Annotated in this window: 205 protein-coding genes, 2 tRNA genes, 5 pseudogenes and 1 riboswitch (1 of these 213 only partly in view); of the genes and pseudogenes, 91 read left to right on the top strand and 121 right to left on the bottom strand. The window is 64.3% G+C overall.

Annotated features, from left to right (window positions below; genetic code table 11):
* Nucleotides 1-521, bottom strand: the 5' portion of a protein-coding gene (locus NCR39_RS10630; protein ID WP_250452157.1) for a polysaccharide biosynthesis tyrosine autokinase. Its footprint begins 1717 nt before the window's first position; the window shows 521 of its 2238 coding nt (coding positions 1-521); it begins with the start codon at nucleotides 519-521; its stop codon lies beyond the left edge, outside the window.
* A gap of 72 nt (nucleotides 522-593) precedes the next feature.
* Entirely contained in the window at nucleotides 594-1889 is a 1296-nt protein-coding gene (locus tag NCR39_RS10635) for a DUF1972 domain-containing protein (protein ID WP_284507173.1), read from the bottom strand.
* 236 nt (nucleotides 1890-2125) lie between these two features.
* Here NCR39_RS10635 and NCR39_RS10640 point away from each other — a divergent pair, with 236 nt between their 5' ends.
* Together NCR39_RS10640 and NCR39_RS10645 are read left to right on the top strand one after the other, a co-directional pair.
* Nucleotides 2126-3196 (top strand): GNAT family N-acetyltransferase, encoded by a 1071-nt coding sequence (locus tag NCR39_RS10640; RefSeq protein ID WP_250452159.1) that lies wholly within the window; start codon nucleotides 2126-2128, stop codon nucleotides 3194-3196.
* 161 nt (nucleotides 3197-3357) lie between these two features.
* The gene (locus tag NCR39_RS10645) at nucleotides 3358-3528 is read left to right on the top strand and encodes a hypothetical protein (protein WP_250452160.1); all 171 of its coding nucleotides are present in this window, start codon (nucleotides 3358-3360) and stop codon (nucleotides 3526-3528) included.
* A 7-nt stretch (nucleotides 3529-3535) separates the two neighbouring features.
* Here the strand turns inward: NCR39_RS10645 and NCR39_RS10650 are convergent, their stop codons facing one another.
* The gene (locus NCR39_RS10650; protein ID WP_250452161.1) at nucleotides 3536-4567 is read right to left on the bottom strand and encodes a helix-turn-helix domain-containing protein; all 1032 of its coding nucleotides are present in this window, start codon (nucleotides 4565-4567) and stop codon (nucleotides 3536-3538) included.
* A 39-nt stretch (nucleotides 4568-4606) separates the two neighbouring features.
* The gene (locus NCR39_RS10655; RefSeq protein WP_250452162.1) at nucleotides 4607-5725 is read right to left on the bottom strand and encodes a GNAT family N-acetyltransferase; all 1119 of its coding nucleotides are present in this window, start codon (nucleotides 5723-5725) and stop codon (nucleotides 4607-4609) included.
* A gap of 1041 nt (nucleotides 5726-6766) precedes the next feature.
* Here NCR39_RS10655 and NCR39_RS10660 point away from each other — a divergent pair.
* Both NCR39_RS10660 and NCR39_RS10665 read left to right on the top strand, forming a co-directional pair.
* Nucleotides 6767-7078 (top strand): DUF4148 domain-containing protein, encoded by a 312-nt coding sequence (locus NCR39_RS10660; RefSeq protein ID WP_250452163.1) that lies wholly within the window; start codon nucleotides 6767-6769, stop codon nucleotides 7076-7078.
* Nucleotides 7079-7300: 222 nt separating this feature from the next.
* The gene (locus tag NCR39_RS10665) at nucleotides 7301-8074 is read left to right on the top strand and encodes a DUF2242 domain-containing protein (RefSeq protein ID WP_250452164.1); all 774 of its coding nucleotides are present in this window, start codon (nucleotides 7301-7303) and stop codon (nucleotides 8072-8074) included.
* A gap of 84 nt (nucleotides 8075-8158) precedes the next feature.
* Here NCR39_RS10665 and NCR39_RS10670 read toward each other — a convergent pair whose 3' ends face one another.
* Entirely contained in the window at nucleotides 8159-8533 is a 375-nt protein-coding gene (locus NCR39_RS10670) for a BON domain-containing protein (RefSeq protein WP_250452165.1), read from the bottom strand.
* Between the two features lie 567 nt (nucleotides 8534-9100).
* Here NCR39_RS10670 and NCR39_RS10675 point away from each other — a divergent pair.
* The 4 genes from NCR39_RS10675 (at nucleotide 9101) to NCR39_RS10690 (ending at nucleotide 13534) form a co-directional block, all read left to right on the top strand.
* Entirely contained in the window at nucleotides 9101-10591 is a 1491-nt protein-coding gene (locus NCR39_RS10675) for a TAXI family TRAP transporter solute-binding subunit (RefSeq protein ID WP_250452166.1), read from the top strand.
* A gap of 194 nt (nucleotides 10592-10785) precedes the next feature.
* Nucleotides 10786-11466 (top strand): 2-hydroxychromene-2-carboxylate isomerase, encoded by a 681-nt coding sequence (locus NCR39_RS10680; protein ID WP_250452167.1) that lies wholly within the window; start codon nucleotides 10786-10788, stop codon nucleotides 11464-11466.
* 164 nt (nucleotides 11467-11630) lie between these two features.
* Nucleotides 11631-12599: a LysR family transcriptional regulator gene (locus NCR39_RS10685; protein WP_250452168.1), complete on the top strand. Its 969-nt coding sequence runs from the start codon at nucleotides 11631-11633 to the stop codon at nucleotides 12597-12599.
* A 17-nt stretch (nucleotides 12600-12616) separates the two neighbouring features.
* Nucleotides 12617-13534, top strand: a complete 918-nt coding sequence (locus NCR39_RS10690; protein WP_250452169.1) for an AraC family transcriptional regulator — start codon at nucleotides 12617-12619, stop codon at nucleotides 13532-13534.
* A 9-nt stretch (nucleotides 13535-13543) separates the two neighbouring features.
* Here the strand turns inward: NCR39_RS10690 and xdhC are convergent, their stop codons facing one another.
* The 3 genes from xdhC to xdhA are packed head-to-tail and all read right to left on the bottom strand — an operon-like array spanning nucleotide 13544 to nucleotide 17928.
* The gene (gene xdhC, locus NCR39_RS10695; protein WP_250452170.1) at nucleotides 13544-14041 is read right to left on the bottom strand and encodes a xanthine dehydrogenase accessory protein XdhC; all 498 of its coding nucleotides are present in this window, start codon (nucleotides 14039-14041) and stop codon (nucleotides 13544-13546) included.
* On the bottom strand, nucleotides 14038-16401 hold the full coding sequence (gene xdhB / locus NCR39_RS10700) for a xanthine dehydrogenase molybdopterin binding subunit (protein ID WP_250452171.1): 2364 nt from the start codon (nucleotides 16399-16401) through the stop codon (nucleotides 14038-14040). The genes xdhC and xdhB overlap by 4 nt, the downstream gene beginning before the upstream one ends.
* A gap of 12 nt (nucleotides 16402-16413) precedes the next feature.
* Entirely contained in the window at nucleotides 16414-17928 is a 1515-nt protein-coding gene (xdhA, locus tag NCR39_RS10705) for a xanthine dehydrogenase small subunit (protein WP_250452172.1), read from the bottom strand.
* A 341-nt stretch (nucleotides 17929-18269) separates the two neighbouring features.
* On the opposite strand from xdhA, the gene NCR39_RS10710 reads away from it, so the two are divergent.
* Nucleotides 18270-19487 carry an MFS transporter gene (locus NCR39_RS10710; RefSeq protein ID WP_040051097.1) on the top strand — a complete coding sequence of 406 codons (1218 nt, stop codon included), beginning with the start codon at nucleotides 18270-18272 and terminating at the stop codon, nucleotides 19485-19487.
* Nucleotides 19488-19510: 23 nt separating this feature from the next.
* Here the strand turns inward: NCR39_RS10710 and NCR39_RS10715 are convergent, their stop codons facing one another.
* Nucleotides 19511-19816 (bottom strand): addiction module antidote protein, encoded by a 306-nt coding sequence (locus NCR39_RS10715; protein ID WP_250452173.1) that lies wholly within the window; start codon nucleotides 19814-19816, stop codon nucleotides 19511-19513.
* A gap of 114 nt (nucleotides 19817-19930) precedes the next feature.
* On the opposite strand from NCR39_RS10715, the gene NCR39_RS10720 reads away from it, so the two are divergent.
* From NCR39_RS10720 to NCR39_RS10730, 3 genes are all read left to right on the top strand, one after another.
* Nucleotides 19931-20677 (top strand): GntR family transcriptional regulator, encoded by a 747-nt coding sequence (locus tag NCR39_RS10720; protein ID WP_250452174.1) that lies wholly within the window; start codon nucleotides 19931-19933, stop codon nucleotides 20675-20677.
* A gap of 15 nt (nucleotides 20678-20692) precedes the next feature.
* A complete protein-coding gene (gene mdtD, locus NCR39_RS10725; protein WP_250452175.1) occupies nucleotides 20693-22126 on the top strand; it encodes a multidrug transporter subunit MdtD in 1434 nt (477 codons plus the stop codon).
* Nucleotides 22127-22360: 234 nt separating this feature from the next.
* Nucleotides 22361-23635, top strand: coding sequence for an EAL domain-containing protein (locus NCR39_RS10730; RefSeq protein WP_250452176.1), 1275 nt, complete (start codon nucleotides 22361-22363; stop codon nucleotides 23633-23635).
* Nucleotides 23636-23675: 40 nt separating this feature from the next.
* Here the strand turns inward: NCR39_RS10730 and NCR39_RS10735 are convergent, their stop codons facing one another.
* From NCR39_RS10735 to xseA, 3 genes are all read right to left on the bottom strand, one after another.
* On the bottom strand, nucleotides 23676-23828 hold the full coding sequence (locus NCR39_RS10735) for a hypothetical protein (RefSeq protein WP_167550969.1): 153 nt from the start codon (nucleotides 23826-23828) through the stop codon (nucleotides 23676-23678).
* Nucleotides 23829-23977: 149 nt separating this feature from the next.
* The gene (locus NCR39_RS10740) at nucleotides 23978-24559 is read right to left on the bottom strand and encodes a superoxide dismutase (RefSeq protein WP_250452177.1); all 582 of its coding nucleotides are present in this window, start codon (nucleotides 24557-24559) and stop codon (nucleotides 23978-23980) included.
* Nucleotides 24560-24765: 206 nt separating this feature from the next.
* Nucleotides 24766-26133, bottom strand: coding sequence for an exodeoxyribonuclease VII large subunit (gene xseA, locus NCR39_RS10745; RefSeq protein ID WP_250452178.1), 1368 nt, complete (start codon nucleotides 26131-26133; stop codon nucleotides 24766-24768).
* A 473-nt stretch (nucleotides 26134-26606) separates the two neighbouring features.
* On the opposite strand from xseA, the gene lpxK reads away from it, so the two are divergent.
* The 5 genes from lpxK (at nucleotide 26607) to NCR39_RS10770 (ending at nucleotide 30471) form a co-directional block, all read left to right on the top strand.
* Nucleotides 26607-27623 carry a tetraacyldisaccharide 4'-kinase gene (gene lpxK, locus NCR39_RS10750; protein ID WP_250452179.1) on the top strand — a complete coding sequence of 339 codons (1017 nt, stop codon included), beginning with the start codon at nucleotides 26607-26609 and terminating at the stop codon, nucleotides 27621-27623.
* On the top strand, nucleotides 27604-27810 hold the full coding sequence (locus NCR39_RS10755; RefSeq protein WP_087128509.1) for a Trm112 family protein: 207 nt from the start codon (nucleotides 27604-27606) through the stop codon (nucleotides 27808-27810). Before lpxK ends, NCR39_RS10755 begins: the two co-directional genes overlap by 20 nt.
* Before the next feature lie 19 nt (nucleotides 27811-27829).
* Entirely contained in the window at nucleotides 27830-28621 is a 792-nt protein-coding gene (gene kdsB, locus NCR39_RS10760; protein WP_250452180.1) for a 3-deoxy-manno-octulosonate cytidylyltransferase, read from the top strand.
* Between the two features lie 287 nt (nucleotides 28622-28908).
* Nucleotides 28909-29571 (top strand): adenylate kinase, encoded by a 663-nt coding sequence (adk, locus tag NCR39_RS10765; RefSeq protein WP_250452181.1) that lies wholly within the window; start codon nucleotides 28909-28911, stop codon nucleotides 29569-29571.
* Nucleotides 29572-29712: 141 nt separating this feature from the next.
* Nucleotides 29713-30471, top strand: coding sequence for a 3-hydroxyacyl-CoA dehydrogenase (locus NCR39_RS10770; RefSeq protein WP_250452182.1), 759 nt, complete (start codon nucleotides 29713-29715; stop codon nucleotides 30469-30471).
* Between the two features lie 20 nt (nucleotides 30472-30491).
* Here NCR39_RS10770 and NCR39_RS10775 read toward each other — a convergent pair whose 3' ends face one another.
* Together NCR39_RS10775 and murJ are read right to left on the bottom strand one after the other, a co-directional pair.
* Complete coding sequence (locus NCR39_RS10775) at nucleotides 30492-31337, bottom strand: SirB1 family protein (RefSeq protein ID WP_250452183.1); 846 nt, start codon at nucleotides 31335-31337, stop codon at nucleotides 30492-30494.
* Nucleotides 31337-32887 (bottom strand): murein biosynthesis integral membrane protein MurJ, encoded by a 1551-nt coding sequence (gene murJ / locus NCR39_RS10780; protein ID WP_250452184.1) that lies wholly within the window; start codon nucleotides 32885-32887, stop codon nucleotides 31337-31339. Before murJ ends, NCR39_RS10775 begins: the two co-directional genes overlap by 1 nt.
* Nucleotides 32888-33291: 404 nt before the next feature.
* On the opposite strand from murJ, the gene rpsT reads away from it, so the two are divergent.
* Nucleotides 33292-33570 (top strand): 30S ribosomal protein S20, encoded by a 279-nt coding sequence (gene rpsT / locus NCR39_RS10785; protein WP_040051112.1) that lies wholly within the window; start codon nucleotides 33292-33294, stop codon nucleotides 33568-33570.
* 207 nt (nucleotides 33571-33777) lie between these two features.
* Here the strand turns inward: rpsT and NCR39_RS10790 are convergent.
* Nucleotides 33778-34095: pseudogene (locus tag NCR39_RS10790) on the bottom strand (DUF3579 domain-containing protein); the annotation flags it as partial.
* 517 nt (nucleotides 34096-34612) lie between these two features.
* On the opposite strand from NCR39_RS10790, the gene argF reads away from it, so the two are divergent.
* A complete protein-coding gene (argF, locus tag NCR39_RS10795) occupies nucleotides 34613-35542 on the top strand; it encodes an ornithine carbamoyltransferase (RefSeq protein WP_250452185.1) in 930 nt (309 codons plus the stop codon).
* Nucleotides 35543-35564: 22 nt separating this feature from the next.
* On the opposite strand, the gene murB is transcribed toward argF, so the two are convergent.
* Complete coding sequence (murB, locus tag NCR39_RS10800) at nucleotides 35565-36584, bottom strand: UDP-N-acetylmuramate dehydrogenase (RefSeq protein WP_250452186.1); 1020 nt, start codon at nucleotides 36582-36584, stop codon at nucleotides 35565-35567.
* A gap of 140 nt (nucleotides 36585-36724) precedes the next feature.
* Between murB and NCR39_RS10805 the strand changes: the two genes are divergently transcribed.
* A complete protein-coding gene (locus NCR39_RS10805) occupies nucleotides 36725-37210 on the top strand; it encodes a YajQ family cyclic di-GMP-binding protein (RefSeq protein WP_250452187.1) in 486 nt (161 codons plus the stop codon).
* 57 nt (nucleotides 37211-37267) lie between these two features.
* Here NCR39_RS10805 and plsY read toward each other — a convergent pair whose 3' ends face one another.
* Both plsY and ybaK read right to left on the bottom strand, forming a co-directional pair.
* Nucleotides 37268-37900, bottom strand: a complete 633-nt coding sequence (gene plsY / locus NCR39_RS10810) for a glycerol-3-phosphate 1-O-acyltransferase PlsY (protein ID WP_250452188.1) — start codon at nucleotides 37898-37900, stop codon at nucleotides 37268-37270.
* A 36-nt stretch (nucleotides 37901-37936) separates the two neighbouring features.
* A complete protein-coding gene (gene ybaK, locus NCR39_RS10815) occupies nucleotides 37937-38428 on the bottom strand; it encodes a Cys-tRNA(Pro) deacylase (RefSeq protein WP_250452189.1) in 492 nt (163 codons plus the stop codon).
* A 376-nt stretch (nucleotides 38429-38804) separates the two neighbouring features.
* On the opposite strand from ybaK, the gene NCR39_RS10820 reads away from it, so the two are divergent.
* The 3 genes from NCR39_RS10820 (at nucleotide 38805) to NCR39_RS10830 (ending at nucleotide 41999) form a co-directional block, all read left to right on the top strand.
* The gene (locus NCR39_RS10820; protein ID WP_250452190.1) at nucleotides 38805-40067 is read left to right on the top strand and encodes a hypothetical protein; all 1263 of its coding nucleotides are present in this window, start codon (nucleotides 38805-38807) and stop codon (nucleotides 40065-40067) included.
* A gap of 135 nt (nucleotides 40068-40202) precedes the next feature.
* Nucleotides 40203-41624 carry a UbiA family prenyltransferase gene (locus tag NCR39_RS10825; RefSeq protein ID WP_250452191.1) on the top strand — a complete coding sequence of 474 codons (1422 nt, stop codon included), beginning with the start codon at nucleotides 40203-40205 and terminating at the stop codon, nucleotides 41622-41624.
* A gap of 12 nt (nucleotides 41625-41636) precedes the next feature.
* On the top strand, nucleotides 41637-41999 hold the full coding sequence (locus NCR39_RS10830; protein WP_250452192.1) for an SMR family transporter: 363 nt from the start codon (nucleotides 41637-41639) through the stop codon (nucleotides 41997-41999).
* A gap of 18 nt (nucleotides 42000-42017) precedes the next feature.
* Here NCR39_RS10830 and xerD read toward each other — a convergent pair whose 3' ends face one another.
* Genes xerD through queG form a run of 3 tightly spaced genes read right to left on the bottom strand, consistent with a single transcriptional unit; the run spans nucleotide 42018 to nucleotide 44660 of the window.
* On the bottom strand, nucleotides 42018-42947 hold the full coding sequence (gene xerD / locus NCR39_RS10835; protein WP_250452193.1) for a site-specific tyrosine recombinase XerD: 930 nt from the start codon (nucleotides 42945-42947) through the stop codon (nucleotides 42018-42020).
* A complete protein-coding gene (locus tag NCR39_RS10840) occupies nucleotides 42944-43426 on the bottom strand; it encodes a methylated-DNA--[protein]-cysteine S-methyltransferase (protein WP_250452194.1) in 483 nt (160 codons plus the stop codon). The genes xerD and NCR39_RS10840 overlap by 4 nt, the downstream gene beginning before the upstream one ends.
* A complete protein-coding gene (gene queG, locus NCR39_RS10845; protein WP_250452195.1) occupies nucleotides 43419-44660 on the bottom strand; it encodes a tRNA epoxyqueuosine(34) reductase QueG in 1242 nt (413 codons plus the stop codon). The genes NCR39_RS10840 and queG overlap by 8 nt, the downstream gene beginning before the upstream one ends.
* An 18-nt stretch (nucleotides 44661-44678) precedes the next feature.
* Here queG and tsaE point away from each other — a divergent pair, with 18 nt between their 5' ends.
* Together tsaE and NCR39_RS10855 are read left to right on the top strand one after the other, a co-directional pair.
* A complete protein-coding gene (gene tsaE, locus NCR39_RS10850; protein WP_250452196.1) occupies nucleotides 44679-45266 on the top strand; it encodes a tRNA (adenosine(37)-N6)-threonylcarbamoyltransferase complex ATPase subunit type 1 TsaE in 588 nt (195 codons plus the stop codon).
* Entirely contained in the window at nucleotides 45248-46786 is a 1539-nt protein-coding gene (locus tag NCR39_RS10855) for an N-acetylmuramoyl-L-alanine amidase (protein ID WP_250452197.1), read from the top strand. The genes tsaE and NCR39_RS10855 overlap by 19 nt, the downstream gene beginning before the upstream one ends.
* Nucleotides 46787-46825: 39 nt before the next feature.
* Here the strand turns inward: NCR39_RS10855 and NCR39_RS10860 are convergent, their stop codons facing one another.
* Nucleotides 46826-47707 carry an EamA family transporter gene (locus tag NCR39_RS10860; protein ID WP_250452198.1) on the bottom strand — a complete coding sequence of 294 codons (882 nt, stop codon included), beginning with the start codon at nucleotides 47705-47707 and terminating at the stop codon, nucleotides 46826-46828.
* Nucleotides 47708-47885: 178 nt separating this feature from the next.
* Entirely contained in the window at nucleotides 47886-48176 is a 291-nt protein-coding gene (locus NCR39_RS10865) for a hypothetical protein (RefSeq protein WP_250452199.1), read from the bottom strand.
* A gap of 192 nt (nucleotides 48177-48368) precedes the next feature.
* On the opposite strand from NCR39_RS10865, the gene NCR39_RS10870 reads away from it, so the two are divergent.
* Nucleotides 48369-49268: a pirin family protein gene (locus tag NCR39_RS10870; RefSeq protein ID WP_250452200.1), complete on the top strand. Its 900-nt coding sequence runs from the start codon at nucleotides 48369-48371 to the stop codon at nucleotides 49266-49268.
* 82 nt (nucleotides 49269-49350) lie between these two features.
* The gene (gene trxA, locus NCR39_RS10875) at nucleotides 49351-50199 is read left to right on the top strand and encodes a thioredoxin (RefSeq protein ID WP_250452201.1); all 849 of its coding nucleotides are present in this window, start codon (nucleotides 49351-49353) and stop codon (nucleotides 50197-50199) included.
* 75 nt (nucleotides 50200-50274) lie between these two features.
* Here the strand turns inward: trxA and NCR39_RS10880 are convergent, their stop codons facing one another.
* Nucleotides 50275-51120 carry a tRNA threonylcarbamoyladenosine dehydratase gene (locus tag NCR39_RS10880; protein WP_250452202.1) on the bottom strand — a complete coding sequence of 282 codons (846 nt, stop codon included), beginning with the start codon at nucleotides 51118-51120 and terminating at the stop codon, nucleotides 50275-50277.
* A 277-nt stretch (nucleotides 51121-51397) separates the two neighbouring features.
* Between NCR39_RS10880 and pdxH the strand changes: the two genes are divergently transcribed.
* The 3 genes from pdxH (at nucleotide 51398) to NCR39_RS10895 (ending at nucleotide 54467) form a co-directional block, all read left to right on the top strand.
* Nucleotides 51398-52039 carry a pyridoxamine 5'-phosphate oxidase gene (gene pdxH / locus NCR39_RS10885; protein ID WP_250452203.1) on the top strand — a complete coding sequence of 214 codons (642 nt, stop codon included), beginning with the start codon at nucleotides 51398-51400 and terminating at the stop codon, nucleotides 52037-52039.
* Nucleotides 52040-52158: 119 nt separating this feature from the next.
* Nucleotides 52159-53373 carry a class I SAM-dependent methyltransferase gene (locus NCR39_RS10890; RefSeq protein ID WP_250452204.1) on the top strand — a complete coding sequence of 405 codons (1215 nt, stop codon included), beginning with the start codon at nucleotides 52159-52161 and terminating at the stop codon, nucleotides 53371-53373.
* An 80-nt stretch (nucleotides 53374-53453) separates the two neighbouring features.
* The gene (locus tag NCR39_RS10895; RefSeq protein ID WP_350029668.1) at nucleotides 53454-54467 is read left to right on the top strand and encodes a DUF72 domain-containing protein; all 1014 of its coding nucleotides are present in this window, start codon (nucleotides 53454-53456) and stop codon (nucleotides 54465-54467) included.
* A 7-nt stretch (nucleotides 54468-54474) separates the two neighbouring features.
* Here the strand turns inward: NCR39_RS10895 and msrA are convergent, their stop codons facing one another.
* On the bottom strand, nucleotides 54475-55035 hold the full coding sequence (gene msrA, locus NCR39_RS10900; protein WP_250452205.1) for a peptide-methionine (S)-S-oxide reductase MsrA: 561 nt from the start codon (nucleotides 55033-55035) through the stop codon (nucleotides 54475-54477).
* 46 nt (nucleotides 55036-55081) lie between these two features.
* Between msrA and NCR39_RS10905 the strand changes: the two genes are divergently transcribed.
* Nucleotides 55082-55324 (top strand): hypothetical protein, encoded by a 243-nt coding sequence (locus NCR39_RS10905; RefSeq protein ID WP_250452206.1) that lies wholly within the window; start codon nucleotides 55082-55084, stop codon nucleotides 55322-55324.
* On the top strand, nucleotides 55321-55833 hold the full coding sequence (locus NCR39_RS10910) for a flavin reductase family protein (RefSeq protein ID WP_250452207.1): 513 nt from the start codon (nucleotides 55321-55323) through the stop codon (nucleotides 55831-55833). The genes NCR39_RS10905 and NCR39_RS10910 overlap by 4 nt, the downstream gene beginning before the upstream one ends.
* 19 nt (nucleotides 55834-55852) lie before the next feature.
* Here NCR39_RS10910 and NCR39_RS10915 read toward each other — a convergent pair whose 3' ends face one another.
* Entirely contained in the window at nucleotides 55853-56359 is a 507-nt protein-coding gene (locus tag NCR39_RS10915; RefSeq protein WP_250452208.1) for an Lrp/AsnC family transcriptional regulator, read from the bottom strand.
* 133 nt (nucleotides 56360-56492) lie between these two features.
* Between NCR39_RS10915 and kynB the strand changes: the two genes are divergently transcribed.
* Genes kynB through kynA form a run of 3 tightly spaced genes read left to right on the top strand, consistent with a single transcriptional unit; the run spans nucleotide 56493 to nucleotide 59298 of the window.
* Nucleotides 56493-57119, top strand: coding sequence for an arylformamidase (gene kynB / locus NCR39_RS10920; protein WP_250452209.1), 627 nt, complete (start codon nucleotides 56493-56495; stop codon nucleotides 57117-57119).
* Nucleotides 57120-57145: 26 nt separating this feature from the next.
* A complete protein-coding gene (gene kynU / locus NCR39_RS10925) occupies nucleotides 57146-58396 on the top strand; it encodes a kynureninase (protein WP_250452210.1) in 1251 nt (416 codons plus the stop codon).
* Nucleotides 58397-58407: 11 nt separating this feature from the next.
* Nucleotides 58408-59298: a tryptophan 2,3-dioxygenase gene (kynA, locus tag NCR39_RS10930; RefSeq protein ID WP_250452211.1), complete on the top strand. Its 891-nt coding sequence runs from the start codon at nucleotides 58408-58410 to the stop codon at nucleotides 59296-59298.
* A gap of 18 nt (nucleotides 59299-59316) precedes the next feature.
* On the opposite strand, the gene NCR39_RS10935 is transcribed toward kynA, so the two are convergent.
* A complete protein-coding gene (locus NCR39_RS10935; RefSeq protein ID WP_250452212.1) occupies nucleotides 59317-60126 on the bottom strand; it encodes an IclR family transcriptional regulator in 810 nt (269 codons plus the stop codon).
* Nucleotides 60127-60230: 104 nt separating this feature from the next.
* On the opposite strand from NCR39_RS10935, the gene NCR39_RS10940 reads away from it, so the two are divergent.
* The 4 genes from NCR39_RS10940 (at nucleotide 60231) to NCR39_RS10955 (ending at nucleotide 63144) form a co-directional block, all read left to right on the top strand.
* Nucleotides 60231-61421, top strand: a complete 1191-nt coding sequence (locus NCR39_RS10940; RefSeq protein ID WP_250452213.1) for an acyl-CoA dehydrogenase — start codon at nucleotides 60231-60233, stop codon at nucleotides 61419-61421.
* A gap of 234 nt (nucleotides 61422-61655) precedes the next feature.
* Entirely contained in the window at nucleotides 61656-61958 is a 303-nt protein-coding gene (locus NCR39_RS10945) for an ElaB/YgaM/YqjD family protein (protein WP_040051137.1), read from the top strand.
* Nucleotides 61959-62181: 223 nt separating this feature from the next.
* The gene (locus tag NCR39_RS10950) at nucleotides 62182-62562 is read left to right on the top strand and encodes a phage holin family protein (protein WP_250452214.1); all 381 of its coding nucleotides are present in this window, start codon (nucleotides 62182-62184) and stop codon (nucleotides 62560-62562) included.
* A gap of 57 nt (nucleotides 62563-62619) precedes the next feature.
* On the top strand, nucleotides 62620-63144 hold the full coding sequence (locus tag NCR39_RS10955) for a DUF3318 domain-containing protein (protein ID WP_250452215.1): 525 nt from the start codon (nucleotides 62620-62622) through the stop codon (nucleotides 63142-63144).
* A gap of 5 nt (nucleotides 63145-63149) precedes the next feature.
* Here the strand turns inward: NCR39_RS10955 and NCR39_RS10960 are convergent, their stop codons facing one another.
* The 7 genes from NCR39_RS10960 to glyA form a co-directional block, all read right to left on the bottom strand.
* Nucleotides 63150-63608, bottom strand: a complete 459-nt coding sequence (locus NCR39_RS10960) for a type IV pilin protein (RefSeq protein ID WP_250452216.1) — start codon at nucleotides 63606-63608, stop codon at nucleotides 63150-63152.
* A gap of 9 nt (nucleotides 63609-63617) precedes the next feature.
* Nucleotides 63618-64088 carry a pilus assembly PilX family protein gene (locus NCR39_RS10965; protein WP_250452217.1) on the bottom strand — a complete coding sequence of 157 codons (471 nt, stop codon included), beginning with the start codon at nucleotides 64086-64088 and terminating at the stop codon, nucleotides 63618-63620.
* 26 nt (nucleotides 64089-64114) lie between these two features.
* Nucleotides 64115-64894 carry a PilW family protein gene (locus tag NCR39_RS10970; RefSeq protein WP_250452218.1) on the bottom strand — a complete coding sequence of 260 codons (780 nt, stop codon included), beginning with the start codon at nucleotides 64892-64894 and terminating at the stop codon, nucleotides 64115-64117.
* Nucleotides 64891-65274, bottom strand: a complete 384-nt coding sequence (locus NCR39_RS10975) for a type IV pilus modification PilV family protein (protein ID WP_250452219.1) — start codon at nucleotides 65272-65274, stop codon at nucleotides 64891-64893. The genes NCR39_RS10970 and NCR39_RS10975 overlap by 4 nt, the downstream gene beginning before the upstream one ends.
* Complete coding sequence (locus NCR39_RS10980; RefSeq protein WP_250452220.1) at nucleotides 65271-65819, bottom strand: GspH/FimT family pseudopilin; 549 nt, start codon at nucleotides 65817-65819, stop codon at nucleotides 65271-65273. Before NCR39_RS10980 ends, NCR39_RS10975 begins: the two co-directional genes overlap by 4 nt.
* A gap of 152 nt (nucleotides 65820-65971) precedes the next feature.
* Nucleotides 65972-66454 carry a transcriptional regulator NrdR gene (gene nrdR, locus NCR39_RS10985; RefSeq protein ID WP_035967852.1) on the bottom strand — a complete coding sequence of 161 codons (483 nt, stop codon included), beginning with the start codon at nucleotides 66452-66454 and terminating at the stop codon, nucleotides 65972-65974.
* 18 nt (nucleotides 66455-66472) lie between these two features.
* Nucleotides 66473-67720 (bottom strand): serine hydroxymethyltransferase, encoded by a 1248-nt coding sequence (gene glyA / locus NCR39_RS10990; RefSeq protein ID WP_250452221.1) that lies wholly within the window; start codon nucleotides 67718-67720, stop codon nucleotides 66473-66475.
* 148 nt (nucleotides 67721-67868) lie between these two features.
* A riboswitch (ZMP/ZTP riboswitch) is annotated at nucleotides 67869-67967 on the bottom strand.
* A gap of 221 nt (nucleotides 67968-68188) precedes the next feature.
* Between glyA and ydfG the strand changes: the two genes are divergently transcribed.
* The 11 genes from ydfG to NCR39_RS11045 all read left to right on the top strand — a co-directional run bounded on the left by ydfG (nucleotide 68189) and on the right by NCR39_RS11045 (nucleotide 76938).
* Nucleotides 68189-68935 carry a bifunctional NADP-dependent 3-hydroxy acid dehydrogenase/3-hydroxypropionate dehydrogenase YdfG gene (ydfG, locus tag NCR39_RS10995; RefSeq protein WP_250452222.1) on the top strand — a complete coding sequence of 249 codons (747 nt, stop codon included), beginning with the start codon at nucleotides 68189-68191 and terminating at the stop codon, nucleotides 68933-68935.
* Nucleotides 68936-69061: 126 nt separating this feature from the next.
* Nucleotides 69062-69538: a tol-pal system-associated acyl-CoA thioesterase gene (ybgC, locus tag NCR39_RS11000; RefSeq protein ID WP_250452223.1), complete on the top strand. Its 477-nt coding sequence runs from the start codon at nucleotides 69062-69064 to the stop codon at nucleotides 69536-69538.
* Nucleotides 69539-69662: 124 nt separating this feature from the next.
* Nucleotides 69663-70340 (top strand): protein TolQ, encoded by a 678-nt coding sequence (gene tolQ / locus NCR39_RS11005; RefSeq protein WP_040051147.1) that lies wholly within the window; start codon nucleotides 69663-69665, stop codon nucleotides 70338-70340.
* A 12-nt stretch (nucleotides 70341-70352) separates the two neighbouring features.
* Nucleotides 70353-70796, top strand: coding sequence for a protein TolR (gene tolR, locus NCR39_RS11010; protein ID WP_250452224.1), 444 nt, complete (start codon nucleotides 70353-70355; stop codon nucleotides 70794-70796).
* Complete coding sequence (tolA, locus tag NCR39_RS11015) at nucleotides 70793-71908, top strand: cell envelope integrity protein TolA (protein ID WP_250452225.1); 1116 nt, start codon at nucleotides 70793-70795, stop codon at nucleotides 71906-71908. Before tolR ends, tolA begins: the two co-directional genes overlap by 4 nt.
* A 106-nt stretch (nucleotides 71909-72014) precedes the next feature.
* Nucleotides 72015-73307 carry a Tol-Pal system beta propeller repeat protein TolB gene (gene tolB, locus NCR39_RS11020; protein WP_250452226.1) on the top strand — a complete coding sequence of 431 codons (1293 nt, stop codon included), beginning with the start codon at nucleotides 72015-72017 and terminating at the stop codon, nucleotides 73305-73307.
* Between the two features lie 54 nt (nucleotides 73308-73361).
* Nucleotides 73362-73868: a peptidoglycan-associated lipoprotein Pal gene (gene pal / locus NCR39_RS11025; protein ID WP_040051151.1), complete on the top strand. Its 507-nt coding sequence runs from the start codon at nucleotides 73362-73364 to the stop codon at nucleotides 73866-73868.
* 46 nt (nucleotides 73869-73914) lie between these two features.
* The gene (gene ybgF / locus NCR39_RS11030) at nucleotides 73915-74664 is read left to right on the top strand and encodes a tol-pal system protein YbgF (RefSeq protein ID WP_250452329.1); all 750 of its coding nucleotides are present in this window, start codon (nucleotides 73915-73917) and stop codon (nucleotides 74662-74664) included.
* Nucleotides 74665-74796: 132 nt separating this feature from the next.
* Nucleotides 74797-74872: transfer RNA gene (locus NCR39_RS11035), tRNA-Lys, on the top strand.
* A 177-nt stretch (nucleotides 74873-75049) separates the two neighbouring features.
* Nucleotides 75050-76126, top strand: a complete 1077-nt coding sequence (locus tag NCR39_RS11040; RefSeq protein WP_250452227.1) for a helix-turn-helix transcriptional regulator — start codon at nucleotides 75050-75052, stop codon at nucleotides 76124-76126.
* Entirely contained in the window at nucleotides 76123-76938 is an 816-nt protein-coding gene (locus tag NCR39_RS11045; RefSeq protein WP_250452228.1) for an SIR2 family NAD-dependent protein deacylase, read from the top strand. Before NCR39_RS11040 ends, NCR39_RS11045 begins: the two co-directional genes overlap by 4 nt.
* Here NCR39_RS11045 and NCR39_RS11050 read toward each other — a convergent pair.
* Complete coding sequence (locus NCR39_RS11050; protein ID WP_250452229.1) at nucleotides 76926-80390, bottom strand: ATP-binding protein; 3465 nt, start codon at nucleotides 80388-80390, stop codon at nucleotides 76926-76928. The two genes, NCR39_RS11045 and NCR39_RS11050, sit on opposite strands and share 13 nt — an antisense overlap.
* Before the next feature lie 3 nt (nucleotides 80391-80393).
* Complete coding sequence (locus tag NCR39_RS11055) at nucleotides 80394-81659, bottom strand: metallophosphoesterase family protein (protein ID WP_250452230.1); 1266 nt, start codon at nucleotides 81657-81659, stop codon at nucleotides 80394-80396.
* A 180-nt stretch (nucleotides 81660-81839) separates the two neighbouring features.
* Here NCR39_RS11055 and NCR39_RS11060 point away from each other — a divergent pair, with 180 nt between their 5' ends.
* Nucleotides 81840-82061 (top strand): hypothetical protein, encoded by a 222-nt coding sequence (locus NCR39_RS11060; protein WP_040051156.1) that lies wholly within the window; start codon nucleotides 81840-81842, stop codon nucleotides 82059-82061.
* A 6-nt stretch (nucleotides 82062-82067) separates the two neighbouring features.
* On the opposite strand, the gene rsmA is transcribed toward NCR39_RS11060, so the two are convergent.
* From rsmA to NCR39_RS11080, 4 genes are all read right to left on the bottom strand, one after another.
* On the bottom strand, nucleotides 82068-82877 hold the full coding sequence (rsmA, locus tag NCR39_RS11065; protein WP_250452231.1) for a 16S rRNA (adenine(1518)-N(6)/adenine(1519)-N(6))-dimethyltransferase RsmA: 810 nt from the start codon (nucleotides 82875-82877) through the stop codon (nucleotides 82068-82070).
* Between the two features lie 34 nt (nucleotides 82878-82911).
* Complete coding sequence (gene pdxA, locus NCR39_RS11070; RefSeq protein ID WP_250452232.1) at nucleotides 82912-83919, bottom strand: 4-hydroxythreonine-4-phosphate dehydrogenase PdxA; 1008 nt, start codon at nucleotides 83917-83919, stop codon at nucleotides 82912-82914.
* Between the two features lie 5 nt (nucleotides 83920-83924).
* Nucleotides 83925-85289, bottom strand: coding sequence for a peptidylprolyl isomerase (locus NCR39_RS11075; protein WP_502800202.1), 1365 nt, complete (start codon nucleotides 85287-85289; stop codon nucleotides 83925-83927).
* Nucleotides 85290-85382: 93 nt separating this feature from the next.
* Nucleotides 85383-87773, bottom strand: a complete 2391-nt coding sequence (locus NCR39_RS11080; protein ID WP_250452330.1) for an LPS-assembly protein LptD — start codon at nucleotides 87771-87773, stop codon at nucleotides 85383-85385.
* Between the two features lie 245 nt (nucleotides 87774-88018).
* On the opposite strand from NCR39_RS11080, the gene NCR39_RS11085 reads away from it, so the two are divergent.
* The 3 genes from NCR39_RS11085 to purB all read left to right on the top strand — a co-directional run bounded on the left by NCR39_RS11085 (nucleotide 88019) and on the right by purB (nucleotide 91236).
* Nucleotides 88019-89044 carry an aminoglycoside phosphotransferase family protein gene (locus NCR39_RS11085; RefSeq protein ID WP_250452234.1) on the top strand — a complete coding sequence of 342 codons (1026 nt, stop codon included), beginning with the start codon at nucleotides 88019-88021 and terminating at the stop codon, nucleotides 89042-89044.
* A gap of 7 nt (nucleotides 89045-89051) precedes the next feature.
* Nucleotides 89052-89753, top strand: a complete 702-nt coding sequence (gene murU / locus NCR39_RS11090; protein ID WP_250452235.1) for an N-acetylmuramate alpha-1-phosphate uridylyltransferase MurU — start codon at nucleotides 89052-89054, stop codon at nucleotides 89751-89753.
* A 94-nt stretch (nucleotides 89754-89847) separates the two neighbouring features.
* Nucleotides 89848-91236: an adenylosuccinate lyase gene (gene purB / locus NCR39_RS11095; protein ID WP_250452236.1), complete on the top strand. Its 1389-nt coding sequence runs from the start codon at nucleotides 89848-89850 to the stop codon at nucleotides 91234-91236.
* Between the two features lie 56 nt (nucleotides 91237-91292).
* On the opposite strand, the gene NCR39_RS11100 is transcribed toward purB, so the two are convergent.
* The 4 genes from NCR39_RS11100 to NCR39_RS29625 form a co-directional block, all read right to left on the bottom strand.
* The gene (locus NCR39_RS11100; protein ID WP_250452237.1) at nucleotides 91293-91787 is read right to left on the bottom strand and encodes a gluconokinase; all 495 of its coding nucleotides are present in this window, start codon (nucleotides 91785-91787) and stop codon (nucleotides 91293-91295) included.
* 10 nt (nucleotides 91788-91797) lie between these two features.
* Nucleotides 91798-93162: a GntP family permease gene (locus tag NCR39_RS11105; protein WP_250452238.1), complete on the bottom strand. Its 1365-nt coding sequence runs from the start codon at nucleotides 93160-93162 to the stop codon at nucleotides 91798-91800.
* A gap of 279 nt (nucleotides 93163-93441) precedes the next feature.
* Complete coding sequence (locus NCR39_RS11110) at nucleotides 93442-93723, bottom strand: hypothetical protein (protein ID WP_250452239.1); 282 nt, start codon at nucleotides 93721-93723, stop codon at nucleotides 93442-93444.
* Between the two features lie 97 nt (nucleotides 93724-93820).
* Nucleotides 93821-94885: a YadA family autotransporter adhesin gene (locus NCR39_RS29625; protein WP_350029669.1), complete on the bottom strand. Its 1065-nt coding sequence runs from the start codon at nucleotides 94883-94885 to the stop codon at nucleotides 93821-93823.
* A 19-nt stretch (nucleotides 94886-94904) separates the two neighbouring features.
* Between NCR39_RS29625 and NCR39_RS29765 the strand changes: the two are divergent.
* Nucleotides 94905-95261, top strand: a pseudogene (locus NCR39_RS29765) (hypothetical protein); the annotation flags it as partial.
* Nucleotides 95262-95429: 168 nt separating this feature from the next.
* On the opposite strand, the gene NCR39_RS11125 reads toward NCR39_RS29765, so the two are convergent.
* The 6 genes from NCR39_RS11125 to edd all read right to left on the bottom strand — a co-directional run bounded on the left by NCR39_RS11125 (nucleotide 95430) and on the right by edd (nucleotide 103273).
* Nucleotides 95430-96413 (bottom strand): ESPR-type extended signal peptide-containing protein, encoded by a 984-nt coding sequence (locus NCR39_RS11125; RefSeq protein ID WP_284507176.1) that lies wholly within the window; start codon nucleotides 96411-96413, stop codon nucleotides 95430-95432.
* Nucleotides 96414-96767: 354 nt separating this feature from the next.
* On the bottom strand, nucleotides 96768-97895 hold the full coding sequence (locus NCR39_RS11130) for a DUF2827 domain-containing protein (RefSeq protein ID WP_250452241.1): 1128 nt from the start codon (nucleotides 97893-97895) through the stop codon (nucleotides 96768-96770).
* A 46-nt stretch (nucleotides 97896-97941) separates the two neighbouring features.
* The gene (locus NCR39_RS11135; protein ID WP_250452242.1) at nucleotides 97942-99093 is read right to left on the bottom strand and encodes a DUF2827 domain-containing protein; all 1152 of its coding nucleotides are present in this window, start codon (nucleotides 99091-99093) and stop codon (nucleotides 97942-97944) included.
* A complete protein-coding gene (locus tag NCR39_RS11140; protein ID WP_350029666.1) occupies nucleotides 99090-100250 on the bottom strand; it encodes a DUF2827 domain-containing protein in 1161 nt (386 codons plus the stop codon). Before NCR39_RS11140 ends, NCR39_RS11135 begins: the two co-directional genes overlap by 4 nt.
* A gap of 410 nt (nucleotides 100251-100660) precedes the next feature.
* On the bottom strand, nucleotides 100661-101293 hold the full coding sequence (gene eda, locus NCR39_RS11145; RefSeq protein WP_040051168.1) for a bifunctional 4-hydroxy-2-oxoglutarate aldolase/2-dehydro-3-deoxy-phosphogluconate aldolase: 633 nt from the start codon (nucleotides 101291-101293) through the stop codon (nucleotides 100661-100663).
* An 87-nt stretch (nucleotides 101294-101380) separates the two neighbouring features.
* The gene (edd, locus tag NCR39_RS11150) at nucleotides 101381-103273 is read right to left on the bottom strand and encodes a phosphogluconate dehydratase (protein WP_250452243.1); all 1893 of its coding nucleotides are present in this window, start codon (nucleotides 103271-103273) and stop codon (nucleotides 101381-101383) included.
* Nucleotides 103274-103568: 295 nt separating this feature from the next.
* Here edd and NCR39_RS11155 point away from each other — a divergent pair, with 295 nt between their 5' ends.
* Nucleotides 103569-104408: a MurR/RpiR family transcriptional regulator gene (locus NCR39_RS11155; protein WP_087128589.1), complete on the top strand. Its 840-nt coding sequence runs from the start codon at nucleotides 103569-103571 to the stop codon at nucleotides 104406-104408.
* Between the two features lie 36 nt (nucleotides 104409-104444).
* Here the strand turns inward: NCR39_RS11155 and NCR39_RS11160 are convergent, their stop codons facing one another.
* The 9 genes from NCR39_RS11160 to NCR39_RS11200 all read right to left on the bottom strand — a co-directional run bounded on the left by NCR39_RS11160 (nucleotide 104445) and on the right by NCR39_RS11200 (nucleotide 113767).
* Entirely contained in the window at nucleotides 104445-104861 is a 417-nt protein-coding gene (locus tag NCR39_RS11160) for a CopD family protein (RefSeq protein WP_250452244.1), read from the bottom strand.
* A gap of 8 nt (nucleotides 104862-104869) precedes the next feature.
* Nucleotides 104870-106141 carry a glutamate-5-semialdehyde dehydrogenase gene (locus NCR39_RS11165; protein ID WP_250452245.1) on the bottom strand — a complete coding sequence of 424 codons (1272 nt, stop codon included), beginning with the start codon at nucleotides 106139-106141 and terminating at the stop codon, nucleotides 104870-104872.
* 132 nt (nucleotides 106142-106273) lie between these two features.
* Nucleotides 106274-107368, bottom strand: coding sequence for a DNA polymerase III subunit delta (holA, locus tag NCR39_RS11170; protein ID WP_250452246.1), 1095 nt, complete (start codon nucleotides 107366-107368; stop codon nucleotides 106274-106276).
* A gap of 36 nt (nucleotides 107369-107404) precedes the next feature.
* Entirely contained in the window at nucleotides 107405-107956 is a 552-nt protein-coding gene (locus NCR39_RS11175; protein ID WP_250452247.1) for an LPS-assembly lipoprotein LptE, read from the bottom strand.
* Between the two features lie 77 nt (nucleotides 107957-108033).
* Nucleotides 108034-110628 (bottom strand): leucine--tRNA ligase, encoded by a 2595-nt coding sequence (leuS, locus tag NCR39_RS11180; RefSeq protein WP_250452248.1) that lies wholly within the window; start codon nucleotides 110626-110628, stop codon nucleotides 108034-108036.
* A gap of 278 nt (nucleotides 110629-110906) precedes the next feature.
* Entirely contained in the window at nucleotides 110907-111353 is a 447-nt protein-coding gene (locus tag NCR39_RS11185) for an ExbD/TolR family protein (protein ID WP_250452249.1), read from the bottom strand.
* An 8-nt stretch (nucleotides 111354-111361) separates the two neighbouring features.
* Nucleotides 111362-112027, bottom strand: a complete 666-nt coding sequence (locus tag NCR39_RS11190; RefSeq protein WP_250452250.1) for a MotA/TolQ/ExbB proton channel family protein — start codon at nucleotides 112025-112027, stop codon at nucleotides 111362-111364.
* Nucleotides 112028-112044: 17 nt separating this feature from the next.
* Nucleotides 112045-112842, bottom strand: a complete 798-nt coding sequence (gene dapB / locus NCR39_RS11195) for a 4-hydroxy-tetrahydrodipicolinate reductase (protein ID WP_250452251.1) — start codon at nucleotides 112840-112842, stop codon at nucleotides 112045-112047.
* Nucleotides 112843-112966: 124 nt separating this feature from the next.
* Nucleotides 112967-113767, bottom strand: a complete 801-nt coding sequence (locus NCR39_RS11200) for an outer membrane protein assembly factor BamE (protein ID WP_250452252.1) — start codon at nucleotides 113765-113767, stop codon at nucleotides 112967-112969.
* 174 nt (nucleotides 113768-113941) lie between these two features.
* Between NCR39_RS11200 and fur the strand changes: the two genes are divergently transcribed.
* Nucleotides 113942-114370 (top strand): ferric iron uptake transcriptional regulator, encoded by a 429-nt coding sequence (gene fur / locus NCR39_RS11205; protein WP_040051177.1) that lies wholly within the window; start codon nucleotides 113942-113944, stop codon nucleotides 114368-114370.
* 240 nt (nucleotides 114371-114610) lie between these two features.
* The gene (locus NCR39_RS11210) at nucleotides 114611-115000 is read left to right on the top strand and encodes a hypothetical protein (protein WP_250452253.1); all 390 of its coding nucleotides are present in this window, start codon (nucleotides 114611-114613) and stop codon (nucleotides 114998-115000) included.
* Between the two features lie 85 nt (nucleotides 115001-115085).
* On the opposite strand, the gene gap is transcribed toward NCR39_RS11210, so the two are convergent.
* Nucleotides 115086-116096 (bottom strand): type I glyceraldehyde-3-phosphate dehydrogenase, encoded by a 1011-nt coding sequence (gap, locus tag NCR39_RS11215; protein ID WP_250452254.1) that lies wholly within the window; start codon nucleotides 116094-116096, stop codon nucleotides 115086-115088.
* A gap of 42 nt (nucleotides 116097-116138) precedes the next feature.
* On the bottom strand, nucleotides 116139-118193 hold the full coding sequence (gene tkt / locus NCR39_RS11220) for a transketolase (protein ID WP_250452255.1): 2055 nt from the start codon (nucleotides 118191-118193) through the stop codon (nucleotides 116139-116141).
* A 364-nt stretch (nucleotides 118194-118557) separates the two neighbouring features.
* Between tkt and NCR39_RS11225 the strand changes: the two genes are divergently transcribed.
* The gene (locus NCR39_RS11225) at nucleotides 118558-118971 is read left to right on the top strand and encodes a VOC family protein (RefSeq protein WP_250452256.1); all 414 of its coding nucleotides are present in this window, start codon (nucleotides 118558-118560) and stop codon (nucleotides 118969-118971) included.
* 18 nt (nucleotides 118972-118989) lie between these two features.
* A complete protein-coding gene (locus tag NCR39_RS11230; RefSeq protein ID WP_250452257.1) occupies nucleotides 118990-119727 on the top strand; it encodes a 16S rRNA (uracil(1498)-N(3))-methyltransferase in 738 nt (245 codons plus the stop codon).
* An 84-nt stretch (nucleotides 119728-119811) separates the two neighbouring features.
* On the opposite strand, the pseudogene NCR39_RS11235 reads toward NCR39_RS11230, so the two are convergent.
* From NCR39_RS11235 to NCR39_RS11245, 4 genes and pseudogenes are all read right to left on the bottom strand, one after another.
* Nucleotides 119812-120219: pseudogene (locus NCR39_RS11235) on the bottom strand (barstar family protein); the annotation flags it as partial.
* A gap of 63 nt (nucleotides 120220-120282) precedes the next feature.
* A pseudogene (locus NCR39_RS29895) lies at nucleotides 120283-120390 on the bottom strand (barstar family protein); the annotation flags it as partial.
* Between the two features lie 15 nt (nucleotides 120391-120405).
* Nucleotides 120406-120903 (bottom strand): ribonuclease, encoded by a 498-nt coding sequence (locus NCR39_RS11240; RefSeq protein WP_250452258.1) that lies wholly within the window; start codon nucleotides 120901-120903, stop codon nucleotides 120406-120408.
* A 436-nt stretch (nucleotides 120904-121339) separates the two neighbouring features.
* A complete protein-coding gene (locus NCR39_RS11245; RefSeq protein ID WP_250452259.1) occupies nucleotides 121340-123634 on the bottom strand; it encodes an NADP-dependent malic enzyme in 2295 nt (764 codons plus the stop codon).
* 263 nt (nucleotides 123635-123897) lie between these two features.
* On the opposite strand from NCR39_RS11245, the gene thiL reads away from it, so the two are divergent.
* From thiL to NCR39_RS11265, 4 genes are all read left to right on the top strand, one after another.
* Nucleotides 123898-124884 (top strand): thiamine-phosphate kinase, encoded by a 987-nt coding sequence (gene thiL, locus NCR39_RS11250; protein WP_250452333.1) that lies wholly within the window; start codon nucleotides 123898-123900, stop codon nucleotides 124882-124884.
* Complete coding sequence (locus tag NCR39_RS11255; RefSeq protein WP_250452260.1) at nucleotides 124874-125407, top strand: phosphatidylglycerophosphatase A family protein; 534 nt, start codon at nucleotides 124874-124876, stop codon at nucleotides 125405-125407. Before thiL ends, NCR39_RS11255 begins: the two co-directional genes overlap by 11 nt.
* 34 nt (nucleotides 125408-125441) lie before the next feature.
* A complete protein-coding gene (locus NCR39_RS11260) occupies nucleotides 125442-125942 on the top strand; it encodes a CinA family protein (RefSeq protein ID WP_250452261.1) in 501 nt (166 codons plus the stop codon).
* Between the two features lie 145 nt (nucleotides 125943-126087).
* Complete coding sequence (locus NCR39_RS11265) at nucleotides 126088-129282, top strand: DEAD/DEAH box helicase (protein ID WP_350029667.1); 3195 nt, start codon at nucleotides 126088-126090, stop codon at nucleotides 129280-129282.
* Nucleotides 129283-129289: 7 nt separating this feature from the next.
* On the opposite strand, the gene pyrF is transcribed toward NCR39_RS11265, so the two are convergent.
* From pyrF to mpl, 16 genes are all read right to left on the bottom strand, one after another.
* Nucleotides 129290-130105 (bottom strand): orotidine-5'-phosphate decarboxylase, encoded by an 816-nt coding sequence (gene pyrF / locus NCR39_RS11270; RefSeq protein WP_250452262.1) that lies wholly within the window; start codon nucleotides 130103-130105, stop codon nucleotides 129290-129292.
* Between the two features lie 75 nt (nucleotides 130106-130180).
* Complete coding sequence (locus tag NCR39_RS11275; RefSeq protein WP_250452263.1) at nucleotides 130181-131290, bottom strand: aldose 1-epimerase; 1110 nt, start codon at nucleotides 131288-131290, stop codon at nucleotides 130181-130183.
* A 91-nt stretch (nucleotides 131291-131381) separates the two neighbouring features.
* A complete protein-coding gene (locus tag NCR39_RS11280) occupies nucleotides 131382-132278 on the bottom strand; it encodes an SMP-30/gluconolactonase/LRE family protein (protein ID WP_250452264.1) in 897 nt (298 codons plus the stop codon).
* Nucleotides 132269-133063, bottom strand: coding sequence for an SDR family NAD(P)-dependent oxidoreductase (locus tag NCR39_RS11285; protein ID WP_250452265.1), 795 nt, complete (start codon nucleotides 133061-133063; stop codon nucleotides 132269-132271). The genes NCR39_RS11280 and NCR39_RS11285 overlap by 10 nt, the downstream gene beginning before the upstream one ends.
* Before the next feature lie 3 nt (nucleotides 133064-133066).
* A complete protein-coding gene (gene araH / locus NCR39_RS11290; RefSeq protein WP_250452266.1) occupies nucleotides 133067-134083 on the bottom strand; it encodes an L-arabinose ABC transporter permease AraH in 1017 nt (338 codons plus the stop codon).
* Between the two features lie 18 nt (nucleotides 134084-134101).
* Entirely contained in the window at nucleotides 134102-135616 is a 1515-nt protein-coding gene (araG, locus tag NCR39_RS11295; RefSeq protein ID WP_250452267.1) for an L-arabinose ABC transporter ATP-binding protein AraG, read from the bottom strand.
* Nucleotides 135617-135672: 56 nt separating this feature from the next.
* Nucleotides 135673-136680 carry an arabinose ABC transporter substrate-binding protein gene (locus tag NCR39_RS11300; RefSeq protein ID WP_250452268.1) on the bottom strand — a complete coding sequence of 336 codons (1008 nt, stop codon included), beginning with the start codon at nucleotides 136678-136680 and terminating at the stop codon, nucleotides 135673-135675.
* A gap of 108 nt (nucleotides 136681-136788) precedes the next feature.
* Nucleotides 136789-137568, bottom strand: coding sequence for an SDR family oxidoreductase (locus NCR39_RS11305; protein WP_250452269.1), 780 nt, complete (start codon nucleotides 137566-137568; stop codon nucleotides 136789-136791).
* Nucleotides 137565-138242, bottom strand: coding sequence for a 2-dehydro-3-deoxy-6-phosphogalactonate aldolase (locus NCR39_RS11310; RefSeq protein ID WP_250452270.1), 678 nt, complete (start codon nucleotides 138240-138242; stop codon nucleotides 137565-137567). Before NCR39_RS11310 ends, NCR39_RS11305 begins: the two co-directional genes overlap by 4 nt.
* A 26-nt stretch (nucleotides 138243-138268) precedes the next feature.
* Nucleotides 138269-139246: a 2-dehydro-3-deoxygalactonokinase gene (locus tag NCR39_RS11315; RefSeq protein WP_250452271.1), complete on the bottom strand. Its 978-nt coding sequence runs from the start codon at nucleotides 139244-139246 to the stop codon at nucleotides 138269-138271.
* Nucleotides 139243-140163: an IclR family transcriptional regulator gene (locus NCR39_RS11320; RefSeq protein WP_250452272.1), complete on the bottom strand. Its 921-nt coding sequence runs from the start codon at nucleotides 140161-140163 to the stop codon at nucleotides 139243-139245. The genes NCR39_RS11315 and NCR39_RS11320 overlap by 4 nt, the downstream gene beginning before the upstream one ends.
* A 362-nt stretch (nucleotides 140164-140525) precedes the next feature.
* The gene (gene mtgA, locus NCR39_RS11325; RefSeq protein WP_250452273.1) at nucleotides 140526-141290 is read right to left on the bottom strand and encodes a monofunctional biosynthetic peptidoglycan transglycosylase; all 765 of its coding nucleotides are present in this window, start codon (nucleotides 141288-141290) and stop codon (nucleotides 140526-140528) included.
* Nucleotides 141290-142132 (bottom strand): shikimate dehydrogenase, encoded by an 843-nt coding sequence (aroE, locus tag NCR39_RS11330; RefSeq protein WP_250452274.1) that lies wholly within the window; start codon nucleotides 142130-142132, stop codon nucleotides 141290-141292. The genes mtgA and aroE overlap by 1 nt, the downstream gene beginning before the upstream one ends.
* Nucleotides 142129-144183: a ribonuclease catalytic domain-containing protein gene (locus NCR39_RS11335; protein WP_250452275.1), complete on the bottom strand. Its 2055-nt coding sequence runs from the start codon at nucleotides 144181-144183 to the stop codon at nucleotides 142129-142131. The genes aroE and NCR39_RS11335 overlap by 4 nt, the downstream gene beginning before the upstream one ends.
* A gap of 61 nt (nucleotides 144184-144244) precedes the next feature.
* Nucleotides 144245-144844 (bottom strand): YqiA/YcfP family alpha/beta fold hydrolase, encoded by a 600-nt coding sequence (locus NCR39_RS11340; RefSeq protein ID WP_250452276.1) that lies wholly within the window; start codon nucleotides 144842-144844, stop codon nucleotides 144245-144247.
* Nucleotides 144841-146259 (bottom strand): UDP-N-acetylmuramate:L-alanyl-gamma-D-glutamyl-meso-diaminopimelate ligase, encoded by a 1419-nt coding sequence (gene mpl, locus NCR39_RS11345; protein ID WP_250452277.1) that lies wholly within the window; start codon nucleotides 146257-146259, stop codon nucleotides 144841-144843. Before mpl ends, NCR39_RS11340 begins: the two co-directional genes overlap by 4 nt.
* Nucleotides 146260-146434: 175 nt before the next feature.
* Between mpl and NCR39_RS11350 the strand changes: the two genes are divergently transcribed.
* The 10 genes from NCR39_RS11350 to NCR39_RS11395 all read left to right on the top strand — a co-directional run bounded on the left by NCR39_RS11350 (nucleotide 146435) and on the right by NCR39_RS11395 (nucleotide 154559).
* Nucleotides 146435-147091, top strand: coding sequence for a UDP-N-acetylmuramate--alanine ligase (locus tag NCR39_RS11350; protein WP_250452278.1), 657 nt, complete (start codon nucleotides 146435-146437; stop codon nucleotides 147089-147091).
* Between the two features lie 22 nt (nucleotides 147092-147113).
* Complete coding sequence (locus NCR39_RS11355) at nucleotides 147114-147650, top strand: TlpA family protein disulfide reductase (protein WP_250452279.1); 537 nt, start codon at nucleotides 147114-147116, stop codon at nucleotides 147648-147650.
* A gap of 195 nt (nucleotides 147651-147845) precedes the next feature.
* A complete protein-coding gene (locus NCR39_RS11360) occupies nucleotides 147846-148112 on the top strand; it encodes a hypothetical protein (RefSeq protein WP_250452280.1) in 267 nt (88 codons plus the stop codon).
* Between the two features lie 73 nt (nucleotides 148113-148185).
* Nucleotides 148186-148659 (top strand): acetyl-CoA carboxylase biotin carboxyl carrier protein, encoded by a 474-nt coding sequence (gene accB / locus NCR39_RS11365; RefSeq protein WP_250452281.1) that lies wholly within the window; start codon nucleotides 148186-148188, stop codon nucleotides 148657-148659.
* A gap of 151 nt (nucleotides 148660-148810) precedes the next feature.
* Nucleotides 148811-150178, top strand: a complete 1368-nt coding sequence (gene accC / locus NCR39_RS11370) for an acetyl-CoA carboxylase biotin carboxylase subunit (RefSeq protein ID WP_087128626.1) — start codon at nucleotides 148811-148813, stop codon at nucleotides 150176-150178.
* Between the two features lie 19 nt (nucleotides 150179-150197).
* Complete coding sequence (prmA, locus tag NCR39_RS11375; RefSeq protein WP_250452282.1) at nucleotides 150198-151100, top strand: 50S ribosomal protein L11 methyltransferase; 903 nt, start codon at nucleotides 150198-150200, stop codon at nucleotides 151098-151100.
* A gap of 49 nt (nucleotides 151101-151149) precedes the next feature.
* Nucleotides 151150-152400, top strand: coding sequence for a DUF3426 domain-containing protein (locus NCR39_RS11380; protein ID WP_250452283.1), 1251 nt, complete (start codon nucleotides 151150-151152; stop codon nucleotides 152398-152400).
* Nucleotides 152401-152485: 85 nt separating this feature from the next.
* Nucleotides 152486-152986: a thiol peroxidase gene (tpx, locus tag NCR39_RS11385; protein ID WP_250452284.1), complete on the top strand. Its 501-nt coding sequence runs from the start codon at nucleotides 152486-152488 to the stop codon at nucleotides 152984-152986.
* Between the two features lie 129 nt (nucleotides 152987-153115).
* Nucleotides 153116-154054 carry a carbohydrate kinase family protein gene (locus NCR39_RS11390; RefSeq protein ID WP_040051211.1) on the top strand — a complete coding sequence of 313 codons (939 nt, stop codon included), beginning with the start codon at nucleotides 153116-153118 and terminating at the stop codon, nucleotides 154052-154054.
* A 25-nt stretch (nucleotides 154055-154079) separates the two neighbouring features.
* Nucleotides 154080-154559, top strand: a complete 480-nt coding sequence (locus NCR39_RS11395; RefSeq protein WP_040051212.1) for an outer membrane lipoprotein — start codon at nucleotides 154080-154082, stop codon at nucleotides 154557-154559.
* Between the two features lie 247 nt (nucleotides 154560-154806).
* Here NCR39_RS11395 and NCR39_RS11400 read toward each other — a convergent pair whose 3' ends face one another.
* From NCR39_RS11400 to NCR39_RS11420, 6 genes and pseudogenes are all read right to left on the bottom strand, one after another.
* The gene (locus NCR39_RS11400; RefSeq protein ID WP_250452285.1) at nucleotides 154807-155565 is read right to left on the bottom strand and encodes a histone H1-like repetitive region-containing protein; all 759 of its coding nucleotides are present in this window, start codon (nucleotides 155563-155565) and stop codon (nucleotides 154807-154809) included.
* 31 nt (nucleotides 155566-155596) lie between these two features.
* A pseudogene (locus tag NCR39_RS29770) lies at nucleotides 155597-155921 on the bottom strand (hypothetical protein).
* Nucleotides 155922-156024: 103 nt separating this feature from the next.
* Nucleotides 156025-157272 (bottom strand): ribonucleotide-diphosphate reductase subunit beta, encoded by a 1248-nt coding sequence (locus NCR39_RS11405; RefSeq protein WP_250452286.1) that lies wholly within the window; start codon nucleotides 157270-157272, stop codon nucleotides 156025-156027.
* 17 nt (nucleotides 157273-157289) lie between these two features.
* A complete protein-coding gene (locus NCR39_RS11410) occupies nucleotides 157290-157658 on the bottom strand; it encodes a hypothetical protein (RefSeq protein WP_250452287.1) in 369 nt (122 codons plus the stop codon).
* Between the two features lie 250 nt (nucleotides 157659-157908).
* Nucleotides 157909-158118: a DUF3820 family protein gene (locus NCR39_RS11415; RefSeq protein WP_250452288.1), complete on the bottom strand. Its 210-nt coding sequence runs from the start codon at nucleotides 158116-158118 to the stop codon at nucleotides 157909-157911.
* Between the two features lie 7 nt (nucleotides 158119-158125).
* Complete coding sequence (locus tag NCR39_RS11420; protein WP_250452337.1) at nucleotides 158126-158320, bottom strand: hypothetical protein; 195 nt, start codon at nucleotides 158318-158320, stop codon at nucleotides 158126-158128.
* Between NCR39_RS11420 and NCR39_RS11425 the strand changes: the two genes are divergently transcribed.
* Nucleotides 158238-159635 (top strand): MFS transporter, encoded by a 1398-nt coding sequence (locus tag NCR39_RS11425; protein ID WP_250452289.1) that lies wholly within the window; start codon nucleotides 158238-158240, stop codon nucleotides 159633-159635. The two genes, NCR39_RS11420 and NCR39_RS11425, sit on opposite strands and share 83 nt — an antisense overlap.
* A 777-nt stretch (nucleotides 159636-160412) precedes the next feature.
* On the opposite strand, the gene NCR39_RS11430 is transcribed toward NCR39_RS11425, so the two are convergent.
* From NCR39_RS11430 to NCR39_RS11445, 4 genes are all read right to left on the bottom strand, one after another.
* Complete coding sequence (locus tag NCR39_RS11430) at nucleotides 160413-163412, bottom strand: ribonucleoside-diphosphate reductase subunit alpha (RefSeq protein ID WP_250452290.1); 3000 nt, start codon at nucleotides 163410-163412, stop codon at nucleotides 160413-160415.
* A gap of 597 nt (nucleotides 163413-164009) precedes the next feature.
* The gene (gene ampD / locus NCR39_RS11435) at nucleotides 164010-164606 is read right to left on the bottom strand and encodes a 1,6-anhydro-N-acetylmuramyl-L-alanine amidase AmpD (RefSeq protein ID WP_250452291.1); all 597 of its coding nucleotides are present in this window, start codon (nucleotides 164604-164606) and stop codon (nucleotides 164010-164012) included.
* A complete protein-coding gene (locus tag NCR39_RS11440) occupies nucleotides 164603-164926 on the bottom strand; it encodes a PP0621 family protein (RefSeq protein WP_250452292.1) in 324 nt (107 codons plus the stop codon). Before NCR39_RS11440 ends, ampD begins: the two co-directional genes overlap by 4 nt.
* A 22-nt stretch (nucleotides 164927-164948) precedes the next feature.
* On the bottom strand, nucleotides 164949-165863 hold the full coding sequence (locus tag NCR39_RS11445) for a cytochrome C assembly family protein (protein ID WP_250452293.1): 915 nt from the start codon (nucleotides 165861-165863) through the stop codon (nucleotides 164949-164951).
* A 123-nt stretch (nucleotides 165864-165986) separates the two neighbouring features.
* Here NCR39_RS11445 and ffh point away from each other — a divergent pair, with 123 nt between their 5' ends.
* Together ffh and NCR39_RS11455 are read left to right on the top strand one after the other, a co-directional pair.
* Nucleotides 165987-167354 (top strand): signal recognition particle protein, encoded by a 1368-nt coding sequence (ffh, locus tag NCR39_RS11450; protein ID WP_040050525.1) that lies wholly within the window; start codon nucleotides 165987-165989, stop codon nucleotides 167352-167354.
* 121 nt (nucleotides 167355-167475) lie between these two features.
* Nucleotides 167476-168027: a hypoxanthine-guanine phosphoribosyltransferase gene (locus NCR39_RS11455; RefSeq protein WP_250452294.1), complete on the top strand. Its 552-nt coding sequence runs from the start codon at nucleotides 167476-167478 to the stop codon at nucleotides 168025-168027.
* A 42-nt stretch (nucleotides 168028-168069) separates the two neighbouring features.
* Here NCR39_RS11455 and NCR39_RS11460 read toward each other — a convergent pair whose 3' ends face one another.
* On the bottom strand, nucleotides 168070-168669 hold the full coding sequence (locus NCR39_RS11460; protein ID WP_040050523.1) for a MarC family protein: 600 nt from the start codon (nucleotides 168667-168669) through the stop codon (nucleotides 168070-168072).
* Nucleotides 168669-170405: a proline--tRNA ligase gene (locus NCR39_RS11465; RefSeq protein WP_250452295.1), complete on the bottom strand. Its 1737-nt coding sequence runs from the start codon at nucleotides 170403-170405 to the stop codon at nucleotides 168669-168671. The genes NCR39_RS11460 and NCR39_RS11465 overlap by 1 nt, the downstream gene beginning before the upstream one ends.
* A 289-nt stretch (nucleotides 170406-170694) precedes the next feature.
* On the opposite strand from NCR39_RS11465, the gene NCR39_RS11470 reads away from it, so the two are divergent.
* Both NCR39_RS11470 and NCR39_RS11475 read left to right on the top strand, forming a co-directional pair.
* On the top strand, nucleotides 170695-171336 hold the full coding sequence (locus NCR39_RS11470; RefSeq protein ID WP_040050520.1) for an RNA pyrophosphohydrolase: 642 nt from the start codon (nucleotides 170695-170697) through the stop codon (nucleotides 171334-171336).
* A 162-nt stretch (nucleotides 171337-171498) separates the two neighbouring features.
* Nucleotides 171499-172023 (top strand): CNP1-like family protein, encoded by a 525-nt coding sequence (locus NCR39_RS11475; protein ID WP_250452334.1) that lies wholly within the window; start codon nucleotides 171499-171501, stop codon nucleotides 172021-172023.
* 70 nt (nucleotides 172024-172093) lie between these two features.
* On the opposite strand, the gene proB is transcribed toward NCR39_RS11475, so the two are convergent.
* From proB to rplU, 4 genes are all read right to left on the bottom strand, one after another.
* Nucleotides 172094-173212, bottom strand: coding sequence for a glutamate 5-kinase (gene proB, locus NCR39_RS11480; protein WP_250452296.1), 1119 nt, complete (start codon nucleotides 173210-173212; stop codon nucleotides 172094-172096).
* A 26-nt stretch (nucleotides 173213-173238) separates the two neighbouring features.
* Complete coding sequence (cgtA, locus tag NCR39_RS11485) at nucleotides 173239-174327, bottom strand: Obg family GTPase CgtA (protein ID WP_250452297.1); 1089 nt, start codon at nucleotides 174325-174327, stop codon at nucleotides 173239-173241.
* A 228-nt stretch (nucleotides 174328-174555) separates the two neighbouring features.
* Entirely contained in the window at nucleotides 174556-174816 is a 261-nt protein-coding gene (rpmA, locus tag NCR39_RS11490) for a 50S ribosomal protein L27 (RefSeq protein ID WP_035966833.1), read from the bottom strand.
* 31 nt (nucleotides 174817-174847) lie between these two features.
* Nucleotides 174848-175159, bottom strand: coding sequence for a 50S ribosomal protein L21 (gene rplU / locus NCR39_RS11495; RefSeq protein WP_008342953.1), 312 nt, complete (start codon nucleotides 175157-175159; stop codon nucleotides 174848-174850).
* A 258-nt stretch (nucleotides 175160-175417) separates the two neighbouring features.
* Between rplU and NCR39_RS11500 the strand changes: the two genes are divergently transcribed.
* The 9 genes from NCR39_RS11500 to NCR39_RS11540 all read left to right on the top strand — a co-directional run bounded on the left by NCR39_RS11500 (nucleotide 175418) and on the right by NCR39_RS11540 (nucleotide 183179).
* Complete coding sequence (locus NCR39_RS11500) at nucleotides 175418-176410, top strand: polyprenyl synthetase family protein (RefSeq protein WP_250452298.1); 993 nt, start codon at nucleotides 175418-175420, stop codon at nucleotides 176408-176410.
* 40 nt (nucleotides 176411-176450) lie between these two features.
* A tRNA-Pro gene (locus NCR39_RS11505) sits at nucleotides 176451-176527 on the top strand.
* Nucleotides 176528-176674: 147 nt separating this feature from the next.
* Nucleotides 176675-177961 (top strand): HlyC/CorC family transporter, encoded by a 1287-nt coding sequence (locus tag NCR39_RS11510; RefSeq protein ID WP_250452299.1) that lies wholly within the window; start codon nucleotides 176675-176677, stop codon nucleotides 177959-177961.
* 74 nt (nucleotides 177962-178035) lie between these two features.
* Nucleotides 178036-179220, top strand: a complete 1185-nt coding sequence (locus tag NCR39_RS11515) for a GspE/PulE family protein (RefSeq protein WP_250452300.1) — start codon at nucleotides 178036-178038, stop codon at nucleotides 179218-179220.
* Complete coding sequence (locus NCR39_RS11520) at nucleotides 179217-180425, top strand: type II secretion system F family protein (RefSeq protein WP_250452301.1); 1209 nt, start codon at nucleotides 179217-179219, stop codon at nucleotides 180423-180425. Before NCR39_RS11515 ends, NCR39_RS11520 begins: the two co-directional genes overlap by 4 nt.
* A 30-nt stretch (nucleotides 180426-180455) precedes the next feature.
* Nucleotides 180456-181385: a prepilin peptidase gene (locus NCR39_RS11525; protein ID WP_250452302.1), complete on the top strand. Its 930-nt coding sequence runs from the start codon at nucleotides 180456-180458 to the stop codon at nucleotides 181383-181385.
* A 16-nt stretch (nucleotides 181386-181401) separates the two neighbouring features.
* Nucleotides 181402-182004 (top strand): dephospho-CoA kinase, encoded by a 603-nt coding sequence (coaE, locus tag NCR39_RS11530; RefSeq protein ID WP_250452303.1) that lies wholly within the window; start codon nucleotides 181402-181404, stop codon nucleotides 182002-182004.
* Nucleotides 182005-182162: 158 nt separating this feature from the next.
* A complete protein-coding gene (zapD, locus tag NCR39_RS11535) occupies nucleotides 182163-182918 on the top strand; it encodes a cell division protein ZapD (RefSeq protein WP_040050534.1) in 756 nt (251 codons plus the stop codon).
* Nucleotides 182919-182987: 69 nt separating this feature from the next.
* On the top strand, nucleotides 182988-183179 hold the full coding sequence (locus NCR39_RS11540) for a DNA gyrase inhibitor YacG (protein WP_040050510.1): 192 nt from the start codon (nucleotides 182988-182990) through the stop codon (nucleotides 183177-183179).
* A 6-nt stretch (nucleotides 183180-183185) separates the two neighbouring features.
* On the opposite strand, the gene NCR39_RS11545 is transcribed toward NCR39_RS11540, so the two are convergent.
* The 4 genes from NCR39_RS11545 to secA all read right to left on the bottom strand — a co-directional run bounded on the left by NCR39_RS11545 (nucleotide 183186) and on the right by secA (nucleotide 188766).
* On the bottom strand, nucleotides 183186-183626 hold the full coding sequence (locus NCR39_RS11545) for an NUDIX domain-containing protein (protein ID WP_284507177.1): 441 nt from the start codon (nucleotides 183624-183626) through the stop codon (nucleotides 183186-183188).
* Nucleotides 183623-184486, bottom strand: a complete 864-nt coding sequence (locus NCR39_RS11550) for an ATP-binding protein (protein WP_250452304.1) — start codon at nucleotides 184484-184486, stop codon at nucleotides 183623-183625. Before NCR39_RS11550 ends, NCR39_RS11545 begins: the two co-directional genes overlap by 4 nt.
* Before the next feature lie 32 nt (nucleotides 184487-184518).
* Complete coding sequence (argJ, locus tag NCR39_RS11555) at nucleotides 184519-185760, bottom strand: bifunctional glutamate N-acetyltransferase/amino-acid acetyltransferase ArgJ (RefSeq protein ID WP_250452305.1); 1242 nt, start codon at nucleotides 185758-185760, stop codon at nucleotides 184519-184521.
* Between the two features lie 186 nt (nucleotides 185761-185946).
* On the bottom strand, nucleotides 185947-188766 hold the full coding sequence (gene secA / locus NCR39_RS11565) for a preprotein translocase subunit SecA (protein WP_284507178.1): 2820 nt from the start codon (nucleotides 188764-188766) through the stop codon (nucleotides 185947-185949).
* A gap of 288 nt (nucleotides 188767-189054) precedes the next feature.
* On the opposite strand from secA, the gene NCR39_RS11570 reads away from it, so the two are divergent.
* Entirely contained in the window at nucleotides 189055-189549 is a 495-nt protein-coding gene (locus NCR39_RS11570; protein ID WP_250452306.1) for a DciA family protein, read from the top strand.
* Between the two features lie 49 nt (nucleotides 189550-189598).
* Here NCR39_RS11570 and lpxC read toward each other — a convergent pair whose 3' ends face one another.
* The 18 genes from lpxC to coq7 form a co-directional block, all read right to left on the bottom strand.
* Nucleotides 189599-190516: a UDP-3-O-acyl-N-acetylglucosamine deacetylase gene (lpxC, locus tag NCR39_RS11575; RefSeq protein ID WP_250452307.1), complete on the bottom strand. Its 918-nt coding sequence runs from the start codon at nucleotides 190514-190516 to the stop codon at nucleotides 189599-189601.
* Nucleotides 190517-190778: 262 nt separating this feature from the next.
* Entirely contained in the window at nucleotides 190779-191282 is a 504-nt protein-coding gene (locus NCR39_RS11580) for a peroxiredoxin (protein ID WP_250452308.1), read from the bottom strand.
* A 261-nt stretch (nucleotides 191283-191543) separates the two neighbouring features.
* Nucleotides 191544-192746, bottom strand: coding sequence for a cell division protein FtsZ (ftsZ, locus tag NCR39_RS11585; protein ID WP_040050504.1), 1203 nt, complete (start codon nucleotides 192744-192746; stop codon nucleotides 191544-191546).
* A 141-nt stretch (nucleotides 192747-192887) separates the two neighbouring features.
* Entirely contained in the window at nucleotides 192888-194120 is a 1233-nt protein-coding gene (gene ftsA, locus NCR39_RS11590) for a cell division protein FtsA (RefSeq protein ID WP_035966862.1), read from the bottom strand.
* 26 nt (nucleotides 194121-194146) lie between these two features.
* Nucleotides 194147-194899, bottom strand: a complete 753-nt coding sequence (locus NCR39_RS11595; protein ID WP_250452309.1) for a cell division protein FtsQ/DivIB — start codon at nucleotides 194897-194899, stop codon at nucleotides 194147-194149.
* Nucleotides 194900-194933: 34 nt separating this feature from the next.
* Nucleotides 194934-195875 (bottom strand): D-alanine--D-alanine ligase, encoded by a 942-nt coding sequence (locus tag NCR39_RS11600; protein ID WP_250452336.1) that lies wholly within the window; start codon nucleotides 195873-195875, stop codon nucleotides 194934-194936.
* Nucleotides 195876-195907: 32 nt separating this feature from the next.
* The gene (murC, locus tag NCR39_RS11605; RefSeq protein ID WP_040050502.1) at nucleotides 195908-197302 is read right to left on the bottom strand and encodes a UDP-N-acetylmuramate--L-alanine ligase; all 1395 of its coding nucleotides are present in this window, start codon (nucleotides 197300-197302) and stop codon (nucleotides 195908-195910) included.
* 3 nt (nucleotides 197303-197305) lie between these two features.
* Nucleotides 197306-198424, bottom strand: coding sequence for an undecaprenyldiphospho-muramoylpentapeptide beta-N-acetylglucosaminyltransferase (gene murG, locus NCR39_RS11610; RefSeq protein WP_250452310.1), 1119 nt, complete (start codon nucleotides 198422-198424; stop codon nucleotides 197306-197308).
* Nucleotides 198421-199719 carry a putative lipid II flippase FtsW gene (gene ftsW, locus NCR39_RS11615; RefSeq protein WP_250452311.1) on the bottom strand — a complete coding sequence of 433 codons (1299 nt, stop codon included), beginning with the start codon at nucleotides 199717-199719 and terminating at the stop codon, nucleotides 198421-198423. The genes murG and ftsW overlap by 4 nt, the downstream gene beginning before the upstream one ends.
* On the bottom strand, nucleotides 199716-201227 hold the full coding sequence (gene murD / locus NCR39_RS11620) for a UDP-N-acetylmuramoyl-L-alanine--D-glutamate ligase (RefSeq protein ID WP_250452312.1): 1512 nt from the start codon (nucleotides 201225-201227) through the stop codon (nucleotides 199716-199718). The genes ftsW and murD overlap by 4 nt, the downstream gene beginning before the upstream one ends.
* A 54-nt stretch (nucleotides 201228-201281) precedes the next feature.
* The gene (gene mraY, locus NCR39_RS11625) at nucleotides 201282-202451 is read right to left on the bottom strand and encodes a phospho-N-acetylmuramoyl-pentapeptide-transferase (protein ID WP_040050498.1); all 1170 of its coding nucleotides are present in this window, start codon (nucleotides 202449-202451) and stop codon (nucleotides 201282-201284) included.
* A 23-nt stretch (nucleotides 202452-202474) separates the two neighbouring features.
* Nucleotides 202475-203905 carry a UDP-N-acetylmuramoyl-tripeptide--D-alanyl-D-alanine ligase gene (locus NCR39_RS11630; protein ID WP_250452313.1) on the bottom strand — a complete coding sequence of 477 codons (1431 nt, stop codon included), beginning with the start codon at nucleotides 203903-203905 and terminating at the stop codon, nucleotides 202475-202477.
* Nucleotides 203902-205443 carry a UDP-N-acetylmuramoyl-L-alanyl-D-glutamate--2,6-diaminopimelate ligase gene (locus tag NCR39_RS11635; RefSeq protein WP_250452314.1) on the bottom strand — a complete coding sequence of 514 codons (1542 nt, stop codon included), beginning with the start codon at nucleotides 205441-205443 and terminating at the stop codon, nucleotides 203902-203904. Before NCR39_RS11635 ends, NCR39_RS11630 begins: the two co-directional genes overlap by 4 nt.
* Entirely contained in the window at nucleotides 205440-207302 is a 1863-nt protein-coding gene (locus NCR39_RS11640; RefSeq protein ID WP_250452315.1) for a peptidoglycan D,D-transpeptidase FtsI family protein, read from the bottom strand. Before NCR39_RS11640 ends, NCR39_RS11635 begins: the two co-directional genes overlap by 4 nt.
* On the bottom strand, nucleotides 207299-207643 hold the full coding sequence (ftsL, locus tag NCR39_RS11645; protein WP_040050494.1) for a cell division protein FtsL: 345 nt from the start codon (nucleotides 207641-207643) through the stop codon (nucleotides 207299-207301). Before ftsL ends, NCR39_RS11640 begins: the two co-directional genes overlap by 4 nt.
* The gene (gene rsmH / locus NCR39_RS11650; RefSeq protein ID WP_250452316.1) at nucleotides 207640-208593 is read right to left on the bottom strand and encodes a 16S rRNA (cytosine(1402)-N(4))-methyltransferase RsmH; all 954 of its coding nucleotides are present in this window, start codon (nucleotides 208591-208593) and stop codon (nucleotides 207640-207642) included. Before rsmH ends, ftsL begins: the two co-directional genes overlap by 4 nt.
* A gap of 16 nt (nucleotides 208594-208609) precedes the next feature.
* Nucleotides 208610-209038: a division/cell wall cluster transcriptional repressor MraZ gene (mraZ, locus tag NCR39_RS11655; RefSeq protein WP_040050492.1), complete on the bottom strand. Its 429-nt coding sequence runs from the start codon at nucleotides 209036-209038 to the stop codon at nucleotides 208610-208612.
* Nucleotides 209039-209480: 442 nt separating this feature from the next.
* The gene (coq7, locus tag NCR39_RS11660) at nucleotides 209481-210134 is read right to left on the bottom strand and encodes a 2-polyprenyl-3-methyl-6-methoxy-1,4-benzoquinone monooxygenase (RefSeq protein ID WP_250452317.1); all 654 of its coding nucleotides are present in this window, start codon (nucleotides 210132-210134) and stop codon (nucleotides 209481-209483) included.
* A 356-nt stretch (nucleotides 210135-210490) separates the two neighbouring features.
* Between coq7 and NCR39_RS11665 the strand changes: the two genes are divergently transcribed.
* Nucleotides 210491-211666: a porin gene (locus NCR39_RS11665; protein WP_250452318.1), complete on the top strand. Its 1176-nt coding sequence runs from the start codon at nucleotides 210491-210493 to the stop codon at nucleotides 211664-211666.
* A gap of 140 nt (nucleotides 211667-211806) precedes the next feature.
* Here NCR39_RS11665 and NCR39_RS11670 read toward each other — a convergent pair whose 3' ends face one another.
* Nucleotides 211807-213480 carry a long-chain fatty acid--CoA ligase gene (locus NCR39_RS11670; protein WP_250452319.1) on the bottom strand — a complete coding sequence of 558 codons (1674 nt, stop codon included), beginning with the start codon at nucleotides 213478-213480 and terminating at the stop codon, nucleotides 211807-211809.
* Between the two features lie 127 nt (nucleotides 213481-213607).
* Nucleotides 213608-215689: a molybdopterin-containing oxidoreductase family protein gene (locus NCR39_RS11675; RefSeq protein ID WP_250452320.1), complete on the bottom strand. Its 2082-nt coding sequence runs from the start codon at nucleotides 215687-215689 to the stop codon at nucleotides 213608-213610.
* 157 nt (nucleotides 215690-215846) lie between these two features.
* Here NCR39_RS11675 and NCR39_RS11680 point away from each other — a divergent pair, with 157 nt between their 5' ends.
* Nucleotides 215847-217037, top strand: a complete 1191-nt coding sequence (locus NCR39_RS11680) for a M20 aminoacylase family protein (RefSeq protein WP_250452321.1) — start codon at nucleotides 215847-215849, stop codon at nucleotides 217035-217037.
* Nucleotides 217038-217180: the final 143 nt, after the last annotated feature.

Below are 217180 nucleotides of genomic sequence, written 5' to 3' on the forward strand. Positions count from 1 at the left end.
AGAACGGTCAGCGTGAAAGTCTTTTCCTCGCTTCGCGCGGGTACGTCGAAGGACGAAACCTTGATCGACTCCGTGCCCCACGTGTAGCCGCCGTGCCCGAACAGACCGGGGTTCGACAAGTCCGACGCGTCCTTCGCGACGAGCCTTCCGATGATCGGCACACGCTTGGGCGCGGTGACGATATAGGCGCGCACCGCATCCACCGCGCGCGACACGACGAGGCGCGAGCCGAGTATCTGCGCTTCGGCCGGCGCGGTGGATTTCACATCGAATAGCGCCGATACATCCGCAATCGTGCTTCGGCTCGACGCGATCTCAGGACTGTCCTCGACCTGCAGCATGATGTCGGCCTGATACACCGGCGGCGCGAGAAAGGCATACAGCACGCCCGCCAGCACACAGACGATCGTGACGAGCATCATCATTCGACGCTGCTCGATCAGGATGTCGATGAGCCGCACGAATCCGTATTCGTCGGATTCTTCCGTTCGGTCCAGCGCGGGTGATTTGCCGTGATTCATCGTGTTCGTTCCGGATTGCCGTGACTATCTGATGCGTTGCAAGAGCCTGTCCTTCATGCGCCTTTCAGCCGCTCAGTGCCGGCCAGATATTTCGGTATCCTTGAAGATTGCATCGACCTCGACGCTGGAAAGGTGAGCACGTGCCTCCGTCGCGGGAAGCGCGCTGGCTTTCGCGGCGGCGGCGGGTTTGAGCAGCATGCCGAGCGGAGCCGGTTCGACTGCCGGCGGTACCGGGAAAACGTTCGGCTTCTTCTCGTCGGCGAGATTGCGTTCGAGCAGCGCTTCGTACTGTGCGAGCACGCTGTCCCATCGGAATGCGCTGTCGAACCGGCGGCCGCTTGCCTCGCGCATCGCCCGCACGGTCGGTGGATCGGCGAGCAGCGCGGAGATGTGCAGATCGCATTCGGACTCGTTGGCGAAGAAGCGCGCGTCGGGACCGGCGACCCAGCGGTTGAACTGATTGTCGTGCGCGATGACCGCGGAACTCGCGCCGAGCGATTCGACCAGCGACGGATTCGTGCCGCCGACCTGATGCCCGTGCAGATAGAAAAGCGCGTGATAGCGCAGCGCCTTCACCGTGTGCTGGTCATAGATCGCGCCCGGAAACAGGACTTCGGGACCGGCCGCGTCCATCACTTCGCGGTGGTACGCATTGCCGGCCGGATCGTATTTGCCGAGCACGACGAGCTTCGCGCCGCGCGGCCGGCGCGAGAACGCAGTCACAATTTCGGCGATGGAATTCTCCGGCTCCGGACGCGCGATCACGAGCGCATAGCGGACCTGCCCGAGGCCGAGTTCGCGCGGCACCGTGCAGCCCGATCCTTCAATCCGGTCCGCACCATAGGGGATCATGGTGATCTTCCGGTTCTTCACGCGCGTCGCGAGATGCATCGCAATCGACGGATGATCGGCGATGAGATGATTCCCCGTCCAGCAGCCGATGCGCTCGTTCATGTACAGCCACGTCCGCTCGTACCAGCGCCATTTGGTACGACGCCATTCGAGCCCATCCATGTTGATGAGGTTCTTGACGCCGTGAGCACGAAGGTAAGTGCAAAAGACCGCCGTGTTGTAGCCCAGCGTGAGAACGAGCGGCGTCTCGCGTTTGGCCGCGATCTGCACCGCTTTCCAGTCGAATTCAACTGTGCCGAATGCGCCGTCGCGCTTGACCGGCACGAAGATGCGCTTGACGCCGCACCAGGTGTCTTCGACCACCTGCGTGCCGCCGACCTGACCCTGGCAATAGACCGTGACGATCCATCCTCGCTTGGTCAGGTAGAGCGCGAGCCGCTCGGCGAATGTCTCGAATCCGCCGTGCTGCGCCGGGATGCCCCGCGTCCCCATGATTGACAGCTGCTTTTCTGACATGTTGATCGACCCGGTCGTTGGGATTCTCGCCACTGCGGCATATAAGCCTCAAGGCTAGGGCGGGTCGTGTGGCGAATTCCGTCACTGTCGTGATCGAATCCGACAACGTTGATGGCCGCCGACTTCGACCGCGCCTCCGCATCACGGCTTGGCGTTTTTGAGCCCGCCTTTGACGGAAAGGAATAGATAGTTTTCCCTAGCATCGTGTTGGTCGACGCGAGAGGAAAAGGACTGCCATGAAGATTGAAAAGATTCCCATGTCCGCGGTTCCGGCTCCGTTGAAACCGCATTCCGTGAAGCACTCGGCGGATCAGGCGCTCGACCCGCTGCATCTTCATCAGCCGAACAAAGGTCTGACCGAACGATCCCTCTTTCACGAACCATGGTGGCTCGACGCCACGACGGATAACAACTGGCAGGCGGCCATCGTGAAGACGGGCAACGAGACCATTGCAGAGATGCCTTACTCGGTCACGAAGAAGAGCCGTCTGTGGCGCGTGTCGTATCTGCCGCCGCTCACGCGAACGCTCGGCCCCGTCATTCGCTCGCAAGCGGCGGACGCAGGCGGCCCCGAATGGGTGCATCGCCTCGATGTCACGCGACAACTGATCGCCCAGTTACCCGAGTGCGCGCACTTTCATCAGCTTGCCGATCCATGCGCGTCCGACGCCGAAGCCGCCGCGTTCAGGCTCGCGGGCTTCGACGTGTCCGTGCAGTTCACGCTCAGGCTGTCGCCGGGCGCGGACGAGCAAGCCGCGTGGAGCAGGCTCAGATGGAACACGCGAAACCGCATTCGACGTTCGTCCGAGCGTTTCGTCGTACGCGAAATAGAAAGTGTCGATGCCTTCGTCGATTTCTACGATGCGAACCTCTCCACGCGCCGCCTCGAAAACGAATACGGCTCCGAGGTCATGCGTCGCGTGCTGCGGGAAGTATCGGCCCGTCGTGTGGGCACGATCATCGGTTCGTTCGATCACGACGGCTCGCTGTGCGCCGCGACCGCGCTCGTCTGGGACCGCTTCAACGTCTACTACCTTCTGACGACGCGGCAGGCCACGTCGCATAGCGGCGCAGTCGCGCTGCTCGTCTGGGAAGCGATGAAAATTGCGCGCGACAAGAAGCTGGACCTGGACTTCGACGGCACGTCGACCGCGGGCATTCTTCAGTTTCTGGCGGGCTTCGGCGGACAACTGATTCACCGATACCAGTTCGAGAAAATACGGGCCGACTTCGCCATTTGCCGCGGCATACGAAGCCGTTCGCGCGAGCGCGCGAAGCGACGAAGCGAGGCGGGCAAGTCGGCCTAATTTAACGGGACGATCGCGAACGATCGTTAGGTTTCCGTACTATTGTGTTCATCTATCGACCGGCCAGTCAGGACGGTCATGCCAAGGGCGATTGACTCAAAATGACAGAGACCTTGATCGAGCGCGTACAGGAATTGATCGACCGCGCAAACAAACTCCGCATGAAATCCGTCGCCATACCGGTGAGCGAGCTTGAAGAACTGTTGCGCCGATGCGAAGCCGATCGCCCCGTGCACGCAGCGAAGGGACGCCTCAACGCGGAGCAGGACCACGCGCCGGACAAGCCCGCGAAGCGCCCCTATACGCTATGGCCGTTACGGACAGACCGATAACGAGACATCAGGTGCACGAATGCAAGGCGCCGCGGTATCGGGAATCGGCGGGTCGAACGAACACGCGGTGACCGCCGGCATTGCGCGAGCGATATTCCGTGGGCGTGGTCGAGAGATGCTTCTTGAACAGTTTCGCGAGCTGCCCGCCACTGCCGATACCGCAGCGGCGCGCAATCTTGTCGACGGGCAGTTGCGATTCGATCAGCATCCGGCAACTCAACTCGAGTCGCGCCCGCTGCAAATAGTCCGATGGCGTCACGCCGATTTCGGCCTTGAAGCGACGCAGGAAATTCCGCTCGCTCATGGCGGCGACTTCGGCGGCCAGTTCGATGGAGATGGGACGCTCGGCATTGGCCTGAAGCCAGCGCGCCGACGCCATGATCTTGTCGCTGACGGGATGCGGCAATGCCGCGTCGAAGGAGATATCGGCGTCGGCGTCGTCCGTATCCGGCGCGAGCGCGCGCGCGAGCCGTTCCAGCATTCCGTCGCGCGGATTCTCCTTGGGCGTCCGCAACGCGGCGCGGACTGCATGCGCGCTGTGCGCCTGATCGTGCCGATGAATGTGATGCACATTGGGCGCATCGGCATGCGGCTCGTCGTATCGCGCGGCGAGTCCGACGGCGTCCAGAATGAGCTGGCCCTCGGAGATCGGGCACACGATCGTGCTGACCGCGTGGCGCTGGCGCACCCATGCGGACAGCCGTTCGTCGCACGCCGCGCGCTCGGCGCCTGCACCGCCCGCGATGAACAGCAGAATCGTCGGACTGGACGCGCGCTGGGCCGCGGCGTTCTCGGTGCAGACATGCACCGCCGACGAACTGACGACCGATCCGCCGGATGCGGACAGCAGCGACACGTTGTAAAGCGGCGCGCCGCCCGACGGCGTTCGCGCGGCTGCGTTGGCGCGATGAAAAACTTCGATGACCGCCGCCACGCCCGGTAGCGAGAATCCGTCGAACAGGACGATTTCGACGTCGACGCTTGCGCTGCGTAGCGACGTCGATTCTTCTTTGCACCACTGACTTTGAGTTGAGTTCATATCTTTCTCCAGGCAAGGATGCATGTCGTGCAAATCGCGCTACGTGTTTTCCTGGCGCACCGGCATGGACGGCCGGCGGCTTGCGCGCACCTCGCGCATGGCATGAACGACGCGTCCCCATGCCGAATGGGCAATTTCGAGGCTCGACACGGCCGCAACGTTTCCCTTGCTCCAGTAGGGCTTGAAACGTTCGTCGCCCACGCCGAGATCGAAATCCTGCTTGCGTTCCAGCGCCCACTTCACCCACGCTTCGACCGAGATCGCGCCGGGCATGAGCTTGGCGTGTCGCGGATCGAAGCTGTTCATCACGCCCAGCATGTTGCCCTTGCCCATGCCGACGAGACTCACCGCGATGGGCGCGTCGTTCATTTTGAGCACGAGGATGCGGGCGCACGCGTCTTCATCGCCCTCGCCCGGCTGATTGGCGAGCGCGATCAGAAAATCCCGGTACGCGCGCGAATAGAGCCACGTGCCCTTCTTGTCAGCACGCTCCGCCCACCCGCGCTTGTTCGCCAGCATCCAGTCGATCATGCGCGCGTTCTCTTCCGTGTCCTCGGGGCCGAGCATTGTCGCTTCGACCTTTCCCTTCTTTTCGATGCGCCGGCGCAGCGCGCCCGGCTTCCATCCCGACATCGTGCCGAGCGAAGCCGCGAAGCTCTCCCAGTTCGCTTCGCGCGACAGGCGCGCGACCGCATACGAATCGGCCGTGTTTCTTATTAGCCCGTCATGCTCGACGGCGAGCCGATACAGATGACTCGCGCAGTCGAGATAAGGCAGCACGATGAGATCGGCCGCGCATTGTTTTTGCGCCGCGAGCCAGATGGACTTCGTCAGTTGAACTGAGGCATAGTCGGGGTCGACCAGCACGGTCGTATAGTCCGCCGAATCCGGGCCCAGCGGCTGCAACACGGTCCAGAGACGGTGACGCGAACGAACCAGCGGCCACACGGCGATGAGCCGCCGATCGCGGCGCACCGTGATAAGACGAAGCGATTTTCCCGCCGGCATTGCGACACGATCCCACGCCAGCCAGCAGACGATAAACGATTCGTGATGCTTGCCCTGCGCGCGAATCCAAAGCTCATGCCATTGCTCGCGCAACGCATGAAAGCCCTCAGATGTGTTGATAACATCAATTTTGTCGAGAGGCTCGTACATTCGCAGTCCTATATGTCAGGTTGTAGAAACGTTTCATAGGACATAGGCACAACGTCCATCGACAGCGCTTGCCGTTGCTTCTCGTTGCTGATCGCCGCTTGTCGTCGCAGCGAGCCTTCTCGCGGCGAAGGGCCTAACGCGACGATATTGCGACGTCAAAGAGATAATGAAAGGGAAAACCCTTTCTTTACTCGGTCAGTGCAGTTTCATTACGTGCGTCTTTTTTCACAGGACCGCAAAGTCGCATTCCATGCCGTGATGCTGGGGAAAACGATAACATCGCTCGCTAATTGGCGTTTCCAACTCGCCAATAGTCCATCACCGCCCGAGTTCGAATGCGGTATGGCGGCGGATGTCACGGCCTGCTTTTCGTTTAACGCGGGATTACCCGGCGCCAAAACCGTCGAGGTCTTGGCGCGGTATTCTTAGCAGAAAGAAAGCTAATAGTAATCTGAAGTATTCGGCGAGATATTCTGCTTGCGGCGCCGTATCGTCCCACAAATTGCAGAAAAACCTTGCTGTCTGCAATGTGTCCGATACTGCATGTTAGGCGAACCTAAGAACTGTGTGTCAGCGCACACAGTTTGGGTTTGAATAAACACATGCCGAAAAAATTGCCATCTTCTGACGAACTTGGGACGCAATTTCGTCAAATCTATCTGATGATAACACTGGCGATAATTCAGACGATACGGAGCGGCTTTTCTAAATTGGGAAACTCGATACGGACTGCGACCAGTAGTCGAAGCGCACCTTTCCGGTGCTGATCGCCGATTTAATGGGAGTACATGGTTACATGCATGGAGGCGGCGCGATATTCCATGGTCGGCAGATGCCGTTGGCGATTTACCGGGGCGGCGTGGTCGGTGGCCGCAACGGCGCCACGCTCGAAAGCCGATCCATTGATGTCAATCCCACAATTTTGATTTCGTCGTATTAGGGTTTTTACTAGGTCCCGACGCGCCTACACTGCCTCTCAACGACGAAGCAGTGCCAAACCCGCTGCGACGTTCCCCGAATCGGGTTGCGGAGATTTTCATCATGTTCAAGTCGATCGTTCCTGCCATCGTCATCGCATCTGCTTTGGCTGTTCCGGCTTTCGCCCAGGCGCAAGACAATGGCGCCCTCACCCGCGCCGACGTCAAGGCGCAACTGGTTCAACTCGAACGCGCCGGCTACAACCCGGCCGGCGATCAGACGACTTACCCGGCCAACATCCAGGCCGCGCAAGCTCGCGTTCAAGCGCAGCAAGGCGTCGCGGCGACGTCGTTCGGTGGCGCGACCGAAGGCACATCGGCATCCGGCGGCGTGCAACGCGCCGCCGTCAACGCGGTCGATTACAGCCGCCCGTAACATCGCCAAGCGGCTTGCCGCTCGCCAGGCCCGGCTCGCAAGCCGGGCTTTTCGGCGTCCGGAAACGTCGCACAAAACACCGAACTACGCGCCTTTCAGCCGGTCATATCACTGTAAGCCACGGATTTCACAACGATTTCGGATTTCGCTTTTTCCACCGACGAGTCCGACGGCACTACAATTTGTGTCTGCCGTGTCACACATCTCGTTCTCGCCGCCGCCATGCCCATCTCGTCGTTGCGCCTTGCTGTCGTTTCCCTCGGTCTACTTGCTCTCGCCGCTTGCGGAGGCCGTGCCGCCACCACTCCGACCTATCAGCAGGAGCTTTTCAATTCCGGCACGAGCCCGTTCGCGCACAATTTCGACGCCACCGTCAACGCAACCTGCGAAGCCGCGCGCCGCGCGCTGCTGTCGCAAGGCTTCCTCACGACAATGGCCCAGCCCGATACCGTCGATGCCACCAAGAATTTCCAGCCGACCGCCGACACGCACGTCGTCGTGTCGTTCCACGTCGTCTGCACGCCGGGCGAGAACACGGCGAATCAGAGCATCGCGTATGTAAACGCCGTGCAGGACGGCTATACGCTGAAGAAAAGCGATACGTCGGCGAGCGTCGGCCTGAGCGTGCTCGGCTCGCTTTCGCTGCCGATCCGCTCGAACAGCGACGCGATGGTCAAGATTTCGAGCGAAACCGTGCCGGCCGGCAAATTCTATGACCGCTTCTTCAATCTGATGGGCCACTATCTGCGGACGGTGCCGCGCAGTTCGCCCGTTGCCGCCGATGAAATCGAGAGCAAGCCGCTCGCGCCGTCGCTGATCGTGACGTCGCCGGAGCTGACGCCGACGCCGATCGTCGTGCAGGCGCCCGCCGCCGCCGCGACGGCCATTCAGGCGCCGGAAGCCGCAGCCGAGACGAAGCGGCAGGCGCAGGCTGCGGCGGCATCGGACCCGGTGGCGGCATCGGCGGCGGAGCCTGCGTCGGCCGTCGTGCACTGAAAGTCAGGCAAGCACAAACGACAACGGGCCCCGGCAAGAAACCGGAGCCCGTTCGACGTCAAAGCGGTCCGCTCGACCGTTCGATCACTTCCCGCCGTTCTGCGCGCTCAGCGTGAGCTTGTTCGATACCGACTTCACGCCCGACACGCCCTTCGCCACTTCTTCCGCCTGCGCGATTTGCGCGCCTTCCGGCACCGTGCCGGTCAGCGTCACCGCGCCGCCGCGTGCACGGACGAAGACATTCGACACGTCGAAGCCTTGCGCCTTCGACAGCGCGCGGCGCACGGCATAACCGAGCGAGCGATCGCTTTTCTTGGTCGCCGATTTCTGCGCCTTGGTCGGCGCAGCGGATTCGGTGCTGGTGGTGGCCGCCGCATCGCTCGACTGGGCATAGGCGCTCGACGCCACCGTCACGCAGACCACGACGCCCAGAGCCTTCAACAGATCGACTGCTTTCATGGTTTCTCCTTTTGTTTCGCTTGTTGACTTCGCACAGTGCTGCTTCGCTCGTTTGCACATCAAACCGGACCGCATCGCGCGATCGTGGCCGCGCGAATCGTCGATGAGCGTCGATGAGAACGACTGACGATTGCGCGGCGAAGAAGCCCGCGATGCCGTGATGCCGTGATGCCGTGCTGCGAGAGGCTGGCGAACGAAACAAACCCGGCCGATCGATTGGGCTCGATGGCCCTCGGCTCGTCTATGGATACCTGCCGCACGGCGCACGCTCGATGCGCGATGACGCGCCAGGCTTTGCGGCGCACGCCCTGAAAGCCCAACTATCGGGCTGCGGACAGAAGTTTTCTTATCGTACGGCGGCGAACGTCAATTTAGCCCAGCGCGGCCATTAGCGCAAAACATTTAACGACGCGCGCGCCTTCGCTGCAACGGCTCGCAACAGTGCGATGAACGCGTCCATACGCGTGTCACACTCATCGGCTGGCGCCGCGCCGCCGCGATCGGCAGACCGCCCGCGCCGCGCCTTCGGTTAAGCTCTCGGGCAGGAATCCGACTCGACGCATCGACATGACCCAGCCTGAAGCGGATACCGAATCCGCACACTCCGACGCGAAGTCCAAAACGCGGCGCCGTCCGCAACCGAAGATCGTCGCGCGCTTCGTGGCGATTTCCTGGCGCGATTTCGCGATGACTTTCGGCCCGATCGTGCTCGTGGCCATCGTCGCGCTGTATTTCGCCGTGCGCCTGATCCAGCCCGCGCCGCCGAATTCGCTGACCATCGCCGCCGGTCCCAAGGGCAGCTCGTTCTGGAACAGCGCGCAGAAGTACAAGACGATCCTCGCGCGCAATCGCGTGACGCTCAACGTGATCGAAACGCAAGGCTCGTTCGACAACCTCGCGCGCCTCTCCGATCCGAAATCCGGCGTGGATGTCGGCTTCGTGCAGGGCGGCATGACCAAGCCGGGCGCGACGCCCGACAATCTCGAATCGCTCGGCAGCGTGGCGTATGTGCCGCTCGCGGTGTTCTATCGCGGCGCACCCGTATCGAGATTGTCGGAGCTGAAAGGCAGGCGGCTCGCGATCGGCGCGGAAGGCAGCGGCACGCGCGCGCTCGCGCTGACGCTTCTGAAGGCGAACCACATCGAGCCGGGCGGCGACACGCCTCTTCTGCCGCTCGCCGGCGACGCAGCCGCGAAGGCGCTCGAAGACGGCCAGATCGACGCGGTTTTCCTGACCGGCGACTCCGCGCAGCCGCCGACGATGGCCAAGCTCGTGCGCACGCCCGGCATCCGCTTCATGGATTTCGCCCAGGCCGATGCCTACGCGCGCCGCTTTCCGTATCTGACCGAAATCGAGCTGCCGATGGGCGCGTTCGATCTCGCCACGAACCTGCCGCCGCGCCCGGTGCACATGATCGCGCCGACCGCCGAACTGATCGCGCGCGACAGCCTGCATCCCGCGCTGTCGGATCTGCTCGTCGAGGCCGCGCGCGAAGTCCACAGCCGCGCGAACCTGCTGCAGCGGGCGAACGAATTTCCCGCGCCGCTCGCCCACGAATTCCGGATCAGCGACAACGCCGAGCGTTATTACAAGTCGGGCAAGAGTTTCCTGTACCGCACGCTGCCGTTCTGGCTCGCGAGTCTCGCGGATCGCGTGCTCGTCGTGCTGGTGCCGCTGATCGTCGTGCTGATTCCCGGCTTGCGGCTCGTGCCGGGGCTGTATCGGTGGCGCGTGAAGTCGCGCATCTATCGCTGGTATGGCGCGCTGATTGCGATCGAACGTGAAACCATCAGCGGCCCCGACACCGCGCAGCGCGACGCCCTGCTCGACCGCATCGACGGGATCGAATCGGCGGTGAATCGCATGAAGATGCCGCTCGCGTTCGCCGATCAGTTCTACGTGCTGCGCGAGCACATCGGCTTCGTGCGCGAGCGGCTGGCGAACGCCGCCGTCGCGCCGGGCGATGCCGATGTCGATGTCGCGCGCCGCCGAACGGTGGCATCGGCTGCATCGGCGCAGGCGTCGTCGCGTGCAGACACGGAGCAAGGCAGCACGTAATATCTAACGAATCGATCGTGGATAGCGGGAAGCGCGCGCGAAGCGATCGAGAGGACACGCGGCGCTTTTTGGCCGCGAAGAATGCAGGACACGACGCCCGCGCCTGACGAAGACCGGCAAAAGCTCGCGACACCCGCACCATCCAGCGACGAGCGACGAGGCCACGCCAGGCGCCAAAAGCAAGGAGAAACGACATGAGTGCCCCGCATTCGACCGCTGACGGTCGACCGTACTTTTTCTTCGATTTCATCTCGCCGTTCTCCTACCTGCTCCTCGAGCAGCACGAGAAGTGGCCCGACATGCCGTTCGAATTCGTGCCGGTGCAATTGCTGAAGCTGCTCGACCGCTGGAAGCAGCCGCACGCCGCGACGATTCCCTCGAAGCGCGTCTTCACGTATCGCCACGCGCTCTTTCGCGCCGAACAGCTCGGCATTCCGTTTCGCATGCCGCCCGCGCATCCGTTCGATCCGGTGAAGGCGCTGCGCCTCGCCGTGCTCGCGAACGGCGACATCACGTGCGTGCGCGACATCTTCCGCTTCATCTGGCGCGAAGGGCGCGATCCGTCGACGCCCGAGGGCTTTCGCGCGCTGTGCGAGCGCGTCGGCATGCCGGAGGCGGAATTGCGCATCGACGATGAAGACCTGAAAGCGAAGCTGCGCGACAACAACGAGCGCGCCGTGCAGATGGGCGTGTTCGGCGTGCCGACGTTCATCGTCAACGATCAGATTTTCTGGGGCGAAGACACGCTGCCGATGGTGCTGTACGTGGCGCGCTCGCCGAACTGGCTCGAAGCCGCCGAGGTGAAGCGCATCAGCAATCTGCCGATGGCGCCGAAGGAAGCGGACTTCGGCAACGCGGCGGAAATCGGCGCCTGAGCGCACGCGGCGCGATCTCGGCGCAATCGCACGAGATTGCCGATGCCGTGCATAGGGCTTGCGCTATGGCGTCAATAATCGGAACGCGGTTAACTTCGGGTGCGGCGTGGCGCGCGTGATGAAGCGGCGCGCCGCCGCGCCCTTCGTTTTTTCGTCCCAGGCCCATGAACGATCCCGCCGATTCCCTCGACATCTGGCTCATTCGCGTGTTGCGCACGCTGCTTCTGGAGCGCAGCGTCACGCAGACCGCGCAGCGGCTGAATCAGACGCAGCCGGCGATCAGCACCGCGCTGCGCCGCCTGCGTGAAATCCTGGGCGATCCCATTCTCGTGCGCGGCAAGCAGGGCATGGTGCCGACCGAATACGGCGAGACGCTGCTCGCGCCCGCACAGCGCGCGTTGCGCGAGGTGGAGTTCGTCGCGACGCCGCACGGCGATTTCGACGCCGCCAGTTCCCGCCGCACGTTTCGCGTCGCCGCACCCGATTATCTGAACGATTTCTTCATGCCGACGCTCGTCGCCGCTTTCCGCGATGCCGCGCCGAATGCGCGGCTGGAGATCGAATCGCTCAATCCGATGCGCGATCACGAGCGCGCGCTCGACGAAGGCGAGATCGATCTGATGTTCGCGAACTGGACGAAGCCCGAGCCGCGCTTCGAGCGCCACGATCTGTTCACGGATGTCTTCGTGTGCCTGATGCGCGCGAATCACCCGCTCGCGCGCGAGCCGCTGACCGTCGAGCGTTACGCGCGCGCCGCCCATCTCGCGCCGACGCCGTATAGCGGCGCGAAGCGTCATCCGATCGATATCGGTCTTGCGCGCGCGGGCGTGCGGCGCCGCATCGTCACGACGATTCCGTACTTCGGGCTCGTGCCGCAGGTGCTGTTGCAGTCGGACCTGATCTTCACCGCGCCGCGCCGCTTCGCGCAGCATTACGCGGCGATGCTGCCGCTCGCGGTGCTCGATTCGCCAGTGCCGTTTCCGCGCATCAAGTGCTATCAGCTTTCGCTGCCGCAGCCGGACGAATCGACGGATGTCGCGTGGTTGCGCGCGTTGATCGCGAGCGTGTCGGATTCGCTGACGCGCAAGAAAGCCGTCGCCGCCGAAGAACTGGCGGGCGCGGTGTCGAAATAGCGCTTGGGGCTTCGGACATGGACGCGCTCGACCGCTTGATCCAGCTCGCGCATCTTTCCGGCGCGCTCGATTTGCGCTGCCTGCTTGCCGGCCCGCTCGAACTCGATCACGCGAAAGCGCCGGCGGGCGAAGCGATCTATCACGTCGTTCTGGACGGCGCGTGCGAGGTCGTGCGCCACGGACATCCGCCGATCGCGCTGAATGCGGGCGATATTCTCTTCTTGCCTCGCGGCGATCCGCACGTGCTTTCCATCGCGGCGGGCGCGGCATCGAAAGCCAGTGCGATGCAGGCGCGCGACAACGGCGCGGTCATCGTGCGAAGCAACTGCGGCGAGGAAGCGCCCGCGCTGGACCTGCTATGCGGCCGGTTCCTTCACGCGCCGCGCGCGTTGCTGATCGATGTGTTGCCCGATGTCGTGCACGTATCGTTCACGCGCGCGTCCGCGCCTTATCTCGCGCCGCTCGTCGCCGCCATGCGACGCGAAGCGGAGGAAGCGCAGCTTGGCGCGCCGTCGATCGTCGCGGCGTTATCGACCGCGCTTTTCACGATGCTTTTGCGCGCCTGGCTCGCCGAGCAGCCGACGCTCGCGGGCGTGCTCGGCTTGCTGGCGAACCGGCGGCTCGGCGCGGCCGTGATCGCGATGCTCGAACGCCCCGCCGAACCGTGGACGCTCGAACTGCTCGCGAAGGAAGCGGCGATGTCGCGCGCCACGTTCATGCGCGCATTCTCGGCGCACTCGGACAGTTCGCCCGCCGCGCTGCTGAGCCACGTGCGGATGCAGCTCGCCGGCACGATGCTCACGCATACGACGAAGAGCATCGCGGATATCGCGGCGGAAGTCGGGTATCAGTCGGAAGCCGCTTTTTCGAAGCGGTTCAAGGAGATTCACGGCGTCGCGCCCGGCGGGTTCCGGGCGCGCAATGGGATCGCTTGAAGGAGGCGTTCACGCCGTAACGAACGCCCTCGTCGAAGAGAATCGCCCCGTCGTTTCCCGCACGCGCAACAGTTCCGCCGCAACGGCCAGCGCGATGGAAGGCGGCGCCTTATCGACGATTCCTTCGACGCCGATCGGACACGTCATCTCGCGCAAACGCTCCGCCGCCAAACCACGTTCGACTAATCTGCGCTCGAACTTCACCCGCTTCGTCGCCGATCCGATCAGCCCGAAATACGCGAAGTCGTCGCGCCGCATGATCCGCTGCGTGAGCGCGAAGTCGAGCGAATGATCGTGCGTCATCACGATGAAATACGCCCCGGCGGGCGCTTCATCGACGATGACGTCCGGCGTGTCCGTCGCTTCGATCTGCACGTTGGCCGGGACTTCGTCGGGGAAGAGTTCGTCGCGCGCATCAACCCACTGGACGACGCACGGCAGCATCCCGAGCACCTTCGCGAGCGCGTGGCCGACGTGGCCCGCGCCGAACAACACGACGTGCATCATGAGCGCGCGCTCCTCACCGCGTTGACGGCGCGCAGAATTTCCTCGGCCGTCGCCGGCGCGTTCAGCGGCGGATTCACCTTGTGATCGCCGACCGCCGAGACCGCATCGCGGATCGCGAAGAACACCGAGAACGGCAGCAGAAGCGGCGGCTCGCCGACGGCCTTCGAGCGATGAATGCTGTCCTCCGCGTTGCGATTCTTGAAGAGCGACACGCGGAAGTCGGCGGGCATGTCGTTCACGGTCGGAATCTTGTACGTCGACGGCGCGTGCGTCATCAGCTTGCCGTTGTCGTTCCACCAGAGTTCCTCGGTCGTGAGCCAGCCCATGCCCTGCACGAACGCGCCTTCCACTTGTCCGATGTCGAGCGCCGGATTCAGCGACGCGCCCACGTCATGCAACGCATCCGCGCGCAGCACGCGCATTTCGCCGGTGAGCGTGTCGATGACCACTTCGGACACCGCCGCGCCGTACGAGTAGTAGTAGAACGGGCGGCCCTGCATCGACGCCTGATCCCAGTAGAGCTTGGGCGTCGCGTAAAAGCCGTCGGACCACAACTGCACGCGCGCGAGATATGCCTTCGCGACGACTTCGCCGAACGGAATCGCGTCGTCGCCGACGATCACGCGATCGTTCGCGAAGCGCACGTCCGCCGCCGTCACCGCGCCCGCGCCGAACTTGTCCGCCGCGAACGACGCGAGGCGCTCGCGCAACTGGCGCGCGGCGTCCTGCGCGGCCTTGCCGTTGAGGTCCGTTCCCGTCGATGCCGCCGTCGCCGACGTATTCGCCACCTTGCTCGTATCGGTCGCGGTCACGCGCACGCGTCCGAAGTCGATGCCAAGTTCGTGCGCCACGACCTGCGCGACCTTCGTGTTCAGGCCCTGCCCCATCTCCGTGCCGCCGTGGTTCACGAGGATCGAGCCATCGGTATAGATGTGCACCAGCGCGCCGGCCTGATTGAAGTGCGTGACGTTGAACGCGATGCCGAACTTCACCGGCGTGAGCGCCAAACCCTTCTTCAGAATCTCGTTGTTCGCGTTGAACTCGCGCACGGCTTCGCGGCGGCGGCGATAGTCGCTCGTCGCGGCCAGCTCGCCGAGCAACTCGTGCAGCACGTTGTCCTCGACCGTCTGCCCATACGGCGTTCGGTTGTTCTCCGTCTTGCCGTAGAGGTTGGCCAGGCGCACATCGAGCGAATCGCGGCCCACGGATCGCGCGATGTTGTCCATGATGTACTCGATGCCGAACGCGCCCTGCGGCCCGCCGAAGCCGCGAAACGCGGTGTTCGACTGCGTGTTGGTCTTGCCGCAATAGCCTTCGATCGCCACGTCGGACAGCCAGTACGCGTTGTCGAAGTGACAGACGGCGCGCGTCATCACCGGGCCGGAAAGGTCGGCGGAAAAGCCGCAGCGCGACGTCATGTCGACGGCGACGCCTTCGATCACGCCGTCATCGTCGTAGCCGACTTCGAAGTCGTACACGAAGTCGTGGCGCTTGCCGGTGATCATCATGTCGTCGTCGCGATCGGGGCGCAGCTTGACCGGGCACAAGAGCTTCCACGCCGCCAGCGACGCGCAGCACGCGAACATCCCCGATTGAGATTCCTTGCCGCCGAAGCCGCCGCCCATGCGCCGGCATTCGACGAGCACGTTATGCGACTGCACGCCGAGCACGTGCGCGACGAGATGCTGCATCTCGGTCGGATGCTGCGTCGAGCAGTACACGTGCATGCCGTCGTCGTCCTTCGGCACGGCGTACGCGATCTGGCCTTCGAGATAGAACTGTTCCTGGCCGCCGAGCTTCATCGCGCCGCGTTCGTGATGCGCGGCCTTCGACATGCGGCCCGCCGCGTCGCCGCGCGAGAGCTTCAGCGGATTGAGCACGTACGATTGCGCGCGCCGCGCGTCCTCGGCGGTGAGCACGGCGGGCAAGTCTTCGAACGCGATGTCCGCGCGACGCGCCGCGAGCCGCGCCGTATCGTGCGACGTCGCGACGACGATGAACATCGGCTGGCCGACGTACTGCACGACGCCGGGCGCGAGAATCGGATCGTCGTGGATGATTGGGCCGCAGTCGTTGACGCCGGGAATGTCGTCGGCGGTGAAGACGGCGACGACGCCGGGCGTCGCGCGCACGGCATCGAGATTCATCGAGACGATCTTCGCGTGCGCCTTCGGGCTGAGACCGAGCGCGGCGTGCAGCGTGCCCGCGACGAGCGGGATGTCGTCCGTATAGCTTGCGCGCCCGCTCACATGCAGATGCGCCGATTCATGCGGACGCGAAACGTGGACCTGCTTGAAATCGTCGGCGGCTTCGGCGGCGGATTGCGCTTCGGCGAGAAAGGCTTCGGCTTGCTGATTCATTTGTCTGTGTCCTCACTTCACTTCGACGAGTTCGATCGCGCGCACATCCAGCTTCGATTTCGCGACGGGATTATGCGGACGTGTCTCCAGCCAGAAGCGATACAGCAGGCTCTTCGCCGTATCCAGCCGATACGCGCTCGACGCGCGCATGTCGGTGAGCGGCGCGTAGTCGTCGGCGAGCGCGCGCATCGCGGCTTGCGCGGTCGCTTCGTGCCATTGCGCATCGGCGAGCACGGCTTCGGTGCGCGCGGCGCGCTTAGGCGTCGCCGCCATGCCGCCGAACGCGACGCGCGGCTCGCGGATCACGTCGCCATCCGCGATATATGCGAACGCGGCGCACACGGCGGAGATATCGGAGTCGAAGCGCTTCGAGAGCTTGTACGTGCGAAAGCGCAGATTCGCGCGCGTGCCGGCGCGCGTCGGCACGCGGATCGCGGCGACGAATTCGTGCTCCGCCATGTCCTTCCTCTGATACGCGAGGTACAAATCTTCGAGCGGCATCTCGCGCGTTCCGTCGATGCTCGCCAGCACCACGCGTGCGTTCAGCGCGATGAGGCCGGGCATCGAATCGCCGATGGGCGAGCCGTTCGCGACGTTGCCGCCGATCGTGCCCGCGTTGCGGATCGGCAATGACGCGAAGCGCAGCCACATTTCCTCGAGTTCGGGATACGTCTTGAACAACTCGGCATACGCGCGCTCGACCGTCACGCCCGCGCCGATTTCGATCCACTCGTCCGTGGTCTCGACGCGCTTCATCGCCTCGATCTGGCCGATGTAGATGACGTCGCCGAGATCGCGCAACTGCTTCGTCACCCACAAGCCGACGTCCGTGCTGCCCGCGAGCAGGCGCGCGCCCGGCTTCTGCGCCTTGAGTTGCGCGAGGGCTTCGACGGTGCGCGGCGCGTCGAACGCGCGGCCGGCGTGCTCGTAGTGGAACGTGTCGCCGCGCTTCATCGTATCGAGCGTGCGCGCGAGCGATTCGGCATTGAGCGGCGCGAGCGGCGCGTGATCGAACATGCGCTCGGCGGCATCGATGATCGGCCGATACCCCGTGCAGCGGCACAGATTGCCCGTGAGCGCATCGCTGATTTCCTGGCGCGACGGCACGCTCTTGTGCGCGCAATTCGCGCTCGCGTGACCGTGCTTTTCGTAGAGCGCGAACATCGACATGGCGAAGCCCGGCGTGCAGAAGCCGCACTGCGAACCGTGACAATCGACGAGCGCCTGCTGCACCGGATGCAGCGAGCCGTCCGGCTGGCGCAGATCTTCGACGGTGAAGAGCGCGCGGCCATCGAGCGTCGGCAGGAACTGCACGCACGCGTTGACCGCCTTGAACGCGACGCCGCCCGCGCCGTCCGGCTCCCCGACGACGACCGTGCACGCGCCGCAATCGCCTTCGGCGCAGCCTTCCTTGGTGCCGGTGCAGCGCGCGTCTTCGCGCAGGTATTGCAGGACGGTGCGCGTGGTGGACGCGCCGCTGACTTCGCGAATGGCGTTGCGATGGTAGAAACGGATGGGCTCGCTCATGGAATCGTGTCTCGCGGGGCTTTGATGCTTCTTGCTGGTTGCGCGGGGTGCGCAGCCGGTGGCGGTGAGGATCGGCGGCATCATTTTCAGATTAGTCCGACCGCCTCGATGGTTCGAAAGCTATCACTGCCAATATCCGTGACCCATAGCCGACATTGCATGTACGACATATTCGTGTCGCGATAAGTCCGCGAAGCCTTATCCGGCAAGGCTCGCGCGGATACCGCACGATCGTCCGCGAACGCGATTTGGTCTATCCGGTTACAAAACGCCCGCGACGTTGCGCCGCAACATATGGGAGAATCACGGCTTCCCGCCGAGTTCAACCCCGCACTTTCCCTATGTCCACCGAGTCCCGCACCGCCGCGCCGCAAAGCGATCTGGCCGTCACCTTACGCATCGTGTCGGTCGTGCTGTACACGTTCCTGTGCTACCTGACGATCGGCATTCCGCTCGCGGTGCTGCCGGGCTTCGTGCACACGGATCTCGGCTATGGCTCGGTGATGGCGGGCGCCGCGATCAGCGTGCAGTACTTCGCGACGCTGCTTTCGCGTCCGCTCGCGGGCCGCACCGCCGACACGCTCGGGCCGAAGAAGACCGTGCTCTACGGGCTGGCCGCGTGCGCGGCGAGCGGCGTGCTGCTGCTGGGATCGGCGCTCGCGGCGCAATGGCATGCGGTGAGCCTCGCGCTGCTGGTCGTCGCGCGGCTCGTGCTGGGCTTCGGCGAAAGCTGGGTCGGGACGGGATCGATCACGTGGGGCATCGGGCGCGTGGGCGTCGCGCATAACGCGAAGGTGATTTCGTGGAACGGCATCGCGACTTACGGCGCGCTGGCGATCGGTGCGCCGCTCGGCGTCGCGGTCGATCATTCGCTGGGCTTCGGCGCGCTTGCGCTGATCGTGATTGCGCTGGGCGCGATCGGCTACTGGCTCGCGACGCGCATGGCGAGCGTGCCCGTGGTCCACGGCGAGCGGATGTCGTATCGCAGCGTGTTCTTCCGCGTGCTGCCGTATGGTTTCGGGTTGGCGCTCGGATCGGCGGGCTTCGGGTCGATCGCGACGTTCATCACGCTTTTCTACGCGGCGCATAACTGGCCGAACGCCGCGCTTTCGCTGACCGTGTTCGGCACGACGTTCGTCGGCGCGCGCCTGCTGTTCGCGAACACGATCAAGACGTACGGCGGATTCCGCGTGGCGATCGTGTCGTTCGCGCTCGAATGCGCCGGTTTGTTGATGCTGTGGCTTTCGGCGGAACCGACGTTCGCGCTCGCGGGCGCGGCGCTGACCGGCTGCGGCTTCGCGCTGGTGTTTCCGGCGCTCGGCGTCGAGGCGGTCGGACTCGTGCCGCCCGCGAGCCGGGGCGCGGCGCTGTCGGCGTATTCCGTGTTCCTGGATTTGTCGCTCGGATTGACCGGGCCGCTCGCGGGATATGTCGCGGGCGAGTTCGGGTATGGATCGGTGTTCCTGTTCGCGGCGGTCGCGGCGGCGATGGCCGTGGCGTTGTCGGTCGCGCTTTATATGCGGGCGGGGCGCGGGGTTGGCGGGGCGGCGACGGCGTGAGGCCGCGCGCGTTCCGACTGTCGCTAGGAGCCGGCTTTCGAGCCGTGCAGTCGAAGCCCGAGCGCTTTGACGACTTTCAGGATCGTGCCGAAGCTCGGGTTCCCGTCTTCGGACAACGCTTTATAAAGCCCTTCGCGGCTGATGCCGCTGTCGCGCGCAACTTGCGCCATGCCGCGCGCCCGGGCGATCACACCGAGCGCATGCGCGATGAAAGCGGGATCGTCAGCGCCTTCCTGAAGGCACGCGTCGAAGTACTCGGCGATGTCGTCGTCGGTTCGCAGGTGTTCGGCGGAATCCCAGAGGCGGGTCGTGGGCTGAGTGACTGTCATCGTTCGTTCGAGGCTCACCGTGATGTCGGCGCGGCATGCAGAGTAAGCGTCGGCACTCCCCTTCGTCTCCACGCTTTGTCTTAAAATCGCCGCTTAGCCCACAGCGTCCGATTTATGAACTCGACCTCGGAAGACCGCTGGCGCGACTTGCGCCCGGACCCGGACAGCGATACGCCGCTTTATCTCCAACTCGCCCGCAAGCTCACCGACGCCATCCACGACAATCGCTGGAACGCCGGCGAAGCGTTGCCCTCGGAACGCGTGTTGTCCGAAGCGCTCGGCGTATCGCGGATCACGTCGAGAAAAGCCATCGCGCTGCTCGTCGAACAAGGGCTCATTCGACGCGAGCAAGGCGCCGGCAGCTTCATCCGGCCGCGCTACGAAGACCCGCTCTCGCGGCTCTCCAGCTTCTCCGAAATGCTCCGGCGACGCGGCTTCCAGCCCAGTTCCAAATGGCTCTCGCGCACTATCGAGCCGGCCAATCGCGAAGAAGTCATCCAGCTCGGTCTATCGCCCGCCGCGGCCGTCACGCGCCTGAAACGCCTGCGCCTCGCCGACGACACCGTGATGGCCGTCGAGGATTCCACCTTCCCCGCCTCGCTCATCCCGGATCCGCTTTCCATCGGCGATTCGCTCTACAGCTATCTCGATGCGCGCGGCCTCTCCATCGTCCGCGCGCTCCAGCATTTCCGCGCGGTGAACGCGAGCCCGGAGATTGCTGAGCAGATGGGCATCGCGCCGCACGACGCGCTGCTGCTCATCACGCGCGTGGGCTATACCGCCGATCAGCGCGCGATCGAGCTGACCGATACCTACTGTCGCAACGACTACTACGACTTCGTCGCCGAACTGCGCAAATAACGACGTCGCCCGCCCATGACCGATACCGCCGCAGCCCAGCCGTCCGACCGATCGCTTTCCATCATGCTGTGGCTCGTGGCCACGGGCTTCTTCATGCAGACGCTCGATTCCACGATCGTCAACACCGCTTTGCCCGCCATGGCGCGAAGCCTCGGCGAAGCGCCGCTGCGCATGCAGGGCGTCGTGATCGCCTACTCGCTCACGATGGCGATGATGATTCCCGTCTCCGGCTGGCTCGCGGACAAGCTCGGCACGAAGCGCGTGTTCTTCAGCGCGATCCTCGTGTTCACCGTCGGCTCGCTGTTGTGCGCGAAGGCGCAGTCGCTGCAGGCGCTCGTCGCGTATCGCGTGGTGCAGGGCGTCGGCGGCGCGATGCTGCTGCCCGTCGGACGGCTCGCCGTGCTGCGCGTGTTTCCGGCGGAGCGCTATCTGTCCGCGCTCGCGTTCGTCGCGATTCCGGGGCTGATCGGACCGCTCATCGGACCGACGCTCGGCGGCTGGCTCGTGCAGATCGCGTCGTGGCACTGGATCTTTCTGATCAACGTGCCGGTGGGCGTGATCGGCTGCATCGCGACGAATCTGTACATGCCCGACAGCCGCAATCCCGCGACACCGCGCTTCGATCTCGCGGGCTATCTGCTGCTCGCCATCGGCATGGTCGCGCTGACGATTTCGCTCGACGGCCTCGCCGATCTCGGCTTGCAGCACGCCATCGTGCTCGTGCTGCTTATTCTCAGCTTCGGCTGCTTCGTCGCGTACGGCCTGCACGCGACGCGCGCCGCGCAACCCCTCTTCCCGCTCGATCTGTTCAAGATCCACACGTTCAGCGTCGGCTTGCTCGGCAATCTGTTCGCGCGCATCGGCAGCGGCGCGATGCCTTATCTGATTCCGCTGCTGCTGCAAGTGAGCCTCGGCTACAGCGCGTTCGAAGCCGGCATGATGATGCTGCCCGTCGCCGCCGCCGGCATGGCGAGCAAGCGGCTCGTGACGCGGCTGATCGAGCGCTTCGGCTATCGGCCGGTGCTCGTGGTGAACACCGTGCTCGTCGGCCTGATGATGGCGAGCTTTTCGCTGACGAGCGCGCATCAGCCGCTCTGGCTGCGCCTCGTGCAGCTCGCCGCGTTCGGCTCCGTCAATTCGATGCAGTTCACCGCGATGAACACGCTCACGCTGAAAGACCTGGGCACGGGCGGCGCAAGCAGCGGCAACAGCCTGTTCTCGCTCGTGCAGATGCTCTCGATGAGCCTCGGCGTGACGGTCGCCGGCGCGATTCTCTCGACTTTCACCGGACTTCTGCCGCGCGTGACGGAGACGAACTCGCTGCCTGCGTTCCACGCGACGTTTCTCTGCGTGGGCGTGATCACGGCGGCGACGGCGTGGATTTTCGGGCAACTCGCGCCGGAAGTGCGCGGCGCGGCGCGAAAGCCGGATCCGCAGGAATCGAACTGAAGGATGCGCGGGCGATTCGCCATCCCGAAGTGCGCGCCGCACCGCCCCGGTGCGCCCGGCACCGCGACGCGACGTTCTCGCGATGCGTCGTTTCGCTGGCATCGCCAATGCACACACGAATGCCGCGCAACGTCCGGCCGACATTCGATTCGCACGCTTTTTGCTCGAACGATCGAACGCCCGATCTTGTAAACTGGCGATATCTCAATAAGCCGATTCCCGCGCGCCCAGACCATGAGCATGGTTGACATCGATCCTCCCCGCTTCCAGCCGCCGCGACCGGTCGCCGGCGACGACGGCTCGCGTCGCACCGTGCTGTACGGCGAGTACACCGTTTTCAGCGTGTTCCAGCCGGTGTTTTCGGTGTCGCACCGGCGCGCGATCGGCTATCACGCGTCGCTGCGTGCGCGGGACGATACGCATCGGCATGTGCCGTCGCATGAAGTCTTCACACAGGCCGCGCGCCGCGGCGACCTGCTCGAACTCGGGCGGCTCGCGGAATCGCTTCATCTCGGCAACTTCAACGCTTTCGACAGCCACGACGAATGGCTCTTCCTGAGCCTTCACCCCGCCGCGCTGATGGACACGAGTTACGGCGACGCCCTCCTCGCCGCGCTCAAGGACATCGGCTTGCCGCCGCAGCGCGTGGTGCTCGAAGTGCCCGAGCAGGCGGGCGGCGAGACGACGCGCTTCACGGAAATCGTCGATTCGCTGCGCAAGTCGGGCTTTCTGATCGCGCTCGACGGCTTCGGCGTGAAGCATTCGAACATCGATCGCGTGTGGCATCTGCGGCCGGACATCGTGACGCTCGACCGCTGCATCCTTCAGCAGGCGACCGAGCATTCGCATATCGAACGCGTGCTGCCGCGGCTCGTGTCGCTGCTGCACGAATCCGGGCAGCTCGTGCTGATGGGCGGCCTGACGACCGAGCGCGACGCGCTCATCGCGCTGGAATGCAACGTCGATTTCGTGCAGGGCGCCTATTTCGCGCAGCCGAGCGTCGATGCCGTGCACAGCGAAGTCGCCGCCGGCACGATGGATGCGCTGTCCGCTGCATCGCGCGAACGCGTCGCGGCCCGCGAGCGCGCGCAGGCGACGCGTCTCGAGCCGTACGTGAGCGGACTGGAACGCGCGGCCGTCAAGCTGATGGAAGGCGAAACGTTGATGACCGCGACGAGCGAGCTGCTGCAACTCGCCGATACCGCGCGCTGCTTCCTGCTCGATCACGCCGGCCGGCAGATCGGCGATAACGTCGTGCCGGTCGTGCGCACGTCGCAGCGCGCGAAGCGCTTTAGCCCGCTGCTGCATTCGGAAGGCGCGAGCTGGGAACGCCGGCCGTATTTCATCGAGGCGCTGCGTGCGCCGGGGCGCGTGCATCTGACCGCGCCGTATTTGTCGATCAACGAGGCGCACTTGTGCGTGACGGCGTCGATCGCGGCGCAAACGCCTTATGGCTTGCAGGTGCTATGCGTCGATATCAACTGGGAAGCGGCGCCGCGACGCCGGTGATCGGCGCGGCATCGGCAGAAATAAAGTTATCCGAAGTAATTTACGACTCTTCGTTCGATTCCGGCCGCAACAGGTCGAAGCCCGCCAGCGCGAGCACGCCCGAGAGAACGATGAACGCGGTCGAATGCCGCCCGAAATAAAGCAGCGCGGCGGCCGACCACGCCGTGAGGCATAAAGCTGCGAAGCGTTTCATGATGCGAATGCGTGCGATGCGTGCGACGAGACCGCCATTTTAACTGTCGGCGTGAATCGCATCGCGAGTCGAACGGACGCAAAAAAGCCCTCGCGCGGAGGGCTTTTTCGTTTCAGCCGGTATCGGAGATAAACCGGCTCGAACAGAACTTACGCGCCGAAATTCTTCGCGGCGAAGTCCCAGTTCGCGATGTTCCAGAACGCTTCGATGAACTTCGGACGCGCATTGCGATAATCGATGTAGTACGCGTGTTCCCACACGTCCAGCGTCAGCAGCGGCTTGCTGTCGGTGGTGAGCGGCGTGGCGGCGTTGCTCGTCGACACGATGTCGAGCGTGCCGTCGGTCTTCTTCACGAGCCAGGTCCAGCCCGAGCCGAACGTGCCCACGGCGACCTTCGCGAACTCTTCCTTGAACTTGTCGAACGAACCGTACTTGGCGTTGATGGCGTCGGCCAGCGCGCCGCTCGGAGCGCCGCCGCCGTTCGGCGACAGGCTGTTCCAGAAGAACGTGTGGTTCCACGTCTGGGCCGAGTTGTTGAACACGCCGCCCGACGACTTCTTCACGATCTCTTCGAGCGACATGTTCTCGAATTCGGTGCCCTGGATCAGCTCGTTGAGCTTCGTCACATAGGTCTGGTGGTGCTTGCCATAGTGATACTCGAGCGTTTCTTCCGACATGTGCGGAGCGAGCGCGTTCTTGGCGAACGGCAGCGGCGGGAGCTTATGTTCCATGATTGCGAGCTTCCTTTCTATGTGAATTGTGGGACTGTGAGGAGTGAAGCAGTGGAGCAATGGATTGTAGGCGAGTTGGGATAACCCCGCAAACCGCGCGCCTTTATGAGCAAGATCGCTTTCATACCGCTAAAAGCGGCGTAAAAAGTGCTCGCGATGATGCATCGAACGGGATCGCGGCACGTCAAAAATGCGCCGCGTCCGCTTCAGAATTCGTCCGACAGACGCGACTGGACATCGGCGAGCAGCACGTCCGCCGATCCTTCCGCGAGATGCACGGTGAGCGCGCGTTTCGGCTTCAGCGCAGTCGGCGCACGCAACGCGCGGCCCGTTTGCGCGTCGATCAACGCAGCGTAGCCGCGTTCGAGCGTGCGCTGCGGACTCAGCACCTGCAAGCGCGCCGACAACTCCGACAAGCACGCCTTCTCGCGCTCCCGCCGACGCTCGCTCGCCTGCCTGATGCGCCCCGCGAGCCGCTGCACATGCTCGCTTTGCGCGGCGATATCCGGACGCTTGCGTTCCCATCGATACCGCACCAGCGCGAAATGCGCGCGCGCGTCGCGCACGGGGCGCGCGCCCGCCGCCGCGAGCCGGCTCGCCAGTTGCCGCAGATGCACGCGCTGCCGCGCAAGCCGTTCGGCGGGACTCACGAGCCGCCGCGCGAGCCAGTCGAGTTGCTGCGCGCGACGCTCCATCGACCGGCCGAAGCCGCGCGCGAGCGCCGCGTGCCGATGATCCAGCTCGCGCAACAGCAATACGCGCTGCGGGCTGACGAGTTCCGCCGCGCCGGTCGGCGTGGGCGCGCGGACATCGGCGGCAAAATCGGCGATGGTGAAGTCCGTTTCGTGACCCACGCCGCTCACCACCGGCAGCCTGCTCGCCGCAATCGCGCGCGCCAGCACTTCCTCGTTGAACGCCCACAAGTCTTCGATCGACCCGCCGCCACGGCACACGATCAGCACATCGACTTCGCGCCGCGCGTTGGCGGCTTCGACCATCGCCGCGAGCTTCGCGCCGACGCCCGCGCCCTGCACCGGCGCCGGATACACGATGACCGGCACGTGCGGCGCACGGCGCGCGAGCGTGGTGAGCACATCGCGCAACGCGGCCGCCTGCAGCGACGTGACGATGCCGATGCCGCGCGGATGCGTCGGCAACTTGCGCTTGCGCTCGGCGGCGAAGAGTCCTTCGCTTTCGAGTTGCGCCTTGAGCCGCAGGAACGCCTCATACAGCCGTCCCTGGCCGGTGCGCCGCACCGCTTCGACGCTCAGTTGCAGTTCGCCGCGCGGCTCGTACATCGTGACGAGCGCGCGGACTTCGATCTTGTCGCCTTCGCGCGGCGTGAATTCGGCGTACTGGGCGCGGCTGCGGAACATCACGCAGCGCATCTGCGCGTTGGCGTCCTTGATCGAAAAGTACCAGTGGCCGCTCGCGGCGCGCGTGAAATTCGATACTTCCCCCGACACCCACACGAGCGGAAACGACCGTTCGAGCATCGTGCCGATCGCGCGATTGAGGACGGAAACGGGAATGACGGCGTCGCCGCCTGGCGTCGGCAAGGAGTCGGGAGTCATGGCCTGAAGTCGATGTAAGCGGACCGCGCCGATGCCGGCCGGTCTGGACAGATGCGTGCCAGTGTAACAAGTGTCCACAAAGAAAGACTTACCGAAGCGCGTCCGCGATGACCTTGAAAGGCTTGTGAGTTCGTGGCAAGCCTTTGATTCGATGAGAAAAATCTTAATAGACGGGCGCTTTTCCCGAAGCAACTCTTTCCCATCGCGGATTCCGCCGTTTTGGGCGGCGAGTTCTTCACAGAGTTATCCACAGGACGCGCGCCTCGAGCCGCGACTGGCGCGCGGCCCGCTCGCGCGATAGAGTGCCGGGTTCGTGCATCGGCGCGACGCCGTCCGGGCTTTAAGCAAAGCCTTGGACCTCGAGCGCGCCGCGCCGGTCGAACCGTTCAACGAGAGACCGAAACCGAAGGAGTTGCCGTTGCGCGCCCTGCCGTATCCGACCTCTTTGCCGCGCCCCGACGCAAAGGCGGTCCATGTCTGACTTCAAGCCGCCGATCGAAAATTTCCTCGCCCGCCAATGGCGCCGGCGCGGTCCCGTCGCGTGGGCGCTGACGCCCTTCGCGTGCATTTTCGGCGCGATCGCCGCGACGCGCCGCGCATGCTACGAACTCGGCTGGATGAAGCGCGTCGATGTCGGCGTGCCGGTGGTCGTCGTCGGCAACGTGACCGTCGGCGGGACCGGCAAGACGCCGACCGTGATCGCGCTCGTCGAAGCGCTGCGGGCGGCGGGCTTTCAGCCGGGCGTCGTCTCGCGCGGATACGGCGCGAAGATCGCGCAGCCGACGAGCGTCACGCCGGCGAGCGCCGCCGCGCAGGTCGGCGACGAGCCGCTCTTGATCGCGCGCCGCACGCACGCGCCGGTGTTCGTGTGCCCGGACCGCGTCGCGGCCGCGCGCGCGCTGTTGCAGGCGCATCCGAACGTGGACGTGATCGTGAGCGACGACGGCCTGCAGCACTATCGCCTCACTCGCGCATTCGAACTCGTCGTATTCGACGACCGCCTGGGCGGCAACGGCTTCCTGCTGCCCGCCGGACCGCTGCGCGAGCCGATGTCGCGTCATCGCGACGCCACGCTCATCAACAGTCCGTACGACCGCACGCTGCCGCCGTGGCCGAACACGTTCGCGCTGGAACTCGAATCCGGCGACGCGTGGCTACTCGACGATCCCTCCGTGCGCCGTCCGCTCGCCGCGTTCGCGGGCGAGAAAGTGGTCGCGGCGGCGGGCATCGGATCGCCCGAGCGATTCTTCGCGACGCTGCGCGCGGCGGGCATCGCGCCCGCGACGCGCGCCTTCCCGGACCACTACGCGTATCGCGAGAATCCGTTCGCCGCCGTGGAGGCGGACGCCATCCTGATCACCGAGAAGGATGCAGTAAAATTCGGGGCCTGGCGCGATGCGCGCATCTGGGTCGTTCCCGTGCAGGCCGTGCTCAGGCCTCGCCTCATCGCTCTCGTTGTGGAGAAACTCCGTGGACGCACGTCTGCTTGAAATCCTCGTCTGCCCGATCTGCAAGGGTCCGCTCAACTACGACCGCGGCGCGCAGGAACTCGTCTGCAACGCGGACAAGCTCGCCTATCCGATCCGCGACGGCATTCCCGTGATGCTCGTCGACGAAGCGCGCCAGACGGTCGAAGGCACGCCCGTCGAGCCGCTCAAGCCCGTCGGCGACGCGTAAGCGCCGCGGAACCGTCACCATGTCCGTGCCGTTCATCGCCGTCATTCCCGCGCGCCTCGCGTCCACGCGCCTGCCGAACAAGCCGCTCGCGGATCTCGGCGGCAAGCCGATGGTCGTGCGCGTCGCCGAGCGCGCGCGCGAATCCGGCGCGAGCCAGGTGCTCGTCGCGACCGATTCCGACCGCGTCGTCGAGGCGGCGCGCGATCACGGCATCGAAGTGATGCTCACGCGCGCCGATCATCCGACCGGCACCGACCGCCTAGCCGAAGTCGCGACGCGCCTCAACTGGGACGACGACGCGATCGTCGTCAACGTGCAGGGCGACGAACCGCTCGTCGATCCGCAACTCGTGCGCGATGTCGCCGCGCATCTCGCGGCGCACGGCGAATGCGCGATCGCCACGGCCGCGCATCCCATCCACGATCCCGCCGACGTGTTCAATCCGAACGTCGTGAAAGTCGTGCTCGACGCGAAGAGCGTCGCGCTCTATTTCTCGCGCGCGCCGATTCCCTGGACCCGCGACGCGTGGCAACCGCACTGGCCCGACGTCGCCGCGCTCTCCGCGCTATCGGCCGTTCCCGAAAACGTCCTGCGACATATTGGCCTATACGCGTATCGCGCGAAGTTCCTGCGCGGCTTCCCGAATCTCGCCCAGGCGCCCATCGAAGCGGCCGAAGCGCTCGAACAATTGCGCGCGATGTGGCACGGCGAGCGCATCGCGGTGCGCGTGACGCACGACGCGCCGCCGCCCGGCGTCGATACTCCCGCCGATCTCGCCCGCGTCCAGGCGCTCTTCGCCCACGCCGGCTGAAAGCATCCCGCAACCGGTGTATACCCCCGCCAAACGCCCGTGCGGCGGGCATCATCGCGATTTCCATAGTCGCTATTAGGGCCGCGATCGTAATGAGCCGTGGCATAATCAGGCGATTGCGCGAGCCTCCCGGTCAGCGCCACGCTCAACGTTGCGCCGCTGTCCGCGGGTGCCGCGCCGGCTTTCGAATCGGCCGCGCCGTCCTGTCGTCGACGCCGCACGAGCGTCGGCATCCAATGTGACGGGCCTCGTGCCGAGCGGTTTCTAGACGATTCGGAGATATCACCATGCGTTTGATCCTGTTGGGCGCGCCCGGCGCGGGCAAGGGCACCCAGGCAAACTTCATCAAGGAGAAATTCGGCATCCCGCAGATTTCGACCGGCGACATGCTGCGCGCGGCCGTCAAGGCGGGCTCGCCGCTCGGCGTCGAGGCGAAGCGCTTCATGGATGCAGGCGAACTCGTGCCGGATCTGCTCATCATCAATCTGGTGAAAGAGCGCCTGCTCGAAAGCGACTGCACGAACGGCTATCTGTTCGACGGTTTCCCGCGCACCATTCCGCAAGCGGAAGCCATGAAGAACGCCGGCGTCGTGATCGACTACGTGCTGGAAATCGACGTTCCGTTCGACGAGATCATCACGCGCATGAGCGGGCGTCGCGTGCATGCGGCGTCGGGCCGGACGTATCACGTCACGTTCAATCCGCCGAAGAACGAAATGCTCGACGACGTTACCGGCGAACCGCTGATCCAGCGCGAGGACGACAAGGAAGAAACGGTTCGCAAGCGTCTCGACGTGTACGAAGCGCAGACCAAGCCGCTGATCGCCTACTACAACGACTGGGCGAAGAGCGGTCCGTCGGACGGGCTGAAGGCGCCGGAATATCGCCGCATTTCCGGGCTCGGCACCGTCGACGAAATCCGCACGCGCGTCTTCGAGGCGTTGAAGTAAGGCAATCGCGCAAGGTATCGAAACCCGCTCCAAAAGAGCGGGTTTTTTTACGGCCGTTTTTGGCCGTTTAGCGGGCAATCGCCTGACTACAATCAGCGAGACTCGCGAGAAGGCATCTATCTACCCACAAGGAGACGAGACATGGAGATGAAGGACAACGTCGTGCTGATCACCGGCGGCGCATCGGGTTTGGGCGCGGCGACCGCGCGGCTCGTCGCGGCGAACGGCGGCAAGGTCGTGATCGCAGACATGAACGAGGAAGCGGGCGCCGCGCTCGCGCGCGAGCTGTCCGGCGAATTCGTGAAATGCGACGTGAGCCAGGAAAGCGACGCGCAACGCGCCGTCGATGCCGCGACGAAGCTCGGCACGCTGCGCGGGCTCGTGAACTGCGCGGGCATCGCGCCGGCATCGAAGACGGTCGGGCGCGACGGCCCTCACCCGCTCGATCTTTTCAGCAAGGTCGTCGCGGTGAATCTGATCGGCACGTTCAACATGATCCGGCTCGCGGCGAACGTGATGTCGAAGAACGAGCCGAACGGCGCGGGCGAGCGCGGCGTGATCGTGAGCACGGCGTCGGTGGCGGCGTACGACGGGCAGATCGGCCAGGCGGCGTACGCGGCGTCGAAGAGCGGCGTCGCCGGCATGACGCTGCCGATCGCGCGTGATTTGTCGAGAAACGGCATTCGCGTGATGACCATCGCGCCCGGTCTCTTCGAAACGCCGATGCTGCTCGGCATGCCGCAGGACGTGCAGGACGCGCTCGGCGCCATGGTTCCGTTCCCGCCGCGCCTCGGCAAGCCGGACGAATACGCGATGCTCGTCAAGCAGATCTTCGACAATCCGATGCTGAACGGCGAAGTGATCCGTCTGGACGGCGCGATCCGGCTTCAGCCGAAGTGATTTGAAATGAAGTGGCGCGCTCAGTCGTCGTTATGCTGCGCGCGCTGCCGAAGCTCGTACAGTTCGGATTCGACGACGGTCGCGTCTTCCGCATCGGGCCGGTCTTCGAGATAGCGTTCGAGGTCTTCGAGCGCCGGCCGCAGATAATCGAGCCGCGCGTACGCGAAACCGCGATCGCGCACTTCCTCGATGCTTCCCGGCAGCACGATCACGAGCCGCTGCTGCACGGCGAGCAGCCGCTGCCAGCGCTCGGTCTGCAAGTAGATGCTCTTCAGATTGCGCAGCATCCGCGCGACGATTTCGCGGCGCGTCGCCGGCTGCAACAGCACGCGCAACGCGCTGCCGATGGATTCGCCCGCGCGCTGCACATACGGCTCCAGCATCTCGACCATTTGCGCTTCGGAAAGCGTCTGGCCGGTCGTCGGATCGAGCATGAGGTCGCTTTCCGGCGTGGTCACGCGCAGCAGGAAATGCCCCGGAAACGACACGCCGCGCACCGGCAGCCCAAGCTGCTCGGCCATTTCCAGATAGATCACGGCAAGCGAAATCGGGATGCCGCGACGGCGGCGCAGCACCGCGTTCAGATGACTGTTGTCGGGATCGTAGTAATCGTTGAGATTGCTCGAAAAACCGAGTTCGCGGAAGAAATAGCGATTGAGCGCATCGACCTTTTGCTTGACGTCGGCGTCGTCGGGCATGCGGCGGCGGGCGCGCACCACGAGCTCGTCCATCTCCGCGAGCACCGCCTGCATGTCGAGGTCAGGATAGGCGTCCTGCGCCAGCGACAAGGCGGCCTCCGTCAGCGGCAGACTTTCGTCGTCCGCCATCAGCGAGGAGAAGTAGTCGAGGATGCGCGTCGTCGTCATCAAAGCGTGCGTCTCTTGAAATAGGCGTACTTGAAGCCCATCGCCGACAGAATACCGAAATATAGCGCCGCGAACAGAACCAGGCTCGCTCCGAGCAGCATGATTCGTGCGAACGGCGTCGCGCGCATGCCGATCCAGTCGANGTTCGCCGATACCCAGTGCATCGCGCCCGCGAGCACGAGGCACGCGCCGGTCAACTGCACGAAAAAGCGCAGCCAGCCGGGCGACGGCCGGTAGATCTGGCGGCGGCGCAGGCCGACGAACAACAGGAACGCGTTGGCGAGCGCGCCGAGACCGATCGACAGCGTGAGTCCCGCGTGCGAGAAGATCGGCACGAAGATGTAATTGCTCACCTGCGTCATGATCAGCACGCCGATCGCGATCTTCACCGGCGTCTTGATGTCCTGCTTCGCGTAGAAGCCGGGCGCGAGAATCTTGATCAGAATCAGCCCGATCAGCCCGATTCCGTACGCCGACAGCGCGCGGCCGACCATCACGACCGAATGGCCGTCGAACTTGCCGTAGTGGAAAAGCGTCGCCGTGAGCGGCTGCGCGAAGAAGAACAGCGCGACGGCGCTCGGCGCGGCGAGCAGGAACGTGATGCGCAAGCCCCAGTCGAGCAGCGCGGAATATTCGACGGCGTCGGCATCGACGTGCGCTTTCGACAGGCTCGGCAGCAGGATGGTGCCGAGCGCCGCGCCGAGCAGTGCCGTGGGGAATTCCATCAACCGGTCGGCATAGTTGATCCACGATACCGCGCCCTGCCCGATATTCGACGCGATATTCGTGTTGATGATGAGGCTCAGCTGTCCCACCGACACCGCGAACGTCGCGGGCACCATCTTCGCGAGCACGCGCTTCACGCCGGGATGCGCGAGCGCGCGGCGGAAGTTGAAGCCCACGTGCGGCATCATGTCGATCTTCTTGAGGCCGGGCAGTTGCACGAGCAATTGCAGCACGCCGCCCGCGATCACCGCGTAAGCGAGCGCGTAGACGGGAATCTTGAGATGCGGCGCGACGAACACCGCCGCGAAGATGAACGCCACGTTGAGCAGCACGGGCGCGAACGCGGGCAGCGAGAACTGCTTGTACGTGTTGAGCACGCCGGAGGCGAGCGTGGTCATCGAAATAAAGACGATGTACGGAAACATGATCCGCGTCATCTCGACGGCGAGCGGATACGCCCCGCCGTCGTGCTTCAGCCCCGACGCGACCGCGAACACGACCCAGCTCGCGCCCGCCATGCCGACGAGCGACAGCACGACGAGGCCCCAGGTGAGCACGGTGGACATGGCGTCGACGAGCGCCTTGGTCGGATCATGGCCCTTGCTGTTCTTGAACTCGGCGAGGATCGGCACGAACGCCTGCGCGAACGCGCCTTCCGCGGACAGGCGCCGCAGCAGGTTCGGAATACGGAACGCGACATAGAACGCGTCGGTGTAGAGACTGGCGCCGAAGGCTCGGGCGATCAGCGTTTCGCGGATCAGGCCGGTCACGCGCGACAGCAGCGTGAAGCCGCTGACCGTCAGGAGGGCTCGGAATAGATTCATGGGGCGCTTATTATACGGGCGGCGTGTGGCCCGGCTCCGTTACGCTGGCGTGTGGATCCGCGAGAATGACGGATTGCACCAAATCCGTCGCGACATGGCGACGCCGCCCCGACGAAACCGCGCGCTTGTCACATCGTGTAGTCGCTTGCTATAATCGCGGGTTTCGAAGCTCCGTTTCGGCGCAGTTACGCCGAACGCACGTACCAAACGTACCAAATGGCATTGCGCAGCCTGCTGCTGCGGGTCTTACAGGTATCGTGGCAGTACCGCTTAAACGTTCCGGGGCAATCGTTCCCCGGATTTCAGATCAAGGCAGCGCGCACCGTTCACCGCTTCCGGCCCCGCCGGGCACCGCGTGAAGGCCGCTCCGACAAGTAACAGCAGAAACAGGACAAGGAACCGTCATGGCAAATACCGCACAAGCTCGCAAGCGCGCCCGTCAGGCCGCCAAAGCCAACTCGCACAACTCGGCGCTGCGCTCGAAGTTCCGCACGGCCATCAAGGCAGTTCGCAAGGCAATCGATGCCGGCGATCAGGCCAAGGCTGCCGAAGTGTTCAAGTCGTCCGTCAAGACGATGGACATCATCGCGGACAAGAAGATCGTCCACAAGAACAAGGCCGCTCGTCACAAGAGCCGCCTGGCTGCAGCCATCAAGGGTCTGCAGGCTCCCGCAGCCCAGTAATTCCGGCTCGCGTCCGGCGCCAGGCCTCGTTCGCGAGGCTTTCGCCGGAACGGCTTCCTGTTTCCGCTGCGCAGTAACAAAAAAGCCCGCTTCTCGCGGGCTTTTTTGCGTCCGGCTCCGGAGCGCGGATCAGTCTTTCGGCTGGGCTTGCGGCTCGGGTTGGGCTTGCGGTTGCGGTTGTGCTTGCGTCTGCGCCTGCGTCTGCGTCTGCGTGCCGTGATGCGGCGGCAACTCGCACGCCTCGGTCACGAGGAGGTCGTTGTCCTTCGCGAAATTCAGCACGAAATCGAACGCCATCGGCTCGATATCGCGCAGGCGGGCATCGAGGATCACGACCTTGATGTCGTCGATCATCGTGGGCCGCACGTAGATGGAATATTGCAGACGCGCATTCGGCCCTTTCGCCCTCGGACCGTACGCCGACATGACACCGCACAGGCGCTCCGACCAGTCGCTCGGCCGAAACTTTCTCCCGCTCTTGGTAATGCCTTGAATGAAGTACTGGGTCGGGGATGATTCAGCCATGTAGCGATACCTTTTGTCGGCCGGTGGCGGCACCGGCGAATGCACACGCTCGACGCGGGATTCACGCCGGCCGGCACGCAACGGCGCCGGGCGATGCTTCGTGAAACGGTCCGGAGAAGACCGCACATGCCCGCGACTTAATGGCGGACTCGGCAGCACGGCGGATTCGCATGCGCAAAAGAACGCCGAGCGGACTCTTGCGAGCTTCGCCGACCTAGCGCGTGAAACGGTGCTGAGCGTTACTGAGTGTTGCAGAGTTGTTGAGACAAGCGGCAGCGATTATACCGCAGCCCCCTCTTTTCCGCAGCGCACACGAGCGGACGGCCGCCAGCGCAAGCGTCTGACAGGGCCGCGCGCCGGGCCTCCCGAACGGGTATCGGCCTTTCGGCCAGCCTCGTCAAAGTTCGCAAAATCCTTTATGCTCGAACGCGATACCCACTCCGACGGCGGCGGCGCCCGGTCTGGCGAGGCTCCTCGCGAGTCGCGCAGCCGGTTCGAAGCCGCCGCTTGCGTTTTCATGACCGCCAAGAAAATTCGCCACTATCTTCAGTTCAAGGATTTTTCGCTCGACGATTACGAGTACGTGCTCGAACGCGCCCGCATCCTGAAGCGCAAGTTCAAGAATTACGAGACGTACCATCCGCTGCACGACCGCACGCTCGCGATGATCTTCGAGAAGAACTCGACGCGCACGCGCCTTTCGTTCGAAGCGGGCATCTTCCAGCTCGGCGGCCACGCGGTGTTCATGAGCACGCGCGACACGCAGCTCGGACGCGGCGAGCCGATCGAGGACGCGGCGCAGGTCATTTCGCGCATGGTGGACATCATCATGATCCGCACGTTCGGGCAGGACATCATCCGGCGCTTTGCCGAGAATTCGCGCGTGCCGGTCATCAACGGGCTGACGAACGAATATCACCCGTGCCAGGTGCTCGCGGACATCTTCACGTACTACGAGCATCGCGGGCCGATTCACGGCAAGACCGTCGCGTGGGTCGGCGACGCGAACAACATGCTCTACACGTGGATCGAAGCCGCGCAGATTCTGGGATTCAAGTTGCGCCTGTCGACGCCGGAAGGCTACAAGCTGGATCGCGCGCTGGTGTCGGCGGATAGCGCGCCGTTCTACGAGGAATTCGACGATCCGAACGATGCCTGCGCGGGCGCGGATCTCGTCACGACGGACGTGTGGACCAGCATGGGCTTCGAGGCGGAAAACGAGGCGCGGCTGAAGGCTTTCGCGGACTATTGCGTCGATGCCGAGATGATGGCGCGCGCGCAACCCGACGCGCTCTTCATGCACTGCCTGCCCGCGCATCGCGGCGAGGAAGTGAGCGCGGAAGTCATCGACGGGCCGCAGAGCGTGGTGTGGGACGAAGCCGAAAACCGGCTCCACGTGCAGAAGGCGCTCATGGAGTATCTGCTGCTCGGCAAGCTGAATCACTGACGCAGCGCAGCGCTCGCGCCGGTCAGAGGCAGACCGGCTCCACTTCCAGCTCCACGCCGAAGCGCGCGCGCACGTCGCGCTGAATGGCTTCGGCAAGTTCGAGCACGTGCGCGCCGGTCGCGTCGCCGCGATTCACGAGCACGAGCGCCTGCCGCTCGTGCACCGCCGCCCCGCCGATGCCGCGCCCTTTCCACCCGCAACGGTCGATCAGCCAGCCTGCCGCGAGCTTGACCTGGCCGTCCGCTTGCCGATACGACACGACGCCAGGCTCCCGCGCTTTGAGCGTTTCGAACGCATCGGCGCTGACGACGGGATTCTTGAAGAAGCTGCCCGCGTTGCCCATCACGGTCCAGTCCGGCAGCTTCGCGCGTCGCACCGCGATGACGGCGTCGAAGATCGCCTGCGCGTCGCACGCGGATGCGCCTTCCAGCGCGCGGGCGACATCGGCGTAATCGGCGCGCGGCATCCACGCTTTCGGCAGCCGGAACACAACCGACGTGATCATGAACCGCCCGCGCCCTGCCCGCTTGAAGAAGCTGTCTCGGTAGCCGAACGCGCACGCGTCGCGGTGGAATTCCGCGCGTGCGCCCGTCGCGATTTCCACCGCGTGCAGCCGCTCGAAGCGCTCGCCCATCTCGAGGCCGTACGCGCCGATGTTCTGAATGGGCGCCGCGCCGACCGTGCCCGGAATGAGCGCGAGATTTTCGAGGCCCGGCATGCCCTGTGCGAGCGTCCACGCGACGAACGCGTGCCAGTTCTCGCCCGCGCCGGCTTCGACGAGCCACGCGTTTTCATCCTCGCCGAGCACGCGTTTGCCCATGATGCCGACGATCAACGCGACGCCGTCGAAATCGCGCGTCAGCACGACATTGCTGCCGCCGCCGAGCACGAGCTTCGGCATGCCGGCGATGCGCGCATCGTCCGCGAGCGCGGCGGCGGCTTCGACGCTATCGATGTGCATCGCGTGACGCGCGCGCACGTCGAAGCCGAACGTGTTGTGCGGCCGCAGGGAATAGTCCGCGAGTAAGGAGGCGTGGGACATGAAAAACCGCGTGAAAAAGCAGGAGAACGGGCGCGGTCTTGGGGAAAACCAAGGCGCGTCGGTAGAATGACGTCAGGTCCGTGATTATAGCGATTGCGCGAGCCGCTCCCGGGCGCTCGCCTCAAGGAAGGGGAAGACACATGCCATCGTTTGACGTCGTCAGCGAAGCAAACATGATCGAAGTGAAAAACGCCATCGAGCAGTCCAACAAGGAAATCTCGACGCGCTTCGACTTCAAGGGTTCCGATTCACGCGTCGAGCAAAAGGAGCGCGAACTGACGCTCTATGCCGACGACGACTTCAAGCTCGGCCAAGTCAAGGACGTGCTGTTGTCGAAGCTCGCCAAGCGCGGCGTCGACGTGCGATTCCTCGACTACGGCAAGCAGGAGAAGATCGGCGGCGACAAGCTGAAGCAGGTCGTCACCGTGAAGAAAGGCGTCTCGGGCGATCTCGCGAAGAAGATCGTCAAGATGGTGAAGGACAGCAAGATCAAGGTGCAGGCGAGCATTCAGGGCGACGCGGTGCGCGTGGCCGGCGCCAAGCGCGACGATCTGCAAAGCACCATCGCGATGCTCAAGAAAGACGTGACGGACACGCCGCTCGACTTCAACAACTTCCGCGACTGAGCGTCTTCGCGCGCTGCAAGGAAAAAGCCGTTTCGCGTGATTGCGGAACGGCTTTTTTTATTCGACGGCGGCCGGCTTTTTCTTGTCGCCGATCCGGCTTTCCTTGCCGGCGAGCAGCTTGGAAATATTGGCGCGATGCCGCCAGACGAGCAGCGCGCTCATTGCCAGCACGGCAAGCGAGATGCGGCTCGGCCCGAACAGGAACACCTGAAAGAACGGCGCGAACACCGCCGCGACGAGCGCCGCGAGCGACGAATAGCGGAAGAAGAACGCGATGATCAGCCACGTCAGCAGCGTGGCGAGCCCGAGCGCCGGATGAACGGCGAGCAGCACGCCCGCCGCCGTCGCCACGCCTTTGCCGCCCTGAAACCGGAAGAAAACCGGGTACAGATGCCCGAGAAACACGGCGATGGCCGACAGCGCGACGACCGTCGCCAGCCCGGTTGCGTCCAGCCCGAAGCGCGCGCCGAAATGCCCGACGAGCCACACGGGCAGCCATCCCTTGAACGCATCGCCGACGAGCGTGAGGATCGCCGCGAGCTTGTTGCCGGTGCGCAGCACGTTGGTCGCGCCGGGATTGCCGGAGCCGTAGGAACGCGGATCCGCCAGGCCCATGGCTGAACTCACGACCACGGCAAACGAAATCGAGCCGATCAGATAGGACACGACGGCGACGATCAGATAAATCATGGGTTCTCTTTTGTCTTGAAAAACGCGGTGAGCATTCTAATCGACGCTCGCGCACTGCACGGGTTTTGCGTGAAGCAGTTCGGTGAGCACCGCCGGATCGAGGCTCACGAGATACCCGCGCCGCCCACCGTTCAGGTAGATGGCGCCGAGTTCGAGGATGCTCGATTCGACATACACCGGCATGGCCTTTTTCGTGCCGAAAGGCGACGTGCCGCCGACCAGATAGCCCGAATGCCGATTCGCCACTTCGGGCTTGCACGGCTCGATGCGCTTCGCCCCCGTCTGCCGCGCGAGATTTTTCGTGGACACGGTGCGGTCGCCGTGCATCAGGACGATGAGCGGCTTCGCGTGCTCGTCTTCCATGACGAGCGTCTTGACGACGCAATGCTCGTCCACGCCAAGCTGCCGCGCGGATTCCTCGGTGCCGCCGTGTTCGACGTAATCGTAAGGATGCTCGCCGAATGTCACCTTGTGACGGCGCAGGAACTGCGTCGCGGGCGTTTCGGATACGTGTTTCGATTTGGACATGGACGCATTGTAGCGGCGCGCCATGCGGCTCACCATTGGCCGTTCGGCCTAGTGTACGAACGGGGCGCGCGCATCGTACGATCGTTCGCCTGGAGGGAATTGCCATGAACGAACGTCCGTACACGCGTCAAAGAGCCACTACGTTTTGCGGTCCTGAATGGTCTAACCGTATGAACGTTCAGTGCTGCACATCGTTTCGAACGAGGCAAAGCTTTCCACAGGCTTTCGTCGCGCATGCATCGAATCGGCGCAAACGTGCGGTAACCCACCTTCGCTCCGAATTAGATCAGCGAACATGCGCGAGGCCGTTCGGGCCGCGCGCCATGCGCCCCTGCTGACGAGAAGCGCCCTGTCGACTCAACGTCTGGAGATTGTCATGGTCAACGAACCAGTCTTGCGCCGCGGTGTTCGCTGGATGCTGCTCGTCGTGATCTACTACGTGGTCGCGGCGGCGTCGTATAACGGCTATTTCACGAAATGGCAGTTTCGCGATGAAACGCCGCGATGGGCGTTGCCCGCCATGCTCGAAGGCACCATCGAGCGTCCGTTCGTTTATAGGCAATTGCTTCCGGCCATTGCAAATAGTGTCGAACACGCGATGCCCGCGAAGCTGAAAGCGCGCGTGAACAGCGTGCTGCTTGACGACAATCGCACGCATCACCCGATCACGTGGTTTTATCCGAGCGCGGTCGATGCGCGCAATCCGCAATACGCGCTGCGCTATTACATGGTGTTCGGCATGTCGTTCGCGTCGCTATTTCTCGCGATGTTCGCGATGCGCGCCGTCTGCATGACATTCCAGGTCAACCGCACCGCAAGCACGCTCGCACCCATGGCGCTCGCCGCGATTTTTCCGTTGATTCTCACCGACGGCGCGTATTTCTATGACTTTCCCGAGCTGTTATTCATGAATCTCGCGGTGTGGCTCGCGGCGAGAGGCCGCGTCCTGTGGCTCATTCCGCTCACGGCCATCGCCACATTCAACAAGGAATCGTTTCTGTTTTTCACGCTAACGCTCTTTCCGTTTCTTTATGTGCGCTATTCGCTCGGGAAAGCGCTGACGTTGCAAGCAGTGATGCTCGCGATTGCCGGCGGGATCAACCTCGTCGTCAAGATGAAATACGCGGGCAATGGTGGCGGAATCGTCGCGTTCAATCTGTATGAGAACCTCAATTTCCTGATTCATCCGCTGAGCTATCTGCGCTTCGAATACAACTACGGCGTGGTCATGGCGAAAGGCTTCAACATCATCACGATTGCAATTGCCGTCATTCTCCTGCGCTCGGGCTGGAGCAAGCTGCCCGTTGCGCTGCGGCGTCATGTGCTGATTGCGCTCGCCATCAACGTGCCGCTTTTCATGGCCTTCGGCTTTCACGACGAATTGCGCAACCTGAGCATGCTGATCGTCGGTGTACTCATGATCTTCTGCGTGAACATTGCGCTCGTGCTCGAGCAGGCGAGCGTGCGCGCAGTCGCGGATACGCCGAGCGGCAGCGCCATCGACGATAGAGCGCCGCCGTCGCGCCTGAGCGATCACGGCGCGATTGCGCGTTCCGCCCGCTATCGCGCGCGCCTCGCCGATTCCCCGCATCGCAGTTGCAGACAGCGAGGCACGGGAATATCGTCGGGCTGGAAGTAATTGCGCTACATCCGCGCGTGCGTAACCGAAGTGCTCTAGCGCACAGAGCGGGGAAATGTCGCCTCGCTATTCTGTACGCAAACGATTCACGAGCCGCACCCCAATCGACAGACGAATGACAACGTCGAGGAAGCTATGTCCGAAGCAAGCGTTCCGCTCTGTGTCGATCTCGATGGCACGCTGACCGCCACCGACCTGCTCGTCGAATCGCTTCTTGTGCTCGTCAAGAAGAATCCGCTCTATGCGCTGCTGTGCATCGTCTGGCTGATGCACGGCAAGGCGTATCTTAAGGCGCAGATCGCGCGGCGCGTGGCCATCGACGTGTCCGTGCTGCCGTACAACGCGCGCTTCGTCGCGTATCTGCACGAGCAGCGTTCGCGCGGACGCGATCTGTATCTTTGCACGGCATCGAATCGACAGTTCGCCGAACAAATCGCGAAGCACTTCGGCATCTTCAAGGGCGTGCTCGCGAGCGACGAGGCGCACAACCTCAAGGGCCGTCACAAGGCGGGCGCGCTGACGAAGGAGTTCGGCGCGCACGGCTTCGATTATTGCGGCAACGCGCTCGCCGATGTCCCCGTGTGGGAGCAGGCGCGACAGGCTATCGTGGTGGGCGACCGGCATATCGCGACGGCTGCGGAACGGGTCAACAAAACCATCGTCTTTTTCGAAGAGAAGCGTTCGCTTGTCCTGCTGACGTTGAAAGAGATGCGCGTCTATCAATGGGTGAAGAACCTGCTGATCTTCGTGCCGCTGCTCGCGTCGCACCGCTTCACCGATCCGGCGATGCTGCTCGCCGAAACCATCGCGTTCTTTTCGTTCTGCTTCTGCGCGTCGGCGGTGTATCTGCTCAACGACATGCTCGATCTCGACTCGGACCGCCGTCACGAGAAGAAGCGCAACCGGCCGTTCGCATCCGGGCAACTGCCGCTCACGTTCGGCATGGCGCTGACGGTGACGCTGCTCGTCGCATCGGCAACGCTCGCGGCGCGGCTCGAACCGAACTTTCAGCTCGTGCTCGGCGGCTATTTCATCGCGACGCTCGCGTATTCGTTCAAGCTCAAGCGCATGATGCTCATCGACGTCTTCACGCTCGCCGCGCTTTATACGTCGCGCATCATCGCGGGCGGCGTGGCGGCGGACATCGTGCTGACCGACTGGCTCATCATGTTCTCGGTGCTCATCTTCCTGAGCCTGGCGATGGTCAAGCGTTACACCGAACTCGACGCGCTCCTTCGCGACGGCAAGGTGTCCGCCGCCGGACGCGGCTACGTCACGCAGGATCTGGGCATTCTTCGTTCGTTCGGCACGGCGTCGGGCTATGCGGCCGTCGTCGTGCTCGCGCTCTATGTGAACTCGGCGGACGTGCGCCTTCTGTATCGGCATCCGCAAGCGCTGTGGGTGCTCTTCGGGCTGCTGCTGTACTGGGTCAGCCGCGTGTGGATGCTCGCGTTTCGCGGCGAAATGAACGACGACCCGATCGTCTATGCCATCAAAAATCGCCTGAGCCTGTTCGTCATCTGCCTATGTGTGGCGACGGTGGTCGTCGCGATCTGACCTTCATTCTCGATGCCCTATATCACGCTTCTTTTGAGCGGCACGTGCAGCGCGCTCGCGAGTATCCTGCTGCGTCTCGCAGGCAGGCTTCCGGCCGGCAGCGGCGCCTTGCTGTTCGGCATGGAGGCGCGTCCGCTGATCTACCGGCTCGGCGCGATCGGCGCGTATGGCGCGGGCTTCGTGCTGTATGCGCTCGCGTTGAAGCGCGTGGAATTGAGCGTCGCGTATCCGCTGATGGTCGCGGTGACGATTCTCGAAATCATGCTGGTCGGCGTCGTGCTCGGCGAAGCGATGTCGCTGCGCACGCTCGCCGGCGCGACGCTCCTGATCGCGAGCGTGCTGCTGCTTTACGCGCCCGCTGCGACTACGGCGTGAGCCGGCCGCATCGCCAATTCATCCGCGCGGATGATGCTCGCGATGCAGCTTTTGCAGCCGCTCGCGCGCGACGTGCGTGTAGATCTGCGTCGTCGAGATGTCGGAGTGGCCGAGCAGCAGTTGCACGACGCGCAGATCCGCGCCGTGATTGAGCAGATGCGTCGCGAACGCGTGACGCAGCGTGTGCGGCGAAAGCGGCGCATGCACGCCGCCGTTCAGCGCATGACGCTTGATGATGTTCCAGAACTGTTGGCGCGTCATGCCTTCGCCGCGCGCGGTGACGAAAAGCGCATCGGCGGCGCGCGGGCCGAGCAGAGCGGGCCGTGATTCGCGTAAGTATCGCGCGATCCATCCGTGCGCCTCTTCGCCGAACGGCACGAGGCGCTCTTTCGAGCCCTTGCCCATCACGCGGACGATGCCTTCGTTCAAGCCCAGCTCGACGGTCTTCAGCGTCACGAGTTCGGTCACGCGCAAGCCGCTCGCGTACATCAGTTCGAGCATCGTGCGGTCGCGCAGGCCGAGCGGCGTCTCGATGTCCGGCGCGCCGAGCAGCGCTTCGACTTGCGCTTCGTTGAGCGTCGACGGAAAACGCGGCGGCTGCTTGGCCGAACGCAGCTTCAAAGTGGGATCGGCTAACGCGCGATGCTCGCGTAGCGCCCACGCGTAATAGCGTCGAAACACCGAGAGCCTTCGATTCGCGGAGGTCGCCTTGTCGCCGCGGCGCGCGGCCATGTAGCCGTTCATGTCGGCTTCGCTGGCGGTGTCGATGGACGCGCCGCGCGTCTTCGCGAGCCATTCGGCGAAGAGCCGCAAGTCGCGCCGGTACGCATCGAGCGAGTTCTTGGCGAGCCCGTGTTCGAGCCACAACGCGTCGCAGAAGAGATCGATCGCGTCGCTGCTCGCGGCGAGTTCGGGCGTCTGCGGTTCTTCAGTGATTGCGCTCGTCATCCGATGGATACACCTTCATGCGCCAGCAGCCAGCGCTTCACGTCACGAAAAAAGCCGTCGCCGGGATGATGCGCGAATCCGCCGATCCCGCCCGACGCCACGACCCGGTGGCACGGTATCACGATCGGCAGCGGATTGGAGCCGCACGCCTGCCCGACCGCGCGCGGCACGCTGCCGATCTCGCGCGCAAGCTGACCGTACGTCCACACCTGCCCCGCCGCGATGCCGCCGATGCCGCGCCATACGCGCTGCTGAAACGCGGTGCCGCCGATGCCGAGCGGCAGATCGAAGCGCATCGAAGGCGCATCGAAATAGCGGCGGATTTGCGCGGCGGCTTCCTGCGCGAGCGGCTTCACCGGATCGACGGTCGCCGTGTCGTGCGGAAGATAGACGATCGCGCGCACGAAGCGGTCGTCGGCGCGGATGCCGACCCGGCCGAACGGCGCGTCGATGACCGCATCGAATGGCAGATCATTCATGCTCGTTTCCTTGCGAAAGCGCCCAGCGCACATGCTCGCGCACGAGTTCCGACGAATCGTCCGCGCGCGCCCGCAGCGACGCAGCGATCGCCTCGCGTTCGCGCGCATCGAGCGAGGCGTCGCGCAACGCGTTGCCCATCGCCACGGCGATATTGCGCAGCCATCGCTCATGCCCGATGCGCCGGATCGCGCTGCCCTGCATGCGCGTGTCGAATTCATCGGCGGTCCACGCGAAGAGTTCGACGAGCGTCGCACGATCCAGCCCGTGACGCACATCGAAATCCGCGACCGGCGCGGCCTGCGCGAACTTGTTCCAAGGACACACGAGCTGGCAGTCGTCGCATCCGTACACGCGATTGCCGATGAGCGGCCGCATCTCTTCCGGAATGCTGCCGTGCAATTCGATGGTCAGATACGAGATGCAGCGCCGCGCGTCCACGCGATACGGCGCGACGATCGCGCCCGTCGGACATGCGCCGATGCAGCGCGTGCACTGGCCGCAATGCGCGCCGTCGTGTTCGGGCGCCGGATCGACGGGCAGCGGAAGATCGACGTAAATCTCGCCGAGAAAGAAGAGCGAACCGGCGTCGCGATCGAGCAGCAGCGTGTGCTTGCCGCGCCAGCCGTTGCCCGCTTTTTGCGCGAGCGCCACTTCGAGGACGGGCGCGGAATCCGTGAACGCGCGATGCCCGAACGGCCCGATTTCCTTCTCGATGCGCTCGGCTAGTTGCTGCAGCCGGTTGCGCATGACCTTGTGATAATCGCGGCCGCGCGCGTAGATGGAGACTTGCGCCTGCGCCGGTTGTGCGAGCCGCTTCCATTCGATCGCGCGCCAGTCGTTCTTCTGACCGTCCGCTGTCGCGACGCTTTCATCGCCCGAATGCGCGAGCGTCGCGGCGGGAAGATAAGTCATGCGCGCCGTGATGACCCGTCGCGTTCCGGCCACAAGCTCGGCCGGCCTCGCGCGTTTCATCCCATGTTTAGCCATATAATCCATTTCGCCGTGATAGCCTGCTTCAAGCCAACTGTTGAGGCCTTCCTCGGCATCCGTCAGGTCGATATCGCTGATACCGACCGCACCGAATCCCAGCTCGCGCCCCCACGCCTTGATGCGCTGCGCGAGTTCCGCCAGCGCGGCCTCGTCGTTTTCCAAATGATGCAAGGCGCGCAACTCGACGGCGGCGTCGCTCGCCGCGGTCGTGACTTCATCGGAGTGTTCCGGCAATCGGTTCATCACGACATTTTACGAGCAATGCCCGAAAGCCCCGCACCATCGACATTCGATTCACCCGCCGCGCTTATCGAACGCCGCTTCGAATTGCGCGACGAAGCCGCGACGCTCGCGTTCGGTGAGCGCTTCGCGCGCGCCTTGGGCGAGACGCGGGCGCAGGCATCGGCTGAACCATTCCACGGCTTGCAAGTCCAGTTGATCGGCGACCTGGGCGCGGGCAAGACCACGCTCGTGCGCGCGACGCTGCGTGCGCTCGGTCATGCGGGCCGCGTGAAAAGCCCGACTTACACGCTCGTCGAGCCGTACTCGCTGCATACCGAAAGCGGTCCGCTCGACGTGTATCACTTCGATCTCTATCGCTTCGCCGATCCGGCCGAATGGGCCGATGCCGGTTTTCGCGAGTATTTCGACCGGGGCGCGTTGTGTCTCGTCGAATGGCCGCAGCAAGCGGGTGGCTTGCTCGGCGTGCCGGACCTCGTTTTCGCGCTGACGCTGCCGGACGGCGGCATCGCGCTAAACGAAACAACGCAAACGAACGAAGAAGAAGGCCGCGTGCTGACCGCGCGGGCGTTTAGCGAAACAGGAAAGACATGTCTCGAAAGATGCTGATCAAGCCGTTCCATTCGATCGAATCGAGCGCGAGCGCGCCGCACAACTGGCGCCGACGCCAGGTGCTGCGCGCGGGCGCATCGACGCTCGTGCTCGCGCTCGTCGCGCCGAAGCTCGCGCACGCGAGTTCCGTGCTCGGCGTGCGCGTGTGGCCCGCGCGCGATTACACGCGCGTGACCATCGAATCGGACCAGCCGCTCACCAACAGCAACCAGTTGCTTCAAGGACCGGACAGGCTCGTCGTCGATCTGAACGGCATCGATCTCGATCAGGCGCTGCGCGAACTCGTCTCGAAGATCACGCCGAACGATCCGCAGATTCAGGCGGTGCGCGTCGGGCAATATCAGCCGCATGTCGTGCGGATGGTGTTCGATCTCAAGGGTTCGGTGAAGCCGCAGGTGTTCACGCTCGGGCCGATCGGCAGCTACAAGTACCGGCTCGTGTTCGACCTGTATCCGGCCGTCGCGCCCGATCCGCTGATGGAGCTGCTCGCGCAGACCGAGCGCAAGCAGGAAGCGTTCGACCGCGCGAATCCGAATCCGTCCGCGCCGCCGCCCGCGACGCTTTCCGGCCCGGCTACCACGCAAAAGCCGCTCGCGCAGGATTCGACGGACGACTTTTTCCAGAAGTACGCGCAGGGCGATCTCTCGGACGACACGCCCGCGCCTTCCGTTCCGAAGCCGGCGATACCCGTGCCGACGCCCGCGCCGAAGCCGCGCGTCGCGCCGCCGGTCATCGCGAAGAAGAACGACGACGACGACAACGACCAGTTCGCGTTTTCCGCGCCGAAGCAGGATCGGTCGGGCACGACGCGCCTTCTGACCGTCGCGATCGATCCGGGTCACGGCGGCGAAGATCCCGGCGCGATCGGCGGCAGCGGCACGTATGAAAAGCACATCGCGCTCGATATCGCGAAGAAGCTGCGCGCGAAGATCGACGCCCAGCCGAACATGCGCGCGATGATGACCCGCGACGCCGACTTCTTCGTGCCGCTCAACGTGCGCGTGCAGAAGGCGCAGCGCGTCGGCGCGGACCTGTTCGTGTCGATTCACGCGGACGCGTTCACCACGCCCTCGGCGCGCGGCTCGTCGGTGTTCGCGTTGTCGGAGCACGGCGCGTCGAGCGCGGCGGCGCGCTGGATGGCGGCCAAGGAGAATTCGTCGGATCAGGTCGGCGGCATCAACGTGAAGACGCAGGACGCGAGCGTGAGCCGCGCGCTCTTCGACATGTCGACCACCGCGCAGATTCGCGATTCGATGCGCTACGGCAGTTTCGTGCTGAACGAGATCGGCGGCATCAACAAGCTGCACAAGGGATCGGTCGAGCAGGCGGGCTTCGCCGTGCTGAAAGCGCCGGATATTCCGTCGATCCTCGTCGAAACCGCGTTCATCAGCAATCCGGACGAGGAAGCGCGACTCAACGACGACGCGTATCGCGACAAGATGGCCAACGCGATCATGAAGGGCATCAAGCGGTATTTCGCGGCGAATCCGCCGCTCGCGAAGAGCCGCATGACCTGATGCGCCTTGAGCGGAGGCGCGAGCGCGCCTCCGCGAAACTCAACGCGCCGCCGACACGAACCGCTGCGCGATCCGCCCGCCGAACACGTTCACCGCGAGCCCCGCCATGACGAGCGCCGCGCCCGCGACTTCCATCGCGCTCATTCCTTCGTCCAGAAACAGCGCCGCCGACGCCAGCCCGATCACCGGCACGAGCAGCGAGAACGGCGCGACATGCCCCGCCGGATAACGCGCGAGCAGCTTGCCCCACAAGCTATAGCCGACGAGCGTCGCGACGAACGCGAGATAGCAGACCGCCAGCACCGACACGAGCGGAATGGCCGCGAGGCTCGACGCGATGCGCGCCGGGCCCTCGAAGATCAGCGAAAGCGCGAGGAACGGCAGCGGCGGAATCAGGCTCGCCCACACGACGAGCGACAGCAGATCCACCTTGCCCATGCGCTTGGTCGCGATATTGCCGAGCGCCCACATCGACGCCGCCCCGAGCGTGAACAGAAAGCCGGTGAGCGTCATGGCCTGGCCGCCGTGCATGCCGATCAGCGCGAGGCCCGCCGCCGCGATCACGAGGCCGATCACGTTCGCCGCGCGAATGCGCTCGCCTAGAAACATCGCGGCGAAGACGAGCGTGAAGAACGCCTGCGCCTGCAGCACGAGCGACGCTAGGCCCGCCGGCATGCCGACTGCCATGCCGTAGAAGAGCAACGCGAACTGCCCGAGCGAAATGGTGAGGCCGTAGGCGAAGAGCCATCGCAGCGGAATCTGCGGACGCTTCACGAAGAAAGCGGGCAAGGCCGCGAGCGCGAAACGCAGCGCGCCGAGCAGCATCGGCGGGACGCCATGCAGCCCCAGCTTGATGACGACGAAGTTCACGCCCCACGCAAAAATGACCACCGTTGCAATCAGCAAATCCTTCGGCGACATCGCCACTCTCCTTTTTCGCGCGCAAAAGGCGCAATCGGACGAGTGTAGCGAAGCGGCGTTGCGAAGGATTGTGAAAAACTGCGCTCGATGTGGGATTGGCGGGATCGACTGAAAAAACGAAAAGCGCCCGCACCGCCGAACGGCACGGGCGCTTCACGCGCTCCCGAAGGCGCTGCGCTTACTTGCTCTGGCCGGATTCCGCGCCCGCGTCGTTGCCGGTTTCGGCGGCCGGCGTCTTCTTGGTCGCCGCCGACGACTGCGTGCCGTGCTTGCGCATCTTGTGGTGCTTCTTCGTCGTCGTGCCGGACGTGCCCATCGATGCGTCGCCGCCCTGCGTGGCAGCCGCGCCCGTGTCGCCGCCCATGGCAGCCGACGAATTGCCCGACGAGGTCTGCGCAAACGCGCCCGTGGCGGCCGTTGCAGTGAAAAGGCCCGCGGCGATGGCGATCAACAGCTTGTTCTTGCTCATTGTTTCCCTCTCCTATCAAGATTGCGCGACCTGCACGCATGCTTCAAAAAAGCGCGGCCGGTCACGACCGCACGGAACGTTGGAAGGGCCGGCGCACGCGGCACCGCCAGCAATGCGCCGCTTCGCGGCCACCGGTAGAATCGACAGTTCAGGTGCGCCATTCCGGCGCCCGCCTTCATCCGGTGAACCGCCATGTCCTCGACGATTCGCGCGCAGTTGAAACCTCACGAACACGATGTCGGCGGCCTCATGGTGAGACGCGTCCTTCCCGCGCTCGCCGCACGCACCGTCGGACCCTTCATCTTCTTCGACCACATCGGACCCGCAACCCTCGTGCCCGGCAAGGGCCTCGACGTGCGGCCGCATCCGCATATCGGGCTCGCCACGGTCACGTATCTGTTCGACGGCGCGATCATGCATCGCGACAGCGTCGGCTCCGTGCAGAAGATCGTGCCCGGCGATGTCAACTGGATGACCGCCGGGCGCGGCATCGTCCATTCGGAGCGCACGCCCGACGAAGAGCGCGCGAACGGCCAGTCGATGCACGGCATCCAGACGTGGGTTGCGCTGCCGGTCGCGAGCGAGGACGTCGAGCCGTCGTTCGAGCATCACGCGGCGGCGACGCTGCCGCAAATCGAGCGCGACGGCGTCACGCTGCGCGTGATCGCGGGCAGCGCGTTCGGCGCGACCGCCCCGACGCGCACCTTCTCGCCGACGCTCTACGTCGCCGCGCACTTCGCCGCCGGCAGCGAACTCACGCTCGATGCGGAGCACGAGGAACGCGGCGTGTATCTCGTCGATGGCGACCTGTCGATCGACGGCGAACCCGCCGCGCCGCAGCAAATGTCGCTGCTGACGCCGGGCGCGTCGGTGCGGCTCGCAAGCGCGGGCGGCGCGGTCGTGATGCTGCTCGGCGGCGCGCCGCTCGACGGCACGCGCTTCATCGAATGGAACTTCGTGTCCAGTTCAAAGGACAAGATCGAAGCGGCGAAACAGGCCTGGAGCGAACAGCGCATGGGCGACGTTCCCGGCGAAACCGAATTCATCCCGCTGCCGCCGCCGCGCCGGGAATCGCGCGCGCCCGAGGCATGAGGCGTGCGAAGGCCATTGACAGGCCCGGGCGTCGTCCCCATCTAAGAATTTCGAGATAGTTCGCCAGCAGAGGAGAGAACGCATGGATACCACCCTTGCCACATTCGAGAACGACGTGATCAACGCGTCGATGCTCGCGCCCGTCGTCGTGGATTTCTGGGCGCCCTGGTGCGGCCCCTGCAAGACGCTCGGCCCGATGCTGGAAAGGCTCGAAGCCGAAGCCGGCGGCAAATGGAAGCTCGTGAAGGTGAATGTCGACGAGAGCCCGGAACTCTCGCAGCACTTTCAGGTGCGCAGCATTCCGCACGTGATCGCGTTCGCGGACGGGCATCCGGTCGATCAGTTCATCGGCGTGCTGCCCGAAGGCGAGTTGCGCGCGTTCCTCGACAAGCTCGTGCCCGATGGCGCCGATACCGAGCGCCGCGCCGCGCACAACGCGTGGGCGACGGGCAAGCGCAAGGAGGCGATCGATCGCATCAAGGCCGCGCTCGCGCTCGATCCCGGCTACGACGACGCCCGCCTCGACCTGATCGAATGGCTGCTCGCGGAGCGGCGCATCGACGAGGCGAAGGAAGAGGACAAGCTGCTTTCGCCGAAGACGACGCAGGGCATCGACGCGCGCTACAACGCGCTGAAAACCGAACTCGACGCCGCCGACGCCGCCGCCGACCTTCCGCCCGCCGACGCGCTGATCGACGCCGTCAACGCGAATCCCGACGATCTCGAAGCGCGCTTCGCGCTCGCCAACCGGCTGATCGCGGGCCGCGACTATGCGGGCGCGCTGGAGCATCTGCTCGCCATCGTCGAGCGCGACCGCGCTTTCATGGACGATGTCGGCCGCAAGACGATGCTGTCGGTGTTCGAACTGGCGTCGAATCAGCCCGATCTCGTGTCGCACTGGCGGCGCCGGCTGAGCATGGCGATCAACTGATCGCTTTATTACCCGCTGAAACGAGAACGGCCAGCTAAATTAGCTGGCCGTTTTTTCGTCCGCATCAGGCGCCGATCACGCCGCCCGCTTCGCCAGTTCGCGCAGCACGAACGCCGCAGCCGCGAAGCCGAAGCTGGCGGTCACGCACACGCTCGACCCGAACCCCGCGCAATTCAGCCCGACCGGACCCGCGTAATTCGCGCCCGTTTCCAGATGCTCCGCGCCCTGGCTGATGTCGCACGCGGGCGCGTCGGGATAGATCAGCGGCTCGTCCGAATACACCGCGCTCACCTTGAAACGCGACTTCGGCCCGCGCGGAAAGCCGTGCTGCTTGCGCAACTGGCCGCGCACCTTCGAAAGCAGCGGGTCCTGAATGGTGAGCGCGAGATCGTCGATGCGGATGCGCGTCGGATCGAGCTGCCCGCCCGCGCCGCCCACGGTGATGAGCGCCTGCTTGCGCGCGACGCACCACGCGATCAGCGCGGTCTTGGTGCGCACGCTGTCGATCGCATCGACGATGAAGTCGAAGCCGCCGCCAAGCGTCGCATCGAAATTGCCGGGTTCGACGAAGTCCTCGATCTGCCGCACGTCGCACGCCGGATCGATCAGCGCGATGCGTTCGGCCATCGCGGTCACTTTCGCCTTGCCGTAGTTGCCGTCGAGCGCGTGAATCTGCCGGTTCGTGTTGCTTTCGGCGACGTTGTCGAGATCGATCAGCGTGAGCTTGCCGACCGCGCTGCGCGCAAGCGCTTCCGCCACCCACGACCCCACGCCGCCGATGCCGATCACCGCGACATGCGCGCGTTCGAACGCGTCGAGCGCGCGCGCGCCGTACAAGCGCGCGATGCCGCCGAAGCGCCGCTCGCGGTCGGCCAGGTCTTCAGCGGATAGCGTGGCGGTGGTGGCGTCGGATGGAGTCATGGCAGGTTACAAGTGATTGACGCACGGAAAGTACGCCCAGCAAGGCTTACAGGCGGCTGTCGCGCACAAAAAGTTCGCAGTCCGTCCATGCAAAATGCGGCCGAATTGCGTATTCTGCCTTATCGATACCGAAGACGTGATAGCCGCACCCGATGCCATTGGAGAAATATGTCTCAGATATCCGAAGCTTTGACGACGATCATTGCAAGCCTGGCGTAATCGGGGCAAGAACGTTTCACCTTGGCTATACTGACGCGACTGTAGCGTTTGCATAAAAATGACGACCCTAGCAGACCTCCGTAAAGACTATTCGCGCGGCGCGCTCGACGCCGCCCATGTCGATTCCAATCCGGTGAGCCAGTTCCAGACCTGGTTCGCCCAGGCGCTCGACGCCAAACTGCCCGAACCCAATGCCATGACGCTCGCCACCGTCGATGCACGAGGCCGCCCGTCCGCGCGCATCGTGCTGATCAAGGGCGTCGACGATCGCGGCTTCGTTTTTTTTACCAATTACGATAGCCGCAAGGGCCGCGAGATCGCGGAGAACCCTGCTGCCAGTCTGCTGTTTCACTGGATCGAACTCGAGCGTCAGGTGCGCATCGAGGGCACGGTCGTGAAAACGAGCGACGCGGAAAGCGATGCCTACTACGCGTCGCGTCCGCTCGGCTCGCGCATCGGCGCATGGGCGTCGGATCAGAGCCAGCCGATCGACAGCCGCGAAACGCTCGAAGCGCGCGAACGCGAGATGATCGCGCGATACGGCGACGCGCCGCCGCGCCCGCCGCATTGGGGCGGCTACCGGCTCGTGCCCGACACCATCGAATTCTGGCAGGGGCGGCCGTCGCGGCTGCACGATCGCATCGTCTATACGCGCGACAGCGCGAACGGCCCGTGGCGCATCACGCGGCTCGCACCGTAACGCAAGCGCATCGGCAGGCGGCCTGAACAGACCGCCCGGCGCACGGCAGGACGCGACACGGCAACGAACATGAAGGCGCGAGCCTTCACCTTGGATTTTCTTAGCGCGGAGAAACAAGCATGTTCTGGGAGAAGAAGCTGACGCAATGGGTGGAGGAAGTGCGGGAGAGGGCCAATCTGCCCGCGCGCCTCGTGCTGTGGGACGGGCAGCAGCACGATTTCGGCCGCTTCGCCGCGCCTCAGGTGACGCTGCACGTAAAGAGCGCGACCGCGCTGCCCTATCTTCTCGAACCGAGCCTCGACAATCTCGGCGAAGCGTATGTGAAGGGCAAGATCGATATCGAGGGCAAGCTCTCGGACATCATCGACATCGGCTATTCGCTTGCCAAAAGCACCGTCACGAACGCCGGCAAGCTCGCCCGCGTGCGACGCTACTTCACTCACTCGAAGGCGTCGGACAGGAAAGCCATCCAGTATCACTACGACGTGTCGAACGAGTTCTATCAGCTCTGGCTCGACAAGAACATGGTGTACTCCTGCGCGTATTTCGAGAACGGCGACGAAGACCTCGCCACCGCGCAGATCAAGAAGATCGACCACATTCTCACCAAGATTCAGGTGCAGCCGGGGCACCGTCTGCTCGATATCGGCTGCGGATGGGGCGCGCTCGTCATTCGCGCGGCGCAGAAGTTCGGCGCGCAATGCGTGGGCGTCACGCTCTCGGAAAACCAGTTCAAGCTCGCGACGCAGCGCGTGAAAGACGCCGGCCTCGAAGGCCAGATCGAAATCCGGCTGCAGGACTATCGCGACGTGCCGGGACAGTTCGACCGCATCACGAGCGTCGGCATGTTCGAGCACGTCGGGCGCAAGAATCTGCCCGGTTATTTCGCGAAGATGCACGATCTGCTCGCCGATGACGGCGTCGCGATGAATCACGGCATCACGTCCTCGGATGCCGACAGCGGCGAGACGTCGCTGGGCGGCGGCGAGTTCATCGACAAGTACGTGTTCCCCGACGGCGAGCTGCCGCATATCAGCCTCGCGCTCGAAAGCATGCAGCGCGGCGGGCTGGAGGCGGTGGACGTCGAAAGCCTGCGCCGCCATTACGCGCACACGCTCGATCTCTGGGCGGACAGCTTCGAGACGCACGCGGAAGAGGCGAAGAAGCTCGTCGATGACGAAAAATTCCGCATCTGGCGCGTGTACCTGGCGGGCTGCGCGTATGCGTTCGAAAACGACGACGTGTCGATCTATCAGGTCGTCTGCCGCAAAGCCGGCCGCAGCGCGAAGACGCTGCCGTGGTCGCGCCGTTATATGTACGAGAAGCCGCTCTGAACCAGCCGCAAACGCTGATCGACACCGGCGCGGACGACGACGAACAGTTCGACCTGTTCGGGTCCGCCGCGCCGGATTCCGTGGCGAAACCAACCAAGCCGGCCAAGTCGACCCAGTCGACCAAGCCGCGCGGCGTCCTGCCCGCGCCGATGCAGCCCGAACTGGAAGCGATTGCGCATCGATTGCCGACGGGCGTTCGTCTCGGCACATCGACGTGGTCGTTTCCGGGCTGGCGCGGCATCGTCTACGGCGACGATTATTCGAACACCAAACTGTCGCGCGACGGCCTCGCCGCCTACGCCGCGCATCCGCTATTGAAGAGCGTGTCGATCGACCGCTCGTTCTACGCGCCGCTGTCGCTCGCGGAATACGCGCGGTATGCATCGCAGGTGCCGGCGCATTTTCGCTTCATCGTGAAGGCGCCCGCCTCCATCACCGATGCCTTCATTCGCGGCGAACGCGGCGCGCCCGCTTCCGACAACCCCGCGTTCCTGAACGCGCAAATTGCCATCGACGAATTCGTGACGCCGTGCATCGGCGGACTCGGCGAGAAGGCGGGCGCGCTCGTGTTCCAGATTCCGCCGCTGCCGGACGCGATGATCGTCGAACCGTCGCGTTTCACCGACCGGCTCGCGGCATTTCTCGGCGCGCTGCCGCCGCTCGAAGGCGACGCGTGCTACGCCGTCGAACTGCGCGACGCGGTGATGCTGACGCCGCGCTTCATCCGAACGCTCCGCGATGCGAACGTGCGGTACTGCATCGGCGTGCACGCGCGCATGCCGGACGTGCGTCGACAGGCAAAGGCGCTGGCGCTGCTGGACGAAGACGGGATGGGACCGCTCGTCGTGCGCTGGAGTTTGCACAGCGGCTTTCGGTACGAGCAGGCGAAGGCGAAGTACGAGCCGTTCGACAGAATCGTCGATGAAGATTTGGACACGCGGCAAGCGTTGGCCGAACTGGCCGCGCAATACGCGATCGCGGGCCAGCCGGTGGTGATCGCGGCGAACAATAAGGCGGAAGGCTCCGCGCCGCTGACGTGCTTCGAGCTGGCGCGCGGCATCGCAACGGAGTGCGAGCGCGCGCAGTCGAATTAATGAAGCATCACGCTTTCAGCCGATGCGCGAACTTCTTGCGGAACTTGGCGACCTTCGGCCCGACGATCGCCGCGCAATAACCCTGATTCGGATGCTGCGCGAAAAAGTTCTGGTGATACGCCTCGGCGGGATAGTAATCGTCGGCGAGCGGCGTGACTTCGGTGACGATCTTGCCGCCGTAAATGTCCTCGCGCTGAAGCTCGTCGATCACTTCGAGCGCAATCCTGCGCTGCTCGTCCGAATGCGTGAACACCGCCGAGCGATACTGCGTGCCGACATCGTTGCCCTGGCGATTGAGCTGCGTCGGATCGTGCGTCGCGAAGAAAATCTCCAGAATCTCGCGATAGCCGATGACATCCGGATCGAACACGACCTTCACGACTTCCGCGTGGCCGGTGTCGCCCTCGCAAACCTGCTCGTACGACGGATTCACCACCTGGCCGCCCGCATAGCCCGATTCCACGGATTCCACGCCTTCCACCGCCAGAAACACGGCTTCGGTGCACCAGAAACAACCGCCGCCGAGCGTCGCGGTTTCGAGTCTCTTCTGTGCGTTTTGCTGGGTCATGCCTGCTCCTCGTCACGTTCGTGCGGCCACGCCGCGGACCATCCATATGGATGCGCGCCGCCGCTTCTTCAATGAAAACGAGCTTACCGGCTTTTGCAAAGCGGCGTTGGCCACACTGTCCGTGCTGGCTTATGGCGGCTTCCGACGGCCGATTCCGCTAGAATCGACACAAATCTACAGCTTTTTTATGCCTTCAGAAACAGTCGTTCCGACAGAGGCGCGACGCGCGGCCGGCTCGGCGGCACACGACACACTCGACCGTTCACTCGCCCGCATAGTTGCCAAATGACACGCGCCAAAGCCCCGAATTTCGATCCCACCGCTTTCCGCGCCGCGCTCGGCCAGTTTGCCACCGGCGTGACCGTCATCACCACGCGCACCGAATCCGGCCAGCTGATCGGCATCACCGCGAGTTCGTTCAATTCCGTTTCGCTCGATCCGCCGCTCGTGCTGTGGAGTCTCGCGACGCGCTCGGCGTCGATGCCCGTTTTCCGGTCGAATAGCCATTACGTCGTGAACGTGCTGGCGGCTTCTCAAATCGATCTGTGCCGGCGCTTCGCCACGGTCAAGGGCGACCGCTTCGCGGGCGTGTCGCACGCAGCGGGCGATACCGGCATGCCCGTGCTCGACGGCGCGCTCGCCTGGTTCGAATGCCACAATCGCAGCCGCTACGACGAAGGCGATCACGTGATCTTCGTCGGCGAAGTGGAACGCTGCGGCGTGCGCGAGAACGCGTCCGAAGTCGCGCCGCTCGTGTTTCAGGCGGGCGGATTCCACACAGTCGGACCGCTCGAATGACGCGCGGCGGCGCGCGAACTCAGGCGTGCGGCGCGCCGCGCGCCGGCTGATCGATCAGCGCGACGGGTACGCCCGCGTCGTCCTTCATGGTCTGCAACACGATGTTCGAACGAATGTCGATCACGCCCGGCGCCTTATAGAGCTTCGTCAGGATGAAATCGGAGTAGTGCTTGAGGTTGTGCGCGAGCACGCGCAGCACGTAATGCGTGTCGCCGGTCACGACGAACGCGCCGACCACTTCCGGCCATTCGCGCACCGCCGCCGCGAACTTCTCGTGCCAGTTTTCCTGATCGTTGCGCATGGAAACGTGGACGAACGCCTCCAGTTCGATGCCCAGCCGTTCCCGATCCAGACACGCGCGATAACTCGCGATCACGCCTTCTTCTTCGAGCAGGCGCATTCGGCGCAGGCACGCCGACGGCGAAAGCGAAATGCGCTCCGCCAGGTCCAGGTTGCTGATCCGTCCATCTTCCTGCAATACCGCCAGAATTCGGCAATCCGTTGCATCGAGCGTGAATCCGGTCACTTTTTAGCCTCCTAGCCCGTTTCATCGAATTATGTTCTAGTCAGAACGTTTTTGGGTGGTTATTTTGCAAGCACCTTTCGGAATTGGACGGCTATGATTTGACGCATATCCACACTCTCTGCTAGGCCGCGCCATGACGCTTCTCGACATCTCCGCGCCCGTCGCCATGGGCACGCCGGTCTGGCCGGGCGACACGCCTGTGAACATCGAGCGCGTCTGGCGGATGGAAGCGGGTTCGCCCGTGAACGTCGGGCGCGTCACGCTTTCGCCGCACACCGGCACGCACGCCGATGCCCCGCTCCACTACGACGCCGGCGGCGCCGCGATCGGCGCGGTCGATCTGGACACGTACATCGGCGCGTGCCGGGTCGTGCACTGCATCGGCGCGAAGCCGCTCGTCACGCCGGACATGCCCGCCGCGCATCTGCACGACGCCCCGCCCCGCATTCTCCTGCGCACCTACGCCCGCGCGCCGCTCGACGCGTGGGACAGCGCGTTCTGCGCGGTCGCGCCCGAAACCATCGATTTGCTCGCGGACAACGGCGTGCGGCTCGTCGGCATCGACACGCCTTCGCTCGATCCGCAGGAATCGAAAACGATGGACGCGCATCGCCGCATCCGCGCGCATCGCATGGCGATTCTCGAAGGCCTCGTGCTCGATGCCGTCGCGCCCGGCGACTACGAACTGATCGCGCTGCCGCTCAAATTCGCGACGCTCGATGCAAGCCCCGTGCGCGCCGCCCTTCGTCCGCTCCGCTAACTATCCGCCACAACATGGACTTTTCGATGAAACATCGTGACGATGCCGCCGCGCTCGACCGCGACGACCCGCTCGGCGCATTGCGCGCCCAGTTCGCGCTCGCCGACGGCGTGATCTATCTCGACGGCAACTCGCTCGGCGTGCCGCCCAAAGCCGCGGCCGCGCGCGCCGCCGGCGTGATCGGCGGCGAATGGGGCGAAGGGCTGATCCGAAGCTGGAACACGGCCGGCTGGTTCGCCATGCCGAAGCGCCTCGGCAACAAGCTCGCGCCGCTGATCGGCGCGGGCGAAGACGAAGTCGTCGTCACGGACACGATTTCATCGAACCTGTTCAAGGTGCTGTCGGCGGCGCTGAAGCTCGCGAACGAGCGCGACCCGAAGCGCCGCGTGATCGTCTCCGAACGGTCGAACTTCCCGAGCGATCTGTACATCGCGCAGGGCTTGATCGAGCAACTGGATCGCGGCTATGAACTGCGTCTCGTCGATGACGCCGCCGAGCTTCCCGCCGCCATCGACGAACACACCGCCATCGCGATGATCACGCACGTGAACTATCGCACCGGTTACATGCACGACATGGCCGCGCTCACCGAAACGATGCATCGCGCGGGCGCGCTCGCCGTCTGGGACCTCGCGCATTCGGCGGGCGCGGTGCCGGTCGATCTGAACGGCGTCGGCGCGGACTACGCGGTCGGCTGCACGTACAAATATCTGAACGGCGGACCCGGATCGCCCGGCTTCGTGTGGGTGCCGAAGCGCCATCAAGCCGCGTTCTCGCAACCGCTTTCGGGTTGGTGGGGCCACAAAAAGCCGTTCGAGATGGACCCGGTTTATCGGCCGGACGCGGGCATCGCGCGCTTTCTGTGCGGCACGCAGCCGATCGTTTCGATGGCGCTCGTCGAATGCGGACTCGATGTCTTCCTGCAAACCGACATGCAGGCGCTGCGGCGAAAGTCGCTGGCGCTCGCCGATCTGTTCATCGCGCTCGTGGAAGCGCGCTGCGCCGATTTTCCGCTCTCGCTCGCGACGCCGCGCGATCACGCGCGACGCGGCTCGCACGTGAGCTTCGAGCATCCGCAAGGCTATGAAGTGATGCAGGCGCTGATCGCGCGCGGCGTGATCGGCGATTATCGCGAGCCGCGCATTCTGCGCTTCGGCTTCACGCCGCTCTACACGCGTTTCGTCGATGTCTGGGACGCCGTCGAAGTCCTGCGCGACGTGCTCGCGACCGAAAGCTGGCGCGCGCCGGAATTCGCCGAACGCGCATCGGTGACCTGAGGATTGCGATCATGAGCGAAACGCAAGGTTGTCCGTTCGGCCATGGTGCGGCGGGATCGGTGACGTCGGCGGGATCGGAAAAAGAAGGCTGGCACGACGCCAGGCTCGATTTCTCCGATTCCATGAGCTACGGCGATTATCTCGGCCTCGATGCGATTCTCAACGCGCAGCATCCGCTGTCGCCGGATCACAACGAGATGCTGTTCATCGTGCAGCATCAGACGAGCGAACTGTGGATGAAGCTCGCGCTCTACGAACTGCGCGCGGCGCTGGATTCCGTTCATCGCGATGAACTGCCGCCCGCGTTCAAGATGCTCGCGCGCGTCTCGCGGATTTTCGAGCAACTCGTGCAAGCGTGGAACGTGCTCGCGACCATGACGCCTTCCGAATACACCGCGATGCGGCCGTATCTGGGCGCGTCGTCGGGATTTCAGTCGCATCAGTATCGGCAGATCGAGTTTCTGCTCGGCAACAAGAATGTGCAGATGTTGAAGCCGCACGCGCACAGGCCGGAGATTCTCGGGCAGGTGCGCGAGACGCTCGAAGCGCCTTCGTTCTACGACGAAGTCATTCGCCTGCTCGCGCGGCGCGGCTTCGACATTGCGCCCGAGCGGCTGAATCGCGACTGGACGCAGCCGACCACGCACGATGCATCGGTCGAAGCGGCGTGGCTCGAGGTGTATCGCAATCCGTCGGAGCACTGGGAGTTGTACGAGATGGCCGAGGAACTCGTCGATCTCGAAGACGCGTTCCGGCAATGGCGCTTTCGCCATGTGACGACGGTCGAGCGGATCATAGGCTTCAAGCAGGGCACGGGCGGCACGGCGGGCGCGCCGTATTTGCGCAAGATGCTCGATGTCGTGCTGTTTCCGGAGCTTTGGCACGTCCGGACCGTGCTTTGACCGCTCGACCGGCGCGGTTCAGCCGAGCCGCGCGGCCAGCGCCTTCAGCTTCGGGCCGATGATCTCGCGGAAATAAGCCTCGTCCATCGACGATGCCGGTCCGCTGCTGCTCAGCACGAGCCATCGGCCATTGCGCACGTCGCGAAACGGCGCGGCGATCGCGTTGACGTCGTCGTGCCACTCGCGAAACGAATAGCAGCAGCCGTCGCGCGCGTAATCGCCGATGGCGCGCTTCGCCGCTTCGACACGTTGCGCGCCTTCCGCGCCCGCCGCTTGCCCCAATTCTTCCAGCAACGCCGCGCGCGCCGCCGGTTCCTGCACCGCGAGATAGGCGCGGCCCATCGAACTCGTGAGCATCGACAGGCGCGATCCGGGCGCGAGCCCGAGCGTCAGCGCCGTCTCGCTGCGGATGGTGTCCAGATAGATCATGTCGAGCCCGTCGCGGCATCCGAGCGATACCGCCGCCCCGATGTCCCGCGCCAGCGCGCGCATGTGCGGACGCGCGAATTCGAGCGAATCCGCGCCCGCGAGCAGCGCGAAGCCGAGCGACAGCACGCCGGTGTCGAGCGCGTACTTGCCGGCGGCGTCGTCGAAGCGCAAATAGCCGAGCGTCGCGAGCGTATAAGCCAGGCGGTTGACCGTTGCTTTCGGCAATCCGGTGCGCTCGACGAAATCGCGATTGCCGAGCAAGGTTTCGCCGGGCCGAAATGCGCGCAATATGTCCAGACCGCGCGCAAGTGCGACGACGAAGCGGCGCTCGTCGATGTCGTCAGCAGCGACACGGCGCGACGATTTCACTGCGGGCTTGCGACTGTTGGCGGATTCCATCAAATGCTAAACTCGGAGTTCGTTTTGCAGAACATTGTTTCGCATAGCGGAACACGCGTCAAGCGCCGCGCGTTGACGCGTCAACACTACATCGGAGAACGCACATGGCCGACGCCGCCCGTTTCAACTGGGAAGACCCGCTGCTTTTGGATCAGCAACTGAACGAAGACGAACGCATGGTGCGGGACGCCGCGCGCGCCTACGCGCAGGACAAGCTGCAGCCGCGCGTCATGCAGGCGTTTCGCGAGGAAAAGACCGATCCGGCGATCTTTCGCGAAATGGGCGAACTCGGGCTGCTCGGCCCGACGATTCCCGAGCAATACGGCGGGCCGGGGCTCAACTACGTCAGCTACGGGCTGATCGCGCGGGAAGTGGAGCGCGTGGATTCGGGTTATCGCTCGATGATGTCGGTGCAATCGTCGCTCGTCATGGTGCCGATTTACACGTTCGGCAGCGACGCGCAAAAGGAAAAATATCTGCCGAAGCTCGCGCGCGGCGAGTGGATCGGCTGCTTCGGACTGACCGAGCCGAACGCGGGCTCCGACCCGGCCAGCATGACGACGCGCGCGAAGAAAGTGCAGAACGGCTTCTCGCTGTCCGGCACGAAGATGTGGATTTCGAACTCGCCGATCGCGGATGTCTTCGTCGTCTGGGCGAAGCTCGAAGAGGACGGTCGCGACGAGATTCGCGGCTTCATCCTCGAAAAAGGCTGGAAGGGACTGTCCGCGCCCGCGATTCACGGCAAGGTCGGGCTGCGCGCGTCGATCACCGGCGAGGTCGTGATGGACGAGGTCTTCGTCCCGCAAGAAAACATCCTGCCGAACGTGCGCGGACTGAAAGGTCCGTTCACGTGCCTCAATTCGGCGCGTTACGGCATCTCGTGGGGCGCGCTCGGCGCCGCGGAATCGTGTTGGCACACGGCCAGGCAATACACGCTCGATCGCAAGCAGTTCGGTCGCCCGCTTGCCGCAAATCAACTGATTCAGAAGAAACTCGCCGACATGCAGACGGAAATCACGCTCGGACTGCAAGGCGTGCTGCGCCTCGGCCGGATGAAGGACGAAGGCACGGCGGCCGTCGAAATCACGTCGATCATGAAGCGCAATTCCTGCGGCAAGGCGCTGGAGATTGCCCGGCTCGCGCGCGACATGCTGGGCGGCAACGGCATTTCGGATGAGTTCGGCGTCGCGCGTCATCTCGTGAATCTCGAAGTCGTGAACACCTACGAAGGCACGCACGACATCCACGCGCTCATTCTCGGCCGCGCGCAGACGGGCATTCAGGCGTTCTTCTGAGAACGACGGCAATCGTTTTGTAACTTTCGATTCGCCGCTGAAACTTTTACGGGACAGATCGCCTCCATTCTGCACGGTGTCGAACTATCGACGAAGGCGGCGCGAAAGCGCCCTTGCGCCGCCATAAACGGGGCTGGAACGAAAACTGCGTGACTTGCGCCGCAGTCGAGCCTCCTCGTCAGCGATGGCATCTTTGGTTACGATTCCCCGTAGCCTCACCGATTGGAGCCTTTAATGTCAGAAATCAATAAGGAGCAGTTCATGTCAGACATCAAAAGCGTTCTCGCTGACGCCGAAGACCTTCTGAAACAAGCCGCCGCAGCGACGGGCGAGCGCGCTTCGGAACTGCGCGAAACCGCGATGACGCGTCTCAAGCAAGCCAAGGAAAAGGCCGCCGATGCGCAGGTCGTCGTGATCGAGCGCGGCAAGAAAGCTGCGCGCGCCACCGATGATTACGTGCACGAGCATCCGTGGGCGTCGATCGGTATCGCGGCGGGCATCGGCATGGTCATCGGTCTCCTCATCAATCGCCGGTAAGCGTTTCGCGCGGGCCGCGTTCGATTCGAAGCGCGCTTTTCGAACAATGGCCCGCCGTTTGCTGAGGCGGTAACCGAAACGATCCGGACCTTCCGGACGGATCAACTCAACGAACCGCGAGCGCCCTGCCCGGGCACGCGGCTCGACATTCGCGCCGGCCGGCTGCCTCGTGCACCGGCCGGGACCACCAAGGCCGAACCCAACGCGCTCCCGCACCCAAACCATGACGACAGACCGGCTACCGCGCGAAACGTCCCAAGGACCCTTGCGCCGCATCGTGAGCTCCGCTTTCGCCATCTTCGAGACGCGGCTTGAACTCATCGGCATCGAGCTACAGGAAGAGAAGGAGCGGCTGATCGGCGTGCTGTTCCTCGGCCTCGCGGCGATGATGCTGGCCATGATGGCGCTGATCTCCCTCACGGTGCTGATCGCCATTTTCTTTTGGGACAACTACCGCTGGGAGGCGCTCGGCGGCATTACGCTGCTGTACGCCGTGATCGCGATCATTTGTGGCCTCACCGCACGCAGCAAGCTGCGCAACGCGCCGCATCTGTTCGACGACACGCTCGACCAGTTCCGCAAGGACCGCGACATTTTCGATTGATATACGCGGCGCGCTACGCTTCCCGTCCACGCTGAACCACCACTTGCCCGTTCGACCATGAGCCATAACGACGACACCTACAAGGCAGGCAAACGCGAAGTGCAGCAGCAGCTTCGCACGCCGCACATGCGCACGCTGCGCAAGGAACTGCTGCTTGCTCGCGCGGACGTCGAGCGCATGGAGCTGCGCCAAGCGACGAACGACTTGCGCGATTCCGTCGCGCATCTGCCGCTCATCGGCATGCTCGTGCCGGGCGTGCGTACCGGGCGGCGCCCGGTGAGGCGCGGGGCGGCGAGCGGCGGCATCGGCAATCTGCTCAGTTCGCTGCTCGGCGGCGGCAGTGGCGGCGGTCCGGCTGGCGGCAAGTTCGCTTTCCTCTTCAAGCAGTATCCAGTCGTCGGATCGCTCGCCTCGCTCTTGCTGACGCGGCCCGTGCGCAACACCGTGCTGCGCGGTGCTAAGCCGTTGCTCAAGTGGGGCGGCCTCGGGCTCGCGGCTTGGGAAGCGTGGCGCATCTACCAGCAGATGAAAGTCACGACCACGGAAACGTCGACCAACGCAGTCGATCCCACGGTTTTCTGAACGCATCATCCCTTTCCTGTCCAGCACGCGGACGACTTCGCGGCATCGAGCAGGGCTGCGCCGTCCGCCAAGCGGTTCGAGCGCAGCCCGGTTGCATCGATGACAAACGCGCCGCATGCGTCGTTCTGCATGGCGCCGGTTGCGATAGGCGCCGCTTCGATCGTGTAGCCGCCGTTCGTCGCGGATTCCTGCAGCAGCGTCAGTCGATAAACCGGCGTGCCGCTAGACGGCGCCTGATCCAGTCCGGCGCCGAGCGCGATGGCATCGGTTCCCGTCTGCGCAAGCCGCGCCGTTTCGACGAATTGCACCGCGCGCATGAGCGCCGCCGCCGCCTCCAGCCGATGCGTCTTCGCCACGTGCGCCCGATACGCCGGCAGCGCAAATGTCGCGATGATCGCGGCGACGCCGAGCGCGATCATCAGTTCGAGCAGGCTGAAGCCTGCGCGTTTCCGATGTCGATTCATAGATTCTCCTCAAAATGGTTTCGCCACCACGCGCCGCCAGTGTTGCGCGACGCCACTGCTCGTCGAGTCGATCCGCACCTGTAGCCAAGCCTCGGTCTGCGGCTGCGTGCCGAAGCCGCGCGCGGTGACCAGATACGACGCCGCCGACGATTGATCCGCTCGCGCCCACGCCTCGATGAGACACTGCGGCGCGCGCATCGCGTACGGCCACACGGCAAACGGTGAGATCGCCACCGCCGACGCGCCTTCGAACGACGCCTTCGATCGCCAGCGCGCCGGCTCCTGATTCGCCGATCCCGTCGCGGGCAACGCCGCCGACAGCATCCGGCTGCAACGGATGAGCGCGCTGTCCGCCGCATGGAACGCCTGGATGCGCTCGCGGGCCGCGAGTGTCGTCCGTGCGGCGATGAGCGATGTCTGCAGCCACGCGCTCGCGGTCACGAGCAGCATCGCGGCGAGCAGCAAGACGATCGGCAACACGGTGCCGCGAGATGTCGAGCGACGCCTCATGCCGCCCCCCCGCCGCTTGTCGCCGCCACGTTGCGTATCTCGACACGACGCCAGAACGCCTGCCGCAACCGGCCATCGTCGGCGATGACAGACGCGCCGTTGCAGTCGACGTAACTCGCCCTCGCCTTCGCCAGCACCGCGAAGCCGCGCACGAGCACGCACAGGTCGGCGGCGTGAACGTCGGGCCATCGGTCGCGCGGGATCGCGGAGGCATCGACCGCACTCGATGCGCCCGTCAGCCAATACAGGACGCGAATGCGCTCGATGCCTTCCACCAGCGGCTGCGCCTGCTTGCCGCTGCCTTCGCAGTACAGTTCGGGCTCGCCCGCCGACGTGCCGGCTTTCGCATAGAAGCGATTGGTGACGAACGCGGTAGCGACCGCCTGACCGAGGCAATCGGTCGGCGCGCCCGTGGACGTGGGCCACGTCGATACGGCATCCGCCGCGTACCGGACCTGCACGCCATCCGACCGGCTCGCGAGCGATTCGCACGTCGCCGACGTCTCCGCGCCGACAACGCGGCCTTGCGCGCAGCCGAAGAGCGGCGCGTCGGCGCGTGCGGCTCCGAACCCTGCCATCTGGATATGCTGCGAGAGCAGTTCCAGCGCGGTGACGGCGCCGTCGTGCATGCGTGCAACGTCGGCGGCGCGCTCGAAAGCGGCACGTTGCGCGCGATACAGCGAGAGCGCCGCGACCACGATCAACATGCCGAGCGCGAGTGCAATCGTGAGTTCGAGCAGCGTATGCCCGCGCGCGATGACAGAACGCTTGCTCATCGCGCGAACGCCACCACGATGCACGAAGCGCGCGGCTTCGCCTGCGGCTCCGGGCAAGGGTCGGCGCGATCGTCCGCGCGCCAGCTCACGGTCGCGACGTGCATGCCATCGGCGCGATCCCGAACGGCGACATCGGCATCGGGCAACAAGGACGCCGCCCTTGCCTGCCATTGCGGCACGACCGCGCCGCGATCCGCATCGCTTCGAATACCTTCGATGACGGAATCGGCGATGAGCGCGGCCCGCTCCCGCATCAGCGCGAGACGCTCGCCACGCGCAAGCGCGCTTTGCACCGCGACGAAGCCGAGCGCGGTGATGGCGGTAATCGAAAGCGCAATCATCACTTCGAGCAACGAATCGCCACATTGGAACGTCTTCATGCCGATGCTCCGCAACTGTCCGCCGTCATGCGCGGACGCCCGCCCGCCGCGAGCCGGATGCAGCGCCTCGCCGATGCATTCGCGGCGGAATCGGCGCCGCGCGGGGCGAGATCGAAGCTGCGAAAGCCGCCGATCACCTGGCCCGCAGGCGGCGTGAACGAAAGATCCGTGGCGGCGCCCGCAATGGCAATCGACGTTATCGCCGGTTCCACGCGCAAAAGCGCGGGGACGCCGTCGCGATCGACGAACAAGGCCCAGCCGCAAGACCAGTCCGTGATGCCGTTCTCGCAGCTTTTTCCCGATGCGAGGCAATGCCGCGCGGCATCGATGCGGCATAGCGTGACGCGCGCGCCGCGCCGCAATGCTTCGGCGCGGGCAAGCGAGAGCGTGGAAAAAAGCGAGCGCGCGCGGGCATCGACCTGATCGCGCGTCTGCCACGCGAAGAACGAGGGCGTCGCGAAGGTCGCGATGATCGCCATGACGGCGAGCACCACGCAAAGCTCGACGAGCGTGAAGCCCGCGAAGGACGTGCGATTCATCTGCATCCCTTATCGATTCGAATTGAACGAACGTCGAATCTATCCGGAAGCAACGCGCGCCGCCATTAGCCGAACGGCCTAGTGTTCGAGCGGCTGCGCCCTCGGCAAACTACGCGAGGGAAACGGGAAAGGCTTGCGGAGGAAGGATGAAACGGGAATCAGCGCTTGCGGGAAGCGGATTTCTTGGGCGCGGCGCGGCGGAATTCGTCGAGCACGTCTTCGAATTCGGAGACGTCTTCGAAGCGCTTGTAGACGGACGCGAACCGCACGTACGCAATGGTGTCGAGCTGGCGCAACTCGTTCATCACGAGTTCGCCGAGCCGTTCGCTTTGTACTTCGCGCTCGCCGCTGCCAAGCAACTGATATTCGATGCGCGCGACGGCGGCATCGATGGCGTCGGCCGCGACGGGCCGCTTGCGCAGCGCCAGCTTCATGCTCGCGACAATCTTGCGGCGGTCGAACTCCGTGCGGCTGCCGTCTTTCTTGACGACCGACGGCAGCGCGAGTTCGACGCGCTCATACGTGGTGAAACGCTTGTCGCACGCGGGACAGCGACGCCGCCGCCGAATGGCCGCGCCATCCTCCGACACGCGAGAATCCACGACCTGAGTGTCTTCGTGTCGGCAGAATGGGCAGCGCATTGGCGTGTGTCTCGCAAATCAGCGGTAGACCGGGAAGCGCTTGGTCAGCTCGGCCACTTGCCCGCGCACGCGTTCGAGATTCGCCTGATCTTCCGGATTGTCGAGCACGTCCGCGATCAGATTGCCGACGATCTCCGCTTCCTTCGTGCCGAAACCGCGCGTGGTCATCGCGGGCGAGCCGAGACGCACGCCGCTCGTGACGAACGGCTTTTCCGGATCGTTCGGAATGGCGTTCTTGTTGACCGTGATGTGCGCAGCGCCGAGCGCCGCTTCCGCAGCCTTGCCGGTGATGTTCTTCGCGCGCAGATCGACGAGCATCACGTGGCTTTCCGTGCGTCCCGACACGATGCGCAGGCCGCGCTTCACCAGCGTTTCGGCGAGCACGCGCGCGTTGTCGATCACGCCTTGCTGATACGTCTTGAACTCCGGCGCGAGCGCTTCCTTGAACGCGACGGCCTTCGCGGCGATCACGTGCATGAGCGGGCCGCCCTGAATGCCGGGGAAAATCGCGGAATTGATCTGCTTCTCGAATTCCGATTTCATCAGGATGACGCCGCCGCGCGGGCCGCGCAGGCTCTTGTGCGTGGTCGTGGTGACGAAATCCGCGTGCGGCACCGGGTTCGGATAAAGGCCGGCGGCGACGAGACCCGCGTAGTGCGCCATGTCGACCATGAAGTAAGCGCCGACGCTCTTCGCGATCTTCGACAGACGTTCGAAGTCGATACGCAGCGCAAACGCCGACGCGCCCGCCACGATCAGCTTCGGCTTGTGTTCCTTGGCAAGCGCTTCGGTCTTTTCGTAGTCGATGTCTTCGGCTTCGTTCAGACCGTAGCTCACGACGTTGAACCACTTGCCCGACATGTTGACGGGCGAGCCGTGCGTGAGGTGACCGCCTTCGGCGAGGCTCATGCCCATGATGGTGTCGCCCGGCTTCAGCACGGCGAAGAACACACCCTGGTTGGCCTGCGAGCCGGAGTTCGGCTGCACGTTCGCGGCTTCCGCGCCGAAAAGCTGCTTCACGCGGTCGATGGCGAGCTGCTCGACGATATCCACGTATTCGCAGCCGCCGTAATAGCGCTTACCGGGATAGCCTTCGGCGTATTTGTTCGTGAGTTGGGAACCCTGCGCGGCCATGACGGCGGGCGAGGTGTAGTTTTCCGACGCGATCAGTTCGATGTGATCTTCCTGACGGCGGTTTTCCTGCTCGATCGCCTTGAGCAATTCGGGATCGACCTTGGCAAGGGTACTTTCGGCTCTGTCGAACATACGTTTTCCGTGAAATCAGAACAGGTTGACCGGGACGCGCGGGCGCACGAAGGGCTGGACACCGATGAAGTCCAGACGCGACGGATGAGGGAAGACTCCGGTTTCGCGGAACGGACAGCCACCGGCAACGCAGCGACGGCGCGCGGATCTCAGCTGCCCAGGCGAACGGCAAAACGACGCTCCGCGCTTCCTAGTGGGTCGTTCCACCTTGAATCCGAAGATTCTATCGCCAGTCACGCGGGGTTTGAGCGTTGTAGTTTAATGGGCGGCAGGGCTTTAGGCAACCGGCCCCAGGGCCAATGGGCATGCGGTTCGGGCGTCCCGCCGCCGCGCCCGAAAGCACGACCGTTCGCACGCACGATTACTTGCCGCGCCGCATCAACCGAAGTACTCTTTGCGCCGTTGCCGGACACGCGCCCTCGCGCGCTCCGGTTCCGTCTATCGCTCCTATCGAACCGGAATTCGACCATGATCGTCTTCGTCACCGGCGCATCCGCCGGCTTCGGCGCTGCCATCGCGCGCGCATTCGTCAAGGGCGGCCATCGCGTGATCGCGGCGGCGCGTCGCAAAGAGCGGCTCGTCGAGCTGTCGAAAGAACTCGGCGACGCGCTGCTGCCCATCGAACTCGACGTGCGCGACAGCAACGCCATCAAGAATGCGGTCGCCTCGCTGCCCGAAGCGTTCGCGCACATCGACGTACTTGTCAACAACGCGGGCCTCGCGCTCGGTCTCGAACCCGCGCAACGTGCGAACCTCGACGACTGGCTGAACATGATCGACACGAACTGCGCGGGCCTCGTCGCGGTCACGCACGCAATCCTGCCGGGCATGGTCGAGCGCAATCGCGGTCACGTCTTCAATCTCGGCTCGGTCGCGGCGACGTATCCGTATGCCGGCGGCAACGTGTACGGCGCGACCAAGGCGTTCGTGCGCCAGTTCAGCCTGAATCTGCGCGCGGACCTCGCCGGCACGGCGCTGCGCGTCACGGACATCGAGCCGGGACTTTGCGGCGGCACCGAATTTTCGAATGTGCGTTTCAAGGGCGACGACGACAAAGCAGCGTCCGTCTATCAAGACATGCAGCCGCTCACGCCCGAAGACATCGCCGACGCCATTTATTGGATCGCCACGCGCCCCGCTCACGTCAATATCAACGCGATCGAACTGATGCCGATCGCGCAGACGTTCGCACCGTTGCAAATTCACCGCGGCTAAAGCACCAAGTCTCTGAGGATTTAGCGAGCGCGCAGCGTGTTCCGGTAAAATGCCGCCGATGAATATTTGTCAAAAAGCAAGCCATAGCGGGCCGGTCGGCCCGGGCGCGAGCGGGACGGCGCGAAGGTGAGCGATCCATTGGTTTTCGAATGGCCGATTCGCGTGTATTACGAGGACACCGACGCCGGTGGCATCGTTTTCTACGCGAATTACCTGAAGTTCTTCGAGCGGGCGCGCACCGAATGGCTGCGCGCATGCGGCATCGACCAGCAGCGTCTCGCGGAATCGGACGGCATCGTGTTCGTCGTGAAAAGGACGTCGGTCGATTATTCGGCGCCCGCGCGTCTCGACGACGTCATCCGTATCGCGAGCCGTATCGAGCGGCTCGGTCGCGCATCGGTGGACTTTCATCAGGAAGCGTGGCGCGGCGGCGTGCTGCTCGCGACCGGCGATATTCGTGTCGCTTCGGTGAATCGCGCGTCGATGCGGCCTGCCGGCATTCCCGAACCCGTGCTCGCCGGATTAAAGCGCGGTCCTCATATGGCGAGCATCGCGATTGCTGAACAGCCCTCTTTGCCCGAATGCGGATCCAGCCGTGGTTAGCGAAGTAATGACAATCGAAAAAGAGCCGGCCGTCGCGCGGCTTTCGTTTTATTCACATTTGACTCACGAAAGCGTAACGCGCTCCTGACCGAACGCCTTTTCCGGGACGCAACAGCAGACCTTTATGAACAATACTCAAGACTTGTCGATCGTTTCTCTCGTCGTACACGCGAGCGTCCTCGCTCAAGCCGTGATGGCGTTGTTGCTGCTTTTATCGCTTCTTTCGTGGACTTTCATTTTCCGCAAGTGGTTTGCCATTCGGCGTGCGCGTGCGCAAACCGAGCGTTTCGAACGCGATTTCTGGTCCGGCGGCGACCTGCAGGCGCTGTATCAAAGCGCGGCGAACAATCGCCACACCATCGGCGCGCTGGAGCGTATCTTTGAATCCGGCATGCGCGAATTCCTGAAGGGCAAGGAACGCCGCATCACCGATCCGAGCGCCATTCTCGACGGTTCCCGCCGCGCCATGCGCGCCGCCTTTCAGCGCGAAATGGACGTGCTCGAAGCCAATCTGGCGTTTCTCGCTTCGGTCGGCTCGGTGAGTCCGTATATCGGTCTCTTCGGCACGGTGTGGGGCATCATGAATTCGTTCCGCGGCCTGGCCAACGTGCAGCAGGCAACGCTCGCGAACGTCGCGCCGGGCATCGCCGAAGCGCTCGTCGCCACCGCGATCGGCCTGTTCGCCGCGATTCCCGCCGTCGTCGCGTACAACCGCTACGCGCACGACATCGATCGACTGGCGATCCGCTTCGAGACCTTCATCGAAGAGTTCTCGAACATCTTGCAGCGCCAGGCGCACTAACAGGAGCTCGCGATGGCAGGCCCGATTCGTTCCAGCATGCGCGGCAGTTCGCGTCGCGCGATGGCCGACATCAACGTCGTGCCGTACATCGACGTGATGCTCGTGCTGCTCGTCATTTTCATGGTGACGGCGCCGCTCGTTTCGCCGTCGATCATCAATCTGCCGACCGTCGGCAACGCGCAGCCGCAGGAGCAGCAGCCGCCGCTCGTCATCAATATCAAGGCCGACGGCAGCATGAACGTGCGCTACAAGGACGAAGGCGGCGCGACGCAAGAACAGAAAATGACGATGGCCGATCTCAACAGCTTCGTGCTCAACCGGCAGGAGCTGCATCCGGATCAGCCCGTTGTGATCGCGGCGGACAAGACGGTGAAATATGAAGCCGTCATGAACGTGATGTCCGATATGAAGGCGCGCGGCGTGAAGCGCGTCGGATTGCTCGTCAAATCGCAATGATCGATCGTCGCACCAGTCAGCCTCAGCAGGCACGGTCACGCTCGGCGCGGCCCGCTCGCCCGCCGCGCGAACGCGGCACGGGCAAGGCGTTCGCGCTCGCGGCGGTCATGCATCTGCTGCTCGGCTGGCTGCTTTATCACGGCATCAACTGGCAGAACAACACGCCGGCAGGCGCGGAAGCCGAAATCTGGACCGACATTCCGGACATGTCCGCGCCGACGCCACGCCCCGCTCCCCCGCCGCCCGCGCCGGTGAAGGTGCAGCCCGCGCCGCCGCCCGCGAAGGACGAAGACGCGGACATCGCGCTGCAGGAAAAGAAGCGCAAGCAACAGGAAGCCGCCGCGCGCGAAGCGCAGCTCGCCGAGCAGCGCCGCCAGCAGGAAGCGCGCGACGAAGCCGAAGCGAAGCGTCAGCAGCAACTGGCCGAGCAGGCCGCCGCCGCTGCCGCCGCGCAAAAGGCAATGCAGGAAAAGCAGAAGCAGATCGAAAAGCAGCGTCAGGCCGATTTGCAGAAGCAACAGCAGCAGCAGCAAAAGGCGCAGCAAGAGAAGGCACGCCAGGAACAACAGGCCGAAGCCCAGAAGGCCGAGCAGCTCAAGGAACAGAAGGACGCCAAGGAAGCGAAGGCCAAGGCCGACGCGCAAGCCAAGGCGAAGGCCGATGCCGACGCCAAGGCCAAGGCAGCGGCTAAAGCGAAGGCCGACGCCGAAGCCAAGGCGAAGGTCGATCAGGAACGCAAGGCTCGCCTCGCGCAGTTGCAAGGACAGTTGGGCGGCGGCACCGCGTCGAGCGGCGAAGGGTTGGCGAAGAGCGGCACCGGGCGCGGCGCGGGCGGCAACGCCACGTCGCCGGGTTATGCGGAGAAGGTGCAGCGGCGCGTGCGGCCGAACATCGTGTGGGCCGGCGAAACCGCGGGGCTGGAGACGGTCGTGTCGGTGCGCTGCTCGTCGTCGGGCACGCTGCTGTCGGCGAGCATCAGCCGGTCGAGCGGCAACGAACAATGGGATCAGGCGGCGCTGCGCGCGGTGCAGCGTTCGGACCCGATGCCGGTCGACACCGACGGCAAGGCGCCCGATCACTTCACCATCACGCTGCGCCCGGCGGGAGGCTGATCGCCCGGCTGCGCAAGGCGTGGCCGGTGGGAACGAATCGTGCAACCGGGGGTCTGTTCTGCATTCCCCAGACACTTGAAAACGCTTTTTTCGGAACCTAAACAGCATGAGTTTGATGACGAAGCTTGGCCTGAAAACGCTGGTCGCATCCTGCCTGATCGCAGCCGGCACCGCCGCACACGCCCAGTTGAACGTGCTCGTCACCGGCGTCGGTTCGACGCAGTTTCCGATCGCGACGGCCAATTTCGCCAACGAGGCGAGCTCGCCGCAGCAAGTCAGCGCGATCATTCGTCAGGATTTGCAGAGAAGCGGCAAGTTCACGAACGTCGACGCGGGCGGCACGCCGGTCGCGGAAACCGACTCCGTCGATCTCGGCGCATGGAAAGCCAAGGGCGCCGACGCATTCGTGTCCGGCAGCGTCACGCGGCTGTCGAACGGACAGTACGAAGTGCGCTTCCGCCTCTATGACACGGTGAAGCAGCAGAGCCTGGGCGGCCTCTCGCTCGTCAGCGCGGAAAGCGGCTTGCGCATGAGCGCGCACAAGATCGCGGACTACATCTACGCCAAGCTGCTCGGCGGCCGCGGCGTGTTCGCCACGCGTCTGTCGTACGTCATCCAGACCGGTGGGCGTTATCAATTGCAGATTTCGGATTCGGACGGCCAGGACGCGAAGATCGCCCTTTCCAGCCCGGAACCGATCATCTCGCCCGCATGGTCGCCGGACGGCACGAAGGTCGCGTACGTGTCGTTCGAACGCAAGAAGCCGGTCGTCTACATCCACGACCTGCCGACGGGACGCCGCGTGATCGTATCGAATCAGAAGGGCAACAACAGTGCGCCGGCATGGTCGCCTGACGGGCGCAAGCTCGCGGTCGCCCTGTCGCGCACCGGCAATACGCAGATTTTCGAAGTCAACGCGGACGGCTCCGGCCTGCGCCGTCTGACGCAAGGCAGTTCCATCGATACCGAGCCGGCCTACTCGCCCGATGGCAACTCCATCTATTTCACGAGCGATCGCGGCGGCCAACCGCAGATCTACAAGATGCCGGCGGCGGGGGAAAGCGCCGGCGCGGCCCAGCGGGTCACGTTTGCGGGGAGCTACAACACGAGCCCGCGCGTGAGTCCGGACGGCAAGCAACTCGCGTACATTTCGCGCACTGGCGGCGGCTTCAAGCTGTATCTGCAGGACCTCGCGTCCGGCACGGCAACGGGGCTGACCGACACGACGCATGACGAATCGCCGAGCTTCGCGGCGAACGGTCAGTACATCCTCTACGCCACCCAAGTGAACGGACGTGGCGTGTTGGCAGCCGTGTCGACCGATGGTCGCACGCGGCAAGTCTTGTCAGTTCAGGGCGGTGCGGTGCGCGAGCCGTCCTGGGGTCCGTTCATGCAATAAATCAGCAACAACGTTTCATATACAACGTTCAGCTACAACACAAGGAGAGGTACCATGATGTCGAAACTTCGTATCGGCCTGGCAGTTGCGATGGTCGGCGCATTGGCAGCGTGTCACTCGGGCGTGAAGCTCGATGAAGGCGCGAACAAGGGTGCGGGCACGGCGCAGCCGAACCCGCGCGACGTTCAAACGGTCAATGTCGACCCGCTGAACGATCCGAACAGCCCGCTCGCCAAGCGCAGCATCTATTTCGACTTCGACAGCTATGCCGTGAAGGACGACTATCAGCCGCTGCTGCAGCAACACTCGTCGTATCTGAAGAGCCATCCGGAGCGTCACGTCCTGATTCAAGGCAACACCGACGAACGCGGCACGAGCGAGTACAACCTCGCGCTGGGCCAAAAGCGTGCGGAAGCCGTGCGTCGCGCCATGTCGCTGATGGGCGTCGCGGATTCGCAGATGGAAGCCGTGAGCCTCGGCAAGGAAAAGCCGACGGCGACGGGTCACGACGAGTCGTCGTACGCGCAGAACCGCCGTGCGGATCTCGTATATCAGCAGTAAGTCGTAACACTCTCAGTCACGTAACCAGTCACGGGTGAGTCGCCCTATGTTGTATCGCTTTCCCTTGCTGCGGGTGGCCGCAGCCGCGTGTTTCGCCGTTTCGGCCCTGTCGGGCGCGCCTGCGCATGCCGGTGTCTTCGACGACAACGAAGCGCGCAAGGCCGTGCTCGATCTGCGCACGAAAACGGATGGTCTCGCCAGCCAGTTGTCGGCAGCGCAGCGCACGATCCTCGATCAGTCGAACCGTATCGACCAGTTGAATCAGCAGGTCGCGACGCTTCGCGGTCAGAACGAGGATCTGGCGAATCAGGTCACGACGCTGCAAAAGCAGCAGAAGGACTATTACGCCGATCTCGACACGCGCCTGAAGAAGTTCGAGCCGCAGCAGCAGACTATCGACGGCGTGACCGGTTCGGTCGAGCCCGGCGAGACGGAAGCGTTCAACGCAGCATCGACTCAGTTCCGTAACGGTGACTACAAGAACGCCGCGGCGTCGTTCAAGGCGTTCGTATCGAAGTATCCGCAGAGCCCGTATCAGCCGACCGCGCAATACTGGCTCGGCAATGCGTTGTATGCGCAGCGCGACTACAAGGGATCGACCGCGATCTGGCAGAACCTGGTGAAGACGTATCCGACGCATCCGCGAGCACCCGAAGCGTTGCTGGCAATCGCGAACAACCAGATCGAGCAAGGTCAAAAAGCGGCTGCGAAACAGACGCTCCAGCAGATCATCTCGCAGTACTCGGGCACTGAAGTCGCGCAGACTGCGCAAAGCAAGATGTCGCAAGTGAAGTAAGCGGAGCTTCGGCTTTCGCGCCTCTCGATGAGGACGCCCGCGGGCATGCATGCCGCGGGCGTTTCTCTTATCGATAACAGGCCAGATCGGTTGACAGCATCAGAAACTGCCGATTATAATTTTGCCTCTTTCGGGTCGTTAGCTCAGCTGGTAGAGCAGCGGACTTTTAATCCGTTGGTCGCAGGTTCGAATCCCGCACGGCCTACCAAAAGAATCAAGCAGATAGCCCAGTCCTCGTGACTGGGCTTTTTGTTTTCCGCGTACCGTTTGAGTACCCTCCGCGCGAAAGCATAGTCCTCCGCACCATCCCCCGCCCGCTCGCATCGAGACACATTCTGTCCCGATCGTTCCTATAATCGAGTCATTGCTTTCCAGCCAGATCGCCATGACCTCCAGCCTCGACGAAGCCATTCTCCGCGTGCTGCCGACCGAACGCGACGCCGTCGCCTGGCTGCCGACGCCCGAAGTGCGTCGGCGGCTCGAGGAGCGCGGGCATCGCGTCGGCTATACGAAGAAAGTGCAGCGCCACCTCACCGCGCTCGAAGCCGAATCGCGCGTGCTGTCCACCAGCAACGGCCGCGAACTGCTCTGGCAGCGCAAGCCGTGGCTGCATGGCTTGCAGGAAGGCGTCGGGTTGATGAGCGCGTCCGAGGCCGTCGCGTTCCATATTCTTCAGCGCTTCGCCGGCAACAAGCTGCCGAACGCGGTGACCAAGGACATCGACCCGCTCTTTCAGGCGGCCGAAGCGCGGCTGTCGCAGGAGAAGGCGGATAGCCGCATCTATCGCGCGTGGGCGGACAAGATCGATTCCGTCGATGGCGCCTTCACGCTGATTCGCCCGAAGCTGCGTCCGGACATCTTCAACGCGGTCGCCACCGCGACGTTCTTCGAGCGCGAACTGCTCGTGCAGTACCGGCCCGCGTACAAGAGCGAGGCAAGCGGCGATCAAAAGACTCGGCGTCTCTGGCCGCTCGCGCTCGTGGAATCGGCGGGCGTCATGTACATGGTCGCGCAGGATCCGGGCCGCGCGCCGCGCGCCGAGAAAGGCGAGACCGAAGCGGCGCGCGCGCTGTATCGGCTGGACCGGATTCGTTCGGTGACGGAATCCGGCGAGCCGTTCACGTATCCCGAAGACTTCAAGCTGCGAAAGTACATCGAGACGCAGCAGGCGTTCGACTTCCTGCCCGAACCGGCCGTGCGGCTCGAACTGGCTTTCGATGGCAGCGCGGGCAATCAGTTGCGCGAATCGCCGATGTCGAAGGATCAGCACATCGACACGCTGCCCGATGGCCGCATGAAAGTGACCGGCACGGTCACGCCCAGTCTCAAGCTGCGCTGGTGGCTGCGCGCGCTGGGGCCGGGCGTCGAGATTCTCGCGCCGCAATCTTTGCGCGACGAATTCGCCGGCGATTATCTGAAGCTCGCCAAGCGCTACGCCGCGCATCGGGAAGCCCACGCATGACAGACGAAACCAGCCTCCGACAAGCCGCCGAATGGCTGCGCGACGCCGACGGCCTGCTCGTCACCGCCGGCGCGGGCATGGGCGTCGATTCGGGCCTGCCGGACTTTCGCGGGCCCGAAGGTTTCTGGCGCGCGTATCCGGCGTTGCGGCATCACGGCTTCTCGTTCGAAGAGATGGCGAATCCCGAAGGCTTCACGCGGCATCCGCGCCTCGCATGGGGCTTCTACGGGCATCGGCTGGCGCTGTATCGCGCGACGGAGCCGCATGAAGGCTTTCGCGTGCTTCAGCGCTGGGCCGCGCGCATGCCGCACGGCGCGTTCGTCTTCACGAGCAACGTCGATGGCCAGTTCCAGCGCGCAGGCTTCGCGCCCGAACGCGTCGCGGAGTGCCACGGCTCGATTCACGCGATGCAATGCATCGACGGATGCACGAACGATATCTGGCCCGCCGACGATTTCGCGCCGGTCATCGACGAAAGCCGCTGCGAACTCGTCAACGCGTGGCCGTTGTGTCCGCATTGCGGGCGCATCGCGCGTCCGAACATCCTCATGTTCGGCGACTGGAACTGGATCGACACGCACGCCGCGCGTCAGGAACGCAGGCTCGCCGCGTGGCTCGATGGCGTCGAACGGCTGGTGGTGGTCGAAATGGGCGCGGGCCGCGCGCTGCCGACCGTCCGGCGCTTCAGCGAACGCCACGGCCCGCGCGTGATCCGCATCAATCCGCGCGAGCATGGCATTGCGCCGGGCGTGGGCGTCGGCATCGCGGGCGGCGCGATGGACGCGCTTCTGCGTCTCGATCAGCTCATATAGCGCACGTTGACCTGCGGCCCGAACACTTCGCGCACCATGCCGACGAGGTGATCGTGGTGGCTCAGGAAGATCACCTGCGTGCGCTTCGCCAAATGCGCGAGCACGCGCAGGCCGGCGCGAGCGCGGGCGTCGTCGAAATTGATGAAGAGATCGTCCGCGACGAACGGCAGCGCCGACGCCTTCTCTCCGTGCTCTTCGAGCGCCGCGAGCCGCAGCGCGAGGAACAACTGGTCGCGCGTGCCCTCGCTCATGCCGCCGATCTCGACGTGCTCGCCGCTCGCCGCGCGCACGGCGGCCAGCGCCATCGGCTGGCGATCGTAATCGACGACGAGCCGCGCGAACGCGCCTAGCGTCAGCTCGGAGAAGATCGCGCTTGCTCGCGAGAGCATCGGGCCTTGCCGACGCTCGCGGTATCGGTCGATCGCCCACTTCAAGAGCGTCGATGCCGTCTCGACCTTGACGAAGCGCTCGGCGGCATCGGCCATGGCGGACAGCGCTTCCTGGCGCTTCGCCTCGGCGCGCGCGGCGTTGGCTTCGCCGGAAATCGCGTCGAGTTCGCGGCGCGCGGCGGCGAGTTCGGCAGCGAGCGCCGTCGATGCGTTCACCGACTCCGTCAACGCCCCGCCGATCAGCGAAAGCTCGGCCTCCACGCTCGCGATATCCGCGCCTTCCACGTCCGCGATGAGCGCGTCGAGCGTCAGCCCGTCGCCGCCTTTGATGAACGCGTCGCGCGCGTCGTTGACGGCGGCGGTCAACTCGCGCTTGCGCTGCGACTTCGCGATGCGCGCCGCGAGCAGGTCCGGCGTATTGACGCCCGCGAGATCGTAGAGCGGACGCAAGCTCGCGCGCGCTTCGTCGAAGGCCGCTTTCGCCGCGCTCGCCTGTTCGTTCGCGGTCGCGAGTTCCTTCCGGATGCGCTCCGCTTCCGCACGCGCCGCACACGCGCTTTCGAGCCGCGTCGACAATTCGAGCGAGATCCCGTTCGCTTCCAGCGCGACGAGTTCGCTGTCGACCTGAGCCGCGAGCCGCGCGGCGTTCGACGCCAACGCCGCGAGCGACGCGCGCATCACGTCGATCTGACCGCTGCGGACGGCGTCCACGTGCGCGAGCTGCTCGCCGATTCGCTTCACGATGCCGATGGCCGTTTCCGCCGCAGACTGCGAATCCGCCGCGACCGCGACGCCCGCCTTCGCGACCGCCGCCGACCACTCGCCCTGCCAGCGCGCGAAGGCTTCGTTCGCCGCTTTCGCCGCGCTTTGCCGCGCGACGCTTTCGGCGCGCGCCGTGTCGAGTTCCCCGCCGATGTGACGACGCGTGAGCGCAGCGGCATCGATCGCGCCGATGTGGGCTTCCGCGATGTCGCACAGCGTGTCGAGACGCGCGAGCGCATCGACGGCGACGCGCGCGTGGGCGAGATGGCGCGCGAGGTCGTCGCGGTGCGCGGCGGCATCGGCGGATTCGCGCGCAAGCTCGGCGGCGTGCTTCGCAAGCGTCTGCGATGCCGACAGCGCTTCGCCGCGACGCGCGAGCCACGACGGCACATCGTCGAGCGCCATGTCCGCGATCTGCGATTGCGCCGCGAGCGTGCGCCACGTCTCGTCGAATTCTCGCAGCGCCGAAGCCGCGTCGCGCTCGGCCTGCTCGCGGCGCGCGACGGTCTGCTCGTCCGCCGACACGCGGCGCTTCAACGCGGCAAGCTGCGTCGATTGGCCGACTGAGCCGAGCTGACGATCAGCGAGCGCATCGGCTGCGTGCATCGCGATTTCGAATTCCGGCGCGGCGGACGAAAGCGGCGCATCGCCCGACTTGATCGCGCGCCAGGCGGCATCGCGCGTGTCGCGTGCTTCGCGCACTTCGTCGCCGCTCACGACCTGATGCGTCTGCACGAAGTCGCCGAGTTCGGTTTGCGTGTCGTGGAGCGCGTCCTGCGCTTCTTTCAGGCGATCTTCGGCCAGCGCCAGCCGCGACGCCAGCGCCTGCCGCTCGTCGCGCAACGATGCGATGCGCTCGGCTGTCGGCAGCGTCATCGCCTGAAGTTCGGCGAGCGGGCGCGTCCATTTCCCCAGCGATGCGAGGCCCGCCTGCAGCGCGTGTTCCGCATCGCGGCGCGCGTCGTCGAGGCGGCGTTGCGTCGCGTCGGTATCGCGATACTTCTGCGCGGCGCGCACGGCAGCACGCAAACCGGGCGCGACATCCGCGTGCGCGATCGCGGCGAGGCGCGCTTCCAGCGCCGCGATTTCCGCGACGCCCTCCTCCACCGCCCGCTCCGCATGGCGCGCGGCGAGTTCGAGTTCGCCGCGTTCGAGCATCAGGCTCGACACCGTCTGCAACGCGAGCGGCCCCGGCAACGCGCGGCGCGCGCCCGCTTCGTCCTGCGGCCAGCCGAGTTGCGCGCAATCCTGCGCGATCTGCCGCAGCCGCGCGGCGACTTCCTGTTCGAGCCGCGCGATTTCGTCGGCGTGATTCGCGCACCGATGCCGCGTCGCTTCGAGCGCGCGGATGTCCGCTTCGACGGCGAGCAGCGCCTGATCGATGCGTATCTCGCCCAAATCCTTCTGCAATTGATCGACGGCGTTCGCGTGCAGATCGAGCGCGGTCTGCGCGGACGCGAGCCGCGTCAGCGCGCTTTGCAGCGTGGCTTCGGCGTTGGCGGGAAGATCGGCGGTATCGCCGAGTTCGGCCAATTCCGCGGCCTTGTCGCGCCACACGTTCAGATACGGCGCGACACGCCGGATGCGTTCGAACCGCGCGCGCTTCGCTTCGAGTTCCGCGCGACGCGCTTCCTGTTCGCGGCTGCGCTCCTGCACGTCCTCGACCGCGCCGTGCGCACGACGCCACTGCGCGGTCCGCACGCTCGCGTTCTTGAGTTCGGCGGTCGCTTCGTCGTATTGCTTCAGGCCGATGTAATACGCGCGCTCGCCCGACTTGCGCTTCGCCCACAGGCTGTCGGCTTCGTCGGCGAGACGCTGGCGCACTTCGCCGAGACTCGCGATGCCCGCCGCCGATTGAAACAGCACCTGCCCGACATCGCTCGATGCATCGAGAATGCTCTGGCCGCCGCGAATCAGCGCCGTGTGATCGAGGCAATACATCTGCTCGAAGAAACTCTTGTCGGCGGCGCCGAGAAAGGGCGCGAGCGCGTCGGCGGTCAGCGCGTCGCCGTTGGACGTGACGAGCGGCGACTTGCGGCTCTTCGTGCGATGAAACGCAATGCCCGCGCCATCTTTTTGCAGCTTCGCGCCGAGCCGCAGATCGCTTTGCGCGTGCCTGAACGCCAGCGACGAACTATGCGGCATGCCGAACAGCAGTTCGGAGATGGCCGTCTTGATCGTGGATTTGCCCGCTTCGTTCGGGCCGACGACGAAATGAAAATCGTGCTCCGCCGACGGAAACTCGACGGTGTGATCCGTGAATTTTCCGTAGCGAATGAGATCGAGCTGACTGATGCGCATGCGTCACTCCGCGTCCGCGAGTTGCGCGATAAGGCCGGAGCGCACTTCGCTCACGAGCTTCGCGAGGTCGCCGTCGCGCACGTATTCGAGTTCGGGCACGGACTTCTGCAATTCGGCCGGCGCCTGCGACGCCAGCGTGATGAGCCGCTCTTTCAGCATCGCGAGGAATTCGGGATCGGATTCGGCTTCGATCAGAAGGCCGTGGAGATCGGCGAGCGCATCGGCGGCGCCGTCTTCATTCGATGACGGCAATGCGCGCGCGATCGGCTGCGTCGCCACTTTCACCTTTTCGAGCCACAGGCTCTCGTGGCTGATCGCCGCGATCTGCGCGAGCACTTCGGCGCGCAGCTGCGTCGCGTTGGCGAAGAGTTCGCCGTGCGCTTTCGTCGCGCCGGTGACGGTCACGCGCACCGCGTGCGGCACCGGCCGCTCGGCGCGTTCGATCAGCGCTTCGAGCGCACGGCCGGCGGCGCGCGCGACTTCTTCGAGCGTGGCGAGACCGGACGCATCGACCGTGACGGATTCCCAGCGCAGCACGTCGATAAAAAGCCGCTCGACGCTCAACTCGTCCGACTCCGACACGTTGACGATCACCGCGCCGCGCCTGCCCGTCTCGCGGATGTTGCGCCCTTGCAGATTGCCCGGAAACACGATCGTCGAGGCTTCGTCCCACATCGCGAATTCATGCACGTGCCCAAGCGCCCAGTACTGATACTCGCGCGCGTGCAGCTCGGCGACGGTGCACGGCGCGTAGTTCGCATGCGCCGACGAACCTTCCAGCGCCGTGTGCAGCACGCCGATATTGAAATAGCCATCGACGGGCGACGGATACGCGGCAGCGAGATTCGCCGTCACCGCCTTGTCCTTGAAGCTGTGGCCGTGCAGCGCGACCTTGAGCGCGTCGATGCGAAACGTCTGCGGCTTTTTCGTCGAGAACGTGTGGACGTTGTCCGGCAACTGGAGCTGGCTCGTCATTTCGCTTTCTGCGTCGTGATTGCCGTGAAGCACGTAGACCGGAATGCCCGCGCGGCGCAGCTTGCCCATCTCCTTGCAGAAGAAGATGCCGGTGTTGTGATCGCGCCAGGTGCCGTCGTACAGATCGCCGGCGATCACCATGAAATCGACTTGCTCGTCGATGGCGACGGCAACGAGCTTCGAGAACGCCTCGCGCGTGGCGTTGCGCAGCATGTCGGCGGGCGCGTCGGCGTAGGCGGACAGGCCGTGCAGCGGGCTGTCGAGATGAATGTCGGCCGCATGGATGAAGCGCATCGCGTTGTCTTCCCCTTGAGTTTTGGTGTCGCGCCGGCGGAATGCGGACAACGATCGTCGCACATGAACGAGACACTTCGCGTCTCGTTCAACGCGTGAAAAGCGGCGCGCGCAAGAGACGCGAAATGTCCCGACGGACACGCACAATCATCGACGTCAACACGAAAGCGAGGTCTACCGATGACCAGTCCCTACACCACGCATAACGTCGATGCCGCCATCGTCCATCTGGAACGCGTCTTGTCTGCCGAAGGCGCGAATTCGCTGTTCGGCCAGACATATTGGCGCACGCGCGTGCAGCAGGTCAGCGCGACACGCGGCCTGCTGCGCGATCAGCGCGTGCGGCTCGACCGGCTGATGTCCCGGCTCGCCGATGCGTCCCGCGCCGGGCGGCCGCGATGAGCGCGTCTATGCACGCTCCACGGCCTGCGCAAGCGCAACGAACTCCGCGACCGGCACTTCTTCGGCGCGGCGCGCGAGATCGAAACCGAGCGCGTCGAAGTCGATCTTGTCGCGATACGCGGACAGATTGTTGCGCAGCACCTTGCGGCGCTGGGCGAACGCGGCCTTGACGACATCGCTCAGCACCACGTCGTTCACCGCCGGCAACTCGTGCGGCGCGAACGGAATCATCCGCACGATCGCGGAATTCACCTTCGGCGGCGGGTTGAACGATTCGGGCGGCACGTCGATCAGCTTGTCCATCACGTAGCGGTATTGCAGCATCACCGACAAGCGCCCGTAGTCCTTGCTCGCCGGTTCCGCGATCATGCGTTCGACCACTTCGTCCTGAAGCATGAAGTGCTGGTCGATGACCTTCGGCGCGAACGCCGTCAGATGGAACAGGAGCGGACTCGAAATGTTGTACGGCAGATTGCCGACGATGCGCAGCGTCGGTTTATCGCCGTCCAGCGCGAGCGAGCCGAAGTCGAAGTCGAGCGCATCGGCGGAATGCACGACGAGCCTGTCGCCGAAACGCTTCTCCAGGCGGCCGATCAGATCGCGGTCGAGTTCCACCGCATGCAGCGGCGACTCGGGCGTGGACACGCGTTCGATCAGCGGCTCGGTCAGCGCCGCGAGGCCCGGCCCGATTTCGACCATGCGCTCGCCGCGCGTCGGCGCGATGGCATCGACGATGGAATCGATCACGCCCTGATCGACGAGAAAGTTCTGGCCGAAGCGCTTGCGCGCGAGGTGGCCCTGATGTTTGGTGGACATACGTGTTTCGGTAGATGCGGTCGCCCGCTTGACGTTAGGCGTGACGCTGAAGCTGGTGCTTGTGACGCGCCATGGTGACGGCGGCGTCGATCGCGGCGATCATGCTGCCCGCGTCCGCGCGGCCCGTGCCCGCGAGATCGAGCGCCGTGCCGTGATCCACCGACGTGCGAATGATCGGCAAGCCGAGCGTCACGTTGATGCCTTCGCCGAACGTCGCGTATTTGAGCACCGGCAAGCCCTGATCGTGGAACATGGCGAGCACGCAATCGGCGCCTTTCAGATAGCGCGGCTGGAACAGCGTGTCGGCGGGATACGGACCGGGCGCGTCGATGCCGAGCGCGCGGGCGCGTTCCAGCGCGGGCGCGATGACATCGATTTCCTCGCGGCCCAGATAGCCGTTCTCGCCCGCGTGCGGATTGAGCCCTGTCACGAGGATGCGCGGCGCGGCGAGACCGAAATGCGCGCGCAAGTCGTGATGGACGATGCGCAGCGTCTGAACGAGCCCGTCGATGGTGAGCGCGGCGGACACGTCCTTGAGCGGCAGATGCGTGGTCGCGAGCGCGACGCGCAACGGGCGTTCGCCGGTGCCCGCGAGCATCATCACGACGCGCGGCGTGTGCGTGCGCTCGGCCAGATATTCGGTGTGGCCGGTAAAGGGAACGCCGGCGTCGTTGATCGTGCTCTTTTGCAGCGGCGCAGTGACGATGGCGTCGAAGCGGCCCGCCACGGCGCCGTCGATGGCCGCGTCCAGCAAGCCGAGCACGTAGCGCCCGTTGGCGGCGTTCAGCTTGCCGGCTTCGGCGGGCGCCGCGAGCGCGTGATGTTCGATATCGACCGGATCGCCGCTCGCGGGCCAGCCCGCGCCCGCCCGCGCTTCGAGCAACGCGCGGTCGCCGAGCACGATGAAGCGCACGCCCGGCCAGCGCGATCGCGCTTCGCGCAGCGCCACCGCCGTCAGTTCCGGACCGACGCCCGCCGGTTCGCCCGTCGTGATGGCGACGGTGACGGCTTCGGGCTGGTCAGGATGGGCGGCGGTGCTCATGCGGCTTACTGCTGCGCCTCTTGCGCAGCGATGCCCTTGTACTGCACGTAGGCGGTGTCGCGCAATTCGCGCAGCCAGTCGGAGTACGCCTGCTCGGCCTTGCGCTGGCCGATCGCCTGACGCGCGATGTCGAGCTGCTGCGTCGCCGACCCTTCCGCATCGCGGCGGCCGAGCACCTGAATCAAGTGATAGCCGTACTCGCTGCGCACCGGATCGCTGACGGCGCCGTCCGGCAGATTGTTCATCGCACGTTCGAATTCGGGCACGGTTTCGCCGGGGCTGATCCAGCCGAGATCGCCGCCCTGCGACGCCGAGCCGTCCTGCGAATACGTGCGCGCGAAGTTCGCGAAGTCGCCGCCCGACGCCACTTGCTGCTTGATGTCGAGCAGTTTCTGGCGCGCGGTGGCTTCCGACATGCCGTCCGACACGCGCAGCAGGATGTGGCGCACGTGCGTCTGCACGAGCTTCGGCGCATCGGCTGCGGTGCCCTGGCTTGCACGGCGCTCGACGAGCTTGACGATCTCGAAGCCGCCGTCGGTGCGCAGGAGCGTCGGCACGACCTGACCCGGACGCAGCGTCGATACCGCCGAAACGATGCCCGACGGCAGCGTGCCCGGCGCGCGGAAACCGAGGTCGCCGCCCTTGCTGGCGTCGGTATCCTGCGAATTCTGCTTGGCGAGCTTCGCGAAGTCGTCGCCCGCCTGCGCCTGTTTCAGCACGGCGTCGGCCTTGGCCTGCACGGCTGCGACGTCCGACTCCGGCGCGTCCGAAGCCAGCTTGAACATGATGTGCTGAAGGTGCAGGTCGCTCGCGTTGCGCGCGCCCGGCCCGCGCTGGCTGGCGATGTAGTTCGCCACCTCGCCGTCCGACACGGTGACCTTGCTGTCGACTTCCTTCTCGCGCAGTTTGGAAAGCGTGAGTTCCGTGCGGGCGTCGCGCATGAAGGTGGACCAGGGCACGCCCTGCGCCTCGATGCGCGAGCGGTAGACGTCGAGCGTCATCTGGTTCTGCTTGGCGAGGCGTTCGAGCGTGCGGTTGACGGTGGCGTCGTCGACCACGATGCCGTCTTCCTTCGCGCGCTGCAGCTGGATGCGTTCGAGCACCATCTGGTCGAGCACCTGCTGGCGCAGCTGATCGGCGGGCGGAACCGGCGCTTTTTGCTGCTGCAGCCGCTGCGCGATGAGATTCGAGCGCTCTTCCAGTTCGCGCTGCGTGATGACGCCGTCGTTGACCACCGCGACGACGGAATCCGCGACCTGCACATTGCGATTCGACAATGCCTGCGCACCGGCCGGCGAACTCACCATCAGCGCCGCGGTGAGCGCGGCGGCGGCCATTGCCGTCGATCGAAACAATTTCATGTTTGCCACAGATACTCCATCAAATCCACACTTGACCCATTTGTGCGCTGCGCGTATGCCCGAGCGGCGATCCGGGTGCTGTCAGAGAATGCCTGCGCCGCCTCACTCGTAATCGCTGAAGCGCGCGAGCGGCGGAGCCGACGGCGGCGGCGGCTGGTAGCCCTGGACGCTGGCCCTGAACGCGCTCACGAGACCGTTGTCGACCTTCGACAAGCCCTTGAACGTGATCTGCGCGAGCACGCGCGTGCCGGATGAAGGCTGACCGCTCGTGTTCACGCCGTTCGCGTAACGCTGCGCGCCGAAGCCGAACGCCCAGCAGTCGGCATCGTACTGGAAGCCCACCAGGCCGTCGACGAGACGGTGGCTGGCAAGATCATAATTGACACGCGCGACCGCATAGAGGCGATTCGTCAGCGGCCATTCGCCGGACACCAGGAGCTGGTTGATCGGCTCGTTCACCAGCGTGGTCTGGTTCGAGCGCGTGTACCGGTAGCCGATGTTGATGACCTTGCGCTCGGCCGGACTGTACGCGAAGCCGATGCTCGAACGCACGAGCTGGTTGTTGTCGACATTATATTGGAACGCCGTTTCCGAGGCGAAACCTGCGCCCAGCTTGATCGCCGCGCCCGCGATCAGGTCCGAGTGCTTCGCCTCGTTGATCGGCTGATCCTGCGAAATCGTGACGCGCTGGCTCGTGAAATAGTACTGCTGCGCGATCACGAAGCGCGCGCGCTCGTCGCCCGTCGCCGGGTTGATGAAGCGCGTCGTGAGGCCGGCGGTCAGGCGGTTCGCATCCGCGATCCGGTCGTTGCCGACGAACGTGTTCGGCGTGTAGATCTCGGCTAAGCCGAAGTCGGCTTCGGCGGTATCGAAGATCGGCGCGAAGTCCTGATTGCGGTACGGCGTGTAGACGTAATAGAGCCGCGGTTCCAGCGTCTGGATGTAGTCCTGCCCGAAAAGCCGCACCGAGCGGTCGAACACGAGGCCCGTGTCGAGGCTGAGGGTCGGAATCGATTCAGTGAAGTTCTTCGGCTGGCCGGCGGGCGTGAGCGGCTGCCCCGCGATCGGCCCGGTCGCGATATGGCTCAGGTCGTACGACGCGAAGTGCCATTGCACCTTCGGCGTGAAGAAGTAGCCCGGCGCGTTGATCCCGTAACTCAGGTACGGGTTGAAGTACATGCGCTGACCGTCGGTCGCGCCTTCCTGCGTGATCGTGAAGCGCGTGAAGTCCGCTTCCGCGCCGTAATCGAAACCGCCGACGTTGTACTTGTTGTACTGCACGTTCAACTGCGGCTCGCGCGCGTACGGCGGAATGGACGGCTGCAGCGTCTGCCAGCGCTGTTCGCGGGCGAGCACGGACCACGGACCGTTGTTGTACGTGAGTCCGGCTTCCTGCTGATACAGCAGCTGCGTGCCGTTCAGGAACTGGTTCGACGCGTTGCCGAGGTCTTCCGGATACTGATCGTCCGAAACCTTGTTGTAATTGACGTAACCGCCGAAGCCGCCGCCGAAGTTCTGCCGATGCTGCCAGAAGATCGCATAGCGATTCGTATGCGTCTCGCTGTCGTTCGGCAGATAGTCGACGGTGAGCGAACCGGAATACGTCGGCGAGAGATAACGATAATTCGCCTCGCCCAGCACGCCCCGGCGCGACATGAAGCGCGGCGTGATGGTCAAATCGCGGTTCGGCGCGATGTTGAAGTAGTACGGAATCGTTGCTTCGAAGCCGGTCGTCGAGCTGACGGAGAACGTCGGCGGCAGGAGGCCGCTGCGCCGATCGCCCGTCAGCGGGAACGACAGCCACGGGCTCGCGAACACGGGCACGCCCTGGAAGAACAGCACGCCGTTATGCGCGACGCCCTCTTCCGAGCCGGTATCGAAATCGAACGCCGTTCCCTTGATGTACCACGACGGATCCGTCTCGCACTGGCACGCCGTATAGGTGCCGTGATCGACGCGCGCCCGCTCGTTGTCGATGATGTCGATGCGTTCCGCGCTGCCCGAGCCGCCCGTCAGGTTGAAGTGATACTTCGGGTTCGTCATGAACCCTTCGTTCGAACTCACCTTCAGATGCGCTTCCGGCCCGATGAACGACACGCCGTTGTTGATCAGCCTGACATTGCCGAACGCATCGGCCATGTCCGTATCCTGATCGTAATGAAGCGCGTCGCCCTTGATGACCGTGACCGTGCGCCGGATTTCGGCCGAGCCTTTCGCGGCCATGTCTTCGTCGGACGTGCCGGTGGCTTTGTCGCCGAGCAGGAAAGTCGTGGGCTGCTGGCCGCTCTTCAGCGGGCGTTCGAGCAGTTGCGGCGCGAGTCGCAGGCTGCCGGGGCCGTCGAGCGGCTGCGCGTCAGCGGCGGCGCCGGCGAGTTGAGCGTGCGCGAGAGCGGGCATCAAGCCCGGTACGGAAAGCAAAGCGGCGACGAGCCGCCGCCTGCTTGGCTGAGCATCGCCTTTGATCTTCGATACGGGAAACTGTCGTGGCGGCATGTATGGGTGGCGGTTCGATCCCGTTCGCGTCACGCGCTCCATGCCGCCGAGTGAGCGGCCGCAATTCGCCCGCGTCGATGCCATGGCCGAACTCGACGCTCGGTTGCCATGCAGGGACGACACTCGATGGAACGTTGACGCGGCACGGTCGTCGGCGCCTGGCGCCAGGCGCGAACAGATCGCTCAAGGATCGCTTAAAAAAGTCGTGGGGTATTATATGGCAAGATGTTTTGCCTCTCGAATTTATGACGCACATTCCCTCCGACGCCCGCCTCGATCAACTCCGTTCCTGGCTTCAAACCTTTGCCGGCCGCTACCGGCTCGATCTCGCGACGCTCGCGCCCGCCTCCGCCGACGCCAGTTTCCGCCGCTATTTCCGGCTCGCGAGCGAATCGGAAAACGGCGGCACGCTGATCGCCGTCGATGCCCCGCCGCCCGAAAAATGCCGCGAGTTCGTTCAGGTCGCGGGTCTGCTCGAAGCGGCCAACGTGCATGTGCCGAAGATTCTCGAAGCGGATTTCGACGCCGGCTTCATGCTCGTCACCGATCTCGGCACGACCACCTACATCTCCGTGCTCGACGAGAAGAACGCACGCCCACTGATGCGCGCGGCCATCGACACGTTGATCCGCTTTCAGCAGACCGCGCGCGAAGGCGTGCTGCCGCCGTTCGACGAAGCGTTCCTGCGCCGCGAGATGGAGTTGATGCCCGAGTGGTTCATCGGCCGCCATCTGGGCCGCGAAGTGACCGCCGACGAACGCAAGACGCTCGACGAAACCTTCACGCTGCTCACGCAAAGCGCGCTCGCGCAGCCGCAGACGTTCATGCTGCGCGACTTCATGCCCCGCAATCTGATGGTCTCCGAGCCGAATCCCGGCGTGCTGGATTTTCAGGACGCGGTGTACGGACCGATCACCTACGACATGGCCTCGCTCATGCGCGATGCGTTCATCAGCTGGGACGAAGAGTTCCAGCTCGACTGCATCGCGTGGTACTGGGAACGCGCGAAGAAGGCCGGGCTGCCCGTCGATCCGGATTTCGGCGAGTTTTATCGCCAGCTCGAATGGATGGGCCTGCAGCGGCATATCAAGGTGCTCGGGCTGTTCGCGCGCATCCATTATCGCGACGGCAAGCCGCGTTACCTCGCGGATCTGCCGCGCTTCATCGGCTATGCGCGCAAGGTCGCCGAACGCTATGCGCCGCTGTGGCCGTTCGCGCGCCTGCTCGATTCGCTCGAAGGCCGCGCGGTCGAAACCGGTTACACCTTCTGAATTCACGATGACGCACGCTTTGAAGACGGCGATGATCTTCGCCGCTGGCCGCGGCGAACGCATGCGCCCGCTCACCGATACCCGCCCGAAGCCGCTGCTCGAAGCAGGCGGCAAGCCGCTCATCGTCTGGCAGATCGAGCGGCTCGCGGCGGCGGGCGTGCGGACCATCGTCATCAATCACGCGTGGCTCGGCGCGCAGATCGAAGCCGCGCTCGGCGACGGATCGCGCTGGGGCGTCGAACTGCGCTTCTCGCCGGAAACCGAAGCGCTGGAGACGGCGGGCGGGATCGCGCAGGCGCTCGAGCTGCTCGGAGCGGGCGTGTTCATCGCGGTGAGCGGCGATGTGTTCTGCGACTTCGACTACGCCAGCTTGCGGCATCGCGCCGAAGCGCTCGCCGCGCAAGACACGCCCGGCATGCATCTCGTCATGGTGCCGAATCCGCCGTTTCACGCGAAAGGCGATTTCGCCCTGATCGACGGCACGCTCGCGCTCGACGGCGCGCCGCGCTACACGTTCGGCAACATCGGCCTCTACGACACGCGCATGTTCCGCGATCTCGCGCCCGGCACGCGGCGGGCGCTGACGCCGTACTATCGCGAGACCATCGCGGACGGACGCGCGAGCGGCGAGCTTTACGCGGGTCGCTGGGAAAACGTCGGCACGCCGGCGCAACTCCACGCGCTCGAACTGGAACTGCGCCAGCGCTGACGCGGGCGCGGCCCGGATTGGGACGCATCCGATGGTAAAATGCGCGGTTCTCCCGTCTTTTCCTCCCAGCCGCAAGCGGCGCCGACACGTCACCATGTCCGATACCCGTCCCGATACCCTTTTCGCGCTCACCGCGCTTTCGCCACTCGACGGCCGTTACGCCGCCAAGACCGAAGCCCTGCGTGACTGGCTTTCCGAAGCCGCTTTCATGCGCCATCGCGTGACGGTCGAGATTCACTGGCTGATCGCGTTGTCGCGCGCCGGTTTCGCCGAAGTCCCGCGCTTCTCGGACGCATCCGAGCAATTCCTGCTGGGCCTGGCCGAGCGCTTCACGGCGCACGACGCCGCGCGCATCAAGGACATCGAGCGCGTCACGAATCACGACGTGAAGGCGGTCGAATACTGGCTCAAGGAGTCGGTCAAGGGCCAGCCGGAACTGGAGCGCGCGAGCGAGTTCATCCACTTCGCGTGCACGTCCGAGGACATCAACAACACGTCGCACGGGCTGATGCTCGCGGGCGCGCGCGAGCGCGTCATGCTGCCGGCGCTGCGTTCGGTGCACGAGCGCCTCGTCAAGCTGGCGCACGCGCACGCCGAACAGCCGATGCTCTCGCGCACGCACGGCCAGCCCGCCAGCCCGACGACGCTCGGCAAGGAAATCGCGAACGTCGCGGCGCGTCTGTCGCGGGCGATCGAGCGCATCGAGAAGATCGAATTGCTCGGCAAGATGAACGGCGCGGTCGGCAACTTCAACGCGCATCTGTCGGCGTATCCGGAATTCGACTGGGAAGCGTTCTCGAAGGATGTCGTCGAAAACCGCCTCAAGCTGACGTTCAATCCGTACACCATCCAGATCGAGCCGCACGATTACATGGCCGAACTGTTCGATGCCGTCGCGCGCGCGAACACCATCCTGCTCGACCTCGACCGCGACGTGTGGGGTTACATTTCGCTCGGCTACTTCAAGCAGCGCACGAAGGCAGGCGAGATCGGTTCGTCGACGATGCCGCACAAGGTCAATCCGATCGACTTCGAGAACTCGGAAGGCAACCTCGGCCTCGCGAACGCGACGCTGCGCCATCTCGCCGACAAGCTGCCGATTTCCCGCTGGCAGCGCGACCTGACGGATTCGACGGTGCTGCGCAATATCGGCGTGGCGTTCGGCTATTCGCTGCTCGCCTACGACGCGCTCATTCGCGGCCTCGACAAGCTCGAAGTGAACGCGGCGCGCCTGAACGAAGATCTCGACAATTGCTGGGAAGTGCTCGCGGAGCCGGTTCAGACGGTGATGCGCCGTTACGGCATCGAGAACCCGTACGAGCAATTGAAGGAACTGACGCGCGGCAAGGGCATCACGCGCGACGCGCTGCAGACGTTCATCAACGGCCTCGCGATTCCGGCCGATGCCAAGCAACTGCTGCTCGACATGACGCCGGCCACGTATATCGGCAAGGCGGTGGAACTGGCGAAGCGCATCGGCTAAAGGCGCTTTTTGCGTCGCACGAAGAAAAAAGCCCCGAAATTTCGGGGCTTTTTCATTTATCGCGTCTTCAGCTTTTCGATCACGTTATCGACGATCTGCTCCGGCGTCAGCTCGATGCTCTCCGTGATCGCCTCGTCCTCGCCCGGTTCTTCGAGCGTGTCGAGCTGGCTCTGCAGCAGCGACGGATCGAAGAAATGGCCGGTGCGATGCCCGAGGCGTTCGCGCAGCACGTCCATCGTGCCTTGCAGATAGACGAAGCACACGTCCTTGTCGCCGTCGCGCAGCACGTCGCGGTACGAGCGCTTCAGCGACGAGCACGTGAACACGGCCGTTTCGCCCGCGCGCTGCTTTTCCTCGATCGCCGCGCGGACGGTTTTCAGCCACGGCCAGCGGTCGTCGTCCGTCAACGGAATGCCGCGATGCATCTTCTCTTTGTTGGCGGCGCTGTGGAACGCGTCGCCGTCGGTGAACGGACAGTGCAGCCGCTCGGCCAGCAATTCGCCGATCAGCGATTTGCCCGCGCCCGATACGCCCATTGCGATCAGAATCATCGAAGTCTCCTTACAGAACCGCTGCGAGCACGAAGGTCAGGCCGAGGCCCATCAGCGAAATGATCGTTTCGAGCAACGACCACGTCTTGAACGTCTGGCCGACGGTCATCCCGAAGTATTCCTTGATCAGCCAGAAGCCGCCGTCGTTCACGTGCGAGAAAATGAGCGAACCCGAACCGGTCGCGAGCACGAGCAATTCCGGCTTGACGTTGCCGCCCGCCGCGGCCGCGATCGGCGCGACGATACCGCACGCGGTCGTCATCGCCACGGTGGCGGAGCCGGTCGCGAGGCGGATCAGCGCGGCGACGAACCAGCCGAGCAGCAGCGGCGACAGGCTCGCCTGCGTCGCGGTCGCGACGATCTGCTGCGAAATGCCGCTGTCGCGCAGCACCTGGCCGAAGCCGCCGCCCGCGCCGACGATCAGCGTGATCCCCGCGATCGGCGCAAGACAGTCGCCGCAGAACTTCTGGATCTGTTCGCGGTTGAAGCCCTGCTTCGCGCCGAACGTCCAGAAACTGACGAGCACGGCGATCAACAGCGCCATATCCGATTGACCGATGAAACGCAGCAGATCGTTCGGCAGCGTCTTCGGCGTGAAGACGAGATCGGCCCAGCTTCCGATCAGCATCAGAATGACCGGCAGCAAGATGGTGAACAACGTGACGCCGAAGCTCGGCAGTTCGCGCTTCTTTTCCGTATCGCCGTGCTTTTGCACGAACTGCTCGGCGAGCGCGTTGGCGTCCGGCAGCTTGATGTACTTGTGGATCATCAGCGCGAAAAGCGGTCCGGCGACGATCGCCGTCGGAATGCCGACGATCAACCCGTACGCGATCGTCTTGCCGATATCCGCGTGATACGCCTGCACCGCGAGCAGCGCGGCCGGGTGCGGCGGAATCAGGCCGTGCACGACGGACAGGCCGGCAACCATCGGCAGGCCGATCAGCAAGAGCGATTTACCCGTGCGGCGCGCGACGTTGAAGGCAATCGGAATCAGCAGCACGAAGCCGACTTCGAAGAACACCGGCAAGCCGACGATGATCGCGACGATCATCATGGCCCAATGAATGTTCTTCTCGCCGAACAGATTGATCAGCGTATTGGCGATGCGCTCCGCACCGCCGGATTCGGCCATCATCTTGCCGAGCATCGTGCCCAAACCGACGACGACGGCAATGTGACCGAGCGTGTTGCCGTTGCCGGTTTCGAATGCCTTGACGATCTTGTCCATCGGCATGCCGACCGCGAGGCCGAGCAAAACGGACACGATCATCAGGACGAGGAACGGATAAACCTTGTAACGCGCGATCATCAGGATCAGAACTGCGATCGCGATCACCGCGTAGAGCAGCAACATGCTCCCGTGGACGGCCGGCATGACGCCTCCTTGATTTTGTTGAGATTATTTGCGCTATGCATGCGTTTGCCGTCGCTGCCTGCTTAAAAGCGCAATGTCCGGCAAGCGCGCACACGGCGCGGAGAAATCGGAATTTTACTGGTAAGCCGCAGTTGGGTGTCTGCAGGCTGCCTTTAAGAAGACTAGGGACTTACGCGGGCGCGGTCGCACAGACGGAAAAACCGCGCGCAGAAAAGAAAAAGCCGGCGTTCGATGAACACCGGCTTCCATTCATTGCAGGCCTGAGGAAGGACGCTGCGCTTACGAAGCGCACCTGAAAGTGATCTCTCGCGGATTGCGGTTTTGATTGCCTGGCGCGTCGTCGATCGCTTGCGCCGACACGACCTGACGGTCCTTGCACACCTGGGCGGCCGCCGCCATGCAGGACTTCTGCGATTCGAAGAGGCCCGAGCACGTCACACGGTACGCATCCGGCTGGCCGGCGATATTCACCTTGCGGGAGGTGTACGTCACGCCGGTATCGGTCGAGCACGCGGCGAGCAAAAGCACGAGCGCACCGGCGGCACTGATTGATTTGAACATCAAGAATTCCTTTTGCTACAAAAAAACGGACCGGGCGATCGCGGAGATCTGCGACCGCCCGGTCCGTGCGCGTGAGCGTCAGCTCAGCGCACCTTGCTTACCAGCGATACGACGCGTTCGCGCCATACACCGTGCCGTTGCGGCTCGTGCCCGCTCCGGCCTTCAGCACCAGGTTCTGCGTCACGCGCAGGTTCACCGCGACCGCAGCGGCCGCGTAGCCCTGATACGAGGCGCCGCCCACACCGACCGACATCGTCTTGTCCTGATCGATGTTCGGGACCATCGCCATGGCCGTCGCCGCGGCGATACCCGAGTAGGCGTTGCGCGCGACGCCGTCCACTGCGCCTTGCATTGCACCGACTTGCTGGTCCGTGTAGCTGTTGGCCGACGATACCGCGTCGTTCAACTGGTTCACGTTGACCATGTCGGTGTCCTGCGTGCCGGCCGCGACGTTGGTGATCTGACGTTCGCTGCCGGCCGCACCGACGGAGACCGTCTGCGCACGATCCGACACCGAGCTTGCGCCCAGCGCGACGGAGTTGTCGGCGTCTGCCTGGCTGTTCGCGCCGATCGCCGCCGCGTAGTTGCCGCGAGCGACGGAGTTCGCGCCGTTCGCAACCGAGCTCATCGACAACGCCTGCGCGTTCGCGCCGCTCGCGACCGAATGCGGGCCGCTTGCGACTGCGGCTTCCGCGGTGCGATCGCCGTCGGCGGCGAACATCGGATTGGCCGACACGGTGGCGTTCTGGACCGAACTCTGCAGCGCATCCAGTTGCGCCTTGTTAATCAGGTCCGTCGGTGCGCTGCCAGCCGCCACGTCGTGGATGACGGTGTCCTGCGTACCGTTCCCCAGCGTGATGCTGCTGTAGTTCACCGAGCCGTCCGCGTTGGAGTCGTACGTCACGGCCGTCTTCGCGCCCGGGCCGTACATGCCGGTCGCCTTCAACTGGCCGACCGTCGCAACGTCGTTGTTGTCGATGCCGTCCGCCACGTTAGTCAGGCGCAGTTTGTCCGTTGCGTTGCCCGTCGAGGTCGAAGACGACAGCGAGTTCATGCCCGTCGAGAGGGAGCTGATGCCCGTCGAGGTCGAGGCCGAGACGGAACTGAGGCCCGTCGAGAGCGAACTGATGCCCGTCGAGGTCGACGCCGACAACGATTCCATGCCCGTCGACAGCGAGCTAATGCCCGTCGAGGTCGATGCCGAGACGGAGCTAAGACCTGTCGACAGTGAGCTGACACCGGTGGACAGCAGCCTCTCGACGGGCGTGAGCACGGCGAATAGTGCGGTTAGCAGCCTCTCGACCGGCCTGAGCACGACGAACAGCACGGTCAACAGTCTGTCGACGGGCGTGAGCACGGCCAGCAGCGCCGTCAGTTCGCTGTCGTCCACCGTGAGCACGCTGGCGGCCAACGCGGTGGTGTACGACGACCCGTCGCATTCCCAGGTCACACTGAACAAGGGCGGTTCGGCGGTCAGGCTCACCAACGTCGCGGCAGGCACGAGTGCGCTGGACGCGGTGAATTTCGGCCAGTTGACCTCGTTGTCGGCCTCGGCGTCGACCGGCATCACGTCGCTGTCGACGGCTGTCTCGACCATGGGCGGCGACATCGTCAACTCGCTGTCCACCATCGTCTCGACCAGTGTCGACTCGCTTTCCACCGGTATCAGCTCGACGACCAGCGCGCTGAACAGCTTGTCGACGTTGCTATTGGTCGTGCTGAGTCCGGTGGACAGGCTGCTGACCGCGCTGTTCGTCGTGCTCAGGCCCGTGGACAGGCTGCTGACCGTGCTGGTGGTCGTGCTCACGCCCGTCGACAGCGAACTGACCGCGCTGTTGGTCGTGCTTACGCCAGTCGACAACGGTCGAGGAAATGGAGTTGACCGACGTCGACGTGCTTCCGGAAAGCGAGCTCCACGCCGTCGATACCGAACTCATTCCGGTCGACAGGCTCGTGGACGCGGTGTTCCAGCCAGTGGAAACCGAACTCATGCCCGTCGACAGACTGGTCGAAGCGCTGCTCCAGCCGGAGGACAGCGAAGCCATGCTCGACGACATGGTGCTCAAGCTCACCGACATGGACGAAGACGTCGAACTCACCACCGTGGACAGCGAATTCGACATGCTGAACAGCTGCGAGCCGTTGACCGCATCCGTACTCGTGGCGTTGACCGCGCCAGCAGCAAGATTCGCGATCGAATGCCCCGTCATGTCCAGATACTGATTCATCTGGATCTTGGTGTTGGCGTTCATTGTCAGCATGCCATTACCAAGCGTCATCCACGCGGTTTGTCCACCGGCGTTGTCGTCGGCGAGAACGATGCCGGTGAAGGAACTGCCAGCAATCCCGGGAATCGACGATGCACTACCGCAGCTCACCCCGGTGGAACTCGCAGTGGAGGCAGCAGTGGTGCTGTTCATCACATTCCCCACACCGTTGGCGCAGGCGGCGACGAAAGGCGTCAACGCGAAAGAACTGGTGCTTCCGCACATCAGCGCGATCGCGGCGCCGACACCTGTCATGAGCTTTTGCGGCCCACCGATACGCTGCACGAAAGAGGGTTCGTAGGGAGATTCGGCTTCGCATACCGCGCCGCCAGAACTCTTCTTGCCCCGTGCCATTGTCGTCTCCGCGACCGCGACAAAGGTCCCTACTTTTTCATTCCAAATACTGCGGTATGACTTGTTCATAAACCGAATTGACCCACAAGAAACGAGCTTCTTTCACAGAACCCAAGAAAACACTTCTGACCTTGTGGAAGGATATTCACGCTGCGCCTGACGCAGAAGCGGACATCTCCTAAATTCGAAGAACTTCGATAGACATCGTCGACGCAACACCTCGCCTGATCGGAAATATCTGATAGACAAGGCCGCGCCGACGCATTTAGTAAAAATTCGATTGCGCAAATGGCAGTCGCTTATGAGACGAATTTGAGATAAATCCGGGAGCCAATGTTTTTGCCGGCTCAGAAGAATGGGCGAAAAAAAACACCGCAGGGTCGCTGCGGTGTTTCCTGGTGACTGTCGCGGTGTCGATAACGCTCAGCGGATCGGCTTCTCGATGAGCGCGTCGAGCAGCTTCGCGTAGGCTGCGACAAGCGCGGCGTTGTCGGGCAGGAATCGCTCGATGGCCGCGCGTTGAGCCGCGCGATACTTCGTGAGATTCCGGTCGTGATCGTCGATGGCTTCGATCACGCGCCGCGCGCCCTCGGTCACGTCGTTGGCGCAATAGTAGTAGCCGAGATCGGGACAAAGCGTCGCGTTGTGGATCAACGGATATCCCTGCCAGCAGACTTCCAGATAAAAGTAATTGAGCGGATTTTCCCATTGGTGCGAGACGATGATATCCGTGCGCTCCGCAAGAAAAGTCGGCGTGTCGAACCGTCCGAGAAAAACGGCCTTGTGCTGCCTGACAATATCGAGTTGATTCATCAATGCGATGAACTCTTTACAGTCCGTCGCGAGATGCTGCGCGTTGGTCACCTGCAGCAATTCGATGCTTTCCGGCCGCTCGCGATAAGCCATTTCCGCGATCATTGCCGGATAAAGGCAGAATTTCACGACATTGATATTCGGCTCCATCACGCTGAGACGGCGTGGTCCCTTTCGCGGCTGATATTCGCCGGCATGAGGCAAATGCGCAGTGCGCGCATTCAGAAACACCGGACTCCAGATGAACGGCACGACTTGAGCCGTTTGACGCCGCAACACTTCGAAATATGGCTGGCTGATATTCGCGACTTGCGGAATCATCCAGATGTCGTCGTAGCGCTGATTGACGAAAAGATGCTCGCCGAACGAAGGCTTGTTGAACAGCACCGACTCCATTGCATGCACGTATTCGAAGCCGCAGCAATACGACACGAGGCGCGTGCCGCGTTGCTTCAGATAATCCGTCGCCATCGGATCGATTTGACCGCCGAGTTCGATCAGCACATCGAGATTGTCCTTCGCGTCCTGGAAGGTCACCGTGGGCCAGCGCTTCAGATCCCAGGGCAATTGATCGGTGATCGGCACCGACGTCGTATTGACGAGCACCGTGCTCGCCACGTTCGAACAATGATTGAGCGCTTCGGCGAGAAAAACCGCATTCTGCTTGATGCCATTATTCCAGAGCGTTTCGGCGGCATGATGCAGGCCGATGGTGATTCCTACACGCAGCTTCTTCATCGCCCTGCACTCCGTTGTTCCGTTTGAGTCAATTCATTCATGTCGGTCATGCCTTCGCGTAGACGGCTTCGAGCGCCTCGGTATAAATGCGGACGTTGTCCTCGTTTTCCGGATCGAGTTTCCGGATGAGCGCATTTGCCTTCGCGCGATAGCTGTCGAGATTCGCATCGTGCGTTTCGAAGGCACGGCGCAGCGCGCGCCCGCCCTCTTCGCAATCGAAATCGTGATAGCGGTATCCGCAGTCGCCAATCAAATGCGAATTGTGGATCAGCGGATATCCGCCATGAAGCGCTTCGTAGTACACATAATTCTGCGCGTTCTCCCACTGATGACTGACAACCGCATCCACCGAAGCCGGAACGATTTGCGCAAACGGATAACGTCCTTCGAAGAAACCCATGCCGTGCTTGACGATATCGAGACTTTGCGCGAAGCCCACGAATGCCGGATGCTCTTTCAGCTTGTTGGTGTTATAGGCCCACATGCGTTCGATCATGTCCGGATTCTCGCGGTGCGCCATTTCGCAGCAAAGCATGGGGATATAACTGGTTTTGACCATGCAGACGTTCGGCTCGAACAGGCCGATACGCCAGCGTCGGCGCCCCGGCTGATAGCCGAACTTCTGCCCTTCCGGCAGCTTCGCGGCTTCGCGTTCCAGCACGACGGGGCTCCACAAATGCGGCATCAGCTTCACGGGCGCGCGAAACAACGTCTCGAAGTACGGTTTGCAACTGCTTTCGTATTCGGGCAGCGTCCAGACTTCATCGTAGGGCGCGCCCGAAATCAGCAACGCGTGTTGCAGATTGAAAACCATGCGTTCGATGTCGATCACATAATCGTTACCCACGCGCATCGTGATTATCTTGCCGCCGCGCTCGCGGAATTTCACCGCCCATTCGCGGCCGAGCTGCGCGCTCATTTCGATCATCACATCGAGTTTCGACATGGCGGTTTCCATGTCGATCAAAGGAACCGGCGAATCCGAGAGAAAGCGCTTCGCGTCTTCTGGACCGCCATCGCCGCCACCCGTCACGAGATACGTCGACTTCACGCGCGGCGAGCGCAGCAGCAGCATCACGAGATAAAGGCAGTTCTGGAAAATGCCGTTTTCCCAAAGCGATTGTTCGCCCTTCCGGATAAAGATCGAGACGCCGACATTGAACCGCTCGGGCATGCGGGATTGAGTGTGCTTGTTCATACGCGGAGCTGCGCCTCGTTGTGCTTGTACAGGTTCAGCAACCGGTCGGCGAATGCGTCGAGGTTGGCCTGATTGAAAGGATTAACCGCGTCGATGACCCGCTGCGCCCGCGCGCGATAATCCGCCAGCGACGAATCATGCTCGCGCGCCGCCACGAGCAATTGACGTCCGCCTTCCTGCGCGTCGAAACCGGGATAGTAGTAACCGGCATCGCGCATCCACGGCGAGTTATGAATCAGCGGATAACCGCCATACAGCACGTCGAGATACAAATAGTTCTGGTCGTTGCCCCATTGATGCGAAACGACGGCATCGGAAAACTGCGCCATGAAGCCGGCAATATCGTTGCGTCCGTGAAATATCGCCTTGCCCGCTTTCACGATATCGAGCGAATTGGCCAAATGATTCAGCGTCGGGTGATCCTTCATGTGCAACGTGTTGAGCGCATGCATTGCAGAAACGCTGGATTGATCGGCGCGGTATGCCTCTTCGCAAATCAGCATCGGAATGCTGGATGTTTTGACGACGGAGATGTTCGGCTCGAAAATCGCCACGCGAAGACCCTGCGGCTTTTGTTCCGGCGGCATCGATGCATCGCTTCGCGGCTGATAGCCGTATTGCAAGCCATGCTCGTTCACTTCGGCGATGCGTTGCTCGAGAAACTGCGGATGCCAGATAAACGGAATCAGATGCACGTCGCAACGGTGAAGGCTGCGCATCAATGGCACGGAAAGACGGTCTTTCGGCATCAGCCAGATTTCGTCGTAGCGATCCGGCCGCATGACATGCACAGGTTTCTCGAATACCGGCGCCTCGATGAGGCCGACATAAGGCTGGCCGCAGCAGTAATAGACCACTTTCTTGCCGCGGGCGCGCATGAGATCGAGCCATTGCGTATCCAGCGCGCCGCCCATTTCGAACACGACGTCGACCGCGTCGGTAGCGTCTTCCGTGCGCATGATGCGCAAGCCTTTGGCGTTCATATCGACTTGCGGCGGCAGGACGTGCTGGTCGCCAACGTCGATAAGCGAAATGGATTCGACGAATGGCAGCTTTTGCAACGCCTCAGCCAAAAAAATCACATTCTGGCCGAGTCCGTTCTGCCAGATGTTTTGCCCTTCGTGGGTAACGATTGAAATTCCGACTCGAATAGTCACCGGATTGATTTCCCGAATTAACAGAATTGCGTCTCATGAAATAAAAATGCACGCGCGCTTTCCGTTGACGCTCCCGACAGGGCGCGTGCACGACGCAAAAGGTAAATCCCGATGCGCTCTCGCGCTGCGGCTGCGTGCCTCATGAGACGGTACGCGATTAAATATATAGAAAAATAATGAAAATTCCCAGCAAACGGGGATTTAATGAGACTGGTCTTATCGCTCAGTTGAATCGGACATTTCTTATTCGACGATTCAATTCAGCGTTTTCTTATTTTATTTCTGAACGCGATTCTGGCTCGAATGGTGCCGTTCTGGAATTACGGGGAACAAGCGGGGATGCTGGACCGCGCGAGAACCGCGCGGCCCGATGGAAAAAGCGCGCGGTGAGGACCGCGCGCCGGTGACGCTTACTTGAGCTGCGCCAGTTCGCTTGCAGCGCGTGCGAGCCGCGTGACTTCTTCCCAGTTCTGCGCGGTGAGCGCGGCCTTGGGCGTCAACCACGAACCGCCGACGCACACCACGTTCGGCTGCGCCAGAAAGTTCGACGCCGTCTCGGCCGTGATGCCGCCCGTCGGACAGAACTTGAGATTCGGAAACGGGCCGTAGAAAGCCTGAAGCATCGGAATGCCGCCCGCCTGTTGCGCCGGGAAGAACTTGACGATCTCGTAGCCGAGTTCCAGCGCGTTGATGATGTCGCTCGGCGTCATCACGCCCGGCAGCAGCGGAAGCCCGGCGTCCTGCGCGGCCTTGTGCATGTCCTTCGTCAGACCCGGCGACACGCCGAACTGCGCGCCCGCCTTCTTCGCCTGCTCGCAGTGCTCGGGCTTCGTGATGGTGCCGACGCCCACCACGATGTCTTCCGCAAGCTGACTCGCCCGCTCGATGGCCGCGATCCCCGCCGCCGTGCGCAGCGTGATTTCCAGCACCTTCACGCCGCCCGCGTGCAGCGCGCGCGATACGTGTTCGCCCTGCTCCACCGAATCGAAAGCCAGAACCGGGATCACCGGTCCGAGACGCACGATTTCGCTTACCGTTTTCATTTGATGCGACTCCTGTTTTTTGTGCGGCGACTTCGCGTCGGTCCGCGGGTTCGTGTCAGGTTCGACCGCTCGTGTCCGTCCCGGGCTTCACGCCGATGCATGCGCGTGCGAGGCATCGCGTGCGGCGTGGCGATCGTGGGCTGCCGCCGCGCCGATCATCGCGCCGAACACGGACGCGCCCTGTTCCGCCGGCAATGCCGCACTCCGGAACACGCCGAACAGTTCGCGCCCGAACCCCGCTTCGTTGTCCGCCTGATTCGCCGGCGCTTCCACTTCGCGGGACGCCCATTCCTTCGCGTCGATGTCGATGTCGAGCACGCCCGCCGGCGCGTCGATCACGAGCATGTCGCCCGTGCGCACCTTGCCGAGCGGCCCTTGCAGGAGCGCTTCGGGCGAAACGTGAATGACCGCCGGCACCTTGCCGGACGCGCCGGACATGCGGCCATCGGTCACGAGCGCGACGTGAAAGCCCTGATCCTGCAACACGCCGAGAAGCGGCGTCAACCGATGCAGCTCCGGCATTCCGTTCGCGCGCGCGCCCTGGAAGCGCACGACCGCGACGAAATCGCGCTTCAGCTCGCCCTTGTCGAACGCTTCCTGCACTTCTTCCTGCGAATTGAAGACGATGGCCGGCGCCTTCACCACGCGATGCTCCGGCGCGACCGCCGAAATCTTGATGACGCCGCGCCCGAGCTTGCCCTGCATCAGACGCAGGCCGCCGTCCGGCTGGAACGGCTCGCGAATGCCGCGCAGCACCTTCGTGTCGTGACTTTCGGCGGCGCCGTCGACCCACTGCAGCTTGCTGTCGATGAGCTTCGGCTCCTTCGTGTAATGCGACAGCCCGCGACCGGCGACCGTCTGCACGTCCTCATGCAGCAAGCCGCCTTCCAGCAGATTGCGCACGAGAAACGCGACGCCGCCCGCCGCGTGGAAATGGTTCACGTCGGCCTTGCCGTTCGGATAGATCTTCGCGAGGAGCGGCACGACTTGCGACAGCTCGTCGAAATCGTTCCAGTCGATGACGATGCCTGCCGCGCGCGCAATCGCCACCAGATGCAGCGTGTGATTGGTCGATCCGCCCGTCGCGAGCAGCGCGACGATGCCGTTCACGATCGCCTTCTCGTCGACGATATGGCCGATCGGCGTGTAATTGCCGCGCTCGACGGTGATGTCGAGCACGCGGCGCGCGGCTTCGGCGGTGAGCGCGTCGCGCAGCGGCGTGTGCGGATGAACGAACGCCGCGCTCGGCAGATGCAGGCCCATCACTTCCATCAGCATCTGATTGCTGTTGGCGGTGCCATAGAACGTGCACGTGCCGTGGCCGTGATACGCGGCGGCTTCGGCTTCGAGCAGCGCGCCGCGATCGCATTTGCCCGTCGCGAATTCCTGGCGGACCTTGGCTTTTTCGTCGTTGGTGAGGCCGCTCGTCATCGGGCCGGCCGGGACGAAGATGGTCGGTAGATGCCCGAATTGCAGCGCGCCGATGGCGAGTCCCGGCACGATCTTGTCGCAGACGCCGAGACACAATGCCGCGTCGAACATGTTGTGCGTGAGCGCGACGGCCGTGCTCATCGCGATGACTTCGCGCGAGAACAGCGACAGTTCCATGCCCGCGTTGCCCTGCGTGATGCCGTCGCACATGGCCGGCACGCCGCCCGCGAATTGCGCGATGCCGCCATGGTCGCGCGCCGCCTGCTTGATGATGTCCGGGAAGCTCTTGTACGGCGCGTGCGCCGAAAGCATTTCGTTATACGACGACACGATGCCGATGTTCGGCTCGCGCACCGCCTTGATCGCGAACTTCTCCTGGCCTTCGAGACCGGCGAAGCCATGCGCGAGGTTCGCGCACGAAAGCGCGCCGCGGGCCGGAAATTTGTCGTGCGCGGCGTCGATGCGCGCCAGATAAGCCGCGCGCGTCGGCTTGCTGCGTTCGATCACGCGGTCGGTGACCTTCTTCAAATGCGAATGCGGGGAAACCATCGAAGCTCCTTCGTCTCACTCCGGCGCGCCTGCCGTCGTTTGGGGTTGGACATCGTGAGGAACGGCGGCTGCGTCGTTATCGTGTCGTTTGCCGTTTCGCGCATATTAGTAGAAAAACTACACGATTTCAACGACGCAACGCGCGTATTTTGTTAAGCATGCGCCTACCTCGATGCCTTGCTGCATGCGCGATTCAGGGAAATCCCTTAGAAACATCAAAGTCGTCTTGTAGTATTTGTACAAGTCGATTCATCGGCTATAGTCCCAGCAATTTCCAGCATAGGCGAGTTTTCCGATGTTGCTGTCCCAAGTCGAAGCCATGCGCGAGCAGTTGCGCCCTTCCGAGCGCAAGCTGGCCGATTACGTGCTCGAAGCGCCGCGCGAAGTGCTCGACCTGTCGATGACCGATTTCGCCGCGCGTGCCGGCGTCAGTCAGCCGACGATCGCGCGGTTCTGTCAGGCGCTCGGCTTCTCCGGTTTCCGCGAATTCAAGATCCGCCTGGCGCAAAGTGTCGCAGCGGACGTGCCCACCGTTTATCGCGACGTGCGCAGCGACGAACCGGCCGCCGGCGTCGCGGCGAAGGTGCTCGACCGGACCATCGGCGCGCTGATCGCCGTGCGCAACAGCCTGTCGTCGGACAGCGTGGCGGCGGCGATCGCGATTCTTTCCGATGCGCGCCGCATCGAGTTCTACGGCGCGGGCGGCTCGGGCATCGCCGCGCTCGACATGCAGCACAAGTTCTTCCGGCTCGGCGTGCCGTCCGTGGCGTACGCCGATCCGCACACCTACACGACGTCGGCGGCGTTGCTGCGCGAAGGCGATGTCGTCGTCGCCATTTCGAACACGGGCCGCACGAAGGACATTCTCGACGCGTGCAAGTCGGCGCTGAACGGCGGCGCGAAGGTCATCGCGATCACGCACGGCAACTCGCCGCTCGCGCGCATGGCGACGGTCGGACTTTTTGCGAACGTCGATGAAGACACGGACATTTTTTCGCCGATGACGTCGCGCGTCTCGCATCTCGCGATCGGCGACATTCTGGCGGTGGGACTGGCGCTGGCGCGCGGGCCGGAGCTGGCGGAAAAGCTGGCCGAGGCGAAGGACGTGCTGGAAGCGCGCCGCGTGGGAACGTGAGCGGCGCGCGGTGCGCACCGGCTCACGCGGAGAAAATCAGAACGGTTTGATGACGACGAGCAGCGTCGCGCCGAGCAAGCCGAGCACCGGAAGCTCGTTGAACATGCGATACCACTTGTCCGAGCGCGTGTTTTCGCCGCGCTGGAACGTGCGCAAGAGGCGCCCGCAATACGCGTGATAAACGATGAGCAGCACGACGATGCCGAGCTTCGCGTGCAGCCAGCCCTGCCCGCGCCCGATGCCGACGACGAGCCACAGCCACAGCCCGCACGCGAGCGCCGGCACGGCGATGAACGTCATGAAGCGAAAAAGCTTGCGCGCCATCAGCAACAGACGTTCGGTGGCGGCGGCGTCCTTTTCCATTGCCAGGTTGACGAAAATGCGCGGCAGATAGAACAGCCCCGCAAACCACGACGCGATCAGCACGATATGCAGCGATTTGATCCAGAGCATCGCGCGCCTTATTGACGCACTTCGCCGTGGCCGAGCACGACGTATTTCAGCGATGTCAGCCCTTCCAGCCCGACCGGCCCGCGCGCGTGCAGCTTGTCGTTCGAGATGCCGATTTCCGCGCCGAGACCGAACTCGAAGCCGTCGGCGAAGCGCGTCGATGCGTTGACCATGACGCTCGCGGAATCGACTTCGCGCAGGAAGCGCATGGCGCGGTCGTGGTCTTCGGTGACGATCGCGTCCGTGTGATGCGACCCGTAAGCGTTGATGTGCTCGATCGCCTCGTCCATATTGCCGACGATCTTCACCGCGAGCACCGGCGCGAGATATTCGGTGCTCCAGTCGGCATCGGTGGCGTCCACGAGCGAGCCGATGTTCGCGGCTTCCAGCACCGCGCGCGATCCGGCGTCCACGCGCAGTTCCACGTCCTTCGCCTGGAACGCGCGCCCGAGCATCGGCAGCGCGTCGTTCGCGATACCGCGCGCGACGAGCAGCGTTTCCATCGTGTTGCACGTGCCGTAGCGGTGCGTCTTCGAGTTGTCGCAGATCGCCGCCGCTTTCGCGAGATCCGCGCGGTCGTCGACATAGACGTGGCAGATGCCGTCGAGATGCTTGATCATCGGCACGCGCGACTCTTCCATCAGCCGCGCGATCAGGCTCTTGCCGCCGCGCGGCACGATCACGTCGACGAATTCGGTCATGGTGATGAGCTTGCCGACCGCCGCGCGATCCGCCGTCTCGACCACCTGCACCGCGTCCTGCGGCAAGCCGGCGGCCGTCAACCCTTCACCGATCAGCTTCGCGAGCGCCGTGTTGCATTCGAGCGCTTCCGATCCGCCGCGCAGAATGGTCGCGTTGCCGGACTTGAGACAGAGCGCGGCGGCGTCGATGGTCACGTTGGGCCGCGATTCGTAGATGATGCCGATCACGCCGAGCGGCACGCGCATCTGCCCGACCTGGATGCCCGTCGGCCGGTACTTCAGCCCGCTGATCTCGCCGATCGGATCGGCGAGCGATGCCACTTGCCGCAAGCCTTCGACCATCGTGTTCAGCGCCTTGTCCGAGAGCGTGAGACGGTCGATGAACGCCGCGTCGTGGCCCTTCTCGCGCGCGCGTGCGAGGTCGCGCCCGTTCGCGGCCTTCAGCGTGTCGCGCTCGCGCTCGATGGCGTTCGCCACCGCGACGAGCGCCGCGTTCTTGGCCGCCGTCGACGCCCGCGCCATGGCGCGCGACGCCACACGTGCGCGTCGGCCGAGGTCGGTCATGTATTGGTCGATGTTCATCTGGGTCATTCCGTCTGCCGGTTCCGCGCTGGTCGGCGCGGCGTCGCTGAAGCGTGGCGTCAGCGCGATGGAGAAGCGCGCCCGGGCGCGAAGGCCGGACGCTGAAACAATCATTCTAAGCCGTGAAGCGCTTCAGCGACGCGGTCGCGCCGACGCGGCGGCCGCTTTCGACGGCGCGTTGCCTTGCGCCACGGCCATCGCGAGTTCGAACATGCCGGCCCACGGATCGGGCGGCGGTTCGCTGCCGCGTGTGCCCGTGCTGCCCGACAGCCCCTTGACTTGCCGATCCAGCCGCGCCGCCAGCGACAGCGCCTTTTCGAGCGCCTCTTCCGTCACGCGCGAAAGCGCCGGGCCGATGAGCCGTTCGCGCGGCCCCCACACGCGGTTCTCGCGCAAAAGCGTGGCGAGCGGCTTGCCGGACGCGACGCCGCGCTTGATGCGCAACAGCGTCCGCACTTCGTCGACGAGCGCCCACAGGACCAGCACCGCCGCTTCGCCCTCACCTTTGAGGCCGTCGAGCATGCGCGACAAGCGGCCGACATCGCCGGTCAGCATCGCTTCGTTGAGCTTGAACACGTCGTAGCGCGCGACGTTCAGCACGGCGTCGTGAATTTGCTCGAAACTCAGCACGCCCTCCGGATACAGCAGCCCGAGCTTCTGAATTTCCTGATGCGCGGCGAGCAGGTTTCCTTCCACTCGTTCCGCGATGAACACCAGCGCGCGCCGCCCTTCCTCGCCCGGCGGGACGCGTTGCCCTTGCAGCGACAGCCGCTGGCCGACCCACATCGGCAATTGCGCGCGCTCGACCGGATCGATTTTCAGCGCGACGCCCGGCCCGGTGATCGCGGTAAACCATGCGGATTTCTGCGTCGCCGAATCGAGGCGCGGCAGCGTGATGAGCGCGACGACGTCGGGATTGTCGGCGGCGGCGAGCATCTTCAACGCTTCCGCGCCTTCCTTGCCCGGCTTGCCCGTCGGAATGCGCAACTCGATGAGCTGACGGTCACCGAAAAGCGACATCGACTGCGTCGCGCCGATGAGCGCGCTCCAGTCGAACCCGCGCTCGACGGTGAACACCGTGCGATCGGTGAAGCCGGCCGCGCGCGCCGTCGCCCGGATGCGGTCGCACGCTTCCTGCGCGAGCAGATGCTCGTCGCCATACACGACGTACAGCCCTTTCAGGCCTTTGGCGAGGTGCGCTTCGAGCGCATCGAGCTTCAGTTGCATGATGACCGATAGACCTTGACCGCTAGCTGCCCGCGATCAGAGCGGCGGCGTGGGCAGCGGCCCACGCGGCGCGATGCCCGGCGTCTGCTCGTTCGGCAGCGGATGCAGCGAGCGCACGACCGCGAGCCGGCGCGTCAACTGATCCACGGCGTCGATACGCATGTCGTTGTAGAGGAGCGTCGCTTCCTGCGACTTCGCGAGCGTGTACTGGTTGCTGTACGTCATTGCGCGGTTCAGCGCGATCACGCTTTGCGGAATCAGCACCGTGCCGTCCGCGCCGATCAGCGAATAGGCGAGGCTGTACGTCAGCTCGTATTCCTGCACGACGCCCTGCGAATTCAGGCTCAGCGTGCTCAGGCCCTGCCCTTCGGAAAGAATGAGCGTGGCGTCCGGCTTTTCCCATGCCTTGACGATGACCGTGTCGCTGCCGCCCTGCACCATGCGCTCGAGGCGCGCGACCATCTGCGGCACGCCGCCCGAGACCGCGAGCCGCTTGAACGCGTAGTCTTGCTGGCCGCGCAACTGGAAGCCGCATGCGGACAGCGCGAGCGCGCCGCCGAGAAGCGCCAGAAAGGAACGCCTGCGCATGCCGGCTCGCGGCGTCGTGGTTTCGCTACGTTTCTTCACGGCTTGTCCGGTCACACTCACTCCCTTGGCCCCTGCCATCAAACGACGACGTTCACGAGACGCCCCGGCACCACGACGACCTTCTTCGGCGCGCGGCCTTCCGCGAACTTTTCGAACATCTCGTGCGCGATTGCAGCCTTCTCGATGTCTTCGCGCGATGCATCCTTCGGCACCGTCAGCGCGCCGCGCACCTTGCCGTTCACCTGCAGCACGAGTTCGATTTCGGACTGTTCGAGCGCGGCTTCATCGACTTTCGGCCAGGGCGCGTCGAGCAACGGTCCGAATTCGCCTTCGTAGCCGAGTTCCGCCCACAACTGGAACGTGACGTGCGGCACCACCGGATACAGCACGCGCAGCAGCACGCCGAAGGTTTCGTTCAGCACGCCTTCGCCTGCGTTCTTCGCGCCTTCGATCGCGTTCAGCATCTTCATCGCGGCGGACACGACCGTGTTGTACTGCAGGCGGCCGTAGTCGAAATCCGCTTGCTTGAGCACGGTGTAGATTTCGCGGCGCAGCGTCTTGTCGGCGTCGCTGAGCTTCGATGCATCGAGCTTGCCGTGCTGACGCAGCGCTTTTGCGTTGTCGTGGCCGAAGTGCCAGACGCGGCGCAGGAAGCGGCTCGCGCCTTCGACGCCCGCGCCCGACCATTCCAGCGACTGCTCCGGCGGCGCCGCGAACATCACGAAGAGACGCGCCGTGTCCGCACCGTATTGATCGATCAGCGTCTGCGGATCGACGCCATTGTTCTTCGACTTCGACATCTTCTCGACGCCGCCGAGCACGACCGGCTGGCCGTCCGCGATGAGCGTCGCGCCGACCGGGCGGCCCTTGTCGTCGTGCGACACGGTCACGTCGAGCGGGTTGTACCAGGTCTTCTTGCCGCTCGCGTCTTCGCGATAGAACGTCTCGTTGAGCACCATGCCCTGCGTGAGCAGGTTCTTCGCCGGCTCGCCGAACTTGACGAGACCCATGTCGCGCATGACCTTCGTCCAGAAGCGCGAATACAACAGGTGAAGAATGGCGTGTTCGATACCGCCGATGTACTGGTCCATCGGCATCCAGTAATCGGTGCGCTCGTCGACCATCGTCTTCGCGTCCGGCGCGCTGTAGCGCGAGAAGTACCAGGACGAATCGACGAAAGTGTCCATCGTGTCGGTTTCGCGCTTCGCCGCCGCGCCGCACTTCGGGCACGTGCAGTTCAGGAACGCTTCGGACTTCGCGAGCGGATTGCCCGTGCCGTCCGGCACGAGGTCTTCCGGCAGCACGACCGGAAGATCCTTTTCGGGCACCGGCACGTCGCCGCAGCTCGGGCAATGGATGATGGGGATCGGCGTGCCCCAGTAGCGCTGGCGCGAAATGCCCCAGTCGCGCAGGCGCCACGTGATCTGCTTGTCGCCGAAGCCCTTTTCCTTCAGGTCGGCGGCGATCGCGTCGATGGCTTCGTCGGTCGTCAGGCCGTCGTACTTGCCGCTGTTGACGAGCCGGCCGGCGGTCTTGTCGCCGTACCACTCTTCCCACGCGTCGGTCGAGTACGTCTTGCCTTCGACCGCGATGACCTGGTTGATCGGCAAGCCGTATTTCTTCGCGAACGCGAAGTCGCGTTCGTCGTGCGACGGCACGCCCATGACCGCGCCTTCGCCGTAGGACATCAGCACGTAATTGCCGACCCACACTTCCACCTTCGCGCCCGTCAGCGGATGCGTGATGAAGAAGCCGGTTGCCATGCCCTTCTTTTCCATCGTGGCGACATCCGCTTCCGCGACGCCGCCGCGCTTGCATTCTTCGATGAACGCCTGAAGGTCCGCGTTGTCCCGCGCGAGGCGCGTGGCGAGCGGATGTTCCGCCGCGACGGCCGCGAAAGTAACGCCCATGATGGTGTCGGCGCGCGTGGTGAAGACGCGCAGCAGCTTCGATTCGCCGTCGATTTCATACGGGAAGCCGAAGTTCACGCCGAAGCTCTTGCCGATCCAGTTCTGCTGCATGATCTTGACGCGCTCGGGCCAGCCGAGTCCTTCGAGATCGTCGAGCAGCTGATCCGCGTAATCGGTGATGCGCAGGTAGTACATCGGGATTTCGCGCTTTTCCACGAGCGCGCCCGAGCGCCAGCCGCGCCCGTCGATGACCTGCTCGTTCGCGAGCACGGTTTGATCGACCGGATCCCAGTTCACCGTGCCCGTCTTCTTGTACGCGATGCCCTTTTCCAGCATCTTCAGGAACAGCCACTGGTTCCATTTGTAGTACTCGGGCGAGCACGTGGCGACTTCGCGCGACCAGTCGATGGCGAGGCCCATCGACTGCATCTGCTTCTTCATGTACGCGATGTTCTCGTACGTCCACTTCGCGGGCGGCACGCCGTTCGCCATCGCGGCATTTTCGGCGGGCATGCCGAACGCGTCCCAGCCCATCGGCATCAGCGTGTTGTGGCCGTTCATGCGCAGATAACGGTACATCACGTCGTTGATGGTGTAGTTGCGCACGTGACCCATGTGCAGCTTGCCCGACGGATACGGCAGCATCGAGACGCAATAGAACTTGGGTTTAGTCGACGTCTCGGTCGTCCGGTAGACGTCGTTCGCGCGCCAGTTGCTCTGCGCGGCGGATTCGACGTCGGCGGGTACGTATTTATCGTGCATGGTGTGGTGTCTGGCTTGGAGCAAATGCTGGGAACGGACCTCGGAACCTACACGGCTGCGCACGCGCCTTCGCGTGGCGTTCGCTTTCGACTTCGGTCTCTCGTCGGGAATGCGGCCTGCCCGAACATGCAGGCGCACCGGACGGGCAAAGGGCGATTATACCGTTGTGTCCGTCCGTGCTGGCGCGCGGGACTCCGGGCAATTTCCCGTGGCGAGCGCGCGTTTTCAGTGAAATTAACGTATCGATCGGGCGATGGATACTCGGCCGTTCGGCATAGTCATTTTGCAGGTTGCGGCCGTGCAGCGTTCGGCGCGACCGGCTGCGTGACGAACCCGATTTTCTCGATTCCCGCCTGCTGCGCCGCGCCCATCACCTGCGCGACGACCTCGTAGCGCGTTCCGCTCGACGCCCGCAAGTGCAGTTCCGGTTTCTCCGACGCCTTCGCGGCCGCGGCGAAGCGCGCGCGCATGTCGTCGGCGGTGACGGGCGTGTCGTTCCAATAGAGCTTGCCGGCGTCGTCGATGGAAAGCGTGATGGTCTGCTGCGTCTCGCGCGCGGGTTGCGACGATACCTTCGGCAAGTCGAGCCGGATCGCGTGCGTGAAAAGCGGCGCGGTGATGATGAAGATGACGAGCAGCACGAGCATGACGTCGATGAGCGGCGTCATGTTGATGTCGGCCATCGGCTGGCCGTTGGGTTTGTTGTCGAGTCCGCCGAAGGCCATTGCGCGTATTACTTCGCGTCCCCGCACACGAACGCATGCAGATCATGCGCGAAGCCGTCCAGCTCCTCGCTGATCTGCCGCACGTAGCGGCCGAGCACGTTGTACGCGAGCACCGCCGGAATCGCGACGACGAGCCCGAACGCCGTCATGATGAGCGCCTCGCCGACCGGCCCGGCGACGTTCTCGATCATCGCCTGCCCGCTCGCCGCGATGCTTCCGAGCGCGTGATAGATGCCCCACACGGTACCGAGCAAGCCGACGAACGGCGCCGTCGCGCCCACCGACGCAAGCAGCACCTGTCCGAATTCAAGCCGACGCTGCGAGCGCAGCAACGCCTGACGCAGCGCACGCAGCACGCGCTCGCTGCGCTCCACGCGCGCGAGCAGCGCGCCCGGCACTTCCGCCTCCGACGCGTGCCACGCCGCCTCCGCGAGCGGCAGATACACACGCTCGCGATCCGCGCGTTGCAATGCGCCGACGCCGTCCTTGAGACTCGCCGCCTGCCAGAATCGCTGCAATGCGCGCGGCCCCTGCCACTTCGCGCGCACGATCACCCACGTCTTGACGAGCAGAAAGCACCAGCTCGCCAGCGACATCGCGAGCAGCACGCCCGCGACCGCATGCGTGACCGCATCGCCGCTTTGCAGATAGTGGATTACGCCGGTCGCCGCCATCGTTGGAAAAATGGGGATTAACGCAGACCGAGCACGTCTTGCATGTCGAAGAAGCCGGTCTTGTGCCCTTCGAGGAAACGCACCGCACGCAGCGCGCCCTGTGCATAGGACAGACGGCTCGCCGACTTGTGCGTGATCTCGACGCGTTCGCCGATGCCCGCGAACAGCACCGTGTGATCGCCGACGATATCGCCGCCGCGAATCGCCGAGAAACCGATGGTCGACGGATCGCGCTCGCCGGTCACGCCTTCGCGCGCATAAACGGCGCAGTCCTTGAGATCGCGGCCGAGCGCGTTCGCGACGACTTCGCCCATCGCGAGCGCGGTGCCGGACGGCGCATCCACCTTATGCCGATGATGCGCCTCGATGATCTCGATGTCGTAGCCCTGCGCGAAGTGCTTCGCCGCGTATTCGAGCAGCTTGAGCGTCACGTTCACGCCCACGCTCATGTTCGGCGCGAACACCACGCCGATCTTCTCGCCCGCCTGCTTGAGTTGCGCCTTCTGCTCTTCCGAGAAGCCGGTCGTGCCGATGACCATCTTCACGTTGTGACGCAGCGCCGCTTCCAGATGCGTCAGCGTGCCTTCGGGACGCGTGAAGTCGATCAGGTAATCGGCATCGGCGAAAACGCGTTCGATGTCGTCGGTGAGTTTCACGCCCGTGGTCTTGCCGAGAAACGCGCCCCCGTCCTGCCCGAGTTGTTCGACGCCCGGACGGTCGAGCGCGCCGACGAGTTGCGCGTCGGAGTCGTTGAGAACGGTTTCGATCAGCATCCGGCCCATGCGGCCCGACGCCCCGGCAATGGCGATCTTCATGACTGTCTCGTGTTGACCGCGCGGCTCGCGCGCGGCTTGAGTGATGTGACGCCGCAGCGCAAACGCGATGCGAAATCCGGCCGGCAAGCGCGCCACTGCGCGCGCGCCCGCCGGACTGCACGCGTTACTGCGGCATGGTGAACTGCGCTTGCCCGCCCGCCGTGGCAGGCGCGGGCGACGTGCTCGCCGGACCCACTGCGCTGCTGTCCGGAATGTTGATCGTCTGCGGCTTGCGTTGCAGTTGAATCTGCGAATTGCCGCCCTGCGGGCCTGCGCCCGGCGCCGCGCCCGCGGTTTGCGGCACGTTCGCGCGCACCGACGACTGCGTGCGGCCCGTGGGCATTTCGACTTGCGCGGTCGCGCGATTCGCGGCCTGCGCGGCCTGCTGATTCGCATCGCCGGCAAAAGCGGCCGCCGTGTTCGGCTGCGTGGACGGCTCGCCGACAGGCGCGGTGACCGCCGCTCCCGACGCCGCCACGCCCGACGCCGCCGCGACCGCTGCCGGCGCCGCCACGGGCTTCGCAACCTTCACGCCCTTGTCGCCGTCGATTTCGGCGAGCAGTTCGAGATTCGACGGCAGATTTTCGCCGCCCGACCAGCTCACCACGCGATCGCTCGCGAAGTTCACGACGAAGTCACGCTGCTGCACGACCGCAGTCGAACCGCGCTTGAAATAGAACACGTAGTCCCAGCGGTCCGCGTGGAACATGTCGGTCAGAAGCGGCGTGCCGAGCAGCGTCCGGACCTGTTCGCGCGACATGCCAACCTGCATCTGGCTTGCTGCCTCCTGGGAAACGAAGTTGCCCTGCACGACCGTGATGCGATACGGCGTGATGCTTTGCGCGATCTTCTGCGTGACGCTGTCGTACGTCGAGCAACCCGCCAGCAACGTGGCGACGGTTGCTGCGATGATGGTTCCCCGCATGCGACGGCTCTCCCTGCAATTCGATAAAAATTTTGAGAACATTTCACCTTTCGCGCACAGCGCCACAAGGCCGTGCTCTTCCTTCAGTTCTTCATCCGGTAACGCTCAGATGTCAGGATTCAGAAAAACGCATTACTATGAGAACCTTGAATTGTACTCTAGGGATGCCTAGCCATGACCAATCCCGCCGATCTCAAAAATATCGGGCTTAAGGCGACCCTGCCCCGCCTCAAGATTCTGGAGATCTTTCAGCACAGTCCGGTGCGGCATCTGACGGCTGAAGACGTGTATCGCAACCTGCTGAGCGAAGAGCTCGACATCGGGCTTGCGACGGTTTATCGCGTGCTCACGCAGTTCGAGCAAGCCGGCCTCTTGTCCCGAAGCAATTTCGAATCGGGCAAGGCGGTCTTCGAGCTGAACGAAGGTTCGCATCACGATCACCTGGTGTGCATCGACTGCGGCCGTGTCGAAGAATTTTTCGATGCGGAAATCGAGCGCCGCCAGCAATCGATCGCGAAAGAGCGCGGCTTCAAGCTGCACGAGCATGCGCTCGCGCTGTACGGCGCCTGCACGAAGGAAAACTGCCCGCACCGCAAGCATTGAGCGGTTCGCGCCCCATGCGGCGCGCGATGCGAAAACCGCCGTCCATCGGCTTCGATGGACGGCGGTTTCGTTTCGTCCGTACGCAGAGGAATTCGCGGTTGCGGACATTCCATCGATAAAACGGCACTTCTCGCGACGGCCGATGTCATAGCGACGGTCCCCAGTTCTCGATAGCCGTCCAAGGCTTCGATCAGCTTTCGGCGGACCTGCAAATAGCCGAACGTAATAGGAGTAACGTCGATGGACGTCCAACAACTCGTATCAGAATTCCTGTCCTCGTCGCACGGGGCGCAGGCCACGCAAGCGCTCACCGATCAGGGATTCAGCCAGGAAGACAGTCAGCAAATGCTCGGCACGGCTGCCGAAACGGCGCACGCGCACGCCGAAGAACAAGGCCAGGGCCTTCTGGGCGATCATCCCGGCAAGAGCTTCTTCGCGGCATTCGCCGCGGGCCTCGTGCGCGGCGACGGCTTCTTCAAATCGCTCGGGGAAGGCGGCGAAGGCGTGCTGACCGGGCGCATCGCCGAATCGATCGGTGCGCGCATGGGACTCGACCCCGGCACGGCATCGACGGTTGCAGCGGCCGCCACGCCATACGTCATATCGTTCCTGCGCGAGAAGTTCGCCTAAGCGCGACGCAAAAAAACAAAGCCGCTCCGAGGAGCGGCTTTGTCGTTCAGACGGCGAAAAACGCGCTATTTCGCCTTACTTCGCCTTACTTTGCATTGGCCAGCGCGACCGCCGTATCCAGCATGCGGTTCGAGAAGCCCCACTCGTTGTCGTACCAGCTCGACACCTTCACGAGACGGCCCGAGACCTTCGTGAGCGTCGAATCGAACGTCGACGAAGCCGGGTTGTGGTTGAAGTCGACCGACACCAGCGGCGCGTCGTTGTAGCCGAGGATGCCCTTCAGCTCGCCTTCCGCCGCTTCCTTCATGATCTTGTTGACTTCTTCCACCGTCGTGTCGCGCGCGGCGATGAACGACAGATCGACCACCGACACGTTGATGGTCGGCACGCGGATCGCGTAGCCGTCCAGCTTGCCGTTCAGTTCCGGCAGCACGAGGCCGACCGCCGATGCCGCGCCCGTCTTCGTCGGGATCTGGCTATGCGTGGCCGAGCGCGCGCGGCGCAGGTCTTCGTGATACACGTCGGTCAGGACCTGATCGTTCGTGTACGCGTGGATGGTGGTCATCAGGCCGTTCACGAGGCCGATCTTGTCGTTCAGCGGCTTGACGAGCGGCGCGAGGCAGTTCGTCGTGCACGACGCGTTCGAGATGACCGTGTCCGATGCCTTCAGCACGTTGTGGTTCACGCCGTACACGATGGTCGCGTCCACGTCCTTGCCGCCCGGCGCGGAGATGATGACCTTCTTCGCGCCGCCCTTGATGTGCGCGCTCGCCTTTTCCTTCGTCGTGAAGAAACCGGTGCACTCCATCACGACGTCGACGTTCAGCTCGCCCCACGGCAGTTCGGCCGGGTTGCGGTTCGCCAGCACGCGGATTTTGTCGCCGTTGACGACGAGATAATCGCCATCCACCGACACCTGGCCCGGGAACTTGCCGTGCGCGGTGTCGTATTGCGTGAGGTGCGCGTTGGTCTTGGCATCGCCGAGATCGTTGATGGCGACGATCTCGATGTCATGCTTCTTGCCGTTTTCATACAAGGCGCGCAGCGTGTTGCGGCCGATCCGGCCGTAGCCGTTGATTGCAACGCGAATCGTCATGGTCTATCTCCTTGGCTTAAAAAACCTTTCGCTGACGCAGCATCACGCGGCGGCCAGAACGGCCTTCGCCGTCGCGACGACATTCTCCACCGTGAAGCCGAAATGCTTGAAGAGCGCACCGGCCGGCGCGGATTCGCCGAACGTGTCGATGCCCACCACGCCGCCTTCCAGGCCCACGTACTTGCGCCAGAAATCCGTCACGCCCGCCTCGATCGCGACGCGCGCCACGCCCTTCGGCAGCACGCGCTCGCGATACTCGGCGTCCTGCTTGTCGAACACGTTGGTGCAGGGCATGGACACGACGCGCGCGCCGATGCCTTCCTTCGCCAGCGCCTCGACCGCCTGCATCGCGAGCTGCACTTCCGAGCCGGTTGCGATGAGGATGATCTTGCGCGCCGGGATGTCGTCGTTCCAGTCGTGCAGCACGTAGCCGCCCTTCGCGATGTTCGCGATCTGGATATCGTTGCGCGGCGAGAACTGCAGGTTCTGGCGGCTGAAGATGAGCGTCGACGGGCCTTCGTGCTCGATCGCGTGCGTCCAGGCCACCGCCGTCTCGACGGTATCGGCAGGACGCCACGTCTGCAATTGCGGAATCAGGCGCAGGCTCGACACGTGTTCGACCGACTGGTGCGTCGGGCCGTCTTCGCCCAGGCCGATGGAATCGTGCGTGAACACGAAGATCGAGCGCGACTTCATCAGCGCGGCGACGCGCAGCGCGTTGCGGCTGTAGTCCGAGAACGTCAGGAACGTGCCGCCGAACGGACGGAAGCCGCCATGCAGCGCGATGCCGTTGATGGCCGCGCTCATGCCGAATTCGCGCACGCCGTAGTTGATGTGATTGCCCCACTGGATGCCCGCGTGTTCCGGATTCGCGTTTTCCGCGTCGCCGGCGGCGCGCACGGCCTTCGACGCCTTCCAGTTGGTGAGATTCGAACCCGTCAGGTCAGCCGATCCGCCGAGCAGTTCCGGCAGCGCGGCGGCGAGACCTTCGATGGCGTTCTGCGATGCCTTGCGCGTCGCGATGGTTTCGGCGCGCTGGTTCGCGTCTTCGATGATCTTCGCGGCGCTCTGCTTCCAGTCGGCGGGCAGTTCGCCCTTCATGCGGCGCGCGAATTCGTCCGCTTGCTGCGCGTACTTCGCGCGATACGCGTCGAACGCCTTGTTCCACTCGCTTTCGGCGCGCTGGCCTTGCTCCTTGCCGTCCCACGACGCATAGACTTCCTGCGGGATGACGAACGGCTCGTAGCTCCAGCCGATCGCCGCGCGCGTCGCCGCGATCTCGTCGCCGCCGAGCGGAGCGCCGTGCGCGTCATGACCGCCCGCCTTGGTCGGCGCGCCCTTGCCGATGACCGTGCGGCAGCAGATCAGCGTCGGCTTGTCGGAATTCTTCGCCTGCGCGATGGCGGCATCGACCGCGTCGACGTCATGGCCGTCCACACCACGGATCACGTTCCAGCCGTAGGCTTCGAAGCGCTTCGGCGTGTCGTCGTGGAACCAGTGCTCCACGTGGCCGTCGATGGAAATGCCGTTGTCGTCGTACAGCGCGATCAGCTTGTTCAGCTTCAGCGTGCCCGCGAGCGAGCAGGCTTCGTGCGAGATGCCTTCCATCAGGCAGCCGTCGCCCAGGAAGACGTACGTGTAATGGTCGACGATCTTCGCGTCGGCCTTGTTGAACTCGGCGGCGAGCAGCGCTTCGGCGAGCGCCATGCCCACAGCGTTGCCGACGCCCTGCCCGAGCGGGCCCGTGGTCGTCTCGACGCCCGGCGTGATGCCCACTTCGGGATGGCCCGGCGTCTTCGAATGCAACTGGCGGAAGTTCTTCAGCTCGCTCATCGGCAAGTCGTAGCCGGTGAGGTGCAGGAGCGCGTACAGCAGCATGGAGCCGTGACCGTTCGACAGCACGAAGCGATCGCGGTCGAACCAGTGCGGATTCGCCGGGTTGTGCTTCAGATGGCGCGACCACAGCGCGACGCCAATTTCAGCCATGCCCATGGGCATGCCGGGGTGACCGGAGTTGGCTTGTTGAACGGCGTCCATGGCGAGCGCGCGGATTGCGTTGGCCATGAGGGCGGTCGGGCTGGAAGTCGGGATCGTCATGTCGGATGTCGGCGGCTACGAGAGCTTTGTGGCAGGTGCTGAAATGATCCACGGTGCTTCTTGCCGCATGCCTTCAGCCGATGCTTTCGCACCGGACGCCGGCCCTGCGGCGAACCATGAGCACGCCATGTTTTCAGGACCGGAACGACGAGAAACGACGAGGATCGGGAGTCGGTCATTCTAGCAGACCGGTCCGATCGACAGGCGTGCGGCAGCGCTCGGAACGCCGCGCTTCGGCCCGTTCGATGCAGGCATGAGGCGTGCAGCGAGCGCGTGCGCCGGGAGCGCGAGCGCGCCGGTTTCGCGCGTCGTGGCAAAATGCCCGTCAGTTGACTGTGCAACGAAGCTCGAAGGAGTGCTTTCGATGACCGATCCCCGCCCCGCCGATGTCCCCTGGTTGACGCCCTACCTCACCGTGCGCGAGGCGCGCGTGAGCATCGCGTTTTACGAGAAGGCGCTCGGCTTCGTGGTGCGCGACAGCGTCAACGACGACGGCACGATCATCCACGTCGAGATGACGTATCGCGGGCAGTTGATCGTGATGTTCGCGCCCGAAGGCGCATACGGGTCGCAGGCGCGCACGCCGAAGAGCGCGGGCCAGATGGCGCCGCAGTCCTTCTACCTTTATGTCGACGACGTCGACGCCACTTACACGCAGGCGCTCGCCGTCGGCGCGAAGCCGCTGATCGAGCCGCAGGACCAGTTCTGGGGCGACCGTTTCGCGCAGATCGAAGACCCGGACGGGTATCGCTGGGCGCTGGCGCGGCATCTGCGCTGATCGTTTCCTCACGCTTTCATGCCACGTTTTTACGTCGAAGGCCCGCTCGCGGCGGGCCACACCCTTTCCCTTCCCGACGATGTCGTGCGCCACGTCCAGGTGCTGCGCCTTGCGACCGGCGACGCGATCACGCTCTTCGACGGCACGGGCGGCGAGTATCACGGCGAGCTCGCCGATATCGCCAAGCGCACCGCGCTCGTCCGTATCGATACGCATAGCGGCCGCGAAGCCGAGCCGCCGTATCGCGTGACGCTCGCGCAGGGCGTCGCGGGCGGCGACAAGATGGACTGGCTCATCGAGAAGACGGTGGAACTGGGCGTCGCGGGCATCGCGCCGCTGACGGCCGAGCGCGGCGTCGTGCGGCTCGCGGGCGAGCGCGCGCTGCGTCGTCAGGCGCACTGGCAGGCGCTCGTGCGCGCGGCGTGCGAGCAGTGCGGACGCAATCGCGTGCCGGAAGTCGCGCCGCCGCGTGACCTGTCGGCGTGGCTCGCGGACTTGCCGGCTGCATCGGATGGAGATTTGCGCCTTTTGCTGTCGCCGCGCGCCGAAGTTTCGTTCGATGCGCTGCCCGTTCAGCCGCCGCGCGGCCATGTCACGCTCGTGATCGGGCCCGAAGCCGGTTTCTCGCCGAAAGAAGAGCGCGATATCGTCGATGCCGGGTTTTCCTCGCTCGGTCTCGGACCGCGCGTGCTGCGCACGGAAACGGCGGGTATCGCGGTGCTGGCAGCGCTGGCGGCGCGCTGGGGCGGCTGGTGACGCGCGGCTAACTCATTGCCGCAGAAACGAAAACAGCCCGGCGAGCGTGCTCGCCGGGCTGTTTGGCGTTCGAACGCCAGCGCGTCAGACGAACGAATAGAACACGCGGAACGCCACGCGCCGCTCGGCCCAGAATTCGGCGGCGTCGCGGAACACGTCGAGCAGCGTCTCGCGCCCTTCCTTGTCGAATTTCTGCGCGATCGGCAGCTGCTCCAGCACGATCACGAAACCCGGCTGCGATCCCGCCTTGTGCACGAGGTCGGTCAGGCAGTCGTACAGCGCGTCGTAGTTCTTGCCGAAGTGCTTGGGAAACAGGAACGACAGCGCGATGGTCTCCAGCACTTCCTGTTTGCTCTGCGCCTGGCCGAGATACGCATACAGAAAATGCTGGCCGAGGCGGTTGGCTTCGTCGGCGAGTTCCTGCACGCGGAAGGCGCGTATCGACTGCACGATGTTCGGCCGCACCGTCGCGAAAAGAGACTCCGATTCCTCCTGCGGATGAACGTCCGCTTCCGGATTCCGGGGCGGATTCGGCTCGTCATCGGGTCTGTTGTCGTGTTCTGTCATGCGTAGCCGCAATACTCGCTGGAACAGGTTGCCATCGCCGGTGGCGAAAAGATCACCCGCGACGCCGTTGTCGTGCGCGTAGATGTTGTCGCTCATGCCGTTAATCCCTATTTATCCCGCAATGCGTTTAAAACTGGCGTAGTGGTCGTCCGAGTAGTAGCAATCGTCTGTCTGCCGCTTCGGGCCACCGCATACGATCCGGCGCGCACCGCGATCCCGCGCGCGCGGCGTGGGGACTGTGTATTCGTGGTAGTAGCCGCGTGGATGCCGCGGCAGCAAACGCTCGCGATTGCCGAACACGACGCCGTCCTTCCCGAAGGGAAACGGGCCGCCCGCTTCGATCAGCCGCAATGTCTCGGCCGCTTGCCTGGGCAGTTGCGCGACGCTGATCGTTCCGGGGCCATTGCCGCGCGCCTGACTGGGAGCAGGCTGTTCGACGCCCGAAGGAACGACTGCCGCATCCGGCCCTGCCGACGCCTTCCCTGCCTGATTAGACTGCTGGGCGGCCGTTTGCGTTTCCGCCGCGCCGCTCCGAGATTCGTCTTTGCCGCAGCCGCCCAGAACAAGGCTGAAAGCGACGATGCAGGCGAACGCCGATGCGCGCTTCACGAAAAGATTGCCCCCGCGTTGAACCCGATTTCGACGACCATGAAAGATGTAAGGGTATCGCTAATGACTGGACGAAGCAACGTTCCGCGGGATTTCGGAAATTTTTTCTCAACTCCGCTCGGCATATGGCCTGCCGCCGGAGCAAAAGCAGCCGTTTTTAGCCTAAATCTGAGAGACTTTTAAACCGTACAAGCTAGAATTTCACGCCGTAGGGATTTGAAACCTCTGGACGAGTTGCCTCACTTGTCGCCAGTTTCGCGCGGTGCGCTTCACCGTGATGCTCTGCACTTTGGGGAGGGACATTCCCCTTGCCTCTGCCCCAAGGCGTGCCCGCACCGCGGCACGCTTTTTTTTTTGCGCAAAAGAAAACGCGGCAGGTTCGACCCTGCCGCGTTGAGCGTGTTACCGCGCGTTGCTGCGTCGATTAGCGAGCGCTTTATCGCGAGGCCGTCGCATCCGCCACCAGCAGCGCGGTCATGTTGACGATCCGCCGCACGGTGGCCGAAGCCGTCAGCACGTGCACCGGCTTCGCTGCGCCGAGGAGAATCGGCCCGATCGCGATGCCGCTTCCCGCCGCCGTCTTCAGCAGGTTGTACGAGATGTTCGCCGCGTCGATATTCGGCAGGATCAGCAGGTTCGCATCGCCTTCGAGCGTCGATTCCGGCAGCACTTCCTTGCGCAACCGCGCGTCCAGCGCGACGTCGCCGTGCATTTCACCGTCCACGTCGAGATCGGGCGCGCGCTCCTTCAGGATGGCGAGCACGTCGCGCATCTTCTGCGCACTCGGCGCGTTGCTCGTGCCGAAGTTCGAATGCGACAGCAGCGCGATCTTCGGCACGATGCCGAAGCGCTTCACTTCTTCCGCCGCCATGATCGTGATTTCGGCGAGCTGCTCGGGCGTCGGATCGACGTTCACGTGCGTATCGACGATGAAAATCTGGCGGCCCGGCAACACGAGCGCGTTCATCGCCGCGTAGACGTTGCAGCCGTCCTTCTTGCCGATCACCTGATCGATGAAATGCAGATGCCGGTGCGTCGTGCTCACCGTGCCGCAAATCATGCCGTCCGCTTCGCCCTTCTTGACGAGCATGGAGCCGATCAGCGTCGTGCGGCGGCGCATTTCGAGCTTCGCCATCTGCTGGCTGATGCCCTTGCGCGCCATCATCGAGTAATAGGTTTGCCAGAAGTCGCGGTAGCGTTCGTCGTGGTCCGTATCGACGACGGTGAAATCCGCGCCCGGCGTCAGGCGCAGGCCGAACTTCGTGATGCGCTGCTCGATGACCGCCGGACGGCCGATGAGAATCGGCTTGGCGATCTTTTCATCGACGGCGATCTGCACCGCGCGCAGCACGCGCTCCTCTTCGCCTTCCGCGAACACGATGCGCTTCTTCTCCGGCTCGACGCTGCGCGCGAGCTGGAACACGGGCTTCATCGTCGTGCCGCTGTGATAGACGAACTGCTGCAAGTGCTGCTCGTAGGCGTCCATGTCCTCGATGGGACGCGTCGCCACGCCGGATTCCATCGCGGCCTTCGCCACCGCCGGCGCGATCTTCACGATGAGACGCGGATCGAACGGCTTCGGAATCAGATATTCCGGACCGAACGACAGGTCCTGAATGCCGTAAGCCGTCGCGACGATATCGCTCTGTTCCTGACGCGCCAGTTCCGCGATCGCGTTCACGGCCGCGATTTCCATTTCCTTCGTGATCGTGGTCGCGCCTGCATCGAGCGCGCCGCGGAAGATGAACGGAAAGCACAGAACGTTGTTGACCTGATTCGGATAGTCCGTGCGGCCCGTGGCGAGCACCGCGTCCGGACGCACTTCGAGCGCGAGTTCCGGCAGGATTTCCGGCGTCGGATTGGCGAGCGCGAGAATGAGCGGCTTCGCGGCCATGCCCTTCACCATCTCCTGCTTCAGCACGCCGCCCGCCGACAGGCCGAGAAACACGTCCGCGCCTTCGATGACTTCCGCGAGCGTGCGCGCGCTGGTTTCGCGGGCGAAGCGCTCCTTGTCCGGGTCCATCAGTTCGACGCGGCCCTTGTAGACCACGCCGGCCAGGTCCGTCACGTAGATGTTCTCGAGCTTCATGCCGAGATCCACGAGCAGATCGAGACACGCGAGCGCCGCCGCGCCCGCGCCGGACGCGACGAGCTTCACTTCGCCGATGTCCTTGCCGACCACTTTCAGCCCGTTCGTGATCGCCGCCGCGACGACGATGGCCGTGCCGTGCTGGTCGTCGTGGAAAACGGGAATCTTCATGCGCTTGCGCGCTTCACGCTCGACGATGAAGCAGTCCGGCGCCTTGATGTCTTCCAGATTGATGCCGCCGAAAGTCGGCTCGAGCGCGGCGATCACGTCCACGAGCTTGTGCGGATCGGTTTCGTTCAGCTCGATATCGAACACGTCGATGCCCGCGAACTTCTTGAACAGCACCGCCTTGCCTTCCATGACCGGCTTCGACGCGAGCGGCCCGATATTGCCGAGCCCGAGCACGGCCGTGCCGTTCGTCACGACGCCGACGAGATTGCTGCGCGCCGTGAAGCGCGCGGCGTTCAGCGGATCCGCGACGATCTCTTCGCACGCGAACGCCACGCCCGGCGAGTAGGCGAGCGCGAGATCGCGCTGGTTGATCATCTGCTTGGTCGGAGCGATTGCGACCTTTCCGGGCGTCGGGAACTCGTGATAATCGAGCGCTGCTTCGCGCAACTTCGTATTGGCGGGAGTCGTCATAAGGCGGGCAAAAAGTGCGGGAATTAGAATAGAGATTCGAACGCATTGTAGCGCCAAACCCTTACGGTTTCGGGATCACAGTCCGTGCATTTCGGCTACAAGTGTCATGACTGGAGAACGTCTGATCGCCTAGCGGGGCAAGGCTCGCAGCGCATCGCCTTGTTTTTTCGAGACAAACGCAACGAGTTTGGACGATCTGAATTCGCGCTTTGCCCGTCATGTCGTTTTCTTCTTGCAGCGCAACAAAACACTTATTGCCGACAATGCCCTCCGAGTTCTCACTGATCGATCGATTCTTCGCACGCCGCGCGAAAGCGCCCGCGCCACGTCATGACGCAGCGCCGCTCGGCATCGGGGACGACTGCGCGCTGATCGCGCCGCCCTTGGGCCATCAGCTCGCCATTTCGACGGACATGCTCGTGGAAGGCCGCCACTTCTTTCCCGATGTCGATCCGCACGCGCTCGGCCACAAGGCGCTCGCCGTCAACCTGTCCGATCTCGCCGCGATGGGCGCGAAGCCGCACGCGTTCACGCTCGCGCTCGCGTTGCCGCGCGCCGACGAAGCGTGGCTCGAAGCCTTCAGCGACGGCATGTTCGCGCTGGCCGAACGCTTCGACTGCGCGCTCATCGGCGGCGATACGACGGGCGGGCCGCTCAACATCTGCATCACCGTGTTCGGCGACGTGCCGAACGGTGCGGCGCTGCGCCGTGACGCCGCGCGGCCCGGCGACGACATCTACGTGTCCGGCGTGCTCGGCGATGCGCGTGCGGCGCTTGGCGCGATGCGCGGCGAATGGCAGGCGCCGGCCGATGCGGCGGCGGCATGGCGGCGCGCGCTCGAACGCCCGGAACCGCGCGTCGCGCTCGGCATGGCGCTCTGCGGCGTCGCGCACGCGGCGCTCGATATCTCCGATGGCCTCGCCGGCGACCTCATGCACATCCTCGAACGTTCGCACATGCGCGCAACCGTCGATGCCGACGCCGTGCCGTGCTCGGCCGCCGTGCGCGCGCTGCCCGACGCCGCGCGCCGCCGATGCACCCTCGCGGGCGGCGACGATTACGAGCTTTGCTTCACCGCGCCATCGTCGGCGCGCGAATCGCTTGTTCAAATTGCGATGCAGTTGAACGTGCCGCTGACCCGCATCGGTAAAATCGAGACTTCCGGTTCGCCGGACATTGCCTGGCGCGACGGCGCGGGCGCACCGCTTTCCCTGACGTTGCAAGGCTTCGATCACTTTCATGCAGACTGACCCGACCGTAGCGAGCGCGCCCGAGCGCCCGCGCCCCGCGCCGCGCAAGGCGACCGCACGCTTCATGCTCAACCATCCGGTGCATATTCTTTCGTTCGGCTTCGGCAGCGGGCTTTCGCCCATCGCGCCGGGCACCGCCGGGACGCTGTTCGCGTGGGCGTCGTTCGTCGCGTTGAACCGGCATCTGACGGTCGCGGAATGGGGCGCGCTGATCGTCGTGGGCTTCATCGCGGGATGCGGCTTCTGCAGCTTCACGGCGAAGAAGATGAACGTGGCGGACCCGTCGGCGGTGGTGTGGGACGAAATCATCGCGTTCTGGCTCGTGCTGCTGTTCGTCACGCCCGCGACCTTCACCGGACAGTTGTGGGCGTTCATCGTGTTCCGCTTCTTCGACATGGTGAAGCCGCCGCCCATCCGCTATTTCGACCGTCATTTGAAAGGCGGCTTCGGCATCATGTTCGATGACCTCGTCGCCGCGTTTTTCACGCTGCTCGTCATTGCGCTGTGGCGCATGACGGTCTGACGTCTTTCGATTTCCCTTGACTGCGAGACACGCCATGTCAACCGATACCGTCGTCCACCAACTCGCGATCCGCGCCGGCAACAAGCTGCGCGACGAACGGCTGATGCTCGCCACCGCCGAATCGTGCACGGGCGGCATGGTCGCGGCCGCGATCACGGACATCTCGGGCAGCAGCGCGTGGTTCGAGCGCGGATTCGTCACGTATTCGAATCTCGCGAAAACCGAGATGATCGGCGTGCCCGCCGCGATGATCGAGCAACACGGCGCGGTGAGCGAACCCGTCGCGAAAGCGATGGCCGAAGGCGCGCTGCGCAACAGCCGCGCGCAGGTGTCCGTGTCGATCACGGGCGTCGCCGGTCCTGCGGGCGGCAGCGAGGCGAAGCCCGTCGGCACCGTGTGCTTCGCGTGGAGCAACCGGCTGCACACGGCGTTCGAAACGCAGCATTTCAAGGGCGATCGCGAGCAGGTCCGCACGCAAGCGGCGGCGCATGCGCTGAGAGGACTGCTGGAATTTCTGGATCGCCGCGAACGGTAAAGCGCTGAACGAAGTGAGCTTATGAGCAAGACCCAACGCGAATCGGCCGATTGGCCCGCATGCAGTGAAGATCAGGTGGCCCAATGGATGGGCCGCGCCACATTCGAAGGCGCTAGGCTACATCGGCGCCGTTTCCCGGATCCGCATGTTCGACGGCGTCCTGTGCGCCAACGTGAAGGGCACGCAGACGCTGCCCTATTCCGTCGAGATCATGTTCCGCAGCGGCAAGCCGCTCGGCTCCTGCTCGTGCCCCGTCGGATACGGCTGCAAGCACGTGGCCGCGACGCTGCTCGCGGCCATCGGGCTTCGGGAACAGGCATCGAAAAAAGGCGTGCGCCCGGAAGTCGAGACTTGGCTCTCGGGCTTTCGCGCGAAGGCGGAAGAGGCGCAACGCGCGCAACTTTCGCAGGACACGGGGCGCAAGCCCGCGAGCGGCACGGTTCATCGCGTGCTGTATCTGCTCGCGCCCGTGCCGTTCGAAGAGCAGGCTTTCGAAGTCACGATGCTGAAGGCGCGGCTCGGCGTGGACGGCGCCATCCGCGCGACCGAAAGCTGGCAGCCGAACTATCAGGCGTGGCAGAACCCGCCGAAATTCCTCACGCCCGAGGACGACGCCATTCTCCGCGCGCTCAGAAACGATCCCGCCTATTCCGATGGCCGTTACGCCGTGCTCGGCGCGAAAGGCGCGCAAGTCTGGGGGATGATGCTCGCGACCGGCCGGCTCTTCTTCGAAGAGGACAGCCACGCGCCGCAGCTCACCGCGCCCATGCGCGAAGGCGCGCGCCGCGTGGCCGCGATCGAATGGATGCCGCTCGACGACGACATGATCCGTCCGCTGCTCGCCATCGATCCCGACGCCGATGTCCTCCTGCGCACCGAACCGCTCTGGTACGTCGATGCGCTCGCGAACGAGACCGGCGCCATCGACGCACCGATTCCCGACACGCTGCTCGCCGATTACCTCGACATGCCGCCGCTCACGATGCGCGAAAGCGCCGTCGTGCGGGCATCGCTGAGCGAATTCGCGCCCGCGCTTCCCGCGCCGCCCGCGAGCGTCACGTCGGGGCTGCGCACCGTCGATGTCGCGCCGGTGCCGGTGCTCACGCTGGACACGGTCGCGCTGGAGCCGCCGCGCAAACTGAACGCGCCGGCCATCGAACTCGACCTGGCGTCGCTCGGTTTCGATTACGAGGGCATCGTCGTTCCGGCGAACAGTCCGGACGTGCTCGTGCCGATGCCCGGCGGCGAACTCGTCGAAATCACGCGTCACGCGGACATCGAGCAAAGCTGCATTCGCCGCCTGACCGACGCCGGCCTGCAATCGATCTCCACCGCGCCCGCGAGCCGCGAGGAAATGCGTTACGCGGGCGGCTTCATCATGCCCGGGCGCGACGCATGGCAGCCGTTCATCGACACGCTGATTCCCGCGTTGCGCGAAGCCGGCTGGCGCGTGGTGATCGCGCGCAATTCGCGGTTCGACGCGATCGAAGTGGAAGCCATCGAGGGCGTCGCGCACGCGAGCGATGCTGGCTGGTTCGACCTCGAACTCGGCATCACGGTGGAAAAGCGGCCCGTTCGCCTCGAACCGCTGCTGGCCGAACTGCTTCAACGCGATCCGCGCTGGCTGAACGGCGGCGTGGACGTCATCGACGACGCCGAGCCGATTCCCTTCCGCACCGACGAAGGCCGCCGCTTCCGGCTGCGCGCGGCGCGGCTCAAGCCGCTCGTGCGGACGCTGATCGACCTGTTCGACGCCCGCACGCTCGAAGGCGCGCCCTTGCGCCTGCCCGCGCTCGAAGCCGGCCGTCTGACGGAACACGACGAAACGCTGCGCTGGCAGTTCCACGGCGACACTTCCGTGCTCGAACTCGCGCGACGGCTGCGCGGCGTCAGCGGTCCGCGCCGGATCGAGCCACCGAAGGCGTTGAACGCGCAACTGCGCGACTATCAGCGCGACGGCCTCGACTGGATGCAATTCCTGCGCGAGCACGGCCTCGCCGGCATCCTCGCCGACGACATGGGTCTCGGCAAGACGCTGCAGACGCTCGCGCACATCCTCACGGAAAAGGAAGCGGGCCGGCTGGATCGTCCGGCGCTGATCGTGGTGCCGACCACGCTCGTCAACAACTGGCAGGACGAAGCGCGGCGATTCGCGCCGTCACTGAAGCTGCTGAATCTGCATGGGCGCGAGCGGCAGCAGCGCTTCGCGTCGATCGCGGAGCACGATCTCATCGTCACCACATACCCGCTGCTGTGGCGCGATCACGAAGCGCTCGCGCTCAACGACTATCACCTGCTGATTCTCGACGAAGCGCAGTACGTGAAGAACGCGTCGAGCAAGGCGGCGGCGATCATCCGCACGATCGGCGCGCGTCACCGGCTGTGTCTCAGCGGCACGCCGCTGGAAAATCATCTCGGCGAGTTGTGGTCGCAGTTCGACTTCCTGCTGCCGGGCTTTCTCGGCACGCAGAAAGATTTCACGAGCCGCTGGCGCAAGCCCATCGAGAAACAGAACGATCAGACGCGCCGCGACTTGCTCGCGCGCCGCGTGCGCCCGTTCATGCTGCGCCGCCGGAAGGACGATGTCGCGACCGAGCTTCCCGCGAAGACGACCATCGTGCGCACGGTGGATCTCGAAGGCGCGCAGCGCGATCTCTACGAAACCGTGCGATCGGCGATGCACGAGAAAGTCCGCGACGCCATCGCGCAACAGGGCTTCGCGCGCAGCCACATTCTGATGCTCGACGCGCTCCTGAAGCTGCGGCAAGTGTGTTGCGATCCGTCGCTCGTGAAGCTCGCGGGCGCGAAGGCGGTCAAGCAATCCGCGAAGCTCGAGATGCTGATGGAGATGCTGCCTGCGCTCATCGAGGAAGGCCGGCGCGTGCTCGTGTTCTCGCAGTTCACCGGCATGCTCGCGATCATCGCGGCGGCGCTCGACGATGCGGGCATCGCCTATGTCACGCTCACAGGCGACACCGCCGACCGCGCCGCCCCCGTGCGCGCGTTCCAGTCGGGCGAAGCGCCGATCTTCCTGATCAGCCTGAAGGCGGGCGGCGTCGGCCTGAATCTGACCGCCGCCGATACCGTCATTCACTACGATCCGTGGTGGAATCCCGCCGCCGAGAATCAGGCGACGGACCGCGCGCATCGCATCGGGCAGGAAAAGCCGGTGTTCGTCTACAAGCTGGTGGCGACCGGCAGCATCGAAGAGAAGATTCTGGAGATGCAGGAGAAGAAGGCGGCGCTCGCGGCGGGCATTCTGTCCGAGGACGCGGGCGCGGTGGCCCGGTTCTCGGAAGAGGACATCGCCGCGCTTTTCACGCCGATGCCCGACGCGTAAGCGTGCTTCACCGATACGCGTTGATCGTGTCGCGCGTCTTCTGCGCGGCGGCGGCTGCGGCGGCTGCGTAGTCGTCGCCCTTGCCGGCGTAGATGATGGCGCGCGACGAGTTGATGAGCATGCCCGCGCCGTTCGCGGTGCGGCCGGCGCGCACGGTGGCTTCGACATCGCCGCCTTGCGCGCCGATGCCCGGAATGAGCAGCGGCATGTCGCCGACGATGCTGCGCACCGCTTCGATCTCCTTCGGGAACGTCGCGCCGACGACGAGCCCGAGCTGCCCCTTGTCGTTCCACTTTTCGGCCGCGAGTTGCGCGACGACCTGATACAGCGGCTTGCCGTCGGAAGTCGTCAGGAATTGCAGGTCCGAACCGCCCGCGTTCGACGTGCGGCACAGCACGATCACGCCCTTGCCGTCATGCGCGAGATACGGCTCGATCGAATCGAAGCCCATGTACGGATTCACCGTCACCGCGTCCGCGCGATAGCGTTCGAACGCCTCGCGCGCGTACTGCTCGGCGGTGCTGCCGATATCGCCGCGCTTCGCATCGAGAATGACGGGAATGCCGGCGTGTTTATCGTGGATATGCGCGATCAGTGCTTCGAGCTGGTCTTCCGCGCGATGCGCCGCGAAGTACGCGATCTGCGGCTTGAACGACGACGCGTACGGCGCGGTAGCGTCGACGATGGTCTTGCAGAATTCGAAGATCGCGTCGGCGCGGCCGTTGAGCGCGCCCGGAAACTTCGACGGCTCGGGATCGAGGCCGACGCACAGGAGCGATTGGGTCCGCGACCACGCGGCGTTGAGCGATTGAATGAAGGACATGGGAAGAGTCGATGAACGTCGATGCCACGCATTTTAGCTTGCGCGCGATCAACGTCCCTTCGCCGCTCCGACGATTCAACGCGCCAGCGCCGCGCGAGCCCGCGCCTTCGCGCCCGCCTGCGTGCGCGGCCTGCCCCGCCGCGCCGCCTGCCCGGTGCGCTCGACGGTGAAGCGGAATTCGCGCGCGAGCCGCTCGCCCGGCGCGAGCACGGTCATGCCGTTCGCCTCGCCGCCGCCGGGGAGATTCACCGCGTTGACCGGGTGATCGACCGGCTCGAAGCAGAAAAAGTCCTCGCCGGGCGGCGCGTAGAGCACGTAGTAATCGGTGTCGGCGGCGATCGTGAGCGAAAGGCGGCGCTTCGGCCACAGCACGCTCGTGCGTCCGCTCCAGCCGGTGAACGCGTTGTTCACCATTTCCGACGGCATCGGATACGCCACGCCGAATTGCCACGCGGGCGGCGCGGAAACGTGACGCACCGGCAGCCAGTCGTCGCCGCAGAGCCACAAGCCGCCCGCCGCGGCGGACAGTTCGGTGTCGGCTTCGCGCATGAGAAACGGATGCAGCCCGAGGCCGAACGGCAGCGCTTCGCCGCCGGTATTGCGTATGTCGAGCGCGACGGTGAGCGTCGCTTCTTCGAGCGTGTAGGTCTGCGTCGCGCGGAACGAATACGGCTTGCCGTCGCGGCGATCGAGCGTCAGCCGCACGTGCGCCGCGTCTTCTTCCTCGACATCCCACGCGCCGAGCCAGCCGTCGCCGTGCAGCGGCAGCGGTTCGTCGGGGCGATTGCGCGGCACGTCGATCGCGCGTCCGGAAAACTCGAACTGCCCGTTGCCGATGCGGTTCGAATACGGCAGCAGCGGATAACAGGCGAGTTCGTTCGGATCGGTGCCCGGGCCGGGATCGGCGCACGGCCGGAAGATCGGCACGAGGCCGCCTTCGTGACGCCAGTCGAAGCGCGTGATGCCGCCGCCGAGCGCCGGCGCGACATCGAGCCGCAAATGCGCGTTCGCCAGCGTGATGCAGCCTTCGACGCCCGCGCTGCCGATCGCCACGACCGCCGTGCTCGGGCCGGGCCGTATCGGCGGTTCGGCGGCGGCGGCGAGACGCGAGCGGCGTGCGTTCGCCTGCGCGGTGGATGTCGTCGATGCGGGTTTCAGCCTTTGCTCCGTGCGCGCAACAGTCATGACTCGTGCTCCATCGAGAGGCGACCGACCCGGCTTCGCCGGGGCCAGAGCGGGCGGCGCGTCATCGTGCGCGCCGCCTCGTTGTAAGCGTTCAAGCCTTGCCCGCGAAGACCGGCTCCGCGATCCCGCGCGCACCCGGTTGCGCGGTGAAGACGCCGCCCGCGTGGGCGTCGGTTTTGAGCGCGTCGTGGTCGAGTCCGCCGCGCGCGGTCGTGATGAAAAGCGTATCGAGCGATGCCCCGCCGAACGCGACGCAACTCGGCTGCGCGCTCGGCACCGCGATGCGCGCCGTCTCGCGGCCATCGGCAGCGTAACGCACGACGCGCCGCCCGGCCCACTGCGCGTTCCACAGGCCGCCATCGGCATCGACGGTCGAGCCGTCCGGAAAGCCGGTGTCGTCGGACAGCTCGACGAACACGCGCTGATTGTGAAAGCTCGGGTAATCGCACGCGCGGATCTGTCGCGTGGGCGTATCGCAGTAATACATCGTCGCGCCGTCCGGGCTGAACGCCGTGCTGTTGTTGATCGCGAAGTTGCCGAGCGGCAGGCGTTCCAGCGACAAATCCAGGTTCAGCCGATAAAACCCGCCGATCGGCTGCGCGTCGTCCACGTCGTGCTTGGTGCCGAACACGAAGCGCCCTTCGCGGTCGCAGCGGCCGTCGTTGAGGCGCGTCGGCAGATCGGCTTCGACTTCCACGATCGTCTCGATCCTGCCCGACGCGATCTCGAAGAACGCGAGCCGCGACGCCAGACCGAGCAGCAGCACGCCGGGATCGGCGCACATCGCGAAGCACCCGAGGCGCTCGGGCATCTCGAACGATTCGGTCGCGCCGTCACCGCGCTTGCGCGGATCGTGCCGAAACAGGCGCTTGCCTTCGATATCCGTCCACCAGAAGCGCCCGCTCGCCGCGCACCACGTCGCGCCTTCGCCGAGCGTGCATTGGCTGTCGATCAGAAGCTGCGCGTCGCGTGCGTTCATTACACCCATCCTCCGTCGATGATCATGTCCTGCGCCGTCATCATGCTGCTGTCGTCGGAGGCGAGAAAAAGCGCCGCGCGCGCGAGATGCGCCGGCAGCAGTTCGCCGTCGATGCACTGGTTCTGCTTCACCGCGATCTTGCCGGCTTCGTCGAACCAGAGGCGCTTTTGCTTTTCCGTCATCACCCAGCCGGGCACGAGCGTGTTCACGCGGATGCCGTACTGGCCGAGATCGCGCGCGAGGCCGCGCGTCAGGCCCTGCACCGCCGATTTCGCCGACAGATACACGGGAATGCGGCTGTTCTTGATCATCCAGCTCACCGAGCCGAGATTGATGATGGAGCCGCCGCCGAGCTGCTTCATGTCGTCGATGACCGCCTGCGCCGCGAAGAACTGATGGCGCAGATTCACGGCGATGCACGCATCGTAGTACTCGGGCGTCACTTCCTCGATGGTATGACGCTTGTCGTTGGCCGCGTTGTTGACCAGCACGCCGATCGGTCCGAGCGCGCTGCGCACATCGGCGATGCCCTGGCGCAATGCATCGATGTCGGTGAGATCGACGCGCAGGAACATCGGGCGCGAGCGGTCCGCGCCGAGATCCGCGCCGAGCCGGTCGGCGAGCGCTTCGCCCGCGTCGGTATCGATATCGAAGAACGCGACCTTCGCGCCCTGATCGAAGAAATGCTCGACGAAAGCCGCGCCGATGCCGGTCGCGCCGCCCGTGATGAGCACGGTCTTGCCGGCGAGGCTCGGAAAGCGCGCGAGTTTGCTGTCGATTGCGATGTCGTTCATGAGTTAGTCCCGCGATCCGCGATTCTTCAACTGGTCGAGCAACACGGCGGCGAGCAGGATCGCGCCGCGCACGAGGTACTGATAGAACGCGTCGATGTTGAGCAGGTTCATCACGTTCTCGACGGTGCCCATGATGAGCACGCCGATCACCACGCCCGAAATCGTCGCGCGTCCGCCGAGCAGCGACACGCCGCCCAGCACGCATGCCGAAATCACGTTCAGCTCGAAGCCTTCCGCCGCGTTCGGCTGTCCGGACGTGATCCGCGATGCAAGGATAACCCCGGCGAGCGCCGTCACCGCGCCCTGAATCAGGAAAATCCAGACGCGCGTGCGTTCGACGTTGATGCCCGCGAGCCGCGACGCCTCCGGATTGCCGCCGATCGCGAGCGTGTTGCGCCCGTACACGGTCTGGTTGAGCAACACGCCGAACACGATGAAGCACGCGAGCGTGACCCAGATCGGCAGCGAAATGCCGAGCACGGTGAGGCCGCCGAGTTCGATGAACGTATCCGACGACACGCCCACCGCCTGCCCGTGCGACACGATGAAGCCGAGCCCGCGCACGATTTCCATGGTCGCGAGCGTGGTGATCAGCGCGTTGATGCGCAGATACGCGATCACCGCGCCGTTCACGAAGCCGATCGCCGAGCCCGCCGCCACCGCCGCGATGATCGCGATGAACGTGTTGTTGGTCGCGTTCAGGACCATCGCGCAGAGCACGCCGGCGAACGCGATCGTCGATCCGACGGACAGGTCGAAGTCGCGTGAGGCGAGGCAGAACATCATCGTGCAGGCGACCATGCCGATCTGCGAGATCGACAGCGCGAGCCCGAGCATGTTCTCGATGGAGAAGAAGTGGTCGACGGTCAGCGACATCGTGACGAACATCACGATGAAGATGACGATCAGGCTGTACTCGGTGATCTGCTGCCACCACTTCTGCTTGTCGTTCTTCTGCGGGATCAGCGCGTTCGCGACAGTTTCGCTCGCCTGTCCCACGATGTTTTCTCTTGCTTCCATGATTCGCTCCTCTTTTCTTTACGCGGCCTGGGCGACCGTCTCGGCCTGCGGGAGCGCGAGACTCAGCACCGATTGTTCGTTCGCCTGCCCGCGCGGCAATTCACCCGCGATGCGCCCCTGCCGCATCACGACGATCCGGTCGGACACGCCGAGCACTTCCGGCAGCTCCGACGAAATCATCACGATGGCGCAGCCGCGCTCGGCCAATTGATAGATCACGTTGTAGATTTCGTGCTTCGCGCCGACGTCGATGCCGCGCGTCGGTTCGTCGAGAATCACGACTTTCAGGTCCGGCTCCGCGAGCCAGCGCGACAGAATCGCCTTCTGCTGATTGCCGCCCGACAGAAAGCGGATGCGCTGCCTGCGGCTCGGCGTCTTGATCTTCAGCAACTGAATGAAGCGGTCCGCCGTCTGCGCTTCCTTCTTGCGGTCGAGAAACAGCCCCGCGCGCAGATAATGACGGCGGCACGAGATGTTGATGTTCTCCGCGACCGTCGCCATCGCGACGATGCCCTCTTCCTTGCGATCCTCCGGACACAGCACGATGCCGTGACGGATCGCCTCGCCGGTGCTGCGCACCTTGATCGGCTGGCCGTCGAGCTGGATCGTGCCGTCCTTCTTCTTGTCCGCGCCGTAGACGAGGTGCATCAGTTCGCTGCGTCCCGCGCCGACCAGCCCGAAGAATCCGACGATCTCGCCGCGCCGCACTTCGAAGTTCGCGGGCGCGGAAAGCGCTTCGCCCTGAAGGTTCTTCACCGCGAAGCGCACGTCGCCGAGCGGCCGCGCGCGATAGTTATAGATGTCGCTGATCTCGCGGCCGACCATCTCCTGCACGAGCGTGTCGCGCGGCACTTCGGCAAGCCGCGTATGCGACGCGATCTTGCGGCCGTCGCGGAAAATCGTGCATGCGTCGCACAACTCGTAGATCTCGTCCATGCGATGCGAGATGTAGATCAGTGCGCGCTTGTCCGCCTTCAGATCGCGCACGAGCTTGAAGAGCACTTCCGTCTCGCGATGCGACAGCGACGAAGTCGGTTCGTCGAGCGCGATCACGCGCGCGTTGCGCAACAGCGCCTTGCAGATTTCGACCATCTGACGCTGCGCGATGGAGAGCTTGCGCAGCTTCGCGTTCGGATCGAGATCGACGCCCATCGCGGCGAGCCGCTCACGCACGTGCTTTTTCGCCGCGCTCTTGTTCACCCAGCCGAGCCGGTTCGGCAGCGCGCCGAGCAGCAGGTTCTCGGACACGGTCAAGTCCGGCACGTACTGCAATTCCTGGTGAATCACGGCGATGCCCGACGCAATGGACGCCGCCGCGCTGCCGAAATGCACTTCCTTTTCGTCGATGAGCACGCGCCCCGAATCGGGCTGATACTCGCCGCCGAGAATCTTGAGCAAGGTCGATTTGCCCGCGCCGTTCTCGCCCATCAAACCGTGAACTTCGCCGGCATTGACGTCGAACGACACGCCGTCGAGCGCGCGCACGCCTGGAAACACCTTGCCGATATTGTCAAAACGCAGCGTCGCTGACACATCGCCTCCTATTCTCAAGCGGACCGCACGCGCGGCCCGCTTCTCACACGAAAGACTTAGTTCGACGCCAGGCCCATTTGCTGACGCACCGACGCCACGTTGTCACGCGTGGCGAGCATGCCCGTGGTGAGCGTGAGCGCAGGCGGCGCCTTGCCGTCCTTGATCCACGCGTACATCAGTTCCGACGTTTCTTCGCCGTGGCGCTTCGGGCTGATGATGACGGTGCCGAAGAAGCCCGTCGGCTGCGGCTTCTTGAACTCGTTCAGCGCCGAGTCCGATCCGCCGATGCCGATGCCGATCATGTTGTCCGCCTTGAAGCCGCGGCCTTCCGCTGCGCGCACCGCGCCCAGCACGCCTTCGTCGTTGAGCGCATACGCGACCCAGTGCTTGAACTGCGGGTTCTTCGTGAGCGCGATGTTCGCGGCGTTGAACGCGTTCTCGGTATCGGTCTTCGCTTGCGGCGCGGCGATGATGTTCGCCTTCGGGAAGCCGGCGGCGACGAGCGCATCGGTGGCGCCGCTCGTGCGGTCGTGCGCGGTCGGAAGCTGCTCGTAAGTCACGTCGATGGCGCCGACGTCCTTCATGTCCCAGCCGCGCTTCTTGATCTCGGCGGCGATGCCGTCGCCCACCTGCTTGCCGATGTTGTACGCCGAGATGCCCATGTGCGGCACGGACTCGATCGGCTTGCCGGAACCGTCGACCAAGCGGTCATCGACGGTCATCATCTTCAGCTTGTCCGCCTTCGCCTTCGCGACGATGCCCGGCCCGAGCTTCACGTCGGGCGTGCAGATGATGAAACCCTGCGCCTTTTGCGCGGCGAGGTTGTCGATTGCGCTCATGACCTTTTCGCCCGACGGCGCGCCGATCTTGACCAGCGTGAAGCCCTTTTCCTTCGCGGCGGTTTCGGCGAACTTCCATTCGTCCTGGAACCACGGCTCTTCCGGCTGCTTCACGAGGAAGCCGATCTTGACCTCGTCGGCGGCCTGCGCGACGGGCGCGGCGATCATCGTGGCGCTCGTGGCCGTGGCGGCTGCGATCAGCGTGAGGAACAGTCTGCGTTTCATTTTTTGTCTCCCGAGTTTTCCCGTTGTCTTAAAAAAGCCCGTGTGATGGGCCGGTGGTGAAGCTGTGTGTTCCGCCGTGCCGCGCCGTTGCGCCCCGCGCGGCGTGTTCTAGTCGTGATACAGCGCCGAGCGGCCGCCATCCACGGTGATGCAGCTTGCGTTGATGAACGGCGCTTCGTCCGATGCGAGGAACACCGCCGTCATCGCCACTTCGTGCGGCTGGCCGATGCGCTTCATCGGCTGAAGATCGAGCGTCGCCTCACGCGCGGCCTTCGGATCGGCTTGCGAATTCCACCAATCCAGCGTCAATTGCGTTTCGATGTAACCCGGCGCGATGGCATTCACGCGCACGTTGTTCGGCGCGTATTCGATGCCGAGCGCGCGCGTGAGGCCGATCACGCCGTGCTTCGCGACCGGATACGGAAAGCAGCCGGGGATGATCTTGAACGCGTGCGTCGACGCGATATTCACGATGCTGCCCTTGCCGCGTTCCACCATGCCCGGCAACGCGGCGCGGCAGCCGTTCCAGACGCCGTCGAGATCGACGGCGAAGCAGCGCCGCCAGTCGTCGTCGGTCATCGTGAGCGGGTCGCAGAACACGTTGATGCCGGCGTTGTTCACGAACACATCGAGCGGGCCGAACGCGCTTTCCGTCTGCGCGACCGCTTCCTTCACCGATGCGCTCTGCGTCACGTCCGTGCGCACCGCGAGCACGTTCTTCGCGCCGGTTTCCCGCGTGATGCGCAGAGCCGTCGCCTGCGCCGTTTCGAGGTCCACCTCCGCCAGCGCCACCGACGCGCCTTCGCGCGCGAACGCCAGCGCGATCGCCGCGCCGATGCCGCGCCCCGCGCCCGTGACGATGGCGACCTTGCCGGCGAGGCGATTCATCGCTTCTCACCTTTGGCGATGGCCAGCCCGCCGACGAACGCCTTCGCGTGCGACGCCGTCACTTTCACGCTCTGGCCCGGCTTGTACAGCGCGGAGCCGAGGCCGAAGCCGTTCGCGCCCGCCGTCAAAAACGGGCCCATGTTGTCCGGCGAGATGCCGCCGACCGGCACGAGCGGCACGTCCTTCGCGATCACCGCGCGCCACGCCTTCACGACCGTCGGCCCGAGCTGCTCGGCGGGAAACATCTTCAGCACGTCCGCGCCGTTCTTCAGCGCGATGAAACCCTCGTTCGGCGTCGCGACGCCCGGCGCGCATGCAAGCCCGTGCGACTTCGCGGCGCGCACGACATCGCCGTCGCTGTGCGGCATCACGATGAGTTCGCCGCCGGCGGCTTTCACGCTGTCGACATAGCTCGGATGCAGCACCGTTCCCGCACCGACGATCGCGTCGGCGGGCAGCGCCTGGCGGATCGCCGCGATGCTGTCGAACGGCTGCGGCGAATTGAGCGGCACCTCGACGATGCGAAAGCCCGCTTCGTAAAGCGCGCGGCCGTGATCGGCGGCGTCGGCGGGCGTGACGCCGCGCAAAATCGCGATCAGCGGACACGCGGCGAACGCTTTCGCGAGACCGGCGTGCATTTGATACGGCGCGGGCAGATTGATGGGTGGCTGCATCGTGTTGCTCCTCGTTCGCGTACTGCTCAGGCCGTGCGCGCGGGCGCCGTCACGAGCCCGGCTTGCACGGCGATTCGGTAAAGGCCCTGTTCCGTGGCGTGCGCGACGGTGCGGGCGTCCTGGCAGCCGAAGCGCGCGAGCGCGGCGCGGTAGCGGTCGCAGAGCGCATCGTTGCCGATGAGCCGCAGCGTTCGCCCCGCCAGCGACGACTGATCGCGCGCGAGCACTTCGGACAGGCCGCGCAGTTCGTGGCCGATCAAAAGCCCCGACAGATAATCCGGCTGCTGCCCGGGCGTGAGTTGTCCGGTGAGGCCGAGCGTGCGCGTGCTGAAGATGGTCGCGAGCACGCCGGGATGACCGGCATCGCGCGCCGTATCGACGCCACGCTCGAACGCCGACGCATCCGACGCCGCTTCGGACTGCATCGTGCGGCCGAGAATGGTGTGATCGCGCAGCGCGCTGAACACTTCGCCCGTCATGAACGTGTAGAAGCGCTCGATGCGCCCTTCGCGCACGAACGCCCACTTCGCGTGCGTCCCCGGCAGGCCGATCAGCGCGCCGCCTTCCGCGTTCAGCGATGCATCGCTCGCCAGCGCGCCGAAAATCTGCGTTTCCTCGCCGCGCATCACGTTCGGCAAGATGCCGCGTTCGAGCACGCCCGGCACGATGCGCACCGTCACGCCGCGCGCCGTCTTGATTTCGACGATGCCCGCCACGAGCGCGTTCGCATCGGCGGGCGTTTCGACGTAAGGCGCTTCCGCCCAGCCCTGGGCGCTGCCGACCATGCCGGCGGCCAGCACCGGCAATGGCGGATGCGCGGCGAGCCACGCGCCGCAGGTTTCCTCGAACGCCTCTTCGAAGCCGCCTGCGGGCAGCTTCATGATTCCCGCCGACGATCCGCGCGTGTCGAGCGCGACGCCATCCGCGCCGAGCAGATACGCGCGCAGCGAAGTCGTTCCCCAGTCCAGCGCGACGAGCGCCGGTGCGGCCGTGGGCGCGGTCATCGCTTGATCCTGCGGTTGCTTTGCGGCGCACGCCAGCCGAGTTCCGCGGAGATCGCGCGCGCCTCGCGCTGCACGACCGGAATCAGTTCTTCCATGCGCTCTTCCGGCATATAGGGAATGGTGCTCGCCACCGACAGCGCCGCGACGATCGCGCCCGACGCATCGCGCACGGGCGCGGCGACGCAGCGGATCGACGCTTCGTTTTCTTCGAGATCGAACGTGTAGCCGCCTTGCGAATAGCGCGTCATGCGCTGCACGAACGTGCCGACATCCGGCCGGTTGTCCGGCTTGAAACTCGTGCGTGCGAGCGCGCGATGCGACGCTTCCAGCAGCTTCTTCCACGCGTTCGTTTCGAGGTCGAGCATCATCGCCTTGCCGATGCCCGTCGATGCCAGCGGCATCCGGTGCCCGACGCGCGAGCGCATCTCCAGCCCGCGCGTGCCGGGAATCTTGTCGATGTAGAGCACGTCGTCGCCGTCGCGCACGCCGAGGTGAATCGTGTCGTGCGTATGCTGCGCAAGCGACTGCAGATACGGCCGCGCGACCGTGGTGAGCGGCATCTGTTCGAGCGCGATCGTGCCGAGTTCGATCAGCTTCGGCCCAAGCAGATAGCCGCCCTGCACTTGCCGCAGATAGCGCGCCTGCACGAGCGAACTGACGAGCCGGTGCGTCGTGCTGCGCGTGGTGCCGAGCGCGGCGCTGAACGAGCGCAAATCGCGCGCGCCGTTCGCGGCTGCTTCGAGAATCGCGAGTCCGCGCAGAAGCGTCTGCGTGCCGGCCTGCTGCGGCGTGATGTCGACGAGCGCGCTCGGCAGCGCGATGGCGTCGGGATCGCGGCCGTGAGACTGGCCGTGGGCGGAAGTTTTCGCGCGCGCGTCGGTGGCGCTGGTGCTGGCGCTGGTGGAGTCGTCGGTCATGTCGCGTCGCCCTCGCAGGTCACGCAGCGTGCGCAAGCTCAGGCGCTTGCGAAAGATGGCGCGGGTCCGCGCGCAAGACAGATGAATCGTGCAACGCAACCCGCGAGCGCGGGCAAGCGATCGAATGCATGACGTGTCTCCGAATTTGTTCTTATGGGCGCGTGTCTGTGGCGCACGCGCTCGGGCTTCGTGGCGCATCCATCGAAAGCCTGCACGGATTGTAGGTCCGCCTATCTCGATAATTCAATATGTGATCGACACGCTCACATAATGGGAACCAAGCTGACAGATGAAAGCCGGCCAAAAACGAAAAAGCCCTGATTAATCAGGGCTTTAATATGTTTAGCGACGCAGACTAAATATCATTCGGGCAATTCCGCCGCGCCCATTCGCCGCGCGATGACGCGTGAGCGCGCCGACAGATACGCGGAGTTGCGATGGTCGTCGAAATACTTCGGGCGCGGCAGCATGACGGCCAGGCGCGCGCTTTGTCCCGCCGTCAGTTTCGCCGCCGATGTCTTGTAGTAATACTGCGCCGCCGCTTCCGCGCCGTAGACGCCGTTGCCCCACTCGACCGAATTCAGATAGATCTCGAAGATGCGCTGCTTGTCCATCCAGAATTCGAGCATCCACGTGATGACCAACTCTTGCGCCTTGCGGACATAGCTCTTTTCCCGCGATAGAAACAGGTTGCGCGCGAGCTGCTGCGAAATGGTCGATCCGCCCGCGACGATTTTCCCGCGCGCCTTGTTCTTCTCCCACGCTTGCAGGATCGCGTCCGTTTCGTAGCCGTTGTTGTTGACGAAGTTCGCATCCTCCGACGCGATGATCGCCCGCTTCAGATTCCGCGATATCTGGTCGTAAGGCACCCACGTGCGTTGCAGCGCGGTGCCGGGGCGCGTCTTCGCGAGCGTCCACGCGTCGGCGCGCATGAAGGCGGTCGAGCCGGGATCGAGCTTCGTCCAGATGCCGATCTGCACGAAGAAATAGAGTTGCGTCGCGATGACCGCGATGACGAACACCGATACCGCGTAGCCGATCCATCGCGCCGGACCCAACCGGACGCCCCGGCGCGTCTGCCGCGCGCGCGGCGGCGACGTGTGGCTCGGAGCGGGCGCGGTCGTCATCAGGCTTTCGCGGCCAGCGTCTGGCGCAATTCGCGCAATACCGCGCCGCCGTCCGGGCGCACGCCGCGCCAGATGAAGAACGATTCGGCCGCCTGCTCGACGAGCATGCCGAGACCGTCGGCTGCGCGCGCGCCCAAGCGTTCGGCGTGCTCCATGAAGACAGTCGGTTTCGGGCCGTACATCATGTCGTAGGCGAGCGTGCCGGGGCCGAACGCGGCGTCGTCGCATTCGGGAAGCGCGGCGTCGAGACTGCCGGCCGTCGCGTTGATGACGACGTCGTAGCGCGCTTTTTCCGCGCTCTTGGCGCCGCCGCCCGCGAAGCGCACGCCGCTTTCCTTTGCGCGCGCCGCGAACTGTTCGACGAGTTCGTGCGCCTTCGCCGCCGTGCGATTGACGATGGTGAGCGCCGCCGGCTGCCGGTCGAAGATCGGCAACACGACGCCGCGCGCCGCGCCGCCCGCGCCGAGCAGCAGAATCCGCGCGTCTTTCAGGCTCACGCCCAGATTGACTTCGATGTCCCGCACGAGGCCGACGCCATCGGTGTTGTCGCCGCGCACGCCGTCATCGCCGAAAGAAAGCGTGTTCACCGCGCCCGCCGCCGCCGCGCGCGGCGACAGGGAATTCGCGAAGGCGTGGGCGTCGAGCTTGAACGGCACGGTCACGTTCATGCCGCGCCCGCCCGACGCGATGAAGGTCTTCACCGCCGCCTCAAAGCCGCCGAGCGGCCCGAGAATGCGGCCGTACTCGACCGGCTCGCCCGTCTGCTCGGCGAAGCGCGCGTGAATCCACGGCGACTTGCTGTGCTCGACCGGATTGCCGATCACTGCGTACTGGTCTTTCATGCCGCCGGTTCCTCCGCGTTGCCGGGCGATTCCGGCTGAGGCTGCTCCGCCGAAGCTTCCGCCTGCGCTTCGGCTTCGCTTTGCGCGCTGAGATCGTCGGCTTCGATGATCTCTTCTTCCGCTTCGTCTTCTTCGACGGGCGCGCTCGCGGACGGCGCGTCGATCACGTTCAGCAGACGGCACGATGCCTCGACGGTCAGCTCGTCGATCGACACCACTTCGAGCATCACGCGCGTGCCGCGCGCGTGCACGCCGAGACCCGGCACGTGCAGGATCAGCGGAATCTCTTCGAGACGCACGAGATCGTCCTTCACCACCGACGCCGGAACGTGCCGCTTGTTCTCCTGCTTGAGCCAGCGCAGGCACCAGAAATACTCCATCCGGCGCTGATGATCGGCGTACGCGGTGTAGGTATCGTCGAAACCCTGCACGACGGCGAACAGGTCCGCGTCCTTCGGCTTGAACGGCGCGGCGAGCTTCGCGGTCACGCCGTGCTGCACGCACGCGAGCAGTTGCCACTGATTGACGAGATCGACGTATCGGCGCAGCGGCGACGTGCTCCACGCGTATTGCGCGACGCCGAGACCTTCGTGCGGCGCGGGCGTCGTCTGCATGCGCGTGCGCTTGGGGCCGGGACCGCCGAAACCGCGCTGCGAGCGATAAATGCCCGGCACGCCGTGATCGTTGAGGAACGCGCCCCACGACGAGTTCGCGAGAATCGCCAGTTCGGCGACGATCAGATCCAGCGGCGATCCACGGCGGCGCGGCGTGATGGTGATGTGCTCGCCATCGACATAAAAGTTGAAGTCGTTGTTGCGCTGCACTTCGCGCTTGAGGCCGAACGTCGCGCGCGCCTGCTGGCGCTTTTCGAAGAGCGCCTGCGCGAGCGGCCACAGCACGGCGATGTCTTCCTTGTGCGGATAGTCGCCCGTTCCGGCGGCGAGGCTTTCCTCGGTGACGTGCTCGTCGAGATGGTTGTGCCGCAGATTGCTCTTCACGAAGACGCGTTCGGCGCGCGTTTCCGTCGCGACGATGTCCTGCGTCTCCCGATTCACGATGATGTAAAGCGACAGCGCCGGACGCAGCCCGCCTTCGCCGAGCGTGAACACCTCGACGACGTTGTCGGGCAGCATCGTGATCTTGTCGCCGGGCATGTAGACCGTGGACAGACGGCTGCGCGCGATCGAATCGATGGTGTCGCCCCGCGCGATGCCGAGCGCCGGCGCCGCGATGTGGATGCCCACGCGCACGCGGCCATCGGCGAGATGTTCGACGGAGAACGCGTCGTCGATTTCGGTGGTGGTGACGTCGTCGATGGAAAACGCCTGGACGTTCGCCTCGGGCAAATCATCCGGCAACGGCGACGGCTCCACCGCCGGAAAGCCGATGCCGTGCGGGAAGAACTCCGACAGGAAGCGCGCTTCGTGCAGCGCCCGCGCCGACGCGATGCCGCCGCATTCGAGCATCAGCCGCGCCTGCGAAATGCCGCGCGCGGCGGCGGCGGCTTCGAGCGCCTTGTATTCGATCGAATTCTTGTCCGGCTTCGTCAACAGGCCGATGGCCTTGCCTTTCAGCGCCTCGGGCAGCTTGCCCGCCTTCAGTTCCTCTTCGTAGCCCGCCTGCACGAGCGCCTGCTGACGCTTGCGCTCCAGCGACGCGAGCGCCATCTGCAACTGTTCCTGCGGCGCGCGCTGATACTGCCCGCGTCCCTTGCGCCGGAAATAGACCGGCGAGCCGTGCATGCGCAAGACGAGCGCCGCGCGTTCGGTCGGGCCGAACTTGTCGCCGAAATAATCCGCGCCGAGCGTGGCGAACGGAAACTCCTCGTCGGGCGCGCATTCCCACAGAAAATCGAGATCGATTTCCTGCGCGATGGCGTCGGCTTCCTGCATCAGATCGCCGGCGGCGGGCTTCTCGAATTCGATCAGCACGTCCTTCGCGCGCACCTTGGCGCGGCGTCCGCCCGGCAACTCGACCTGGAACGCGTCGCCCTGTTTCGACAAGACCGAGCCGGCCTTGAAACTACCCGATTCCTCGAAGAAAACGTTCACTCAATACTCTCGTAAGACGGTGGACCGGCTCGCTGCGCGCGCGCCGGCGTATGAATGGATGTCACGCGGCCGCGGGCGCGAGCGCTGCGCGCGGCGTTTGATCGCAGAACGCGAGCACGTCGGCGAGATGGTCCGCGAAGTCGCTGATCGCGTGATTGCTGCCTTCGATCAATGTCGTGCGCACGCCGGGATAGTGGGCGAGCATCGCGCGATAGTCGAGCACTTCGTCGCCGGTCGCGGCAATCAGAAAGTAGCGCTCGGGGCGCGTGACGGCATCGACGTGAAGCGCGCGCAGTTCGTCGAGATGGCGCGGCAACACGGTGATGCTGCCGCCGCCGTGCCACAAAGGCTGATCGCCGAGATACGCGCTGAGATCGACGTCGGGCATCACGGCGGGATTGAGCAGCACCGCGCGCCAGCCGTGCTTTTCCGCGAGCCACGTCGCGTAATAGCCGCCGAGCGAACTGCCGACGACGGTGACATCGTCCGGATTGACCGTGCCGCCGATGCTTTCCGCCAGCGCGATGGCCTCGCGCGGCGAGACCGGCAACACCGGGCACTGCCATTCGCTCAGCCGGCCGAGTTCCGCGAGGCGCGCGCGCATCATGCGCGCCTTGAACGATTGGGGAGACGAGCGAAAGCCGTGCAGGTAGAGAATCACGCGGGGCCTCTTGCGGTTGTCCCCGGGTTGGGACGCGCCGACAGCGCGTCGAGCAATTTCTGATGCACGCCGCCGAAACCGCCGTTGCTCATCACGAGCACGTGGTCGCCGGGGCGCGCGGCGGCTGCGACCGCTTTGACCAGCGGTTCGATGTCGTTGAACGCCTGCGCCTTGTCTCCGAGCGGCGAAAGCGCTTCGGCCAGATCCCAGCCGAGCTTGTCGCGGCCATCGCGCGCGCCGTAGCCGAACACGAGATCCGCGCCGGCGAGGCTCGCGGGCAGCTGCGCTTTCATCGTGCCGAGCTTCATGGTGTTCGAACGCGGCTCCAGCACGGCGAGCACGCGCGCGTGACCCGAATTGCCGATGCGCGTGCGCAGTCCCGCGACCGTGGTTTCGATGGCGGTCGGATGATGCGCGAAGTCGTCGTAGACGGTGACGCCGTCGACGCTGCCCTTCACTTCCATGCGCCGCTTGACGTTGCGAAAGCTCGCGAGCGACTTGACCGCTTGCGACGCCGGCACGCCGACCGAGCGCGCCGCCGCGATCGCCGCGAGCGCGTTCATGCGATTGTGCTCGCCCTGAACCTGCCATTCGACGACGCCCAGCCGCTCGCCTTCCCAATACACGGCGAACTGCTCGTCGACGGGTTCGCCGTCGCGCGCGGGCAGCGCCTGCCATCCGCCGTCGACGCCGAATCGTTCGACGCCCGACCAGCATCCGCGCGACAACACGCGTTCGAGCGCGTTCTCGCGCCCGTTCGTGACGATGCGCCCGACGCCCGGCACCGTGCGCACGAGATGATGGAATTGCGTTTCGATGGCGGCGAGATCCGGAAAGATGTCCGCGTGATCGAATTCGAGATTGTTCAGCACCGCCGTGCGCGGCCGATAGTGGACGAACTTCGAGCGCTTGTCGAAGAACGCGGTGTCGTACTCGTCGGCTTCGATGACGAAGAAGCTCGAATCCGTCAAACGCGCGGAAATGCCGAAGTTGAGCGGCACGCCGCCGATCAGGAAGCCGGGATTCATGCCGGCGTCTTCGAGCAGCCACGCGAGCATGGAGCTTGTCGTGGTCTTGCCGTGCGTGCCGGCGACCGCGAGCACCCATTTGCCCGCCAGCACGTGCTCGCCGAGCCATTGCGGACCGGACGTGTACGGCAGGCCGCGATCGAGAATGGCTTCCATCAGCGGATTGCCGCGCGACACCACGTTGCCGACGACGAACAGATCCGGCTCGAGCGACAACTGCTCGACGCCATACCCTTCGATCAGTTCGATGCCCTGCGCTTCGAGTTGCGTGCTCATCGGCGGATAGACGCCCGCGTCGCAGCCGGTGACCTTGTGGCCCGCTTCCCGAGCCAGGACGGCGAGACCGCCCATGAAGGTGCCGCAGATGCCGAGGATGTGGATGTGCATAAACCGTGTCGCGCCGCGCGGGCGATGAAGTGCGGAAAAGAGAGACGGGCGCTCGGCGACGAAATTCGTGCAGGAACGCGCCTGGAGGCGCATATTGTAACCGAGCGCGCCGGCCGCCTTGCAGCGCGCCTGCAGGCCGCAAAGGCCGCCGGGCGTTATCTAGTATGATTCCCCAATGGTTCGCAAATCACACATCGATCCGCAGCGCGTGCGCGAGGAAATCGCGATCGCGGCAGCGAGAATGATCGCCGAAGACGGCCTCGACTACTCCACCGCGAAGCGCAAGGCGGCGCGGCAAGTCGTCGGCGAGGCGAAGATCGGCGGCGAGTTCTTGCCCGACAACGACCAGATCGAAGAGGAAATTCGCGAGTATCAGGCGATTTTCCAGAGCGACAGCCAGCCCGCCGTCCTGCGCCGCATGCGCGAGGCCGCGCTCGACTGGATGGAGCGGCTCAAGCCCTTCGATCCGTATCTGACCGGCGCGGTGCTCAACGGCACGGCAGGCGAGCATTCGGACATCCATCTGCAATGCTTCTGCGACAACCCGAAGGAAGTCGCCATTTACCTGCTGAACGCCAACATTCAGTACGACGTCTCCGAGACGCGGCACTTCGCGGGGCGCGGCTATGTCGAGACGCTGAGCTTTCTGATTCGCGAGCGCGGCGAGGAGCCGATCGGCGTGCATATCGCGCTCTACGGCGCCGACGATCTGCGCGGCGCGGTGCGTGCCGACGGACGCGGACGGCTTGCGCGCGCGAACGCGGCGGCCGTGCGCGCGTTGCTCGACGATCCCGGCCATTCCGATCGTCCGCCGCTCGAAATCGGCGGATGAATCTCACAAAATTCTCATCTTCATGAACAGCAAACGCATCCTGGCGGCTCTCGCGGTCGCAATCGCCGCGACGATCGGCGGTTTTTACGCGGGCCACACCTTCACCGGCGTCGATACCGAAGCCGCCACGCCGAACACCGGCGCGGTCGATCAGTTGTGGAAGATCACGCCGCCCGCCGCCGCCGGCACGTCGCAGCCGCTCGCGGCCTTCAAGGGCAAGCCGGTCGTCGTCAATTTCTGGGCGTCGTGGTGCGGCCCGTGCGTCAAGGAAATGCCGACGCTCTCGGCCATCCAGCGCGAGTATCAGAAAAAGGGCATCACGTTCATCGGCCTCGGCGTGGACAGCGAGAAGAATGTCAACGACTTCCTGAAGAAAGTCCCAGTCGATTACCCCGTCTACGTGACCGGCTTCGGCGGCGCGGATCTTGCGCGGAGTTTCGGCAACAACGCGGGCGGGTTGCCATTTACCGTTGTGATCGACGCAAAAGGCGCCGTTCGGTCGACAAAACTCGGCGAAGTCAACGAAGCGGAGCTGAAGCGCACGCTCGACGCGCTGTAAAAAATCGCCGCTCGTTGGCGCGTGTTTTGCATAAGTAAGCAGCAATTTAGCGTGCTTTTGCGGGAACTTCGTCCTTCGGGCGCGACAATGCCGGTAAATTGTCCCGTCCCGTTTTCGACGTCTGCACGGTAAAACTAGACAAAATTCTCTAAAAGGCGCTAAAGTGCGCCGAATTCCGCACAACCCGAAGCGACCATGATCATTCCGCCGGTGCCGAAAGGCCATGCAGCCGATGAAGCCGATAGCCGCGCAAGCGGCCCCGGCTGCCGCGCCGCGTGCGATGTGACTGCTCGCGTGCCGTTCGGGCGCGCGCTTCAAAGCGATCACGCGGAGGCGTTCACGACGAACGCCGCCGACGTGCCGATCGACTCCGCCGATTTTGTCGCCGGCGCATGGACGGGCGCACCGATGCGCCGCGCGCATGCGTACGCCGCACGGCTGGCCGCGCCGGCTCGCGGCTGACAGTCAGAACACCCACAAATCAAGTCAAGCACCGGGCAGTCCCGGTCTCCAAGTATTGAAAGGGGATTTTTCGATGGACCTTCGTAAACTGAAAACGCTGATCGACCTCGTCTCGGAATCCGGCATCTCGGAGCTGGAAGTGACGGAAGGCGAAGGCAAGGTTCGCATCGTCAAGAACGCAGCACCGGTCTACATGCAGGCGCCGCAGCAGTACGCGCCGCAAGCGTCGGCTCCGGCCGCGCCGAGCTTCTCCGGCGGCGTGGATGCCGGCGCGAGCGCGCCCGCGACGCCCGCCTCCGCTGCGCCGCAAGGCCACATCGTGACCTCGCCGATGGTCGGCTCGTTCTACCGCGCGCCGTCGCCGGGCGCGGACCCGTTCGTCCAGGTCGGCGATACGGTGAAGGAAGGCCAGACGATCTGCATCATCGAAGCGATGAAGCTCCTGAACGAGATCGAAGCCGACAAGTCCGGCGTCGTGAAGGAAATCCTCGTCGAGAACGGTCAGGCGGTCGAATACGGCCAGCCGCTCTTCGTGATCGGCGACTAAGCGCGTCGGGCCGTGCGCCGGACGCTTCGCTCCGGTCCGCCCGGCTTCACCGCGCCGGCGCACGCCATCCGGAACAATCCGGACGCGCGCGCCGCCGATTCGAATCCCGAGGGCCGCTCGCGCGTGCCCGTTGATGAGCCGACCCACAGCCATGTTTGAAAAAATCCTCATTGCGAACCGCGGCGAAATCGCGCTTCGCATCCAGCGCGCGTGCCGCGAACTGGGCGTCAAGACCGTCGTCGTCTATTCGGAAGCCGACAAGGAAGCCAAGTACGTGAAGCTCGCCGACGAAGCCGTGTGCATCGGACCGGCGCCGTCGAACCTGTCGTATCTGAATATGCCGGCGCTCATCAGCGCCGCCGAAGTCACCGACGCCGAAGCGATCCATCCCGGCTACGGTTTCCTTTCCGAGAACGCCGACTTCGCCGAGCGCGTCGAGCAATCGGGCTTCACGTTCATCGGGCCGCGCCCCGAAACCATTCGCCTGATGGGCGACAAGGTCACCGCGAAGCAGACGATGATCAAGACCGGCGTGCCGTGCGTGCCGGGCTCGGAAGGCGCGTTGCCGGACGATCCGAAGGAGATCGTGAAGATTGCGCGCGCGGTCGGCTATCCCGTCATCATCAAGGCGGCGGGCGGCGGCGGCGGACGCGGCATGCGCGTCGTGCATACGGAAGCGGCGCTCGTGAACGCGGTCAACATGACGCGCGAAGAAGCGGGCCGCGCGTTCGGCAATCCGCAGGTCTACATGGAGAAATTCCTGGAGAACCCGCGGCATATCGAAATTCAGGTGCTATCGGATTCGTTCCGCAACGCCATCTGGCTCGGCGAGCGCGATTGCTCCATGCAGCGCCGCCACCAGAAGGTGATTGAGGAAGCGCCGGCGCCGGGCATCGCGCGGCGGCTGATCGACCGCATCGGCGATCGTTGCGCCGACGCCTGCAAGAAGATGGGCTATCTCGGCGCGGGCACGTTCGAATTCCTGTACGAGAACAACGAGTTCTACTTCATCGAAATGAACACGCGCGTGCAGGTCGAGCATCCGGTGACGGAGCTGATCACGGGCGTCGATATCGTGCAGGAGCAGATTCGCATCGCCGCCGGCGAGAAGCTCGCGTTCCGCCAGAAGGACATTCAGTTTCGCGGCCACGCGATCGAATGCCGCGTCAACGCGGAAGATCCGTTCAAGTTCACGCCGTCGCCGGGACGCATCACGTCGTGGCACGCGCCGGGCGGCCCGGGCATCCGCGTCGATTCCCACGCGTACAACGGCTATTTCGTCCCGCCGAACTACGATTCGATGATCGGCAAGCTGATCGCGTACGGCGCGACGCGCGAGCAGGCGATCAACCGCATGCGCATCGCGCTGTCGGAAATGGTCGTGGAAGGCATTTCGACGAACATTCCGCTGCATCGCGAATTGATGATCGACGCGAAGTTCGTCGAGGGCGGCACGAGCATCCACTACCTCGAGAACAAGCTGGCCGCGCGCCAGGCGGCGGTCGCCGAAGAGTCCTGAGTTCGATAGAGACACGAGCATGAGTTACCGGGAACTGATCGCCGAGCTGGACCGCGAGCACGCCGAAGCGCTGTCGGATGCGCTGCTTGAAATCGGCGCGCTGTCGGTGTCCGTCGAAGACGCCGACGCCGACACGCCCGACGAGCAGCCGCTCTTCGGCGAGCCCGGCCTCACGCCGGAGCGCAGCGCGTGGAAGCGCTCGCGCGTCGTCGCCCTGCTCGCGCAAGACGCCGATCCCGCCGTGCTGCTCGCCGCAGCCGCCAACGAGATCGGCCTCACCGCGACGCCCGCGTTCAGCGTGCGCGAAGTCGAGGAACAGGATTGGGTGCGTCTGACGCAGGCGCAGTTCGAGCCGATTCCCATCGGCCAGCGCATCTGGGTCGTGCCGTCGTGGCACGACGCGCCGGATCCGTCCGCGCTCGTGCTCGAACTGGACCCCGGCCTCGCGTTCGGCACGGGCAGCCATCCGACCACGCGTCTTTGCATGGAGTGGCTGGAGCAATCGGTGCAGCCGGGGCAGTCGCTGCTCGATTACGGCTGCGGCTCGGGCATCCTCGCGATCCTTGCTAAGAAATGCGGCGCCGATCCCGTATTCGGCATCGACATCGATCCGCAAGCGGTCGAATCCGCGCGCCAGAACAGCGAACGCAATCGCGCGGAAGTCACCTACGGACTGCCGGATGAATGTCCCGCCGGCGAGTTCGATATCGTCGTCGCGAACATTCTCTCGAATCCGCTCAAGCTGATGGCCTCGATGCTTGCCGCGAAGGTCAAGCCGGGCGGACGCATCGCGCTGTCGGGCATCCTCGCGCGACAGGCCGACGAGGTCGCGGCGGTGTACGCGCGCTGGATCGATATCGGCGTCTGGCGCGACCACGAAGGCTGGGTCTGCCTCGCCGGGACGCGGCGCGAAAGCCTTTAGAATAGCGCCATCGTTCACGACGCGGCCGCGAGGCCATTGGCACTTTCATATGGCGCTGGCAACCCGCTGCCCACACTGCGAAACCGTATTCAGGCTCGACCCGCATCTGGTCGCGCCGCATGATGGCCGTGTGCGTTGCGGCCACTGTCAGGAAGTATTCGATGCCGCGCATCATCGCTTCGAGCTTCCCGACGACGCGGCCGCAGCGGGCGAAGCGCAGCACGCCGCCATCATCGACGATGAAGTCGCGGTCGGCCCGTCCACGTTATCGCGCACGAACGACGCCGACACGGAACCACCCACGCTCGCCGTGCCCCGCCCGCTGGAACTGGGCAACCGCGCCGCGAGCAAGCCGTCCACGCCCCCTCCCGCCGACGAAGACGACGACCCCACGCTTCATGCGAACGCGCCGGCATTCGCTGGCGCGTCGTCGCGTCCCGTTCGTAACGATGCCGCCAACGAACCGGCCGTGCAGCCGCCCGCCGACGATCGACGCAAGCCGTTCGTTCGCGTGAGCCCGCCGCACGACGATCCCGCGAAGCGTCCGCCGCCGCGCCCGGAGCCGCCGTCGTCGACGCGCTTCGTGAATCCCGTCGACGATCGCGCGGAACCGTTCATCGGACCGGTTCACGGCAACGCCGATGCACCGCCCGCGCGCCCCGCCCCGCCGCCCGAGCCCGCTCCCGCCTGGCGTGACGACGACGAACCCGGCTTCGGCGCCAGGCCGTCCGCACCGGGAGCCGCGCACGCGCCGAGCGCCAACGAAGCCTTCCCGGTGATGCGCGAATCGCGCCCCGCAGCGCAGCGGCCGAGCCCCGGGCGCAAGGGTTTGATCGCCGCCGGCTACGTGCTGGCGTTCGTGCTCGCGCTGCTGTTCTTCGTGCAGCTCGCGTGGTGGCAGCGCGAAGCGGTCATGGTCTACATGCCCGGCACGCGCGCGCTGTACGCGAAGGTGTGCATCGAAACCGGCTGCACGTTCTCGCCGCCGCGCTATATCGCGGGGCTGCAGATCGAAAGCTCGGGACTGCGTCAGGTCGACGGTCCCCACAAGCTCGAACTCAAGCTGATGCTGCGCAATCGCGCGGACGTCGCGCTCGCGTATCCGGCGCTGGAACTCACGCTGCTCGACGACAAGAACGAGGTCGCCGTCCGCCGCGTGCTGTGGCCGCAGGATTACGCGCGACCGGGTACGATATTCGCCATCGGCCTTCCGCCGCAGAGCGCGCAGCCGGTCGTCGTGCGGCTCGATACCGGCGACGCCGTCGCCGCGAACTATCGCGTTCAGGTCTTCTATCCGTGATCGCGCATCGGCGCATCTTCGCCGGCGCGTTCGCGACGCCAAGTGCATTTTCCCGTCAGCATCTGACACCTCTCTGGAGCGCAACATGAGTCAAGTTACCCTCGGCGGCAACCCCATCGAAGTCAGCGGCACGTTCCCGAGCGCAGGACAGCAGGCACCGGAATTCACGCTCGTCGGCACGGACCTCGGCGACATTTCGCTCGCGAGCTTCGCGGGCAAGCGCAAAGTGCTGAACATCGTGCCGAGCCTCGACACGCCGACCTGCGCCACCTCGACGCGCAAGTTCAACGAATCCGCCGGCAAGCTCGACAACACGGTCGTGCTCGTCGTCTCGGGCGATCTGCCGTTCGCGGCCAAGCGCTTCTGCACGACGGAAGGCCTCGCCAACGTGGTGACGGCATCGACGTTTCGCGGACATGAATTCGCGCAGTCGTATGGCGTCGACGTGACGAGCGGTCCGCTCAAGGGACTGACGGCGCGCGCGGTCGTCGTGCTCGACGAAAACAACAAGGTGCTGCACTCGGAGCTCGTGCCGGAAATCAAGACCGAGCCGAACTACGACGCAGCATTGTCCGCGCTGAAGTAATCGCATGACCGGACCGCCACGGCGGTCCGCATACGGGGCGCGGCAACGCTTCGAATCTGGAAAGCAACCGCCGCCGCGCGCCGTATGCGCCTCCTCTTCCTCGGCACCTAAACTAAAAGGACGTTCGCCTTGGCTACGCTCATCTGCGGCTCGCTCGCCTACGACAACATCATGACCTTCCAGGGCCGCTTCGGCGACCACATCCTGCCGGACCAGGTGCACATGCTGAACATCAGCTTCCTGGTGCCGACGATGCGGCGCAACTTCGGCGGCTGCGCGGGCAACATCGCGTATGCGCTGAAGCTGCTCGGCGGCGATCCGAAGATCATGGCGACGCTCGGCGAAGCGGACGCGCAGCTTTACATCGACCGGCTCGATGCGCTCGGTTTGTCGAAGGAATACGTGCGCGTGCTGCCCGAGCAGCATTCGGCGCAATGTTTCATCACCACCGATCTCGCGAACAACCAGATCACCGCCTTCCACCCCGGCGCGATGATGGAATCGCACCTCAATCGCGCCGACGAAGCGCAGGGCATTTCGCTCGGCATCGTGGCTCCGGACGGCGCCCGCGGCATGCGCGAGCACGCGGACGGCCTGGCGCGCGCGGGCGTGCCTTTTGTCTTCGATCCGGGTCAAGGATTGCCTATCCTTGAAGGTGTAGAGCTTTGTCGCATGATTGAACTTGCCACATACGTGGCGGTCAACGATTACGAAGCCAAGTTGTTGAGCAACAAGACCGGCTGGTCGATCGAAGACATCAAGAGCCGTGTCGATGCCCTCATCGTGACGCGCGGCGAACATGGCGCGCAGATTTATCATGAAGGCGGCGTGCTCGAGGTGCCGGCGGTGAAGGCGCAGCAGGTCGTGGATCCGACCGGTTGCGGCGACGCGTTCCGAGGCGGGTTGCTGTACGGCATCGAGAACAAGCTTGGCTGGGAAAAGACGGGGCGTCTCGCGAGTCTGATGGGTGCGTTGAAGATCGAGCATCAAGGCCCGCAAACCTACGCGCCGACGCGCACCGAAATCGAAGAACGGTTCAGGCAGGCGTTTGGAAGCAGCCTGTCGTGACTGCGTGGATGATTGGAGTAAAGGGATGAAAACGGTAAGTCGCATCGTGCTGGCAGCAGCGCTCATCGGCTCAGTCGCGCTGACGGGCTGCGCCTACAACAGCAGTTCGCCGGACGTCTACACGGCGTCGCAGGCGCAGCGCGAAGAAACGGTGCGCATGGCGACCGTCGAAAGCGTGCGCGGCGTGAAGATCAGCTCGAACAACGGCCAGCCGACGGGCCTCGGCGCCATCGGCGGCGGCGCGCTCGGCGGCGTCGCGGCGGGCAGCGCGATCGGCGGCGGCAACGGGTCGATCATCGCGGGGATCATCGGCGGTCTCGCGGGCGCGGTGGCGGGGAATGCGGTCGAGAACAGCGTCGCGACGAAGAACGGGCTGGAAATCACCGTGCGCCTGGACAACGGCGACATGCGCGCGATCACCCAAACGTCGAACGGCGAAGTGTTCCAGGCGGGCGAGCGGGTTCGCCTGCTGTCGAGCGGCGGCGTGACGCGCGTGACGCACTAGGCATCGAGGTATTCAGCCGAAGAATCCGCAGCGGGTCTTCGGCGACTGACAGAAGCGCATGTGTCGAAAGACGCATGCGCTTTTTCTTTGCGATGCGCGTTCGCGCGCGAGGCAGAGTCGCTTCGTTCGCCGAAGCGAAAAACCCGCCGCCGGGTTGCCCCGGCGACGGGTCGAGGCCGGGTAGGCCTACCCGGTCTTAAGGCACATCGAAGTGTGCCGTGGCGATGCGTACCGCTTGTACCGACGCTTACGGGCGGCTGCCCGTCGGGAACGGCCATGCCGCTGCCGGGTTCAGCGCCGTCTTGACCGCAGCGGCCGGAGCAGCCGGAGCGGGCGTCGAGACGGTCGTTGCCGTCGTTGCAGGAGCGGCAGCCGTCGTCTTCTTTGCAGCAGCAGCCTTCTTGGCCGGAGCCTTCTTTGCTGCAGGCGCGGCCTTCTTCGCTGCGGGCGCAGCCGCAGGAGCGGCAGCCGAAGCGGAAGCAGGCGCAGCGGGCGCAGCAGGAGCGGAAGCCGACTTCGCCGCCGCCTTCTTCGCGGGGGCCTTCTTCGCAGCAGCCTTTTTCGCGGGGGCCTTCTTGGCAGCAGCCTTCTTCGCGGCCGCTTTCTTCGCAGGCGCCTTCTTCGCGGCTGCCTTCTTCGCCGGCGCCTTCTTCGCGGCTGCCTTCTTGGTCGCTACTTTCTTGGTGGCGACCTTCTTCGCTGCGGCTTTCTTAGCGGGCGCCTTCTTCGCTGCGACCTTCTTGGCAGCGGCCTTCTTCGCCGGCGCCTTCTTCGCTGCGACCTTCTTAGCGGCTACTTTCTTGGTGGCCACTTTCTTTGCTGCCGCCTTCTTGGCCGGCGCTGCCTTCTTCGCAGCAACCTTCTTCACTGCGACTTTCTTTGCTGCAACCTTCTTCGTGGCGACCTTCTTCGCTGCTACTTTCTTCGCCGGAGCGGCCGCCTTCTTGGCGGTGACTTTCTTAGCTGCAGCCTTTTTCGCGGCGGGTTTCTTCTTGGCAACTGCCATGGTTTTTCTCCTTCAGGTTTTCAGATGAGAGTCAGTTCAAACAACACCCTTCGTCAAAACCCGCTTCCCGCGTGGAGGCTCTCGGGGCACACGCTACGAAGCGGATTATTCATCGGCGTACGCTGATCCCACCTGCTTACGCTAATGAATACGGCAAGGCGCGCCGTGCCCCAAGGCACCGCGCGCCAAATTAAGTCAGCGCCGATACCGCGCGCCGCCCATCGCTTGATCGAGCCAGCGAGCTTGCCGCTGGCGTTTTCCGGGGGGAAGTTTGCCCATCCCTTTGAAGGGAACGCAAAACGCCTGTCTTCAGATCGGACCACTCGGTCCGCCAGTTCAGTAGGCGCACTTTGCATCAGGCGACCGTTCTCCTAAACCTTGTCGGCCAGGCGCGCGTGAGTGTCACGCCGCTGCCAGGCCGTCCCATCGATTTCGTCTGCAACACGTCCTGGATTTTTATTATTCCCAGGTCAGCGCGCCGCCGGTTTGATACTCAATCACGCGTGTCTCGAAGAAGTTGCGTTCCTTCTTCAAGTCGATCATTTCGCTCATCCACGGGAACGGGTTTTCCTCGTTCGGGTAGAGCGGGTCCAGGCCAATCTGCTGGCAGCGCCGATTGCAGATGAAGCGCAGGTAGCTCTTGAACATCGACGCATTCAGGCCGAGCACCCCGCGCGGCATGGTGTCTTCAGCGTAGCGATATTCGAGTTCCACCGCTTCCTTGAAGAGCTCGCGGATTTCGGCCTTGAATTCGGCGGTCCACAGTTGCGGCTCTTCCAGCTTGATCTGGTTGATGAGGTCGATGCCGAAATTGCAGTGCATCGATTCATCGCGGAGGATGTACTGATACTGCTCCGCCGCGCCCGTCATCTTGTTCTGGCGACCCAGCGCCAGAATCTGCGTGAAGCCCACATAGAAGAACAGTCCTTCCATGATGCAGGCGAACACGATCAACGACTTGAGCAATTTCTGGTCCGCTTCCAGCGTGCCCGTGGTGAAGGCCGGGTCGGTCAGCGTCTGGATGAACGGGATGAGGAACTCGTCCTTGTCGCGAATCGACTTGACTTCGTGATACGCGTTGAAGATCTCGCTTTCGTCGAGACCGAGCGATTCGACGATGTACTGATACGCATGCGTGTGGATCGCCTCTTCGAATGCCTGGCGCAGCAGGAACTGGCGGCACTCCGGAGCGGTGATGTGACGATACGTGCCGAGCACGATGTTGTTCGCGGCGAGCGAGTCCGCCGTCACGAAGAAGCCGAGGTTGCGCTTGACGATGCGGCGCTCGTCGTCGGACAGGCCGTTCGGATCTTTCCACAGGGCGATGTCTCGCGACATGTTCACTTCCTGCGGCATCCAGTGGTTCGCGCAACCGGCGAGGTACTTTTCCCACGCCCACTTGTACTTGAACGGGACCAGCTGATTGACGTCGGTCTTGCCGTTGATGATCCGCTTGTCGGCGACATTGACGCGCGCTTCGCTCTGTGCGGCGATGGCGCCGGCGGACGGCGTAGCGGCTGCGGGCGGAACGAAGCCGTCCGAGAAGATGTTCGTCGAGTTCGACTGAGCAGTCTGATGGGTCGCTTGATGATCAGCAGCATGCGCTGCTTGCGTACCGAAAGTCGTGCCTTGAGCGTTGCGCAACGGGTTCTGTTGCGAAGCGCTCGAGGGAGCTACGGCAGTGGTCTCGTCATCCCAGTTGAGCATAAATTCTCACCATCAATTTAGATCGGTTTGTACCATCTTTTCATGAGCGATAAAAGAGCTTGCTCATGAAAATTCTCGTTTTCTATCGTTTGAGGTTCAGCGTTGCTACCTGCATACAACACTTGGCTCGAAGCTATGTGTGCGACGCGTGTTGCGAGCATCGATGAGACGAGTGTGAAGCGGTCCTCATCGACTGTCATCGAAGGCTTCGATGCGTGCTTACTGCGTGCTCTACTGCGTTGCATCGATGCTTCGACAGCCTTGCCGCGTGAGGCTTCGCGGCCGGTGACGGAAATGCTTCGAAGCGAAGGGGCGACGCAAGAGAAGCATGTGTCGGCGTGCGGCTCGCGATGATTCGCATGCTTGATCGACGCGGTGACGCTCATGCGACTTCGCTTCGTGATTCATGCGATGTCATCGGCGATGAAGCGGCATGTCGCACACGCCATCTTCGATTGCCTTCGAGCGCTTCGCACACGCCGCGCGAGTGGCTCAAGCACGTCGCTTCGCTGGCCGCCGCGCGCTTCGAATTCGTTGCCGAAGTTTAGCATCCGCGCGCTGTTTTCTACAAGATATTGTGTCCGCCGTTGCGGCCCCATACAACCTATAGCGTCGATGCGCAAGCACGAAAAAGCATCAGCGTCGCAGCGGATCGAGCAGAGAACGCAGGTTGTTGTGATCGATCTCGTGCATGAGCGCGAGTAATGCGCCGAGCTTGCCTGCAGGAAAACCCTCACGTGCGAACCATGCGAGATAGTGGCCGGGCAAGTCGGCGAGCAGCCGGTCCTTGTACTTGCCGTAGGGCATCGTCTGCGTGACGAGACGTTGCAGGTCTTGCGGGTCCATCGTTGCTTCACTCCTCGTGTATGTTCATCGCATCACATTGCGCGGCGCGAGTGGTCGGCAGGTGCTCCATATCGGTGCCATAATCGCCGCTCCTCCCGCCATGATGATCGCGCTCCCTGATGCCGCTCGCCGTCAAAGCTTTCATTGCCCCTCTCATCGTCGCGTGTGCGATGTTCATGGAAAGCGTCGACGCGAATGTCATCGTTACTGCGATTCCTGAAATGGCTCGCGCGTTCGGACGCGATCCCGTCACACTCAAGATTGCCGTCACGAGCTATGTGCTCGGCCTGGGCGTGTTCATTCCCATTTGCGGCTGGGTGGCCGACCGCTTCGGCGCACGCGTCGTGTTCCGCACGGCGATCGGCATCTTCGTGGTCGGCTCGCTGCTGTGCGCGGCGTCGACGTCGCTTGGCGCCTTCACCGTCGCGCGTTTCATTCAGGGCGTCGGCGGCGCGATGATGGTACCCGTCGGACGCATCATCATCTTCCGTTCGGTGCGCCGCTCGGAGTTCATTCGCGCGATGAACTACCTGTCGGTGCCTGCAATGCTCGGACCCGCCGCCGGTCCTTTGCTGGGCGGCTTCATCACGACGTATCTGCACTGGCGTCTGATCTTCTTCATCAACATTCCGATCGGTATCGCGGGCATCTACCTGACCAATCGATACATCGCCGACACGCGCGAGGAGCATCCGGGCCGGCTCGACTGGTTCGGCTTCTTTCTTTCGGCGAGCGCGGGCGTGTTGCTGCTGCTCGGGCTGTCGCTGGTCGGCGGCGAGCTGGTGCCGCAGAGCGTCGCCTTCGCGATGTGCGCCGTGGGCGCGCTGATGGTCGTGCTGTACGTGCTTTACGCGCGACGCGCCGAACGTCCGCTGCTCGACTTGCGTTTCTTTCGCGTGCCGACGTTTCAGGCGAGTGTCGGCGGTGGATCGCTCTTTCGCATCGGGCTTGGCGCCGTGCCGTTTCTTCTGCCGCTGGCGTTGCAGGAAGGGCTCGGCATGACGGCGTTCAAGTCCGGCGCGATCACGTGTGCTTCGGCGTTCGGCGGCATGTTCATGCGATCGCTGGCGTCGCGGGTGCTGCATCGCTTTGGCTTCAGGCAGACGCTTTTGTACAACGCGGCGTTGTCGGGGATTGCGATCGCGGCGTGCGGCGCGTTCTTTCCGGGCACGCCGACGTGGGTGATCTGGTCGGTCGTGCTGCTCGGCGGGTTCTTTCCGGCGCTGCAGTTCACTTCGCTCAACTCGCTCGCTTATGCGGAGATCGAGACGCGCGATGTCGGGCGGGCGACGAGTCTTGCCAGCTTCGTGCAGCAGGTATCGCTGGGGCTGGGCGTCACGATCGCGGGGATCACGCTCGAGCTTTCGCAATCGCTCAATGGACACGCGTCGGTGCGATGGTCGGACTTTTGGCCTGCATTTGCTGTCGTCGGGCTTTTTTCGTTTCTCTCGATGCCGGTGACTGCGCGGCTGGCGCGCGATGCAGGACATGAGATTTCGCGTGGCACGCGGGGATGAACGGGTTTTTTGCCGTGCGGCGTTGGGGGCGGGTTTGTTTGCTTCGCTTTTCGTGGAGTTTTTATTCGCGTCGGTCTATTAGCACGCCCCTCCCCGGGGCGGGGGTCACTTTCTTTGCTGCTGCAAAGAAAGTAACCAAAGAAAGCAGCTTTTTCGCCCGCACTTCGTTTTTGATGGTGCACTCCGTAGATCCACGTTGGCACTCAGTTTGAACCAGCCTTGAATCACCTTCCACGCCCGCTGAGCGCCATCCCATGCGAGCCCCCGGGCTCGACAACACCATCGGGCACTATCGCCCTCGCAAAACAATAAGATCCACGCGGCATCGGCAAAGCAGCGCTGCGCACGATGAGTCACGCGCGAAAAGCGGCGCGGCAAGTCACGTTCGCACGCATTGTTGCGGTGAACTTTTGCTGTCGCGTGGCGCGTTGCGCACCGATGGTGTTGACGAGCCCGGGGGCTCGCATGGGGTGGCGCTCAGCGGGCGTGGAGGGTGATTCAAGGTTGTGTCAAGCTGAGTGCCAATCTGGTTCTACGGAGTGACCAGACATTCAGTGCTTTGGGCCAGAAGGCTGCTTTCTTTGGTTACTTTCTTTGCAGCAGCAAAGAAAGTGACCCCCGCCCCGGGGAGGGGCAACCCAAATAGACCGACACGAATACAAATTCAGCGAGGAAAAAAAGAAAAAGACCGGCACCGAGTCGATACCCCGACCACGGTAACCGGCCTACCCGCTCCGGGGGAAGAAAGGCCCCCGTTAGCGCCGAGCTAAGAAACCCTTACTGACAGGCTTCGCACTCGTCGAACCCGGGATCCCCCGGACGCATCATGCAAACCGGCCCATCGGCTTCCGGCGCAGCCGCAACCGCCGCCGGTGCGGCATTGAAACCACCGCCCGCCGCCGAGGCCGACGAAGCCCCGAAGCCGCCGTTAGCACCCGACGACGAAGCGCCACCATCGCCCGAAGAAGGCACCGCATTGAGCGCACCGTGCGCAACGGTCGACTTCTCCACGTGCGTCGCCGCCATCGTGCGGAGGTAGTACGTCGTCTTCAGGCCACGCAGCCATGCGAGCTTGTAGACCTCGTCCAGCTTCTTGCCCGACGCGCCCGCCATATAGATGTTCAGCGACTGCGCCTGGTCGATCCACTTCTGACGGCGCGACGCCGCCTCGACGAGCCACTTCGGATCGACTTCGAACGCCGTCGCGTAGATCGCGCGCAAGTCCGCCGGAATGCGATCGATGCGCGACAGCGTGCCGTCGAAGTACTTCAGGTCCGACACCATCACCTCGTCCCACAGGCCGCGCGCCTTCAGGTCACGCACCAGGTAGTCGTTCACCACCGTGAATTCGCCTGACAGATTCGACTTCACATACAGGTTCTGGAACGTCGGCTCGATACACGCCGACACGCCGATGATGTTCGAAATCGTCGCCGTCGGTGCAATCGCCACGCAGTTCGAATTGCGCATGCCGTGCGCCGCGATGCGCGAACGCAGCGTCGACCAGTCCATCGACTCGGTCGTATCCACTTCCACATAGCCGCCACGCGCTTCAGCCAGCAGCTTCAGCGTGTCTTGCGGCAGGATGCCGCGATCCCACAGCGAGCCGCGATACGTCGCGTAACGGCCGCGCTCTTCCGCCAGCTCCGTCGACGCGTAGTAGGCGTAGTAGCACACCGCTTCCATCGAACGATCCGCGAACTCCACCGCCTCCTGCGACGCGTACGGCGTGCGCAGCAAGTGCAGGCAGTCCTGGAAGCCCATGATGCCCATGCCCACCGGACGATGCTTCAGGTTCGAATTGCGCGCCTTCGCCACCGCGTAGTAGTTGATGTCGATGACGTTGTCGAGCATGCGCATCGCCACGCTGATCGTGCGCTTCAACTTCGCGTGATCCAGCGCGAGCGTGCCGTCGGCCTGCTTCGTCAGGTGCGCGACGAGGTTCACCGAGCCGAGGTTGCAGACGGCGATTTCCGTGTCGCTCGTGTTCAGCGTGATTTCCGTGCACAGGTTCGACGAGTGCACGACGCCCACGTGCTGCTGCGGCGAACGCACGTTGCACGGATCCTTGAACGTGATCCACGGATGACCCGTCTCGAACAGCATGCCCAGCATCTTGCGCCACAGTTGCGCGGCCGGCACCTTCTTGAACAGCTTGATCTCGCCGCGCGCCGCCTTCTCTTCGTAAGCGACGTACGCCTTCTCGAAATCCGCGCCGAACAGGTCGTGCAAGTCCGGGCAGGTCGCCGGCGAGAACAGCGTCCAGTCGCCGCCTTCGTGAACGCGCTTCATGAACAGGTCGGGAATCCAGTTCGCCGTGTTCATGTCGTGCGTGCGGCGACGGTCATCGCCCGTGTTCTTGCGCAGTTCGAGGAATTCCTCGATGTCCAGGTGCCACGTCTCCAGGTACGCGCACACCGCGCCCTTGCGCTTGCCGCCCTGATTCACCGCGACGGCCGTGTCGTTCACCACCTTCAGGAACGGAACCACGCCCTGCGATTTGCCGTTCGTGCCCTTGATGTGCGAGCCGAGTGCACGCACGCGCGTCCAGTCGTTGCCGAGGCCACCCGCGAATTTCGAGAGCAGCGCGTTTTCCTTCAGCGCTTCGTAGATGCCGTCGAGGTCGTCGGCGACGGTCGTCAGGTAGCACGACGACAACTGCGAGCGATGCGTGCCCGAGTTGAACAGCGTCGGCGTCGACGACATGAAGTCGAACGACGAGAGCACGTTGTAGAACTCGATGGCGCGCGCTTCGCGGTCGATTTCGTTCAGCGACAGACCCATCGCGACGCGCATGAAGAACGCCTGCGGCAACTCGATACGCGTGCCGTCGACGTGCAGGAAGTAGCGGTCGTACAGCGTCTGCAGGCCGAGATAGCCGAATTGCAGATCGCGGTTCGCGTCGAGCGCGGCGCCCAGACGCTTCAGGTCGAACTGTTGCAGCTTTTCGTCGAGCAGGCCGGCTTCGACGCCGCGCTTGATGAATTGCGGGAAGTATTCGGTGTAACGCTCGCCCATTTCGGCTTGCGTCACTTCTTCTTCGAGAATCTCGCGGCGGATCGTGTGCAGCAGGATGCGCGAGGTGACCTGGCTGTACGCCGGGTCTTTTTCGATCATCGTGCGCGCGGCGAGAATGGCCGAGTCGTAGACCTGCGACATCGGCACGCCGTCGTACAGATTCTTCACCGTTTCGGCGACGATCGGATCGGCGGAAACGGCATCGCCCAGATTCGCGCAGGCGGACACGATCAGCGCTTTCAGCGCTTCGAGATCGAGCGGACGCGCGACGCCGTTGTCCGTCACGTTGATGACGCCGCCGTCATGCGACTGCGCATTCTGCCCGGCCGAACGCTCTTGCGAACGCTGCTGCGTGCGCTTCTCGCGATACAGCACGTAGGCGCGCGCGACGTTGTGCTCGCCGCCGCGCATCAGCGCGAGTTCGACCTGATCCTGAATGTCTTCGATATGGAACGTGCCGCCGTGCGGACGGCTGCGCACGAGCGCGCGCACGACCGCTTGCGTGAGTTGCTCGACCTGCTCGCGCACGCGGGCGGAAGCCGCGCCCTGCCCGCCATTGACGGCGATGAACGCCTTCGTCACGGCGATGGAGATCTTCGACGGCTCGAACGACACCACGCTTCCGTTGCGACGGATGACTTTGTAGTCGGCAAACGTCGTGTTGGGCGCGAGCGCCTGCGCGCCCGGAACCTGCGCACCGCCTGCGGGCTGTGCGGATGCGCCTTCGAAGGAAGTCGTGGCGTTTTCGGTGGTTTGCATGTGCAAAACTCCTGGTGTTCGAATGGTGCGGATGATCCGCGGATTTATCACTTGTGCCGCGCGTGCCGCGCCGTTGCGTGACGACGATGACCGCGCGGTGTTTTTGCGGTGAAGCCGAGCCGTGAAGCCAGCAAGCCCTGAACGCGATTCGCGGCGATGGCGGCCCGCACTGTTCTTGGCGTCGCGCGCGGGGCCCGCGTTGGCGCGCGGTTATCGGTCGACGCGACTCGCATTCACTTGCATGCGTTCTTCACGGTGCTGCTTGCTGACGCTCGGTGCGCCAAGGCGTTTCCATGCTTCGAAACCGCCCTGCACACCGCCCCGGGCCAGCTAAACTTCTCTTACTCCGGAAAGCCAACGGCGCCGGCTCATGGGAGCGGGCGCCGCCTCAACAACACAAGATATAGTGCAAAGTACGTCTTTCGGCACCAAGTATAGTGGAACTTCGCACGGTCTCAAAAAGGTTTTTTTGCTGATGAAACGCGCCGCCGGGCTTGACTTCTGTGGCGGCAAAGCGCGACAAGGCCTCGCGCACAAAGCTGCCGCGCTGCAGCGAGAAAGACCTTACGCGGCGCTCACTCGCGGCTCGGCGGTTGCTCAGATGCTGGGCTGAAATGGAAAAAACGATGGCGGCAGCGCGCTGTCGTGACGCAGGCGCGGCCAGTCGAAGTGCGGGCCGGGATCGGTCTTGCGGCCCGGCGCGATGTCGGAATGACCGGCGAGCGCATCGATCGGATATCGCGCCACGAGAATGCGAACGAGCGCCGCGAGCGCGTCGTATTGCGCGTGTTCGAACGGCACGCGATCGCTGCCTTCGAGTTCGACGCCGATCGAAAAGTCGTTGCATCGCTCGCGCCCGCAGAACGACGAAACGCCCGCGTGCCACGCGCGGTCATCGCAGGAAACGAACTGCTGCACGCCGCCGTCGCGCCGGATGACGAAATGCGCCGACACGCGCACGCCGCGCAAGTGATCGAAGTACGGATGCGCGTCGTGATCGAGCGTGTTCTGAAAGAACCGGGCGATGGAATCGGTGGTGAAGTCGTCGGGCGGCAGGCTGATGTTGTGAACCACGATCAGCGTCGGCGTCATATCGCCCGGGCGCGCTTCGAAGTTCGGCGACGGCACGCGCGTCGCGTGAGTGAGCCAGCCTTGCGCGTCGATGTGCGGATCGCGCGACGACGACGGGTTCATCGCGCGTCGCGGCCGGTCGGGCGGGCCGCGTAACGGCGCGCGTGCTCGTTGCAGCAGAAGCGCTCGCCCGCCACGACGATCGATTCGCTGCGCGGCGTATGCACGCCGCATTGCGTGCAGCGGATGAGCGGATCGGGAAGCTGCGGGGCATCGGTGGCGGCGCCGTTGCGTCCGCGCGCTGAGTTCGTCGAGTTCGTCGACTTTGCGCCGCCAGCCGCGTCGCGCGCGCCCGCTTGCGCACGCTCATTCGCGCGCCGCAGCTTCTTGAGCAGCCACTGCGTGACGAAGAACAGGAAGATGAGAAGAATGAAGTTTCGCATCGGCTAGAAAAGTGAATCGCCTTCAGATGACCGCGCGATGCAGCAGCACTTCGAACACGAAGCGGCTGCCCACATACGCGAGCAGCAGCGCCACGAACGACGCGAGCACCCAGCGCAGCGCGGCGCGCCCGCGCCAGCCCGAGATGCGCCGCGCGGTGAGCAGCGCGCCGAACATCAGCCAGGAAAGGAAAGCGAAGACGGTCTTGTGGTCGAAGCGCAGCGCGCGATCGACCAGTTGTTCATTGAACGCGATACCCGACACGAGCGTCAGCGTCAGCAGCACGAAGCCCGCGCCGATCAGCCGGAACAGCAGCTTTTCGAGCGTGAGCAGCGGCGGCAACGTGTCGAGCCAGCTTGCGAGCCAGCCGTTGTTGCCCGAATGACGCATCGCGAGACCGCGCATGCGTTGCAGGCGGCGTTCGAGCATCAGCATCAGAATGGCGTGCAGCGCGGCGATGGCGAACAGGCCATATGCAATGTTCGCGATCAGGAAATGCAGCTTGAACATCGGCGCGGCGGAATACGACAGCACGCGCACGCCGCCGAAGACGAGCGGCATCAACGACGCCGCGCACGCGAGCGGCAGCACGAGCAGGCGCAGGCCGTCGAGCGGGAAGAAGAAGCTCTCGATCCAGTAGATGCCCGCGCCGAGCCAGAACATGGCGGAGAGCGCGAACGCGAAGCCGAAGACCATCGCGTTCTGCGGGAAGATGGTGGTGTGCAGCAGAAGGCCGTGAACGACCAGCGCTATTAATAATAGTGCGCGCCCGACGCCGCTCATTCCCGACGCTTTCGACGCGACCGCCGGCGGCGCGGCGACACCCGCCGGCACGCCCGCCAGCGCCGGCTCGACAGCCGTATGGCGATGCGCGCGCCAGCCCGCCACGGCCAGTCCGCCGTAGAGAAGCGCAGTGAGGGCATACAGTACAATATCCATGTTCGAAGTTTACACTAGGCCCCGAACCCGCGACGTCTTCCCCCTTGCGCCGGAATAGAGCGCATCGCCGTGAAGCCGCGTGCGCGTCGCGGGAAAACAAGGGCCGCATTCTCTACATTCCCCATGCTCGACAACCTCACTCAACGGATGGCGCGCGTCGTCAAGACGCTGCGCGGCGAGGCCCGGCTCACCGAGGCCAACACGCAGGAGATGCTGCGCGAAGTGCGCCTCGCCCTGCTCGAAGCCGACGTGGCGCTGCCGGTCGTGCGCGAGTTCATCGCGAAGGTGAAGGAAAAGGCGCTCGGCGAGGAAGTGCTTTCGAGCCTGTCGCCGGGTCAGGCGCTCGTCGGCGTCGTGCAGCGCGAACTGACTGCGGTCATCGGCGGCGATTACGAAGGCAAGGCCGCCGAGCTGAATCTCGCGGTCACGCCGCCCGCGGTCATCCTCATGGCCGGCTTGCAGGGCGCGGGTAAAACCACGACGACCGGCAAGCTCGCGAAGCTCCTGCGCGAAAAGCAGAAGAAGAAGGTGCTGACGGTTTCTGTCGACGTTTACCGCCCCGCCGCTATCCGCCAGTTGCAGACGGTGACCGAGCAGGTCGGCGCGGACTTCTTCCCGTCGGAGCCGGACCAGAAGCCTGCGGACATCGCGCGCGCGGCGATCGACTGGGCGAAGCGGCATTATCACGATGTCGTGATCGTCGATACGGCCGGCCGCCTCGGCATCGACGAAGCGATGATGACCGAGATCAGCCAGCTCCACGCGCTGCTCAAGCCCGCTGAGACGCTGTTCGTCGTCGACGCGATGCTCGGTCAGGACGCCGTCAACACCGCGAAGGCGTTCAACGACGCGCTGCCGCTCACGGGCGTCGTGCTCACGAAGCTCGACGGCGATTCGCGCGGCGGCGCGGCGCTCTCGGTGCGGCACGTCACCGGCAAGCCGATCAAGTTCGTCGGCGTCGCGGAAAAGCTCGATGGCCTCGAAGTCTTCCATCCGGATCGCATGGCGAACCGGATTCTCGGCATGGGCGACATTCTCGCGCTCGTCGAGGAAGCGCAACGCGGCGTGGATACCGCCGCCGCGCAGAAGCTCGCCGACAAGGTCAAGAAAGGCGGCGACTTCGACCTGAACGACTTCAAGGCGCAGTTGTCGCAGATGAAGAAGATGGGCGGGCTGTCGTCGCTCATGGACAAGCTGCCCGCGCAGTTCCAGCAAGCTGCGCAAGGCGCGGACATGAACAACGCCGAAAAGCAGATGCGCCGCATGGAAGGCATCATCAATTCGATGACGCTGCAGGAACGCGCGAAGCCGGAGCTCATCAAGGCGGCGCGCAAGCGTCGTATCGCGGCGGGCGCGGGCGTGCACGTGCAGGAAGTGAACCGCATGCTGAATCAGTACGAGCAGATGCGCGGCATGATGAAGAAGCTGAAGGGCGGCAATCTGCAGAAGATGATGCGCGGCATGAAGGGCATGATGCCCGGCATGCGTTGACACGCATTTTTATTGAACCCGCGTTCTCTTCGGGCGTCCGACTCGAAAGAAACGCGGGTTTATCATATTGCGCACGCCGCCGTTTTTTTCACCCTGAGAAGTCCGCCTCCCCCGCTTTCCTATGAATCGCGAAGAAGCTCTCCATATTTTCAGCCACTCCGAAGAGATCGTGTCGGCTGACGAAGTCAACGCATCGATCGGGCGCATGGCTGCAGCCATCAAGGCGGCGACGAGCGAAGAATTCCCGCTCGTGCTTTCGGTCATGGGCGGCGCGGCCGTTTTCACCGGCATGCTGCTTCCGCATCTCGACTTCCCGCTCGAGTTCGACTACATCCACCTGACGCGCTATCGCAACGCCATCAAGGGCGGCAGTGAGATGCAATGGCGCGTGGCGCCGGCGGAATCGGTGAAGGATCGCGTGGTGCTCGTGCTCGACGACATCCTCGACGAGGGCGAAACCATGGCCGCCATCCGCGACCGCATCATGGCGATGGGCGCGAAGCAGTTCCTGTCGGCGGTGCTGTGCGAGAAGATCATCCCGAAGGCGAAGCCGCTGCGTCCGGATTTCTGCGGATTCGAAGTGCCGGACCGCTATGTGTTCGGCTGCGGGATGGACGCGAAGGGATACTGGCGGAACCTGCCGACGATCCGGGCGTTGACGGAAGGGGCGTAATCGTTCCACCCGATACGAAAAAAGCGGCCAAGGCCGCTTTTTTCACAACTGATGCACGAAAGTCCGTATCCCTTCGAGCATCATCTCGACGGAAATCGCGACCAGCACCAGCCCCATCAAACGCTCGAACGCCGTCACCGCGCGCTCGCCGAGCCACTGCTGAATCTTCTCCGCGAGAATCAGCACGACCGCGCAGACGATCATCGTCACCGTGAGCGCGCCGATCCACTCCAGCATCTTCCCCGGCGCCTGCGATGTCAGCAGCATCACCGTGGCGAGCGCCGACGGCCCCGCGAGCGCCGGAATGGCGAGCGGCACGATCAGCGGCTCGCCGCCGCGCGAATCGCCGCCCATCGGGCCGTCCGGATGCGGAAAGATCATCCGCAGCGCGATCAGAAACAGCACGATCCCGCCGCCGATGCGCAGCGACAAATCCGTCAAGTGCATCGCGCGCAGAAAGCGGTCGCCGGCCAGCATGAACAACAGCAGGATGCCGAACGCGATCGCCACTTCGCGCAGAATCACGACGCGGCGCCGCGCACTCGCGACGCCCCGCAGCGCGTTGATGAAGATCGGAATATTGCCGAGCGGATCGGTGATCAACAGCAGCAGCACCGTCGCCGACAGGAAGTTGTACTGCATTACTTCCCGAGTGCCGCGCGAATCTTGCCCGTCACGACGTCCGCCGCCTCTTCCACCGGCAGCAGCGTGGCTTCGGTATCGCGGCGGCCCTGATATTCGAGCTTGCCTTCCTTCAGCCCGCGATCGCCGATCACGATGCGATGCGGCACGCCGATCAGTTCCCAGTCCGCGAACATCACGCCGGGACGCTCGCCGCGATCGTCGAGAATCACGTCGATGCCCGCTTGCTGCAGCGTCGCGTAGAGCTTGTCGGCCTGCTCGCGCACGGCGTCGCTGCGGTCGTAGCCCATCGGGCAGATCACGACTTCGAACGGCGCAATGGCTTCCGGCCAGATGATGCCCTTGTCGTCGAAATTCTGTTCGATCGCCGCGCCCAGCACGCGCGTCACGCCGATGCCGTAGCAACCCATCTGCATCGGCGCGGGCTTGCCGTTTTCGTCGAGATACGTCGCGCCCATCGACTCCGAATACTTCGTGCCGAGCTGGAACACGTGACCGACTTCAATGCCGCGGCAAATTTCGAGCGCGCCCTTTCCGTCCGGCGAAGGATCGCCCGCGACGACATTGCGGATATCCGCCACTTCCGGCTCCGGCAAGTCGCGGCCCCAGTTCACGCCGGTCGTGTGGAAATCGACTTCGTTCGTACCGACCACGAAATCGCTCATGTTCGCCACCGTGCGGTCCGCGATCACGCGCACCGGCTTCTTCGTGCCGATCGGGCCGAGATAGCCCGGCGGCGTGCCGAACCATTCGACGATCTCCGCTTCCGTCGCGAAGCGATAGCCCTTGAGACCCGGCAGCTTGCTCGTCTTGATGTCGTTCAGCGAATGGTCGCCGCGCAGCATCAGCAGCCAGATGGTCGGTTCCGCGCCTTCGTTGTCGGTGGCGAGAATGATCGACTTGATGGTCTTTTCGAGCGGGATGTTCAGCAACTGCGCGACGGCCTCGCACTTGGCGGCGCCGGGCGTCGGCGTCTTCTTCAGCGCTTCGGTGGGCGCGGCGCGCTCGGCGATGAGCGGCAACGCATCCGCCGCTTCGACGTTCGCGGCGAATTCCGACGTCGGGCAATAAGCGATGTCGTCCTCGCCCGTTTCCGCGATCACGTGGAATTCGTGCGATCCGCTGCCGCCGATGGAACCGTTGTCCGCCGCGACCGCGCGGAATTCGAGGCCGATGCGCGTGAAGATGCGCACGTACGCTTCGTACATCTTGCGATACGACTCGGCGAGGCCGGCGGTGTCCTTATCGAAGGAATACGCGTCCTTCATGATGAATTCGCGGCCGCGCATCACGCCGAAACGCGGGCGGATTTCATCGCGGAACTTCGTTTGAATCTGATAGAAGTTGACCGGCAACTGGCGATAGCTCTTGATCTCGCGGCGCGCGATGTCCGTCACCACTTCCTCGTGCGTCGGCCCGACGACGAAATCGCGCTCGTGGCGATCCTTGATGCGCAGCAGTTCGGGGCCGTATTGCTCCCAGCGGCCGGATTCCTGCCACAGCTCGGCGGGCTGCACGGCGGGCATCAGCAGTTCGAGCGCGCCCGCGCGATTCATCTCTTCACGCACGATGGCTTCGACCTTGCGAATGGAGCGCAGGCCGATCGGCATGTAATCGTAGATACCGCCCGCGACGCGGCGGATCATGCCGGCGCGCATCATCAGCTTGTGGCTGACGATCTCGGCGTCGGCGGGAGCTTCCTTCAGGGTGCCGATGAAGAAACGGGATGCTTTCATTCAGAAATTTTCCAAAAGCGGCGCGCGCCTCGAAAAGCGTTCGGCTACGAGGCTGGCGAGACAGGTGAACGACGGAAACGGTGAACGGCTCGGCGTGGACCGCGGCCACGCGACTTCGACCGACAAAGAAGAAGATTCTGCCGCCTTCCCGGTTGCCTGGCAAAGATTCCTCGCGCCGACGCAGCATTTCTGCCCCGGATGACGGCCGCCGCCACGGGTTGAAACCGATGCGCCGGGTCCGTTATCTGTTTATAATCAAAGCAATTTTAAAGGATTCGAAGGTGGTTGTATGCTGGATCGTGAAGGCTTTCGCCCGAACGTCGGCATCATCCTCTTGAACGCGCGCAACGAAGTGTTTTGGGGCAAGCGGCTGCGTGAACATTCCTGGCAGTTTCCGCAAGGGGGTATCAAATACGGCGAAACCCCCGTGCAAGCAATGTATCGGGAGTTACACGAAGAAACCGGCCTGCTTCCTGAGCACGTGAAAGTTGTAGGTCGCACGCGCGACTGGCTGCGTTATGAGGTGCCGGATAAGTTCATCAAGCGCGAAGTGCGCGGACATTATCGCGGTCAGAAACAGATCTGGTTTCTGCTGCGCATGGTAGGACGCGACTGTGACATTTGCCTGCGCGCGACGGACCATCCGGAATTCGATGCTTGGCGCTGGAACGAGTACTGGGTGCCGCTGGACGCGGTCATCGAGTTCAAGCGCGACGTTTATCAACTCGCTCTCACCGAGCTTTCCCGCTTCTTGCGGCGAACCAACGCTCGCGGCGATCGCGCCGCGCATCATGGGCCACGCTATCCGCGCGTCGTCCAGACGATGACGATCGAAGCACCTGCCGTAACCGCCGCTGGCGCCACGGTTCAGGCAGAATGCACGATCAGCGAGGAAGTGCAGATCATCGCGAGGCGTGCCTCGTGCGATTGATTTGCGTCAATCTTCGCTTACTTTGACCACGTTGACACTCGGCACTTTGCAGAACCCGGCACGCGAGCATGGCTCGCTGCGCCGGGCGCTTCGCCGTCCGCGCATCCGTTTTCCGGGAACATCGAATTGAAAGTCATCGTCTCATCCGCGGTAGCCGTCGCCATGCTCGCCGCGCTCGCCGGCTGCTCCAGTTCCAAAGAGCCGTCCAACAAGGACGACGGCGTGTTCACCTATCTGCTCGACCGCAAGTCGGAATGGGTCGAAAACAAGGTCGATACGCTGCCGCCTTTGCCCCAAGCGTCCAACTTGCTGCCGTTCAACGTTTCGCAGAACACGCCGCTCACGTTCGCCGTCGACAAGACGTCGCTCAGCGTGGGCACCGATGGCGTCGTGCGCTATGTCGTCGTGGCGACGAGTCCGAGCGGTGCGCGCAACGTGAATTACGAAGGCATTCGTTGCGATACCTACGAATGGCGGCGCTACGCCAGCATCAACGATGACGGCACCGGCTGGGATCGCGGCGCCACGTTCGATTTCCGGCGCATCGAGAACGGTGAACTGAACGCGTATCAGGCTGCGCTGTATACGGATTATTTCTGCACGAGCAAGCTGCCGGTCGGCAATGCGAAGCAGATCGTCGAGAACATTCAGTACAAGCGCACGCAAAGCTCGATCAACTTGCGCTGATCGCTGAATTCGCGCAGCAAAAAGCCCGCTGGACTTTCGGTCGAGCGGGCTTTTTCATGGGCTGCGGGACTTACACCAGCACCAGATTATCGCGATGAATCAGCTCGGGTTCGAGCATGTAACCGAGCACCGTTTCGATCTCGCCGCTCGGCCGGCGATGAATCAGCCGCGCTTCCGAACTGCTGTAGTTCGTGATGCCGCGCGCGACTTCCTGCCCCTGATCGTTCACGCACGCGATGACTTCGCCGCGATCGAACGCGCCTTTCACGTCGATGACGCCGATCGGCAGCAGGCTCTTTCCGTCCGCAGTGAGCTTCTGCACCGCGCCATTGTCGATGACGACATGCCCGCGCACTTGCAGATGATCCGCCATCCACTGCTTGCGCGCAGCGATGCGCGCCGTGCGTGCGACGAGTTGCGTGCCGATCATCTCGCCCGACGCAAGCCGCGTGAGCACATCCGCCTCGCGGCCGCTCGCGATGACCGTGTTCGCGCCGCTGTGCGCCGCGCGCTTGGCCGCGAGAATCTTGGTGAGCATGCCGCCGCGCCCCAGGCTCGATCCCGCGCCGCCGGCCATCTGTTCGAGTTCGGGCGTGCCGGCATCGGCTTGTTCAACGAGCGTCGCCGCCGGGTCCTTGCGCGGATCGGCGGTGAAAAGGCCGCGCTGATCGGTGAGGATGACGAGCGCATCGCCTTCGATCAGATTCGCGACGAGCGCGCCGAGCGTGTCGTTGTCGCCGAACTTGATTTCGTCGGTGATGACGGTGTCGTTCTCGTTGATGATCGGCACCGCGCCCAAACGAAGCAGCGTCAGCAGCGTGGAACGCGCGTTGAGATAGCGCTCGCGGTCGGCCAGATCCGCGTGCGTGAGCAGAATCTGCGCGGTGCGAATGCCGTGCGCGCCGAAGCTGCTCTCGTAGACCTGCGCGAGGCCCATTTGCCCGACGGCGGCGGCGGCCTGCAGTTCGTCGATTTCGCGCGGACGCTTGCTCCAGCCCAGCCGATGAATGCCCTCCGCGATCGCGCCCGAACTCACGAGCACGACTTCCTTGCCCTGCTCGCGCAGCGCCGCGATCTGCGACGCCCAACGGGCGATGGCCGCGTGATCCAGTCCGCGCCCGTCGTTCGTGACGAGACTGGACCCCACTTTCACTACGATTCGCTTCGCAGCGGCGATGACCGAACGCATCGTGCGCTTTCTCCTCGTGGTTGCTTTTATTCCTTCGTTGCGTCGTCGTCGCGGAAGCGCACGTCGGCGGCGAGGTCTTCCGCTTCGGCCGCGCGCGACGCGTCCGAATGCTGCGAGATGTAATCGTAGATGGCGTAGGTCAGCGCCTCGCAGCCTTGGCCCGTCAGCGCGGAAATCTCGTACACCGGGCCGTCCCATTCGAAACGTTCGATGAAGTCCTTCACGCGCGCCTCGCGCTCGTCCTCCGCCACCATGTCGAGCTTGTTCAGCACGAGCCAGCGCGGTTTTTCGTACAGCGCCTCGTCGTACTTGCGCAATTCGCCGACGATCGCTTTCGCTTCGGCGACCGGATCGACGTTTTCATCGAACGGGGCGAGATCGACGAGATGCAGCAGCACGCCGGTGCGCTGCAAGTGCCGCAGGAAGCGATGACCCAGCCCCGCGCCCTCCGCCGCGCCTTCGATCAGCCCGGGAATGTCCGCGATCACGAAGCTCTTGCTCGGCCCGACGCGCACGACGCCCAGATTCGGCGCGAGCGTGGTGAACGGATAATCCGCGATCTTCGGCCGCGCGTTCGACACCGACGAGATGAACGTCGATTTCCCCGCGTTCGGCATGCCGAGCAGGCCGACATCCGCGAGCACCTTCAGTTCGAGCTTGAGCATGCGCCGCTCGCCCGGCTTGCCGTCGGTTTTCTGACGCGGCGCGCGGTTCGTGCTCGACTTGAAGTGCAGGTTGCCGAGACCGCCCGCGCCGCCCTGCGCGATCAGAACCTGCTGATTGTGCTCGGTCAGATCGGCGATGAGCTCGCCCGTTTCCTGATCCGAAATGATGGTGCCGACCGGCATGCGCAGCGTGATGTCTTCGCCGCCCTTGCCGTAACAGTCCGCTCCGCGCCCGTTCTCGCCGTTGCGCGCCTGGTGCTTTTTCGCGAACCGGTAGTCGATCAGCGTGTTGATGTTGCGATCCGCGACCGCGTAGACGCTGCCGCCGCGCCCGCCGTCGCCGCCATCCGGCCCGCCGAACGGGACGAACTTTTCGCGGCGCATCGACGCGCTGCCATCTCCCCCGTCGCCGGCGATGACTTCGATCCTCGCTTCGTCAATGAACTTCATGCGTTGCTCCGTCCCGTGTTTCCGCGCGATGAGGCTGGTTCCGGCGATGACGCCGCGCCAGCCGACACGCTATTTTGCCGTGACCAGCGGACGCCGGTCACCGATAACCTTGAATTCCGATTCTGACGGCGCGCCTTTTTGGCGCACCAATGAAAAAGGCCCCGCGAACTTCGCGGGGCCTTTTCGGGCATTCACCCTTTTGCGGTCCTGAAGCCCGTGCAGTGAACCTTACGCTGCCGGGACGACGACGACCGTGTGCTTCTTCGCTGCGCCCTTCGTCGTGAACTGGACGTGGCCGTCGGTCAGCGCGAACAGCGTGTGGTCCTTGCCGATGCCGACGTTTTCACCCGGGTGCATGCGCGTGCCGCGCTGGCGAACGATGATGCCGCCTGCATTGATTGCCTGGCCGCCATAAACCTTCACGCCGAGGCGTTTCGATTCGGAATCGCGGCCGTTGCGGGAAGACCCGCCTGCTTTTTTGTGTGCCATTTGCTATAGCTCCTTTACCGTTGCGCGACGCTTAAGCGTTGATCGCGTCGATGCGCAGTTCGGTGTAGTTCTGGCGATGGCCAGCGTGCTTTTGGTAGTGCTTCCGGCGGCGCATCTTGAAGATGGTCACTTTCTTGTGACGACCCTGGGACACGACGGTAGCCTTGACGGAAGCCCCACTGACCAGCGGCGTACCGAACTGAATCGATTCGCCTTCGCCTACTGCGAGAACCTGGTCGAGCGTGATTTCAGCGTCAATGTCTGCCGGTATCTGTTCTACTTTCAATTTTTCGCCAACGGCAACTTTGTACTGCTTGCCGCCGGTTTTTATGACCGCGTACATTGAGAACCTCACTCAGAATTTCGTTTTTCCACGCACCACGCGGGGAAAACACGAGATTATACATAGGGTTAGCCGGCGCGTCAAAAGGCATTGACATTTGCCGCATGCACGCGGCACGCGTCCGGAGGCGGCCATCCGCACGCGGCCCGCGCCCGATCCCCGGCGATTGCGCCCGTCCGCGCGACCGTCCGGCGTTCCCGCCGCCCGTGACCGGTCGGATTCGCCTTATAATCCGCCGCATTACCTAATTTGCCGATCATGTCGTCCACCGCCACTTCCTCCCCCAACGCCGCCGCTTTGCTTGCCCCGATCGCCGAGGACATGCTGCAGGTCAATCGCGTCATCCGGCAGCGCCTGGCATCAGAAGTGATGCTGATCAATCAGATCTCCGAGTACATCATCGGCGCGGGCGGCAAGCGGCTGCGTCCGGCGCTGCTGCTGCTGGTTGCCGGCGCGCTGGGCGATACGACCGGCCATCGCCATGAACTCGCGGCTGTCGTGGAGTTCATCCACACGGCGACGCTGCTGCACGACGATGTCGTCGACGAATCGGATCTGCGCCGCGGCCGCAAGACCGCGAACGCGCTGTTCGGCAACGCAGCGAGCGTCCTCGTCGGCGATTTCCTCTACTCGCGCTCGTTCGAGATGATGGTGAGCGTCGGCAAGATGCGCGTGATGGAGATTCTGTCGGTCGCGACCAACATCATTTCCGAAGGCGAAGTCCTGCAGTTGCTGAACATGCACGATCCGGACGTCGACGAAGCGCGCTACATGCAGGTCATCCGCTACAAGACGGCGAAGCTGTTCGAAGCGGCGGCGCAACTGGGCGCGGTGCTGTCGGGCGCGGATGCGCGCACCGAAGCGGCGGCGGCGGAATTCGGCCGGCGCATCGGCACGGCGTTCCAGATCATGGACGACTGGCTCGATTACACCGGCACGCCCGAATCGATGGGCAAGAACGCCGGCGACGATCTGCGCGAAGGCAAGCCCACGCTGCCGCTCATCTATCTGATGGAGCACGGCACGCGCGAACAGGCGGCGCTCGCGCGCGAGGCGATCGAGCAAGGCGGCACGGATCGTTTCGACACGATTTTCCACGCGATCACCACGTCGGGCGCACTCGATCACACGCTGCAATGCGCGCGAAACGAAGCTCAAGCCGCCGCCGATGCAATTTCTTCATTTCCCAGTTCCATTTTTAAAGAGAGCCTGCTAGAATTATGTTCTTACTCGACGTCGAGACAGTCTTAAACGAGACTTCAAAGCGCAAGGCGTCCAAGTAAGTTGAATTCGGGGTGTAGCTTAGCCTGGTAGAGCGCTACGTTCGGGACGTAGAGGCCGGAGGTTCGAATCCTCTCACCCCGACCAGAATTTCAGAAAAACCCGCATGGTTCGCCATGCGGGTTTTTTCTTTTCCGGCCGCCCGGACATCGGCAAGCTGGCCGAACAGCCGAGGGCAAGGCTCGAAAGTCGTCTGTTATAGTCCCTTCATCACCGCCCCTACTCGATCGCCGCGTGGACAACCTTCCCTTATGGGCGCAAATCTGCGCCATCTTCCTGCTTCTTTTCCTCTCCGGTTTCTTCTCCATTTCCGAAACGTCGATGATGGCGCTCAACCGCCATCGGCTCAAATATCTGGCCGGCCAAGGCTCGGTGGGCGCACGCACGACGCAAGGCCTCCTCGCCAAGACAGATCAGCTGCTTTCGGTCATCCTCATCGGCAATAACCTGATCAACACGATCATCCCCGTGCTCACGACATCCATCGCGCTGCGCACGTTCGGGCACAACAACGTCGTGCTGTCGGTGACGACGGGCGTCATCGCGTTTCTCATCATCGTGTTCGCGGAGATTGCGCCGAAAATCGTCGGCGCGACGTATCCCGAAAAAGTGGCGCTGCCGGCGAGTCTCGTGCTTGCGCCGCTCATGCGCATCGCGCGGCCGCTCGTGTGGTTCGTCAATCTCTTCGCGAACGCCATTCTCGGCGCGCTGCACATCAACACCAAAGGCAACCGCGATCAGCGCCTTTCGCCCGAAGAGCTGCGCACCATCGTGCTGGAAACGGGCAGCTTCATGCCGACCAAGCACCGCAGCATCCTGCTGAATCTGTTCGATCTCGAAAACATCTCCGTCGATGACGTGATGATTCCGCGCCGCCGCATCGAAGCGCTCGATTTCGACGCGCCATTCGATCAGATCCTGCATCAACTCGAGACGTGCTATCACAACAAGCTCGTCGTTTATCAAGGCGACATCGACCGCGTGCTCGGCGTTCTGCACGTGCGCAAGACGCTTTCGGCGCTGCATAACCAGGAACTCGAGCGCGAGACGCTGCGCCAGTTGCTCACCGAACCGTACTTCGTGCCGGCCGGCACGCCGGTCTTCCAGCAGCTTCAATATTTTCAGGAAAGCGGCCACCGAATCGCGATCGTGGTCGACGAATACGGCGAGTTGCAGGGGCTCGTGACGCCGGAAGACATCATCGAGGAACTGATCGGCGAATTCACGACGACGATCCCGCGCGGCGCCGGTTCGCGCGGCTGGGACGCGAACGGCGAGTGCATCGTCGCGGGCAGCATGCCGCTGCGCGAACTCAATCGCTGGCTCAAGATCACTTTGCCGACGGACGGCCCGAAGACGCTCAACGGTCTCATCCTCGAAACGCTCGAAGACATTCCGGACGGCGACGTGTCCGTGCGCATCGCGGGCGTGCATTTCGAAGTCCTGCGCAGCGACGATCAGGCGATCCGCACCGTCAAAATCTTCCGTCCGCCGACGCCGGGCAAGCGCGCGCTGCGTTAGCCATTCGGACGAGTAGGCGCGAGCCGGCGGGCGCGTGATGATCGAATCATCTCGACCACACCCCGCTCGCTCCGATGATCTCCGCCTTCCGCGCCGCCGAACCGCCCTTCGATACCGCCTCCGATCGCGACGCGCCCGCCGTCTCGCTGCTCGCCGATACCTTGCGCGAGGCCGCCGAGCGCGGTGCGTCCGATATCCACGTCGAACCGTCCGAGCATGAATGGCGCGTCCGCTTGCGCGTCGACGGCGCGTTGCACGTGCTGCGCCGCCCGCCGCCGCATCTGCGCGATCCGTTCGTCACGCGCATCAAGGTGCTGGCGCGCATGGATATCGCCGAGCGGCGCGTGCCGCAGGACGGGCGGCTGCGGCTCGCGCTCGGCGGCGGACACATCGGCGACTATCGCGTGAATTCGCTGCCGACGCTCTTCGGCGAAAAGCTCGTGCTGCGCCGGCTGGATGCGTTGCCGCCGGATTTGTCGCTTGCCGCGCTCGGGCTGGACGAAGCGCAAGGGCGTATCGTCGAATCGGCGATACGCGCGCCGCACGGCCTCGTGCTCGTCACCGGACCCACAGGCAGCGGCAAGACTTTATCGCTGTACTGCTTTCTGCAAATGCTCAACGCAGAGGCGCGCAATATCTGCTCGGTGGAAGATCCAGCGGAAATCCAGCTCGCGGGCATCAATCAGGTGAGCGTGCGCGAAAAGGCCGGTCTCAGCTTTGCCGTGGCGCTGCGCGCGTTCATGCGGCAGGACCCGGACGTCATCATGGTCGGCGAGATTCGCGACGCCGAAACAGCCGACGTCGCCGTGAAAGCAGCGCAAACCGGCCACCTCGTGCTTTCGACACTGCATACCAACGACGCGCCCGCCGCCATCGCGCGCCTGATCGACATCGGCGTGGCGCCGTACAACCTCGCGTCCGCGCTGCGGCTCGTGACCGCGCAACGCCTCGTGCGCAAGCTCTGCGGTGTGTGCCGCGCGCCGTCCGCCCTTTCGCTCGACGACGGTTTCCGCCCGTTCGAGCCGCGCGGCTGTCCGGCGTGTCATGGCATCGGGTATCGCGGACGCATCGGCGTCCATCAGTTGATGCCGGTATCCGATGCGATGCGCGAACTCATCGTCGGCCGGACGGCGACGCACGCCATCGCGCGGCTCGCGCAATCCGAAGGCATGCCCGCCTTGCGCGATGCCGCGTTCGCCCGCGTGCGCGAAGGCGTGACGAGCGTCGCCGAAGCGGTCGAAGCGACGGAGATCGCATGAGCGCGCAGGGAACGTCGGAAATCCGCTTTGCGTGGCGCGGCGTCGACTCCGAAGGCGCACGCAAGAGCGGCAAGCTGATTGCCGCCGATGCCGCATCGGCGCGCGCGTCGCTGCGGCGCGACGGCGTGATCGTGCTCGAACTCGAAGCGCTCGGCGACGCACCGCCAGCGAAAGCGTCGTCGGCGGATGTCGGCATCTTCACGCGCCAGCTCGCCGGTCTCTTGCGCGCGGGCCTGCCGCTCGCGGGTGCGCTGGAGATGCTCGGCAACGCGGGCGGACGTGGCGGGCTGCCACGCATCGTGCGCTCGCTCGCGCGCGACATCACGCGCGGCGTGCCGTTTTCGGCGGCGCTCGCGTCTCATCCGTCGGCGTTCGGTGCGCTGTATTGCCAACTCGTCGCGGTCGGCGAAGTGGCGGGCGCGCTGCCCGCCGTGCTTGCCCGGCTCGCCGACGATCGCGAGCGCGCCAGTGCCCAACGCGCGAAGCTGCGCGCGGCGCTGGCTTATCCGGTGATGGTCCTGCTGCTTTCGCTGGCGATCACGGCGGGACTTCTGATCGGCGTGGTGCCGACATTCAAGACGATCTTCGACGGCTTCGGCGCCGCGCTGCCCGCGCCGACGCGCTTCGTGCTCGCTTTGTCCGATGCGGTCGCGCGTCACGGCCTGCCCTTCGTGGCGGTGTGCGTCTGCGCGGGACTCGTCGGCGCGCGCTGGATCCGGCGATCCGCGGACGCGCGCGAGACCGCCGACCGCATCACGCTGACGCTGCCGGTTGTCGGCGCGCTTTTGCGCTCGCTCGCCGTCGCCCGATGGAGCCGCGCGCTCGGCACGCTGCTCGCCGCCGGCACGCCGCTCTCCGACGCGTTCGACTCGCTCGCGCATGCCACCGGCAACCGCGTATTCGACCGCGCCACCGTGGATATCGCAGCGCGGCTGCGCAACGGCGAACGTCTTGCCGCCGCGATGCGCGCGCTCGGCTGCTTCCCGCAGGACGTCGTGCAGCCGATTGCGGTCGCCGAGGAATCCGGCTCGCTCGACGCGATGCTACTCGATCTCGCCGCGCTCGCCGACCGTCAGGTGGACGAACGCATCGGCGCGTTCGCGAGCCTGTGCGAGCCGCTCGTCATCACGGTGCTGGGCGCGCTCGTGGGCGGCCTCGTCATCGCGATGTATCTTCCGATCATCCAGCTCGGCAACGTGGTGTAGCATCGCGGGCCAAAGACATCCATCCAAATCATGCAGCTTCCGTTCGATCCGTCCGCCGCGCATCAGGCGAGCGCCTATCTGGCGCCGTTCGCGGCTTTGCCCGTCGCCGCGCAGTATGCGTTCGCCGTCGTGTTCGGGCTCGTGATCGGCAGCTTCCTGACGGTCGTCGTGCATCGCTTGCCGGTCATGCTGGAACGCGCCTGGCGCGCCGAATTCGAGACGGAGTCTCACGCCGAGTCCGATAGCGCCGACGCCGCCAAACCGCCCGCCGACGCTTATCCCGCGCGATTCAATCTCGCCGTGCCGCGCAGCGCCTGTCCGCATTGCGGGCATGTGCTGCGCGCCTGGGAGAACATTCCGGTCGTGAGTTATGTCGCGCTGAGAGGCCGCTGTTCGCAATGCGGCGCGCGCGTCAGCCCGCGCTATCCGCTGATCGAACTGGCGACCGCCGCGCTCGCCGCGCTTTCGCTCTACGCCTACGGTCCGGACTGGCCGGCGCTCGCCGCGTTCGGGCTCTGCGCGACCTTGCTGGCCGCGAGTCTCGTCGATTACGACACGCGCTATCTCCCCGACGTGCTGACGCTGCCGTTGCTGTGGGCGGGACTCATCGTCAATCTGGGCGAAGGCGGATTCGCGACGCTGCACGACGCGGTAGTCGGCGCGATCGCGGGCTATCTTTTCCTGTGGTGCGTGTACTGGCTTTTCAGGCTCGCGCGCGGCGTGGAAGGCATGGGCTACGGCGATTTCAAGCTGCTGGCCGCGATCGGCGCGTGGCTCGGCTGGGCGTCGCTCGCGCAAGTGGTCCTGATTTCGGCGGTGGCGGGCGCGGTCTTCGGTATCCTCGCGACGTGGCGCGGTCGCATGCGCTTCGAAGAGCCGTTGCCATTCGGACCGTTCCTCGCAGCGGGCGGTGCGATCACGCTTTTCGTCGGCACGCCGCTTTACGCATTGTTCGGATGAAACGAAGGAGCAGCGGATGTTCAGCATCGGGCTGACGGGCGGCATCGGCAGCGGCAAGAGCACGGTCGCGGACCTGTTCGCGGCGCGCGGCGTGCCGCTCATCGATACGGACGTGATCGCGCATCAGATGACCGCGCCGGGCGGCCTCGCCATGCCGCTCATCGGAAGCGAATTCGGCAGCGAGTTCATCGCGCCGGATGGCTCGCTCGACCGCGCCCGGATGCGCGAACTCGTCTTCGCCGACGACACCGCGAAGGCGCGTCTCGAAGCCATCCTGCATCCGCTGATTCGCGCGGAAACCGAGCGTCAGCGGCACGCGGCGGGCGGCGCGTATCACATCGTCGTGGTGCCGCTGTTGGTGGAATCGGGAAACTGGGCGTCGCGGGTGTCGCGCGTGCTCGTGGTGGATTGTCCCATCGAGACGCAGATTGCACGCGTCATGCAACGCAATGGCTTCTCCCGCGAGCAGGTGCTGGCGATCATCGCGAAGCAGGCCACGCGCGAAATGCGGCTAGCGGCGGCAGACGACGTCGTCCTCAACGACGACATCGCCACGCTCGAAACGCTCGGTAGTCAGGTCGACGAACTGCACGCGCGCTATCTTCAGCTCGCACGCTGACGGACGTGGAGCCGGAAACATCGAAAAAGTTGCAAATTTCGCTTGGAAAAGCCGTAAAAGCAGCGCGAATGGTGCCCGATTTGCTAGGGTTCGGATGCAGCATTAGAATGTGCTGACTTCCGCTCATGGAAGCAACCGACCCACGCCGAGGCGAGCGCTTGATCCTTTACGAGTATCCCTTCAACGAGCGAATCCGGACGCTGCTGCGTCTCGAAGACTTGTTCGAGCGCTTCACGTTCTTCCTGACGCAGGAAGATCCCCGGGAGCATCACGTGGCGCTTACGACGCTCTTCGAAATCGCCGAAGTTGCGGGGCGCACGGATCTCAAAGCCGATCTGATGAAGGAACTGGAGCGGCAACGTCAGACGCTTGCGCCGTTTCGCGGCAATCCGGGCATCGAGCAGGAAGCGCTGGAAGCCGTGCTCGGCGAAATCGAGCAGACGCTCGCCGGGCTGGGCGACATGCACGGCAAGACCGGCCAGCATCTTGCGGACAACGAATGGCTCGCGAGCATCCGCAGCCGCACGATCATCCCCGGCGGCACCTGCAAGTTCGACCTGCCGTCGTATTACGCCTGGCAGCAGTTGCCCGCCGAGCAGCGCCGTCAGGACATCGCCAGTTGGGTCATGCCGATGCTCGCCCTGCGCGACGCAGCCGCCATCGTCCTCAGGCTCGCGCGCGAGTCGGGTCAGGCGTCGAAAGTCATGGCGATGCAAGGCAGCTATCAACAAATGCTGTCAGGCCGCACGTACCAGCTCATGCAGGTGCGCGTGTCGCCCGAAGTGCGCGTCATTCCGGAAGCGAGCGCCAACAAGTACATGCTGTGGGTGCGCTTCACCGTGCAGGACGGCGACCTGAAACCGCGCGCCGTCGACGTCGACGTCCCGTTTCATCTGACGCTTTGCAGTCTTTGAAGCGGGCGATTCGTCCTTATATGATCGACTGTTGATCAACGCCGGCTCAACTCGTCACGCCTCACCGTCATGACCACTGTCGTCAAATGTCCGACCTGCGCCAAGGAAGTGCGCTGGGTCCCGGAAAACCGCTTTCGCCCGTTCTGCTCGGAGCGCTGCAAGCAGATCGATCTCGGCGCCTGGGCAACCGAGAAATACAAGATCGCGGGTAACTCGCAGGAAACGCCGCCGGACGACGACTCGCACGGCGGCTTGAACTAAGCTCGCCTACTGCTCCGCTTCCGCCGCGAGCCATTCCAGCACGGGAATCGCGGCGGGCAGAAGCGGCGCGACTTCCACCGGAAGCGCCTGCCACGCGATCGCCTGACCTTCGCGGCCGAGCGGCGTGCCGGTCCAGCCCGTCACCTTGCAGAAGAAAAGACGCACATACGCGTGCGGATAGTCGTGCTCGAGCGTGCGCCAGAGTTCGCACGCGTTCACGTCGATGCCCAATTCCTCGTGCAATTCACGCGCGAGCGCCGCTTCGACGCTTTCCCCCGCTTCCAGCTTGCCGCCCGGAAACTCCCAGTAGCCCTCGTACGGCTTGCCGACGGGCCGCTGCGCGAGCAGATAGCGGCCATCCGGCTGCACCATCACGCCGACGGCTACCTCGGTCACCTTGCGGCCATCGGGTGCGACATCGCGTCGCGCGTCCGTCGTCGCGCTCATTGCTTGCGGCCCGACCAGTCGCGCGCGAACTGCCACGCCACGCGGCCCGAGCGCGATCCGCGTTCGAGCGCCCAGACGAGCGCATCGCCGCGCGCGGATTCGATTTCGGCGGCATCGACGCCGAAGTGCCGAAGCCAGTGGCCGACGATCGTCAGATAGTCGTCCTGCTTGAACGGATAGAAGCTGACCCACAGCCCGAAACGCTCCGAGAGCGAAATCTTCTCTTCGACGACCTCGCCCGGATGAATCTCGCCATCGGGCATGTGCTTGTACGTCTCGTTGTCGCTCATGTACTCGGGCAACAGGTGACGGCGATTCGACGTCGCGTAGATCAGCACGTTGTCCGACTGCGCGGCGACGGACCCGTCGAGCGCGACCTTCAGCGCCTTATAGCCCGATTCGCCTTCCTCGAACGAGAGATCGTCGCAGAACACGATAAAGCGCTCGGGCCGCGCCGAGATCAGATCGACGATATCGCCGAGATCGTGCAGATCGTCCTTGTCGACTTCGATCAGGCGCAGGCCGTCCTTCGCGTAGGCGTTCAGGCACGCCTTGATGAGCGACGACTTGCCCGTTCCGCGCGCGCCCGTCAGCAACACGTTGTTTGCGGGCAGCTTGTTCACGAACTGCCGCGTGTTCTGTTCGATCAGCCCTTTCTGGCGATCGATGTTCTGCAGGTCATCGAGAGAAATGTGCGAAATGGCGGCCACCGGCTGCAGAAAACCGCGCCCTTGCCGCTTGCGCCAGCGGAACGCCACCGCGGATTGCCAGTCGATGTCGGGCGCCGCCGGCGGCAGCATGCCTTCGATGCGCGCCAGCACCGCTTCGGCGCGCGTGAGAAATTGTTCGAGTTTGTCCATGTCCATTTCTTTGCGCGCCGGTCGAGCGCGCGTTACGAGCGGTAATCGGCGTTGATGCTGACGTAATCGTGCGAAAGGTCGCACGTCCAGACGGTTGCTTCCGCGCTGCCACGGCCGAGCTTCACGCGGATCGCGATTTCGCTCTTTTTCATGACGCGCTGGCCGTCTTCTTCGCGGTAATCGGGATTGCGGCCGCCCGCCTTCGCGACGAGCACCTCGTCGAGATAGAGATCGATCTTGCCGACGTCGAGATCCGTCACGCCCGCATAGCCGATGGCGGCGAGAATGCGGCCGAGGTTCGGGTCCGATGCGTAGAACGCGGTCTTCACGAGCGGCGAATGGCCGATCGCGTAGGCAATCTGCCTGCATTCAGCAACATCCTTGCCGCCTTCGACCGTGATCGTCATGAACTTGGTGGCGCCCTCGCCGTCGCGCACGATCAGTTGCGCGAGTTCTTGCGCCACGGCCGTGACCGCATCGCGCAGGGCGGCGTACGCGGGCGAATCCGTCGACGTGATCGCGGGCAGGCTCGATTTGCCCGACGCGATCAGGATGAACGAATCGTTCGTGGACGTATCGCCGTCGATCGTGATGCAGTTGAACGAGCGATCCGCCACGTGCTTCACCAGTTGATCGAGCACCGGTTGCGCGACGTTCGCATCGAAGGCGAGGAAGCCGAGCATCGTCGCCATGTTCGGCTTGATCATGCCCGCGCCCTTGCTGATGCCGGACAGCGTGACCGTGTGGCCGTCGATCTGCACTTGCTGCGACGACGCCTTCGGCAGCGTGTCCGTCGTCATGATGGCCTGCGCGGCGTCGAACCAGTGCGCCGACTGCTGATTCGCGAGCGCGGCGGGCAGGCCCGCTTTCAGACGATCGATCGGCAGCGGCTCCAGAATCACGCCGGTCGAGAACGGCAGAATCTGCTGCGCATCGAGGCCCGCGAGGCGCGCAAGCTCCGCGCAGGTCTCGCGCGCGTGCGCCATGCCCGGCTCGCCGGTGCCCGCGTTCGCGTTGCCGGTGTTGACCACCAGCGCGCGAATGCCCTTGCCGCCCGCGCGCACGGCGTCGAGATGCTCGCGGCACATCGTCACCGGCGCCGCGCAGAAGCGGTTTTGCGTGAACACGCCCGCGACGGTCGCGCCTTCGTCGACGCGAATCACGAGCACATCCTTGCGATTGGGCTTGCGGATATTCGCTTCGGCCCAGCCTAGCGTGACGCCGGCGACGGGATGTAGCGCGGCGGGATCGATCGAAGGGAAATTGACAGCCATGTTCGCGACTCGCTGATGGTGGCGAGTGCCGGCCCGATGCGCCGGCACGCTGTGGAAGACTGACGCCGCTCCGGACTTCGGGCGGCGCCGTGAAACGCTCGGGCGCGCAGCGCGGCCCTCGGTGAGACCTGCAAAGACAAACGACGCATCGCTGCGTCGCTTGTCCGTTCGTCGATCAGAAAGCTCTTAGGCGAGCTTGCCGTGACAGTTCTTGTACTTCTTCCCGCTGCCGCACGGGCACGGGTCGTTGCGGCCGACCTTCGGCACTTCGTCGGACGGGCGCGTGGCGACGGTGATGTCGTCGTTCGTGGCCATCGCCTGGCTGACCATCTGCGCCGTGGCGGTCGCGGCGGCGGCCGCCGCGGGCGTGGCCGTCGGCGCGGCGGGAGCGCTGTAGTCCGCGTGCGTGAACGACACGTTCTCCAGATGGCTGCCCTTCTCTTCGTACTGCTCGGCGGCTTCTTCCAGTTGCTCAGGCGACTGAATCTGCACGTTCATCACGACGCGCGTGACTTCCTGCTTCACCGCGTCGAGCATGGCGGCGAAGAGTTCGAACGCCTCGCGCTTGTACTCCTGCTTCGGATTCTTCTGCGCATAGCCGCGCAGATGGATGCCCTGACGCAGGTGATCGAGCGCCGCGAGGTGTTCGCGCCAGCGGCTGTCGAGCGTCTGCAGCATGATCGAGCGCTCGAACGCGCTGAACGATTCGCGGCCCACGAGCGCGACCTTCGCTTCGTACGCTTCGTCGGCGGCGGAGAGCACGGCTTCGCAGATTTCCTCGGCGTCGATCGAATTCGACTCGTTGATCATCTCCTGAATGGCCAGGTCCAGCGACCATTCGTTGCGCAGCACTTCTTCCAGCTCGGGCGCGTCCCACTGCTCTTCGATGCTGCCCGCCGGAACGAACGTGCGCACGAGATCGGTGATGACGCTGTGGCGCATCGCGGCGATGGTTTCCTGCACGTCGTGCGCTTCGAGCAGTTCGTTGCGCTGCTGATAGATCACGCGGCGCTGATCGTTCGAGACGTCGTCGTATTCGAGCAGTTGCTTGCGGATATCGAAGTTGCGCGCTTCGACCTTGCGCTGCGCGCCTTCGATCGAACGCGTGACCATGCCCGCTTCGATCGGCTCGCCTTCCGGCATCTTCAGGCGATCCATGATCGCGCGCACGCGGTCGCCCGCGAAGATGCGCAGAAGCGGATCGTCCAGCGAGAGATAGAAGCGCGACGAACCCGGATCGCCCTGACGGCCCGCGCGGCCGCGCAGCTGATTGTCGATACGGCGCGATTCGTGGCGCTCGGTACCGATGATATGCAGCCCGCCCGCCGCCTTCACGTGGTCGTGCAGCGCCTGCCATTCGTCGTGCAGCTTCTGGATGCGCGCGGCTTTTTCGTCCTCGGGAATCGACAAGTCCGCTTCGATGAACGACGCCTGCTTCTCGACGTTGCCGCCGAGCACGATGTCCGTGCCGCGGCCCGCCATGTTCGTCGCGATGGTCACGACGCCCGGCCGCCCGGCTTCCGCGACGATGGCCGCTTCGCGCGCGTGCTGCTTCGCGTTGAGCACCTCGTGCTTGACGTCTTGCTGGCTCAAGAGGCCGGACAGCAGTTCCGACGCTTCGATCGACGTGGTGCCGACGAGCGTAGGCTGCCCGCGCTCGACGCAATCGCGGATATCGCGAATGACTGCGTCGTAACGTTCCTTCGACGTCTTGTAGATCTGATCCTGCTTGTCCACGCGCTTCGGCGGACGGTTCGTCGGAATCACGACCGTTTCGAGACCGTAGATTTCCTGGAACTCGTAAGCTTCCGTGTCAGCCGTGCCGGTCATGCCGGACAGCTTCGCGTACATACGGAAGTAGTTCTGCAGCGTGATCGAGGCGAGCGTCTGATTCTCGGCCTGAATCTGCACGTGCTCCTTCGCCTCGACAGCCTGATGCAAGCCGTCGGACCAGCGCCGGCCGGTCATCATGCGGCCCGTGAATTCGTCGACGATCACGACTTCGCCGTTCTGCACCACGTAATGCTGATCGCGATGGAAGAGCGTATGCGCGCGCAGGGCAGCATAAATGTGATGCATCAGCGTGATGTTTTGCGGCGCGTAAAGGCTTTCGCCCTCGCCGATCAGACCCCACTCGGCAAGCAGACGCTCGGCCTTTTCGTGACCCGATTCGGTCAGGAACACCTGACGCGCTTTTTCGTCGAGCGTGTAGTCGCCCGGCTTTTCGACGCCCGTGCCGTCCGCCTTTTCCTCGCCGATCTGCAGTTCGAGCAGCGGCGGCAGCGCGTTCATGCGCACGTAGAGGTCGGTGTGATCTTCGGCCTGGCCGGAGATGATGAGCGGCGTACGCGCTTCGTCGATGAGAATCGAGTCCACTTCGTCGACGATCGCGAAATTGAGCGGCCGCTGCACGCGCGCATTGGTCTCGTAGACCATGTTGTCGCGCAGATAGTCGAAGCCGAATTCGTTGTTCGTGCCGTAGGTGATGTCCGCCGCGTAGGCTTCCTGCTTCTGCCCGTGCTGCATCTGCGACAAATTCACGCCGCAGGAAAGCCCAAGGAAGTTGTAGAGGCGCGCCATCCATTCGGCGTCGCGCTGCGCGAGGTAGTCGTTCACCGTCACGACGTGCACGCCGCGGCCCGACAGCGCGTTCAGATATGCCGCGAGCGTGGCGACGAGCGTCTTGCCCTCGCCCGTGCGCATTTCGGCGATCTTGCCGTAATGCAGGACCATGCCGCCGATTAGCTGGACGTCGAAATGGCGCATTTTCAGGACGCGCCGGCTCGCTTCGCGACAGACGGCGAACGCTTCCGGGAGAATCACGTCGAGCGACTCGCCGCCGGCGACGCGCTTGCGGAACTCGTCCGTCTTCGCGCGCAACTGATCGTCCGAGTACTTCTCGACGGTCGGCTCGAGGGCATTGATCGCCGCAACGGTCTTTTGGTACTGCTTGACCAGCCGCTGATTGCGGCTGCCAAAAATCTTCTGAAGGAAACCGGTCGTCATCGGATCAGTGTCTGCGTCGCGGCTTCGGACGGACGGCAGCGCGATGCTGCGTCCGGGCGCGGAAAACCTCGGCGACTTAAGTCCATTGGGTGAAATTCGAATCGGGAATTTTAGCACGCGAGTCAAGTACATCTTGCGTCGGCGTGGCCTGGCGGGCGTCGGTGGAACGCGACAGTCAACCGCTTGAAAGCCGGGCCGCGCGGGCGTCGGAACAAGGCGTCCGTGCGTGCCGGGCGGCGGGCTCGCGGTACAATCGGGGCGTCGCATCAGGCGTCCGTCGATCAAAGAATGAGCCGTTTTTCTACAAATTCAAGGTATGCGCCGCAGCGGTTCGATCCGCGGCGTCCGCAAGCCATAGCCGACGTGCTGGATCGGACGGATGCGTTTCGCGCATTGCGCGCGGGCGTCGAGCAAATGGCGGCGCTCCAGCGCGACCTCACCGCGCTTTTGCCCGACTATCTGGCGTCGAACGTCGAACCGGGCTTCATCAAGGATGGCGTGCTGGCGCTCTTCGCCGCGCATAACGCGCTGGCGGCGCGTTTGCGGCATATCGAGCCGCGTCTGCTCGCCGATCTCCAACAGCGCGGCTGGGCCGTCGATTCGCTGAAAATCCGCGTGCGTCCGCAAGCGGTCAGGGAAACCGCGCCGCCGAAGCAGGCGCGCATGTCGGCGGCGGGTGCGTCGGCGTTGCACGATCTGGCGGAAACGCTGGCGCCGTCGCCGTTGCAGGAAGCGCTCGCGCGCATGGCCGCGCGTCATCAGGGGCGCGGGCAAAAAAAATGAGCGGCGCTTTCGCAGCCGCTCACTTCATTGACTTTCTATTTGCCGATGATCAGGCAAATGCCGTCTGCGTATCGAACGCGAAACCGCGCGGCGCTTTTTGCGTATCGTCGAACGTGACGATTTCATAGGCGTCTTCGTTCGCGAGCAGTTCGCGCAGCAGCATGTTGTTCATCGCATGGCCGCCCTTGTACGCGTTGTACGACGCCAGCAGCGGATGCCCCACGACGTACAGGTCGCCGATCGCGTCGAGCATCTTGTGCTTCACGAACTCGTCGTCGTAACGCAGGCCGTCGTTGTTCAGAATGCGGTACTCGTCGAGCACGATCGCGTTGTCCATGCTGCCGCCGCGCGCGAGGCCCAGTTCGCGCATCATTTCGACTTCATGCGCGAAACCGAACGTGCGGGCGCGCGCGATTTCACGCACATACGATGTCGTCGCGAAATCCACTTCCAGCGCCTGCCCCGTCTTGTCGACAGCGGGATGACGGAAATCGATGGTAAAGCTCAACTTGAAGCCGAAATACGGCTCAAGACGCGCGAACTTGTCGCCGTCGCGGACTTCGACGGGCTTCTTCACCTTGATGAACTTCTTCGGTGCGTTCTGCTCTTCGATGCCCGCCGACTGAATGAGAAACACGAAAGAAGCAGCGCTGCCGTCCATGATCGGGATTTCCTCGGCGGTCACATCGACGTACAGATTGTCGATGCCGAGACCCGCGCACGCCGACATCAAGTGCTCGATGGTCGACACGCGCGCGCCGTCCTTCTGCAGCACGGACGCGAGCCGCGTGTCGCCGATCGCCATCGCGGATGCGGGGATATCGACCGGCTGCGGCAAGTCGATCCGCGAAAACACGATGCCCGTCCCGGCCGGCGCCGGACGCAGCGTCAAATCGACCTTGCGGCCGGAATGAAGCCCGATTCCCACGGTTTTGACGACGGTCTTGATTGTTCGCTGCTTCAACATGATTTTTGTCCGATAACAATTCCCAATAAAGAGAATCAATCGCGCTGTAAATTCTAATAGGCCGAATTATACTCCATTCGGCGCATGCCGTCCCAAACCGAGAGGTATCAACTGTTTCCCTGTGTTACGCCGGAGCGTCGGGACAGTCAAGTGAAACGGGCCGATGGCCGGAATGGAGGCATTTCCGGTCATCGGCCCCAAGTTGCGCCGCTTGCGAGTGCGTCTGTAAGCGTTGCGTAACCGCAACGCGACGCCGCTGCGATCAGCTCAACGTCGCCAGGATGCTTTGAGCGTCGCTGACTTCGAACTTGCCGGGCGCTTCGACAGCGAGCGTCTTGACCACGCCGTTGTCGACCACCATCGCGTAGCGCTGGGAACGGATTCCCATGCCACGCTCGGACAAATCCTGATCCAGTCCGAGTGCCTGAGTGAAACGCGCACTGCCGTCCGCGATCATCTTCACCTTGCCCGCGGCTTGAAGATCGCGTCCCCACGCGTTCATCACGAACGCGTCGTTGACGGAAACGCACCAGATTTCGTCGATGCCGGCGGCGAACAACGCACCCGCTGCATCGATATAACCCGGCACGTGTCTGGCGGAACACGTCGGCGTGAACGCGCCCGGCAATCCGAAGATCACCACGCGCTTCGCCGATGCCCGCTCGCGCGCCGAGAACCCGTTCGGTCCCACGGCGCAGCCCTCGCTCGCCACTTCGATGAACTCGAAGAGACGCGCGTCGGGCAACGTTTCACCCACTTCGATCATGCTCGGTCCTTCCCTCGTCAGTGCTCGAACATCCTTGCGATTGACATCGTCCCGCAGTGTCGCCTCAAGCGTGCTTCGGCGGTGTCGGTTTCATCTGCACATCGGCAAATTCGTGGGGGTCGGCTGGCCACGGCCTGGCGTCTGGTTCTTGACGCGGCCTTGGACAGTCGCCCCACGCGAAACCTGCATCGCCGGGCTCACTTCGACGTGCCTGCGGTGGCTGCACTTCGCATGCCAGCTACCGACCAAGCGCGAGGCTCGTCAGTCCGCCTGCTTGCGCAGGAACGCGGGGATGTCGTACGTATCGACGCCCTTCTCCTGCAATGCCTGCACGTGCGATGCCGCGGTTTCACGCGTGGAGCGCCACACTGCCGGCGTGTCCAGTTGACCGTAATCCGTTGCCTGCGCGTGCTGCGGCGCGTAGTTGCCATGCGCGGCGTGAGCGTGCGCGACCGGCTGGTTGTCGGTGCCCGTGCGCAGGAGGGTCATCGGCGCTTGCTGCTGCTTCTTCGCCGCGCGGCCCAGGCCCGTTGCCACGACCGTCACGCGCAGCGCGTCGCCCATTGCGTCGTCGTAGACAGCGCCGAAGATCACCGTTGCATCGTCAGCCGCGTAGGACTTGATGGTGTTCATCACTTCGCGCGTTTCCGACAGACGCAGCGAACGGCTCGACGTGATGTTCACCAGCACGCCACGCGCGCCCGACAGATCCACGCCTTCCAAGAGCGGGCTCGCCACGGCCTGTTCAGCCGCGAGACGCGCGCGATCGACGCCGGCAACCGTCGCCGTGCCCATCATCGCCTTGCCCTGCTCGCCCATCACCGTCTTCACGTCTTCGAAGTCGACGTTGACGAGGCCATCGACATTGATTATTTCAGCGATGCCCGCGACAGCGTTATTCAGCACGTCGTCCGCGCACTGGAAGCACTTGTCCATCTCGGCGTCGTCGCCCATCACCTCGAAGAGCTTGTCGTTCAGCACGACGATCAGCGAATCGACGTGATCCTCCAGTTGCTGCGAGCCGGCTTCGGCCACGCGCATGCGGCGGCCGCCTTCGAATTCGAACGGCTTGCTCACGACGCCAACCGTCAGAATGCCCATTTCCTTCGCGATCTGCGCCACGACCGGCGCCGCGCCCGTGCCCGTGCCGCCGCCCATGCCGGCGGTGATGAACACCATGTGCGCGCCGCGCAGTGCGTCGGCGATGCGCTCGCGTGCATCTTCCGCCGCTTCCTTGCCCTTCTCCGGCTTGGCGCCAGCGCCCAGACCGGTCATTCCCAGTTGCAGGACCGCCGGCGCGCGCGAGCGGGCGAGCGCCTGCGCGTCCGTGTTCATCACGATGAAGTCGACGCCCTGCACACCGCGATTGATCATGTGCTGAACGGCGTTGCCGCCCGCACCGCCAACTCCGACGACCTTGATGATCGTTCCGTTGGTTTCCGTTTCCAGCATTTCGAAATCCATGTTGCCTCCGTCAAGAATGAAGATCGGCGTTATCCGGCAAGAGATCGGGCAACCTCTTGCCGCGCGCTAGCCGCCGGTACCGGCGCGAATTATATTCATTGCTTACATCAATTTGTTAGCACTGCTGTGCTGCGGATGACGTCAGAAGTTCCCGAGGAACCAGTCCTTCATCCGTGTGAGCACCTGTCCCATCGATCCGTTCTGCACCGCGACCTTGCGGCCGCGCATGCGCTGCGAGCGTCCTTCGGCGAGCAGACCCATCGCGGTGGAGTAGCGCGGGTTGCGCACCACGTCCGCGAGACCGCCCGCGTATTCCGGCACGCCGATACGCACCGGCTTCAGAAAGATGTCTTCGCCGAGCTCGACCATGCCGGGCATCATCGCCGCGCCGCCGGTCAGCACGACGCCGCTCGACAGCAGCTCTTCGTAGCCGGATTCGCGCACGACCTGCTGCACGAGCGAGAACAGTTCTTCGACGCGCGGCTCGACGACCGCCGCCAGCGCCTGACGCGACAGCGTGCGCGGACCGCGTTCGCCCAAGCCGGGCACTTCGATCATTTCGTCCGGATCGGCGAGCGCCTGCTTCGCGATGCCGTAGCTCACCTTGATGTCTTCCGCGTCGGGCGTCGGCGTGCGCAGCGCCATCGCGACGTCGCTCGTGATCTGGTCGCCGGCGATCGGAATCACGGCCGTGTGACGGATCGCGCCTTCGCTGAAAATGGCGATGTCGGTCGTGCCGCCGCCGATATCGACGAGCACGACGCCGAGTTCCTTCTCGTCCTCGGTCAGCACCGCGAGCGACGACGCGAGCGGCTGCAGAATGAGGTCGTTCACTTCGAGCCCGCAGCGGCGCACGCACTTGACGATGTTCTGCGCCGCGCTCACCGCGCCCGTCACGATATGCACCTTCACTTCGAGGCGGATGCCGCTCATGCCGATCGGCTCGCGCACGTCTTCCTGACCGTCGATGATGAATTCCTGCGTCAGGATATGCAGCACCTGCTGATCGGTCGGGATGTTGATCGCCTTGGCCGTTTCGATCACGCGCGCGACGTCGGTCTGCGTGACTTCCTTGTCCTTGATCGCGACCATCCCGCTCGAATTGAAGCTTCGAATGTGGCTGCCCGCGATGCCGGTGAACACGTTGGTGATCTTGCAGTCGGCCATCAGCTCGGCTTCTTCGAGCGCGCGCTGAATGGATTGCACCGTGGCCTCGATATTGACCACGACGCCCTTCTTCAACCCCTTCGAGTCGCTCTGACCGAGTCCGATCACCTCGTAGTGGCCTTCGCCCTTCAATTCGGCGACGATCGCGACCACCTTCGACGTTCCGATGTCGAGGGAAACCAGCAGGTCTTTGTAGTCTTTGCTCATAGCGTGCTCATGCCTGTGATGTCTGCTTACTTCTTGGCCTTGTCGGTGTCGTTGATGAAGCGCATGCTGGCGGCGCGTATCGCGAAGCCATTCGGGTAACGCAAATCCGCGTATTCGATCTCCTTGCCCCACCGCCCCGTCACGGAGGGCCACGATGCGACGAACCGCTTGCAGCGGTCGAACAGCGTGTCCTGATTGCGCTCGCGGCCCAGTTCGATCTGCGTGCCGTTCGAGAGCTTCACCGTCCACGCGAAGCGCGACGAAAGCGTCACTTCTTCGGGCTGCGCGTCGAGCGGTGCGAACCACTTCTGGAAGTCGTGGTAACGCGCGACCACTTCCTTCGCCGTGCCTTCGGGACCGTCGAACGCGGGCAGGTCGTCGTCGAGTTCGCCCTGATTCGCGGTGAAAAGCTCGCCGTCGACGCTCACCAGTTGATCGCTGCCCCACGTGCCGAGCGGCTTGTATTCCTCGAGCCTCACCGCGATGGCGTTCGGCCACACGCGGCGCACGCTCGCATGGCGCACCCACGGCATCTGTTCGAACGCGGCGCGCGCGGTATCGAGATCGACGGTGAAGAAGTTGCCCTTCAAATGCCCGACCACGCTCGCGCGCACCGTCGGCGTATTGATGTGCGACGTGTCGCCGTCGATCTGAATCTCGCGCAGGCGGAACTCCGGACGCTGGATCGCCCATACGCCCGCGGCGCACAGCAGCATCAGCACGAGCATGGCGTGCAGCGCGCTGGCGGCGAGATTCATCTGGCGAACGTTGTTCCACATGGCTTGCGTTTCGTCTTGTTCCGTTGTTCCTGCGTTAGCTCTTCAAGGTGAGCGACAACACCTTCACCACCAGATCCTTGTAGCTGATGCCGACCGCGCGCGCGGCCTTCGGCGGCAGCGAGTGATCCGTCATGCCCGGCGCCGTGTTCACTTCGAGGAAGTACGGGTTGCCGTTCGCGTCGAGCATGAAATCGGCGCGGCCCCAGTCGGTGCAGCCGAGCATGTCGAACGCGCGCTGCGTCAGTTGCTTCATGCGCGATTCCTCGGCGGCGGTGAGGCCGCAGGGAATCAGGTATTGCGTGTCGTCGGCGATGTACTTCGCGTGGTAGTCGTAAAACTCGCCCGCCGGAATGATCTTGATGACCGGCAGATCGAGATCGCCCGCGATACAGCACGTGTACTCGCCGCCGCCTTCGATGCTCTTCTCGACGATCACGATCTTGTCGAACTGCGCGGCTTGCTCGAGCGCCGGCACGAGCGATTCCACGCTTTTCACCTTGATGACCGCGACGCTCGATCCTTCGCTCGCCGGCTTCACGAAGAGCGGCAGCCCGAGCTTCGCGATGATCTCCTGCGCGCGCGATGCGAAATCGTCGCCGCGCACGACGGTTTCGAACGGCGGCGTCGGAATGCCGGTCTGCTGCCACACGAGCTTGGTGCGCAGCTTGTCCATGCCGAGCGCCGAGCCCAGGACGCCGCTGCCCGTGTAGCGGATGCCGTAGAAATCCAGCGCGCCCTGCAACTGGCCGTTCTCGCCATAGCCGCCGTGCAGCGCGATGAACGCGCGCTCGAAGCCTTCGGCCTTCAGATCCGACAGCGGACGCTCGGCCGGATCGAACGGATGCGCGTCGACGCCGGCATCGCGCAGGCCTTCGAGCACGAGCCGGCCCGAATTGAGCGAGACCTCGCGCTCCGCGGAATGTCCGCCGAGAAGCACGGCCACTTTGCCGAAGACTTTCGGATCGATGTTGTTCACTGTGTTGCTCATTGCGTCGTTCATTGCTGTCATCACTGCGGCTGGCTCTGCGCGAGCCGCCCGCACACACCGCCGATGGAACCCGCGCCCATCGTGATCACCACGTCGCCGTTGCGCGCGATGGTCGTCACCGCGTCCGGCACTTCATCCACTGTTTCGACGAACACCGGCTCGATCTTTCCGGCGACGCGAATGGCACGCGCGAGCGCGCGGCCATCGGCGGCGACGATCGGCGATTCGCCTGCGGAATAGACATCGGTGAGCACGAGGGCATCGACCATCGACAGCACTTTCACGAAGTCCTCGAAGCAGTCGCGCGTGCGGGTATAGCGATGCGGCTGGAACGCGAGCACGAGACGCCGGTCCGGAAACGCGCCGCGCGCCGCCGCGATGGTCGCCGCCATTTCGACGGGGTGATGACCGTAGTCGTCGATCAGCGTGTACGCGCCTTCGTTGTCGGCCGTCTTCACTTCGCCGTAACGCTGGAAGCGCCGTCCGACACCGTTGAATTCGGCGAGCGCTCTCTGGATATCGGCATCGGCCACTTCAAGTTCAGTCGCGATCGCGATGGCCGCGAGCGCGTTCTGCACGTTGTGCAGGCCCGGCAGGTTCAGCACGATGTCGAGCGGCGGCGCGTCTTCGCGCATCGTCGTGAAATGCATGCGGCCTTCGCGCGCCTCGATATTCACCGCGCGCACTTGCGCCTCCGCGCCGATGCCGTAGCGGATGATCGGCTTCGACACGAACGGCAGGATTTCGCGCACGTTCGGATCGTCGACGCACAGCACCGCGATGCCGTAGAACGGCAGCCGGTGCGTGAATTCGATGAACGCCTGCTTGAGCCGCGCGAAGTCGTGGCCGTAGGTGTCCATGTGATCGGCGTCGATGTTCGTGATGACTTCGATCACCGGGAAAAGATTCAGGAACGACGCATCCGATTCATCCGCTTCCGCGACGATGAAGTCGCCCGTGCCGAGCCGCGCGTTCGCGCCCGCGCTGATGAGCCGGCCGCCGATCACGAAGGTCGGATCGAGTCCGCCCGCGGCCAGCACGCTCGCGACGAGCGACGTGGTCGTGGTCTTGCCGTGCGTGCCCGCGATCGCGATGCCCTGCTTCAGGCGCATGAGTTCCGCGAGCATCACGGCGCGCGGCACGATGGGCACGCGGCGATGGCGCGCGGCGAGCACCTCGGGATTGTCGGGACGCACGGCCGTCGATACGACGACCGCATTCGCGCCTTCGATGTTGTCTTCGTGATGCCCGATCTCGACGCGCGCGCCCAGCGCACGCAGCCGTTCGGTGACCGCGTTCTTCGACAGGTCCGAGCCGCTGACCTGATATCCGAGATTGAGCAGCACTTCTGCGATGCCGCTCATCCCTGCTCCGCCGATGCCGACGAAGTGAATGTGCTTGACGATGTGTTTCATGTCCTAATGTGCCTCCCGAGCTTGCGCGTCGAAACGCGCGCCGGCCACGTCGGCGCAGACGCTTGCGACCCGTTCGGTCGCATCCGGCTTCGCCAGCGCACGCGAGCGCACGGCCATGTCGGCCAGCGTCTCGCGCGTTTGCGCACGCAACCAGCCGGCGAGCTTTTCCGCCGACAAATCGCGTTGTTGTATCAATTCCGCAGCGCCGTTCCTGGCGAGGAACGCGCCGTTGGTCGTCTGGTGATCGTCGACGGCGAACGGGAACGGCACGAAGAGCGCCGCCACGCCGACCGCCGCGATTTCGGAGACCGTCATCGCGCCCGAGCGGCAGATCACGAGATCGGCGGATGCATAAGCGCTCGCCATGTCTTCGATGAACGGCACGAGCTGCAGGTCGTCGCCACGCGAGAAACCCGCCGCCGCGTAGTTCGCTTCGAGTGCTTCGATATGCTTCGCGCCCGCCTGATGCACGATGCGCGGACGTTGATCCGCGGCAAGCAGCGCGAGCGCCTTCGGCACCGTTTCGTTCAGCGCGGCGGCGCCCAGACTTCCGCCGACCACCAGCACGTTCAGCTTTCCCGAGCGCGCGGCGTAGCGTTCTTTGGGCGGCAATGTCGCGTTAAGTTCCGCGCGAATCGGATTGCCGGTCCATTCCGCATTCGGCAGCGCATCCGGGAACGCGACGAGCACGCGCTTCGCGAGATGCGCGAGCACCTTATTCGCGAGTCCCGCGATGGAATTCTGTTCGTGAAGCACGAGCGGGCAGCCCGCGAGCTTCGTCATGACGCCCGCCGGAAACGTGATGTAGCCGCCCATGCCGAGCACGACATCCGGCTTGATCCGGCGCAGCACGCGCAGGCTTTGCGAGCACGCGCGCAGCAGGTTGACCGGCAGCATCAGCTTGGTCTTGATGCCCTTGCCGCGCACGCCGCCGAAGCGCACGTATTCCATCGGCACGCCGTGCTTCGGGACGAGCGTCGCTTCCATGCCGCTCGCATTGCCGAGCCACACGACGCGCCATCCGTGCGCCTGCATCCAGTGCGCGACGGCGAGGCCCGGAAACACGTGGCCGCCGGTGCCGCCCGCCATGACCATCAAGGTGCGGTCGCGTTGCGCGGTCATACTTTGCCTCCGCGCATCAGAACCCGGTTCTCGTAATCCACGCGAAGCAGCACCGCCAGCGCGACACAGTTCAGCAGAATGCCCGAGCCGCCGTACGAAACGAGCGGCAGCGTGAGGCCCTTGGTCGGCAAAAGACCGAGATTCACGCCCATGTTGATGAACGTCTGTGCGCCGAACCAGATGCCGACGCCCTTCGCCATCAGACCCGCGAACGTGCGATCGAGCGCGAGCGCCTGACGGCCGATCTCGAATGCGCGGCGCACGATCCAGTAGAACAGCAGAATCACGACGATCACGCCGACGAAGCCCAGCTCCTCGCCGATCACCGCGAGAATGAAGTCGGTATGCGCTTCGGGCAGATAGTTGAGCTTTTCGACGCTGCCGCCGAGTCCCACGCCGAACCACTCGCCGCGTCCGAACGCGATCAGCGAGTGCGTCAGCTGATACGCCTTGCCTTGCGCATAACGGTCGTCCCACGGATCGAGGTAAGCGAAGATCCGCTCGCGACGCCACGGCGAGAGCCACACGAGCATCGTGAACGTGCCCACCGCCGTCAGCACGAGGCCGCCGAACAGCTTGCCGTTCACGCCGCCGAGAAACAGCACGCCCATCGCGATGGCCGCGATCACCATGAACGCGCCCATGTCCGGTTCGAGCAGCAACAGCGCGCCGACCGCGCCGACCGCGACGGCCATCGGCAGGAAGCCCTTGCCGAAACTGTGCATGAACTCCTGCTTGCGCACCGTGTAGTTCGCGGCATAGATGGTCACGGCGAGCTTCATGATTTCCGACGGCTGCATGTTCGTGATGCCGAGCGGAATCCAGCGGCGCGCGCCGTTCACGCCCTTGCCGATGTGCGGAATCAGCACGATGACGAGCAGCACGAGCGCGAGAAGAAAGAGCTTCGGCGCGTACTTTTCCCAGGTCTTCACCGGAATCTTGAACGCGATGACCGCGCCGACGAGCGCCGTCGCGATGGAGATGAGGTGACGCACGAGGAAGTGATAGTCGCGATACTGCGCGTATTTCGGCGAATCGGGCATGGCGATCGACGCCGAATACACCATGACGATGCCGAGACCGAGCAACGCGATGGTCACCCACAACAGCGAATGATCGTAGTCGAGCATGCGCGAGCGCGCGGGACGCACGCCGTTGACCGCGCTCGAAATGCCGCCCGCGCCTTCCGTGCGGCCAACGCGCGCGCTCGCACCCGCGCGACCGGCGAGCGAGTCGTTCGCGACCGCGTTGCGCTGGCCGGTCAGTTTCGATCCGAAGCGTTCCGACCAGCTCATAGCATCACTCCCCGCGCTGCGGCGATTTCTTCGACCGCGCCGCGAAACACGTCCGCGCGGTGTGCGTAGTTCTTGAACATGTCGAGGCTCGCGCACGCGGGCGAGAGCAGGACGGCGTCGCCGGCTTCCGCGATGCGTGCCGCCGCGTGGGTCGCGGCTTCGAGCGTCGCGTGATCTTCGAGCGCGACGCCGGTCGATTCGAGCGTCTCGCGAATGCGCGGCGCGTCGCGGCCGATCAGCATCACAGCGCGCGCCCAGCGCGCCACCGGCGCTTCGAGCGGCGAGAAATCCTGGCCCTTGCCGTCGCCGCCGGCGATCAGCACGACGCGTTGCGCGAGGCCGTCGAGCGCGGCGACCGTTGCGCCGACGTTGGTGCCCTTGCTGTCGTCGACGTAATCGACGCCGTCGATCTGCGCGATCACTTCCACGCGATGCGGCTCGCCGCGATATTCGCGCAAGCCATGCAAGAGCGCCGCGAGCGGCAGATCGATTGCACGCGCGAGCGCGAGCGCGGCCAGCGCGTTCGCCGCGTTGTGCAGACCGCGAATGCGCAGCGCATCCGACGGCATCAGCCGCTTGGCGACGACATTCGGCGCCGCCGTTTCCTGCTTGCGACGGCGCGACGACGTCGGTTCGTCGGCGGCGTCGCGATCGATACCTTGCGCGAGCCACGCGATGCCGTTGTCGCGCAGCAAGCCGTAGTCGCCGACGTTCGACGGCTCGTTCAGCCCGAACGTCACCACGCGGTCCTGCGCGACGTTGACGGCGAGCGCCATCGTGCGGGCGTCGTCGCGATTGAGCACGCGCGTCGTGCGCGGGCCGAAGATGCGGCCTTTCGCGGCGGCGTAGGCATCGAGGCCGCCGTGCCAGTCGAGATGATCCTGCGTGATGTTCAGCACCGCGGCGGCATCCGGCTCGAAGGTGTGCGCGGTCTCGAGCTGGAAGCTCGACAGTTCGAGCACCCAGACGTCCGGCAGCGCGGTCTGATCGATGGCTTCGGCGAGCTTGTCGAGCATCGCCGGGCTGATGTTCCCCGCGACCGCCACGCGCTTGCCCGCGCGCTCGCACAGAAGGCCGGTGAGCGCGGTCGTCGTGGTCTTGCCGTTCGTGCCGGTGATGGCGAGCACCTTCGGCTGATAGCCGTTCACGGCGAGTCCCGCGAGCGCCTGCGCGAAGAGTTCGAGTTCGCCCCACACGGGAATGCCGCGTTCCCTGGCGGCCGCGACGAGCGGCGCGAGGTCCGGCGCGAGCGGCGATAGTCCCGGACTGACCGCGACGAGTTCGATGCCGCCGTCGAGCAGTTCCGTCGTGAACGCGCCGCCGACGAAATCGGCATCGATGTCATGGATGACGAGTTCGGAGAGATTCGGCGGCGTTTCGCGCGTATCGGCAATCCGCAGGCGGCAGCCGTGCCTGGCGCACCAGCGCGCCATCGCGAGGCCGGATTCACCGAGCCCCAGCACGAGCACCATCGGACTTTGCCGACCGGAAAACTTCTCGCCAAACATCGCTTTTACCTTTGAATTGAACCGGAAACGGATGAACCTTCGGGCGCTGACGAATCAACGCAACTTCAACGTCGACAAGCCGAACAGACACAGCATCAACGTGATGATCCAGAAGCGCACCACCACTTGCGTCTCGGTCCAGCCGGACAGTTCGTAGTGGTGATGCAGCGGCGCCATCTTGAAGAAACGGCGGCCTTCGCCATAACGGCGCTTCGTGAACTTGAACCAGAAGACTTGCAGCATCACGGAGAGCGTTTCCGCGACGAAGATGCCGCCCATGATGAACAGCACGATTTCCTGACGCACGATCACGGCGATGGTGCCGAGCGCGCCGCCGAGCGCGAGCGCGCCGACATCGCCCATGAAGACCTGCGCGGGGTGCGTGTTGTACCAAAGGAACGCGAGGCCCGCGCCGCCCATGGCCGAGCAGAAGATCAGCAATTCGCCCGCGCCGGGAATGTGCGGGAAGAGCAGATACTTCGAATAGACCGACGAACCCATCACGTAGGCGAACGCGCCGAGCGACGCGCCCACGAGCACCACGGGCATGATGACGAGACCGTCGAGGCCATCGGTGAGATTCACCGCGTTGCTGGATCCGACGATCACGAAGTATGTCATCGCGATGAAGCCCCACACGCCGAGCGGATACGTGATCGACTTGAGGAACGGCAGCATGAGGTCGGCGCGCGCGGGCAGGCCCATCGAAAGGCCGCTGCGCACCCACGCCATGAAGAGATCGAACACGCGCGCGTTGTTGGCTTCGGACACGCTGAACGCGAGATAAACCGCCGCGAAAATGCCGATCACCGATTGCCAGAAATACTTCTCGCGCGACGACATGCCGCGCGGGTCCTTGTGCACGACCTTGCGATAGTCGTCCACCCAGCCGATCACGCCATAGCCGAACGTGACGAGCATCACGATCCACACGAAGCGGTTCGTGAGATCCGCCCAAAGCAGCGTGGATACCGCGATGCCGATGAGAATGAGCACGCCGCCCATCGTCGGCGTACCCGACTTGACGAGGTGCGTCTGCGGGCCGTCCTTGCGCACGGCCTGGCCGACTTTCATCGCGGTCAGCTTGCGGATCACCCAGGGGCCGCAGACGAGACCGATCAACATCGCCGTCGCCGTGGCTCCCACGGCGCGGAACGTAATGTAGGTGAACACGCGCATGAAGCTGGCGTCATTCTGGAGCCATTGCGCGAGTGCAAGTAGCATGCTGGGCCTTCTCTTTCTGTGAGTCAGTGTGCTGCGGGCGTGCTGCCCGCGGCGGGTTGTGCGAGGCTCGTCAAGGCGTCCACCACGCGCTCCATCTTCATGAAGCGCGAGCCTTTCGCGAGATACGTTGCGCCGGGTCCGAACCCGGCTTGTTCGAGTGCTTCGATCAACGCGGCGACGTCGTTGAAATGCGCGCCGGTCTGCTTCGATGCCTTTGCGTTGAATGCGTTCACGGAATCGCGGCTTGCGTCGCCGAGCGCGAAGAGCGCATCGATGCCGCGCTCCGCTGCATAAGCGCCCACTTCGCGATGAAACGCCGGTCCTTCTTCACCGACTTCGCCCATGTCGCCCATCACGAGCACACGCGGCGATGCTTGCGCCGCGAGCACATCGATGGCCGCGCGCATGGAATCGGGATTGGAGTTGTACGTATCGTCGATGACGGTCGCGCCCGCGAGCGCGCTCACCACCGCGCGCTTGACCTGCAAGCGGCCTTTGACCGGCTGGAAGGCTTCGAGCCCGCGCTTGACGGCATCGAGCGAAACGCCGGCGGCGAGCGCCGCAGCCGTGGCCGCGAGCGCGTTGCGCGCGTTATGTTCGCCGAGCACGGAAAGCGCGATGTCGATGTCGCCTTGCGGCGTGCGCACGTGCACCGTGGTGCCTTCGAGCGTGCCGGTGACGGCGGCCTTCGTTTCATCGCCGGTGAGCGCGAAATCCATGACGGGATTGCCCGTCGCGGCGACGCGCCAGATGCTCGCGTAGTGATCGTCGGCGGGGAACACGGCGGTACCGGTTTCGCCGAGCGCATGAATGACGGACGCGTGTTCCAGTGCAACGGCTTCGACCGTCGCCATGAATTCCTGATGCTCGCGCTGCGCGTTGTTGACGACCGCGACCGTCGGCGCGGCGATCTTGCCGAGCGCGTCGGTTTCGCCCGGATGATTCATGCCCAGCTCGACCACCGCCAGCTTGTGCGCGCCGTTCAGACGAAACAGCGTGAGCGGCAAGCCGATGTCGTTGTTGAAGTTGCCCGCCGTCGCGAGCCGCGCGTCTTCTCCGACCGATGCCGCGAAGATCGACGCGATCATTTCCTTGACCGTGGTCTTGCCGTTGCTGCCCGTGACGGCGACGAGCGGCATGGTGTAGCGCTTGCGCCAGCCGTGCGCCAGCGCACCGAGCGCCGCGCGCGTGTCCTTTACCTTGACGACAGGAAGCGGCCAGGCATCCGAATTGCGCAACTCGCGCGAAACGAGCGCGGCGGCCGCGCCGCTCTTCGCAACCTGATCCAGGAAATCATGCGCGTCGAAACGATCGCCCTTCACCGCGACGAACAGATCGCCCGCCTGCACGGCGCGGCTATCCGTCACGACGCGTGCGATCGCGATGCTTTCGTCGCCGATGACCACCGCGCCCGGAATGAGCGCGGCGGCTTCGCGCAGCGTGAACATGGTCATTCGGTACCTCCGCGCTGCTGCGTGGCGCGTGCTGCAAGCGCGAGGCGCGCGTGATCCTGGTCGGAGAACGCGCGCTTCTTGCCCATGATTTCCTGTGTGGCTTCGTGCCCCTTTCCGGCCAGCACGACGACATCCTCTCGCGCCGCCGACCGCACCGCCTGAAGGATGGCGCTCGCGCGATCCTCGATACGGCGCGCCTTCGCGGCGTCTTTCATTCCGGCTGCGATCTGGTCGATGATCGCGAGCGGGTCTTCGCTGCGCGGGTTGTCGCTCGTGATGACGACCTGATCCGCGAGACGCTCCGCGATTTCGCCCATCAGCGGGCGCTTGGTCGCGTCGCGGTCGCCGCCGCAACCGAACATGCAGACAAGCTCGCCGCCGCGCGCTTCCGCGATCGGGCGCAGCGCGGCGAGCGTCTTGTCGAGCGCGTCGGGCGTGTGCGCGTAGTCGATCACGACGAGCGGCTCGTCGCTTTGCAGCCGGCCGCCGAGACGCTCCATGCGCCCGTTCACCGACTCCAGTTTCGCGATGCGCGCGATGGCGGCATCGAACGGAACGCCCACTTCGAGCAGCACGCCGAGCACCGCGAGCAGGTTGCTGACGTTGAACGTGCCGAGCGTGCCGACTTCGACTTCGGCTTCGCCCCAATCCGACGAAAGATGAAACGCGGTGCCGGTGGCCGTCGCGCGCACTTGCGTCGCGAGCAGCACGGCGTCGGCGGACGGCGCGGCATCGGCGGGCATCTCGACGCCGTATGCAATCGTGCGGACCTTGCCGCGCAGCGATGCGATGAGACGCTGGCCCGCCGCGTCGTCGCGATTGACGATCGCCGTCTTCAGCGACGGCCACGCGAACAGGCGCGCCTTCGCGGTTTCGTACGCCTCGAAGGTGCCGTGGTAATCGAGATGGTCTTGCGTGAGATTCGTGAAGATGGCGATGTCGAAGTCCGTGCCGTTCACGCGCCCCTGATGCAGCGCATGCGACGACACTTCCATCGCGACCGCTTCCGCGCCCTGGCTCTTGAGTTGCGCGAGGTTGCGCTGGAGTTGCGGCGCATCGGGCGTGGTGAAGCCGCTATGCACGAGCTTGCCCGGCATGCCGATGCCGAGCGTGCCGACGATCGCGCACGGACGGCCGAGCGCGGTCAGCGCCGTGGCGATCCACTGGCTGCACGACGTCTTGCCGTTCGTGCCCGTCACGCCGACGGTCAGCATCGATGCGGTCGGCTCGCCGTACCACGCGGACGCGATCGGACCGGCGAGTTCGTTCAGCGCGGCCACGGCGCGCGTCTTCGATGCGTCCGGCTTGCCCGCGAAGTTTTCCGGCTGGTAGAGCGCCGCCGCCGCGCCCGCGTTCAGCGCCGCGTCGATGTACGCGCGATTGTCCGCGCCATCGACGGCATAGGCGAAAAACACGTCGCCGCTTTTCAGCGAGCGCGTGTCGGCATGCAACTGCGCCTCGGGCCGCGCGTGCGCGCGCAGCCATTCGACGGCGTTCGAAACGTCCTTCTGCATCTTGCTTTGACGGGCCGCGCTCATCGCACGACTCCCGGATGTGTCTTCGAATTGCTCGATACGGCGACCTTCTTCGCCGCATTCGCGTTGTTGGCGTTGTTGCCGTTCGCCGGTTGGGCAGGCGTCTGCGCGGCCGGATTCGATTCGTCCGATACCACCATTTGCTTTACCGGCATGTCGGGCGGCACGTTCAGCGCGCGCAAGGTATCGCCGACGATGCCGGAAAACACCGGCCCCGACACCTGTCCGCCGAAGTGGCTGCCCGCCGTCGGCTCGTCGACCGACACGGCGACCACGATGCGCGGATTCGGCATCGGCGCCATGCCGACGAACGATGCGCGGTACTTCGAGTGATCGTAGCCGCGGCCCGCGTGCTTGTACGCCGTGCCCGACTTGCCGCCGACGCGATAGCCCGGCACCGCCGCATCCGGCGACGTCCCGTTCTTCGAGACGACGGCTTCGAGCATCGCGCGCACTTCGCGTGCGGTGGTCGGCGAGAAAACCTGCTGGCCCATCGGCGGCTGATCGCCCGGCGTGCGGAAAATCGAGACCGGCAAGATGGAACCGTCATGCGCGATCGCCGTGTACGCGCGCGCGAGCTGGAAAAGCGACGCCGACAAACCATAGCCGTACGACATGGTCGCCTGCTCGATGCGCCGCCAGCTCTTCCACGGCCGCAGACGCCCGGTCACCGCGCCCGGAAAACCGACCTTCGGCGCCTGCCCGAGCCCGATGCTCGTGTACATGTTCCACATTTCTTCCGGACGCAATTGCATCGCGATTTTGGTCGCGCCGATATTGCTCGACTTCTGAATCACGCCGCCGACCGTGAGCGTGCCGAAACCGGCGTCGTCCGTGATGCGCGCGCCGTCCAGCACGAACACGCCGCCGCCCGTTTCGACGAGCGTGTTCGGCGTCACGCGATGCAGATCGAGCGCGAGCGAAACGGTGAACGGCTTCATGATCGAGCCCGGCTCGAAGGTGTCCGTGAGAATGCGGTTGCGCAACTGCTCGCCCGTCATGCGCGAGCGGTCGTTCGGGTTGTAGGTGGGATAGTTGACGAGCGCGAGCACTTCGCCCGTCTTCGTGTCGATGACGATCGCCGCGCCCGCCTTCGCCTTCGACTTCTCGACGGCCGCCTTCAGGTTCGTGTACGCGATGTACTGAATCTTGCTGTCGATCGAGAGTTCGACGTCCGTGCCGTTGTGCGGCACGACCTGTTCGTCGACATCCTCGACGATATGGCCCATCCGGTCCTTGATGACGCGGCGCATGCCCGGCGTGCCGGCGAGCACGTTCTGGTCGCCCAGTTCGACGCCTTCCTGCCCCTTGTCTTCAATATTAGTAAAGCCGATCAGGTGCGCGGTGATTTCGCCTTCCGGATAGAAGCGCTTATATTCGCCGCGCGAATAAATGCCCGGAATGTCGAGCGCCGCGACTTTCTGCGCGACTTCGAGCGGCACCTGACGTTTCACATAGACGAAGGTCTTGTCCATCGAGAGCTTCGCGCGCAGGTCCTTCTGCGTCATGTCGAGCAGCTTCGCCAGTTCCGCGAGCTTGTCCGCGCCGAGATCGTTCGGCACGGCTTCGGGAATCGCCCAGATGGCCTTGACCGGCAGGCTCGTGGCCAGCACGAGACCGTTGCGGTCGCGAATCTGGCCGCGCGTGGCGGGCATTTCCAGCGTGCGCTGATAGCGGCTCTCGCCCTGCTTCTTGAAGAAGGCGTTGCCCGGTCCTTGAATCCAGAATGCGCGCGCGGCCAGCGCGACGAACGCCATGAAAAGCAGAAACACGACGAACTTCGAGCGCCACATCGGCAAGCGCACGGCGAGGATCGGGTTCGGCGTGTAGGCGACGTCCTTTTGCTTCGCGGCTTTCTTCATCTTTTCGCTCCGCGAGCGGACGGCGCCGAGGCGGGCAGCGGCGGCGGCATGGGCGCATCGGCGGCCTTGGCGGTCGCCGGGTCGTAAGTGAGGTATTGCGTGCGGCCGGTCGTCACGGGCTGCATCTTCAGTGAGTTAGTGGCCAACTGCTCGATGCGCGATGTCTTCGACAACGCGCTCTGCTGATACTGAAACTGTGCGTAATCCTGCTGAAGCTGCCGCTCCTGCGACTGCGCCCGCTGCAACTCGATGAACACTTGCCGCTGCTTGTTCGTGGCGCTGACGACCGACAGCGCGCACCCGAGCACGATCATCAACAGGAAAATATTGAGACGGTTCATGGCGCGATGCGCTCCGCGATGCGCATGACAGCGGAACGGGCGCGCGGATTGGCGGCGACTTCGGCCTCGCTCGGAAACACGCGGCCGACGATCCGCAGAGGCGGGCTCGGCAGATCGACCGCGCGGATCGGCAAACGACGGTCCACCGCCGGCGCGCTCGATTGCGCCTGCATGAACCGCTTGACGATCCGGTCTTCGAGCGAATGAAAGCTGATCACGACCAGCCGCCCCCCTTGCTCCAACAGCGAAAGTGCCGATTCAAGAACTACCTGCAGCTCCGCAAGCTCTTGATTGATGTGAATCCGTATAGCCTGAAAGGTGCGGGTTGCCGGATCCTTGCCCTTTTCACGGGTCTTGACGACGTGACCCACGATTTCGGCAAGCTCGCGCGTGCTGACGAGAGGCCCAAGACGGTCGGACTCTGCCCGGCGAGCAACAAGCGCCTTTGCAATCTGAAAAGCAAACCGTTCTTCCCCATAATCTCTGATCACCTCCGTCAATTCCTGCACCGTGGCCCGCGCGAGCCACTCGGCCGCCGACTCGCCGCGAGTCGGGTCCATCCTCATGTCGAGCGGGCCTTCCGCGCGGAAACTGAAACCGCGCTCCGGGTCGTCCACTTGCGGCGACGACACACCCAGGTCCAGCAGCACACCCGACACCTTTTGCACACCGTGTTCGCTCGCTGCATCGCGCATCGACGCAAAGCTGTCGTGCACGATCGAGAAACGCGGATCCTGAATCTGTTGCGCCGTGGCAATGGCAAGCGGGTCCTTGTCGAAGGCGATGAGCCGCCCCGCTTCGCCCAGCCGCTGCAGAATTGCCCGGCTATGACCGCCGCGTCCGAACGTGCCATCCATATAGATGCCGTCCGCGCGGGTGATCAGCCCGTCCACCGCCTCGTCCAGCAGCACCGTGCGATGCTGCAGTTCATTTCCCATCGCAGGTGCCATGTCGTTGAGCGCCGCGTCAGAAAGTGAAGTTCTTTAGCGCTTCGGGCATGCCCTGCGCCATCGCCGCGGCTTCCTTCGCCGCGTACGTCTGCGAATCCCATAATTCGAAGTGCGCGCCCATGCCGAGCAGCGTCACTTCCTTTTCGAGCGACGCGGCCGCACGAAGCTCGGGCGAAACCAGCACGCGCCCGGCCGTGTCGAGTTCGACATCCATTGCGTTACCGAGAAAGATGCGCCGCCACCACATCGCTTCCATGGGGAGCGCGGCGACCTTGGCGCGAAAGACTTCCCACTCCGGGCGGGGAAAGAGCAACAGGCATCCATCCGGGCTCTTCGTGAGCGTCACCCGGCCTTCTGCCTGCCCTTGCAGCGCTTCCCGATAGCGGGACGGAACCGACATCCGCCCTTTCGCATCGAGCGTCAGCGCCGACGCCCCTTGGAACACTCGCCCTTCTCCCCGTTGTCGACCGCCTCATTGCCCAATGAGCCGATCCGATGCAAAGCCGACGACGCCCACGATGACGTCACTGCTGCCCTGAAATTGCCGAAAAGTGGGTGTTGAATCACACAAACAACCACTTTCTGACACTGTCTCCCACTTTAGAGGAACGCATTTCCTGGGTCAAGACGCGGGTATTTTTTTAAGGGCGGCTTTTGCTCGCTAGAACAAGGACTTAGCGTTAAAACCTGAAGGACCGGTGAAGAAGAAAACCGTTTGGAATTAGAGGGCTAGTGCCGGATGTGAAGGTAAAGTATGAATTCGACGGGAAAGAGACGTGAAATGTAACGGTTTCTGCGCGCCGTTTTTGCCGCAAGGTGGGACGCTCTCGATTCCTTTCGATGGCCTGTCGCGCAAAGATGCGTGGCCATCGAAATCGGACGCCGGATCAGATGTAATAGGCCGTGCGTGTCATGACTTTCGATGCCGCGCGCATCAGCGCCCGCACCGGAAACGGCATCTCGCTTCCGCCCGCGCCGATCGCCGCCGCGGCGTGCGCGCTTTCATCGTTGCGCATTTGCTCGACGATCGCGCGCGACGCGTAGTCGGTTGCCGGCAACGTGCGCATGTGACCGTCCAGATGCTGTTCGACCTGACGCTCCGTTTCGGCCATGAAGCCGAGACTCGCGCGATCGCCGAAGCGGCCCGCGACGAAACCGATCGCCAGCGCGCCCGCATACCAGAGCGGGTTCAGCAGGCTCGGGCGCGAGTCCAGGTCTTTCAGGCGCTGAGCGGTCCATGCAAGATGGTCTTCCTCTTCGCGAGCCGCCTGTTCGAAGCCCGCCTTCAGCGTCGGCGAATCCGTTGCGAGCTTTTGCGCCTGATAAAGCGCCTGCGCACACACTTCGCCGACATGATTCACGCGCATCAAACCCGCCGAATGCGCCTTCTCTTTTTCCGTGAGCTGCGGCTCTTCGGCGAGCAAGCCGCCATCCGCGAGACCCGCCGCATTCGAGTCGGGGATGGGCCGCGACATGCGGCTCACGCCGACCATGGAACGCAAGCCTCGATCGAACTCGCTAATGACCTCATCGAGCGTCATGTCCTCACCTCTTTCTTCGTGTTCATGTTTGCGCAACGCGCCGTGCGACGTGTTCAGCAAGCTGCATTCTCCGCGAACGACGATGCGAAAATGCGCGCCCGCAGGTGCCATTTTTTGTAATTAGGGCAAACGCGACTCGCGAAAATGCTGAAAAACCAAGATTTTAGCGCATGTTGCGTAAACGTCACACGAAGCGCGAACGCCACCCCGTTTCCTTTTGTGCATCTGGACGTCTTTGTTACATTACGTGTCACCTTCGCAAACGAAGTGTCCGGCAGGGACCGTCAACACACTGGCGCTAGAACAGTGACCTTGCCAAAAACAAGTCGCAAGAACACTCCTTGGAGATCTATTCAATGAAAAAGTCGCTTCTCGCTCTGGCAGCATTGGGCGTCTTCGCTGGCGCCGCACATGCGCAGAGCAGCGTGACGCTGTACGGCATCATCGACGCGGGCTTCCTCTACACCAACAACAGCGCCGGCCAAAAGCTGTATGCACTGAACAGCGGCAACGTGCAGGGTAGCCGTTGGGGCCTGCGCGGCACGGAAGACCTGGGTGGCGGTCTGAAGGCCCTCTTCGTGTTGGAAAACGGCTTCAACGTGTTCAACGGCCGTCTGGGCCAAGGCGGTGCTGAGTTCGGCCGTCAGGCTTACGTCGGTCTGTCGACGGCTCAGTTCGGCACGGTCACGCTGGGTCGCCAGTACGACTCCGTGGTCGACTACACGGGCGCATTCGAAGTCGGCAGCCAGTGGGCGACGTACTTCGGCGCGCACCCGGGCGACCTCGACAACATGAACAACTCGAATCGCGTGAACAACGCGATCAAGTTCACGAGCGCGAACTACGCAGGCTTCACGTTCGGCGGTCTGTACAGCCTGGGCGGCAACGCTGGCCAGTTCAACCGCAACCAGATCTGGTCGGTCGGCCTCGGCTATTCGCAAGGTCCGCTGCAATTCGGCGCTGGCTACCTGAACGTCAAGGACCCGAACTACTCGTTCTTCGGCAACAACCCGTCGTCGAACACGGCAACCTCGACGGCCGCTTCGAACATGAGCGGCAGCCGCGTGTACTCGGGCTTCGCATCGGCTCACACGCAGCAAGTGATCTCGGCAGGCGCGGCCTATACGTTCGGCGCAGCGACCGTCGGCGCGACGTATAGCAACACGCAGTTCAAGGATGTCGGCACGGACGCCGGCGCGGGCCTGAACCCGGGCGGTTACACGGGCGGCTCGGGCAAGTTCCACAACGCCGAAATCAACTTCAAGTATCAGTTGACCCCGGCTCTGCTTGTGGGCGCTGCTTACGACTACACGAAGGGCTATGGCCTGGCCAACGCCAAGTACCATCAAGGCATGCTCGGCGCCGACTACTTCCTGTCGAAGCGCACCGACGTGTACATCGATGGTATCTACCAGCACGCTTCGGGCACCGACTCGACGCGCACCGCAGCGGTCGCGAACATCAACGGCCTGTCGCCGTCGTCGACGTCGAACCAGGTTGCTGCGCTGGTCGGCATCCGCCACAAGTTCTAAGAAGCTCGTAACAAAGCAGTATCGACTAAAGGCGCCTTCGGGCGCCTTTTTTTTCGGCTCGGACGCCGGCGCGGACCAAGAAAAAGCCTCCGTGTCCTGCGACAGACACGAAGGCTCGTCTTGACGCGTTGCCGGCGTTCTTACACGGTGCCGTCGCGCAATTCCCGACGCAGGATCTTGCCGACGTTGCTCTTCGGCAGATCGCTGCGAAACTCGATGATGCGCGGCCGCTTGTAGCCCGTGAGCCGCTCGCGGCAATAGGCCATCACGTCGGCTTCGGTCAGGTTCTCGTCCTTGCGCACGATGAAGAGCTTCACCGCTTCGCCCGAATTCTTGTCCTTCACGCCGACTGCCGCGACTTCGAACACGCCGGGCAGCATCGCGACCACGTCTTCGATCTCGTTCGGATACACGTTGAAGCCGGACACGAGGATCATGTCCTTCTTGCGATCGACGATCTTCACGTAGCCGCGCTCGTCGAACACGCCGACGTCGCCGGAGCGGAAGAAGCCATCGGGCGTCATGACCTTGGCCGTTTCGTCCGGGCGATTCCAGTAGCCCGCCATCACCTGCGGTCCGCGGATGCAGATTTCGCCCGCCTGGCCGAGCGGCAACTCGTTGTTGTCGTCGTCGCGAATGGAGATTTCCGTCGATGGCAGCGGCAAGCCGATCGTGCCGGTGTACTCGGTCGCCGTCACCGGATTGCAGGTCACGCACGGCGATGTCTCCGACAACCCGTAGCCTTCGATGATCGGCACGCCGGTCATCTTGAACCAGCGCTTCGCGACGGCTTCCTGCACGGCCATGCCGCCGCCGTTCGCCGCGATCAGCTTCGAAAAGTCGAGCTTGCTGAAATCCGGATGATTCAGCAGCGCGTTATAAAGCGTGTTGACCGCCGGGAACGTGTTGATCGGAACGCCCTTCAACTCCTTGATCATGCCGGCGATATCGCGCGGATTCGGGATCAGCACGCCGAGACCGCCGGTGCGAATCGTGAGCATGCCGCACACGGTCAACGCGAAGATGTGATACAGCGGCAAAGCCACCACGCAGACGAACTGATCGATGTCCGGCCGCTGCTTTTGCGCCGGGTCCAGCCACACCTCGGATTGCAGCACGTTCGCGATCAGGTTCCGATGCGTGAGCGTCGCGCCCTTCGCCACGCCGGTCGTGCCGCCCGTGTACTGGAGGAACGCGACGTCGTCCGGCGTCTGCGCGACGGCTTCGAACGCGTGCCGGCCGCCTTCGGCGAGCGCATCGTTGAAACGGATGCTGCCCGGCACCGTCCATTGCGGCACCATCTTCTTCACGCGACGCACGACGAAATTGACCACGAGCCCTTTGAGGCCCATGAGATCGCCCATCGACGCGACCACGACATGCCTGATCGCCGTGTTCGCGATCACCGCCTGCAGCGTCACCGCGAAATTTTCCAGAATGACGATGGCTTCCGCGCCGCTATCGCGCAACTGATGCTCGAGCTCGCGCGGCGTGTAGAGCGGATTCACATTGACGACGATGTAACCGGCCCGCAGCACCGCGGCGATCGCCACCGGATACTGCAGCACGTTCGGCATCATCAGCGCGACGCGCGCGCCCGGCTTCAGCCCTTTCTTCTGGAACCACGCGGCGAGCTTCTTCGACATGTCGTCGAGCTCGCGATACGTGATCGCCTGCCCCATGCACACGAACGCGCGACGGTCGCGGTTCTTGCGAAAACTGTCCTCGAGCAACTGCGACACCGACCGGTACGCCGACGCGTCGATCTCCGCAGGTACGCCGGCCGGATACGATTTCAGCCAGAGTTTTTCCATACGGCGTCTCCTTATTTGATTTTCGAATGGTCGTGCGAAAACGAGATGCTAGCCGCTCGTCTCGCTCCCGACAATCCGGTTAGACGCCCCACTCCAGGATCGCGCGAACCCAACTTCTCCAAACTTCTCAATGCAATGACTCCACTTCAACCAGGCAATCGTAGAACGTTGCCGATCCCCCCAGATCGGTCAATGCCTGGCTCGTTACTTGATTGGCGTTGCAGCCATCGGGGGACAACTTCTTCCACCAGATCGACAAGCCGACGACGACGCCTTCGCGCGCGCGTTCCGTCACGCGTACGCGCGCCTGCATCGAGCCGCGATCGTTGAAGATGCGCACCAGCACGCCGTCCGCGATACCGCGCGCTTCCGCGTCATGCGGATGAATATCGAGATGCGGCTCGCGCTCGGCGGCTCGCAGGCTCTCGACGTTCACGAAGCTGCTGTTCAGGAAATTGCGCGCGGGCGGCGAGATCATCGCGAGCGGATAGCGGGCGGCCAACGCCGGCGCGTTTTCCGAAGACTCGTACGGCGGGAGGTAATCCGGCAACGGATCGTGGCCTTCGTCCTTCAGGCGCTGACTGAAGAACTCGCATTTCCCGGACGGCGTGCGGAAGCCGCCGTTTGCAAACGGGGCATCCGGAAGGTCGAGCTTGATCCAGCCCGACGCTTTCAGCGCGTCCCAACTCTGACCTTTCAGCGTCGGATGATTCCAGCGGAAAGCCTTCGACGCGATCTGCTCGTCGGTTTCGAAAAGCGCCGGTTCGACGAGGCCCATCGCGCGTGCCAGACTGCGGAAGAAATCCGTGTTCGGGCGCGATTCGCCGACGGGCGCAATGGCGGGCAGATTCGCCATCACGTGTGTGTGACCGTACGATTTGTGTACGTCGAGGTGTTCGAGCTGTGTGGTCGCGGGAAAAATCAGATCCGCATAGTCGGCGGTATCTGTCTGGAAGTGTTCGAGGACAATCGTGAACAGATCTTCACGCGCGAAGCCCGCCGCGACCTTCGCGGAATCCGGCGCGACCGCGACTGGATTCGAGTTGTAGACGATCAGCGCCTCGACTTTCGGGCCGAAGGTTTCGTCGCCGGGATGCAGCAGCGCATCGCCGATCGCGTTCATATTGATGATGCGCGGCAGCGTGTTCGGCCAGCCGGGCAGCAAGTCGGGACGCTCGAGCGCCGGGCCGTCGATCGGCGCCCAGCCCGACGACGACAGCAGCAAGCCGCCCGAGCGCTCACGCCACGCGCCCGTCAGCGACGGAAGGCTAGCGACCGCTCGCACCGCGTTGCCGCCGCCGCGCACACGCTGCATGCCGTAGTTGAGGCGGATCGCGGCCTTCTTCGTCGACCCGAACGCTCGCGCAAGGTCGACGACCGTCTGCTCATCGATTCCGCAAATTTCCGCGACACGTGACGGCGGATACTGCGCGGCGCGCGCCGCGAGATCGTCGAAGCCGAGCGTGTGGTTGTCGATGTAATCCTGGTCGACGAGCCCTTCACGAATCAGCACGTGCATCATGCCGAGCGCGAGCGCGGCATCGGTGCCCGGCCGCAGCGCGATATGTTGATGGCATTTTTCCGCGGTCAGCGACTTGTACGGATCGATCGCGATCAGCTTCGCGCCGCGCCGCTTTGCTTCCTGCGCGCGCGTCCAGAAATGCAGGCTCGACGCGATAGGATTCGCGCCCCAGATCAAAATCAGCTCGCTTTCCTCGAAGAAATCGACGTGCATGCCGAGGCTCGCGCCATAGGTGTAGCGCAGTCCGGCCGCGCCGGCGGCGGCGCAAATCGTGCGATCGAGACGTGACGCGCCGAGCACGTTGAAGAAACGAGCGGCGATGCTTTCGCCCTGAACGAGGCCCATCGTGCCCGCGTAGCTGTACGGGAGAATGGCTTCCGGCGCGCGGCGCGCGATCGGCTGAAGCCGTTCCGCCGCGATGCGCAGCGCTTCGTCCCAGCCGATCGGCTCGAAACGCCCCGCTCCCTTCGGCCCGACGCGTCGCAGCGGAGTCAGAAGACGGTCCTTGTGATGCGTGCGCTCGGCGTATCGCGTGACCTTCGTGCAGAGGACGCCCTGCGTCGGCGCGTGGTCCGGATCACCGCTGACTTTTATCGCCTTGCCGTCTTGCACGGTGACGCGCATCGCGCAGGTATCGGGGCAGTCGTGCGGGCATACGGCTCTTGCAAACTCGGCGGGAGCGTTCATCGAAAAGTCCGGTCAATCGAGAAATAGGCGGCAGATGACGGAATTCTATTACGCCGGTTATGCGACCGACCGTCCGATCCGCCAAATAGTGGCGGCGTAGAATGGTTAGTCCGCGTCGATACGCGCGATCCGAATTCGAAACGAGAGAGCATTTCAAATGAGTCTGATCCCGGAAATCGAAGCATCACACGACGAAATCAAGGCCCTCCGACGAACGATCCATGCTCATCCCGAGTTGCGTTACGAAGAGGTCGGTACTGCAAAACTGGTAGCGGAAAGTCTGGAGCGATGGGGCATTACGGTTCACCGCGGTGTCGGCAAGACGGGCGTCGTCGGCGTGCTGAAGCGCGGGTCGGGCAGCGCGTCCATCGGACTGCGCGCCGACATGGACGCCCTGCCGATACAGGAACTCAACACGTTCGGCCATAAATCGACGCACGCGGGCCGAATGCACGCATGCGGCCACGACGGTCATACCGCGATGCTGCTCGGCGCGGCCAAGTATCTGGCGGAACACGGAAAATTCGATGGAACCGTCGTGTTCATCTTCCAGCCCGCAGAGGAAGGCGGCGCGGGCGCCAAAGCCATGATCGACGATGGACTCTTCAACCGCTTTCCCGTCGATGCCGTGTTCGGTATCCATAACTGGCCGGGCATACCGGCGGGTCATTTCGGCGTGACGGAAGGCCCGATCATGGCATCGAGCAACGAGTTTCGCATCACGATTCGCGGGACCGGTTCGCACGCGGCGCTGCCGCATAACGGTCGCGATCCGGTTTTCACGGCCGTGCAGGTCGCTAACGCGTTGCAGAGCATCATCACGCGCAACAAGAAGCCGCTCGATATGGCGGTGCTGTCGATCACGCAGATCCACGCGGGAGACGCGGCGAACGTAGTGCCCGACCAGGCGTGGCTCGGCGGGACGGTGCGTACATTCACGGTGGAAACGCTGGATTTGATCGAATCGAGGATGCGGAAGATCGTCGAAGCAACGGCGTCTGCCTACGACTGCGAAGCGGACGTGTACTTCCATCGCAATTACCCACCGACCATCAACGACGCCGAACAAACGAAGTTCGCCGCACAGGTGATGGCGGAAGTGGTCGGCGCTGACAAGGTGAACAGCTCCGTAGAGCCGACGATGGGCGCGGAGGACTTCTCGTTCATGCTGCTTGAGAAGCCAGGCTGCTACGCGTTCCTCGGGAACGGCGACGGCGGGCATCGGGAACAAGGACACGGCATGGGGCCATGCACGCTGCATAACGCTAGTTACGACTTCAACGACGCGCTGTTGTCCGTGGGCTCGTCGTACTGGGTGCGAATGGCTGAACGATTCCTGGCCCGATGATATTTTGGGCTGCGCGCGGTCAGTAGAGTGTTTGCATGCAGCACTCCCCGCTGATTCGCCGGCCCCAACGCAAAAACCCCACCTTTTCGGGGTGGGGTTTTTGTTTGCGGCATGAGGAGCCTGACGATTACCTACTTTCACAC

Source organism: Caballeronia sp. ATUFL_M2_KS44 (assembly GCF_023630965.1).
In the GTDB taxonomy this organism is placed as follows: domain Bacteria; phylum Pseudomonadota; class Gammaproteobacteria; order Burkholderiales; family Burkholderiaceae; genus Caballeronia; species Caballeronia concitans.

Bases quoted from the DNA above. Each gene is read 5' to 3' on its own strand.
- NCR39_RS10690 (WP_250452169.1), top strand. From the start codon at position 12,617: ATGGACGCGCTCGACCGCTTGATCCAGCTCGCGCATCTTTCCGGCGCG.
- NCR39_RS11400 (WP_250452285.1), bottom strand. From the start codon at position 155,565: ATGGCAGTTGCCAAGAAGAAACCCGCCGCGAAAAAGGCTGCAGCTAAG.
- adk (WP_250452181.1), top strand. From the start codon at position 28,909: ATGCGTTTGATCCTGTTGGGCGCGCCCGGCGCGGGCAAGGGCACCCAG.
- kynU (WP_250452210.1), top strand. From the start codon at position 57,146: ATGAAACATCGTGACGATGCCGCCGCGCTCGACCGCGACGACCCGCTC.
- NCR39_RS11060 (WP_040051156.1), top strand. From the start codon at position 81,840: ATGACCAGTCCCTACACCACGCATAACGTCGATGCCGCCATCGTCCAT.
- ftsA (WP_035966862.1), bottom strand. From the start codon at position 194,120: ATGAGCAAAGACTACAAAGACCTGCTGGTTTCCCTCGACATCGGAACG.
- glyA (WP_250452221.1), bottom strand. From the start codon at position 67,720: ATGTTCGACAGAGCCGAAAGTACCCTTGCCAAGGTCGATCCCGAATTG.
- mpl (WP_250452277.1), bottom strand. From the start codon at position 146,259: ATGCACATCCACATCCTCGGCATCTGCGGCACCTTCATGGGCGGTCTC.
- NCR39_RS11155 (WP_087128589.1), top strand. From the start codon at position 103,569: ATGTTGCTGTCCCAAGTCGAAGCCATGCGCGAGCAGTTGCGCCCTTCC.
- NCR39_RS11425 (WP_250452289.1), top strand. From the start codon at position 158,238: ATGCCGCTCGCCGTCAAAGCTTTCATTGCCCCTCTCATCGTCGCGTGT.
- NCR39_RS11050 (WP_250452229.1), bottom strand. From the start codon at position 80,390: ATGCGCATCAGTCAGCTCGATCTCATTCGCTACGGAAAATTCACGGAT.
- NCR39_RS11185 (WP_250452249.1), bottom strand. From the start codon at position 111,353: ATGGCCTTCGGCGGACTCGACAACAAACCCAACGGCCAGCCGATGGCC.
- NCR39_RS10890 (WP_250452204.1), top strand. From the start codon at position 52,159: ATGTTCTGGGAGAAGAAGCTGACGCAATGGGTGGAGGAAGTGCGGGAG.
- NCR39_RS10715 (WP_250452173.1), bottom strand. From the start codon at position 19,816: ATGACAGTCACTCAGCCCACGACCCGCCTCTGGGATTCCGCCGAACAC.
- accC (WP_087128626.1), top strand. From the start codon at position 148,811: ATGTTTGAAAAAATCCTCATTGCGAACCGCGGCGAAATCGCGCTTCGC.
- NCR39_RS10970 (WP_250452218.1), bottom strand. From the start codon at position 64,894: ATGAGCAAGCGTTCTGTCATCGCGCGCGGGCATACGCTGCTCGAACTC.
- ybaK (WP_250452189.1), bottom strand. From the start codon at position 38,428: ATGTCCAAATCGAAACACGTATCCGAAACGCCCGCGACGCAGTTCCTG.
- kynB (WP_250452209.1), top strand. From the start codon at position 56,493: ATGACGCTTCTCGACATCTCCGCGCCCGTCGCCATGGGCACGCCGGTC.
- NCR39_RS11580 (WP_250452308.1), bottom strand. From the start codon at position 191,282: ATGATCGAAGTGGGTGAAACGTTGCCCGACGCGCGTCTCTTCGAGTTC.
- NCR39_RS11200 (WP_250452252.1), bottom strand. From the start codon at position 113,767: ATGCGGGGAACCATCATCGCAGCAACCGTCGCCACGTTGCTGGCGGGT.
- pyrF (WP_250452262.1), bottom strand. From the start codon at position 130,105: ATGTCCTTCATTCAATCGCTCAACGCCGCGTGGTCGCGGACCCAATCG.
- NCR39_RS11440 (WP_250452292.1), bottom strand. From the start codon at position 164,926: ATGCGAAACTTCATTCTTCTCATCTTCCTGTTCTTCGTCACGCAGTGG.
- ftsL (WP_040050494.1), bottom strand. From the start codon at position 207,643: ATGAACCGTCTCAATATTTTCCTGTTGATGATCGTGCTCGGGTGCGCG.
- ampD (WP_250452291.1), bottom strand. From the start codon at position 164,606: ATGAACCCGTCGTCGTCGCGCGATCCGCACATCGACGCGCAAGGCTGG.
- rpsT (WP_040051112.1), top strand. From the start codon at position 33,292: ATGGCAAATACCGCACAAGCTCGCAAGCGCGCCCGTCAGGCCGCCAAA.
- leuS (WP_250452248.1), bottom strand. From the start codon at position 110,628: ATGCACGATAAATACGTACCCGCCGACGTCGAATCCGCCGCGCAGAGC.
- ffh (WP_040050525.1), top strand. From the start codon at position 165,987: ATGCTCGACAACCTCACTCAACGGATGGCGCGCGTCGTCAAGACGCTG.
- eda (WP_040051168.1), bottom strand. From the start codon at position 101,293: ATGAAAACGGTAAGCGAAATCGTGCGTCTCGGACCGGTGATCCCGGTT.
- NCR39_RS11110 (WP_250452239.1), bottom strand. From the start codon at position 93,723: ATGTTCAAATCAATCAGTGCCGCCGGTGCGCTCGTGCTTTTGCTCGCC.
- queG (WP_250452195.1), bottom strand. From the start codon at position 44,660: ATGAACCGATTGCCGGAACACTCCGATGAAGTCACGACCGCGGCGAGC.
- NCR39_RS10645 (WP_250452160.1), top strand. From the start codon at position 3,358: ATGAAATCCGTCGCCATACCGGTGAGCGAGCTTGAAGAACTGTTGCGC.
- NCR39_RS11545 (WP_284507177.1), bottom strand. From the start codon at position 183,626: ATGAGCGCGACGACGGACGCGCGACGCGATGTCGCACCCGATGGCCGC.
- NCR39_RS11595 (WP_250452309.1), bottom strand. From the start codon at position 194,899: ATGTGGAACAACGTTCGCCAGATGAATCTCGCCGCCAGCGCGCTGCAC.
- NCR39_RS11350 (WP_250452278.1), top strand. From the start codon at position 146,435: ATGGTTCGCAAATCACACATCGATCCGCAGCGCGTGCGCGAGGAAATC.
- pdxA (WP_250452232.1), bottom strand. From the start codon at position 83,919: ATGAGCACCGCCGCCCATCCTGACCAGCCCGAAGCCGTCACCGTCGCC.
- NCR39_RS11125 (WP_284507176.1), bottom strand. From the start codon at position 96,413: ATGAACAAGTCATACCGCAGTATTTGGAATGAAAAAGTAGGGACCTTT.
- NCR39_RS11445 (WP_250452293.1), bottom strand. From the start codon at position 165,863: ATGGATATTGTACTGTATGCCCTCACTGCGCTTCTCTACGGCGGACTG.
- NCR39_RS11300 (WP_250452268.1), bottom strand. From the start codon at position 136,680: ATGAAACGCAGACTGTTCCTCACGCTGATCGCAGCCGCCACGGCCACG.
- secA (WP_284507178.1), bottom strand. From the start codon at position 188,766: ATGACGACCGGTTTCCTTCAGAAGATTTTTGGCAGCCGCAATCAGCGG.
- kdsB (WP_250452180.1), top strand. From the start codon at position 27,830: ATGTCCGTGCCGTTCATCGCCGTCATTCCCGCGCGCCTCGCGTCCACG.
- NCR39_RS11310 (WP_250452270.1), bottom strand. From the start codon at position 138,242: ATGCAGCCACCCATCAATCTGCCCGCGCCGTATCAAATGCACGCCGGT.
- murB (WP_250452186.1), bottom strand. From the start codon at position 36,584: ATGTCCCACGCCTCCTTACTCGCGGACTATTCCCTGCGGCCGCACAAC.
- thiL (WP_250452333.1), top strand. From the start codon at position 123,898: ATGCCCTCCGAGTTCTCACTGATCGATCGATTCTTCGCACGCCGCGCG.
- NCR39_RS11665 (WP_250452318.1), top strand. From the start codon at position 210,491: ATGAAAAAGTCGCTTCTCGCTCTGGCAGCATTGGGCGTCTTCGCTGGC.
- NCR39_RS10980 (WP_250452220.1), bottom strand. From the start codon at position 65,819: ATGCAGATGAATCGCACGTCCTTCGCGGGCTTCACGCTCGTCGAGCTT.
- NCR39_RS10650 (WP_250452161.1), bottom strand. From the start codon at position 4,567: ATGAACTCAACTCAAAGTCAGTGGTGCAAAGAAGAATCGACGTCGCTA.
- fur (WP_040051177.1), top strand. From the start codon at position 113,942: ATGACCAATCCCGCCGATCTCAAAAATATCGGGCTTAAGGCGACCCTG.
- NCR39_RS10860 (WP_250452198.1), bottom strand. From the start codon at position 47,707: ATGTCGCCGAAGGATTTGCTGATTGCAACGGTGGTCATTTTTGCGTGG.
- proB (WP_250452296.1), bottom strand. From the start codon at position 173,212: ATGCGTTCGGTCATCGCCGCTGCGAAGCGAATCGTAGTGAAAGTGGGG.
- NCR39_RS10675 (WP_250452166.1), top strand. From the start codon at position 9,101: ATGACCCAGCCTGAAGCGGATACCGAATCCGCACACTCCGACGCGAAG.
- NCR39_RS11455 (WP_250452294.1), top strand. From the start codon at position 167,476: ATGAATCGCGAAGAAGCTCTCCATATTTTCAGCCACTCCGAAGAGATC.
- purB (WP_250452236.1), top strand. From the start codon at position 89,848: ATGTCCGATACCCGTCCCGATACCCTTTTCGCGCTCACCGCGCTTTCG.
- NCR39_RS10685 (WP_250452168.1), top strand. From the start codon at position 11,631: ATGAACGATCCCGCCGATTCCCTCGACATCTGGCTCATTCGCGTGTTG.
- NCR39_RS10710 (WP_040051097.1), top strand. From the start codon at position 18,270: ATGTCCACCGAGTCCCGCACCGCCGCGCCGCAAAGCGATCTGGCCGTC.
- ybgF (WP_250452329.1), top strand. From the start codon at position 73,915: ATGTTGTATCGCTTTCCCTTGCTGCGGGTGGCCGCAGCCGCGTGTTTC.
- NCR39_RS11460 (WP_040050523.1), bottom strand. From the start codon at position 168,669: ATGCAGTACAACTTCCTGTCGGCGACGGTGCTGCTGCTGTTGATCACC.
- xseA (WP_250452178.1), bottom strand. From the start codon at position 26,133: ATGACTCCCGACTCCTTGCCGACGCCAGGCGGCGACGCCGTCATTCCC.
- NCR39_RS10855 (WP_250452197.1), top strand. From the start codon at position 45,248: ATGTCTCGAAAGATGCTGATCAAGCCGTTCCATTCGATCGAATCGAGC.
- NCR39_RS11500 (WP_250452298.1), top strand. From the start codon at position 175,418: ATGTCGTCCACCGCCACTTCCTCCCCCAACGCCGCCGCTTTGCTTGCC.
- NCR39_RS10960 (WP_250452216.1), bottom strand. From the start codon at position 63,608: ATGAATCGACATCGGAAACGCGCAGGCTTCAGCCTGCTCGAACTGATG.
- argJ (WP_250452305.1), bottom strand. From the start codon at position 185,760: ATGGCTGTCAATTTCCCTTCGATCGATCCCGCCGCGCTACATCCCGTC.
- NCR39_RS10905 (WP_250452206.1), top strand. From the start codon at position 55,082: ATGGATGCGCGCCGCCGCTTCTTCAATGAAAACGAGCTTACCGGCTTT.
- NCR39_RS10775 (WP_250452183.1), bottom strand. From the start codon at position 31,337: ATGACGACGACGCGCATCCTCGACTACTTCTCCTCGCTGATGGCGGAC.
- araH (WP_250452266.1), bottom strand. From the start codon at position 134,083: ATGGAAGCAAGAGAAAACATCGTGGGACAGGCGAGCGAAACTGTCGCG.
- NCR39_RS11525 (WP_250452302.1), top strand. From the start codon at position 180,456: ATGCAGCTTCCGTTCGATCCGTCCGCCGCGCATCAGGCGAGCGCCTAT.
- murG (WP_250452310.1), bottom strand. From the start codon at position 198,424: ATGACCGCGCAACGCGACCGCACCTTGATGGTCATGGCGGGCGGCACC.
- NCR39_RS11430 (WP_250452290.1), bottom strand. From the start codon at position 163,412: ATGCAAACCACCGAAAACGCCACGACTTCCTTCGAAGGCGCATCCGCA.
- NCR39_RS11515 (WP_250452300.1), top strand. From the start codon at position 178,036: ATGATCTCCGCCTTCCGCGCCGCCGAACCGCCCTTCGATACCGCCTCC.
- NCR39_RS10830 (WP_250452192.1), top strand. From the start codon at position 41,637: ATGCCCTATATCACGCTTCTTTTGAGCGGCACGTGCAGCGCGCTCGCG.
- NCR39_RS10680 (WP_250452167.1), top strand. From the start codon at position 10,786: ATGAGTGCCCCGCATTCGACCGCTGACGGTCGACCGTACTTTTTCTTC.
- NCR39_RS11040 (WP_250452227.1), top strand. From the start codon at position 75,050: ATGACCTCCAGCCTCGACGAAGCCATTCTCCGCGTGCTGCCGACCGAA.
- lpxK (WP_250452179.1), top strand. From the start codon at position 26,607: ATGTCTGACTTCAAGCCGCCGATCGAAAATTTCCTCGCCCGCCAATGG.
- NCR39_RS11635 (WP_250452314.1), bottom strand. From the start codon at position 205,443: ATGAGCGCGGCCCGTCAAAGCAAGATGCAGAAGGACGTTTCGAACGCC.
- coaE (WP_250452303.1), top strand. From the start codon at position 181,402: ATGTTCAGCATCGGGCTGACGGGCGGCATCGGCAGCGGCAAGAGCACG.
- NCR39_RS11225 (WP_250452256.1), top strand. From the start codon at position 118,558: ATGACCGATCCCCGCCCCGCCGATGTCCCCTGGTTGACGCCCTACCTC.
- rsmH (WP_250452316.1), bottom strand. From the start codon at position 208,593: ATGGCACCTGCGATGGGAAATGAACTGCAGCATCGCACGGTGCTGCTG.
- cgtA (WP_250452297.1), bottom strand. From the start codon at position 174,327: ATGAAGTTCATTGACGAAGCGAGGATCGAAGTCATCGCCGGCGACGGG.
- NCR39_RS11540 (WP_040050510.1), top strand. From the start codon at position 182,988: ATGACCACTGTCGTCAAATGTCCGACCTGCGCCAAGGAAGTGCGCTGG.
- gap (WP_250452254.1), bottom strand. From the start codon at position 116,096: ATGACGATTCGCGTTGCAATCAACGGCTACGGCCGGATCGGCCGCAAC.
- ftsZ (WP_040050504.1), bottom strand. From the start codon at position 192,746: ATGGATTTCGAAATGCTGGAAACGGAAACCAACGGAACGATCATCAAG.
- NCR39_RS10950 (WP_250452214.1), top strand. From the start codon at position 62,182: ATGACGACAGACCGGCTACCGCGCGAAACGTCCCAAGGACCCTTGCGC.
- NCR39_RS11470 (WP_040050520.1), top strand. From the start codon at position 170,695: ATGCTGGATCGTGAAGGCTTTCGCCCGAACGTCGGCATCATCCTCTTG.
- NCR39_RS10870 (WP_250452200.1), top strand. From the start codon at position 48,369: ATGTCCTCGACGATTCGCGCGCAGTTGAAACCTCACGAACACGATGTC.
- pdxH (WP_250452203.1), top strand. From the start codon at position 51,398: ATGACGACCCTAGCAGACCTCCGTAAAGACTATTCGCGCGGCGCGCTC.
- NCR39_RS10770 (WP_250452182.1), top strand. From the start codon at position 29,713: ATGGAGATGAAGGACAACGTCGTGCTGATCACCGGCGGCGCATCGGGT.
- NCR39_RS11080 (WP_250452330.1), bottom strand. From the start codon at position 87,773: ATGCCGCCACGACAGTTTCCCGTATCGAAGATCAAAGGCGATGCTCAG.
- NCR39_RS11630 (WP_250452313.1), bottom strand. From the start codon at position 203,905: ATGACCATGTTCACGCTGCGCGAAGCCGCCGCGCTCATTCCGGGCGCG.
- dapB (WP_250452251.1), bottom strand. From the start codon at position 112,842: ATGAAGATCGCCATTGCCGGGGCGTCGGGCCGCATGGGCCGGATGCTG.
- NCR39_RS10880 (WP_250452202.1), bottom strand. From the start codon at position 51,120: ATGACTCCATCCGACGCCACCACCGCCACGCTATCCGCTGAAGACCTG.
- NCR39_RS11175 (WP_250452247.1), bottom strand. From the start codon at position 107,956: ATGCGCAGGCGTTCCTTTCTGGCGCTTCTCGGCGGCGCGCTCGCGCTG.
- NCR39_RS10865 (WP_250452199.1), bottom strand. From the start codon at position 48,176: ATGAGCAAGAACAAGCTGTTGATCGCCATCGCCGCGGGCCTTTTCACT.
- NCR39_RS11320 (WP_250452272.1), bottom strand. From the start codon at position 140,163: ATGACCGACGACTCCACCAGCGCCAGCACCAGCGCCACCGACGCGCGC.
- NCR39_RS11055 (WP_250452230.1), bottom strand. From the start codon at position 81,659: ATGCGCTTCATCCATGCGGCCGACATTCATCTCGACAGCCCGCTGCAC.
- NCR39_RS10940 (WP_250452213.1), top strand. From the start codon at position 60,231: ATGGCCGACGCCGCCCGTTTCAACTGGGAAGACCCGCTGCTTTTGGAT.
- NCR39_RS11550 (WP_250452304.1), bottom strand. From the start codon at position 184,486: ATGGACAAACTCGAACAATTTCTCACGCGCGCCGAAGCGGTGCTGGCG.
- NCR39_RS11210 (WP_250452253.1), top strand. From the start codon at position 114,611: ATGGACGTCCAACAACTCGTATCAGAATTCCTGTCCTCGTCGCACGGG.
- NCR39_RS10955 (WP_250452215.1), top strand. From the start codon at position 62,620: ATGAGCCATAACGACGACACCTACAAGGCAGGCAAACGCGAAGTGCAG.
- tolA (WP_250452225.1), top strand. From the start codon at position 70,793: ATGATCGATCGTCGCACCAGTCAGCCTCAGCAGGCACGGTCACGCTCG.
- mtgA (WP_250452273.1), bottom strand. From the start codon at position 141,290: ATGACGACCGCGCCCGCTCCGAGCCACACGTCGCCGCCGCGCGCGCGG.
- NCR39_RS11160 (WP_250452244.1), bottom strand. From the start codon at position 104,861: ATGCTCTGGATCAAATCGCTGCATATCGTGCTGATCGCGTCGTGGTTT.
- NCR39_RS11255 (WP_250452260.1), top strand. From the start codon at position 124,874: ATGCAGACTGACCCGACCGTAGCGAGCGCGCCCGAGCGCCCGCGCCCC.
- NCR39_RS11305 (WP_250452269.1), bottom strand. From the start codon at position 137,568: ATGAATCGCCTCGCCGGCAAGGTCGCCATCGTCACGGGCGCGGGGCGC.
- murD (WP_250452312.1), bottom strand. From the start codon at position 201,227: ATGTTTGGCGAGAAGTTTTCCGGTCGGCAAAGTCCGATGGTGCTCGTG.
- NCR39_RS11265 (WP_350029667.1), top strand. From the start codon at position 126,088: ATGTTCGACGGCGTCCTGTGCGCCAACGTGAAGGGCACGCAGACGCTG.
- NCR39_RS29625 (WP_350029669.1), bottom strand. From the start codon at position 94,885: ATGGAATCGTTGTCGGCGTCGACCTCGACGGGCATCAGTTCGCTCTCG.
- rpmA (WP_035966833.1), bottom strand. From the start codon at position 174,816: ATGGCACACAAAAAAGCAGGCGGGTCTTCCCGCAACGGCCGCGATTCC.
- NCR39_RS10670 (WP_250452165.1), bottom strand. From the start codon at position 8,533: ATGAAAGCAGTCGATCTGTTGAAGGCTCTGGGCGTCGTGGTCTGCGTG.
- NCR39_RS11285 (WP_250452265.1), bottom strand. From the start codon at position 133,063: ATGAACGACATCGCAATCGACAGCAAACTCGCGCGCTTTCCGAGCCTC.
- NCR39_RS11570 (WP_250452306.1), top strand. From the start codon at position 189,055: ATGAGCCGTTTTTCTACAAATTCAAGGTATGCGCCGCAGCGGTTCGAT.
- mraY (WP_040050498.1), bottom strand. From the start codon at position 202,451: ATGCTACTTGCACTCGCGCAATGGCTCCAGAATGACGCCAGCTTCATG.
- murC (WP_040050502.1), bottom strand. From the start codon at position 197,302: ATGAAACACATCGTCAAGCACATTCACTTCGTCGGCATCGGCGGAGCA.
- NCR39_RS11275 (WP_250452263.1), bottom strand. From the start codon at position 131,290: ATGACTGTTGCGCGCACGGAGCAAAGGCTGAAACCCGCATCGACGACA.
- prmA (WP_250452282.1), top strand. From the start codon at position 150,198: ATGAGTTACCGGGAACTGATCGCCGAGCTGGACCGCGAGCACGCCGAA.
- NCR39_RS11190 (WP_250452250.1), bottom strand. From the start codon at position 112,027: ATGGCGGCGACCGGCGTAATCCACTATCTGCAAAGCGGCGATGCGGTC.
- trxA (WP_250452201.1), top strand. From the start codon at position 49,351: ATGGATACCACCCTTGCCACATTCGAGAACGACGTGATCAACGCGTCG.
- NCR39_RS11230 (WP_250452257.1), top strand. From the start codon at position 118,990: ATGCCACGTTTTTACGTCGAAGGCCCGCTCGCGGCGGGCCACACCCTT.
- NCR39_RS11085 (WP_250452234.1), top strand. From the start codon at position 88,019: ATGACGCACATTCCCTCCGACGCCCGCCTCGATCAACTCCGTTCCTGG.
- NCR39_RS10840 (WP_250452194.1), bottom strand. From the start codon at position 43,426: ATGAATGATCTGCCATTCGATGCGGTCATCGACGCGCCGTTCGGCCGG.
- NCR39_RS10655 (WP_250452162.1), bottom strand. From the start codon at position 5,725: ATGTACGAGCCTCTCGACAAAATTGATGTTATCAACACATCTGAGGGC.
- NCR39_RS10740 (WP_250452177.1), bottom strand. From the start codon at position 24,559: ATGGAACATAAGCTCCCGCCGCTGCCGTTCGCCAAGAACGCGCTCGCT.
- edd (WP_250452243.1), bottom strand. From the start codon at position 103,273: ATGGTTTCCCCGCATTCGCATTTGAAGAAGGTCACCGACCGCGTGATC.
- NCR39_RS11680 (WP_250452321.1), top strand. From the start codon at position 215,847: ATGAGTCTGATCCCGGAAATCGAAGCATCACACGACGAAATCAAGGCC.
- NCR39_RS10805 (WP_250452187.1), top strand. From the start codon at position 36,725: ATGCCATCGTTTGACGTCGTCAGCGAAGCAAACATGATCGAAGTGAAA.
- tkt (WP_250452255.1), bottom strand. From the start codon at position 118,193: ATGACGATCCCGACTTCCAGCCCGACCGCCCTCATGGCCAACGCAATC.
- NCR39_RS11675 (WP_250452320.1), bottom strand. From the start codon at position 215,689: ATGAACGCTCCCGCCGAGTTTGCAAGAGCCGTATGCCCGCACGACTGC.
- xdhA (WP_250452172.1), bottom strand. From the start codon at position 17,928: ATGAGCGAGCCCATCCGTTTCTACCATCGCAACGCCATTCGCGAAGTC.
- xerD (WP_250452193.1), bottom strand. From the start codon at position 42,947: ATGACGAGCGCAATCACTGAAGAACCGCAGACGCCCGAACTCGCCGCG.
- NCR39_RS11280 (WP_250452264.1), bottom strand. From the start codon at position 132,278: ATGGGTGTAATGAACGCACGCGACGCGCAGCTTCTGATCGACAGCCAA.
- plsY (WP_250452188.1), bottom strand. From the start codon at position 37,900: ATGATTTATCTGATCGTCGCCGTCGTGTCCTATCTGATCGGCTCGATT.
- NCR39_RS10730 (WP_250452176.1), top strand. From the start codon at position 22,361: ATGAGCATGGTTGACATCGATCCTCCCCGCTTCCAGCCGCCGCGACCG.
- NCR39_RS11380 (WP_250452283.1), top strand. From the start codon at position 151,150: ATGGCGCTGGCAACCCGCTGCCCACACTGCGAAACCGTATTCAGGCTC.
- NCR39_RS11105 (WP_250452238.1), bottom strand. From the start codon at position 93,162: ATGCCGGCCGTCCACGGGAGCATGTTGCTGCTCTACGCGGTGATCGCG.
- tolQ (WP_040051147.1), top strand. From the start codon at position 69,663: ATGAACAATACTCAAGACTTGTCGATCGTTTCTCTCGTCGTACACGCG.
- NCR39_RS11410 (WP_250452287.1), bottom strand. From the start codon at position 157,658: ATGAGCGTCACCGCGTCGATCAAGCATGCGAATCATCGCGAGCCGCAC.
- tsaE (WP_250452196.1), top strand. From the start codon at position 44,679: ATGCCCGAAAGCCCCGCACCATCGACATTCGATTCACCCGCCGCGCTT.
- NCR39_RS11395 (WP_040051212.1), top strand. From the start codon at position 154,080: ATGAAAACGGTAAGTCGCATCGTGCTGGCAGCAGCGCTCATCGGCTCA.
- NCR39_RS11415 (WP_250452288.1), bottom strand. From the start codon at position 158,118: ATGGACCCGCAAGACCTGCAACGTCTCGTCACGCAGACGATGCCCTAC.
- nrdR (WP_035967852.1), bottom strand. From the start codon at position 66,454: ATGCGCTGCCCATTCTGCCGACACGAAGACACTCAGGTCGTGGATTCT.
- NCR39_RS10660 (WP_250452163.1), top strand. From the start codon at position 6,767: ATGTTCAAGTCGATCGTTCCTGCCATCGTCATCGCATCTGCTTTGGCT.
- NCR39_RS10910 (WP_250452207.1), top strand. From the start codon at position 55,321: ATGACACGCGCCAAAGCCCCGAATTTCGATCCCACCGCTTTCCGCGCC.
- tolR (WP_250452224.1), top strand. From the start codon at position 70,353: ATGGCAGGCCCGATTCGTTCCAGCATGCGCGGCAGTTCGCGTCGCGCG.
- NCR39_RS11475 (WP_250452334.1), top strand. From the start codon at position 171,499: ATGCTCGCCGCGCTCGCCGGCTGCTCCAGTTCCAAAGAGCCGTCCAAC.
- ftsW (WP_250452311.1), bottom strand. From the start codon at position 199,719: ATGAGCTGGTCGGAACGCTTCGGATCGAAACTGACCGGCCAGCGCAAC.
- rplU (WP_008342953.1), bottom strand. From the start codon at position 175,159: ATGTACGCGGTCATAAAAACCGGCGGCAAGCAGTACAAAGTTGCCGTT.
- NCR39_RS11405 (WP_250452286.1), bottom strand. From the start codon at position 157,272: ATGCTCAACTGGGATGACGAGACCACTGCCGTAGCTCCCTCGAGCGCT.
- accB (WP_250452281.1), top strand. From the start codon at position 148,186: ATGGACCTTCGTAAACTGAAAACGCTGATCGACCTCGTCTCGGAATCC.
- msrA (WP_250452205.1), bottom strand. From the start codon at position 55,035: ATGACCCAGCAAAACGCACAGAAGAGACTCGAAACCGCGACGCTCGGC.
- kynA (WP_250452211.1), top strand. From the start codon at position 58,408: ATGAGCGAAACGCAAGGTTGTCCGTTCGGCCATGGTGCGGCGGGATCG.
- NCR39_RS10720 (WP_250452174.1), top strand. From the start codon at position 19,931: ATGAACTCGACCTCGGAAGACCGCTGGCGCGACTTGCGCCCGGACCCG.
- NCR39_RS11355 (WP_250452279.1), top strand. From the start codon at position 147,114: ATGAACAGCAAACGCATCCTGGCGGCTCTCGCGGTCGCAATCGCCGCG.
- NCR39_RS11420 (WP_250452337.1), bottom strand. From the start codon at position 158,320: ATGACATTCGCGTCGACGCTTTCCATGAACATCGCACACGCGACGATG.
- NCR39_RS10735 (WP_167550969.1), bottom strand. From the start codon at position 23,828: ATGAAACGCTTCGCAGCTTTATGCCTCACGGCGTGGTCGGCCGCCGCG.
- NCR39_RS11260 (WP_250452261.1), top strand. From the start codon at position 125,442: ATGTCAACCGATACCGTCGTCCACCAACTCGCGATCCGCGCCGGCAAC.
- pal (WP_040051151.1), top strand. From the start codon at position 73,362: ATGATGTCGAAACTTCGTATCGGCCTGGCAGTTGCGATGGTCGGCGCA.
- tolB (WP_250452226.1), top strand. From the start codon at position 72,015: ATGAGTTTGATGACGAAGCTTGGCCTGAAAACGCTGGTCGCATCCTGC.
- NCR39_RS11640 (WP_250452315.1), bottom strand. From the start codon at position 207,302: ATGAAGAAAGCCGCGAAGCAAAAGGACGTCGCCTACACGCCGAACCCG.
- NCR39_RS10640 (WP_250452159.1), top strand. From the start codon at position 2,126: ATGAAGATTGAAAAGATTCCCATGTCCGCGGTTCCGGCTCCGTTGAAA.
- NCR39_RS10825 (WP_250452191.1), top strand. From the start codon at position 40,203: ATGTCCGAAGCAAGCGTTCCGCTCTGTGTCGATCTCGATGGCACGCTG.
- murU (WP_250452235.1), top strand. From the start codon at position 89,052: ATGACGCACGCTTTGAAGACGGCGATGATCTTCGCCGCTGGCCGCGGC.
- NCR39_RS11360 (WP_250452280.1), top strand. From the start codon at position 147,846: ATGATCATTCCGCCGGTGCCGAAAGGCCATGCAGCCGATGAAGCCGAT.
- xdhB (WP_250452171.1), bottom strand. From the start codon at position 16,401: ATGAATCAGCAAGCCGAAGCCTTTCTCGCCGAAGCGCAATCCGCCGCC.
- NCR39_RS10665 (WP_250452164.1), top strand. From the start codon at position 7,301: ATGCCCATCTCGTCGTTGCGCCTTGCTGTCGTTTCCCTCGGTCTACTT.
- lpxC (WP_250452307.1), bottom strand. From the start codon at position 190,516: ATGTTGAAGCAGCGAACAATCAAGACCGTCGTCAAAACCGTGGGAATC.
- NCR39_RS10820 (WP_250452190.1), top strand. From the start codon at position 38,805: ATGGTCAACGAACCAGTCTTGCGCCGCGGTGTTCGCTGGATGCTGCTC.
- NCR39_RS11670 (WP_250452319.1), bottom strand. From the start codon at position 213,480: ATGGAAAAACTCTGGCTGAAATCGTATCCGGCCGGCGTACCTGCGGAG.
- NCR39_RS10945 (WP_040051137.1), top strand. From the start codon at position 61,656: ATGTCAGAAATCAATAAGGAGCAGTTCATGTCAGACATCAAAAGCGTT.
- tpx (WP_250452284.1), top strand. From the start codon at position 152,486: ATGAGTCAAGTTACCCTCGGCGGCAACCCCATCGAAGTCAGCGGCACG.
- mdtD (WP_250452175.1), top strand. From the start codon at position 20,693: ATGACCGATACCGCCGCAGCCCAGCCGTCCGACCGATCGCTTTCCATC.
- holA (WP_250452246.1), bottom strand. From the start codon at position 107,368: ATGCAACTGAAGCTCGATGCGCTCGAAGCGCACCTCGCCAAAGGCCTG.
- xdhC (WP_250452170.1), bottom strand. From the start codon at position 14,041: ATGATGCACGTCGTGTTGTTCGGCGCGGGCCACGTCGGCCACGCGCTC.
- aroE (WP_250452274.1), bottom strand. From the start codon at position 142,132: ATGAAAGACCAGTACGCAGTGATCGGCAATCCGGTCGAGCACAGCAAG.
- NCR39_RS11135 (WP_250452242.1), bottom strand. From the start codon at position 99,093: ATGAACAAGCACACTCAATCCCGCATGCCCGAGCGGTTCAATGTCGGC.
- NCR39_RS11045 (WP_250452228.1), top strand. From the start codon at position 76,123: ATGACAGACGAAACCAGCCTCCGACAAGCCGCCGAATGGCTGCGCGAC.
- NCR39_RS11520 (WP_250452301.1), top strand. From the start codon at position 179,217: ATGAGCGCGCAGGGAACGTCGGAAATCCGCTTTGCGTGGCGCGGCGTC.
- rsmA (WP_250452231.1), bottom strand. From the start codon at position 82,877: ATGTCCACCAAACATCAGGGCCACCTCGCGCGCAAGCGCTTCGGCCAG.
- argF (WP_250452185.1), top strand. From the start codon at position 34,613: ATGACCGCCAAGAAAATTCGCCACTATCTTCAGTTCAAGGATTTTTCG.
- NCR39_RS11130 (WP_250452241.1), bottom strand. From the start codon at position 97,895: ATGAAGAAGCTGCGTGTAGGAATCACCATCGGCCTGCATCATGCCGCC.
- NCR39_RS11165 (WP_250452245.1), bottom strand. From the start codon at position 106,141: ATGAACATCGACCAATACATGACCGACCTCGGCCGACGCGCACGTGTG.
- NCR39_RS11245 (WP_250452259.1), bottom strand. From the start codon at position 123,634: ATGACGACTCCCGCCAATACGAAGTTGCGCGAAGCAGCGCTCGATTAT.
- ydfG (WP_250452222.1), top strand. From the start codon at position 68,189: ATGATCGTCTTCGTCACCGGCGCATCCGCCGGCTTCGGCGCTGCCATC.
- NCR39_RS10935 (WP_250452212.1), bottom strand. From the start codon at position 60,126: ATGGAATCCGCCAACAGTCGCAAGCCCGCAGTGAAATCGTCGCGCCGT.
- NCR39_RS11315 (WP_250452271.1), bottom strand. From the start codon at position 139,246: ATGACCGCGCCCACGGCCGCACCGGCGCTCGTCGCGCTGGACTGGGGA.
- NCR39_RS10635 (WP_284507173.1), bottom strand. From the start codon at position 1,889: ATGTCAGAAAAGCAGCTGTCAATCATGGGGACGCGGGGCATCCCGGCG.
- NCR39_RS10975 (WP_250452219.1), bottom strand. From the start codon at position 65,274: ATGAAGACGTTCCAATGTGGCGATTCGTTGCTCGAAGTGATGATTGCG.
- NCR39_RS11100 (WP_250452237.1), bottom strand. From the start codon at position 91,787: ATGATTCTGATCGCAATGGGCGTATCGGGCGCGGGCAAATCGCTGATC.
- NCR39_RS11465 (WP_250452295.1), bottom strand. From the start codon at position 170,405: ATGAAAGCATCCCGTTTCTTCATCGGCACCCTGAAGGAAGCTCCCGCC.
- coq7 (WP_250452317.1), bottom strand. From the start codon at position 210,134: ATGACGCTCGATGAGGTCATTAGCGAGTTCGATCGAGGCTTGCGTTCC.